General features: G+C 70.6%; 182 protein-coding genes, 1 tRNA gene and 1 riboswitch. Of the genes, 95 read left to right on the top strand and 88 right to left on the bottom strand.

What is annotated here, in order from left to right; genetic code table 11:
* Positions 1 to 263: 263 nt before the first annotated feature.
* From ACZ6KY_RS24120 to thrC, 3 genes are all read right to left on the bottom strand, one after another.
* The gene (locus tag ACZ6KY_RS24120) at positions 264 to 467 is read right to left on the bottom strand and encodes a cold-shock protein (protein WP_005315736.1); all 204 of its coding nucleotides are present in this window, start codon (positions 465 to 467) and stop codon (positions 264 to 266) included.
* Positions 468 to 922: 455 nt separating this feature from the next.
* Complete coding sequence (locus ACZ6KY_RS24115; protein ID WP_469312346.1) at positions 923 to 1,198, bottom strand: MoaD/ThiS family protein; 276 nt, start codon at positions 1,196 to 1,198, stop codon at positions 923 to 925.
* Positions 1,195 to 2,493 (bottom strand): threonine synthase, encoded by a 1,299-nt coding sequence (gene thrC, locus ACZ6KY_RS24110; RefSeq protein ID WP_469312345.1) that lies wholly within the window; start codon positions 2,491 to 2,493, stop codon positions 1,195 to 1,197. Before thrC ends, ACZ6KY_RS24115 begins: the two co-directional genes overlap by 4 nt.
* Before the next feature lie 15 nt (positions 2,494 to 2,508).
* Positions 2,509 to 2,665: riboswitch (SAM riboswitch) on the bottom strand.
* A gap of 205 nt (positions 2,666 to 2,870) precedes the next feature.
* Here thrC and ACZ6KY_RS24105 point away from each other — a divergent pair.
* Both ACZ6KY_RS24105 and ACZ6KY_RS24100 read left to right on the top strand, forming a co-directional pair.
* Positions 2,871 to 3,815 carry a glucosyl-3-phosphoglycerate synthase gene (locus tag ACZ6KY_RS24105; RefSeq protein ID WP_469312344.1) on the top strand — a complete coding sequence of 315 codons (945 nt, stop codon included), beginning with the start codon at positions 2,871 to 2,873 and terminating at the stop codon, positions 3,813 to 3,815.
* A gap of 77 nt (positions 3,816 to 3,892) precedes the next feature.
* Complete coding sequence (locus ACZ6KY_RS24100; RefSeq protein WP_469312343.1) at positions 3,893 to 5,344, top strand: alpha,alpha-trehalose-phosphate synthase (UDP-forming); 1,452 nt, start codon at positions 3,893 to 3,895, stop codon at positions 5,342 to 5,344.
* Positions 5,345 to 5,438: 94 nt separating this feature from the next.
* On the opposite strand, the gene otsB is transcribed toward ACZ6KY_RS24100, so the two are convergent.
* From otsB to ACZ6KY_RS24085, 3 genes are all read right to left on the bottom strand, one after another.
* Entirely contained in the window at positions 5,439 to 6,293 is an 855-nt protein-coding gene (gene otsB, locus ACZ6KY_RS24095) for a trehalose-phosphatase (protein ID WP_469312342.1), read from the bottom strand.
* Positions 6,294 to 6,413: 120 nt separating this feature from the next.
* Complete coding sequence (locus ACZ6KY_RS24090) at positions 6,414 to 6,641, bottom strand: DUF3263 domain-containing protein (protein ID WP_469312341.1); 228 nt, start codon at positions 6,639 to 6,641, stop codon at positions 6,414 to 6,416.
* Positions 6,642 to 6,696: 55 nt separating this feature from the next.
* Positions 6,697 to 7,980 (bottom strand): ABC transporter substrate-binding protein, encoded by a 1,284-nt coding sequence (locus tag ACZ6KY_RS24085; RefSeq protein ID WP_469312340.1) that lies wholly within the window; start codon positions 7,978 to 7,980, stop codon positions 6,697 to 6,699.
* A gap of 144 nt (positions 7,981 to 8,124) precedes the next feature.
* Between ACZ6KY_RS24085 and ACZ6KY_RS24080 the strand changes: the two genes are divergently transcribed.
* The 3 genes from ACZ6KY_RS24080 to ACZ6KY_RS24070 all read left to right on the top strand — a co-directional run bounded on the left by ACZ6KY_RS24080 (position 8,125) and on the right by ACZ6KY_RS24070 (position 11,386).
* Positions 8,125 to 9,120 carry an ROK family protein gene (locus ACZ6KY_RS24080; protein ID WP_469312339.1) on the top strand — a complete coding sequence of 332 codons (996 nt, stop codon included), beginning with the start codon at positions 8,125 to 8,127 and terminating at the stop codon, positions 9,118 to 9,120.
* A gap of 7 nt (positions 9,121 to 9,127) precedes the next feature.
* Entirely contained in the window at positions 9,128 to 10,312 is a 1,185-nt protein-coding gene (gene nagA / locus ACZ6KY_RS24075; protein WP_469312338.1) for an N-acetylglucosamine-6-phosphate deacetylase, read from the top strand.
* Between the two features lie 144 nt (positions 10,313 to 10,456).
* The gene (locus ACZ6KY_RS24070; protein ID WP_469312337.1) at positions 10,457 to 11,386 is read left to right on the top strand and encodes a 1-phosphofructokinase family hexose kinase; all 930 of its coding nucleotides are present in this window, start codon (positions 10,457 to 10,459) and stop codon (positions 11,384 to 11,386) included.
* Positions 11,387 to 11,526: 140 nt separating this feature from the next.
* Here the strand turns inward: ACZ6KY_RS24070 and ACZ6KY_RS24065 are convergent, their stop codons facing one another.
* Both ACZ6KY_RS24065 and cdgB read right to left on the bottom strand, forming a co-directional pair.
* The gene (locus tag ACZ6KY_RS24065) at positions 11,527 to 12,501 is read right to left on the bottom strand and encodes a carbohydrate-binding protein (protein ID WP_469312336.1); all 975 of its coding nucleotides are present in this window, start codon (positions 12,499 to 12,501) and stop codon (positions 11,527 to 11,529) included.
* A 117-nt stretch (positions 12,502 to 12,618) separates the two neighbouring features.
* Positions 12,619 to 14,331: a diguanylate cyclase CdgB gene (gene cdgB / locus ACZ6KY_RS24060; RefSeq protein WP_469312335.1), complete on the bottom strand. Its 1,713-nt coding sequence runs from the start codon at positions 14,329 to 14,331 to the stop codon at positions 12,619 to 12,621.
* Positions 14,332 to 14,894: 563 nt separating this feature from the next.
* Here cdgB and ACZ6KY_RS24055 point away from each other — a divergent pair.
* Positions 14,895 to 15,377 (top strand): flavin reductase family protein, encoded by a 483-nt coding sequence (locus ACZ6KY_RS24055; protein WP_469312352.1) that lies wholly within the window; start codon positions 14,895 to 14,897, stop codon positions 15,375 to 15,377.
* A gap of 57 nt (positions 15,378 to 15,434) precedes the next feature.
* Here the strand turns inward: ACZ6KY_RS24055 and ACZ6KY_RS24050 are convergent, their stop codons facing one another.
* Complete coding sequence (locus ACZ6KY_RS24050; protein WP_469312334.1) at positions 15,435 to 16,385, bottom strand: sigma-70 family RNA polymerase sigma factor; 951 nt, start codon at positions 16,383 to 16,385, stop codon at positions 15,435 to 15,437.
* Positions 16,386 to 16,480: 95 nt separating this feature from the next.
* Entirely contained in the window at positions 16,481 to 16,909 is a 429-nt protein-coding gene (gene arfB / locus ACZ6KY_RS24045) for an alternative ribosome rescue aminoacyl-tRNA hydrolase ArfB (protein WP_355841289.1), read from the bottom strand.
* 211 nt (positions 16,910 to 17,120) lie between these two features.
* On the opposite strand from arfB, the gene ACZ6KY_RS24040 reads away from it, so the two are divergent.
* Positions 17,121 to 17,696, top strand: coding sequence for a TerD family protein (locus tag ACZ6KY_RS24040; RefSeq protein WP_355977504.1), 576 nt, complete (start codon positions 17,121 to 17,123; stop codon positions 17,694 to 17,696).
* Between the two features lie 121 nt (positions 17,697 to 17,817).
* Here the strand turns inward: ACZ6KY_RS24040 and ACZ6KY_RS24035 are convergent, their stop codons facing one another.
* Positions 17,818 to 19,227: a M1 family metallopeptidase gene (locus tag ACZ6KY_RS24035; RefSeq protein ID WP_469312333.1), complete on the bottom strand. Its 1,410-nt coding sequence runs from the start codon at positions 19,225 to 19,227 to the stop codon at positions 17,818 to 17,820.
* A gap of 286 nt (positions 19,228 to 19,513) precedes the next feature.
* On the opposite strand from ACZ6KY_RS24035, the gene ACZ6KY_RS24030 reads away from it, so the two are divergent.
* The 3 genes from ACZ6KY_RS24030 to ACZ6KY_RS24020 all read left to right on the top strand — a co-directional run bounded on the left by ACZ6KY_RS24030 (position 19,514) and on the right by ACZ6KY_RS24020 (position 21,629).
* Complete coding sequence (locus tag ACZ6KY_RS24030; protein ID WP_261701895.1) at positions 19,514 to 20,014, top strand: hypothetical protein; 501 nt, start codon at positions 19,514 to 19,516, stop codon at positions 20,012 to 20,014.
* 143 nt (positions 20,015 to 20,157) lie between these two features.
* Complete coding sequence (locus ACZ6KY_RS24025) at positions 20,158 to 21,033, top strand: hypothetical protein (protein ID WP_469312332.1); 876 nt, start codon at positions 20,158 to 20,160, stop codon at positions 21,031 to 21,033.
* A gap of 101 nt (positions 21,034 to 21,134) precedes the next feature.
* Positions 21,135 to 21,629 carry a DUF4913 domain-containing protein gene (locus ACZ6KY_RS24020; protein ID WP_469312331.1) on the top strand — a complete coding sequence of 165 codons (495 nt, stop codon included), beginning with the start codon at positions 21,135 to 21,137 and terminating at the stop codon, positions 21,627 to 21,629.
* Between the two features lie 47 nt (positions 21,630 to 21,676).
* On the opposite strand, the gene ACZ6KY_RS24015 is transcribed toward ACZ6KY_RS24020, so the two are convergent.
* Positions 21,677 to 22,384 (bottom strand): pentapeptide repeat-containing protein, encoded by a 708-nt coding sequence (locus tag ACZ6KY_RS24015; protein ID WP_469312330.1) that lies wholly within the window; start codon positions 22,382 to 22,384, stop codon positions 21,677 to 21,679.
* A gap of 196 nt (positions 22,385 to 22,580) precedes the next feature.
* Here ACZ6KY_RS24015 and ACZ6KY_RS24010 point away from each other — a divergent pair, with 196 nt between their 5' ends.
* The 3 genes from ACZ6KY_RS24010 to ACZ6KY_RS24000 all read left to right on the top strand — a co-directional run bounded on the left by ACZ6KY_RS24010 (position 22,581) and on the right by ACZ6KY_RS24000 (position 26,442).
* A complete protein-coding gene (locus ACZ6KY_RS24010; protein WP_469312329.1) occupies positions 22,581 to 23,747 on the top strand; it encodes an NAD(P)-binding protein in 1,167 nt (388 codons plus the stop codon).
* A 134-nt stretch (positions 23,748 to 23,881) separates the two neighbouring features.
* Entirely contained in the window at positions 23,882 to 24,862 is a 981-nt protein-coding gene (locus tag ACZ6KY_RS24005) for a zinc-binding dehydrogenase (protein ID WP_469312328.1), read from the top strand.
* A gap of 80 nt (positions 24,863 to 24,942) precedes the next feature.
* On the top strand, positions 24,943 to 26,442 hold the full coding sequence (locus tag ACZ6KY_RS24000) for an MFS transporter (protein ID WP_469312327.1): 1,500 nt from the start codon (positions 24,943 to 24,945) through the stop codon (positions 26,440 to 26,442).
* 85 nt (positions 26,443 to 26,527) lie between these two features.
* Here ACZ6KY_RS24000 and ACZ6KY_RS23995 read toward each other — a convergent pair whose 3' ends face one another.
* Positions 26,528 to 27,934: an NAD(P)/FAD-dependent oxidoreductase gene (locus ACZ6KY_RS23995; protein WP_469312326.1), complete on the bottom strand. Its 1,407-nt coding sequence runs from the start codon at positions 27,932 to 27,934 to the stop codon at positions 26,528 to 26,530.
* Positions 27,935 to 27,944: 10 nt separating this feature from the next.
* Positions 27,945 to 28,598, bottom strand: coding sequence for a rhomboid-like protein (locus ACZ6KY_RS23990; RefSeq protein WP_469312325.1), 654 nt, complete (start codon positions 28,596 to 28,598; stop codon positions 27,945 to 27,947).
* Positions 28,599 to 28,706: 108 nt separating this feature from the next.
* Between ACZ6KY_RS23990 and ACZ6KY_RS23985 the strand changes: the two genes are divergently transcribed.
* Positions 28,707 to 29,186, top strand: a complete 480-nt coding sequence (locus tag ACZ6KY_RS23985) for a GNAT family N-acetyltransferase (protein ID WP_469312324.1) — start codon at positions 28,707 to 28,709, stop codon at positions 29,184 to 29,186.
* A 123-nt stretch (positions 29,187 to 29,309) separates the two neighbouring features.
* Positions 29,310 to 32,258: an AfsR/SARP family transcriptional regulator gene (locus ACZ6KY_RS23980; protein WP_469312323.1), complete on the top strand. Its 2,949-nt coding sequence runs from the start codon at positions 29,310 to 29,312 to the stop codon at positions 32,256 to 32,258.
* Positions 32,259 to 32,286: 28 nt separating this feature from the next.
* Here ACZ6KY_RS23980 and ACZ6KY_RS23975 read toward each other — a convergent pair whose 3' ends face one another.
* The 3 genes from ACZ6KY_RS23975 to ACZ6KY_RS23965 all read right to left on the bottom strand — a co-directional run bounded on the left by ACZ6KY_RS23975 (position 32,287) and on the right by ACZ6KY_RS23965 (position 34,781).
* A complete protein-coding gene (locus ACZ6KY_RS23975) occupies positions 32,287 to 32,895 on the bottom strand; it encodes a sigma-70 family RNA polymerase sigma factor (RefSeq protein ID WP_469312322.1) in 609 nt (202 codons plus the stop codon).
* A gap of 183 nt (positions 32,896 to 33,078) precedes the next feature.
* Positions 33,079 to 33,948, bottom strand: a complete 870-nt coding sequence (locus ACZ6KY_RS23970; protein WP_469312321.1) for a hypothetical protein — start codon at positions 33,946 to 33,948, stop codon at positions 33,079 to 33,081.
* 11 nt (positions 33,949 to 33,959) lie between these two features.
* Complete coding sequence (locus tag ACZ6KY_RS23965) at positions 33,960 to 34,781, bottom strand: transglycosylase SLT domain-containing protein (RefSeq protein ID WP_469312320.1); 822 nt, start codon at positions 34,779 to 34,781, stop codon at positions 33,960 to 33,962.
* 510 nt (positions 34,782 to 35,291) lie between these two features.
* On the opposite strand from ACZ6KY_RS23965, the gene ACZ6KY_RS23960 reads away from it, so the two are divergent.
* The 8 genes from ACZ6KY_RS23960 to ACZ6KY_RS23925 all read left to right on the top strand — a co-directional run bounded on the left by ACZ6KY_RS23960 (position 35,292) and on the right by ACZ6KY_RS23925 (position 43,823).
* Positions 35,292 to 35,870 carry a hypothetical protein gene (locus tag ACZ6KY_RS23960; RefSeq protein WP_469312319.1) on the top strand — a complete coding sequence of 193 codons (579 nt, stop codon included), beginning with the start codon at positions 35,292 to 35,294 and terminating at the stop codon, positions 35,868 to 35,870.
* A complete protein-coding gene (locus ACZ6KY_RS23955) occupies positions 35,867 to 36,148 on the top strand; it encodes a hypothetical protein (RefSeq protein WP_469312318.1) in 282 nt (93 codons plus the stop codon). Before ACZ6KY_RS23960 ends, ACZ6KY_RS23955 begins: the two co-directional genes overlap by 4 nt.
* A gap of 79 nt (positions 36,149 to 36,227) precedes the next feature.
* A complete protein-coding gene (locus ACZ6KY_RS23950) occupies positions 36,228 to 36,515 on the top strand; it encodes a hypothetical protein (RefSeq protein ID WP_469312317.1) in 288 nt (95 codons plus the stop codon).
* Positions 36,516 to 36,533: 18 nt separating this feature from the next.
* Positions 36,534 to 37,286: a DUF8175 domain-containg protein gene (locus tag ACZ6KY_RS23945; RefSeq protein ID WP_469312316.1), complete on the top strand. Its 753-nt coding sequence runs from the start codon at positions 36,534 to 36,536 to the stop codon at positions 37,284 to 37,286.
* A 1-nt stretch (position 37,287) separates the two neighbouring features.
* On the top strand, positions 37,288 to 38,505 hold the full coding sequence (locus tag ACZ6KY_RS23940; RefSeq protein WP_469312315.1) for a hypothetical protein: 1,218 nt from the start codon (positions 37,288 to 37,290) through the stop codon (positions 38,503 to 38,505).
* A gap of 208 nt (positions 38,506 to 38,713) precedes the next feature.
* Complete coding sequence (locus ACZ6KY_RS23935; protein ID WP_469312314.1) at positions 38,714 to 40,207, top strand: SCO6880 family protein; 1,494 nt, start codon at positions 38,714 to 38,716, stop codon at positions 40,205 to 40,207.
* Between the two features lie 311 nt (positions 40,208 to 40,518).
* Positions 40,519 to 42,027, top strand: a complete 1,509-nt coding sequence (locus ACZ6KY_RS23930) for an ATP/GTP-binding protein (protein ID WP_469312351.1) — start codon at positions 40,519 to 40,521, stop codon at positions 42,025 to 42,027.
* The gene (locus ACZ6KY_RS23925) at positions 42,015 to 43,823 is read left to right on the top strand and encodes a type IV secretory system conjugative DNA transfer family protein (protein WP_469312313.1); all 1,809 of its coding nucleotides are present in this window, start codon (positions 42,015 to 42,017) and stop codon (positions 43,821 to 43,823) included. Before ACZ6KY_RS23930 ends, ACZ6KY_RS23925 begins: the two co-directional genes overlap by 13 nt.
* Here ACZ6KY_RS23925 and ACZ6KY_RS23920 read toward each other — a convergent pair.
* The gene (locus ACZ6KY_RS23920) at positions 43,741 to 44,982 is read right to left on the bottom strand and encodes a DUF418 domain-containing protein (RefSeq protein ID WP_469312312.1); all 1,242 of its coding nucleotides are present in this window, start codon (positions 44,980 to 44,982) and stop codon (positions 43,741 to 43,743) included. The genes ACZ6KY_RS23925 and ACZ6KY_RS23920 overlap by 83 nt on opposite strands.
* A complete protein-coding gene (locus ACZ6KY_RS23915; protein WP_469312311.1) occupies positions 44,979 to 45,371 on the bottom strand; it encodes a hypothetical protein in 393 nt (130 codons plus the stop codon). Before ACZ6KY_RS23915 ends, ACZ6KY_RS23920 begins: the two co-directional genes overlap by 4 nt.
* A gap of 160 nt (positions 45,372 to 45,531) precedes the next feature.
* Here ACZ6KY_RS23915 and ACZ6KY_RS23910 point away from each other — a divergent pair, with 160 nt between their 5' ends.
* On the top strand, positions 45,532 to 46,566 hold the full coding sequence (locus ACZ6KY_RS23910; RefSeq protein ID WP_469312310.1) for a C40 family peptidase: 1,035 nt from the start codon (positions 45,532 to 45,534) through the stop codon (positions 46,564 to 46,566).
* Positions 46,567 to 46,673: 107 nt separating this feature from the next.
* Here ACZ6KY_RS23910 and ACZ6KY_RS23905 read toward each other — a convergent pair whose 3' ends face one another.
* Positions 46,674 to 47,204 (bottom strand): DUF4913 domain-containing protein, encoded by a 531-nt coding sequence (locus tag ACZ6KY_RS23905; protein ID WP_469312309.1) that lies wholly within the window; start codon positions 47,202 to 47,204, stop codon positions 46,674 to 46,676.
* Positions 47,205 to 47,619: 415 nt separating this feature from the next.
* Here ACZ6KY_RS23905 and ACZ6KY_RS23900 point away from each other — a divergent pair, with 415 nt between their 5' ends.
* Both ACZ6KY_RS23900 and ACZ6KY_RS23895 read left to right on the top strand, forming a co-directional pair.
* Positions 47,620 to 49,521 carry a hypothetical protein gene (locus ACZ6KY_RS23900; protein WP_469312308.1) on the top strand — a complete coding sequence of 634 codons (1,902 nt, stop codon included), beginning with the start codon at positions 47,620 to 47,622 and terminating at the stop codon, positions 49,519 to 49,521.
* Positions 49,522 to 49,746: 225 nt separating this feature from the next.
* Complete coding sequence (locus ACZ6KY_RS23895) at positions 49,747 to 49,944, top strand: hypothetical protein (RefSeq protein WP_469312307.1); 198 nt, start codon at positions 49,747 to 49,749, stop codon at positions 49,942 to 49,944.
* A 419-nt stretch (positions 49,945 to 50,363) separates the two neighbouring features.
* On the opposite strand, the gene ACZ6KY_RS23890 is transcribed toward ACZ6KY_RS23895, so the two are convergent.
* Positions 50,364 to 50,654 (bottom strand): hypothetical protein, encoded by a 291-nt coding sequence (locus ACZ6KY_RS23890; protein WP_469312306.1) that lies wholly within the window; start codon positions 50,652 to 50,654, stop codon positions 50,364 to 50,366.
* Between ACZ6KY_RS23890 and ACZ6KY_RS23885 the strand changes: the two genes are divergently transcribed.
* Together ACZ6KY_RS23885 and ACZ6KY_RS23880 are read left to right on the top strand one after the other, a co-directional pair.
* Entirely contained in the window at positions 50,653 to 51,345 is a 693-nt protein-coding gene (locus tag ACZ6KY_RS23885; protein WP_469312305.1) for a hypothetical protein, read from the top strand. The genes ACZ6KY_RS23890 and ACZ6KY_RS23885 overlap by 2 nt on opposite strands.
* 103 nt (positions 51,346 to 51,448) lie before the next feature.
* Entirely contained in the window at positions 51,449 to 53,032 is a 1,584-nt protein-coding gene (locus tag ACZ6KY_RS23880; protein ID WP_469312304.1) for a glycosyl hydrolase, read from the top strand.
* A gap of 198 nt (positions 53,033 to 53,230) precedes the next feature.
* On the opposite strand, the gene ACZ6KY_RS23875 is transcribed toward ACZ6KY_RS23880, so the two are convergent.
* On the bottom strand, positions 53,231 to 56,167 hold the full coding sequence (locus ACZ6KY_RS23875; RefSeq protein ID WP_469312303.1) for an AfsR/SARP family transcriptional regulator: 2,937 nt from the start codon (positions 56,165 to 56,167) through the stop codon (positions 53,231 to 53,233).
* Positions 56,168 to 56,363: 196 nt separating this feature from the next.
* Here ACZ6KY_RS23875 and ACZ6KY_RS23870 point away from each other — a divergent pair, with 196 nt between their 5' ends.
* Together ACZ6KY_RS23870 and ACZ6KY_RS23865 are read left to right on the top strand one after the other, a co-directional pair.
* Positions 56,364 to 58,103: a hypothetical protein gene (locus tag ACZ6KY_RS23870; protein WP_469312302.1), complete on the top strand. Its 1,740-nt coding sequence runs from the start codon at positions 56,364 to 56,366 to the stop codon at positions 58,101 to 58,103.
* A gap of 59 nt (positions 58,104 to 58,162) precedes the next feature.
* Complete coding sequence (locus ACZ6KY_RS23865) at positions 58,163 to 59,170, top strand: pyridoxamine 5'-phosphate oxidase family protein (RefSeq protein ID WP_469312301.1); 1,008 nt, start codon at positions 58,163 to 58,165, stop codon at positions 59,168 to 59,170.
* 67 nt (positions 59,171 to 59,237) lie between these two features.
* Here ACZ6KY_RS23865 and ACZ6KY_RS23860 read toward each other — a convergent pair.
* Positions 59,238 to 59,311 (bottom strand) — tRNA-Thr (locus ACZ6KY_RS23860).
* 236 nt (positions 59,312 to 59,547) lie between these two features.
* Here ACZ6KY_RS23860 and ACZ6KY_RS23855 point away from each other — a divergent pair.
* The 3 genes from ACZ6KY_RS23855 to ACZ6KY_RS23845 all read left to right on the top strand — a co-directional run bounded on the left by ACZ6KY_RS23855 (position 59,548) and on the right by ACZ6KY_RS23845 (position 62,338).
* Positions 59,548 to 60,684: an ABC transporter ATP-binding protein gene (locus ACZ6KY_RS23855; RefSeq protein ID WP_469312300.1), complete on the top strand. Its 1,137-nt coding sequence runs from the start codon at positions 59,548 to 59,550 to the stop codon at positions 60,682 to 60,684.
* Positions 60,685 to 60,919: 235 nt separating this feature from the next.
* Positions 60,920 to 61,369 (top strand): hypothetical protein, encoded by a 450-nt coding sequence (locus ACZ6KY_RS23850; RefSeq protein WP_469312299.1) that lies wholly within the window; start codon positions 60,920 to 60,922, stop codon positions 61,367 to 61,369.
* Between the two features lie 237 nt (positions 61,370 to 61,606).
* Entirely contained in the window at positions 61,607 to 62,338 is a 732-nt protein-coding gene (locus ACZ6KY_RS23845; RefSeq protein WP_469312298.1) for a nucleotidyltransferase family protein, read from the top strand.
* 162 nt (positions 62,339 to 62,500) lie between these two features.
* Here the strand turns inward: ACZ6KY_RS23845 and ACZ6KY_RS23840 are convergent, their stop codons facing one another.
* The 6 genes from ACZ6KY_RS23840 to ACZ6KY_RS23815 form a co-directional block, all read right to left on the bottom strand.
* Positions 62,501 to 64,261 (bottom strand): DoxX family protein, encoded by a 1,761-nt coding sequence (locus ACZ6KY_RS23840; protein ID WP_469312297.1) that lies wholly within the window; start codon positions 64,259 to 64,261, stop codon positions 62,501 to 62,503.
* A gap of 117 nt (positions 64,262 to 64,378) precedes the next feature.
* Complete coding sequence (gene rlmB / locus ACZ6KY_RS23835; protein WP_469312296.1) at positions 64,379 to 65,323, bottom strand: 23S rRNA (guanosine(2251)-2'-O)-methyltransferase RlmB; 945 nt, start codon at positions 65,321 to 65,323, stop codon at positions 64,379 to 64,381.
* 119 nt (positions 65,324 to 65,442) lie between these two features.
* Positions 65,443 to 66,843 (bottom strand): cysteine--tRNA ligase, encoded by a 1,401-nt coding sequence (cysS, locus tag ACZ6KY_RS23830; protein ID WP_469312295.1) that lies wholly within the window; start codon positions 66,841 to 66,843, stop codon positions 65,443 to 65,445.
* A 156-nt stretch (positions 66,844 to 66,999) separates the two neighbouring features.
* Positions 67,000 to 67,524 carry a 2-C-methyl-D-erythritol 2,4-cyclodiphosphate synthase gene (ispF, locus tag ACZ6KY_RS23825; protein ID WP_469312294.1) on the bottom strand — a complete coding sequence of 175 codons (525 nt, stop codon included), beginning with the start codon at positions 67,522 to 67,524 and terminating at the stop codon, positions 67,000 to 67,002.
* On the bottom strand, positions 67,514 to 68,266 hold the full coding sequence (gene ispD / locus ACZ6KY_RS23820) for a 2-C-methyl-D-erythritol 4-phosphate cytidylyltransferase (protein WP_469312293.1): 753 nt from the start codon (positions 68,264 to 68,266) through the stop codon (positions 67,514 to 67,516). Before ispD ends, ispF begins: the two co-directional genes overlap by 11 nt.
* 347 nt (positions 68,267 to 68,613) lie before the next feature.
* Positions 68,614 to 69,096, bottom strand: a complete 483-nt coding sequence (locus ACZ6KY_RS23815) for a CarD family transcriptional regulator (protein WP_003953493.1) — start codon at positions 69,094 to 69,096, stop codon at positions 68,614 to 68,616.
* Positions 69,097 to 69,874: 778 nt separating this feature from the next.
* On the opposite strand from ACZ6KY_RS23815, the gene ACZ6KY_RS23810 reads away from it, so the two are divergent.
* Positions 69,875 to 70,540, top strand: coding sequence for a copper chaperone PCu(A)C domain-containing protein (locus tag ACZ6KY_RS23810; protein ID WP_469312292.1), 666 nt, complete (start codon positions 69,875 to 69,877; stop codon positions 70,538 to 70,540).
* Between the two features lie 124 nt (positions 70,541 to 70,664).
* Here ACZ6KY_RS23810 and phoP read toward each other — a convergent pair whose 3' ends face one another.
* Both phoP and phoR read right to left on the bottom strand, forming a co-directional pair.
* Positions 70,665 to 71,336, bottom strand: coding sequence for a two-component system response regulator PhoP (gene phoP, locus ACZ6KY_RS23805; protein WP_466162299.1), 672 nt, complete (start codon positions 71,334 to 71,336; stop codon positions 70,665 to 70,667).
* A gap of 5 nt (positions 71,337 to 71,341) precedes the next feature.
* Positions 71,342 to 72,619: a two-component system sensor histidine kinase PhoR gene (phoR, locus tag ACZ6KY_RS23800; RefSeq protein ID WP_469312291.1), complete on the bottom strand. Its 1,278-nt coding sequence runs from the start codon at positions 72,617 to 72,619 to the stop codon at positions 71,342 to 71,344.
* Between the two features lie 243 nt (positions 72,620 to 72,862).
* On the opposite strand from phoR, the gene phoU reads away from it, so the two are divergent.
* From phoU to ACZ6KY_RS23770, 6 genes are all read left to right on the top strand, one after another.
* Positions 72,863 to 73,552: a phosphate signaling complex protein PhoU gene (phoU, locus tag ACZ6KY_RS23795; protein ID WP_469312290.1), complete on the top strand. Its 690-nt coding sequence runs from the start codon at positions 72,863 to 72,865 to the stop codon at positions 73,550 to 73,552.
* A gap of 365 nt (positions 73,553 to 73,917) precedes the next feature.
* Positions 73,918 to 74,070: a hypothetical protein gene (locus ACZ6KY_RS23790; RefSeq protein WP_469312289.1), complete on the top strand. Its 153-nt coding sequence runs from the start codon at positions 73,918 to 73,920 to the stop codon at positions 74,068 to 74,070.
* 319 nt (positions 74,071 to 74,389) lie between these two features.
* A complete protein-coding gene (locus ACZ6KY_RS23785) occupies positions 74,390 to 78,124 on the top strand; it encodes a HelD family protein (protein ID WP_469312288.1) in 3,735 nt (1,244 codons plus the stop codon).
* Positions 78,125 to 78,335: 211 nt separating this feature from the next.
* Positions 78,336 to 78,881: an HAD domain-containing protein gene (locus ACZ6KY_RS23780; protein WP_469312287.1), complete on the top strand. Its 546-nt coding sequence runs from the start codon at positions 78,336 to 78,338 to the stop codon at positions 78,879 to 78,881.
* A 132-nt stretch (positions 78,882 to 79,013) separates the two neighbouring features.
* Positions 79,014 to 79,559: a hypothetical protein gene (locus ACZ6KY_RS23775; RefSeq protein ID WP_469312286.1), complete on the top strand. Its 546-nt coding sequence runs from the start codon at positions 79,014 to 79,016 to the stop codon at positions 79,557 to 79,559.
* 231 nt (positions 79,560 to 79,790) lie between these two features.
* Complete coding sequence (locus ACZ6KY_RS23770; protein WP_469312285.1) at positions 79,791 to 80,501, top strand: DUF4236 domain-containing protein; 711 nt, start codon at positions 79,791 to 79,793, stop codon at positions 80,499 to 80,501.
* Between the two features lie 321 nt (positions 80,502 to 80,822).
* Here the strand turns inward: ACZ6KY_RS23770 and ACZ6KY_RS23765 are convergent, their stop codons facing one another.
* Both ACZ6KY_RS23765 and ACZ6KY_RS23760 read right to left on the bottom strand, forming a co-directional pair.
* The gene (locus ACZ6KY_RS23765; protein WP_469312284.1) at positions 80,823 to 81,086 is read right to left on the bottom strand and encodes a hypothetical protein; all 264 of its coding nucleotides are present in this window, start codon (positions 81,084 to 81,086) and stop codon (positions 80,823 to 80,825) included.
* A gap of 176 nt (positions 81,087 to 81,262) precedes the next feature.
* Positions 81,263 to 81,661: a hypothetical protein gene (locus ACZ6KY_RS23760; RefSeq protein WP_469312283.1), complete on the bottom strand. Its 399-nt coding sequence runs from the start codon at positions 81,659 to 81,661 to the stop codon at positions 81,263 to 81,265.
* A 367-nt stretch (positions 81,662 to 82,028) separates the two neighbouring features.
* Here ACZ6KY_RS23760 and ACZ6KY_RS23755 point away from each other — a divergent pair, with 367 nt between their 5' ends.
* Positions 82,029 to 82,259, top strand: coding sequence for a hypothetical protein (locus tag ACZ6KY_RS23755; RefSeq protein WP_469312282.1), 231 nt, complete (start codon positions 82,029 to 82,031; stop codon positions 82,257 to 82,259).
* Positions 82,260 to 82,633: 374 nt separating this feature from the next.
* Here the strand turns inward: ACZ6KY_RS23755 and ACZ6KY_RS23750 are convergent, their stop codons facing one another.
* The 3 genes from ACZ6KY_RS23750 to ACZ6KY_RS23740 are packed head-to-tail and all read right to left on the bottom strand — an operon-like array spanning position 82,634 to position 83,890.
* Positions 82,634 to 83,017: a hypothetical protein gene (locus tag ACZ6KY_RS23750; protein ID WP_469312281.1), complete on the bottom strand. Its 384-nt coding sequence runs from the start codon at positions 83,015 to 83,017 to the stop codon at positions 82,634 to 82,636.
* Positions 83,011 to 83,436, bottom strand: a complete 426-nt coding sequence (locus ACZ6KY_RS23745) for an ATP-binding protein (RefSeq protein WP_469312280.1) — start codon at positions 83,434 to 83,436, stop codon at positions 83,011 to 83,013. Before ACZ6KY_RS23745 ends, ACZ6KY_RS23750 begins: the two co-directional genes overlap by 7 nt.
* Before the next feature lie 46 nt (positions 83,437 to 83,482).
* On the bottom strand, positions 83,483 to 83,890 hold the full coding sequence (locus tag ACZ6KY_RS23740) for an NUDIX hydrolase (protein WP_469312279.1): 408 nt from the start codon (positions 83,888 to 83,890) through the stop codon (positions 83,483 to 83,485).
* 107 nt (positions 83,891 to 83,997) lie between these two features.
* Here ACZ6KY_RS23740 and ACZ6KY_RS23735 point away from each other — a divergent pair, with 107 nt between their 5' ends.
* From ACZ6KY_RS23735 to ACZ6KY_RS23690, 10 genes are all read left to right on the top strand, one after another.
* Positions 83,998 to 84,783 (top strand): GntR family transcriptional regulator, encoded by a 786-nt coding sequence (locus ACZ6KY_RS23735; RefSeq protein WP_355849796.1) that lies wholly within the window; start codon positions 83,998 to 84,000, stop codon positions 84,781 to 84,783.
* Between the two features lie 155 nt (positions 84,784 to 84,938).
* The gene (locus tag ACZ6KY_RS23730; protein WP_469312278.1) at positions 84,939 to 85,295 is read left to right on the top strand and encodes an SCO3933 family regulatory protein; all 357 of its coding nucleotides are present in this window, start codon (positions 84,939 to 84,941) and stop codon (positions 85,293 to 85,295) included.
* Positions 85,295 to 86,671: an FtsK/SpoIIIE domain-containing protein gene (locus ACZ6KY_RS23725; RefSeq protein ID WP_469312277.1), complete on the top strand. Its 1,377-nt coding sequence runs from the start codon at positions 85,295 to 85,297 to the stop codon at positions 86,669 to 86,671. The genes ACZ6KY_RS23730 and ACZ6KY_RS23725 overlap by 1 nt, the downstream gene beginning before the upstream one ends.
* A gap of 85 nt (positions 86,672 to 86,756) precedes the next feature.
* Complete coding sequence (locus tag ACZ6KY_RS23720; RefSeq protein WP_469312276.1) at positions 86,757 to 87,377, top strand: DUF2637 domain-containing protein; 621 nt, start codon at positions 86,757 to 86,759, stop codon at positions 87,375 to 87,377.
* A gap of 265 nt (positions 87,378 to 87,642) precedes the next feature.
* Positions 87,643 to 87,834 carry a mobile element transfer protein gene (locus tag ACZ6KY_RS23715; protein WP_030673588.1) on the top strand — a complete coding sequence of 64 codons (192 nt, stop codon included), beginning with the start codon at positions 87,643 to 87,645 and terminating at the stop codon, positions 87,832 to 87,834.
* Positions 87,835 to 87,849: 15 nt separating this feature from the next.
* The gene (locus ACZ6KY_RS23710; protein ID WP_386980639.1) at positions 87,850 to 88,044 is read left to right on the top strand and encodes a hypothetical protein; all 195 of its coding nucleotides are present in this window, start codon (positions 87,850 to 87,852) and stop codon (positions 88,042 to 88,044) included.
* Positions 88,045 to 88,069: 25 nt separating this feature from the next.
* Positions 88,070 to 88,315, top strand: coding sequence for a SpdD protein (locus ACZ6KY_RS23705; RefSeq protein WP_469312275.1), 246 nt, complete (start codon positions 88,070 to 88,072; stop codon positions 88,313 to 88,315).
* A 164-nt stretch (positions 88,316 to 88,479) separates the two neighbouring features.
* Positions 88,480 to 89,778 carry a replication initiator gene (locus ACZ6KY_RS23700; RefSeq protein WP_469312274.1) on the top strand — a complete coding sequence of 433 codons (1,299 nt, stop codon included), beginning with the start codon at positions 88,480 to 88,482 and terminating at the stop codon, positions 89,776 to 89,778.
* Complete coding sequence (locus ACZ6KY_RS23695; RefSeq protein ID WP_469312273.1) at positions 89,771 to 90,007, top strand: helix-turn-helix domain-containing protein; 237 nt, start codon at positions 89,771 to 89,773, stop codon at positions 90,005 to 90,007. Before ACZ6KY_RS23700 ends, ACZ6KY_RS23695 begins: the two co-directional genes overlap by 8 nt.
* The gene (locus ACZ6KY_RS23690; protein WP_469312272.1) at positions 90,007 to 91,233 is read left to right on the top strand and encodes a tyrosine-type recombinase/integrase; all 1,227 of its coding nucleotides are present in this window, start codon (positions 90,007 to 90,009) and stop codon (positions 91,231 to 91,233) included. The genes ACZ6KY_RS23695 and ACZ6KY_RS23690 overlap by 1 nt, the downstream gene beginning before the upstream one ends.
* A 729-nt stretch (positions 91,234 to 91,962) precedes the next feature.
* Here ACZ6KY_RS23690 and ACZ6KY_RS23685 read toward each other — a convergent pair.
* Positions 91,963 to 92,724 carry a phosphoglyceromutase gene (locus ACZ6KY_RS23685; RefSeq protein ID WP_469312271.1) on the bottom strand — a complete coding sequence of 254 codons (762 nt, stop codon included), beginning with the start codon at positions 92,722 to 92,724 and terminating at the stop codon, positions 91,963 to 91,965.
* Between the two features lie 194 nt (positions 92,725 to 92,918).
* Between ACZ6KY_RS23685 and ACZ6KY_RS23680 the strand changes: the two genes are divergently transcribed.
* On the top strand, positions 92,919 to 94,271 hold the full coding sequence (locus tag ACZ6KY_RS23680; protein WP_469312270.1) for an MDR family MFS transporter: 1,353 nt from the start codon (positions 92,919 to 92,921) through the stop codon (positions 94,269 to 94,271).
* A 109-nt stretch (positions 94,272 to 94,380) separates the two neighbouring features.
* Here ACZ6KY_RS23680 and ACZ6KY_RS23675 read toward each other — a convergent pair whose 3' ends face one another.
* On the bottom strand, positions 94,381 to 94,833 hold the full coding sequence (locus ACZ6KY_RS23675; RefSeq protein ID WP_469312269.1) for a DUF2000 family protein: 453 nt from the start codon (positions 94,831 to 94,833) through the stop codon (positions 94,381 to 94,383).
* A 49-nt stretch (positions 94,834 to 94,882) separates the two neighbouring features.
* Here ACZ6KY_RS23675 and ACZ6KY_RS23670 point away from each other — a divergent pair, with 49 nt between their 5' ends.
* Positions 94,883 to 95,674, top strand: a complete 792-nt coding sequence (locus ACZ6KY_RS23670; RefSeq protein WP_469312268.1) for a helix-turn-helix transcriptional regulator — start codon at positions 94,883 to 94,885, stop codon at positions 95,672 to 95,674.
* Positions 95,675 to 95,695: 21 nt separating this feature from the next.
* On the opposite strand, the gene ACZ6KY_RS23665 is transcribed toward ACZ6KY_RS23670, so the two are convergent.
* The 3 genes from ACZ6KY_RS23665 to mshA form a co-directional block, all read right to left on the bottom strand.
* The gene (locus tag ACZ6KY_RS23665; RefSeq protein ID WP_469312267.1) at positions 95,696 to 97,462 is read right to left on the bottom strand and encodes a glycosyl hydrolase family 28-related protein; all 1,767 of its coding nucleotides are present in this window, start codon (positions 97,460 to 97,462) and stop codon (positions 95,696 to 95,698) included.
* A gap of 173 nt (positions 97,463 to 97,635) precedes the next feature.
* Positions 97,636 to 98,127: a type III secretion system chaperone family protein gene (locus ACZ6KY_RS23660; RefSeq protein WP_469312266.1), complete on the bottom strand. Its 492-nt coding sequence runs from the start codon at positions 98,125 to 98,127 to the stop codon at positions 97,636 to 97,638.
* 78 nt (positions 98,128 to 98,205) lie between these two features.
* Positions 98,206 to 99,543 carry a D-inositol-3-phosphate glycosyltransferase gene (gene mshA / locus ACZ6KY_RS23655; protein WP_469312265.1) on the bottom strand — a complete coding sequence of 446 codons (1,338 nt, stop codon included), beginning with the start codon at positions 99,541 to 99,543 and terminating at the stop codon, positions 98,206 to 98,208.
* A 353-nt stretch (positions 99,544 to 99,896) separates the two neighbouring features.
* Here mshA and ACZ6KY_RS23650 point away from each other — a divergent pair, with 353 nt between their 5' ends.
* From ACZ6KY_RS23650 to ACZ6KY_RS23640, 3 genes are all read left to right on the top strand, one after another.
* On the top strand, positions 99,897 to 100,682 hold the full coding sequence (locus ACZ6KY_RS23650; RefSeq protein ID WP_469312264.1) for a class I SAM-dependent methyltransferase: 786 nt from the start codon (positions 99,897 to 99,899) through the stop codon (positions 100,680 to 100,682).
* 290 nt (positions 100,683 to 100,972) lie between these two features.
* Positions 100,973 to 102,064 carry a C40 family peptidase gene (locus ACZ6KY_RS23645; protein ID WP_469312263.1) on the top strand — a complete coding sequence of 364 codons (1,092 nt, stop codon included), beginning with the start codon at positions 100,973 to 100,975 and terminating at the stop codon, positions 102,062 to 102,064.
* A 373-nt stretch (positions 102,065 to 102,437) separates the two neighbouring features.
* Positions 102,438 to 103,766 (top strand): PP2C family protein-serine/threonine phosphatase, encoded by a 1,329-nt coding sequence (locus ACZ6KY_RS23640; RefSeq protein WP_469312262.1) that lies wholly within the window; start codon positions 102,438 to 102,440, stop codon positions 103,764 to 103,766.
* A 286-nt stretch (positions 103,767 to 104,052) separates the two neighbouring features.
* On the opposite strand, the gene ACZ6KY_RS23635 is transcribed toward ACZ6KY_RS23640, so the two are convergent.
* From ACZ6KY_RS23635 to ACZ6KY_RS23625, 3 genes are all read right to left on the bottom strand, one after another.
* Positions 104,053 to 104,391, bottom strand: a complete 339-nt coding sequence (locus ACZ6KY_RS23635) for a DUF2516 family protein (RefSeq protein ID WP_469312350.1) — start codon at positions 104,389 to 104,391, stop codon at positions 104,053 to 104,055.
* 116 nt (positions 104,392 to 104,507) lie between these two features.
* Positions 104,508 to 105,095: a hypothetical protein gene (locus ACZ6KY_RS23630; RefSeq protein WP_469312261.1), complete on the bottom strand. Its 588-nt coding sequence runs from the start codon at positions 105,093 to 105,095 to the stop codon at positions 104,508 to 104,510.
* Between the two features lie 56 nt (positions 105,096 to 105,151).
* A complete protein-coding gene (locus tag ACZ6KY_RS23625; RefSeq protein ID WP_469312260.1) occupies positions 105,152 to 105,682 on the bottom strand; it encodes a helix-turn-helix domain-containing protein in 531 nt (176 codons plus the stop codon).
* A 221-nt stretch (positions 105,683 to 105,903) separates the two neighbouring features.
* Between ACZ6KY_RS23625 and ACZ6KY_RS23620 the strand changes: the two genes are divergently transcribed.
* On the top strand, positions 105,904 to 106,407 hold the full coding sequence (locus ACZ6KY_RS23620; protein ID WP_469312259.1) for an NUDIX domain-containing protein: 504 nt from the start codon (positions 105,904 to 105,906) through the stop codon (positions 106,405 to 106,407).
* Positions 106,408 to 106,630: 223 nt separating this feature from the next.
* Here the strand turns inward: ACZ6KY_RS23620 and ACZ6KY_RS23615 are convergent, their stop codons facing one another.
* The 8 genes from ACZ6KY_RS23615 to ACZ6KY_RS23580 form a co-directional block, all read right to left on the bottom strand.
* Entirely contained in the window at positions 106,631 to 107,569 is a 939-nt protein-coding gene (locus ACZ6KY_RS23615; protein WP_469312258.1) for an NAD-dependent epimerase/dehydratase family protein, read from the bottom strand.
* A gap of 146 nt (positions 107,570 to 107,715) precedes the next feature.
* Positions 107,716 to 109,911 (bottom strand): HelD family protein, encoded by a 2,196-nt coding sequence (locus tag ACZ6KY_RS23610; RefSeq protein ID WP_469312257.1) that lies wholly within the window; start codon positions 109,909 to 109,911, stop codon positions 107,716 to 107,718.
* An 82-nt stretch (positions 109,912 to 109,993) separates the two neighbouring features.
* Positions 109,994 to 110,623: a TetR/AcrR family transcriptional regulator gene (locus ACZ6KY_RS23605; protein ID WP_469312256.1), complete on the bottom strand. Its 630-nt coding sequence runs from the start codon at positions 110,621 to 110,623 to the stop codon at positions 109,994 to 109,996.
* A gap of 245 nt (positions 110,624 to 110,868) precedes the next feature.
* Entirely contained in the window at positions 110,869 to 111,024 is a 156-nt protein-coding gene (locus ACZ6KY_RS23600) for a hypothetical protein (RefSeq protein WP_469312255.1), read from the bottom strand.
* Positions 111,021 to 112,316, bottom strand: a complete 1,296-nt coding sequence (locus tag ACZ6KY_RS23595; protein ID WP_469312254.1) for a phosphotransferase family protein — start codon at positions 112,314 to 112,316, stop codon at positions 111,021 to 111,023. Before ACZ6KY_RS23595 ends, ACZ6KY_RS23600 begins: the two co-directional genes overlap by 4 nt.
* 225 nt (positions 112,317 to 112,541) lie before the next feature.
* Positions 112,542 to 113,285, bottom strand: a complete 744-nt coding sequence (locus tag ACZ6KY_RS23590) for an HAD family hydrolase (RefSeq protein WP_469312253.1) — start codon at positions 113,283 to 113,285, stop codon at positions 112,542 to 112,544.
* Positions 113,285 to 114,169 carry a FadR/GntR family transcriptional regulator gene (locus ACZ6KY_RS23585; protein ID WP_469312252.1) on the bottom strand — a complete coding sequence of 295 codons (885 nt, stop codon included), beginning with the start codon at positions 114,167 to 114,169 and terminating at the stop codon, positions 113,285 to 113,287. Before ACZ6KY_RS23585 ends, ACZ6KY_RS23590 begins: the two co-directional genes overlap by 1 nt.
* A gap of 71 nt (positions 114,170 to 114,240) precedes the next feature.
* On the bottom strand, positions 114,241 to 115,122 hold the full coding sequence (locus ACZ6KY_RS23580; RefSeq protein ID WP_469312251.1) for a winged helix-turn-helix domain-containing protein: 882 nt from the start codon (positions 115,120 to 115,122) through the stop codon (positions 114,241 to 114,243).
* A 187-nt stretch (positions 115,123 to 115,309) separates the two neighbouring features.
* Between ACZ6KY_RS23580 and ACZ6KY_RS23575 the strand changes: the two genes are divergently transcribed.
* Positions 115,310 to 115,504, top strand: a complete 195-nt coding sequence (locus ACZ6KY_RS23575; RefSeq protein ID WP_469312250.1) for a hypothetical protein — start codon at positions 115,310 to 115,312, stop codon at positions 115,502 to 115,504.
* Here ACZ6KY_RS23575 and ACZ6KY_RS23570 read toward each other — a convergent pair.
* On the bottom strand, positions 115,494 to 116,402 hold the full coding sequence (locus ACZ6KY_RS23570; RefSeq protein ID WP_469312349.1) for a winged helix-turn-helix domain-containing protein: 909 nt from the start codon (positions 116,400 to 116,402) through the stop codon (positions 115,494 to 115,496). The genes ACZ6KY_RS23575 and ACZ6KY_RS23570 overlap by 11 nt on opposite strands.
* 216 nt (positions 116,403 to 116,618) lie before the next feature.
* Here ACZ6KY_RS23570 and ACZ6KY_RS23565 point away from each other — a divergent pair, with 216 nt between their 5' ends.
* Positions 116,619 to 116,804 (top strand): hypothetical protein, encoded by a 186-nt coding sequence (locus ACZ6KY_RS23565; protein WP_355841127.1) that lies wholly within the window; start codon positions 116,619 to 116,621, stop codon positions 116,802 to 116,804.
* A 174-nt stretch (positions 116,805 to 116,978) separates the two neighbouring features.
* Here the strand turns inward: ACZ6KY_RS23565 and ACZ6KY_RS23560 are convergent, their stop codons facing one another.
* From ACZ6KY_RS23560 to ACZ6KY_RS23550, 3 genes are all read right to left on the bottom strand, one after another.
* A complete protein-coding gene (locus tag ACZ6KY_RS23560) occupies positions 116,979 to 118,256 on the bottom strand; it encodes a GNAT family N-acetyltransferase (RefSeq protein ID WP_469312249.1) in 1,278 nt (425 codons plus the stop codon).
* A gap of 268 nt (positions 118,257 to 118,524) precedes the next feature.
* The gene (locus ACZ6KY_RS23555; RefSeq protein WP_469312248.1) at positions 118,525 to 119,631 is read right to left on the bottom strand and encodes an asparaginase; all 1,107 of its coding nucleotides are present in this window, start codon (positions 119,629 to 119,631) and stop codon (positions 118,525 to 118,527) included.
* A gap of 144 nt (positions 119,632 to 119,775) precedes the next feature.
* Positions 119,776 to 120,432: an RsiG family protein gene (locus ACZ6KY_RS23550; protein ID WP_469312247.1), complete on the bottom strand. Its 657-nt coding sequence runs from the start codon at positions 120,430 to 120,432 to the stop codon at positions 119,776 to 119,778.
* Between the two features lie 194 nt (positions 120,433 to 120,626).
* On the opposite strand from ACZ6KY_RS23550, the gene dtd reads away from it, so the two are divergent.
* Positions 120,627 to 121,052 carry a D-aminoacyl-tRNA deacylase gene (gene dtd, locus ACZ6KY_RS23545; protein WP_469312246.1) on the top strand — a complete coding sequence of 142 codons (426 nt, stop codon included), beginning with the start codon at positions 120,627 to 120,629 and terminating at the stop codon, positions 121,050 to 121,052.
* Positions 121,053 to 121,088: 36 nt separating this feature from the next.
* On the opposite strand, the gene ygfZ is transcribed toward dtd, so the two are convergent.
* The 6 genes from ygfZ to ACZ6KY_RS23515 all read right to left on the bottom strand — a co-directional run bounded on the left by ygfZ (position 121,089) and on the right by ACZ6KY_RS23515 (position 126,079).
* On the bottom strand, positions 121,089 to 122,054 hold the full coding sequence (gene ygfZ / locus ACZ6KY_RS23540) for a CAF17-like 4Fe-4S cluster assembly/insertion protein YgfZ (protein ID WP_469312245.1): 966 nt from the start codon (positions 122,052 to 122,054) through the stop codon (positions 121,089 to 121,091).
* Positions 122,055 to 122,181: 127 nt separating this feature from the next.
* On the bottom strand, positions 122,182 to 122,607 hold the full coding sequence (locus tag ACZ6KY_RS23535) for a Fur family transcriptional regulator (protein WP_469312244.1): 426 nt from the start codon (positions 122,605 to 122,607) through the stop codon (positions 122,182 to 122,184).
* 74 nt (positions 122,608 to 122,681) lie between these two features.
* Positions 122,682 to 123,257 carry a heme-binding beta-barrel domain-containing protein gene (locus tag ACZ6KY_RS23530; RefSeq protein ID WP_469312243.1) on the bottom strand — a complete coding sequence of 192 codons (576 nt, stop codon included), beginning with the start codon at positions 123,255 to 123,257 and terminating at the stop codon, positions 122,682 to 122,684.
* A gap of 262 nt (positions 123,258 to 123,519) precedes the next feature.
* On the bottom strand, positions 123,520 to 124,470 hold the full coding sequence (locus tag ACZ6KY_RS23525; RefSeq protein ID WP_469312242.1) for a hypothetical protein: 951 nt from the start codon (positions 124,468 to 124,470) through the stop codon (positions 123,520 to 123,522).
* Positions 124,467 to 125,369, bottom strand: coding sequence for a hypothetical protein (locus tag ACZ6KY_RS23520; protein WP_469312241.1), 903 nt, complete (start codon positions 125,367 to 125,369; stop codon positions 124,467 to 124,469). Before ACZ6KY_RS23520 ends, ACZ6KY_RS23525 begins: the two co-directional genes overlap by 4 nt.
* Positions 125,366 to 126,079: a hypothetical protein gene (locus tag ACZ6KY_RS23515; protein ID WP_469312240.1), complete on the bottom strand. Its 714-nt coding sequence runs from the start codon at positions 126,077 to 126,079 to the stop codon at positions 125,366 to 125,368. The genes ACZ6KY_RS23520 and ACZ6KY_RS23515 overlap by 4 nt, the downstream gene beginning before the upstream one ends.
* 345 nt (positions 126,080 to 126,424) lie before the next feature.
* On the opposite strand from ACZ6KY_RS23515, the gene ACZ6KY_RS23510 reads away from it, so the two are divergent.
* Complete coding sequence (locus ACZ6KY_RS23510; protein ID WP_261702080.1) at positions 126,425 to 126,787, top strand: DsrE family protein; 363 nt, start codon at positions 126,425 to 126,427, stop codon at positions 126,785 to 126,787.
* Positions 126,788 to 126,865: 78 nt separating this feature from the next.
* On the opposite strand, the gene ACZ6KY_RS23505 is transcribed toward ACZ6KY_RS23510, so the two are convergent.
* From ACZ6KY_RS23505 to ACZ6KY_RS23465, 9 genes are all read right to left on the bottom strand, one after another.
* On the bottom strand, positions 126,866 to 127,261 hold the full coding sequence (locus ACZ6KY_RS23505; RefSeq protein WP_469312239.1) for a VOC family protein: 396 nt from the start codon (positions 127,259 to 127,261) through the stop codon (positions 126,866 to 126,868).
* Between the two features lie 91 nt (positions 127,262 to 127,352).
* Positions 127,353 to 127,616, bottom strand: a complete 264-nt coding sequence (locus ACZ6KY_RS23500) for a DUF3099 domain-containing protein (RefSeq protein WP_469312238.1) — start codon at positions 127,614 to 127,616, stop codon at positions 127,353 to 127,355.
* A gap of 177 nt (positions 127,617 to 127,793) precedes the next feature.
* Complete coding sequence (locus ACZ6KY_RS23495; RefSeq protein ID WP_018527919.1) at positions 127,794 to 128,081, bottom strand: DUF1416 domain-containing protein; 288 nt, start codon at positions 128,079 to 128,081, stop codon at positions 127,794 to 127,796.
* A 30-nt stretch (positions 128,082 to 128,111) separates the two neighbouring features.
* Entirely contained in the window at positions 128,112 to 128,957 is an 846-nt protein-coding gene (locus ACZ6KY_RS23490; protein ID WP_469312237.1) for a sulfurtransferase, read from the bottom strand.
* A gap of 148 nt (positions 128,958 to 129,105) precedes the next feature.
* A complete protein-coding gene (locus ACZ6KY_RS23485) occupies positions 129,106 to 129,186 on the bottom strand; it encodes a putative leader peptide (protein ID WP_350310325.1) in 81 nt (26 codons plus the stop codon).
* Between the two features lie 262 nt (positions 129,187 to 129,448).
* The gene (locus ACZ6KY_RS23480) at positions 129,449 to 130,183 is read right to left on the bottom strand and encodes an LmeA family phospholipid-binding protein (RefSeq protein WP_469312236.1); all 735 of its coding nucleotides are present in this window, start codon (positions 130,181 to 130,183) and stop codon (positions 129,449 to 129,451) included.
* Between the two features lie 190 nt (positions 130,184 to 130,373).
* Entirely contained in the window at positions 130,374 to 131,537 is a 1,164-nt protein-coding gene (locus ACZ6KY_RS23475; RefSeq protein WP_469312235.1) for a hypothetical protein, read from the bottom strand.
* Between the two features lie 8 nt (positions 131,538 to 131,545).
* Entirely contained in the window at positions 131,546 to 131,800 is a 255-nt protein-coding gene (locus ACZ6KY_RS23470; RefSeq protein WP_365879162.1) for a MoaD/ThiS family protein, read from the bottom strand.
* Positions 131,801 to 131,875: 75 nt separating this feature from the next.
* Positions 131,876 to 132,757 (bottom strand): alpha/beta hydrolase family protein, encoded by an 882-nt coding sequence (locus ACZ6KY_RS23465; protein ID WP_469312234.1) that lies wholly within the window; start codon positions 132,755 to 132,757, stop codon positions 131,876 to 131,878.
* Positions 132,758 to 133,009: 252 nt separating this feature from the next.
* On the opposite strand from ACZ6KY_RS23465, the gene ACZ6KY_RS23460 reads away from it, so the two are divergent.
* Positions 133,010 to 133,828, top strand: a complete 819-nt coding sequence (locus ACZ6KY_RS23460; RefSeq protein ID WP_469312233.1) for a response regulator transcription factor — start codon at positions 133,010 to 133,012, stop codon at positions 133,826 to 133,828.
* A gap of 23 nt (positions 133,829 to 133,851) precedes the next feature.
* The gene (locus tag ACZ6KY_RS23455; RefSeq protein WP_328554738.1) at positions 133,852 to 134,874 is read left to right on the top strand and encodes a LacI family DNA-binding transcriptional regulator; all 1,023 of its coding nucleotides are present in this window, start codon (positions 133,852 to 133,854) and stop codon (positions 134,872 to 134,874) included.
* A gap of 115 nt (positions 134,875 to 134,989) precedes the next feature.
* Here ACZ6KY_RS23455 and ACZ6KY_RS23450 read toward each other — a convergent pair whose 3' ends face one another.
* Entirely contained in the window at positions 134,990 to 136,747 is a 1,758-nt protein-coding gene (locus ACZ6KY_RS23450; RefSeq protein WP_469312232.1) for a trypsin-like serine protease, read from the bottom strand.
* A gap of 468 nt (positions 136,748 to 137,215) precedes the next feature.
* Here ACZ6KY_RS23450 and ACZ6KY_RS23445 point away from each other — a divergent pair, with 468 nt between their 5' ends.
* The 5 genes from ACZ6KY_RS23445 (at position 137,216) to ACZ6KY_RS23425 (ending at position 141,442) form a co-directional block, all read left to right on the top strand.
* Positions 137,216 to 138,445 carry a S1C family serine protease gene (locus ACZ6KY_RS23445; RefSeq protein WP_469312231.1) on the top strand — a complete coding sequence of 410 codons (1,230 nt, stop codon included), beginning with the start codon at positions 137,216 to 137,218 and terminating at the stop codon, positions 138,443 to 138,445.
* A gap of 14 nt (positions 138,446 to 138,459) precedes the next feature.
* Positions 138,460 to 138,651 carry a hypothetical protein gene (locus ACZ6KY_RS23440; protein WP_469312230.1) on the top strand — a complete coding sequence of 64 codons (192 nt, stop codon included), beginning with the start codon at positions 138,460 to 138,462 and terminating at the stop codon, positions 138,649 to 138,651.
* A gap of 79 nt (positions 138,652 to 138,730) precedes the next feature.
* On the top strand, positions 138,731 to 139,462 hold the full coding sequence (locus ACZ6KY_RS23435; RefSeq protein WP_451405086.1) for a response regulator transcription factor: 732 nt from the start codon (positions 138,731 to 138,733) through the stop codon (positions 139,460 to 139,462).
* Positions 139,462 to 140,895, top strand: a complete 1,434-nt coding sequence (locus tag ACZ6KY_RS23430; RefSeq protein ID WP_469312229.1) for a sensor histidine kinase — start codon at positions 139,462 to 139,464, stop codon at positions 140,893 to 140,895. Before ACZ6KY_RS23435 ends, ACZ6KY_RS23430 begins: the two co-directional genes overlap by 1 nt.
* A 166-nt stretch (positions 140,896 to 141,061) precedes the next feature.
* Positions 141,062 to 141,442, top strand: a complete 381-nt coding sequence (locus tag ACZ6KY_RS23425) for a hypothetical protein (protein WP_469312228.1) — start codon at positions 141,062 to 141,064, stop codon at positions 141,440 to 141,442.
* A 524-nt stretch (positions 141,443 to 141,966) separates the two neighbouring features.
* On the opposite strand, the gene ACZ6KY_RS23420 is transcribed toward ACZ6KY_RS23425, so the two are convergent.
* Positions 141,967 to 143,763, bottom strand: coding sequence for a bifunctional metallophosphatase/5'-nucleotidase (locus ACZ6KY_RS23420; protein WP_469312227.1), 1,797 nt, complete (start codon positions 143,761 to 143,763; stop codon positions 141,967 to 141,969).
* A gap of 478 nt (positions 143,764 to 144,241) precedes the next feature.
* On the opposite strand from ACZ6KY_RS23420, the gene mshD reads away from it, so the two are divergent.
* Complete coding sequence (mshD, locus tag ACZ6KY_RS23415; protein ID WP_469312226.1) at positions 144,242 to 145,168, top strand: mycothiol synthase; 927 nt, start codon at positions 144,242 to 144,244, stop codon at positions 145,166 to 145,168.
* 36 nt (positions 145,169 to 145,204) lie between these two features.
* On the opposite strand, the gene ACZ6KY_RS23410 is transcribed toward mshD, so the two are convergent.
* The 5 genes from ACZ6KY_RS23410 to ACZ6KY_RS23390 all read right to left on the bottom strand — a co-directional run bounded on the left by ACZ6KY_RS23410 (position 145,205) and on the right by ACZ6KY_RS23390 (position 149,790).
* Positions 145,205 to 145,792 (bottom strand): ABC transporter, encoded by a 588-nt coding sequence (locus tag ACZ6KY_RS23410; RefSeq protein WP_469312225.1) that lies wholly within the window; start codon positions 145,790 to 145,792, stop codon positions 145,205 to 145,207.
* Positions 145,793 to 145,914: 122 nt separating this feature from the next.
* The gene (locus ACZ6KY_RS23405; RefSeq protein WP_469312224.1) at positions 145,915 to 147,486 is read right to left on the bottom strand and encodes an ABC transporter permease; all 1,572 of its coding nucleotides are present in this window, start codon (positions 147,484 to 147,486) and stop codon (positions 145,915 to 145,917) included.
* Complete coding sequence (locus ACZ6KY_RS23400) at positions 147,483 to 148,343, bottom strand: ABC transporter ATP-binding protein (RefSeq protein ID WP_469312223.1); 861 nt, start codon at positions 148,341 to 148,343, stop codon at positions 147,483 to 147,485. The genes ACZ6KY_RS23405 and ACZ6KY_RS23400 overlap by 4 nt, the downstream gene beginning before the upstream one ends.
* A complete protein-coding gene (locus ACZ6KY_RS23395) occupies positions 148,340 to 149,251 on the bottom strand; it encodes a zf-HC2 domain-containing protein (protein WP_469312222.1) in 912 nt (303 codons plus the stop codon). The genes ACZ6KY_RS23400 and ACZ6KY_RS23395 overlap by 4 nt, the downstream gene beginning before the upstream one ends.
* The gene (locus ACZ6KY_RS23390; protein ID WP_261702099.1) at positions 149,248 to 149,790 is read right to left on the bottom strand and encodes an RNA polymerase sigma factor; all 543 of its coding nucleotides are present in this window, start codon (positions 149,788 to 149,790) and stop codon (positions 149,248 to 149,250) included. The genes ACZ6KY_RS23395 and ACZ6KY_RS23390 overlap by 4 nt, the downstream gene beginning before the upstream one ends.
* 202 nt (positions 149,791 to 149,992) lie before the next feature.
* Here ACZ6KY_RS23390 and ACZ6KY_RS23385 point away from each other — a divergent pair, with 202 nt between their 5' ends.
* The 11 genes from ACZ6KY_RS23385 (at position 149,993) to pstB (ending at position 161,850) form a co-directional block, all read left to right on the top strand.
* On the top strand, positions 149,993 to 150,379 hold the full coding sequence (locus ACZ6KY_RS23385; RefSeq protein WP_401329676.1) for a GntR family transcriptional regulator: 387 nt from the start codon (positions 149,993 to 149,995) through the stop codon (positions 150,377 to 150,379).
* Positions 150,376 to 151,299 carry an ABC transporter ATP-binding protein gene (locus tag ACZ6KY_RS23380; protein WP_469312221.1) on the top strand — a complete coding sequence of 308 codons (924 nt, stop codon included), beginning with the start codon at positions 150,376 to 150,378 and terminating at the stop codon, positions 151,297 to 151,299. Before ACZ6KY_RS23385 ends, ACZ6KY_RS23380 begins: the two co-directional genes overlap by 4 nt.
* On the top strand, positions 151,296 to 152,249 hold the full coding sequence (locus tag ACZ6KY_RS23375) for a hypothetical protein (RefSeq protein ID WP_469312220.1): 954 nt from the start codon (positions 151,296 to 151,298) through the stop codon (positions 152,247 to 152,249). Before ACZ6KY_RS23380 ends, ACZ6KY_RS23375 begins: the two co-directional genes overlap by 4 nt.
* Complete coding sequence (locus tag ACZ6KY_RS23370; RefSeq protein WP_469312219.1) at positions 152,246 to 153,247, top strand: hypothetical protein; 1,002 nt, start codon at positions 152,246 to 152,248, stop codon at positions 153,245 to 153,247. Before ACZ6KY_RS23375 ends, ACZ6KY_RS23370 begins: the two co-directional genes overlap by 4 nt.
* Before the next feature lie 316 nt (positions 153,248 to 153,563).
* Positions 153,564 to 155,795, top strand: coding sequence for an RNA degradosome polyphosphate kinase (locus ACZ6KY_RS23365; RefSeq protein ID WP_469312218.1), 2,232 nt, complete (start codon positions 153,564 to 153,566; stop codon positions 155,793 to 155,795).
* Complete coding sequence (locus tag ACZ6KY_RS23360) at positions 155,776 to 156,849, top strand: CHAD domain-containing protein (RefSeq protein ID WP_469312217.1); 1,074 nt, start codon at positions 155,776 to 155,778, stop codon at positions 156,847 to 156,849. Before ACZ6KY_RS23365 ends, ACZ6KY_RS23360 begins: the two co-directional genes overlap by 20 nt.
* Before the next feature lie 10 nt (positions 156,850 to 156,859).
* A complete protein-coding gene (locus ACZ6KY_RS23355; protein ID WP_469312216.1) occupies positions 156,860 to 157,273 on the top strand; it encodes an NUDIX hydrolase in 414 nt (137 codons plus the stop codon).
* Positions 157,274 to 157,731: 458 nt separating this feature from the next.
* Entirely contained in the window at positions 157,732 to 158,862 is a 1,131-nt protein-coding gene (gene pstS / locus ACZ6KY_RS23350) for a phosphate ABC transporter substrate-binding protein PstS (protein WP_469312215.1), read from the top strand.
* A 100-nt stretch (positions 158,863 to 158,962) separates the two neighbouring features.
* A complete protein-coding gene (gene pstC, locus ACZ6KY_RS23345; RefSeq protein ID WP_469312348.1) occupies positions 158,963 to 159,970 on the top strand; it encodes a phosphate ABC transporter permease subunit PstC in 1,008 nt (335 codons plus the stop codon).
* A complete protein-coding gene (gene pstA, locus ACZ6KY_RS23340; protein ID WP_469312214.1) occupies positions 159,967 to 161,025 on the top strand; it encodes a phosphate ABC transporter permease PstA in 1,059 nt (352 codons plus the stop codon). The genes pstC and pstA overlap by 4 nt, the downstream gene beginning before the upstream one ends.
* 48 nt (positions 161,026 to 161,073) lie before the next feature.
* Entirely contained in the window at positions 161,074 to 161,850 is a 777-nt protein-coding gene (gene pstB, locus ACZ6KY_RS23335) for a phosphate ABC transporter ATP-binding protein PstB (protein WP_261702108.1), read from the top strand.
* A gap of 334 nt (positions 161,851 to 162,184) precedes the next feature.
* Here pstB and ACZ6KY_RS23330 read toward each other — a convergent pair whose 3' ends face one another.
* Both ACZ6KY_RS23330 and ACZ6KY_RS23325 read right to left on the bottom strand, forming a co-directional pair.
* Positions 162,185 to 163,183 carry an inorganic phosphate transporter gene (locus ACZ6KY_RS23330; RefSeq protein ID WP_469312213.1) on the bottom strand — a complete coding sequence of 333 codons (999 nt, stop codon included), beginning with the start codon at positions 163,181 to 163,183 and terminating at the stop codon, positions 162,185 to 162,187.
* A 7-nt stretch (positions 163,184 to 163,190) separates the two neighbouring features.
* A complete protein-coding gene (locus tag ACZ6KY_RS23325) occupies positions 163,191 to 163,811 on the bottom strand; it encodes a DUF47 domain-containing protein (RefSeq protein ID WP_261702110.1) in 621 nt (206 codons plus the stop codon).
* A 237-nt stretch (positions 163,812 to 164,048) separates the two neighbouring features.
* Between ACZ6KY_RS23325 and ACZ6KY_RS23320 the strand changes: the two genes are divergently transcribed.
* On the top strand, positions 164,049 to 164,405 hold the full coding sequence (locus ACZ6KY_RS23320; RefSeq protein WP_469312212.1) for a metal-sensitive transcriptional regulator: 357 nt from the start codon (positions 164,049 to 164,051) through the stop codon (positions 164,403 to 164,405).
* 233 nt (positions 164,406 to 164,638) lie between these two features.
* Here ACZ6KY_RS23320 and ACZ6KY_RS23315 read toward each other — a convergent pair whose 3' ends face one another.
* Both ACZ6KY_RS23315 and ACZ6KY_RS23310 read right to left on the bottom strand, forming a co-directional pair.
* Positions 164,639 to 164,830 (bottom strand): hypothetical protein, encoded by a 192-nt coding sequence (locus ACZ6KY_RS23315; RefSeq protein WP_469312211.1) that lies wholly within the window; start codon positions 164,828 to 164,830, stop codon positions 164,639 to 164,641.
* 130 nt (positions 164,831 to 164,960) lie between these two features.
* Complete coding sequence (locus ACZ6KY_RS23310; RefSeq protein WP_469312347.1) at positions 164,961 to 165,791, bottom strand: SCO4651 family lipoprotein; 831 nt, start codon at positions 165,789 to 165,791, stop codon at positions 164,961 to 164,963.
* Positions 165,792 to 165,911: 120 nt separating this feature from the next.
* Here ACZ6KY_RS23310 and ACZ6KY_RS23305 point away from each other — a divergent pair, with 120 nt between their 5' ends.
* The 3 genes from ACZ6KY_RS23305 to ACZ6KY_RS23295 all read left to right on the top strand — a co-directional run bounded on the left by ACZ6KY_RS23305 (position 165,912) and on the right by ACZ6KY_RS23295 (position 168,447).
* Positions 165,912 to 166,073 carry a hypothetical protein gene (locus tag ACZ6KY_RS23305; RefSeq protein ID WP_469312210.1) on the top strand — a complete coding sequence of 54 codons (162 nt, stop codon included), beginning with the start codon at positions 165,912 to 165,914 and terminating at the stop codon, positions 166,071 to 166,073.
* Between the two features lie 186 nt (positions 166,074 to 166,259).
* Positions 166,260 to 166,685: a hypothetical protein gene (locus ACZ6KY_RS23300; RefSeq protein ID WP_469312209.1), complete on the top strand. Its 426-nt coding sequence runs from the start codon at positions 166,260 to 166,262 to the stop codon at positions 166,683 to 166,685.
* Between the two features lie 175 nt (positions 166,686 to 166,860).
* The gene (locus ACZ6KY_RS23295; RefSeq protein ID WP_469312208.1) at positions 166,861 to 168,447 is read left to right on the top strand and encodes an FAD-binding oxidoreductase; all 1,587 of its coding nucleotides are present in this window, start codon (positions 166,861 to 166,863) and stop codon (positions 168,445 to 168,447) included.
* Between the two features lie 103 nt (positions 168,448 to 168,550).
* Here the strand turns inward: ACZ6KY_RS23295 and ACZ6KY_RS23290 are convergent, their stop codons facing one another.
* From ACZ6KY_RS23290 to ACZ6KY_RS23275, 4 genes are all read right to left on the bottom strand, one after another.
* Positions 168,551 to 169,252 carry a phosphatase PAP2 family protein gene (locus ACZ6KY_RS23290; RefSeq protein ID WP_469312207.1) on the bottom strand — a complete coding sequence of 234 codons (702 nt, stop codon included), beginning with the start codon at positions 169,250 to 169,252 and terminating at the stop codon, positions 168,551 to 168,553.
* A 194-nt stretch (positions 169,253 to 169,446) separates the two neighbouring features.
* Complete coding sequence (locus ACZ6KY_RS23285; RefSeq protein ID WP_469312206.1) at positions 169,447 to 170,454, bottom strand: C40 family peptidase; 1,008 nt, start codon at positions 170,452 to 170,454, stop codon at positions 169,447 to 169,449.
* 105 nt (positions 170,455 to 170,559) lie between these two features.
* The gene (locus ACZ6KY_RS23280; protein WP_469312205.1) at positions 170,560 to 171,339 is read right to left on the bottom strand and encodes a trypsin-like serine peptidase; all 780 of its coding nucleotides are present in this window, start codon (positions 171,337 to 171,339) and stop codon (positions 170,560 to 170,562) included.
* Between the two features lie 112 nt (positions 171,340 to 171,451).
* The gene (locus ACZ6KY_RS23275) at positions 171,452 to 171,898 is read right to left on the bottom strand and encodes an ATP-binding protein (RefSeq protein ID WP_469312204.1); all 447 of its coding nucleotides are present in this window, start codon (positions 171,896 to 171,898) and stop codon (positions 171,452 to 171,454) included.
* Between the two features lie 207 nt (positions 171,899 to 172,105).
* Here ACZ6KY_RS23275 and ACZ6KY_RS23270 point away from each other — a divergent pair, with 207 nt between their 5' ends.
* The 3 genes from ACZ6KY_RS23270 to ACZ6KY_RS23260 are packed head-to-tail and all read left to right on the top strand — an operon-like array spanning position 172,106 to position 173,404.
* Positions 172,106 to 172,951 (top strand): helix-turn-helix domain-containing protein, encoded by an 846-nt coding sequence (locus tag ACZ6KY_RS23270; protein ID WP_469312203.1) that lies wholly within the window; start codon positions 172,106 to 172,108, stop codon positions 172,949 to 172,951.
* 11 nt (positions 172,952 to 172,962) lie between these two features.
* Positions 172,963 to 173,151, top strand: coding sequence for a DUF397 domain-containing protein (locus ACZ6KY_RS23265; RefSeq protein WP_469312202.1), 189 nt, complete (start codon positions 172,963 to 172,965; stop codon positions 173,149 to 173,151).
* Positions 173,144 to 173,404, top strand: a complete 261-nt coding sequence (locus tag ACZ6KY_RS23260; RefSeq protein WP_469312201.1) for a DUF397 domain-containing protein — start codon at positions 173,144 to 173,146, stop codon at positions 173,402 to 173,404. The genes ACZ6KY_RS23265 and ACZ6KY_RS23260 overlap by 8 nt, the downstream gene beginning before the upstream one ends.
* Positions 173,405 to 173,421: 17 nt before the next feature.
* On the opposite strand, the gene ACZ6KY_RS23255 is transcribed toward ACZ6KY_RS23260, so the two are convergent.
* Positions 173,422 to 174,063: an SRPBCC family protein gene (locus tag ACZ6KY_RS23255; protein WP_469312200.1), complete on the bottom strand. Its 642-nt coding sequence runs from the start codon at positions 174,061 to 174,063 to the stop codon at positions 173,422 to 173,424.
* A 388-nt stretch (positions 174,064 to 174,451) separates the two neighbouring features.
* Here ACZ6KY_RS23255 and ACZ6KY_RS23250 point away from each other — a divergent pair, with 388 nt between their 5' ends.
* From ACZ6KY_RS23250 to ACZ6KY_RS23220, 7 genes are all read left to right on the top strand, one after another.
* Complete coding sequence (locus ACZ6KY_RS23250; protein ID WP_469312199.1) at positions 174,452 to 175,777, top strand: S53 family peptidase; 1,326 nt, start codon at positions 174,452 to 174,454, stop codon at positions 175,775 to 175,777.
* A gap of 520 nt (positions 175,778 to 176,297) precedes the next feature.
* Positions 176,298 to 176,606, top strand: coding sequence for a hypothetical protein (locus ACZ6KY_RS23245; RefSeq protein ID WP_037622434.1), 309 nt, complete (start codon positions 176,298 to 176,300; stop codon positions 176,604 to 176,606).
* Between the two features lie 209 nt (positions 176,607 to 176,815).
* Entirely contained in the window at positions 176,816 to 177,664 is an 849-nt protein-coding gene (locus ACZ6KY_RS23240) for a DUF8175 domain-containg protein (protein ID WP_469312198.1), read from the top strand.
* The gene (locus tag ACZ6KY_RS23235) at positions 177,654 to 178,985 is read left to right on the top strand and encodes a hypothetical protein (RefSeq protein ID WP_469312197.1); all 1,332 of its coding nucleotides are present in this window, start codon (positions 177,654 to 177,656) and stop codon (positions 178,983 to 178,985) included. The genes ACZ6KY_RS23240 and ACZ6KY_RS23235 overlap by 11 nt, the downstream gene beginning before the upstream one ends.
* A complete protein-coding gene (locus tag ACZ6KY_RS23230) occupies positions 178,982 to 180,541 on the top strand; it encodes an SCO6880 family protein (RefSeq protein ID WP_469312196.1) in 1,560 nt (519 codons plus the stop codon). Before ACZ6KY_RS23235 ends, ACZ6KY_RS23230 begins: the two co-directional genes overlap by 4 nt.
* A gap of 14 nt (positions 180,542 to 180,555) precedes the next feature.
* On the top strand, positions 180,556 to 181,980 hold the full coding sequence (locus ACZ6KY_RS23225) for an ATP-binding protein (protein ID WP_469312195.1): 1,425 nt from the start codon (positions 180,556 to 180,558) through the stop codon (positions 181,978 to 181,980).
* A 1-nt stretch (position 181,981) separates the two neighbouring features.
* The gene (locus ACZ6KY_RS23220) at positions 181,982 to 183,631 is read left to right on the top strand and encodes a type IV secretory system conjugative DNA transfer family protein (protein ID WP_469312194.1); all 1,650 of its coding nucleotides are present in this window, start codon (positions 181,982 to 181,984) and stop codon (positions 183,629 to 183,631) included.
* A 134-nt stretch (positions 183,632 to 183,765) separates the two neighbouring features.
* Here the strand turns inward: ACZ6KY_RS23220 and ACZ6KY_RS23215 are convergent, their stop codons facing one another.
* Positions 183,766 to 184,326: a GNAT family N-acetyltransferase gene (locus ACZ6KY_RS23215; protein WP_469312193.1), complete on the bottom strand. Its 561-nt coding sequence runs from the start codon at positions 184,324 to 184,326 to the stop codon at positions 183,766 to 183,768.
* A 146-nt stretch (positions 184,327 to 184,472) separates the two neighbouring features.
* Between ACZ6KY_RS23215 and ACZ6KY_RS23210 the strand changes: the two genes are divergently transcribed.
* A complete protein-coding gene (locus tag ACZ6KY_RS23210) occupies positions 184,473 to 185,234 on the top strand; it encodes a CDP-alcohol phosphatidyltransferase family protein (protein ID WP_469312192.1) in 762 nt (253 codons plus the stop codon).
* Positions 185,235 to 185,480: the final 246 nt, after the last annotated feature.

The following is a 185,480-nucleotide window of genomic DNA, read 5'->3' as shown; positions in this document are numbered from 1 at the left end:
AGCCTCTTTTCCCGCAACTTGGTCTTTTGGGGGTGTTTCTTTCCCAGAAAGGTGGGTTGGGGGGTGTTTTTTTGGGGGGGTTTCCGGGTTTCCCCCCCCCCCCCCCCGAAGGGGGGACGCTCGCGTGCGCGCGGGCGCGCGCGAGACAGGCGGACGGCAGGCGGAGGGCGGCCGAAGGCCGTCGAGGACGCACGAGGGGCCCGCATCCCTGGTGGGATGCGGGCCCCTCGGCGTGAGTGCGTCGGTGGCCGTTCGCGCCCGGACTAGACGGCGAGTTTGACCATGTCCGCCTGCGGACCCTTCTGGCCCTGCGAGATCTCGAACTCCACTCGCTGACCCTCTTCAAGGGTGCGGTAGCCGTCCATCTGAATCGCGCTGTAGTGCACGAAGACGTCCGCACCACCGTCGACCGCGATGAAGCCGTACCCCTTCTCCGCGTTGAACCACTTGACGGTGCCCTGAGCCATGCCTAACTCCCCTATTACTGGCCCTTGCACAGATCCGCACTTCGCGGATCCGGGTCAGACCTCACCCCCCAAACGGTTGGGGGTGTGCGCCGGAACGCGTCGACCGCGGCTGAATGTATCTGTCCAACTGCCCTCTGCAACAGGTCAATCGGACGAGAATTCTGGGCATGGCTGATCAATGACATGCGGAGAACCCGCAAGGATTCAGGGCAAGTCGGGCCCCGTAAATGCCATAAACAACCCATAAAGGGGAGGCAGTTTGGCTACTTCTTGTCGGCCGCCGAACGGGTACTCATATGCGTCCGGCATGAAACCAACATCGAAAGCGAAGTCGCTTCCCCAACTGTAGCGCCCTCAACCATACAGAATTGCCCCCTCCGTTTCTCTCACGGAGGGGGCAATTCGATGAACTCTGCGTGTCCGGCATTACCGAGGGTAACGAAACGGGGTAACGGTCAGCCTCCGGCGACGGCCGGAATGATCGAGACGCCCACACCGTCCGGGGTCGCCGTCTCCAGACCCTGCTCGAACCGCACGTCGTCGTCGTTGACGTACACGTTGACGAAGCGGCGCAGCTTGCCCTGGTCGTCCAGAACGCGCGCGGCGATGCCCGTGTGGTTCTTCTCCAGGTCGGTGATGACCTCGGCGAGGTTCGTGCCCTCGGCCGTCACCTCGGCGGCGCCACCGGTGTAGGTGCGCAGGATGGTGGGGATGCGGACGTTGACGCTCATGATGCGAGGCCAGCCTCTCGGAAGGAGTCGAGGTTCGGGCGGATGGTCGCGGTCAGCCCGGTGTCCGAGGCCACCGCGTCCAGGGTCTTGAGGCCGTCGCCGGTGTTCAGCACGACCGTGGTCAGGGTCGGGTCGAGGAGACCGCTCTCGATCAGCTTGCGCGTGACGCCGACGGTCACCCCGCCGGCCGTCTCCGCGAAGATGCCCTCGGTGCGCGCGAGCAGCTTGATCGCGTCGACGATCTGCTCGTCGTTCACGTCCTCCACCGCACCGCCGGTGCGCCGCGCGATGTCGAGCACGTACGGCCCGTCCGCGGGGTTGCCGATGGCGAGCGACTTGGCGATGGTGTCCGGCTTCTGCGGCCGGACGACGTCGTGTCCTGCCTTGTAGGCGACGGACACCGGGGAGCAGCCCTCGGCCTGGGCGCCGAAGATCTTGTACGGCCTGTCCTCGACGAGCCCGAGCTTGATCAGCTCCTGGAGACCCTTGTCGATCTTCGTGAGCTGGGAGCCGGAGGCGATCGGCACGACGAGCTGGTCCGGCAGCTTCCAGCCGAGCTGCTCGCAGATCTCGTACGCCAGCGTCTTGGAGCCCTCGGCGTAGTACGGCCGCAGGTTGACGTTGACGAAGCCCCAGCCCTCGCCGGCCGGGTCGCCGATCAGCTCGGAGCAGAAACGGTTCACGTCGTCGTAGTTGCCCTGGATGCCGACGAGTTCGCCGCCGTAGACCGCGGCCATGACGACCTTGCCCTGCTCCAGGTCGTGCGGGATGAACACGCAGGAGCGGAAGCCGGCGCGGGCCGCCGCGGCGCCCACGGCGCCGGCGAGGTTGCCGGTGGAGGAGCAGGAGAGGGTGGTGAAGCCGAAGGCGCGGGCCGCTTCGATGGCCTGGGCGACGACGCGGTCCTTGAAGGAGTGCGTCGGGTTGCCGGAGTCGTCCTTGACGAAGAGCTTCCCGGCGTCGACACCCAGCTCGCGGGCCAGGTTGTCGGCCTGCACGAGCTTGGTCCAGCCCGGGTTGATGTTCGGCTTGTCCGCCACGTCCGCGGGGACGGGCAGGAGGGGCGCGTAGCGCCAGATGTTCGCGGGTCCCGCTTCGATGCGCTTACGGAGCTCTTCGGTCTCGTAGGCCGAGAAGTCGTAGGCGATCTCCAGCGGGCCGAAACACTCCTCGCAGGCGAAGACCGGGCCGAGCGGGACGCGGTGTCCGCACTCGCGGCAGGAAAGCGCCGCGGCCGGGCCGAGGTCCACCGCTTCGGCGGAGTTCGTGGTACTTGCATCTGTCTGCGCAGCCATGGAGGCGAGGCCCTTTCCTCATCTTCCTCACGACGCACTTCGCCGTGAGACGGATTTGGCACCTTCCCGAGCCGGGAGCCTCGCGACGCGATCGACATCGATCGGTACGAGACCGGCTGGAGGGTTGCCGGGGCTTCATCGGGCCGTATCCCTCTGCCCCTCTGGATGAGCGGTATTTGATTGTTGAACTGTTGAACGCGATACATGCCGACGATCCAGGACATGCGATGGTCATCCGCGTTGTTCAAGACTGTAACCGAAGGCCAGGACAGTTGAGATAGTCGTCCGAACCGCGAGACGACGGCAATCGATCTGCCGCTGGCCGCAGCGGGCACGCCGATGAGAGCGTGTGATCAGACAGTGAGGAGCCGCAGACCGTGCTGAAAGAAGTCGAAAGCTGGCTGAGCACACGCTCCTGGTCCGTGACCGACCGCCCCCTCCACCGGCTCATGGCCGCCAAACGCGTCACCGGGTCGACGGTCAGTGTCGTACTGCCCGCGCTCAACGAGGAGGAGACGGTCGGCGAGATCGTCGCGATCATCCGCCACGACCTCATGCAGCAGGTGCCCCTCGTCGACGAGATCGTCGTCGTCGACTCGGGCTCCACGGACCGCACCTCCGCGGTCGCCGCCGCCGCGGGCGCGCGTGTCGTGCACCGCGACGACATCCTCCCCCGGATCCCCGCCGTGCCCGGCAAGGGCGAGGTGCTGTGGAGGTCGCTGCTCGTGACGAGCGGGGACATCGTCTGTTTCATCGACGCGGACCTCAAGGAGTTCTCGTCCGACTTCGTCTCCGGGATCGTGGGCCCGCTGCTCACCGATCCCGGCGTCGACCTGGTCAAGGCCATGTACGACCGTCCGCTGGGCGGCGCCACCGGCCAGGGCGGCCGGGTCACCGAGCTGATGGCCCGCCCCCTGCTGAACATGCACTGGCCGCAGCTCGCGGGCTTCGTCCAGCCGCTCGGCGGTGAGTACGCGGCCCGCCGCTCGCTGCTCGAACAGCTCCCGTTCCCCGTCGGCTACGGCGTCGAACTGGGCATGCTCGTCGACGCCCTGCACCTGGTGGGCCTGGACGCCCTCGCCCAGGTCGACGTCGGGGTGCGCAAACACCGCCACCAGGACGGCCAGGCGCTCGGCCGGATGGCCGCCGCGATCTACCGCACCGCCCAGCTCCGGCTGGCGCGCGGCCATCTGATCCGCCCCGCCCTCACCCAGTTCGTGCGCGGCCGGGACGGTTTCCAGCCGCGCACGTACTCGGTCGACACGGAGGAAAGGCCCCCGATGACCGAAATCTCCGAGTACCAGCGGCGCAAGGCCGCGTAGGCAGGACCGGCCGGCCGCGACCGCATACGGCCGAAGTGAACGTTTGAGCGTTTCGAGACGGGGCTAGGTTTCGAGGCATGGCTTCAACGCACGGTGCCCACCGGATTCTGGTCGCGTCCAACCGCGGCCCGATCACCTACGAGGTACGGGAGGACGGTTCGCTGCACGCCCGGCGCGGCGGTGGCGGCCTCGTCTCGGGACTCTCGGCGATCGGGCCGGACGCGGGCGCCCTGTGGGTGTGCTCCGCCCTCGGCGACGGCGACCGGGAGGCCGTCGCGCGCGGAGTCGGCGAGGACGGCGTACGGATGCTGGCGATCGACGCCGAGGTGCACGCCGACGCGTACAACGGCATCGCCAACTCCGTGCTGTGGTTCGTCCACCACATGCTGTACCAGACCCCGCTGGAGCCGGTCTTCGACGCGAAGTTCCGGCGCCAGTGGGCGTCGTACCGGACCTACAACCGCGCCTTCGCCGAGGCGCTGGCCGAGGAGGCCGCCGACGGCGCCTCCGTGCTGGTCCAGGACTACCACCTGTGCCTGGTGCCGGGGATGCTCCGCGAGCTGCGCCCCGACCTGCGCATCGGCCACTTCTCCCACACGCCGTGGGCGCCCGAGGACTACTTCCGGATGCTCCCCGACGACATCCGCGCGGAACTGCTGGACGGCATGCTCGGCGCCGACCGGCTGGCGTTCCTGACCTGGCGGTGGGCGACGGCCTTCATGCGCTGCGCGGGCGAGATCGACCCCGGGCGCTACCGCGTGACCTCGCCCTCGGACGCGCCGCCGGCGGTCGAGCACCTGGACGGCGGCCCGCCCCGCCGGACCCGCGTCGGTGTGCACGGCCTCGGCGCGGACGCCGAGTTCCTGCGCGAGCGCTCGCACCGGGCGGACGTCGAGGAGCGGATGGCCGCGCTGCGCGAGGAGATCGGCGAGGGCCGCAGGACCGTCGTACGCGTCGACCGGACCGAGCTGTCCAAGAACATCGTGCGGGGGATGCTGGCGTACCGGCAGCTCCTCGACGAGCACCCGGAGTGGCGCGAGCGGGTCGTCCACGTGGCGTTCGCCTACCCCTCGCGGCAGGACCTCGCGGTGTACCGGGACTACACGGCCGAGGTGCAGCGCGTCGCCGACGAGATCAACTCCCGCTACGGAACGCCGGGTTGGACCCCGGTGGTGCTGCACGTCAAGGACGACTTCGCGCGCTCGCTCGCCGCGTACCGGCTGGCGGACGTCGCCCTCGTCAACCCCATCAGGGACGGCATGAACCTCGTCGCCAAGGAGGTCCCGGTCGTCTCCGACGAGGGCTGCGTGCTGGTGCTCTCGCGGGAGGCCGGGGCGTACGAGGAGCTGGGCGAGGACGCGATCTCCGTGAACCCGTACGACGTGATCGGTACGGCACGGGCGCTGCACGAGGCACTGACCATGCAGCCGGGCGAACGGGCCGAGCGCACCAAGCGGCTGGCCGCCGCGGCCACCGCGCTGCCCCCGGCCCAGTGGTTCCTGGACCAGCTGCGCGAGCTGGAGGCCTGACCGGCGGCCCGTCACCCACCGTCCGACAGCACCCTTGTTCCAGCCAGGTTGTCCCAGCCGGTCCTCTCAGCCCGGTTGTCCCGGTCCGGTTGTCTCAGGCCAGCCGGGCCGCGAGGGCGGCGAGCAGGTGGACGACTCCGGCGGGGCCGTCGACCACCAGGTCGGCCCGTTCGGCGAGTTCGCCGACCTCGGAGCTGCCGCTGCACACCAGGAGTCCGGGGACCCCGTCGGAGCGGAGCTTGTCGACGGCGGCGAAGGCCGGCAGGTCGCCCAGGTCGTCACCGGCGTACAGGACGGCCTCGGCGCCGATCTCCCGGATGTACTCCATGAGGGCGACGCCCTTGTCCATGCCGGGCGGGCGCAGCTCCAGGACCATGCGGCCCGGCTCGACGATCAGGCCGTGCCGGCCGGCCAGTTCGGCCAGCGGCTCCCGGAGCGCCTCGAAGGCGGCCTGCGGGTCCTCGGCGCGGCGCGTGTGCACGGCGACCGCACGGCCCTTCTCCTCGATCCAGGTGCCCTGCCAGGCGCCGATCCGGTCGAGGAACCCCGGCAGTTCGGCGCGGACGGCGGCCACCCCGGGGTGCGGGGCGGGGGCGGTGACCGTGCCGCTCACCGCGTCCCAGCGCTCGGCGCCGTAGTGGCCGAGGACGACGAGGTGCTCAAGGCCGGGGACGCCCGCGAAGTCGCCGTGGCGCACGGCCACACCGGCCGGGCGGCCGGTGACCACGGCGACGGAGGCGACCTTGGGGGCGAGCGCCGCGAGGGCGGGGACCGCGCCGGGGTGCGCGCGGGCCCGGTCGGGGTCGGCGACGATGGGGGCGAGGGTTCCGTCGAAGTCGAGTGCGACGACCGTGCGGGTGGGGCGGGTGAGGATCGCCTCCAGAGCGTCGCGCCCGGCGGGGGTCACCGGGGCCGGCGAGAAGTCCTTGGATTCGGGGTGGCTGCCCATGGGTCGACCCTATCCGGGTGGCGGCGGGCGCACCCCTGACTCATGGCCGAGCGGGGGACCCGTCGGCCGGAATGCCCCGATCCCACCGCTCGATCTCTCCGCCGGCCCTCTCCCCCGCCCTCACCGCTCGTCGCGGCGGGCCTCCCGTACCCGGCGGAGCCTGTTCACCGTGACCGGGTCGTGCGCCAGGGCCCTCGGGTCGTTCAGCAGCGCGTTGAGCAGCTGGTAGTAGCGGACCGGGGCGAGGCCCAGCTGTTCGCGTATGGCGCGCTCCTTGGCGCCCGGCCCGGGGAAGCCGCGGCGCTCCAGGGCGAGGATGCTCCGTTCGCGCGCGGGCAGCTCTTGCATGGACAGCACGGTAGTCCCCGGCACCGACACGTGCCGGGGCCGGGGACCGCGCCGGTCAGGACAGGGGCCGCCGGCCGGCACTGTCCGCCATGGTGGCGCCGCTCTGGAGCGAGCCGAGAATCCGGGCCGGGTCGCCGTTCGGGCTCACGGCCCGGGCGATCTCGTTCTTGACGTCGGCGCTGACGCCGGCCCAGGAGGTCTTGCCGACCGGGTAGAGAACCGAGGCCGGAAGCTGGGCGAGGAAGGGCTTCAGGTCCGCGTCGGCCCGGTCGGACGCCATCGCGTCGGAGGCGGAGACGGTGACCGGCAGCAGGTGGTACTCGTGGGAGAAGGCGAGGACGTTCTTGTCCTGGTAGACGAAGTCGAGGAAGTCGCCGATCTGCTCGCGGTGGCCGTTCTTCTTGAAGGCCATCATCCAGTCGGCGACACCCATGGTGGCCTTGCTCCGGCCGTCGGCGCCGGGCATCGGCACCATGCCGAACCGCACGCCCGCCTTCGCGGCCTGTTTCATCAGCGTGGGGTGCCCGACGAGCATTCCGACGTCACCCCGGGTGAACGCCGAGAACGCGTCCGCGCGGTTCAGCTTGGCAGGTGCGACGGGTCCGGTGAGGCCCTTGCCGACCAGTTCGTCCTTGAGCCAGGTCAGCGTCCGGATGTTCTGCGGGGAGTCTATGGAGTACGTGCCGATGTCGTCGGTGTACCCGTCGCCTCCGCTGAGCAGCCACTGCATGGTCTCCGCCTGCGCCTCCTCGGGGCCGAGCGGCAGCGCGTAGGGGAACTTCACGCCCCGGGCCTTGAGCACGCCGGCGTCGGCCGCGAGCTCGCTCCAGGTCTTCGGCGGGGTGATCCCGGCCTCGGAGAACAGGGTCTTGTTGAAGAAGAGCAGCCGCGTGGACGCGGCGAACGGCATGCCGTACTGCGTGTGGTCCGTCTGCCCCGCGTCGGTGAGCTCGGAGGCGAAGTCGGCCTGTACGGAGGTGGAGAGGAGGTCGTCCACCTTGTAGAGCCGGCCCTTCGCCGCGTAGTCGGCGTAGGCGCCGATCTGTGCCATGTCCGGGGCGTGGCCCGCCGCGACCATCTCCTTGACCCTGCGGTCGACATCGGTCCAGGGCAGGACGCTGACGTCGACCTTGATCCCCGGGTGGCCTGCCTCGTATTCCTTGACCAGGCCGTCCCAGTACTTCTGCGAGCTGTCGGCCTTGGAGTCGCCGTAGTCAGCGGCCACGAGTCTCAGCGTCACGTCGGAGGAGCCGCCGGCCGAACCGCCGCAGCCGGCGAGGACCGCCGTCATGCCGAGGGCCGAGATTGCCGCGATCGTTCCTGTCGTGCCTCGCTGCACCGCTTGTTCTCCCCGAGCCTCTGAGCCGTATCGGCTGCGTCTTTGCTTCTGCGTCCGTTGCATCCGTCTCGGAATGCGGATACAAGGTCTACACCACGTGAGTGGACTAGACCTCTCTAGGGGTAAAGGGCGACACTGTCCCCCGTGAGACATGTCATCGCCCTCGATGTGGGCGGCACCGGGATGAAGGCCGCCCTCGTCGGGGCGGACACCGAGCCTTCCTCGGGCCACCCCGACGTGCCGCCGTCGCGGACCCCCGGGCACCCCGCGCTGCTGTACCAGGCCCGCCGGGCGACCGGCCGTGAGCGCGGGCCCGACGCCGTCGTCGAGGAGATCCTCGACTTCGCCGCCGAACTGCGCGCCTACGGCGAGGAGCACCTCGGCGAGAGCGCCCTGGCCGCCGGCGTCGCCGTCCCCGGCATCGTCGACGCGCGCAACGGCATCGCCGTCTACGCCGCCAACCTCGGCTGGCGCGATGTCCCGCTGCGCCGGCTGCTCGGCGAGCGGCTCGGCGGTGTGCCCGTCGCGCTCGGGCACGACGTGCGCACCGGCGGGCTCGCGGAGGGCCGGATCGGCGCCGGACAGGGAGCGGACCGTTTCCTCTTCGTCCCGCTGGGCACCGGGATCGCGGGCGCCATCGGCATCGACGGCAGCGTCGAGGAGGGCGCGCACGGCTTCGCGGGCGAGATCGGCCACATCGTCGTACGGCCCGGCGGGGCCCCTTGCCCCTGCGGGCAGCGCGGCTGTCTCGAACGGTTCGCCTCCGCGGCGGCCGTCAGCCAGGCCTGGGCCGAGGCGTCCGGCGACCCGGAGGCGGACGCGGCGGACTGCGCCAAGGCCGTCGAGTCGGGCGACCCGAGGGCACGGGCCGTCTGGCAGGAGGCCGTCGACGCGCTCGCCGACGGCCTGGTCACCGCGCTCACCCTGCTGGACCCGCGCACGCTGATCATCGGTGGCGGGCTCGCCGAGGCGGGGGAAACCTTGTTCACACCTCTGCGGGCCGCGGTCGAACGACGCGTCACCTTCCAGAAGCTGCCGTCGATCGTCCCCGCCGCCCTCGGGGACACCGCCGGTTGCCTCGGTGCCGGGCTCCTCGCCCGGGACCTCCTGAACACCACTCCTACGACTCCCCGGAGGTAACCACCCGATGGCCCCTAGCAAGGTTCTCGCCGGCGCCCGGGTGGTACTGCCCACCGGGATCGTGCACGACGGCCGCGTGATCATCGACGGTCCGCGGATCGCCGACGCGGGCGACCCCTCGGCACAACCTGCCGGAGTCCTTGGGGGAATCCCCGCGGACACGCCCGTGACCGACCTGTCCGGCCACTGGGTGGTCCCCGGCTTCGTCGACCTCCACAACCACGGCGGTGGCGGCGCCTCCTTCACCTCGGGAACGGCCGAGGACGTCCTGCGGGGCATCCACACCCACCGGCTGCACGGCACCACGACTCTCGTCGCCTCGACCGTCACCGGTGACATGCACGGCCTCGCCGAGCGCGCCGGGATGCTCTCCGAACTGGCCGAGCAGGGCGACCTGGCGGGCATCCACTTCGAGGGCCCGTTCATCTCGCCGTGCCGCAAGGGCGCGCACTCCGAGGCCCTGCTGCGCGACCCGGACCCGGCGGAGGTCCGCAAGCTGATCGACGCGGCGCGCGGCCGGGCCGCCATGGTCACGCTCGCCCCCGAACTGCCGGGCGGCCTCGACTCCGTACGCCTGCTCGCCGAACACGGGGTGATCGCCGCGATCGGGCACACCGACGCGACGTACGAGCAGACGAAGGCGGCCATCGACGCGGGCGCGACCGTGGCGACGCACCTGTTCAACGCGATGCCGGCGCTCGGACACCGCGCGCCCGGCCCCATCGCCGCCCTCCTGGAGGACGAGCGGATCACCGTCGAGCTGATCAACGACGGCACGCATCTGCACCCCGCCTCGCTGGAGCTGGCGTTCCACCACGCGGGTCCCGGCCGGGTCGCGTTCATCACCGACGCGATGGACGCGGCGGGCTTCGGCGACGGCCGCTACATGCTCGGCCCGCTGGAGGTCGAGGTCGCGGACGGCGTCGCCCGCCTGGTGGAGGGCGGTTCGATCGCGGGCTCCACCCTCACCCTCGACCGCGCCTTCCAGCGCGCCGTCACGGTCGACAGGCTGCCGGTCGAGGACGTCGTGGCGGCCATCTCCGCCAACCCCGCCCGACTGCTCGGCCGGTACGACCGGGTGGGCTCCCTGGAACCGGGCAAGGACGCGGACCTCGTGGTCCTCGACGCCGACTTCGCGCTCAAGGGCGTGATGCGCGGCGGAGAATGGGTGGTCGATCCCCAACTGAGGTGATTCATTCCTTTGTTGTCCACGGCGGTTGGCCCGGGGGGACTGGGCCGACCGCCGTTGTGTTTGGCATGATCGAGCCTCCGGAACCACCGGCGGGCGCCCGAGGGGCGTCCACGTCACACCATTCTTCGGGGGAGGTCGGCCCAGGTGATCCTCACGGTCACGCTGAACACCGCTCTCGACATCACCTATCGCGTGCGGGCACTGCGGCCGCACAGCTCGCACCGGGTGAGCGAGGTGACCGAACGTCCGGGCGGCAAGGGCCTGAACGTGGGACGGGTGCTCGCCGCGCTCGGCCACGAGGTGACGGTCACCGGTTTCACGGGCGGCGCGACCGGCCGCGCGGTACGGGACCAACTGGCCGGGACCGCCGGGGTGGTGGACGCGCTCGTCCCGGTCGAGGGATCGACGCGCCGCACGATAGCCGTGGTCGACACGACCACCGGTGACACGACCCAGCTCAACGAACCGGGACCGGCGATAACCCCCGCCGAGTGGGCGGCCTTCCAGGAGACGTACGAGCATCTGCTGCGCTCCGCCTCGGCGGTGGCCCTGTGCGGCAGCCTGCCACCGGGGGTACCGGTCGGCGCCTACGCCCAACTCGTCCGCACCGCACGCACCTTGGCCGTCCCGGTACTGCTGGACACCAGCGGCGAGCCGCTGCGCCGCGGGGTCGCGGCCCGCCCCGACATCGTCAAGCCGAACGCCGACGAACTCGCCGAACTCACCGGCTCCCACGAGCCGTTGCAGGCCACCCGGAACGCCCGCAGGCGCGGTGCGCACGCGGTGGTCGCCTCCCTCGGCGCGGACGGGCTGCTCGCCCACACGCCCGAGGGCCATTGGCGGGCCACCCCGCCCGTCCGTGCCCACGGCAATCCGACCGGCGCGGGCGACTCGGCGGTCGCGGGCCTGCTGTCGGGTCTGGTCGAGAAGCTTCCCTGGCCGGCCCGCCTCGCCCGTGCCGTCGCCCTGTCGACAGCGACCGTGGCGGCGCCCACGGCGGGCGAGTTCGACCGGGCGCTGTACGAGAGCCTGCTCGACAGGATCACGGTGACGACGGAGTCCGCCGCGGCGTAGTCCCTTGGGGGAGCCGGGAGCCGGACAACAGGAGGCGGGACAGCAAGAAGGCGGTTCCCGGGACGCGTACGCGCGCCGGTCACCGCCTCGCGGCCGATGAGCTCAGAGGCCCTGAGAGCCCACCAGGGCCCTTACAGGGGCTAGTTCTTGACCTGCCCCTTCTTCAGCGAGAACTGGTCCAGCAGCACGTTGCAGCTGTCGCCGTCCCCGCAGGAGAGGGTGACCGTGTTGGTGCCCTTGTTGAGGCTGGGATACGCGTAGGTCTTCGTCCAGCCCTTGGCGAAGTCGCCGTCCGCGGCGTGCGCGTAGTTCTTCATGCTCAGCTTGGAGCCGAAGACCTTGCCGTTGACGGTGAGCGTCATCGACGCGTCCTGGCCGGGCACGCTGTAGCGCGCGAACAGGGTGTAGGCGCCGTCCTCGGGGATGCCGTTGAACGTCCAGGTCACCGAGGCGCCCGGACTGTTCAGGCCGGACACGTAGACCCCGCCGTCGGACTGGGCGCCCTCGACGTCGGACGCCGTCGTCACGCCGGTGCCCAGGTTCAGCGCCTTCGCGTCGGCCTTGGGGAGCTCCGCGGCGGCGCCCGGTGTCGTCGTCGCCGACCCGCTCGGGGACGCGCTCTGGGAAGCCTGCGGGGTCGTGCCCGCCTGGTCGCCTCCCTTGTCGTCGTCCCCGCCGCCCAGCATGGCGACGCTGATGCCGATCACGACGGCCGCGACCACGGCGATCGCGCCGATGAGGAGGCCCTTGGTGTTCGGGCCACGGCCGCGCCCGCCGCCGTCACCAAGACCGGGCATCGGCGTCCGCGCCGTCTGCGCGCCGCCGGGAACGGTCTCGGGGGCGCCGTAGTGCGCGCTCGGCTGGCCGTAGCCGCCCTGCTGCGGCACCTGGCCGTACGGGGCGGTGGGGGCGGTCTGCTGGCCGTAGGTGCCCTGAGCGGTCTGCTGGCCGTACTTGCGCTCGCCGACCGCCCGCACCCGGTTGACCGAGCCCGGATAGCCGTAGCCGCCGCCTCCAGAGGGCGGCGTGGCTCCGTTGGCCTGACCGTCGGCGTAGAGATAGCCGAACGGGTCGTCGTCCTCGGGCGTGCTCGCGCCGTTGTTGCCGGGCGTCATCCCTTGGTCTCCTCAGCGGGTGCGGTTCTGATGCGGTACACGAATGAATGGCGAGCCTACCCGGTTTCGCTGGACCAAACGGGGGGCCTTCACCGCAAGAACCTGCTGACCTGTGTCTTATCCCGCACGCCTGTGCTGTTTGGGACGAGAACGTTTCTCCACGTACATCCGTTCGTCAGCGGATTTCAACACCTCGTCCGCCGTCATGCCACAGTGCGCCCACCCGATGCCGAAACTCGCGCCCACGCGGACGGCCCGTCCATCGACCCTGATGGGAGGAATGATCGCGTTCCGCAGGCGTACGGCGAGGTCCTGGGCGTCCGCCCGGCCGAGGCCGTCGGCGAGCACCACGAACTCGTCGCCGCCGAGCCGGGCCACCGTGTCGCCGTCCCGGACCCCGTGGGTGAGCCGGCGGGCGACCTCGATGAGAACCTCGTCACCCGCGTTGTGCCCGAACCGGTCGTTGATCGACTTGAAGCCGTCGAGGTCGCAGAAGAGCACCGCGAGCCCCTTGGCGCCGTCGTCCGTCTCACCCTCCGGGGCGATGGTGTGCACATGGTGGTCGAAGGCGTCGAACGCCTCGGCGTCGGCACGGAAGTCGAAGCCGTGCCCGTTCCCGTCGTAGGCGGGGTGGCCGTTCTCGTCGAATTCGCCGGTCGCCGGGCCCGCGAAGTCCCCGTGCCCGTACGCCGCGTCCAGCGAGGCGACCGCGCCGGGCGGCAGGGACTGCGGGCGCCGGCAGAGGCGGGCGCCGAGCCGGGAGCGCAGCTCGGCGGAGTTGGGCAGACCGGTGAGGGCGTCGTGCGAGGCGCGGTGCGCGAGCTGGAGCTCACGGCGCTTGCGGTCCTCTATGTCCTCGACGTGGGTGAGCAGGAAGCGGGGACCGTCGGCGGCGTCCGCGACGACGGAGTTGCGCAGGTGGACCCAGACGTAGGTGCCGTCGCGGCGCCCGAGCCGCAGCTCGGCCCGGCCGCCCTCGGCCGAGGTCCGCAGCAGGGTGCCGATGTCCTCGGGGTGCACGAGGTCGGAGAAGGAGTAGCGGCGCATCGCGGAGGCGGGCCGGCCGAGGAGCCGGCACAGGGCGTCGTTGGTGCGCAGGATCCGGCCGTGCTGGTCGCCGCCCATCTCGGCGATCGCCATGCCGGAGGGGGCGTACTCGAAGGCCTGCCGGAAGGACTCCTCGCTGGCGCGCAGGGCCTGCTGCTCGCGTTCCAGTCGGACCAGCGCGCGCTGCATATTCGCGCGTAGACGTGCGTTGCTGATAGCGATGGCGGCCTGGAAGGCGTACATCTGGAGGGCCTCTCGGCCCCAGGCGCCCGGCCTGCGGCCGTTGCGCGGCCGGTCCACGGACAGCACGCCGATCAGCTCGCCGTGGCCGCTGCCGCCGTTGGAGGCGCTCGGGGTGTGCATCGGCGCGAAGAGGCGGTCGGAGGGGTGCCACTCGTCCTCGAAGCGGGGCGCGGGACCGTCGGTGTACCACTGCGGTACGTCGTCCTCGTCGAGGACCCAGCCCTCGGTGTGCGGTATGAACCGCAGGTCGCCCCAGGCCTCGCCCATGGTCAGCCGGCGGTCCCAGGAGGCACGGGAGCCGACGCGGCCGGTGATGAGGGCCTCGGCGGCGGAGTTCCCGGCGAGAGCGGCGACCACGAGGTCACCGTCGGGGCGTACGAGGTTGACGCAGGCCAGCTCGTAGCCGAGCCCGGTGACCACGCCGTCGGCGACGGTCTGCAGCGTGTCGGCCAGGCTGCGGGCGGTGTTCATGTCCGCCATCACCTGGTGCAGTTGCCGCAGGGTCGCAAGACGGACGTAGGGCTCCGACTCGGTCTCCATTCGCCCTCCCCTCGAGACCTCGCAGCAACTCCAGGGTTCTCTCGGCGTACTAGGTGCTTTTCGGTTCCGTGCTGACTGCTCGGCGCTTCCCGTGAACCGCTTCGCGCCGTACTGCTTGGTAGCTTCCCGCGTAACGCCCCCGCCACTGAATCACAGCGCGCTCCGCACTCGGTACACAGGGTCAACAAAATATCGACCCTGTGACTCAAGTCACAGCGGAACCTGAGCAATTGAGTGGAGTTTCTGCATTTCAGTGTGCGTTTACCGAATGCATTATTGGGCGACTGTGCAGAAGCTGTGCACTCTTGCGCCCGCTGAATGAGTACGGATGAGAGTACGGCCGTCCCCGTCTCCGCTTCCGTCCACCCCGCCCCGCCCCGGCTCCGGCGCCGTTCCGGGCTCCGGCTCCGTCCCCGGACCTAGGTCCCGGTTCGGGCCGAGGTCCGATGCGCCGTCCCCGGAGCGGAGACTAGCGTTCCGGCGTGCTCACGACTTCCCCTGCCCTTCCCCTCACCCCGTCCGTGCATGCTGAGGGGGTGAGCAACGACGAGTTCCGCGCCGCCATGACCCGGCTGGCGGCGGGTGTGGTCCTGGTGACCGCGCACGAGCCCGCGCTGGCCCCGGACGGACCGGGCGGCGAGGACGTCGGCATGACCGCGACCGCGTTCATGTCCGTCTCCCTGGACCCGCCACTCGTCCTCGTCAGCCTGCGCGAGGGCTCGCGGATGGACGACCTGCTCGACGAACAGCCCCTGTGGGGCGTCTCCGTGCTCTCGGAGAGCCAGCGCCACATCGCGGGCCGCTTCTCCATGAAGGGCCGGATCAGCGACCGGCTCCTCTTCGAGGACATCCCCTACGTCCGCGGCGAGGTGTCCGGGGCGCTGCTGGTGGGCGGCGCCCTGGCGACCCTGGAGTGCCGCACCGAGCAGCGGATCCCCGCGGGCGACCACACCCTCGTCATCGGCCGCGTCCTGACGGCCCACGTACCGAGCGCCGACGGCGGTCCCCTCACGTACTTCAAGGGCCGCTACCGCCAACTGGGCTGAGGCCGACCGGCCGGGCCGGCCTCCCGCAGGGACCGCCCGACCACTGGATCGGCCGCCTCAGCGGTCCAGGACGGTGACGCCGAGAACCGCCAGCCGCTCCGGGTCGTTGACGCTGTCGATCACGGCGATCCTGCCGTGTACGACCGTGAAGGCGAGAACACCGGCCGGGCGTCCCTCGACGACCAGCACGACACCCGCGACGCCGTTCACGAGGGCGGGCCGCGCGATATGGGCCAGGTGCGCGAAGCTGATCGCGTTGGACGCCACGGCGACGGCGCCGGTCGTCACACCCCGCTCGGAGCGGGCCACGACATCCGGGTCCAGGACGGCGACGAGCGCCTCGAAGTCTCCGTCGCGGGCCGCCGCGAGAAACGCCTCGACGACCTCCCGCTGCTGGGCCGGATCGGCGTCCGACACCGGCACGCCGCCCTGTACCCGGCGGCGGGCCCGGCTGGCGAGCTGGCGGGAGGCCGCGGGGGTCCGGCCCAGGACGGCCGCGATCTCGTCGAAGGGCACGGCGAACAGGTCGTGCAGAACGAAGGAGAGCCGCTCGGCGGGGGTCAGCGTCTCCAGGACGACGAGCAGCGCGAGGCCGACCGAGTCGGCGATCAGCGCCTGTTGTTCCGGGTCGACCCCGCCGAGGGGACTGAGCACCGGATCGGGCATCCGCACCCCCTGCCACTCCGCCGCCGGCTCCAGCGGCTCCTCCCTGCGAGTCCTGCGCGATCGCAACATGTCCAGGCAGACCCGGCCCACCACGGTCGTCAGCCAGCCCCCGAGGTTGTCGACCCCGTTCGCGTCGGCGCGGCTGAGCTTCAGCCACGCCTCCTGCACGGCGTCGTCGGCCTCGGCGAACGAGCCGAGCATGCGGTAGGCGACGGCACGCAGCCGGCTCCGGTGGCTCTCGAACCGCGCGGCGAGGAACTCGATGCCGTCCCGCGCGTGCGCTCCCCCGCCGTCCGCCGTCCGCGCGTCCTTCGGGAAGTCCTCGTGGGCGCTGTCGCTCATCGCTGGTCACCACTCCTTGTCGCGAGCCGTCACGGAGGTGACGGACCGCGCGGCGGAGATGTGACAGCCGGCCGGGGAGCGGGGGTCCGGCCGGTCTAGCCCCAGTCGCGGCCGGTGCGTCCGCGCTTGGTGTCGGAGCGCTGCTTCTTCTCGCGCAGACGGCGTTCGTTGATGCCCCGGGGGATACGGGTGGCGCGGCGCGGCTTGGGCGGCGGCGCGGTGGCCTCGGCGAGGAGGGAGGCCAGGCGCACGGCCGCCGTCTCGCGGTTGCGCCACTGGGAGCGGTGCTCGGAGGACCGGACACTGATGACCCCGTCGACGAGCCGCCCCTCCAGCTTCGCGAGCGCGCGGTCCTTCCACACGGGCGGCAGCGCCTCGGTGTTCGCGAGGTCGAAACGGAGCTCGACCTGCGAGTCGCTGGTGTTGACGTGCTGCCCGCCCGGCCCGCCGGAGCGCGAGAAACGCCACATGAGCTCGGCCTCGGGCAGGGAGACGGAGCCGCGGATGACATAGGGACCGGACATGTGTTCATGGTCGCGTGCCCGGCCGGTCCGCGTCACCCTGTTTTCGGCGTCTCTCGGGGTGAAGCGCGTCTCTCGGGGTGAAGAGGGGAGTCTGGGTAAAAAAGGTAAAGACAGACGGAACCTCGGGTACCCCCCTTGGCGTTCATAGAGGTGACGGTAGCTTCGTCCCCAGTACGAAGCCCGTACGTCACGAGGGAAGGGACTCCCAACAATGGCTGTAAGCCTGTCCAAGGGTGGCAACGTCTCGCTCACCAAGGAGGCTCCGGGCCTGACCGCCGTCACCGTGGGCCTCGGCTGGGATGTCCGCACCACCACGGGCACCGACTTCGACCTCGATGCCTCGGCCATCGCGGTCAACCCCCAGGGCAAGGTCTATTCGGACGCCCACTTCGTCTTCTTCAACAACAAGCAGACGCCGGACCAGACCATCGTCCACACCGGCGACAACACGACGGGTGAGGGCGCCGGCGACGACGAGGCGATCAACGTCAACCTGGCGGGCCTGCCCGCCGACGTCGAGAAGATCGTCTTCCCGGTCTCCATCTACGACGCGGAGAACCGCTCGCAGAACTTCGGCCAGGTCCGCAACGCGTACATCCGCATCGTGAACCAGGCCGGCGGCGCCGAGATCGCCCGCTACGACCTCTCCGAGGACGCGGCCACCGAGACCGCCATGGTCTTCGGCGAGCTCTACCGCAACGGCGCGGAGTGGAAGTTCCGCGCGGTCGGCCAGGGCTACGCCTCGGGCCTGGTGGGCATCGCGCAGGACTTCGGCGTCAGCGTCTGATCCTGAGCACCCGCCCCATGAGAGGAGCCCCCGGACTTCGGCCGGGGGCTCCTCTCATGGGGCCGCCCGCCCGCGACACCCGGCAACCGCACCGCCCACGACGCCCGTGGTGCCCGGCGGCTCAGGGATGGGCCGGCTTGCCCTTTCCGTACAGCCAGTCCTTCCAGATTCCGCTGAAGTCCTTGTCCGGCGCGGTCTTCTCGACGTACGCCGTGAAGTCGGCCGTGTCCGCGTTCGCGTGGCGATGGGTGGCGGCCCAGCCCTGGACGATGTCGTAGAAGGTGTCGTCGCCCACCAGCCGGCGAATCTTGTGCAGGACCATCGCGCCGCGGTAGTAGACGGGCGGGTCGGAGATCTGCGCGGCACCGGGAGGGTCGGCGGGCGGGAAGGCCCAGACCTCGCCGTTGTCGACCGGCTCGTAATAGTCGCCCTTGTAGAGGGAGTTGAAGATCTTGTCGGCCGAGTCGCCGCCGTGGTCCTCCTGCCACAGCCACTCCGCGTAGGTGGCGAACCCCTCGTTGAGCCACATGTCCCGCCAGGACTTCGGGGTGACCGAGTCGCCGAACCACTGGTGGGCCAGTTCGTGGACCAGGGTCCTGGTGTCGGGTGCGCCGGGGAAGACGGGGCGCGTCTGGGTCTCCAGGGCGTAGCCCGCGTCGTCGGGGCGGTCCACGATCGCCCCGGTGGAGGAGAAGGGGTACGGGCCGAAGTCGTGCTCCTCCCAGTCCATGATCCCGGGGATCCCTCCGAGCACCTTCCTGCTCGCCCGCGTCTGTGTCGGGTCCACCGCCACGTAGACCGGCAGCCCGTTCCTCGTCGTCGAGCGGGTGATGTCGTACCGGCCGATCGCGAGCGTGGCGACATAGCTCGCCATGGGTTCGGCCGTGTGCCAGGCGTACGTCGTACGGCCCTTCGCGGTCGTCTCGCTCGTCAGCTCGCCGTTGGAGACGGCCTGGAGACCCTTCGGGACGGTGATCCTGACGTCGTACGCCGCCTTGTCGAAGGGGTGGTGGTCGCCGGGGAACCAGGCCATCGACCCCGTGGGCTCCCCGAGGGCGAGGGCGCCGTCGGCCGTGCGCAGCCAGCCCTCCTTGGAGTTGTCGGGGTCGGTGATCGTCTCGGGGGTGCCGGAGTAGCGGACCGTCGTCCTGAACGTCTTCCCTTTGCCCAGGTCGTCGTGCGGGCGCACGGTCAGCTCCTGGCCCGCCCGGCTCCAGCCGGCGCTCCGGCCCTCGACGGTGACGTCGGAGACGTGCAGCCCCAGCAGGTCGAGACGGAAGGCGCTGAGGTCCTCAAGGGCCCGCGCGGTGATCTCGGCCGTCCCCGTCAGCCGCTTGTCCCGGGGGTCGTAGGCGAGGGTCAGGCCGTAGTGCGTGACGTCGTACCCGCCGTTGCCCATCTTCGGGAAGTACGGGTCGCCGACACCGGCGGCGCCGGGCTTGCCGCGCACGTCGTCCCCGCCGCAGGCGGTGAGGCCGGCGACGAGCGTGAGGGCCAGGGCAAAGGGGACGGTGACGGAGGATCGGGGCACATCCGCGATCCTAGGGCGCCGCTCCCCCAGGGGCGGGGCGAGTCGGCGCCCGTTGGCCGAGGGCTCCCCGCGGCGACCGGAAACCTCCGCCGTGCCACCGGCTCGGCAACAGGCCCCGGTCCCGCCCGCCGTGCTGCCCCCACCCTTCGACGCCACACGCCGGAGGCTCCTCCCCGAAGCCCCGGCCCCGTGCCCGGGGCAGCCCTGACCCCCCGGCCCGATACCCCGCGGGCGGCCGGAAACCACCGGTCGGGAAGCGGCACCCCCGGCGTGACACCATCACCTCGTGCTCGACATCGGCTACGCCCTCTCCAACCGCTTCCCCGACCCCCCGCAGACCGACTACCGCCGCGCGGACGTCCACGCGCTGCGGCACGACCTGTTCTGCGGCGACGTCTACCTCGCCGACACCAAGACGGACCGCGAGGTGTCCACGGGCTGGGGATGGGTGCCGGTGCTCGACTTCGCGTGGGCGCTGTGCGACATCGTGGAGCAGCTCGACCGCGACCCGCTCGGCAGCCGGGCCTCGCGCCCCCAGCAGGCGGAGCTGGACTTCACCGAGTCGACCGACCGCATGCTCTTCGAGCGCCGCTTCGGCTGGGTGGACGTCGAGGCCGACTGGATGCATCGCGACGAGGAACCGCTGACCTTCTCCCACACCGAGCTCCGCCGCGAGGCCCGTGACTTCCTGCACGACCTGCTCGCGGACCTCACCGACCTGCACGACGACCTCGCCGAGAACCCGGCGATCTGGACCCTCCAGGCCCGCTTCCCGCGCGTCTCCTGAACCGACGGGACCGTGGGTCCGTTGTGCTGCGCGTAGAGCGACTCCCGGCACACGGAAGGAAATCTCGGATGCCACCCCAGAAAAGAAGGACTGACCTAGAGGCGCAGAGGGACACCACAGGTTCGGACAGCGACGATTCGAACGTGTCGACGAGGAGTGTCACCAATATTCCCTTCGTCGCCGTCACGATCAACCGCGACGGCGAACCCGAGGCTCTCCCCATCGCCATCGCCGCCCCGCACGAAATGCCCGAACCCCCCGAGCCGCTCCACCGGGAGCGCGGCATCTACTTCGAGCCGGGCGACCTCGTGCCCCCTCAGTTCGTGGCGCAGGGCATTTCCGGGCAGCTCTACAACTACAGCCAGGCCACGGGTGCATGGATCAAGGCGCATGCGGAGGAGATCGCTTCGTTCGCGGTGAAGTCCCTCCCCCTCGTCGCCACGGTCGCGGCGACCTTCACCGAGGGTGCCACGTCGGCCCACCTGCAGAAAGCGTCGACCTACCTGGCGACGGGCGAAACGGTACTCAATGCCGGTACCACCGCCTACAAGCTCTACTCCGACCCCACTGTCAAGCGGGGCCAGGCCGCGATCAGCCTGGCGGCCAGCGTGTTCTCCATCGGCGGAACCGTGACGAGCGCCCAGGCGGGCGAGCCCGCGAGGACACCGAAGCAGGCGCAGCAGCTGACGACATTGGGAGCGTCGTTCACCGCCTTGGCCGGTGCCGTCAGCTTCACCCACCGCGCCACGCAGGAACGCTTCCTGCCGCTCACCGAGTCCCCGTCCCAGACAGCCAGCGGCGCCAGCGCGGGGCAGGGCAACAGCAACACGAGCCTGCCCGCCAACACCTACGCCATGCACGCGGTGCCGACGAGCACCTCTCCCCCCTCGGCGAGCGTGGCCTCCTTGCAGTCGCCCGGTGCGGGGTCCTCCAACGCGCAGCCGACGGCGACGACCTCGGCCCTCCAGAAGCCCCCGCCGAAGGCGGCCGTCACCAAGCGCGGCGCTGCCGCCCCCTAACCAGGAATCAGCCGACAGCCGGTCCCCGGGACGCCCTCGCAGGGGGCGTCCCGGCAGCGGCTGCCCCTCCACCTTCCCTCCGGTCCCGAGGACATCCCCGCATGCCAGAGAACGCCACCCTGACCGGCGTCCCCGAGGGCGACGAGCACGGCCGAGAACTCCAGCACCCGGAGGAGGCCGCCCCCGCCACGGACGTCCCGTCCGACGGCAGCGCCCCACAACCGGCGCCGCCGCCCCGGACCTCACCGTTCATCCTGTACCTGGAAGGCCCGGAACAGGACGACGCCCTCTTCCGGCTGACCCTGTGGGTGCGGCACCTCCTGCTGCCGGTGTACGGCCGCGAGGTCACCTCGACGGCGCCCTGGTGCGCGAGCTGGTGGCGGCACCCCGAAGCGGTGGCCCAGTTCTACGGCCTGTGGATGACCTGGCAGGAGCTGACCGGGCAGGCGGCCGGGCTGAGCGGTCCCGCGCTGTGGCACCGCGACCACCTCACCCATGTCATGGCCGCGCTGCGCGACCCCGCCGGCCCCTTCGCGGGCTGCAAGGCGGGCCACCGGGACAAGGAGATCCCCTCGATGGATCCCTACCCGGGGTGACCCGCGCCCCTGAGCCCGGGCGTCCGGCGGGCCGGTCCTGACAGGTCCTAGCCTTCCACCCTGACCCCCAGCGCCGCCGCCAGCACCGGCGCCAGGTCCAGGAGCTGGGCCGTGCTGATGACCGCGCCCGCGAGCCGCTCCACGCCCCGCGCGATGTCCAGTTCCGCCGCCGCGCGCAGGTCCACGTCCACGAGGGTGGCCTCGGTGAGGTCCGCCCCCTTCAGGACGCAGTCCACGAACTCCACCCGCTCCAGGCGGGCGCCCCCGAAGTCCGGCTCGACCAGGACACAGCTCTCGAAGACGACGTCCTTGAGTCTCGCCTTGCGCAGATTCAGATAGTCGATCTTCCCGCCGCGCACGACCACCCGCTCCAGGACGGAGCCGTGCAGCTGCACTCCGCCGAGCCGGGCGTCGATCACCTCGACGTCACGCAGTGTCGACTCGGCGAGGTCGGTGCCCACGCCCCGTATGCCCGTCAGGACCGAGTCCAGCACGCGCGCGTGGTGCAGCCGCGTCTCGTCCAGCGCGCAGCCCGTCAGGGCGCAGTCCATGAAGCGGGCTCCCCCGCCGTCCTGTCCGGCGAAGTCCGCGTCCCGGAACTCCAGCCCGTCGTAGTCGCCGTCGGGCTCCAGCTCCGCGCCGTCGTACGGCTCCAGCGCCGGCAGCCGCACCTCCGGCCGCCGTGCCGCCTTGATCCCCGTCCCGGGCGCCTTCGCACCCGTCCCGCCGCGCCCGCCCGCCACTCTCCTCGCCATGCCCCCATCCTGCCCGCCCCCACTGACAATCGGCGCCGGCCTGCGAGAACTCCCCGCATGTCACCTTCCGGGCCCCGACATGTCACATTCCGGGCCCCCATCCCGTCGTACGCACAGGAAGGCCTGCTGGCAGAGCACCGAAGGACCCGCGGACCGGACCCCGAGCACCGACCCCGAGCAGAGGAGACCTCCAGCCATGCACCGCATCACCGTCATCGGCGGCGGCTTCGCCGGACTCACCGCCGCCATCACCGCCGCCGAGGCGGGCGCCGAGGTCACCGTCCACGAAGCTCACCACACCCTCGGCGGGCGGGCCAGGACCGCCGAGGGGCCGTACCGGACGAACGAGGGACCGCACGCCCTCTACAGCGCCGGGCCGCACTGGACCTGGCTCAAACAGCGGGACCTGATCGGGGCGCTCGCCCCGATCAGGTCCCTGGAGGCGGCCCGGCTGCGGCTGCGCCACAAGGGCGCGCTGCGCCGCACCCCGCCCTTCGCGATGCTCAAGCTGCTGCGCCGCTCCTGCCAGCAGGCCCCCGCGGACGTCGACTTCATGACCTGGGCGACCGGGCAGGCCGGCGCGGAGGGCGCGCTGGCCGCCGCCCACTACTCCGCCGTCGCCCTCTTCCACCACGATCCCGGTTCGCTGTCCGCGGCGTTCGTGCAGGAGCGGCTGCGCCGGGCCATGAGACTGCCGACGGAGGCGAACTGCCCCCGGGGCGGCTGGGCGAACGTCATCGACCGGATGGCGGGGCGGGCCTGGAACCTCGGCGTACGGATGGAGACGCTGGCCCGGGTGGACGCCGTCCCCGCGGACCGGGGTCCGGTCATCGTGGCCACCTCGCTCGACGCCGCCCGCCGCCTCCTCAAGGACGCGTCGCTGACCTGGCCGAGCGGCCGTACCGCCCTCGTCGACCTGGCGCTGCGGAGCCGCCGTGGCGACGCGTTCGCCGTCTCCGACCTGGACGCGCCGGGCTGGATCGAACGGTTCACCGCCCGGGACCGCACCCTCGCCCCGGCCGGGGAGCAGCTCCTCCAGGGTCAGATCCCGATCGCCCCGGGCGAGACGGGGGCGCACGGCGTCGCCCGCGCCGAGGCGTTGCTCGACCTCGCCTTCGAGGGCTGGCGCGAGCGGGTCACCTGGCGGCGCGCGAGCGTCGCGAACGGCCGTACGGGCGCGGTCGACCTGCCCGGCACGAGCTGGCGGGACCGCCCGCGCGTCGACCGCGGTGACGGCGTCTATCTCGTGGGCGACCAGGTCGCCGCCCCCGGGGTGCTCTCGGAGGTGTCCTTCAACAGCGCGACGGAGGCCGTGGCACTGGCCCTGCGCATCCGGGAGCGTCTTGACCTCAAGCGAGCTTGAGGTCGAAAAGTGGTTACTCACCCGACCTCGCGAGACGCTCCCGTGGCCACACGGACCTCGCGGACCTCGCGGGGTCTCACGGACCCGCGGGGCCCCGCCGCCTCGCAGACCTCGTAGACGCTGAGGAGCCCCCTATGTACGCGATCCGCCTGCACGCCTTCGGTCCCGCCGAGAACCTCGTCCACGAGCGGACCGAGGACCCCGAGCCGGGGCCGGGACAGGTCCGTATCGCCGTGGCCGCCGCCGGCGTCCATCTCCTGGACACCGCCCTGCGCGAGGGGATGCGGGGCGGCCCGGCCCCGGCGCCCACGCTGCCGACCGTCCCCGGCCGCGAGGTCGCGGGAACCGTCGAGTCCCTCGGCGAGGGCGTCGCCGCGCTGTGGCTCGGCAGACGCGTCGTCGCCCACCTCGGCTTCGCCCCCGGGGGCTACGCCGAACTGGCCGTCACGGACGTCGAGCGCCTTCACGACATTCCCGCGAACCTCGACTTCGCGCAGGCCGTCGCCATGATCGGGACCGGCCGTACGGCCATGGGGATCGTGCAGTTCGCCGAGTTCGGCCCCTCCGCCGTGGTCGTCGTACCCGCGGCGGCGGGCGGCATCGGCACGCTCCTCGTGCAGTACGCGCACCACGCGGGCGCGACCGTGGTCGGCCTCGCGGGCGGCCCGGAGAAGGTGGCGCGGGCCCGCGCGAACGGCGCCGATCCGGCCGTCGACTACACCGACCCCGGCTGGCCGGAGAAGGTCCGCGCGCACCTCGGCGGCCGGGCGGCGACCGTCGTGCTCGACGGCGTCGGCGGCGACATCGCCCGGGACGCCGTCGGACTGCTCGGTCCCGGCGGCCGGCACATCGTCTTCGGCTGGTCGGGCGAGGGCATCCGAGACGGCTCCCCGTACCTCGTGGAAGGGGTGTCCGAGCAGGTGCTCGGCCCCGTGATGATGCGCAAGGCCGGCGGACCCGACCCCGCACGAACCCTGGAACTGCGGGCCCTGGCCGAGGCCGCGGCCGGACGCCTCACCCCGGCCGTCACCCGCTTCCCCCTCGCCGAGGCGGCCTCGGCGCACCGGGCCCTGGAGAACAGGGCCACGATCGGAAAGGTGGTGCTGGAACCATGACCGCGAGCCCGTGGAACGCGTCCCGCGAAGCCATGTCGTCCAAAGATGCGACCCATCCTGTTTCATGGTCTTCTGGGCGAATGAGTGTCACCCGGACAGGTGAACCAGAGGCGCCCGTGGGTCCCGACCCCCATCGCTGGTGGGCGTTGGTGATCATCGCGCTGGCCCAGTTGATGGTCGTGCTGGACGCGACCATCGTGAACATCGCGCTCCCTTCCGCGCAGCACGACCTCGGCATGTCCGACGGGAACCGGCAGTGGGTCATCACGGCCTACACGCTGGCCTTCGGCGGGCTGCTGCTGCTCGGCGGCCGGATCGCCGACCTCGTCGGCCGCAAACGCACGTTCGTCATCGGGCTGATCGGCTTCGCCGTCGCGTCCGGGATCGGCGGCGCGGCCACCACGTCCGGCATGCTCTTCGGCGCCCGCGCCCTCCAGGGTGCCTTCGCCGCCCTGCTCGCGCCGTCCGCACTGTCCCTGCTGACCACGACGTTCACCGATCCGAGGGAACGCGGTAAGGCCTTCGGTGTCTACGGAGCGCTGGCGGGCTCGGGTGCGGCGATCGGCTTCATCGTGGGCGGCCTGTTGACGGAGTACCTGAACTGGCGCTGGTGCCTGTACGTCAACATCCCCATCGCGGTCATCACGGTCATCGGCGCGTTCGGACTGCTGCGGGACCGGCCGGGCTTCAAGAACGTCCACCTCGACGTGCCCGGCGCGGTGCTGGGCTGCGGCGGACTGGTGGCGATCGTCTACGGGGTCAGCGAGGCGAACTCGCGCGGCTGGTCGGACCCGCTGGTGCTGGGCCTCATCGCGGGCGGGGCCGCACTGCTGGTCGCGTTCGTGTGGTGGCAGAACAGGGCACCGAGCCCGCTCCTGCCGCTGCACATCGTCAAGGACCGCAATCGTGCCGGCTGCTTCCTGACGATGGGGCTCGCGGTCATCGCCCTGTTCGGCATGTTCCTGTTCATGACCTACTACCTCCAGGTCATCCTCGGATACTCGCCGGTCAAGACCGGTCTCGCGTTCCTGCCGCTGACCGTCGCGATCATCATCGGTTCGACGCAGATCTCGGCGCGGCTGCTGCCCCATGTGGCGCCGCGCATACTGATGGTGCCGGGCGCGGTCCTCGCCGCCGGCGGCATGGTGATCTTCACGCAGCTCACGGTCAACTCCGACTACGCGGGCCAGCTGCTGCCCGGTCTGCTCCTGATGGGTCTCGGCATGGGCCTGGTCTTCATGCCGGTCTTCGCCACCGCGACCGCCGGGGTCGCCCCGCAGGACGCGGGCGTGACCTCCGCGACGGTCAACACCTCGCAGCAGGTGGGCGGTTCGATCGGTACGGCGCTGCTGAACACCATCGCCACCACGACCAGCACGGCCTACATCGCCGCCCATCTCCACAACCCGTCCCAGAAGGCGCTGATCGTCCGTGAGGGCGTCGTCCACGGCTACACCGTGGCCATCTGGTGGGCCACCGGCATCCTGCTGCTGGCCGGCCTGGTCGCGGGGCTCATGGTCACGGCCAAGGCCCCGAAGTACGCGGCGTCGAGCACGGCGGTCCCGGAGTCCGTGGGCTGACGGCACCGGCTCGGATCCCGGGGGTCCGGCGCGGACTCCCCGGCCGGACCGCCGGGACCGGGCCGACCTCGGCCGCCGGGACCGGTCAGTGGCGCCCCGACACCCGGTCCGCGAGCCGGGCCAGCCGGGACGACTCCGGGCTGTGGGTGGCCTGTTCGCGGCGGTCGGCCGTGCGGTAGGTCGCGTACATGCCGTGGACGCCGATCCAGCGGAAGGGCTCCGGTTCCCACTTGCGGACCTTGTGGTTCACCCAGGGCAGGGCGGTCAGGTCGGTCGCGCCCGCCTGGCCGGAGTCCTGCCGCACGAGGTCGCGCAGGGTGCGGGCGGCGAGGTTGGTGGTGGCGACGCCGGAGCCGACGTATCCGCCGGCCCAGCCGAGGCCCGTCGCCCGGTCCAGGGTGACCGTGGCGCACCAGTCGCGCGGGACGCCGAGCACGCCCGACCAGGCGTGGGCCACCTGGACGCCGGCGAGCGACGGGAAGAAGCGGACCAGGATCTCGTACAGGGCGTCGATGGTCGACTGCTGGGTGGTGCCGTCGTTGTCGGTGCGCGAGCCGAAGCGGTACGGGACACCGCGGCCACCGAGCGCGATGCGGCCGTCGGCGGTGCGCTGGGCGTACATGTAGGCGTGCGCCATGTCGCCGAGCGTCTCGCGGCCCTCCCAGCCGATCTCCGCCCACTGGCCGGCGGTCAGCGGCTCCGTCGCGATCATCGAGGAGTTCATCGGCAGCCAGGTGCGCTTCTGGCCCTTGAGGTTCGCGGTGAAGCCCTCGGTGCAGCGCAGGACGTAGGGGGCGCGGACGGTGCCGTACGGCGTCACCGCCTGCCGCGGGCGGATCTCGGTCACCGGTGTCTGCTCGTGGATGGTGACGCCCAGTGCCTCGACGGTCGCGGCGAGGCCCTTGACCAGCTTCACCGGGTGCAGCCGGGCCCCGTGCGGGGTCCAGGCCGAGCCCACCGCGTCGGCGACCCGGATCCGCTCGGCGGTCTCCTTCGCGCCGTACAGCTCGCGGTCCTTCTCGCCGAACGACAGCTCGTGCGCGTGGAAGGCCTTGAGCCGGGCCAACTGGGCGGGCGTGTACGCCACTTCGAGGACGCCGCCCTGGTGGATGTCGGCCTCGACGCCCTCCTCGGCGGCCACCTTGACGACCTCGTCCACGGTGTCGTTCATGGCTCGCTGGAGGCGTACGGCCGCCTCCTGGCCGTGCAGCCTCGCGTACCGGTCGCGGCCCGCGATGCCGTTGTAGAGCCAGCCGCCGTTGCGCCCGGAGGCGCCGTAGCCGCAGAACTTCTGCTCCAGGACGGTGACGCGCAGGGAGGGGGCCGCCTTCTTCAGGTAGTACGCGGTCCACAGTCCGGTGTAGCCGCCGCCGACCACGACGACGTCGGCGGACGCGTCGCCGGGCAGCGGCTCCCGGGGGGCGGGGAGGCCGTCGTCCGCGTACCAGAAGGAGATGCCGCCGTTCACGGCCTTGCTCGCCGAGCTGCTCATGGGCAGGACGTTAACCCCGGAAAGCGGCCACTGTCTCCTTCGGATTCCATGCCTTTCCGCGCCCCCGGGCCAACGGATAACAGGCGAGACCGATCAGAACGGAGGTGAAATGCCCGAGATCGGTGAAGGTGCGCGCGGTCATGAAGGGAATCCCGTAGACCGCCAGAACGACCACCAGATACGGATACCGCCAGGGCGTCGCGATCCGGTAGGTGAGCACGCCGACCACCCCCGCCAGGGCGTAGCTCACCCCGATGTCGAGGGTGTCGACCGCGGAGTGCGGTGCCACGCCGTGCTTGATCGCCCAGAGCAGCGCACCCTCGCTGACCAGCGTCGACACGACATGCGCGGTCGCGTTGACCGCGAGCCAGCGCGCCGTTCCGAGCCAGCGTTCGGCCGGCGCCTGGAAGACGGTGTAGAGCACGGCGTACGGCGCCCAGCGCCCGCCGTCGATCCACATCGCGCTCGCGAACAGCACCCGCACCGGGTTGTTCGACAGCTCATGGATGTTCGTCGAGCGCTGCCGCAGGAAGTCCTCTTCGAAATCCGGAGACATGTGGTGCATGGCCACGGTCGTGATGAAAAGAATGGTCAGCCAGATGTACGTGCCCGGCGCACCGCGCACGTACATCCACACCCTGTGGAGGACCCGGTCAATGCGCATGGTCCGATTCACCCATGCCGGCAGTGTCCCTTGTCCGATCGACATTCCGGACGAGCCGCCCGGGTCGCGGAAAACTTGCGGCGGAGCCTCCCGGGCTAGTCTCGGCGCATGATCCGTACCGCTGCCCCCGACGACATCCCCGTCATCCACGCCCTGGTGCGTGAACTCGCCGAGTACGAGAAGGCCCTGGAGGAGGCGCGGGCGACGCCGGAGCAGTTGCGCGAGGCGCTGTTCGGGAAGAATCCGGCCGCGTACGCGCACATGGCGGAGGACGACGTCACGGGTGAGCCGGTCGGCTTCTCGCTGTGGTTCCTGAACTTCTCGACCTGGCGCGGCGTCCACGGCATCTACCTGGAGGACCTGTACGTACGCCCGGCGGCGCGCGGCGCCGGTCACGGCAAGGCGCTGCTCACGGAGCTCGCGCGGATCTGCCGGGAGCGCGGCTACCAGCGCCTGGAGTGGTCCGTCCTGAACTGGAACCGGCCCTCGATCGACTTCTACGAGTCGCTGGGCGCGCGCCCGCAGGACGAGTGGACGGTGTACCGGCTCACGGACGAGGCGCTGGAGACCCTCGGAAAGCGCGGCTGAGGCCCGGCGATCCCCGGGATCCGGTGCGGGCGGCCTGCCGACCCGCCGCGTACACGACACGAAGATATGAAATTGGCCGAATCGACAGAGTGTTCGTAACCGCCCTCGCTACTCTCTGGTGTTGTGAAGGTTACCGATGGTGCGGAAGTTCTCCGTTTCTCCTTACTGGGCCCGCTGCGTGCCTGGCGGGGCGAGACGGAACTGGCACTCGGCTCGCCGCAGCAACGGGCCGTGCTCGCGGTGCTGCTCCTGCGCCGCGGGCGTACGGCCGGTGTCGGCGAACTCGTCGACGGCATCTGGGGGCACGACCCGCCGACCGGTGCCGTCCCCATGCTGCGCACCTATGTGTCACGGCTGCGCAAGCTGCTGGAGTCCGAACGGACCCCCGGCGCCCCGCCCCGGCTCGTGGTGTCCATCGGTGACGGATACGCGCTGCGCACCGAGGAGATCACCAGCGATCTCGGCGAGTTCGAGGAGAGCCTGGCGCGGGCCGAGCGGCTCCGCGCCCGGGGCGACAGCCGCGGGGCGGCCCGGCTGCTGAGCAGCACGCTCGCCGGCTGGCACGGCACCCCCCTGGCCGGTGTTCCCGGGCCGTTCGCGGAGACCGAACGGGCACGCCTGGCCGAACGACGGCTGACCGCCCTGGAGTACCGGCTCCGCGTGGAACTCGAACTCGGCCGCCACGAAGCGGTGTTGCCCGAACTGGTGGCGCTGCGCGCCGCGCAGCCGCTGCGCGAGGCCGTGTGCGAACTGCTGCTGGTGGCCCTGTACCGCTGCGGGCGGCAGGCCGAGGCCCTGGAGGTCTACGCGAGCACCCGCCGCACGCTCGTCGACGAACTCGGCATCGAACCCGGACCTTCGCTGCGCGCCACGCACGCACGGCTGCTGGCCGGGGACCCGGACCTGTCGCCGCCGCCGGTCCCGGTACCGGCGGCGGACACCGGCGGCACGGACACCGAGGACGGCCCGGACACCGGGGAGCCGGACGACCCCGGCCAGGACGAGCGCATACGGACCACGGGTGACGTACACCCGTCCCAACTCCCGGCCGACCTGCCCCTGTTCACCGGACGTGACACCGAACTCGGCAGGGTGGACGCGCTGTTGCCCTCCGATGACCATCCGGACACGGCCGTCATCGGCCTCATCAACGGTATGGCGGGGGCTGGCAAGACCACCCTGGCCGTGCACTGGGCACACCGGGTCGCCCACCGCTTCCCCGACGGCAGCCTCTATGTGAACCTGCGCGGATACGACCAGGGCGGCTCCGTCATGGACCCCTCCGAGGCGCTGGAGACGTTCCTCGTCGCCCTCGGTGTGGCCCCGCAGGCCGTCCCCGAAGGACTCGACGCGCAGGCCGCCCTCTACCGCAGTGTCCTCGCCCGCCGGCGCGTCCTGATCGTGCTGGACAACGCCCGTGACAGCGGGCAGGTACGCCCGCTGCTGCCCGGCACACCGGGCTGTCTCGTCATCGTCACCAGCCGCAGCCGGCTCACCGGACTGGTGGCCGGCCACGGCGCCCACCCGCTGACGCTGGGCCCGCTGGCCACCGGCGAGGCCCGCGCGATGCTCACCCGGCGCATCGGCGCCGCGCGGGTGGACGCCGAACCGGAGGCCGCCGACGCCATCGTCGAGCTGTGCGCCCGGCTGCCGCTGGCCCTCGCCATCGTGGCGGCGCGGGCCGCGCACCACCCCGGCTTCCGGCTCACGGACATCGCCGGGGAACTCCGCGAGACCCACGGAAGCCTGGACGCGTTCACCGGCGGCGACGCCCACACGGACGCGCGCGCCGTCTTCTCGTGGTCGTACCACGCGCTGCCGTCGCCCGCCGCGGAACTGTTCCGCCGGCTGTCCCTCCACCCGGGCCCCGACATCAGCACGACGGCCGCCGCCGCCCTGGCCGCGGTGCCCCCGCGCCCGGTCCGCGCGCTGCTGGCCGAGCTCACCGGGGCCAGCCTGCTCGGTGAACACGCGCCCGGCCGCTTCGCCTTCCACGACCTGCTGCGCGCCTACGCCCGCGAACTGGCCGACACCGAGGACACCGGGGAGCGGCGCGCCGCGGCGCTGCGCCGCATGCACGACCACTACCTGCACACCACCCACCACGCCTCCGCGATCATCAGCCCGCTCCGCGAGACCCTTCCCCTGCCGCCGAACACAACGGACGGCGGCGCGGTCCGGTTCACCGGACGGAAGAACGCCATGCAGTGGCTGCGCACGGAACGGCACGTCCTGCGGGCGGTCGTCGAGCACGCCGCCGCCCACGGCTACGAGGACCACGCCTGGCGCACCGCCGTCGGCCTTGACCTGTACTTCGACCGGCTCGGCTTCTGGCACGACCTGATGGAGATCAACAGTGTCGCGCTCCGGGCCGCCCGGGCCGTCGGCGACCGTGTCGGCGAGGCGCACGCCCTGCGCGGTCTGGGCTTCTTCCACACCCGGTTCGCGCACTCTGCCGAGGCGAGCCGGGACCTCGGCCGCGCGCTGGAGCTGTTCCGGACCGAGGGCGACGCGTTCGGCGAGGCACGCACCCGGCGCTGTCTCGCCTACCAGGCCAACGGGGAGGGCCGGTTCACCGTCTCGCTCGACCACTACGCGCACGCCCGCGAGCTGTACCGGGCCGAGGGCAACACGAGCAGCGAGGCCATCGTCCTGAACGAGGTCGGCTGGACCTACATCCTGCTCGGTGAGCACGACAAGGCGCTGGAGCACTGCGAGAAGGCCGTCGCCCTGCACCAGGAGATCGGCGACCCGATCGGCGAGGCCGCGGCACAGGACAGCGTCGGCTACACCCACCACCAGCTCGGTCAGTACGACGCCGCCGTCGAACGCTTCGAGCACGCGCTGGCGTTGTACCGGGAGGTCGGGGACCACTATCTGGAGGCCGACACCCTGCGCCACATCGCCGACTCCCGGCTCGCCGCCGGGGACCGGGACGCGGCGATCGGCGCCTTCCGGGCGGCGCTCGCCCTCCTGGAGGAGACCTCCCACCCGGAGGCCGCCGACCTGCGGCAGACCCTGCTCGACCTGGACGCCTCCGAGCCCGGAGCAAGCGGAAACGGTCCGAGGTGACCGGACGGCCCGGACGGCCCGGACGCGGTCAGGCCGCGGCTCGGACCTGGTCCTGGTCCAGCTGCTGCTCCTGCGGTCGGACGTCGTCGTCCGCGACGACACCGTGCTCGCGCAGCGCCAGCCGCAGGCTGCGCAGCGCGTAGTACACCCGGGACTTGACCGTGCCCTGCGGGATGCCCAGGGCGTCGGCCGCCTCCTGGGTGGTGCGGTCCTCGAAGAACGTCGCCCGGATCACGTCGCGGTGGGCGGGAGTGAGCGCCCGCAGGGCCTCGCGCACCACGATGGACGACAGCATCCGCTCGATGTCGTCCACCTCGGCGCCCAGTTCGCTCAGCCAGGTGGCGCCGCCTATCTCCAACGGCCGCGCCATCCGCGTCCGGTGCCCGTCGATGACGAGGTTGCGGGCGACCCGGAACATCCAGGGGCGTACGGCCATCCCCTCGTCGTCGGCCAGGTTCCGCTTGTTCCAGCAGCGCAGCAGCGTCTCCTGGATGACGTCCTCGGTGCGGTGCGTGTCCCCGCCGAGCATGCGCAGCACATACGTGTAGAGCGCCGGGCCGTGTTCCAGGTAGAGGTCGCGCAGCGCCCGTTCCTCGGGAGAGACCGCGCTCGCCGATCCGATGACCGTGACGTTCATGGTGTGCTCCTGTTCCTTGGGATGACCGGACCCGGTCAAGGGGGACCTGGGGCCGGGGCCTCCTGAGGAACGGAGTGTTCCGAGGGGTGTTCCACGTTCGTTTGACGTCGGATGTACGAAGTGATGGACGAGCTGGTCGGGGCGGGTGTGACCGGGGGTACGCGCGAGGTCGCGCGCGGTGACTCAGACGTACGCCTCCAGCGCGTCGACCTGTCCGCGGACCTGCCCGACGAGTGCCGCGTAGCCGGGCGGCAGCAGGCCGTGCCGGTCCAACGTGTCCCACATGTGCAGGAGTTCGCGCCCGTGGGCGACGACGGCCCGGTCGTCGTCGAGCTGCTGCCAGGCCGCCGCGGCCCGCGCCACCTCCGCGGGTGCGCGGCCGTCCCTGGCCCGGCACCGGATCCGGGCCACGGCCAGGGCCAGCACGATGGCCTCCCGGTGGTCGCCGCGCAGGTGCGCGAGGTACGCCTCGACGGCCCGCGCCTCCACGGCGTGCGGGTGCTCGGCCCCCATCGAGCCGGTCAGGCTCTCGCGCAGCGCGGTCGCGTCGGCGAACGCCTCGTCGAGCAGGCCGTCGGCGGCCAGCGCGTTGATACGGCCGATCCGTTCGACGAGACCGGCGGGGAGACCGCTGGTGACGGCGGGGGCCGCGACGGCGCCCGGGTCCGGTACCTCGGCGCGGGCGGCGGCCGTGGCGCGGGCCCGGGCGACCGCGGTGGCGACGGCGGAGGCGGTGTCCGCGTCGGAGACGGGAACGACGACGGTGGCGACCGGAACGGCCGCGGGCGGAGCCGTGGGTCCGGGCCCGGGGGACGGCTCCTCCTCCGGTTCGAGGACGCGGCTCGAACCGTCCGGCAGTACCTCCAGTACGAAGCGGGCGGCGCCGGGGCCGTCGTACACCGTCGCCGCGACGGCGCCGGCACGTTCCTCCGCGTACCCCTGCAACCGGTCGAGGACGGCCTCGTGCACGGACTGGCCGGGCGCGGGAACAAGGGTGTGTCCGTCGATCTCGGCGAGCCCTTCGCCGGAGATGTACACATCGAAGCGGGCCATGGCTGTCCTCCTCATGCGGCGGTCTGGATGGAACTGGTCGTGGTCGGGTCGGGCGTGACACCCGGGGTGGCGCCCGAGGGAGGGGCGCCGATGCCCTGGTACTTGGCGAACTGGGCGCGGATGGCGAGGACATATCCCTGGGCCTCGTTCGTCTGCGGCACCCCCCTGGCCGCGCGGACGGCGTCCATCCCGACGTCGTAGCCGGCCAGGGCGAGGTCCAGAACGCTGTTGGTGGTGCCGTCCCCGTCGCTCTGGTTCACCTCGCCGTTGTCGATCATCTGCTGGCCCTGTTTGGCCAGTTCACACAGGTAGCGGCCCTGCGCCATGATCGAGTCCTTCGCGTCCAGGGCCGAGGTCTTGCCGTTGCCGTCGTCGTCCTTGCCGTACTGCGTGAAGATCTCGGGCGGCAGTTGCGAGAGGCCCTGCTCGCCGTTCGGGCCGACCAGAGCGCTGTTGAAGCCGGACTCCTTCTCGATCTGAGAGGCGATGACGATCGGGCCGATGGCGCCGCACAGTTCGCCGGCCTTCTGAATGGGGTCCACCAGGTCCGCGGGGACGGTGGAGGTGTCCAGCTCGCCCTTGCCGTCGCCCTGGAAGATGCCGAGCGACTGGTCCGCGTCGGCCTGGCTCGGGGGGCTGCCGCCTCCGCCGTGGAACAGCAGGTACAGCGCGATGAGCGGCGCCAGCAGAACGCCGAACCCGCCCAGGACCACCACGACGACCAGCGTTCCGGCCAGGGCGAGCGGCGACAGCAGGCAACCGCAGCCGGTGCCCGCGAGGATCCCGTTCCTGACGGCGGTGGACGAACCGCCTTCTCCGCTCTCTCCGCTCATGAGCGCCCGCCTTCTTCCCCTCGCCTTGAACCGCTGTGGCCACATGGCCCGTTGTGCTGTCCGACGGGCTCGACAGATCGAAACGGCGCCCGGAGCAAATAAGTTCAAACCAGTGGAAACCAGATGAGCCAGAGCAGCGGATCAGCAAGCGAAGAGGGGGGCGGGACACACATGGGGACTCCTTCGGCAATGCCGTCGGGCCCGGGGTCATGGGTTCGGGGACCGAAGAACCCGCAGCCGACGCCGCCGGAAGCGCGGCCCGCTCCTGACACCGACGGAACCGGCCGGCCGACGGCGCCAGGCGGTCCGGCAGCCCCGGCCCCCGCCGGACAGCCAGTACTTCCCACCGGACAGCCCGCGCACCCCGAGGGTCCAGCAGGCCATCCCGCATCACCGCAGGCCCACGCGGTTCAGCCGGCGTCCACGCAGGCCCACGCGGTTCAGCACGCGCCGTCACAAGTGCCCGCCGCTCAGCCGGAGTTCACTACGGCCACGCAGGTCGCGAAACACGTGCAGGCCCCGCAGGTCGCGCCCCGGCCCAAGGTTGTCTCGCCGAAGTCCGCCCCAGGGCGGCGCTCGGCGGCGGCTGCCGTCTCCGAGGAGGCGGCCTGGGGTCAGTCGAAGCGGCCCCCCAAGGCGGCACGCGGGAAGTCGCGGGACGAGGTGGGCTGGGTCAAGGCGCACGGCGGGTCCGGCGCGACCTCGCTGGTCGAGGCGTTCGGCGGAGTGGAGGTGGGAGCCCGCTGGCCGGACCCCGCCCGCGGCGAGCCACGCCGGGTCGTCCTGGTCGGCCGGACCAGCGCGCGTGGACTGCGGTCCGTCTCCCAGGCGTTGGGCGCGCTCAAGGAGGGCAACGCCCCGCAGGGACTCGAACTGCTCGGCGTGGTCCTCGTCGCCGACGCCCCCGGGCGGCTGCCGCTCAGTCTGCTGCGCCGCATCCGCGTGCTCCGCTCCGTCGCCCGGGTGCACCGCGTGCCGTGGATACCGGCCTGGCGTACGGGCGGACGCCCGAAGTCGATCCCCAGACAACTCGCCACGCTCGCCAAGCTGGTGGGCGGCGAGCTCTACGGCGAGGGAGCCGTGTCGTGACCCAACACCTCCTCGACGCGCGGTTCCTGGCCGCCTACACCCCGCCGGTGGAAGCCGACACGATCCTCGGCCTGCTCGCCTGGTGCGCCTCGGCCTGCGGTGTCGGCGGACTGATCATCGTCGGTATCCAGATGGCGCTCCAGCTGCGCCGCGGCGACCCCGGCGAGGGCGGCGAGCACTTCCGCGGCGTCTTCTTCGTCACCCTCAGCTGCCTGGTCGCCACGTGCGCCGGTCCGCTCGTCACGGCCCTCGGCAGCCTTCAGCTCCTCGGCCCCTGACCCCAACACGCCTTTTCGTAAAGCCAGTCACCTTCCCGCCCACCGCTCGTGCCGGGCGCCGAATCCTTCGGAGATCCTCATGTCCTCTCTGCTCTACGAAGCCTCCAACATCCTCGCCGCCGGAGTGCCCCAGCCCGCGGCCAACGCCCCCGGCGCGCTCACCTCCAAGGTCAACACGGTCCTCGGCATAGCCGCCTGGGCCGGTACCGCCGCCGGTGTCGCCGGCGTGCTGATCACCGGCGCGATGATGGCCGTGTCCGTCAAGCGGGGCGAGAGCTCGGAGCACATGAGCCGGCTCGGCATGGTGCTCGGCGGCTGTGTCCTCGTGGCCACCGCGGGCCCGCTGATCAGCTTCGTCTTCGCGTAGGCCCGGCGGACGGTCGTGATGTTCAAACGCAGGGAGCGCCGGATCGCGGAGTCCGGGCCGTACTACAAGCAGCGCGGTTGGCAGCTGTCGGCGGGATTCCTCGGCATCGTGGTCGTGGTGGGCGGGATCGTCACCATGCTGTCCGGCCCGGACACGACCACGGCCCATGCGAACGCCGCGGCCTCCGAAGGCCCGCTGGCCGGCCCGTCCGCCACGAAGGACGGCCGGCCCCGGGGCTGCCGTACCGACGACAGCGCGGGATCGGCGCTGCCCCAGGCCGCGCCCAAGGACGTGAGCTGGCGCACGCTCGGTGTCGCGCGGGTGCCCGTCTCCGTCTCGGCCGGGCCGACCCGGATCCAGGGGCCCCTGTGGTGGTGCTACGCGCACACGCCCACCGGGGCCGCGCTGGCCGCCCACATCATCCCCTCGCAGATGAGCGGATCCGACTGGCGCACCGTCACCGAGCAGCAGGTCGTCTCCGGGCAGGGCCGCGAGATGTTCGAGTTCCAGCGCGGCACCGTCCAGAGCACCGACAGCCAGAACAGCGGAACGGCCGTCGCCTCGTACACCGGCTTCTCGGTGACCTCGTACACGGACACGGCGGCGACCGTGCGACTGCTCCTCAAGAGCGCCCAGGGATACGCGGCGACCGACATCTCCCTGCGCTGGAGCGGCGGCGACTGGAAGGTCGAGCCCGACGACAACGGTTCGCTGCACTCGCCGGTGTCGGCCGTCCAGAGCACCAACGGCTTCATTCTTTGGGGGGTTTGACGTGAACTGCACGTCCGGGAATCCGGTCATCGACCTGGTGAAGGGGTTCTTCAGCTTTCTCGGCGATCCCATCGGAACCATCGTCGACCTGATCGCGAAGACCATCCTCGCGGGCGCGGTCGCGGTGTTCGCGGCGCTGACCACCAACGTCCCGACGCTGGAGCAGACCCAGACGTCGAAGGACATCAGCAGCGACACGCAGTGGATCGTGGTCTACCTCGCCGTCGGCTCGCTGCTCTTCGCCGCCTGCCGCATGGCCATCGAGCGGAAGGGCGACGCGGGCCGCACGGCGCTGAAGGGCATCATGCGGGTGGTGCTCGTCTCGGGTGCCGCCACCACCGTCGTGGTGGCCGCCGCGGCCGTGGGGGACAGCTACTCCAACTACCTGTTCAACAACGCCGTACAGGATTCGCTGAACAACGTCGGAGCCTGCTCGGACGGCGGCGGGATCCAGTCCTTCCTGCTGCTGGTCCTCGCGTTCCTGCTGCTGATCGCCGGGATCATCCACACGGTCCTGATGTACATCCGGCTCGGCGTGATGATGCTGCTGCTCGGCACGCTCCCGCTGGCCGCCGCGGCCTCGATGACGGACTGGGGCGCCGGCTGGTGGCGCAAGCACATCGGCTGGATGATCGCCTGGCTGCTCTACAAACCCGCGGTCGCCCTGGTACTCAACGCGGGCATGGCGATGATCAACTCGGGCAAGAACAGCGGCACCGGCGACACCAGCACCATCAACACCCGGATCGCCGGTATCGGCGTGATGCTGCTGTCCGCCGTCGCCCTGCCCGCGCTGCTGAAACTCATCGTGCCCGCGACCGCCGCCATGGGCACCGGCAACCCCATGTCCAGCATGGGACAGGCGGGCTCCAGCCTGGCCAGTGGCGCGGTCCAGCTCGGCGGCAGCCGCGGCGGCTCCGGCGGCGGCGCGCAGGTGGGTCCGAGCGGAGCGACCGGATCCGGCGGCTCGTCCGGTGGCGGCGGCTCGTCCGGCGCGGGCGGAGAGGCGGGCGCGACCGGATCGGGCGGCGCGGCCGGGGCGGGCCGGGCCGGGGCCTCGGGTGCCGGAGCGGCGGGCGGGGGCGCGAGCGGCGCGGCCGCCGCGGCCGGACCGGCGGGTGTCGCCGTCCTCGCGGCGGTGGCCGCGGCACAGGTGGCGAGTTCCACCGTCTCCGGCGCCGTCGAGGGCGCCGACGGCGAACTGGGCCACAACAAGTGATCCCCGGGGAGGCGACGGCGTCCGGACCGCGCGCCCGGCGCGAGCGCGCCCGGCCGTCACCCGCGGGCGGCCCCCGCCGGTGACCGGCGGACTCCCCGTCGTCTCCCCTCCCCTGAACGGCCGCCGGGTTCCCGCTCCCCCCTGGGAACCCGGCGGTCTCCCCACCGTCGCGCCGCCCCCCGTCACTTCACGAAGGGAAACCGGACTCATGTCCACGGAAGCCGTCATCCATCCGACCTACGGAAACTGGCGCAGGCCACGGCGGCCTGGGCTCGGGCCGCTCGGACTCGTCGGCACCTTCGGGGTCTTCGGCGGACTCATCGTCACCCTGCTGGCGTCGCTGATCTCGCTGTACGCGGCGCTGGTCGTGCTCGTACCGGTCGTCGTGTTCCTGGTGCCGCTCGCCATCCGTACCCAGGACGGGCGCAACGTCTACCAGTTGATGACCCTGCGCATCGGATGGTGGCGCCGCAAGGCGAAGGGCGCGCACCTCTACGTCTCCGGGCCGCTGTCCGCCCGCCCCGGCGGCCGGTTCCGCCCGCCGGGCCTGCTCAACAAGGTCACCGCGACCGAGGGCCGGGACGCCTACGACCGCCCCTTCGGCGTCCTGCACCACCCGGTCCGCAACCTGTACACGATCGTCCTCGGCTGCGACCCCGACGGCGGCTCGCTCATCGACCCGGACCAGGTCGACGTCTGGGTCGCGCTGTGGGGCGAGTGGCTGGCCCGGCTGGCCCACGAACCCGGTCTGCGCGGCGCCACCGTGATCGTGGAGACCGCCCCCGACCCGGGCACCCGGCTCGCCCACGAGGTGCTGCCCCGTATCCACCCCGACGCTCCGCCGGCCGCCCGCGCGGTCATGGAGGAGGTCGTGGAGCGGTACCCGAGCGCGTCGTCCGAGATGCACACCTACATCACCCTGACCTACGGCATCCCGCCGGGCCAGCGGCGCAAGAAGGCCGATGTGATCACCGATCTCGCCATCCGTATCCCGGGCCTGCTCAGCGGGCTCGTCGCGGCCGGCGGCGGTGCCGCGTACCCGCTGTCGGCCGAGCGGATCGCCGAGGTCGTCCGGGTCGCCTACGACCCCGCCGTCGCCGCCGACGTCCTCAACGCCCGTGCCCAGCAGGGCGGAACGGGCCTGGAGTGGGACGACGCGGGCCCCGCCGCCGCCGTCGAGACCGTGAACAGCTACCAGCACGACTCCGGCGTCTCCCGGACCTGGATGCTGACCCTGGCGCCGCGCGGCACCATCCGCTCGTCGGTGCTCCGGGGCATGCTGGAGGCGGCCCCCGGCACCCGTCGCAAGCGGGTCGCCCTGGTCTACCGGCCCATCGACCCGGCCACCTCGGCCCGCATCGTCGAGGCGGACCGGCGCAGCGCCCAGTTCATGGCGTCGTCCGGCAAGGGCATGGTGCAGGCCCGCGCGGCCTCCGAGGTGAGGGCTGCGGAGCAGACCGCCGCCGAGGAGGCGTCGGGCGCCGGACTCGTGGAGTTCTCGCTGATGCTGACGGTCACCGTCGACAGCATGGAGGAGCTGGCGGACGCGAGCGTCACCGTCCGCAACCTGACCGCGGCGTCCCGGGTCCTGATGCGGCCCGCGGACCGGATGCAGGCGGCGGCGTTCAGCTGCACCCTGCCCGCCGGAATCCTCCCCTGGGAGCAGACCCTCGTCCCGCACGAACTTCAGGAGGCGCTGTGAGCGGCAGGCGCGAGCAGAAGCAGGCCGAGCGGGCCGACCGGCTGGCCGAGGAGCAGGCGCTCACGGCACTGGACGGCGGCCGGTCCGCACGGGACGACCGCAGGGCGGAGACGTCCGCGCGCAGGAAGGCCAAGAAGGGGACGCCGGACAGCCGGCTCGGCGGCCACGACGGTACGACGGGCCTGGCAGCCGGGACAGGCAGGGCGCCCGGGACGGGCAAGGCAGCCAAGGAGAAGGCTCCGGCGAAGCCCAAGGAACTCTTCGTCCCGCACCGCGGCTGGTACGGCGTCGGCGGTGGGCGCGTCGGCTACATGGACCCGCCCACCATGTGGCGTGCCACTACCGTGCAGGCGTGCGGCATGTGGCCGTTCGCCGCCGGTTCCGGCTCGCCCATGACCGGCGTCCCACTCGGGCAGCACCTGTTCACCGGCGCCACCGTGTGCGGCGACCCGCTGAACTGGTTCACCCGGGCCCGCTACATCTCCAACCCCTCGCTGTTCATGCTCGGTATGCCGGGTCTGGGCAAGTCCACGCTCATCAACCGGATGCTGATCGGGCTCGCCGCGACCGGTGTCGTCCCGCTCGTCCTCGGCGACCTCAAGCCGGACTACGCCGACACCGTCCGCGCGCTCGGCGGCCAGGTGATCTCCATCGGCCGCGGCCGGGGCGGCATCAACGTCCTCGACCCGGGCGCCATGGGCGAGGCCGCCGCGAAGATCGGCGGCGAGGCCGGCGAGGTCCTGAAGGCCGAGGCCCACGGACGCGTACTGAACATGGTCGCCGCCCTCATCACCATCGTCCGCGGGCGGCCCATGGACGACCACGAGCAGTCCGTGCTCTCCGCCGTCCTGCACCACCTGCGCGAACGCACCTCCCAGGGACGGGCGTTGCTGCTGCCCGACGTGCTGCGGGTGCTGACCGAGGGCCCGCCCCGGGTCCGCGCGGTCACCCTCGACCGGGGTGACGACGCCCGCTACCGGGACGCCGTCGACCCGCTGCACCGCTCCCTGCTCGGCATCCTCGACGGCCCGCTCGGCGACACCTTCGCCTCCGAGACGTCCACCCGGATCGACCCGAACGCGCCCGCCGTGTGCATCGACATCTCCGGCATCGGCGAGGCGGACACCCAGCTGACCGCCGCCGCGATGCTCGCCGCCTGGTCCGACGGACTCGGCACGGTGGCCGCCTCGCACGCCCTCGCGGACGCCGGACTCGCCCCCAGGCGCTGGTTCTTCACCGTCCTCGACGAACTGTGGCGCCCGCTGCGGGCCGCCTCCGGCATCGTCGACCGCATCGACGCGCTGACCCGGCTGAACCGTTCGCTCGGCCTCGGCGACGCGAAGATCACCCACACCCTCAAGGACGCCGAGGCGCTCGGCACCGACGCCGACCGCGCCAAGGCCCGCGGCTTCGTCGAGCGGGCCGGGATGGTGGTGTGCGCCGGGCTGCCCAAGACCGAGATGGAGGACCTCGGCAAGGTGGTCGGCCTGTCGCGGCGCGAGATCGAACTCGTGTCGTCCTGGTCCTCGCCGCCCGGCTGGGGCGTCAACGGCGACAACGAGGAACCGCCGGGCCGCGGCCGGTTCCTCATCAAGGTCGGCGGCCGCCCCGGCATCCCCATCAAGGTCGCCATCACCGACGCGGAGCGCCGCCTGCACAACACCAACACCCGTTGGACGCCCAACGAGGACGCCGTCGAACAGGCGGCGGCCCGGGCCGCCGCACAGGTCGCACGGGCCGCCCAGGAGGGTGTCCACGGATTCCCGGGCGCCCCCGGCACCCCCGGCACCGAGGCGGCGGCCGGGCGGTGGACCGCGTGAGCGCCCCCCGCGGCGGTGGCGGCGACCTGCACGACCTGCTGCCGTGGGCCATCGTCGCCCTCGCCGGCACCGGTCTGTTGATGTTCACCGTCGCCTGGTCGGGCGGCACCCTCGGGGCCGGGCTCTCCGGCAACGGCTGGGACGCGCCGCCGTTCGCCCTGTCCACCGTCACCCGCCTGGTCTCCGACGGACCGGGCGCGCTGTGGCCCACGGCACCGGCCGCCGCCGTCTACGCGGGCATGCTCGGCCTGCTGGCGCTCGTCGCGGTGCCCGTCGCCCTCGTCGTACGCCTCTTCACGGACCGTTCGGCCCGCCCCAAGGGCCTGGCCGGGCGGCGTGAACTCGCCGCCATGTGTCCCAAGGGCATCGAGGCCCGCGCCCGCGAGCTGCGCCCCGGTCTCAAGGGCCGCGACCAGGTGCACCCGGACGAGACCGGCAACCTCCTGGGCGACCTGGAGCCCAAGGGCCCCGAACTGCGCAGCAGTTACGAGGACGTGGAACTCGACCTCATGGCACCCCGGGCCGGCAAGTCGACCGGGATCGCCGTGCCCCGGGTGCTGCGCGCCCAGGGCGCCGTCCTGCTCACGTCCAACAAGGCCGACGTGTACGCCGTCACCCGCGCCGAACGCGAGAAGGCGGGCACGGTCTGGACGTTCGACCCGCAGGGCATCGCCCACACCCCGCGGGCGATGTGGTGGAACATCCTCGGCGAGTGCCACACCATCGAGGGCGCCCGCCGGATGGCCGGCCACTTCGTCGCGTCCGTCAACGACGACACCGCGAAGAAGGACTTCTGGATCTCGGCCGCCCAGAACACGCTCACCGCGCTCTTCCTCGCCGCCGCGCGCGGCAGCGCCCCGCTGACCGAGATCCTCGCCTGGCTCGCCGACCCCGCCGACCGTGCCCCGATCGACCTCCTGCGCCAGGTCGGACTCGTCGCGATGGCCGAGCAGTTGCAGGGCACCGTGCGGGGCGCGGTGGAGACCCGGGACGGCATCTACGAGACCGCCCGGCAGACCGTCTCCTGCCTCCTCGACCCCGAGATCCTCGCCTGGGTCACCCTCGACCCCGACCTCCCCGAATTCCGGCCCGACCGGCACGTCCTCGGCCACGACACGCTCTACCTGCTGTCCAAGGACGGCGGCGGCTCGGCGGCGGGCGTCATCGCGGGGCTCGCGGACGCGACGATGCGGGCGGGTGTCGTCGCCGCCGAGCGCATGGGTGGGCGCCTCGACCCGCCGCTGACCGCGGTGCTCGACGAAGCGGCGAACGTGTGCCGCATCTCCGATCTCCCCGATCTGTACTCGCACTTCGGCTCCCGCGGCATCAACGTCGTTACCCTGCTCCAGAGTTACCGCCAGGGAGCCCGGGTGTGGGGCGAGGTCGGCATGGACGCGCTGTGGAGCGCGGCGACCGTCAAGCTCCTCGGCGCGGGCCTGGACGACGCCGACTTCGTCCAGAAGATCTCCACCCTGGTCGGTCAGCACGACGTGCGCACACCGAGCGTCTCCCGCAGCAAGGACGGCACTTCACGCTCGTACTCCTACCGCCAGGAGGCCGTCCTGCCGCCCGACAGGATCCGCGCGCTGCCCAAGGGCACCGCGCTGCTCCTCGCGACGGGGGTCAAGCCCGCCCTGATCCGGCTGCGCCCCTGGTACAAGGAGCCCGGCGCCGGTGCCATCTCGGCGGCGGCGAAGGCCGAGACGGCGGCGATCACGGAACGGGCAGCGGGCCGTCTGCTGCCGGGTGTGACCCTGAGCAAGCCGGCGCCCGGCCGGGACACCGCGCCAGCGTGACCGTGCGCAGCGCCAGTTCGGCGGGCCCGTACCGGACCCGGCCCATCAGCCGGGCGCCGAGGGCAAGTTGGAGGCCGTACAGCGGCACGCAGCCCGCGAGGACGACGGCCGTGCCGACCCGGTCGTAGAGCCCCAGCCCGTACCCGGTGAACACGCAGGCGAGGACCAGCGACTGGGTGAGGTAGTGACTGAGCGCCATGCGCCCGGAGGCGGCGAGCACGGCCGCCGCCGGGCGCAGCGCGTCGGCCAGCAGGAGCACTCCGCACGCGTACGACACCGTGAGGGCCGGCGCGGTCAGCAGCGACACCGCGTGGCCGACCAGGAACCACCGGCTGTCCAGGGGCCCGTTCGCGCAGCACGCGGTGACGACACCGCCGGCCAGGCCGACCGGCAGCCACCGTACGACCGTCCGCCGCAGCCACGCCCGGTCCCGCCCGCGCCGCTCGACCAGTCCCGCCTTCGCCGCCGCGAGTCCCGCCAGGAACGCGGCCAGCATGTCGGGGGTGTACATCAGGTTGGCGCCGAGCGCGGTCGGCAGTTCGCGCAGGTGCGCCCCGATCACCGACAGGGCCCCGCCGCGATAGGCGGCCACGGTGTCCGCGACCCGGGGAGCGTACCGGGCCGGGGTGAGCGGCTCGGTGAGGGCGACGGTCGCCAGCCCGTACCCGAGCAGCAGGACGGCCAGACCCGCCACCAGACAGACCGCGACCCGCACGGCGGCCCGGGGGCCGAGGTCGCGCAGGCCGTACAGGACAAGCGCCAGAGCGGCGTACGTCATGAGGATGTCGCCGGGATAGAGCAGCACGGCATGCGCGAGACCGAGCCCGAACAGCCCCGCCGTGCGCCGTAGATGCTGCGCGGGGAACACGGCTCCCGTCCGCCGGGCGGCACGCCTCTGGAGGACGAAGCTGTAGCCGAAAAGGAAGGAGAACAGCTGATAGACGGTGGTGGTCGCGGTCACTCCCCACGCGGCCGCCCGGTCGATGTCCGAGGCGTCGGGACCGCCGCCGAACGCCGTGTAAGGACCCGCCATCAGCTGGGCGTTGACGAGCAGGATGCCGAACAGGGCGAACCCGCGCAGCACGTCGATCCCGTGGACCCGCCCGAGGCCGCCGGATCCGCCCCCGCCCCGCCGCGCCGCGGCCACGTCCCGGCTCACGACGAGACCACGACGCCGGTGCCGAACGCCAGGGTCGAGGACAGGAACCATCCGAACGACGGCGCCAGCAGATACCGCAGCGTCCACAGCCGGGCCGTGGCCGGCCGGTTCTGCGCGTAGACCACGGGCACGCTCCCGCCGACCGGCGGCAGCCCGCACAGCGGCCCCCGCCACCCCGGGTCGAAGACCAGCCCCCGCCCCAGGTGGTCGGAGAACACCACGAGCCCGCCCCACCGCCGGTCCGGGGCCATGCGGGGCGTCACCTGGCCCATCACGCGCAGCCCGCGCACCCACAGCCGTACGGCCGCCAGCGCCGACCGTGTCGCCAGCGTCAGAAAGCCGAGGCCGAACCCCGTGCACAGCGCCAGCAGCACCAACTCCGCGCCCATACCGATCCCTTCGTCCGCGAACCGCACCTGGGACGCACAACGGGTCGCGCGTCCGGCCGGTTCACACCCCGCTTTGAACCACGGGCCGCCACCGCCCCGTTGTGGTGACGACCCCGCCCGCACACCTCACGCGACGCCCACGAAAGGAGCTTCGGCACAGATGAGACGGACTCTGCGCGCACACGGCCACCGGACGGCGGCGACCGTCACCCTGGCCCTCGCCCTGACGGCGACGGCCCCGCAGCCGGCCCGGGCCGAGCCCAGCACCCTCACCGAGGTACGCGCCGAACTCAAGCGCCTCTACCACGATGCGGAGGTCGCCACGAACAAGTACGACGCCGCCGACGAGAAGGTGACCGAGCAGGAGGAGCGTGTCCACACGCTCCAGGGCCGGATCGAGGCGGCCGAGACGAAACTGGGCCGTCTCACCTCACTGGCGGGGGCGGCGGCCCGCGCCCAGTACCGGGGCGACAGCCTGCCCGCCGAGATGCAGTTCGCCCTCTCCGACAACCCCGAACGCGCCCTGGACAACGCGTCCTTGGCCCGTCAGGCACAGCAGGCCACCCAAGGGGTGCTGACCTCCCTGAGTGCCACCCGCAAGGACCTGGGGACCCGCACCGACGAGGCCGCGGACGAACTGAGGAGTCTGCGGACGAGCCGCCGTGCCAAGGACACCGAGCGCCAGGCCATCGAGAAACACATCGACGACGCGAAGAAGCTGGAGTCGCGGCTGGAGAAGAAGGAGGTCGAGCGGCTCGCCGCGCTGGAGAAGACGGAGGCCGACAAGGCCCAGGCGAAGTGGGTGGGCACGGGCATCCTCAAGAAGGTCGGCACCGACGCGACCCCGGCCGGGAAGAAGGCCATCGCCTTCGCCACCCGCCAGCTCGGCAAGCCCTACGTGTGGGGAGCCGAGGGCCCCGACTCCTTCGACTGCTCCGGCCTCACCTCGCAGGCCTGGCTGGCGGCGGGCCACCCCATCCCCCGCACCTCGGAGGAGCAGTGGCGACAGCTCGAGCACGTCCCCATCGAGGACATGCGCCCCGGCGACCTCATCATCTACTTCGCCGACGCCAGCCATGTCGCCCTCTACATCGGCGGCGGCAGGATCATCCAGGCTCCCCGGCCCGGCCGCTGGGTGTACGTCTCCCCGGCCGCGTCGATGGAGATCCTCGGGGTGGTCCGGCCGGACGCCTGACCTTCGAAGAGGACGAGGGCAAGGACGGGGACGAGGGGCGGACCACCGTGGTCCGCCCCTCGTTCCGCCGGGGCCATGAGCACGCCCGTCAGCCCTGAACGCGTCCGTCAGCCCTGGGCGGGCCGTGGTCCGGGCGGCGGGCCGAACGGGTCGACGGCGTCGACGACGGGCACCTCCTTCGGGCGGTGCGAACCGGGCTTGCAGCCGGCGAACACACCCGACGGGTCCCGCAGGTTCTGCATGATCGGCCCCAGGAAGTCCCGGTGCCAGCTCGCCGGGCCGCTCATGCCGGACTCGGAGCCGGTGTCGCTCAGTTCCCCCCAGGCGAGCCACAGCCCGTGCAGCTGGGCCACCGCCTCCGGGTGCTCCCACCAGCGCGAGCACCACAGGGCCATGGAGGTGACCTCCCGGCCGTAGACCGGCAGCAGCACGTGGTGCACCCACAGGGTCAGCTGCCGCAGCGCCCGACCGTACTCCGGCGCCTCCAGGTAGAGGATGAACTTCGGCGCGGGGGGCGGTGGCGGAGTCCCCTGCGGCGCCGCCGCGGCGGGTTCCGGGGACGGTTCCGGGGGCGCTCCCGGCGACGGTTCCCGGGGCGCTGCGGTCGCCTGCTCGGCGTCAGGCGTCTGGACCGTCATGGCGCTCCTTCCTGATGTGCGGTGAGAGCCGCGTCGGACAGTGGTCCAGGACCCCATGGAGCACGAAGTCCGGGTCCCGTCTGGGCACCACAACGCACCCGTGCGGTACGGGGTTCACGGATCCGGCGGATCCCCGGTATCGGAACAAAGATCGCTCGGCACGGCAGCCGGCGCTCGCCCGCTGATCACGCTGCCGTACCGGGAAGGCCCAAGATCCCCGCCAGATTTCAGGCTGAGGGCGGGTGAACCGTGCTACAGCGCTTGCCGTTGTTACCTGTCAAGACAGACAGGGCGGTGGGATCCGCCCACAAGGCAACCGCACACGATCATGTGAGCAATCGCCGGTCCCACCCCGTTCGATCCGCAGCGCGGGTAGGCGGCGGCTGCTCGTCGGGCAGAAAGGGAAGACACCGCGATGGCTTTCAGCGAATCCAAATTCCGGCGCGGGCGAGAGAAATCCTTCGAACGTCTGGACCGCTACCGGGGTCTGCGGGCGGCGGACAATCCTGCTCTCCACGCCGCCATGACGGCCTTCTACGACCAAGTGGCGTTCGAGGGGCGCGAGATCAATGCGGGTCGGCAGCCCGTAGCGAATACCCAGGTGGTTCACGACCTGGTGCGTGAACTGGACAAGCAGGGTGCCTTTTCGGTCCGAGCACGCTGGTGGCTGGACAATCAGAGCAAGAGTTCGTACCGCAGGAGCAAGGACTGGGCCTCCGCCCTGGTGAAGGCAGGCGCCGAGCACGTCAAGAACACCGGCGCATGGTCGAAGACGACCGGGATGCCGGCGGAGTTGAGGGCGGAGCTCAACAACGGAAGGACGCTGGAGAGTACACCCGGGGCGGCGATCCTCGACGGGCTCGACACGGGACACGACCGTACGTCGTCCTCACCCTCGCTGAACTACATGTGGGGCAGGACATCTCAGACCTTCATGGCTGAATCCCGCGGAATGGTTCACGCGGACGTCTACCGGGGGATAGACGAGAACAGCGTACTGAAGACAATCGAGATGCCTGAACTGCTGAACAAGATGGCGAGGGGTGAAGTCGACGGCGTGACGTTCCACGTCCGGCGGCGGAACCAGCAAACGGCCGTACTGGACGAAGTCGCCACGTATACGGTTCGGTCCCAGAATTCCTGGGACCAGGTCATGACTCTCGATCGGACGCCGTCGTATCTCGAGGAACAGAGCCGGGAGTATCAGACCCAGCAGGTGTCGCGCTCGATCCTCAGGAACCGTCAGGGACTTCAGCAGTCGCTCGACGGTTTCAGGGGCATTCTCGACAATGCGCAGTGGGACCCCGACCAGGCCGTCTTCATGACGGCCGCCGGCGCGGAGTTCCCGCACAGCACGGCGACCCGTGAGCAGCTCGCGGGATGGCAACGTCATCCTTCACAGAGCTCGCAGGCCGGTGCGAACTGGCCTGCCGCACCGTCGGCGGCGCGAACGCTGGAGGACAGGCTCCAAGCCGTCGCTTCCGCGCAGGAGGCGCGAGGGAGCGCGTCGTCCGGGTCTTCGGGCTCCAATCCACAGTTCCCGCCCGGAAATACGGTGAGGGAGTCCTTCCAGTCGGACACCACGGTCTCCAGCCACGGCTCCGGCGGCTACCTGGGCCCGGTGAACACCCTGAGCAGCGGGCAGGACGTGTACATGTCCAATGCCCGCAATCAGCTTCCCACCGGAGGCCAGATGTTCAGCGGCTACACGGCCACCAGCGACCCGGCACCGCACTTCGCCACCCCGGACTACGAGATCGAGAATCCGCTCGCGACCACCATGTCCAACATGAGCCTGGCGGTCTCACCCGGTGAAGAACCGGGTACCGCCCGGTCCTCGTACTTCGACTCCTACTACGGCAACCAGAATCCGAGGCAGGCCTACGGCGGCGGCTCGTACGGCTCGGGCGCGACGGCCTCCGGTCCGTACGCCGGGTACACCATGAGCGCCACGCCACAGATCGATTCGGTGGACCGTCAGTCCTACTTCCCCGGTTCTCAGGCGAATCGTGGCGGCAACAACTCCTCCGACAGCCAGTTCGACGTACCCCTTAACCGAGTCGACGCCAACGACTACACCCCCGCTCCCGCGGCGGGGACGGGGCCGTACAACCCTTCGCGCACCCCGAGCACGGGCTCCTCCTCGGGCTTGGGAGCAGCCCTGGAACGCACCCCCAGGAACCCCAGCCCTCCGCCCGAGGCTCCGGTGCAGAGCGGTTCGTCGAAGCGCGGACACAGCAGCAGGAAGCCGAAGCCTCCGAGCAGCGGAACGACGGGGTCCCAGCAGAAGAAGCCCGGCGGCTCCCGCAGGAGCTGACGGTCCGACGGACTCCACCCGGGCCCGCAGCGTGCTCGCGGCGGTGCGGGCCCGGCCGTCGGACGCGCCCACGGCACCACCACGAGCGGCACGACCACAGGACGCCGAAGTCCCTTTCGGGGACTGCCGGTTGAACCGCGGGGCGCGCCGCGTCCGTTGTTCTCCTCCGACTGGCGTCGGCACCCGGCCGACGGATCACAGCCGACAGCTTCGGGAGGTACGCCCATGACCGCAGCCCACGCGTGGCGGTCCGCGTCGCAGGGTCTGCTGGAGCGCCGCCGGTCCGCGTCCGGCGCGGACGGCTGCTATGCCCGTCGGGCGGCCCCCGCGCGACCGGTCGACGGCGCCCCCTGGTTCCCCCAGGCTCCGCTGCCCCCCGGTCTGCTGCCGTTGCCGAGCGGGTTCGAACTGCGCGTGGCGTGACTCCGCCCGCCTCCGGCCCGAAGTCACACATCCGGCATTCCGACGTTGAGACATGGATGAGGGGCAACCATGGCGAATGACATGGCCGCTTCCCCGGCCGGGAAGCGGTTGGCCAGGAAGACGCGGCCCGAGCGGCTGGATTCCCCCGAACTCGGGCTGGCGCGCAGCCTGCTCAACACCGAGTACGCCATGCGAGGCGGGCGTCCCGGCGGCACGGCGCGCCCTAGGGACACCGGTAGCGCCTGGGATCAACTGGCGGACGAGCTACGGCGCTTCATCGACAGCCTCAGGGGTCGGTCACCGTCGCGAGGGGGTGCCCCCGCGGCCGGCGGCGGCCCGGAGGCCGACGGATCCGGCCGGTCCGAGGCGGACTCGGCTCCGTCGACGCGAGGCGGGTCGCCGGAGCGGTCTCTCTCCACTCAGCCGATGCCCTCGTCGAGGGAGGCCTTCGAAGGGACGATCAGCCGGCTTCCGCCCCATGCGCGAGAGGCCTTCGAGGACGCGGTTCTGGAACTGGTCAGAACCGAGAGGAAGTGGAGGAAGGCGTACAACAAATCTCCCACGAGCATGCCGAGTGTCGCGACGTACGCCAACAACGCGTACCTGAGGGAACTGCGGCGCACCGCTCCCCCGAGCACCGACCCGTCGACGCGGACGCGGGGCACGTCGCGGGGCGACGTACCGCGGACGGTCACGGCCTCGGAGTCCATGACCGACGCCCGGACCGCCATCGTGGCCCAGGACCGGGAGCGGTTCGAGCAGGCCCGCGCACTCTGGGAGCGCCCGGCGACCGGCCGACAGGACTCGGTCGCATCGTCGGCCAGGAGTAGTTTCGACTATCCGCGCGAGAACGAGATGAGCGACGGCGCCGCCTTCCAGGGGGCCCGGCAGGCGCGGTACGCCGGGAGAATCGACAACTCCCGCAATCCGGGCCGGGATCAGCTCAGCGACGCCGTCGGCTTCCGAGCAGCCGAGGAAGCGAGACTCGAAAGAGTCACCGGCACCCCCATGGACCCGACGCCCACCCCCGTCCAAGAGGCCGATGAGGCCCACCAGGCGTGGAAAGACACCGACTTCAGCAATCCGGGCCGGGAACCGATGAGCGACGGCCATGCCTTCCTCGCGGCCCGGATCACCCCGCAGTTCGAGAGCCCCACTCTCCTGCCCTTCGCTCCCGCGAGCCCCATGACGCCGGTGTCTCCCCTGGCCGGTTCCGCGGTCCCGGCGACGTACGAACCGCCGCCCATTCTCAGCCCTGCGGGGCTCACGGCCGCACGCGACTCGATCGCCTCCACCCGGTCGGCCTCGACCTCTCACGGTGCCGACTCCCCCACCAGGTCCACCCCCGCGCACATCAGACGAGACACGAACGCGACCACCCCGAAGGCGCGACGGGTCTGACATCCGCCACCGGGTGAACCGTCCGCCCCCGTCCATCCGTCGTGCCTGCGGCGACGATCCGATCGCCGAATCGGCGCCCGCCCGTTGGAGAGGCACACGCTCTATGCGCAGACGCACATCCTTACTCCTGGCCCTGCTCCTGGTCGTCGTCGGTGTGACCGGCACTGCCGTGGCGATCCAGCAGCACCGCTCCGGCGGCGCCGACATCCACGGAAGACCCGCCGCCGACGTCGGCGGCGCCGAGCACAGCGTCACCCTCCAGAACCGGACGGACAGCCGTATCTGGGTCGGCAGCACGGTCAACGCCGACGGTTCGACCGCGCTCACCGGTCTGCCGGTGCTGGACCCGGGCCAGTCCGCCACCCTCACCGTCCCCGAGCGCGAGGGGGCCGGTCACTGGCGCGGCACCTTCTTCGCCCGCCAGGGCTGCGGCGGTGAGGAGGGCAGTACGTTCCACTGTGCCGTCGGTGACTGCGGACCGTACGCGGACCGCTGCTCGACGGGCGAACAGCCCACCGGACTAGCCGAGTTCAACTTCGATCCGGCCGACTCCCTGGCGCCCTGGTACGACGTCAGTTACGTCAACGCCGTCGCGGCACCCGTCACCATCACGCCCGACGGCGAGACACCGCCCGCGAGCGGTGAGTGCGCGGTCGCGGGCTGCGCGCAGGACCTGCTGTCCGCCTGCCCGGCCGACAACCTCGTCAAGGACCCCGGCACGGGCTCCCCGCTGGTGTGTGTCAACCCGGACCGGGACGCCAAGACCGGCTACAGCGACATGATCAACCAGAAGTGCCCCACCGCGTACGCCTGGTCCAAGCAGGACGCCGAGCCCGGGAACAAGGTCATGTACCAGTGCACCAGGTGCGCCGGCCTGACCGTCGCCTTCGGCACCGGCGCCGCCGCCCCGACCGGCCCCGCCACCACGGCGCCGCCCGGCCCGGGGAACCAGAGCCCGGCCGCCACCCGCAAGGGCGTCAGCCTCAACCCCGTCGACGGTGCCTCCCAGGCGCTGGCCGACTCCGGCGCGTCCTGGTACTTCAACTGGGCGTCCTCCACCGGTGCCGTCACCAAGCCGGCCGGTGTCGACTACGTCCCGATGATCTGGGGCCCCGGCTCGGTCACCGACGCCGAACTGGGCCAGGCCGCCACGGAGGGCAGGGAACTGCTCGGCTTCAACGAGCCGGACTCACCGGAACAGGCCGCCATGACTCCCGAGCAGGCACTCGACCTGTGGCCCCGGCTGGAGGCGACCGGCCTGCGCCTGGGCGCGCCCGCGGTCGCCACCGGCGCCGACCTGGCCGGCGGCTGGCTGGACCGCTTCATGCAGGGGGCGGCCCAGCGCGGTCTGCGCGTGGACTTCATCCCGCTGCACTGGTACGGCGCCGACTTCGGCCCGGAAGCCGCCGACCAGCTGCGCGGCTACCTCCAGGCCGTCCACGACCGCTACCACAAGCCGATCTGGCTGACCGAGTACGGGCTGATCGACTTCTCCCAGGGCACACCCCGCTATCCGAGCGAGCAGGAGCAGACCGACTTCATCAGGTCGTCGACGACGATGCTGGACGGCCTGGACTTCGTGGAGCGCTACGCGTGGTTCACGCTCTCGACCGTGACCAGCCCGACGGGCCTGTACGACGGAGCGACCGCCAACGCCGGCGGCCGGGTCTACCACGACGCGAACTGACCCCGGTTGCCGTCCCGGGTTGAAGCGTCCCCGGTTGAACCGTCCTCCCCCGCGGTCCGTTGTTCGGGTGACCCGGCCGGGGCCCCACCCCCCGGAGCCTCGGCCGGACCCTGATCGAACACATCGAAGAATCGAACACATGGATGCCGTCAAAGACATCAAAGGCACCGGCATCGCAGGAGTCGAAGGAGACGTATGTCAGGCGGTCCGCCCCGGCTCGGCAGCCCCCTGGGCGCGGGCGCCGGGCGGCCTGTCGTCCAGGCGGGGTCCGTCGTCCAGGCGGCCGAGCCGCGCACGCACCTTCTCGGCGTCCGGATGGTCGAACTCCGCGAAGATGGCCAGTGCCTGAAGCCAGCTGTCGCGCGCGGCCTCCGGTTCCCGGGCGTCCAGACGGACGTCCCCGAGGTTGCTCAGGGTGTGCCCCTCGCCCCACCGGTTGCCGATGTCCCGGTGTGTCCTGAGCGCCTGGAGGTGGTACTCGACCGCCGCGTCGTAGTGCCCGAGACGGCGGTGGACGGTGCCGAGGATGCCGAGGGTGACGCCCTCGACCCACAGGTTGCCGTTGGCGCGCAGGATGACCAGTGCCTGGTCCAGGCAGTCGACGGCCTCGTCGAACCGGCCGAGCCGCTGATAGGCGTCGCCCAGGTTGCTCAGGGCGATCCCTTCGCCCCAGGCACTCCCGATGACCCGCTCGATGGCCAGACCGCGGCGGGTGTACTCGACGGCCTTGGCGAGCTGCCCGGTCTGGAGATAGGCGTCGCCCAGGTTGGACACGGCCGACCCCCTGCCGTCGTGGTCCCCGAGATCGCGGTAGGCGACCATCGCGCGGCGCAGGTAGTCGATCGTCTCGTCGAACCGGCCCGAGCTGCGCACGGCGGCGGCCAGGTCCGCGAGCCCCTGGGCCTCACCCACACGATCGTGGGCGGCGCGCGCGGCGGCCAGCCCCACCCGGGCGGTGTCGAGCCAGTCGTGCATGTGGCTGCGGAGGTAGAAGAACCCCCACAGGACGGCGGGCAGCCGCCAGGCGATACCGGGGTGCCCGGACGCGGCGGCCGTGTGCACCGCGCTGACCAGGTTGCCCCGCTCCTTCTCGCACCAGCCGAGCGCGTCGTCGTACGTCGTGAACTCCAGCGGACGGCACCCGGGAGGCGGCGGGTCGAGGGCGATCCGCTGTCGGCGCGGGGTGATGTGCGGGTAGGCGGCGTCGGCGGTGTGCAGGTACCAGGAGAGCAGCCGCTCCACCGCCCGGTCCCGCTCCCGCGGTGTCTCCTCGGCCTGGACGCGTTCGGCGGCGTACACGCGCAGCAGGTCGTGCAGGGTGTAGCGGCCGGGGAAGTGCTCGCTGAGCAGATGGGCGCGGGTGAGCTCGACGAGCAGGCCCCGGGTCTCCCGGGGCGGGAGCCCGGCGAGCGCGGCCGCCGCGGGCGCGGAGACGTCGGGCCCGGAATGCAGGCTCAGCAGGTGGAAGAGGCGCGCGGCCGGAGCGGACAGCGCCCTGTACGACCAGGAGAAGACGGCCCGTACGTCCGTGGCGATGTCGTCGCCCCCCGCGAAGGCGTCGAGGCTGCCGTGGCTCTCACGGAGCTCGTCGACGATGGCGCTGAGCGGGAAGCCGGGGTACGCGGCCGCGTGGGCGGCGACGATGGACAGCGCCAGCGGCAGCCGGGCGCACCGGGTGATGATCTCGTCCACCGCCCGCGGTTCCGCCGCCGGCCGGTCGGTGCCGAGGCGGCGCGCCAGCAGGTCGTAGGCCTCGGCGGGCGTCAGCTGGTCCAGCGTCAGCGGGTGCGCCCCCTCCGCGGCGACCAGACCGGTGAGCTGGTTGCGGCTGGTGACGATGACCAGGCAGCCGGGCGAGCCGGGCAGCAGCGGGCGGACCTGCTCGGTGTCGCGGGCGTTGTCGAGCAGGACGAGCACCCGGCGCTGGGCGAGCATGCTGCGGTAGAGCGCCGTCTGGGCGTCGAGACTCGCGGGGATCCGCATCGGGGGGACGCCGAGCGCGTCGAGGAAGGTCCGGATGGCGTCGTCCGGCACCACCACCACGCCCGTCGGGTCGAAGCCTCGCAGGTTGACGTAGAGCTGTCCGTCGGGGAAGCGGTCGGCGATCTCGTGGGCCCAGTGCACGGCCAAGGTGGTCTTGCCTATACCGGCCATGCCGCCGATCGCGCCGATCACCACCGAGATCGGAGCTTCGCCCGTCTCGGGCAACAGGGCGCGCACCCGGTCGAGTTCGATCTCTCGGCCGACGAACGTCGGCAGGTCGGCGGGCAGTTGAGCCGGATGCGCCGTGTGCGTGACGACCGGCGGGGCCGGTTTCACGGACGGCTCGGGTTCGGGCGTCCGGGGCGGCACGGCGTCCAGGGACGCGTCGGCGGCCAGGATGCGGTCGTGCAGTTCCTTCAGCGGCGCGCCGGGCTCGATGCCCAGCTCGGCCACCAGAGTGCCGCGCGTCCTGCGGTAGACGGCCAGCGCCTCGGCCTGCCGACCGGACCTGTACAGCGCCAGCATGAGCAGCCGGCACAGCTGCTCCCGCAGCGGGTACTTCCCGGTCAACGAGACCAGTTCGGCGATCACTTCGCCGTGGCGTCCGAGTTCCACGTCGACGTCCAGCCGCATCTCCAGCGCGGCCAGCCGCTGTTCGTCCAGCCGGGAGCCCTCGGACTCGGCGAGCGGTCCGGGCACTCCCGCCAGCGCCGCTCCCTGCCAGCAGCCGAGCGCGGCGTGCAGCAGATCGGCCGCCGCGGACGGGTCGCCCCCGGCGCGCAGTCTCCTGGCCTCGGCGACCCGCTGCTCGAACACCCCGAGGTCCAGGGCGCCTTCGGGGATCCGGAGCAGATATCCGTCACCGACCGAGACGACCACCCGAGGAGCGTCGGCGGCGTCCCGTCCCGGCTCCAGCCCCTTGCGCAGGCGCGACACATAAGTCCGTACGACCGACACGGCGGTCGCCGGTGGCTCCTCGCCCCAGACCGCGTCGAGGAGTTCGCCGAGCATGACGGGGCGTCCTCGCCGGAGCAGCAGCGCCGCCAGCACGGCCCGCTGCTGCGGGGAACCGACGTCCACCTCCTGCTCACCACGCCATGCCCGGACCGGTCCCAGCACGGCGAAGCGCACGGAATCCTCGTAGGCGTTCACTCTCCGCACTCTACTGAACACCCGTGTCATATCAGGGGTGTTGGAGGTGTGGAGGAGCCCACACACCCCTCCCCCTCCGTCCCCGTCCCCGTCCCGGAATTGAACCGATCCCGGACGGCGCCCGTTGCGCTACGAGGAACCGACGCGACGGGCCCGGCCGGCGCCACGCGACCGGGAACGTCAGGAAGGAAGCGCCATGAGCCGGGATGAAGAGACACCCGAGCCGACTACGGGGGGTGACCCCGCCGTACCCGGGAAACCGACGGATCTCGGCAGGCCGGAGGCCGCAGGGGAGGCGCCCGAGCCGGAACTGGTGGGGACGGTGACCTCGCCCGGACTCGTGGGGGAGGCGTCCGAGCCGGTCCCCCGCTTCGCGGTGGTCATCTCCGGCGACGGCTCCGCCGCCATCGACGGTGAGCCCGTACCGTCGGCGGACGGGCTGACGGTCGACGCCGCGATCCTCGACGTGCTGCACGGGTACGCACAGGCCCGCGGCACCACCGTGACCGCCACCGTCTCGGACCCCTCCGCGGGTTACGTGGCGTTCGTCGAGGTGGCCCCGGACGGTTCGAGCACGCTGGTGGACCAGCAGGAGCAGCCTTCCCGGACCGGCGAGACGCCGCCGGCTCCGGCCCAGGCGCCGATGCCCGGCACCGAGGGGTCTCCGGAACCGGCCGAGAACGAGAACATGGCCGAGGCGCACGCGGGAGCCGGACCCGCCGAAGAGGCGGCACCCGACGAGCCGCTCGACGAGGACGTCGACGACGACCTGGACGCCGATGACCGGGAGGCTGACGACCGGGAGGCTGACGACCGGGAGGCTGACGACCGGGCCGAAGAAGACCTGAACGACGAAGACGACGATGCCGATGCCGACGACGAAGACGACTTCGACGTCGAGGCGTACGCGCTGGAGCAGCAGCGCTGGCGGGAGTCCGCGTCGCCGCCCCCGCCGCCCTCCCCCGACGGGGGCGGCGACCGCGGCGCGAGGCCCGACGCGAGGCCCGTCCCGCAGCCCGTCCCGCAGCTCGTCCGCAGGAACGGAACGCGTCAGTCGGACGACGAGTACGAGGGGCCCGGCCTGCTCCACAGGCCCCTGGTGGTCGGCCCGGTGGCCCTGGTGGCAGCCGCACTCGTCATCGTTCCGCTGGTGATCCTGGGCAGCGGCGGCTCGGACGACGGCGGACGCCAGAAACAGGCCGCCCGGTCGAGCGACGAGACGAGCAGGAGCCCGCAGGGCGAGCAGTCGGGGCCGATCTCCACCACGTCCGCGAGCATGTCACCGCCGCCCAGCCCTTCGGCCTCCCGGTCGGCCGAGCCGAAGGAGTCGAAGGGCGCGAAGGAGTCGAAGGGGCCCAAGGGCGCCAAGGACCCGAGGAGCGGCGGAGGGGTCACCGTCACGGTCACCGCGAGGCCGCCGCAGGCCACGGTGACGGCGAAGCCCGCGCAGGACACCGCCGCCACCGCCGTGAACCGGCTCGCCCACAACGATCCCTCGGGGCGGCACATCTGCTACCGCGCCTACGTCTCCGGACAGGGCTGGCAGAAGCCCGTGTGCGACGGCACGATGGCCGGCACCTCGGGCCGGAACCGTCCGATCAAGGCCCTCAACATCGCGGTGTCCGGCAGCGGCGGTTCGGCCGCGAACGCCTTCGTCCACGACCCCAAGTCGTCCAATGGACAAGGCAAGTGGGAACCCCAGTGGACGGCGATCATCGCCGACGGCAGGAACAACTACATCGGCAGCACGAAGAAGAACGCCCCCGTCATGTCGGGCTTCGCCATCAACATCGGCAACGGCCGGATCTGCCAGACGGCCAAGGTCCACGGCTTCGACTGGGGCGGCCAGGGTTGCGCCGACGCCCGCCCCGGCTACATCTTCGGCGGCGCCCTGGAGAACGCCCGCTGGCTCGAAGCGGTCAAGTTCACGGTCTGAAGCACCGAAACGCCGTCCAATCCTTGGCCAACTCCCTTGACCTACAGCTAGGTTGCCCCGTGATATCTCTAGCCCCGACGGTCGCCGAGACCGTCGACGCCTACCGCACCTGCGAGTTCGTGACGCTGGGCCGCGACGGCACCCCGCTCGCCTGGCCGACAGCCGCCTTCCGCCGCGACGACGGGACCCTGCTCGTCACGACGTCCCTCGCCTTCGCGCGAAAGGCCCTCAACGTCCGCCGCGACGGCCGCGTCGCGCTCCTCTTCTCCGACCCCACGGCCAGTGGCCTCGACCGGCCCGAGCAGGTGTTCATCGGCGGTACGGCCGTCTGCCCCGAGGAGATCGTGGCCTCCCCGGCCGGCGACGAGGCGTACTGGTCGATGCTCTTCGACCGCCAGCCCGACAGCCGTCGCTACGTCGACGCGCCGGCCCGCTGGCTGATGGACTGGTACTACCTGCGCCTGCCGATCACCATCACCCCGACCGACATCCGCACCCGCCCGGCCACGGACATCCCGGCGCCCCTCGCAGCGACTCCCGCCGAGGACCCCGCCGCGACCCTGTCCACGGGCCCATCCACCGCCCGCTCCACCGCCCCCGCCGCGGATCCCGCGCACGCCCTCCCCGGTGCCTCCGTCCTCGCCCGCTTCCCCACCGCCGTGCTCAGCGCCCGCGACGCCTCCGGAGCCCCGCTCCTGACACGCACGTCGACCACGCCGACCCCGGACGGCTTCCTGGTCGAGCCGGCCCCCGACTGCGAGATCGTCCCCGGACCGGCGGGACTGCTGGTCCACCGCCACGACGACCGGCTGTCCGGCCTCTACAACGCCCTCGTACGGGGTGAGCTGCACACCACCGCCGACGGCCACTGGCTGTTCCGCCCCAGCCGGGTGATCGAACCCTCCGGCTCGGGCGAGCCCCGCGACCTGCTGCGCACCCTGCGCACGGCCCGCCGGGACACCAAGGCGTACCTGGGCAAGCGCGGCCTGACCCGCCCCCGGGTGGACTGGCCCGCCCTGAAGTCCCTCGCCATCGCCTCCGCGGCCCGCGACACCCCCGCGCCCTGAGCCGGGGCGCCGGAACGACCGAGGGCGGCGCGAATGTCCGCGCCGCCCTCGATTGACGTACTACCCGAGCCCCCTGTCGGATTCGAACCGACGACCTACGCATTACAAGTGCGTTGCTCTGGCCATCTGAGCTAAGGAGGCCTGCCCGCGCGCGGCGGGCGTGCCCGTGCAGTGTACCCACGTCACAGCGGGGGCCTGTCGAGAGTTTCCGCGAACTTCACCGGTGTCCGGGTGCTGACAGAACACATGAACGCCAGGTAGCGTCCTGACCCAGTTCACTCATGTGGACTACACCACTATGGGCGTTTCCGTAGTGGACCACCACCTTTACAACGGATCGTCCGGCACGTTCCTGCCGGTGAAGGGGGCCCCTCACCATGGCCACTGTCTCGTTCAACAAGGCGACCCGTATCTACCCGGGTGGCGACAAGCCCGCCGTCGACCAGCTCGAGCTCGACGTCGCGGACGGCGAGTTCCTCGTCCTCGTCGGCCCCTCCGGCTGCGGCAAGTCCACCTCCCTGCGCATGCTCGCGGGTCTCGAGGACGTCAACGGCGGTTCGATCCACATCGGCGACCGCGACGTCACCCACCTGCCGCCCAAGGACCGGGACATCGCGATGGTGTTCCAGAACTACGCGCTGTACCCGCACATGACCGTCGCCGACAACATGGGCTTCGCGCTCAAGATCGCCGGCGTCAACAAGGCCGAGATCCGCCAGAAGGTCGAGGACGCGGCGAAGATCCTCGACCTCACCGAGTACCTCGGCCGCAAGCCGAAGGCCCTCTCGGGCGGTCAGCGCCAGCGTGTCGCCATGGGCCGCGCCATCGTGCGCGAGCCCCAGGTCTTCCTCATGGACGAGCCGCTGTCGAACCTCGACGCCAAGCTCCGCGTCTCCACCCGTACGCAGATCGCCTCGCTCCAGCGCCGCCTCGGCATCACCACGGTGTACGTCACCCACGACCAGGTCGAGGCCATGACCATGGGCGACCGGGTGGCCGTGCTCAAGGACGGTCTGCTCCAGCAGGTCGACTCGCCGCGCAACATGTACGACCGCCCGACCAACCTCTTCGTCGCCGGCTTCATCGGCTCCCCGGCCATGAACCTGATCGAGGTCCCGATCACCGACGGCGGCGTGAAGTTCGGCAACAGCGTCGTCCCGGTCAACCGCGAGGCCCTGAAGGCCGCCGCCGACAAGGGCGACCGCACGGTCACCGTCGGTGTGCGCCCCGAGCACTTCGACATCGTCGAGCACAACGGCGAGGCCGCCAAGTCGCTGTCGAAGGACACCGAGGACGCCCCGGCCGGCCTGGCCGTCTCGGTGAACGTCGTCGAGGAGCTCGGCGCCGACGGCTACGTCTACGGCTCCGCCAAGGTCGACGACGACCTCAAGGACCTCGTCGTCCGCGTCAACGGCCGCTCGGTCCCGGACAAGGGCACCACGCTGCACGTCGTGCCGCGTCCGGGCGAGATCCACGTGTTCTCCACCTCGACGGGCGAGCGCCTGTCCGACTGACCTCCGCGTCATCCGGACGGAGATCCACACACCCCGTAGGGGTTGAATTCACCCAAGTTGACGAAGAGGGCCCCGCAGTAGGCTGCGGGGCCCTCTTCGTTGTCGACAAATACCCCGGCAGACCGGGCATTTCGATATCCGTACGTCAACTCACCACCCAGAAACACCGCTTCCCCGTCCCCCGAACCGGTGACTAAATGTCGCCAAATCATCACCCCGCGCTACCCTCACTCGCGTGAAGCACTCCACCACTAACCAACAGACCCGGCGTGGCCGTGGCCCCGCCCGCCGGATCGGCCGCACCCTCGCCCTCGTTCTGCCTGTCGTCCTGGTGCTCTCCGGGACTCTCGCGGTCACCCGAGTCAACTGGTCGGGGAATTCCTCGAGCTCGGTGCTCACCGCGTCCTCCGAAGACGTCTCGGCGCGAGCCGTCTCCCGTGCCCCGCAGGACGTCCTGCGCGACAAACTCCTCCTGGAGCTCCAGGAGAAGAACCCGGGCGTGGCCCTCACCCACCTCCAGGAGGCGGTGAACGACCGTCCGTCGCTCGCGAAGCACTGCGTCTCCATCGCCCGCTCGCTGGGCCGCGCAGCGGTCCGCGCGTACGGACCGACCCGGGCCCAGTCCTTCGCCCGGCCCGTCTGCGACACGGCGTTCGCCTCGGGGGTCTCGGCCACCCATTTCTGAGGTCACCGCCCCCGCCCCCGGGTCCGCCCCCCTCGGAGACCACAGCCCCCTCCGAGGGGCACCGCCCGTCACCCCTTCACCGCCGCCCACGGCATCGCGCGTCATCCGTTCCGACGCGTCGCAGATCATCCGGTCGATCACATCGCACATCAGCCGATTCCGGGCCGCCCGGTAACAGCTGATTAAGGAACGGTTGCCGCGAGAGGCCGCGCGCGGGGCGCCACGTACAGTTCGGGCATGACCGATCCGAACGCCGCGTCGCGGCCCGTTCAAGCCGTTGTCCTGGCCGGCGGCCAGGGCTCCCGGCTGCGTCCGTACACCGACGACCGGCCCAAGCCGATGGTCGAGATCCCCGGCACCGGGACACCGATCATCGGCCACCAGCTGACCTGGCTCGCCGAAGAAGGCGTGACCGACGTCGTCGTCTCCTGCGGTCACCTCGCCGACGTCCTGCAGAAGTGGCTGGACTCGGCCGACCTCCCGCTCAACGTCACGACGGTCGTCGAGACGGAGCCCCTCGGCCGCGGCGGCGGTCTGAGGTACGCCGCGGCGCACCTCCCGCACCCGGACCTGCCCTGGTACGCGACGAACGGTGACATCTGGACCCGTTTCTCGCTGCGCGACATGGCGGACTTCCACGCCGAGCGCGACGCGGTCGCGACCCTCGCGCTGGCCCGCCCCCGCATCCCGTGGGGCGCCGTCAAGACGGACGGCTTCGGTCACATCACGGACTTCATCGAGGCCCCGCCCTCCACGTTCGAGATCAACGCGGGTGTGTACGTCTTCTCGCCCGAGTTCACCGACATGCTCCCCGAGCGCGGCGACCACGAGCGCACCACCTTCCCGCGCCTGGCCCGCGAACGCCGGCTGTCCGGCTTCCCGATCCCGCAGGGCGCCTACTGGCGCGCCATCGACACCGCCAAGGACCTCACGGAGGCGGCGAAGGAGCTCGCGGCCCTGGGCCGCTAGAGACCGTCCTCCCGGCCCCACGAGAGCCGCCCGGGCACGACGACAGGCCCCACAAGTACCTGGGCAGCACGGCCGACCACGACACGACGCACCACGACACGACGGCATGGCCCCGCACACCTGTGTGCGGGGCCCTGCCGTCGTCGCGCGTGACCGAGAGGATCAGCCCAGCAGGCCGCCCACCAGACCCGGCTGGCCGGTGGACGAACTCCCGCCGGTGGACGTGCCGTTCGCCGAGCCCGTACCGCCGGTGCCACCGCCCGCGCCGCCACCGCCGCCACCACCGCCGGTCGACGTGCCGCCGCTGCTGGTGGGGCCCGCGCTGGTGCTCGGGGCCTGGCCGACCGGGGCCGAGTGCTGAGGCGGCGCCTGACCGCTGCCCTGGGTCTGGCTGGGCTGCTGCGCCGTGCCGGTCCGGCCGGTCTCCTGGGTCGCGCCCGGTGTACTGGCCGCCTGCGACGGGGGCGCGGAGCTGCTCCGGCTGGGCGCCACCGAGGCCGAGGGGGTGGCCTTCTGGTGCCGCTTGCCGGGCGTCTCGGGGAGCGGGGAGCCGGGCAGCTCGTTGCGCGGGGCCTCGCCGGGTCCGGGGACGACGATCCTGCCGGAGTCGCGGACGGCGCCGCCGAGGAGCGAACCGATGAGCAGGGTCAGTCCGACGACGACGGCCGTGAGCAGCGCGCCGCGGCGCAGCACCCGTGCGCGCAGGTCCCAGATGTCGGCGCGCGGTCCGAGTGTCCGCCAGGCCTCACTGGCCAGCCGCCCGTCGGCGGAGTAGACCGGGGCGCCCGCGATGATCAGCGGGGACCAGGCGGCGAGGTAGATGATGTCGGGCGCGTCGTAGGCGGGAACCGTCTTCCAGCTGACCGTGACGATGAGCGCCGCCGACAGCGTCGCGCCGACGACCGCGGCCACCCGCTGCCACAGCCCGAGGACGGTCAGGACGCCGACGATGACCTGGAAGAAGGCGATGACGAGCCCGGAGCCGACCGGGTGCTGGAGCGCGAACTGCCGCAGCGGCTCGGCGACTTCCCACGGGTGCAGCGTGTTGAGCCACTTCACCATGGAGCCGCGCTTGCCGCCGTCGAAGTAGACGGGATCGCAGAGCTTGCCCATGCCGGCGTAGACGGAGATGAATCCGAGGAAGACGCGCAGCGGGAGCAGCACGACGCCGAGGTTCATCCGGCGGCCCGGGTGATAGGCCTGCCGCACCGGGTCGGCGCTGCGCCGCCTGACGGGGGCGTCGCCCGCCGTCCCGTCGAAGCCTTCGCCCTCGAAGCCGTCCTCGAAGTCGGCGTCCGCGTAGGCCTGTTCGCGGTAGGCGCGTTCGTCGTAGGCCCGGTCGCCGTAGGCGCGTTCGTCGTAGGCCCGGTCGCCGTAGACCTGTTCGTCGTAGGCGCTGCCCACGCCGCGCATCTGCGGGAGCAGTCGCTGCTCTTCGCCGACGGGAGTGCGCGGGCTGCCGACGAGGGGCGTCTGAACCGTGTCGACGGTCAGATCGCCCGCGTAGCCGGGCTGTTCGCCGATGCGCGGGATGACCTGGGTCGAACCGGCGTCGGGCGTCGGCCCGGCGGAGCCGTTGGTCAGGCCCGCGCTCCGTACGGCCTGGAGCAGGCGGTGGGCGCCGGTGTCGTCCGGCGCGGACTTCCCGCTCCAGACGACGGGAGCGCGGCGGCGGGCCCCGCCGGCCGGACCGGCCCCGCCCGCGCGGCCCGGCGCACCGGCGCCGGGAGAGCCCAAGTGCCGTGCGATGCGCGGGGACTGGCCCCGCGAGGCGCCCGCCAGCTGAACGCGGAAGCTCGCATGATTGACGATGACCTGCGCCGGATCGCTCGGCACCTTCACCATGCTCAGCGCGGGAACGTCGTCGAATCCCGACGAGCGGTCCCCCGTGGGTGTGCGGGGTGTTCTGGTGTCCACACTCATCTAACCGAGTGACATGTGGTTAGGACACTGCTTTGACCACGCCGAACTGTCCGGACCGCGTCAAGATCGTCCAGAACATCCCGATCGCCCCACGAGGGTGACCGCCCGGACGCCTGTTCAGGCGCGTCGGCGTGCCGCCTCGTACAGCACAACTCCCGCCGCCACACCGGCGTTCAGCGACTCCGCGCCACCGGGCATCGGGATCCGCACCCGGAAGTCGCAGGTCTCGCCGACCAGTCGGGACAGGCCCTTGCCCTCACTGCCGACGACGATGACGACGGGGCCGCCCAGCGCCTCCAGGTCACCGACCTCGACCTCGCCGTCCGCGGCGAGTCCGACCACCACGAGACCGGCCTTCTTGTACGCCTCCAGGGCCCGCGTCAGGTTGGACGCGCGGGCGACGGGAATACGGGCGGCGGCGCCGGCCGACGTCTTCCAGGCGCCGGCGGTCATGCCGGCCGCGCGCCGCTCGGGCACGACGACGCCGTGGCCGCCGAAGGCGGCGGCGGAACGGACGACCGCGCCGAGGTTGCGGGGGTCGGTCACCCCGTCGAGGGCGACGATCAGCGGGTCCCGGCCCTCGTCGTACGCGGCGGCGGCGAGGTCCTCGGGGTGCGCGTACTCGTACGGCGGGACCTGGAGGACGAGACCCTGGTGGTTGAGCCCGTTGGTCATGCGGTCGAGCTCGGGACGCGGGGCCTCCATCAGGTGGATGCCGCCGCGCTCGGCGACGAGCTGGAGCGCCTCGCGGACCCGCTCGTCGTTGTCGATGAACTGCTGGACGTAGAGCGTCATCGCGGGGACGCCCTCGCGCAGCGCCTCGACGACGGAGTTGCGCCCGACGACCATCTCGGACGTGCCCTTGCCGCCGCGGCCCTTGGGGTGGGCGGGGCGGCGGACGATCTGCTTCGCCTTGGCGTTGGCGACGCGGTTCTTCTTGTGGCCCTTGCGCGCCTCGGCGGGCGGGGTCGGACCCTTGCCTTCCAGGCCCCGGCGTCGCTGGCCGCCACTGCCGACCTGCGCGCCCTTCTTGCCGGACATGCGGCGGTTGTTAGCAGCCATGACCTACCTGTCTGTGTGAGACGTGCGTGCGTACGTATATGAAGTGTGCCGCCCGGAGGTCCGGGCGGCACAATCGATCAAGGCCGACAGAGGTCGGCCGGGGTCGCCGGAGCGGGCGCTCAGCGCGGCCCGAGTGTCCAGCGCGGCCCCTGCGGGCCGTCCTCGATGACCAGGCCGGACTGGTTGAGCTGGTCGCGGATGGCGTCCGCGGTGGCCCAGTCCTTGCGGGTACGGGCGGCCTCGCGCTGGTCGAGGACCATCCGGACGAGGGTGTCGACGACGCCGTGGAGGTCGTCGCCGCGGTCGCTCCCGTCGGCCCACTGCGGGTCGAGCGGGTCGAGCCCGAGGACGCCGAGCATGGCCCGTACCTCGGCGAAGCGGGCGACGGCGGCTTCCTTGTCGTCGGCGGCCAGGGCGGAGTTCCCCTGGCGGACCGTCGTGTGCACGATGGCGAGCGCCTGCGGAACGCCCAGGTCGTCGTCCATCGCCTCGGCGAAGGCCGGCGGCACCTCGGCGGACGGCTCGACGACGCCCCCCGCCTTCTCGACCACCCGCTGCACGAAGCCCTCGATGCGCGCGAACGCCGACTCGGCCTCGCGCAGGGCCTCTTCGCTGTACTCGATCATCGAGCGGTAGTGCGGGGTGCCGAGGTAGTAGCGCAGCACGATGGGGCGCCACGCCTTGACCATCTCGGAGACGAGGACCGAGTTCCCGAGGGACTTCGACATCTTCTCGCCGCTCATGGTGACCCAGGCGTTGTGCACCCAGTACTCCGCGAACTCGTCGCCGAAGCCCTTGGCCTGCGCGATCTCGTTCTCGTGGTGCGGGAAGATCAGGTCGATCCCGCCGCCGTGGATGTCGAAGGCGCTGCCCAGGTACTTGTGGGCCATCGCCGAGCACTCCAGGTGCCAGCCCGGACGGCCGCGGCCCCAGGGCGTCTCCCAGCTCGGCTCGCCCGGCTTCACGGCCTTCCACATGGCGAAGTCACGCGGGTCGCGCTTGCCGGTCTCGCCCACCCCGGAGGGCTGCTGGAGGTTGTCGAGCTCCTGGTTGGAGAGCTGGAGATAGCCGTCGTACGACCGCACGTCGAAGTAGACGTTCCCGTCGGACGCGTAAGCGTGCCCGCGCTCGATGAGCCCGCGCATCATCTCGATCATCTCGGGGATGTGGCCGGTGGCACGGGGTTCGTACGTGGGCGGCAGGCAGCCGAGCGCGTCGTAACCGTCGTTGAACGCGCGCTCGTTCTCGTAGCCGATGGACCACCAGGGGCGGCCCTGCTCGGCCGACTTGGTGATGATCTTGTCGTCGATGTCCGTGACGTTCCTGATGAACGTCACGTCATAGCCGCGGTACTCGAACCAGCGGCGCATGATGTCGAAGTTGAGGCCCGAGCGGATGTGCCCGATGTGCGGTGCGGCCTGCACGGTGGCGCCACAGAGGTAGATCGAGACACAACCCGGCGTGAGCGGGGTGAAGTCACGGATCTGCCGGGCGCTGGTGTCGTACAGGCGAATGGTCACCACTCCAGGGTAGTGGGCCCGGGGTAGTGCCCCGCGACCCTTCCCCCGCAAGGGCCACGGATTCGTGACATACGGAGGACCGCCCGCCCCGTTCACCCCGCCCGCCCCCTCCGGCGTACGAGGATCACCCGTTCGGCCGAACGGAACCCTCCCGTCTCAGCCCGTCCGGACGACCAGCGCCGTGGCGACCGCCATCAGGCCCTCGTCGCGGCCCGGGAATCCGAGTCCGTCCGTCGTGGCGCCCGACACCGACACCGGCGCCCCGACGGCGTCCGACAGGATCTTCTGGGCCTCGTCCCGCCGCTTGCCGATCTTCGGGCGGGGTCCGACGACCTGGACCGCGACGTTGCCGACGGTGAAGCCGGCCTCGCGGACGATCCGCGCCGCCTCCGTCAGCAGCACGACCCCCGACGCCCCGGACCACTCCGGGCGCCCGGTGCCGAAGTGGGCCCCGAGGTCACCGAGGCCCGCCGCCGAGAAGAGCGCGTTGCACGCGGCGTGCGCGACGACGTCCGCGTCGGAGTGCCCGGCGAGTCCGGGCCCCTCCCCCTCCCACTTCAGGCCGGCACACCACAGTTCCCGGCCTTCCTCGAAGGCGTGGATGTCGGTGCCGATCCCGACGAGCGGAAGCACAGGCCCCTGGCCGGGGTCCGGCGTCCGCTCCGGTGTCTCAGAACCCATCGTTCAGCCTCCGCCGTGCGAGGACCGCCTCCGCCAGCACCAGGTCCAGCGGGCGCGTCACCTTGAACGCCTCCTCGTGGCCCGGCACGACCACGACGGGCACGCCCAGCTGCTCGACCATGCTCGCGTCGTCGGTCACGTTGTCGGTGACGGTCTCGTGGGCCCGCAGAAGCGTCTCGCGGTCGAAGCCCTGGGGCGTCTGCACGGCACGCAGCCGCGCCCGCTCGGGGGTCGCCACGACCGGCTCGGGCTCCCCGGCGACGGCCGCGGGCCCGACCTCCTTGACGGTGTCGGCGAGCGGCAGCGCCGGTACGACGGCGGGAGCGCCGTCCCGGACGGCCTCGATGACGGCGTCCACGGTGTCCACGGGGACGAGCGGCCGGGCCGCGTCGTGCACGAGGACGATGTCGATGCCGGGCGGCAGCGCGTCGAGCCCGTACTTCACGGACTCCTGGCGGCTCTCACCGCCCGGGACCACGAGGAAGTCGGTGCGGTCGGGCAGCGCGTGCGCGTCGAGCAGCGTCTTCACCTCGGCCGCGTCGTCCGGCGGGGCCACGACGACGACCAGGGAGACGGCACGGGACGCGGCCATCGCGCGGACCGCGTGGATGAGCATGGGCGTGCCGTTCAGCGCGCGGAGCGCCTTGGGGGCGCCCGGACCGAGGCGCACACCTCGTCCGGCGGCCGGAATCACGGCGGCGGTGCGGGCCTCCGGCTGCGAAGGGAGCGAAACGTCAGACATCGGTTCCTGTCAGGTTTGTGTGCTCGACCGGGATGGGTATGGCCTGGGGGTACCCCCCGCTCGGCGAGCTGGGGGAGCGCCGGGCGCGACGCCTTGACCGGACCCTTCCGTGACATCCGGTCGAGTCGACCGCCCGGGTCGGCACCTCAAGTATCGGATACGCCGGTATACCGCGGGAAAGCCGATGCCGGGTGAACGTCCGGTTTACCGAATGGGCGCGGGTACGAACATGCCGCAGCGCCCGGCGACAGCAATTGCGTCATCGGGCACCGCGGCATTTTCATTGCGCTGCTGCGCGGGCTTGGGCGTACGTCAAGACGGCTGGCGTCTCGGCGACTGAGCCGGCGTCAGGACGCGAGAACCTCGTCGAGCAGGGCCTCGGCCTTGTCCTCGTTGGTGTTCTCCGCGAGGGCGAGCTCGCTCACCAGGATCTGGCGCGCCTTGGCGAGCATGCGCTTCTCACCTGCGGAGAGTCCGCGCTCGCGCTCACGACGCCACAGGTCACGCACGACTTCCGCGACCTTGATGACATCGCCGGAGGCGAGCTTCTCCAGATTTGCCTTGTAGCGACGCGACCAGTTCGTGGGCTCCTCGGCGTACGGTGCGCGCAGCACCTCGAAGACCCGGTCCAGCCCGTCCTGACCGACCACATCACGCACGCCGACGAACTCCGCATTGTCCGCTGGCACACGTACCGTCAGGTCGCCCTGGGCGACCTTCAGCACCAAGTAGGTCTTGTCCACGCCTTTGATCTGGCGAGTTTCGATGGCCTCGATCAGCGCGGCCCCGTGATGGGGATAGACCACGGTGTCGCCAACCTTGAACGTCATGTGACAGGTACCCCTTCCGTGGCTATCCAGAGTAACACGGAAACGGCGTCTTCTGAATGGCGTTTTCGCAGGTCAGGGCATATCTCGGGGCTTGACAACCGCAACAGGAACGTGCTGCGAGGGGCGAACGGAAGAGGGTATTCGCAGGTCGGAGCCGCTGTCCAGGCGGAGTGAAACGCGTGCGTTACAGACACCCGGAGCCCACGACCAGGGTCTGAACATCCCGTTTTGTCCGGCTCCAAGAGCGCGACTTCCGCTACTCCGTTCGATGGGCGGAGCCGAGTACGAGACGAATCCGGAATTGATCAAGACGTTCGAAGATCACGCACTCATCGGCCCCCGACGACCCCGTGATCCATTTCCCGGAGAGCCGGGCATTCATTCCACGAAATGCGCAAGCCTAAGTCTGCGGAACTTATGTGAATGGCGGACGAGCGCGCGATCAAAGTAGCCGACGCGCCGCGAGGGCGGAGTGTGAACGGTGGGGCGCACATCCGGCGCAATGGAGCCCGCAGGCGCATGCCCACCGGACCCAGGGGCTCACGCTCCACCGGGCCCGGGGGTGCACGCCCTGCCGCCCGGCGGCAGGCCGCGGGTCCGCCCCCGCCCCGGAGCGCGCCCCCGTTTTCCCCTCGGGCGAGCAAAGTCGGCGGCTTGGGGAGGGTCGGGTGCGGTCGCGCGGGAACGGATCGGTAACCTAAGGCCGCTGACAGACCCTTAGGGCGGCTTTACACAGAGGCCGCCCTGCTTCGCCCACGTTCAAGGAGTTGCCGCCGCCGTGAGCAGCAGCCTTCGACGCGGCACTCTCGCCGCCGCCGTCATCGCGTTCTCGATCGCCTCACTCGCCGCGTGCGGTGCCGGCAGCGACGCCCAGACGTTGGAGGTCAAGCCGGACAACGCGGCCACCTCCGTGGGCGACATCAAGGTCCAGAACGCGCTCGTCATCACCCAGCCCGATGTGAAGGCCACCGGTCCGGCGGTGATCTCCGCGACGCTGTTCAACAACGGCACCACCGCGCAGACCCTGGACTCGATCAACGTCGCCGGCGAGGGCACCGCCCAGATCACCCCCGCCAGCGGCACGGGCAAGCTGACCGTCCCGGCCGGCGGCTCGATCGTCCTCGGCGGCAAGGGCAACGCCTCCGCGGCGCTGTCCAGCCCCTCCGGAACCGTCCTGAACGGCAGCGTCCAGAAGGTCACCTTCGCCTTCAGCAAGACCGGTGACGTGAGCCTGAGCGCCTACGTCGTCCCGGCCGAGAGCTACTTCTCCAAGTGGGGCCCGAGCGACATCCCGGCGGCGCCGACCGCTTCCCCGGTCACCTCGCCGTCCGCGTCGATCACGGGCTCCCCGTCCGCGTCCACGTCCGCGTCGGGCAAGCCGGGCAACGCCACGTCGTCGAGCGCGACGGCCACCGCCAACCCGTCGGCGTCCGCCTCGTCATGAAGTGACCCGCCGTACGGCGGTACGACGAAGGGCGGGACCCCTGGCCAGGGGTCCCGCCCTTCGTCGTACTTCCGCGTCACGCTCTACGCCGTACTCCAGGCACGCGCCCGGAGGTGGGGCCGGTTTACGGCTCGAACTTGTAGCCGAGACCGCGCACCGTCACCAGGTACCGGGGCGCGCCCGGGTCCGGCTCGATCTTCGCGCGCAGGCGCTTGACGTGGACGTCGAGGGTCTTGGTGTCACCGACGTAGTCGGCACCCCAGACCCGGTCGATGAGCTGCATACGGGTCAGCACGCGGCCCGCGTTGCGCAGCAGCATCTCCAGGAGGTCGAACTCCTTCAGCGGGAGGTCGACCTTGCCGCCGGAGACGGTGACCACGTGGCGGTCGACGTCCATCCGGACGGGACCGGCCTCGAGGGCGGCCGGGGCGACCTCCTCCGGCTCCCCGCGGCGGCGCAGGACGGCCCGGATACGGGCGACCAGCTCCCGGGAGGAGAAGGGCTTGGTGACATAGTCGTCGGCTCCTATTTCGAGCCCGACCACCTTGTCGATCTCGCTGTCCTTGGCGGTGACCATGATCACCGGGACGTTGGAGCGGCCGCGCAGCTGGCGGCAGACCTCGGTGCCGGGCAGCCCCGGCAGCATCAGGTCGAGGAGGACGAGGTCGGCGCCGTTGCGCTCGAACTCGTCGAGTCCGTCGGGCCCGGTGGTCGCGATGGCGACCTCGAAGCCCTCCTTTCGGAGCATGTACGACAGGGCGTCGGAGAAGGACTCCTCGTCCTCGACGACGAGCACACGGGTCACGGAAGGACCTCCGGGGCAGGAAGCGGTTCGTACGGGGATATGACGGTGGTCGTCCCGTCGGGCTGCCCGGTCTCGTCCTCTTCGTCGAGTCCGGGCATGTGGTGATCGGTAACGCGGTCGCGGGCCGCGCTCGCCTCCGGCAGCCGCAGGGTGAACGTGGAGCCCTGACCCTCGGAGCTCCACACCGTGACCTCCCCGCCGTGCGAGGCGGCCACGTGCTTGACGATCGCCAGCCCGAGGCCCGTACCGCCTGTGGCACGGGAGCGGGCCGGATCGACACGGTAGAAGCGCTCGAAGACGCGCTCCTTGTCCTTCTCCGAGATGCCGATGCCCTGGTCGGTCACGGCGATCTCGATGTGTTCCCCACCGGGTGCCGCCACCCGGCGGGCGGCTATCCCGACGCGGGTGCGGGCGGGCGAGTAGTTGACGGCGTTCTCCACGAGGTTGCCGAGGGCCGCGGCGAGCTGGCCCCGGTTCCCCCACAGGCTCAGGTCGGCGGTGCCGCCGGCGGCCATGGTGATCTGCTTCGCGCCGGCCTGGTGGCGGCAGCGGTCGATCGCCTCGGCGACCAGCTCGTCGACACGGACCGGCTCGGCGTCCTCCAGCGGGTCGTCGTTCTGCACCCTCGACAGGTCGATGAGCTCCTGCACGAGGTTGGTGAGCCGGGTGGCCTCTATCTGCATCCGCCCGGCGAAGCGCTCGACGGCCTCAGGGTCGTCCGAAGCGTCCATGACAGCCTCGGAGAGCAGGGAGAGCGCTCCGACGGGAGTCTTGAGCTCATGGCTCACGTTCGCGACGAAGTCCCGCCGTACGGCCTCGATCCGGCGCGCCTCCGTCAGGTCCTCCACGAGAAGGAGGACGAGTCGCGATCCGAGGGGAGCCACGCGCGCCGAGACCGCGAGGGCCTCACCCCTCCCCGTGCCCCTTCTCGGCAGGTCCAGCTCCACCTGACGTATCTCCCCGTCACGACGGGTGTCACGCGCCATGTGGAGCATCGGTTCGACGGCCAGCTTGCCGCCGCGCACCAGTCCGAGGGCGTACGCCGCCGAGCTGGCCTTGACCACGGCGTCCGCTTCGTCGAGTACGACCGCAGAGGAGCTGAGGACCGACAGCACGGTGTCCACACCGGGCGGAAGGACCGCGTCCGTGTGCAGAGAGCTACGGGTCGGGCGTTTCTGGTCGCGCTCGCTCCAGCGGAACGCCAGCATGGCGATGACACCGGTGAGTACTCCGGCGATCGCTGCCGCTGCGGCGACTGCCGCGTTCACGTCCATGCACCCAGGTTAGGCATGCCGTCGCTCCTGGCCACAGCCATCCGAGTGCGAGCTCGAACACTCGTCGCCCAGAGTTCACCCAGGAGCCAGTATTGATTCACTTGGGGTGCCGGAAACGGACGCGTACGGGCCCGAACGTGGGAGCGTGGGGTTCACGGGTCCCTCCGGCGGCCGTCCGGCGGCCGGAGCAGCCAGGTCCCGGACCCCGGACCCCCGAAGCTGACGTACGAGAGGGACAACCACATGCGTGACGCGTATCACGAGGAACTTGACTCGATCGGCGACGGCCTGGTCGAGATGGCCCGGCTCGTCGGGTCGGCGATCGGGCGCGCCACGACGGCCATCCTCGATTCCGACCTGAAGCTGGCCGAGAGCGTGATCGCGGCCGACCAGAGGGTCGATGATCTCCAGCACGAGCTGGAAGCCCGCGCGATAGCCCTGCTGGCCCGCCAGCAGCCGGTGGCCACGGATCTCCGTATCGTCGTCACCTCGCTCCGGATGTCGGCCGACCTGGAGCGCTCCGGCGACCTGGCCCAGCACGTGGCCAAGCTGGCCCGGCTGCGCTTCCCCGAGCGTGCGATCCCGCACGACCTGCACGCCACGATCCTGGAGATGGGCCAGCTCGCCCAGCGCCTGATGGCCAAGGCCGCCGAGGTCATCATCACCAAGGACGTCGACCTGGCGATGCAGCTTGAGCAGGACGACGACGAGATGGACCTCCTGCACCGCACCCTCTTCCAGCACCTGCTGGACGACAAGTGGAAGCACGGCATCGAGACCGCCGTCGACGTCACCCTCCTCGGCCGCTACTACGAGCGCTTCGCCGACCACGCCGTGTCGGTCGCCAAGCGTGTCGTCTACCTGGTCACCGGCGAGCACGCCGACGATCTCCAGCCGGACATCCAGCCGGTCACCGGGGTCGAGAGCGCGTAGCCCTCTCCGGCGGCCCCGGCCCTCCCCGGGGGCGCCAGGACTACGGGCCACCCCGGCCGCCGCCGACCTGAGCAGGTCGGCTCCCGGCCGCCCCGGCTCTCCCGGAAGGGCCAGGATTACGGGGCCCGCTCTCCCGGAGGGATGCAGCCCTCTCCTGACGTACGAAGCCCGCGGGCCCAGCCGTTCCCTGACGGGGGACGGCTGGGCCCGGCCTCTTTCTCCCGCCCCGCGTGGGATTCACGCCCTGGGCGCGTGAGACGCCTCAGTGCGCCGTTGATGCGCCCGCCCGGCTGGGCATGTCATGGGCGACAGGAGCTGTGCGGCGCGGTGTGCGTCGGACGCCTCCGTGCCTGAAGGAGGGACCCATGGCCCAATCCCCCAGCACGCCCGACCCGACCCAGGACCGCGACACCCAACAGCCCGCCGAGATCAGAAGTCTCCCTTTGTTCGGCGCCTGCGGCTGCGGCTCCGGCTGCGGCTGCGGCTGCCAGTCGGGCAATCCCTGCCAGTGCGGCTGATCGCTTACGTACGTCCAGAAAGGCCCCGTCACCGCGACGGGGCCTTTCGCCCTTGAACGGGGCCCTCACGGAGACCGTGGCCGCCCACTGGGTGCCTGCCGCGAAGTAGGCCGACCCGCCCGTGAGCAAAGCCCGAAAGCAGACTTCGAAGGCCACGGCGGAGTGATCAGATGTGCTCTCGACAGGCCGAACTCCGCTCGATTATGGGGCTGTTGTCCGATTGACCGTGGTCTGACCGGCGAACTCTGCTACCCCTGGGACCGGGGAGGCGGGCCCTGGCCCGCGGCGGCGCGAGGGGCGTTGCCAGGAGGGGACACACGTGAGCACGACACCACGGGACGCGGTCATCGCCATCGAGCAGAAGGCCGTCGACCGCGCCTACGACTGCTACGAGGCCCGGCTCGCGGAGATGACGTCGCCGTCGGCGGCCACGGCTTCCGCGAGCGGCAAGGACGGCATCGCGGTCCGCGAGAAGGCGGAGAGCACGGCGGAGGAGTACGGCGGGCTCGGGGGCGAGGCCCTGGTCATCAGCCGCGTCGACGTCCAGGAAGCGGGCGACGCCGAGCCAGAGACGTTCTACGTCGGGCGACGCCATGTCTTCGACACCGAGACCCGCGATCAGGTGGTCGTCTCCTGGACGAACCCGATCGCCGTGAGCTGGCAGAACGCCCGCCCGGAGACGCCGGGCGAAGTGCTCCTGCGGCGCCGGTTACGCTGCGCCGAGCGCACGGTCGAGGACTTCCTGGACGAGATCACCCCGGCCGTGGAACGGCACACCGGCTCACCGGAACCTGGCCGGAAGGCCGCGTTACCGTCGGCCCTGGGGGAGGAGCCCGCTCCGCTCGAAGCCCCTGAAGCTCTTGATGTCCTTGAGACGGAGGAAGCCCCCGAGAAGCGGGAAAGCGCCACCGCCCCGCCCGCCGAAAGCGACGGCGGACGGACGGACCCCGTCGTACGGTCGCCACGGCGTGTCGTCGGCAGAAGGCGTCAAAAGCCGCAGCCTGTCGACGAGTTCCTGCTGCGGGAACTGCGCCGGTCCCGCAGCGGCCGGATGCGCGACATCGTCGAGACGATCAGACGTGACCAGATGGCACTGGTCACCGGTTCACCCGCGGACATCCTCGTCATCCAGGGCGGCCCCGGCACCGGAAAGTCCGCGGTCGGTCTGCACCGCGTGACCTGGCTCGTCAACAACGACCACTTCCGCGCACAGGACATCCTGGTCGTGGGACCGCACCAGAACTTCCTGGAGTACGTGGGGCGCGTACTGCCGACGCTCGGCACCCGCAACGTCACCGCCGTACAACTGGCCCGCCTCTGGGAAGGGGCGATCCAGGGCACGGACTCGACCGCCGCGCGGCTGGTGAAGTCCGACGAACGGATGGCGGCCGTACTGCGCGGGCGGGTGGAGAGCGAGTGCCGGCCCGAAGCCCTCGACACCGTCGTCTCCGCCGCTTCCCACGCCCAGGACGAACCGGCTTTCGTCGTTGTCGTGGGCGGCACTTCCCTGCGGCTGCCGCGCTCGGAGGTGCTCGGCCTCCTCCAGGACGCCCGGGAGGGACCCGAGGGTTACCGGGCGCGCAGGGACCGGTTCCGTACGCTGCTGGTGGACCGGCTGCTGGGAGAACTCGTCCGGATCGCCCCGCGCCGCAGCAGGGACGTGACAGTGCGCCGCGATCTGGAGCGCAACCGGCAGGTGACGAACCTCGTCGACCGGGTCTGGCCCGCGCTGAGCCCCGAGGAAGCACTGCGCGGTCTGCTCAACTCGCCCACCAGGCTGGGCGAATGCGCCTCCGGGATCCTCGACGCCGGTGAACAGGCGCTTCTTCAGCGGCCGAAGGCCGAGAGCGCCGCCGAAGAACCCTGGACCATCGACGACTTGGTGTGTCTTGAGGAGCTGCGCTTCCTCATCGCGGGCGAGAGTCCGCAGAGGTACCGGCACATCGTGGTCGACGAGGCGCAGGACCTCACCCCGATGCAGGCGAGGTCCCTGCGCAGACGGTGCCCGACCGGCTCGATGACCGTGCTCGGCGATCTGGCCCAGGCCACCGGACCGCATTCCTACACCGCCTGGGACCAGTTGGGCGGAATTCTGTCCGCCCAAGGGGACTGGCGCGTGGCCGAGTTGAACACCAGCTACCGCGTGCCCGCGGAGATCATGGAGTTCGTGGCGCCGCTGGCCCGGGCCGTCGCGCCCTCCCTGCCGTACCCGACGGCCGTGCGGCGGGCCGGCGACGAAGCGGTGCGGCTCGTCTCCACGACTCCCTGGGAACTGCTGGACGACGCGGCGACCCGTACGGCACGGCTCGTGGGCACCGATGACGGACGGTCCCCCAGGTCGGTCGCCGTCATCGTTCCCGACGACTCCGACTGGCTGGAGGAGGTCCGCCGACGCGTCGACCTCCTGGACGGCATGACCGACGACACACTCCGCACCGTGTCCGTACTCCCCGCCGCCCAGGCCAAGGGCATGGAGTTCGACCACGTCCTGGTCCTGGAGCCGACGACCATCGCCAACCGGGGCCCCGCGGGACTGCGCCAGCTGTACGTCGCCCTGACCCGCAGCACTCAGACACTGACGGTCCTCCACACGACACCGCTGCCGCTCGAACTCGGCACTCCGGTCGACGACACGGACGGTGAAGTCCCGCCTGTCTTCCCGCACTTGATGCCCATCGCGGCACGACCGAGGGAAACTCCGGGCCCCGATGACTCGACTCTCGACGGCTCAACTCCCGATGACCCAACTCTCGCTGACGCCCCGGCCGTTGAACTGCCGGTCGGCACGTCCGTCGAGGTGCGTGTGCTCGGCCCCGGCCCCGGATCCCACTGGAAGGTGAAGGTCCTCGCCCCTGTCACGGAGCGGACGGTTCTCCTCGTTCCGCGCCACGGCGAACCCACCCCGGCCACGGGCTCCCGGATGGACGGCTGGGTGACCCGGAACGAAGGCCGGCTGAGCCTGGTCTCGGCCGGCGACTTCGGCCGCAGACCCATCTCCGCCCGGATGGCGCCCCGTTACGAGGCCGCGCTCGGCGTCCTGCGGGACATCGCCCACGGCGACGGCGCGGCTCCACCGGAAACGACGGCGCTTCTGTCCGAGCTGAAGGGCATGGCCGGCCGTTGCCTGCGACGCGACCGGGTCGACTGGCTGAGCGTCTGGCGCCTGCTGGGTTCCGCCGACCGCGACCGTCTGAGCGATCTGGCGGACCTCGCCCAGCGCACACGACAGGCGGTCGTGTCGGACGCTCCCGGCCTGCGAGCCACCCTGGCGGACGATCCGGCGTTCCGCCACTGGGCCGACGCCCTCGACCAGGCTCGGTTCGAACTGCACCACCGGATCAACACCGAACCGACCCCGGAGCCGAGCCTGGAACCCGTACGGAAGCCCGTACCCGAGCAGCCCGCACGGAAGCCCGTACCCGAGCCCGACACCGCACGCGAAGCCGAAGCGGAAGCCCAATCCGAAGCGGAAGCGGAAGCGGAAGCGGCTGTGAACAGCGCACTACCCGAGGCGATCACGGCTCCCCCGACCGAGTCGCGCCGGCCACACGAGCAGAAGGACACGGACCCCATGAACACTGCCGCTCCCATGGCCACCGACACCGACCCCGCCTTGTCCGAGGGACGGCCGGTGTGGAGCGAGGCACTCGCGCGGCATCTGGACATCGAGGCGCAGAGCGACCGGGACTGCAACACGCACGAGGCCGTGCGCTTCGAACTGAGGGCCGCGCTCCTGCGAGCGGGACTACGCCCTTCGGACTCCCGCGTCTCTGACGTGATCCTGGAGGGCCCGGACGGCTTCTTCCGCTACGAGGTGCTCGGCGCCGACCGTTCCGGCTTCACGCACCTGCGTGCGGGAGCCGTCCGGCTCATGGAACTCGACCGGGTGGAAGCCCGCTCCGCGGACACCCGGTACCTGGTCCTGTCCGAGCCGCCTACCGAGGACTGGGCTCCCGACGCGATCCGGGAGGCCTTCGACGTGCACGTCGTATGGCGGACCGCATCAGGCTGGCACGGCCCGGACGCCCGAACCGCCTTGCGTCTGACCGACTGACTCATGGCCCACAACGGCTGACCCTGGTGGTCGCCGCAGGCAAGACGCCGACGTGCCTGAACGGGGGGATGGCGGTGGATCGCCATCCCCGCCGTCTCCAGGGTGCCCACCGACCACCGTGTTCCGGCGCCGGAATCGAGGCGACACGACGACTGCGGGCTCGTATTCTTCCCACGCCGTGGGAACGAGGACAGGGATAGGGACAGAGACGATGGAACACACGGTGGGGCGCCCGGTCCTCTTCCTCGACGTCGACGGCCCCCTCATCCCGTTCGGCCGGTCGCCCGCGCACCACCAGACTCCCGACTCCGACACCGACTCTGCCTCCGAAGCGCTCCCTGCTGAGGGAAATCCCCTGCTCGGGCGGCTCGATCCGGCAGTGGGCCCACGTCTGATGGCGCTGGGATGCGACCTGGTGTGGGCCACGACGTGGATGGACGAGGCGAACGAGTCCGTCGGCCCACGGATCGGGCTGCCCCGGCTGCCTGTGGTGGAGTGGCCCGAGGTCTCCACCGACGAGGGTCCGCGCGGCCTGCACTGGAAGACCCGCACCGTCGTGGAGTGGGCCGACGGCCGCCCGTTCATCTGGGTTGACGACGAGATCGGCCCGGTGGATCGGCTCTGGGTGGCCGCGCAGTACAAGGCCCCCTCCCTGCTTCACCGCGTCGCCCCGTCCGAGGGCCTGACCGAGGACGACTTCTCCACACTGGCCAACTGGCTCCACACCGCCGTAGGCAACAGAGCGAGAACCCGGTAGCCCCGCACCAAATCCCCCTCTCGGAAGACAGCGTCCGCCGGGGTACCTCTGGCCATGCCGCGACCGTCTGCCATGCTGCGCGGGCAATCATGCGCAGACCGGCCGCGTACGGCCGGGGGAGGCGGGACGGACATGACGGAATCCCAGGTGAGCGGGGCCCCGGCCCCGGAGGAGATCCGCTTCCGGCTCAGCATCTGGCAACGTGTGCTGCCCTTGCTCCCGATGACCGTGTGCCTGGGGCTCGACACCATCCTCTGGGCGGTCACCGGTGTCGGCCGGCCGATATGGTCCGATACACGATTCCTCGCCCTGTGGATCGTGTTCTTCGTGGTGGTGACGGTTTCCCCCTTCGGGATCACGTTGACCCCGTCGGCCGCCCGAGTGCACAACCTCCGCCGCCGCACCATCCCATGGGCGTCCGTGCAGAATGTCTGCGTCGAGCGGGCCACGGGCGGCCGGATCATCGTGCTGTACGAAGCCGACGGCCGCCGCACCCGACTCCGGGCACCGTTCACCGCATTCCTCCAACGGGACCGCCGCTTCGAGGAGAAGTTCCACATCATCGGCGAGTGGTGGCAGACGCACCGCGGCACCGACTGGATCGCCCTGCCACCTCCCAGAACCGCTCCCTCGTGGACGCCTCCCACCCCGGGCCCCCCGGCCTCGCCCGCGACCTGACGTCTCCGCGCAGAGAGCCCACACCGGACCCAGAACAAACGAAAGCCCCCGACCTACGCCATAAGCGCAGGCCGGGGGCTCGATCGCGAAGGTTACTTCTTCTTGCCCTGGGTCTTGCCGGGGATCTTGGCGACCTGCTGCTTCCCAGCTCAGGGACGGTGGGCTCGTGCGCCTGGTGGTCGTCATTGGCCGCTGTTGAGCAACCTCGGACGGCCCAGGGACGGCCCAGCCATGGCGCGTTCGGCTGACGGCCGGGACTTTCGACACGCCCCGTCTGAACCTCAGCCGACGACAGTCAGCCACGACGGTGGGTGCCCCACCCGACCACGCAGCAGACCCCACCGATCTCTGGCAGATCAGCCCAAAGCTGGTGGCATCCGAGCTAGCCTGCTACTCCAATGCCTTGGGGGATGTATGGGACTGCGCATCAACAAGTCGTTCAAGATCGCGCCAGGCGTGCGCGTTCGACTCGGCAGCAAGTCGAGCAGCCTGAGTATCGGAGGCAAAGCCGGGCGGGTCACCATGAACAGTCGCGGGCGCCGGACCACGACAGTGCGCCTTGCCCCTGGAGCGTCCTACTCCACCTCCACCTCTCGCGCGGGCTCTAGCACCACAAAGCCCAAGCCGGCCCGCTCTGTTCCAGAAATCCCAGCGGCTCCTACAGTGAGCGCGCCCCTTGGTCCGCTCATCGCACCACGCCGAAAGACGATTGACGGCTGGATTGCGGCAGACCTACGCGGCGTCGTCGTCCACCGGCGGGCCCTCGACGACGTGCGTATCCCGTTGGTCCAGCTCGTCAGTGCAGAGCTGGACGGTAAGGAACTGACTCTGAAAACCTCAGACGTGGTGACGTACCGCCTGATGCTGACCACGTTCTCCGCCGCACGAGATCTCCACTTCGTAGAGACCTTGGCTCGTGCCGCGCGACTGACTCAGAGCTGACCTCAGCAACAATCTGTTCTCCTGCCACACCCGCATTAGGAGTTCGATCTGAGCCCGCTACCGCTGCTCTCGGTGAATGGCGGGACGGCTGCGACAACGTCGCTGCTGTACGCCCTTGTCCGGCGTCGTTGATGTCAGCCTTAGATGTCAGAAACCTTCTGATCCGTAGCTCTAGCCAGTTCGGTCAGCGCCGGTCATTCCAGTCGCTTCGAGGCCCCGGAGGGACGGCAAGGGACAGGAGCAGTCGCTGGGGTTGCGGTACAGCGCTGCTGTACAGCTCGCTTCTGGCCCGCTCTGATCCGCTGGGCAACTCATCGTCTGTCAAAGCTGTTCCACCTCAGACGGACTGGAGACGGCCCGCCGCCGCTTCTTCGGCCGTGGATGTATGCGCTCCCACTCGATGAGTGCCGTTTCGACCAGGATGAAGATCGCCCCACAGATCGCGAAGACACGCTTCCAGCCTTCGTCGGTGATCGTCGCCACGCTGAAGTAGATGAACAGCACCAGGTTGACAATCCGGATCCCCCACACCGGTCCGAAAAGACGCTTCGCCCCACGAAACAGCGCGTCGATGACCGAGTGCATATGTCGATCCCCCATCGTGAGAGCCTGGTGACCCAAGCGGACGGGAGTGTACCCACGCGGGTGTGAGCGGCTTTGGACTGGAGTCTCAAACGACCGGGCCAAGCCACCGGGTGCCGTCCACAGATCGGAACAGCACCCGTGCCAACCGCAGACTTGAAGGTCTGCCCTCATCTTTATCAGGTCGGTCGTGGGTCATCATCGCCAAAGGTCGGGCCTTGCTCTTCCTCGGCCGGCACACCGCTGACGTTCGCTGTTGCCCGGTGCGGTTCAGGCTTGTTGGTGTCAGCCAGTGATGTCAGGATTCGGGTTCCCCATAGCGTGGGTTCGCCGAGGAACTGAAGCACACCGCCGAGCACGATGAGAATCATGGCTACGCCCGCGAGGTCCGAGCCCACCGCATAGGACCATCCGACCAGTCTCGGCAGTCCGTCCAGGACAGGTGCGGAACCCATCAGGATGCGGCCCCAACCAGCCTTCCGGGGATCGCTGTGATGCGCTCCCAGCCGACCGTTCAAGGTCAACGCCCCCAGAAACACCATCACGCATCCGCAGGCCAGCATGATCAACGCAGTCATGGCACCCCTCCGCGGGGAGAATACCTCGCCAGTGTCGGAGTCTCTGGGGGCCCGTGAACGGTCTTGAAAACCGTCGTGGCGCGAGTCACCGTGGGTTCAAATCCCACACCCACCGCAGATGAAGGCCCCTGACCAGGTGCATCGGTCAGGGGCCTTCACTTTGCCTGGTGCCCGTCAGGCGCTGCGGTTCACCGTGGTTTACCGCTCGATCGGGCACGGATGGGGCACGGCACTCGTGTCGATGAGTAGCTGAGGAGGTGTCGAGCGCCTGCCCTGCGGTTGTCGTTGAGCGTCGCGCTGCATCCGACGGCCCGAGATGATCGGGGCCTGCCTGACCAGGTTTGGCATCGTGCGTAGCATCCCCGATGTGACGTACATGGAGGCTGCCAACTCGGCCGACGATGATCCGGTACATATCGGGATCTTCTTCCTGGTTATGGGGTTGGTCATCATGGGATGGGCCACGCTCGGCCGTCGGCGAGGGTGGAAATTGGTGCAGGAGGATGGGCGGTACTCGTACAGGTCCGGGATGGTGCAGGGCATTGTGTCTGTTCTGGGTGGAACGATTGCGGTTGCTGTTGGTCTCCTGACCCGCTAGCCATGCGGATGGACGTGACAGGGTCGCCGGCCTGCGGTCGACGACAGCGAGAGGTCGGCTCCGAGACTTTGGGCGGGAGCTGCCATGGGGCGAGTGATCATGGCCCCTTAAGCTTCCGGCGAGTCGGGCAGTCTGTGGACCTGCCCGTTAAAGCACGACGTTGGGGCCATGATCTTCGAGGCTCGCCCCATGGTGGCTGCCTAAAGTCTCGGAGCCGACCGGCCCCGCGGCGCTCTTTGAGCGGTCTCGACTCATGGGCCGTAGTTCGCTGCGGCCCCAGGGGCCGACCCCGGCGCCGAAGGCGCAGAGGGGTCGGGCCCCAGGGGCCAGCCCGCGCTCGCGCGGGCACTTGAACCAGTAGAGAAGGTTGTAACTCAGTAGGGCCTGTGGGGCTTGAAGTCGTCTACGCAGGCTGGGAGTTGAATTGCTTGGCGGTGTGCGAGCGGCAAGAAGAGGACTGGGCGGATGGTCCATGCGACGCGGATGTCGGCCTGGGTGACCGTCATGGTGCAGGGTTCGCCGTTGATGAGGGCTCGTCTGGTGTCGATGCGCTCGTCGTAGAGCCAGTCCCACGCCTGATCGCGGGCGTCGGCATCCAGCATGGGCGTGATCGCGCGGAGAATGATCTCTACCCATCCGTCGGCTTGGGGTGGGGTGTCGGCGTCGAAGGATGCGACGAATGCCGGTTCCTGTCGGCCGGTGACGTCTTCGGTCCAGCACTCGCACCAGTAGCCGCGCCGGATGTCGGGGGTCAGCACGGGTGGCCTCCTGGGTGTGCGCCCGCGTAGAGCTCCGCGGTGATGGTGCGGCCGTCGGCGCTGTCGTGGACCACCAGTCGGTGAGCGATGGCGCCCACCATGGCCAGGCCCCGACCCTGCTCGGCCTCTTGGTCCTGGTGCTCGACCTTCGGAGCGCCGGGGCCTCCGTTGTCGGTGACCGACAGCGCGACCACCTGCGAGGACACCGCAAGTGCCAGGTGGAAGCTGCCCGACTCCTGCCCGCTGGCCGTGTGGAGGATCGCGTTCGCGCTCAGCTCGCTCACGATCAGGGCTGCGTCCTCGGCTAAGGGCGAGTTGCGCAGGATGTCGCGGGTCCAACGGCGGGCCCTGCTCACCTCTTCTGGAAATCCTGGGCAAGTGAGTCCCCAGACCCGCGCAGTGCTCGTATACTCGTGCATACAAGCTCCTTCGTGCTGGTAGGCCGCCATGTGCAGCGGGTTCGGGCTAGACGAGTTTCACGCCGTCGTGGGCGCGGATGGCCGGCGGGGATGCCGCGTCGAGAGCGTCCAAGACGCGGATCGCGTATGCCTCGTCGGCGAGGTCGGTGACTTCTTCGCGGGTGACCCAGCGCAGTGCGCGAGTCTCGTCCCCGGTGGTGGGCGAGCCGTCGGCGGCTTCGCAGCGGAAGACCAGGGAGACGATCAGGCCCGTCATGTTCTTGTAGACGCCGGTGAGGGTCGCCGGAAGCGCGATCTTGATGCCGGTTTCTTCGAGGACTTCACGCTGAAGTGCCTCGGGGAGGGTTTCCTCCCGCTCGACAACGCCGCCCGGAGGTTCCCATCGGCCGTTGTCGCGTCGCTGGATCAAGAGGGCCCGGCCCTGGTCGTCGACGATGACTCCGGCAACGCTCACGGAGTGCGGACGGTCAGCGGTCACGTTCCTCGGCCCTCTCAGATGGCTAGGCTCTCCACCGTAGCAACAACACTCGCCCACTCGTCTAGATACCTAAAGGAGTACTCGTGACCTCACTTCCGTCCCTGCTCGGCGATCTGGACCCCACGAGCGATCGTGCGGTGTTCCGGCAGATCGCTGACCAGCTGCGCGAGGCCATCGACCGTGGGCGATTCAAGGAGGGTGAAAAGCTCCCCTCGGAAGCCGAACTCGTCGAGCACTACGGCGTCTCCCGGATGACCGTCCGCAACTCCTTCTCCATCCTCCAGGGTGAGGGCCTGGTCGCCGCTGAACACGGCAAGGGTGTCTTCGTCCGGCCGCGACCGCCCGTCCGCCGGCTGGCCTCCGACCGGTTCGCCCGGCGTCACCGCGAGCAGGGGAAATCCGCGTTCATCGTCGAAGCGGACGCCGCGGGCAGTCACCCCCAGGTCGACAGTCTTGAGGTCAAGGAGGAGAAGGCCAGTCAGGACATCTCCACCCGGCTCGGGTCCGTACGGCGAGTACTTGCCCGGCGTCGCCGGTACCTGCTCGACGGTCGCCCGGTCGAGTTCGCCACCTCATATCTCCCGCTCGACATCGCGCGCGGTACGCAGATCGCCGAACCCAACCCCGGCCCCGGCGGCATCTACGCCCGCCTTGAGGAGTTGGGCCATCACCTCGACCACTTCGAGGAGGAGATCCGTGCCCGGATGCCCTCGCCGACCGAGGTCAAGACGCTCCGACTGGCGTCCGGTGTGCCAGTGATCCACCTCGTCCGTACCGCCTACGACACCGAGGGGCGGGCCGTCGAGGTCTGCGACACGGTGATGGCGGCGGACGCGTACGTCCTCAGCTACCAGCTTCCGGCGACCTGATCGGCGGTGCGCGAGGCCACTTTTCGGACTCGTACACCCCAACAGCCCTACTCGTATAGACGAGTGGGCAAGTTGTGTGGCACTGTGGTTGGCGTTCCCGAAGTCATCGGGTTCGAAGACTGCATCTTGTCTAGACGAGTAGATAGGAAGAAACCTTGCGCACCATCCGTGTGGAGACCTCGGCCGCGACGATCCTGCTCACCGAGGCGCCCGAGCCCAAGGTCCGTGACCGTCAGACCGGCGAGATCGCGAAGGACGCCGTCAGCGGCGAGGCCCTGATGACGATCGGCGTCGTCTACATCGAGGAAGGGGAGTCGTCCCTGATCAAGGTCACGGTTCCGGAGAGCGGTGTGTCCGAAGGGCTCGCGCTCGGGGCGCCGGTCTCGCTGCCCGGCCTCGTGGCCCGGCCGTGGGAGAGCGTGTTCAACGGGCAGCAGCGGCACGGCATCGCCTACCGCTCCGCCGCCGTCACCCCGGCCATGTTCCCGGCCGCAGTGGGGGCCTCGGCCTGATGACCGGCCTGACAACGCTTCTGGAGGTGGGTGGTCCTGTCGTCGCACTCGGCGGCGGGGCTGCCTACACCCGGGCCAAGCACCCGGGCGTCTACTGGTCCACGGTCGGCCTGCCGATATCCACGGCACGGCTGCTCGGCTCGTACAGCTCGGTGATGGAGGCATGCGGCCTGACCGTGGCGCCGTCCCGGTTGCGGGTCCTGGCGGTCAAGGCCACCACGCGACGTGAGGTCCGGCCCGTACCGCCCCGCCGGGGCGTCATCCGCCCCACCTCGACCGGGTTACGCCTTCGCTTGCGGCTAGCTCCCGGTCAGGAGCCGGCGGACGTCGCCGCCTCGGCCGAACGGCTGCGGCACGCCTGGGGAGTTCACGCCGTGTACGTCACGACCGTCAAGCCTGGCGTGGTCGAACTGCGGCTCGTCGGCTTCGACGTCCTGCGGCACGTGCGGATGCCTCGCAAGCTCGTGTCCGGGCTTCTCAAAGTGCCTGTCGCTCTGCGGGAAGATGCCACCCCGTTCATACGCGACTACCGCACCGTCCCTCACCAACTCACCCTCGGAGCAACGCTCTCCGGCAAGTCCATGTACCTGCGCCACCTGGTGGCCGGTCTCGCCACACAACCCGTCGCCCTCGTCGGCATCGACTGCAAGCGCGGCGTGGAACTGTCCCCCTTCGCGGCAAGACTCTCCGCGCTCGCCACCGACCCCGAGCAGGCGGCCGGACTGCTGCCCGTGCTCATCCAAGAGATGGAGGACCGGTACGAACTGATCAAGGCCCGTCAAGGACTCGCCCCGGGCACGCCCGACGAGGAGATCACCTCGGACGTCTGGGGGCTCCCCGAGGACGAACGCCCCGTCCCCATCGTGCTGTTCGTCGACGAGGTGGCCGAACTCTTCCTCGTTGCCACCCGCAAGGACGAGGAACGGCGCGACGAGATGGTCACCCAGCTCATCCGGCTCGCCCAGCTCGGCCGCGCCGCCGGTATCTACCTGGAGGTCTGCGGGCAGCGCTTCGGCTCCGAGCTCGGCAAGGGGGCAACCATGCTCCGAGCCCAGTTGACCGGCCGTGTCTGCCACCGCGTCAACGACGAAGCCTCCGCCAAAATGGCCCTCGGCGACATCGCCCCCGAAGCGGTCTCCGCCGCATGCGCCATCGCGCCCGAGAGCCCCGGCCTCGCCGTCGCGGGCGACTCGTCCGGCGGCTGGTCCCGCATCCGCACGCCATACCTCTCGCTCGGCGACGCTGCCGAGGTCTGCCGCGAGTCGGCGCGCCTGGTGCCCGACCTGCCCGCGCTCAAGTCCTTCCGGCCCGACGTTCCCGTACGCCCCGTCGAGTCTCCGGCCCCGGCTGTCCAGCCTCGCCCTGTGACCGACTGAGCTTTCCCGCTCCCCCTCGGCCGGCGTGACCGTCTCACGCCACGTCCCTACCCCTGCCATGCCTGAATCCGGAAGGAGCCGCAGCATGCGCGCCCAACTGGTCCGTATCGACGCGGTGCTCGTCCAAGCGGTCATCGCCGCCGCGCTGTCGTTCGCCCACCTGCACGACGTCGCCTCGGCGGCCGGTCAGGACGGGTGGAAGGCGTGGGCGTATCCCGTCTCGGTCGACCTGTTGCTTGTCGCGGCCTGGCGACGGCTGCGGACCGGTGACGCGAAAGCTGCCGGGTGGTGCTGGTTCGTCATCGCGCTCGTCGCATCCCTCGGCGCGAACGTCGCCACCGCCGGGCTCCTCGACCTCAACCATGTCCCGGCCTGGCTTCGCATCCTCGTCGCGGGCTGGCCCGCGGTCGCCTTCCTCGGCGGCACACTGCTTGCCCACTCGGCACCGACAGCCGAGACCGACGTCGAGGCCGTCAAGAACGAGGGGAACGGTCCCGAAGCCTCACCCGAATCGGCCCCTCAACCAGTCATCGAACCGACACGAAAGCCCTCCGCCGTACCGGTCCCGGCCGCCCTCATCGACCACGCCCGCAAAGTCGCCGCTGAGCACCGCACTCGTACCGGTACGCCCATCGATGTCCCGGCCCTGCGTGCTCGTCTCGGCGTCCCGGAGCCCATGGCGGAAGCCATCGCCGCTCACCTCTGAAGGCGGATTTCGGCGGCAGGCGCTATCGCTTCCGCCGCAGCCGCTGAACTCCCACCGCAGCCAGATCGAACAGCGCTATGAGACAGGCCAGGGTGATCACGGTGGCCCAGGATTCGCCCAACCACCAGTGACCCGCCACGCATGCGAGGCCAAGTATCAATGCGCTCGCGGTGAGGGCGATCTGACCTCGTGTTGTGCGTGACATGCCACCTGTCTACACCACCTCGCGCACGTCAGACGAACGAACAACGAAAGGAGATCATCCGTGACCGCCAACCGCCGCTTCCGCTCCGTCACCCGCATCGGCCCCGTCCAGGTCGGCACGTCGTACGACGGTCGTGGCCGCGAGAAGCACACCGCCGCCTGCACCGCTCCGCGCTGCGGCTTCTCGGCCGACTACGACAGCCGCGCCGCCGCCGAGCTCGCCGCCCGTACCCATCGCTGCCCCGTCCGCTGAAAGGACCTGATCCCCGTGACCGTCAGCCTGCCGCTCGTCTTCGTCCTCGGGCTCATCGCCTGGGGAGCGATCAAGTTCCTCGGTGTGCGCACCTGGATCGTGGTCGTGATCGCCCTGTTCGGCTTCCTGCTCTCGCGCACCTTCATGGCCCCGGCCATCGACTCCGGCACGCGCTCCGGCGTGGACGTCATAAACGGCTCACACAACTAGACGAGTAGGCAAGGAGAGGTTCGCCGTGTTCCTGCCCAAGTACCCCGACAACCCGATCCCGCCGCCCGCGTACAGCCACGCCCCGGTCGATCCGGCACCCGCACGACGTGCGGTCCCGCAGATCTCCATCAGCACCGGAGCGGTCGCGGCCGTTCTCGCCGGCGGAGTCGTCCTCACCGCGCTCCTGGCCGCCGTCGCCGTCACGGCCATCTCCGTGGCCATCGCCGCCGTGGTCCTGCGCTCGATGCTCCGCGACCAGCACCGCCGCTGAAAGCCGCTGAACAACAGATCCCCGGGACGGCCTCGATACCGCCAAGCATCCGCCGCCCCGGGGGCCCTACCCCTCCTAGCCGAAGCCAGAAGGAGAAAGTCATCATCACCCGCTCCACTCCGCCCCCGCTTCCTCAACTCGCCGAACTGGCCTCGCTCGGCACCATGCCCGAACTGCTGCGGCAGCTCTCCGGTCTCGGCGGCTGCACCCACCCGATCCGCCTCGACGGCCACCGCACCGAGTACGACGTGAACACCCGCACCGGCGAGATCGGCAACGTCCTCCACCGCCTCGACTCCACCGACCTCCCGGCCGGGCACCTCCTGGTCCGCTGCAACAACCGCCGTGCGACCCGTTGCGAAGCCTGCGCCGAGGTCTACCGCCGCGACACCTTCCACCTGATCACCAGCGGCCTGCGCGGCGGCAAGGGCGTCCCGGAACGCGTCGCCGCGCACCCCCGGGTCTTCGCAACCTTCACCGCCCCGAGCTTTGGCCCCGTCCACAACCGCCCCACCGGTCCGGCCGGTTCGGTCCGCCGTTGCCGCTGCGGCGTCCACCACGACCAGGACGACGCCGCACTCGGCACCCCGCTCGACCCGGACACCTACGACTACGAAGCCGCAGTCCTCTGGAACGCCCACGCCGGTCCCCTCTGGCGGCGCTTCTCCACCTACCTGCGCCGCGAGGTCGCCAAGCGCGCCGGACTCTCACAGCGCGCGTTCCGCCAGTACGCCCGCGTCTCCTTCGCCAAGGTCGCCGAGTACCAGAAGCGCGGAGCCGTCCACTTCCACGCCGTCATCCGCATCGACGGCCCCGAGGGCGGCGACACTCCGCCTCCGGCCTGGGCCACCGCCGAACTGCTCACCGACGCCATCGCTGCCGCTGCCACTCACGTCCGCGTGGACGGTCCAGTCATCGACGGACGCGCGCACACCTTCGCCTTCGGCCGTCAGCTCGACGTCCGCACGATCCGCTCCGCCGACTTCGACGATGGCCAGGAACTGACCGAGCGGGCTGTCGCCTCCTACATCGCCAAGTACGCGACCAAAGGCGCCGAGACCGCGACGGGGGCTCTCGACCGCCCGCTGAAGTTCCTCGCCGAACTGGCCCAGCTCGACATCAGCGACCACGCCCGCCGACTGATCCGAACGGCCTGGACGCTCGGCATGCGCAAGGAGTTGGAAGACCTCCGCCTCCGGGCCTGGGCCCACATGCTCGGCTTCCGCGGCCACTTCTCCACCAAGTCCCGCCGCTACTCCACCACCCTCGGCGCGCTCCGCACCGCCCGCGCCGAATGGCGCCGCGCACAAGCCGCAGCAGCCACCGTGGGCGACACCGACACGACGACCCTCGTCGTCTCGCACTGGGTCTTCGCCGGAACCGGCCTGTCCTCAGCCGAAGCCTGGCTCGCCGCATCCCTCGACCCCGCCCCCGGAACAGAAGGAGAACCCACCCATGGCTGAGCGGCGCCTTACCGTGGCGCGGGTTCCCGACGAGCCGCGCCCCCTTCCAGCGCGGTACCTCACTCCGCTGGACGTCGCCGAACTTCTGGGCGTGCCGATCGAGACGGTCTACCAATGGCGCCGGAAGCGCACCGGTCCTCGCGGCTTCCGGGTCGGCCGGCACCTGCGCTATGACCCCGTCGACGTCCGGGCCTGGGTCGAGTCCCTGATGGAAGGGGCTGTTGCCTGATGGCCGGACACATCCAAGACCGCTGGTACAAGAGTGAGACGGGTGCGGACGGCAAGGTCCGCAAGGTCAAGAGCGATCGTTACGGCTCCGGGCTTCGCTACCGGGCGCGCTACATCGGCCCGGACGGTACGGAGAAGGCCAAGAGCTTTCCCGACCGGCAGAAGCGGCTTGCCGATCAGTGGCTCGCCCACATCGAGGCGGACATGGCGCGCGGGCAGTACATCGACCCTCGCGCGGCCCGGATCACCTTCCAGCAGTACGCCGAGCGTTGGGTGGAGGCCCAGGGCGCTGACCCGAACACGCAGGCCTCGATGGAGTCGCAGCTTCGACTGCACGCATTCCCGTACCTGGGTACGCGCCCCCTCGGGTCCTTCCAACCCGCCCACATCCGCGACTGGGTGCGACAGCTTCAGAAGAACGGCGTCCGGGGCTCGTACGCCCGGACGATCTACTCCAACGTGCGCGCTGCGTTGAGCGCTGCCGTGGATGACGGGCATCTCCCCCGCAATCCGTGTGCGGCTCGCTCGGTCCGGCCGCCGGTTGTCGACACCAAGCGCGTCAAGCCGTGGACGCCGGAACGGGTCTTCGCTGTTCGCGCTGCCATGCCTGAGCGCTTCCGAGCGATGGTCGATCTGGGCGGTGGCTGCGGGCTTCGGCAGGGCGAGATTCTCGGCGTCGCCGTCGACGCGATCGACTTCGAGTCGGACACGCTGCACGTGGTCCAGCAACTGAAGCTGAGCCGTAGCAAGGCCGTGTTCGCCCCGCCGAAGGGCGGCAAGCTCCGGGACGTCCCGCTCCCCGGGCCGGTCGCTGACGCCCTCCGGGCACACATGAAGGAGTTCCCGCCGGTCGAGATCACGTTGCCGTGGAAGGTCGCGGACGGTCCCCCGGTGACCAAGCGACTGATCTTCACCGGACCGCGCGGGGGCCATGTCTGGCGTACGTCGCTCAACGAGGAGGCATGGAAGCGGGCGCTGGCCGGCGCCGGGGTGATCCCGATCCCCGAGCGCGGACAGCCGTACGCCGAGTCCCGCGAGAACGGCATGCACGCGCTCCGGCACTTCTACGCCTCGGTGCTCCTGGACGCCGGGGAGAACATCAAGGCCCTCGCCGAGTACCTGGGCCACTCGGACCCGGGTCTGACGCTCCGCGTGTACGCGCACCTCATGCCGTCGAGCCAGGAGCGGACGCGCAAGGCCCTGGCCTCCGTGTTCACTCACCGGTGATCAGAACACATCAGACGATCTCGGATACGACTGCTTCGGTTGGCTCCACGAACACTTCGCTGGACACGTTCGCGGGCAAGAGCAAAGGATCCGGGTTCTCTCACAGGCTGACGAAGTTGATTGAGTTAGCAACGCATGAGAGATTGAGAAGCAGAGTCTAGTTATCTCTAGTTGGCTCTAGTTAGCTCTAGATAACTTGAGCTCGTTCTAGAAGACTCTAGAACGACCGAGGACCTGGATCCGGCGGCAACCAGACCCAGGCCCTCTCGCAGTCAACGAGCCCGGTCGCGTACAGGCAGACCGGGCTCGCTGCACATACAGCGCCCGGTCGCGACCGTCCTCGCGCGTGACTCGCTCATCGAGCGACCTGCATCACGCCGGTAGCGATGGTCACCAGTAGGCCGACGCCCGCAAGCCAGACCTGCCACTTCTCAGGGCCGGTCCACCTACGAGGCCTGTCCTTCTCAAGACTCACCTCTACCACCTCCCTTCTTCCTCCAACCGACCCGCTTTTCGGGCCGGAGCCTGGAACTCGCGCGCCACGCCGAGTTCGAGGGAGGTTCAGGTGAGGTGGCATCAGCATACCGGTCACATCGCTACCTCCAGAGGCTCACGGGGAGGCTTGACAGCCGGCCCAATTCTCTTTCACGGCCCAGCGACGGCCCCGGTACAAGAAATGACCCCCTGGCTGCGAGAAACCCGCAGGCAGGGGGCCATTTATGGTCCGCGTTACTTCTTCTTGCCCTGGTTCTTGACCGCCTCGATCGCCGCCGCTGCCGCGTCCGGGTCGAGGTAGGTGCCGCCCGGGTTCAGGGGCTTGAAGTCGGCGTCCAGCTCGTAGGAGAGGGGGATGCCGGTGGGGATGTTCAGGCCCGCGATGTCGGCGTCGGAGATGCCGTCGAGGTGCTTGACCAGGGCGCGCAGCGAGTTGCCGTGGGCCGCGACCAGGACCGTGCGACCGGTCAGGAGGTCCGGGACGATGCCGTCGAACCAGTACGGAAGCATGCGGACGACGACGTCCTTGAGGCACTCCGTCTGGGGGCGCAGCTCCGGCGGCAGAGCCTCGTAGCGGGCGTCGTCGAACTGGGAGTACTCGGCGTCGCGGTCGAGCGCCGGCGGCGGGGTGTCGTACGAGCGGCGCCAGAGCATGAACTGCTCCTCGCCGAACTCGGCCAGCGTCTGGGCCTTGTCCTTGCCCTGGAGGGCTCCGTAGTGACGCTCGTTCAGGCGCCAGCTGCGGTGGACCGGGATCCAGTGGCGGTCCGCGGACTCCAGGGCCAGCTGCGCGGTGCGGATCGCGCGCTTCTGGAGCGAGGTGTGGACCACGTCGGGCAGCAGGCCGGCGTCCTTGAGCAGCTCACCGCCGCGGACTGCCTCCTTCTCGCCCTTCTCGTTGAGGTTGACGTCCACCCAACCGGTGAACAGGTTCTTCGCGTTCCATTCGCTCTCGCCGTGGCGGAGGAGGATCAGCTTGTACGGTGCGTCGGCCATGGTTCCGAGCGTAATCGAACCCCGCGACCGCTCGCGCCCCCGGCCATCAGTCGGACACGGCAACCCCCGGTCGGCCGCTCCCGCCCACCTCACCGTCCTTCAGTTGACGGCATCTGTTAATTGAGTGGCCCTCCGACGCAGCCCGCTCGTAAGTTGTGCTCACCGCCCGAGCCGCTTACATCCGTGGGGGATCCATGCCAGCCACCGTCATGAGACGTGCCCTCCGGGAGACCGTCTCAGGGCTCCCCCGCGAGTTCTGGTGGCTGTGGACCAGCACACTCATCAACCGGCTCGGGGCCTTCGTCGCCACCTTCATGGCGCTGTATCTGACCCTCGACCGCGGCTACTCCGCCTCGTACGCCGGTCTGGTCGCGTCCCTGCACGGCCTCGGCGGCGTGGTCTCCTCGCTCGCCGCCGGAGTGATGACCGACCGGTTCGGCCGGCGGCCCACCCTGCTCGTCGCGCAGGTGTCGACAGCCTGCTCGGTCGCGCTGCTCGGCTTCATGCACGACCCGTTGGCCATCGCCGCGGTCGCCTTCCTGGTCGGCATGGCCAGCAACGCCTCCCGGCCCGCCGTGCAGGCGATGATGGCCGACATCGTCCGGCCCGAGGACCGCGTCCGCGCCTTCTCGCTCAACTACTGGGCCATCAACCTCGGTTTCGCCGTCTCCTCGATGGGCGCCGGCTTCATCGCCGAGTTCAGCTACCTCGCGGGCTTCCTCATCGAGGCCGGCATGACCCTCGTCTGCGCGTTCGTCGTCTTCGCGAAGCTCCCGGAGTCCAGGCCCGTGCAGGTCGCCAAGGAGACGGAACCCGCGGTCGGACTCGGGACCGTACTGCGCGACGGACGGTTCATGAGCGTCGTGGGGCTGTCGTTCCTCGTCGCCCTCGTCTTCCAGCAGGGCTCCGTCGGACTGCCGGTGGCCATGGGCCGGGCCGGTTTCACCCCGGCGGACTACGGCATGGCCATGGCCGTCAACGGCGTCATGATCGTCGCGCTCCAGATCCCGGTCGGCCGTTTCATCGAGCACCGGGACCCCAAGCGGCTGCTGGTGCTCTCGTCGTTGCTCGCCGGGTACGGGTTCGGGCTCACCGTCTTCGCCGGGTCGGTCGGGGTCTTCACGCTCACCGTCTGCGTGTGGACCCTCGCCGAGATCGTCAACGCCCCGACGCAGACCGGTCTCGTCGTCCGCCTCTCCCCGGTCCACGGCCGCGGTCGCTACCAGGGCATGTACACGCTCTCCTGGGCCCTCGCCGCGCTCATCGCCCCGGTGATGTCCGGCGTCGTCATCGACCGCTTCGGCGCGGTCTGGCTCTGGGGGCTGTGCGCGGTGGTCGGCACGGCGGCGGGTCTCGGGTACGGGCTGCTCATGCGACGGCTCCCGGCGGAGGAGTCGACACAGAGGTCCGTACGGAAGTCGGCACAGAAGTCCGTACGGGAGTCCGTACGGGAGTCGTCCCAGGGCCCTGTCCCTGCGGTCGAGGCCGGCCCCGCCGCGACGGAGATGGCCGCCGCGGCGCCCCACGCGGAAGCCACCCCGGCCTAGATCACGCAGGCCCGGCTGGGACACGCGGGCCCAGGTCACGCCGATCTGATGTCACCCCAGCCCGAGGGTCACCCCAGCCTGCGGTGACCCTCGGGGACGCATCCGCATCTCACGGATGCATCCGTGCCCCCTTCACCACCTTGTCCACCGCGTTCCGCGGCCCGTACACCGCGATTCCGACCAGGTCCAGTTCACCGGTCGGCACGGCCCGTACGGCCGCGCGGTTGTCCCGGTCGTTGCCCGTGCTGAACAGGTCCGACGTGAAGACCGCTCGCGGCAGCGCGCGGGACAGTGCGCGGCCGTGGGCGGCGGTCAGCGTCTCCTTCGAGGCCTCGAAGACCAGCACCGGCTGCCGGAACATCGGAAGGCAGGAGACCCCGTCGGCATCCTCGTACGGCTCCCCGATCACCTCGGGGACCGCCGTCCCCAGGCCGCTGACGAGGAAGGCGGTCACATTGAGCCGCTGCCAGGGCTCCAGGTCGTCCCGCAGGACGACGGCGATCTTGGTGTCGAAACGGACGGGCGCGTCGTCCTGGAGGCTCATGTCGTTCTCGCTGCTCATGCAAAAAGACTGCCGACCCGCGTACGCCCTCGTCTTGTACGTTCTTCGCATGGCCCCCCAGCGCGAGATATCGGCGTGGCGCCCGAGCGTCCCGGGCGTCGTCGAGGTTTTTCACGCGCACTACACCGAGTACGCGTACCCGATGCACGTGCACGCGGCCTGGACCCTGCTGATCGTCGACGACGGCGCCGTGCGCTACGACCTCGACCGGCATCAGCACGGCACCCCGCACGACACGGTGTCGCTGGTGCCGCCGCACATCCCGCACAACGGCGCGCCCGCCACCGAGCACGGCTTCCGCAAACGGGTCCTCTACCTCGACAGTTCGCGGCTGGCCGACGACCTCATCGGGCCGGCCGTGGACGGGCCCGATCTGGCGGATCCGGTGCTGCGGCGCCGGGTCGGTCAGCTGCACACGGCGCTCGCGCACCCCGGGGACGAGCTGGAGGCCGACAGCAGACTGACGCTGATCGGGGACCGGCTGCGCGGGCTGCTGCGCCCCCGGACGGCCGTGTGGCCCTCGCGCGCCGACCGGCCGCTCGCCCACCGGCTGCGCGAGCTCCTCGACGAACGGCTCGTCGAGGGGATCGCCCTCGACGAGGCCGCACGGCTCGTGCACGCCCATCCCGCGCACCTGGTCCGGGCGTTCAGCGGCGCGTTCGGCATCGCCCCGCACCAGTACCTGATGTCCCGCCGCGTGGACCGCGCCCGCCGCCTGCTCCTCGACGGACGGCCACCCGGCGAGGTGGCCGCCGCGACCGGCTTCTACGACCAGTCCCATCTCACCCGCCATTTCCGGCGGTTGGTGGGCGTGACTCCGGGACGGTACGCACGGTCGTGAGCCCGGGGGGAAGCGCCGTGATCAGAGGTGGTCCCGCTGGGCCTCGTACAGGTTGCGCGGCCGTACGACGTCCGTCGTCCCGTACAGCTCCAGTCGGGAACGCAGGTCCCCGGTGAAGTCGGGGACGTCGATCTGGTCGAACTCGGTGACCTCGTTGACGCCGACGGTGGCGCTGTAGGGGGCGAGGCCGTCGATCCTCATCAGGCCGGCCCGGCCGTTGGTGACCCGGATGTTCCAGTGGGTGAAGCGCGCGCCGAACAGGGGCCCGGCGGAGGCGTCGCCGCCGTGCCGGCCGTCGTTGTACACGGTGATATCGGTGCGTACGTTCGCGAAGGGCAGTCCGCGGTGGGAGTCGAAGGTGCCCATCCGCATGTCGCCGCGCGACCAGACGTTGTACGAGGACAGGCCCTCGACGTTGATGCCGTGCAGCTGGGTTCCGGCGGGCGCGGGGACCGTGCGCTCCTCGACGGTGAAGTCCTCGATCAGGTTGTCGTGCGAGCCCTCGCGGCAGAAGTACGGGTGGTGAGAGCCGCGTCCGGCGACCGTCGTACGGCGCAGGGTGCAGGCGGAGGCGGCGACGAGGCCGAATCCGTTGTCGACGTGGCGGACCGTGACGTCGTCCACCCAGCAGTCGTAGGCGCACTGCAGGACGACACCGTTGTAGCCCTTGTCGAGGAGGTGCGGGGACTGTGGTGTCTCCACCGCCTCCAGGGTCAGCCCCTCCACCCCCGAGCCCGTCAGCTCCTCGACGTGCGTGGTCAGCCGCGGGTCCCACTCCGGGCGTACGTCGAGCGGGAGGGGGCGTTCGAGGGTCACCCGGCGGCCGCGCACGCGCGCGACGCGGACGGGCCACTCGTAGGGCACGTACGAGGTCAGTTTGGTCTTGTCGTCCCAGTAGTACGCCTCGGGTCCGGGTCCGCCGCCCGACATGTGCTCCAGGAGGGTGTGGTCGGCGTCGTCGGCGAGCCGGAGCAGGACCAGCGTGCCGGGGCGCAGTTCCGAGGCGTCCGCGACGGTGATCGTCCAGGATCCCTGGCGTGCGGGCTCGACGGTCGTGAGCGTCTGCCAGGCGTCGCGCCCGTTGCCGGTCCAGCCCTCGAAGGGCCACGCCTTCGCCCTGATGGCGGCGACGAGGGAGTCCCAACGGGCCGTGGGGGCGAGCCAGATGAGGCCTCCGGCCCAGGACCAGGAGGACTTGTCGCCGCCGTAGCGGGATCCGTAGACACCGATCAGTTCGGTGAGGTTCCTGGTCGCGTACAGCGTCGTACGGCCGCTGCCGGCGCCCCGGAGGACCACGTTCGAGTGACCGATGTGGATCAGGTCGTCGATGCGGAACGTTCCGGGAGGGATGGTGACCGTGCCACCGCCGGCCCTTCCGGCAGCGGCGATGGCACGGTTGATCGCGGGCGCGCAGTCCGTCGTTCCGTCGTCGGCGACGGCGCCGTGGTCACGGATGTCGGCCACGACGGGGCGGCGGGGGAAGCGCGCCGCCCCGCGGTGCGCGCCGGCCCCGCCGACGTACGGGATCTGCGGATGGGTGAACGGGGATCGGGTGAACTCGCGCCAGAGCGACGGGACTTCGCCACCCGGCCGGGCGAGCGTTCCCGGGGCGCCCCCGGAGGTCGCGACGGCCGTCCCTCGCGCGGGTGACGGCGCTGCCGCCGTGGCCCCGGGCGATGCCGCCGCCGTCGCCGCCGTCGCGCCGGTCACGGCTCCGGCCGCCACGGCCGTGGCACTGCCGATCAGGGCCCGTCTGGTGATCCCCGCGTACCCGTTCCTGTCGGTCATGCCCGTCCGCCCTTCCATGTGGCTCTCATGCGACCCTCACGCGGCCCTCATGCGACTCTTCACGACTCTTCATGGATGTGAACGAAGTTCAGATCTGCGTCGGCGGCGAGCATGCCACGCGGGCCCCTGGCACGGAAGGGGTCGCGCAATTCCTAATTACTGGTTGACAGCGGTCAGTTGGCGGGGCGCTGGGTCAGATGCGTGAACGCGTCCAGATTGCGCGTCGACTCGCCGCGGGACACCCGCCAGGCGTACTCCTTGCGGATCGCGGAGGCGAAACCGAGTTGGAGGAGCGTGTTGAAGGAGCCGTCGGCGGCTTCGAGGACGGACCCGAGGAGGCGGTCGACCTCCTCCGGGGTGACGGCGGTCAGCGGCAGTTTGCCGACCAGGTAGACGTCACCGAGGGAGTCGACCGCGTAGGCGACCCCGTAGAGCTTGAGGTTGCGCTCCAGGAGCCAGCGGTGGACCGCTTCGTGGTTCTCGTCGGGGTGGCGGATCACGAACGCGTTCAGCGACAGCGAGTGCTTGCCGACGATCAGCGAGACCGTCGTCGAGAGCTTGCGGGTGCCGGGCAGTTTCACGACGTACGAACCCGCCCCGGGGCTCTCCCACTCCAGCTCGGCCTCGGTGAGGACCCGCTCGATGATCGACGCTGCGTCAGCCATGAGGCGAGCGTACGTGACCGTCCTCGGGCGGGACGCGCCGGTCAGACGTGGTGCGGCCACAAACACCCGGGGCCGCTGTCAGGCGTGGGACGCCCGTACCCGGCGTCGGTGGTCCTGCGTCGCCGCCGTGTACACGTCCGCCGTCGCCGCCGCCGCGGTGTCCCAGCCGAACTGTTCCGCGTGCCGTGCCGCGGCGGCACCCATGCGGGCCACGAGGGTCTCGTCGTCGGCGAATTCGCGCAGCACGCGCGCGTAGTCGGCGGGATGGTGGCCGGGAACGAGGAAGCCGGTCTCCTGGTGGCGCACGGCCACCGGCAGGCCGCCGACCTCGGCCGCGAGCACCGGCGTACCGGCCGCCTGCGCCTCGATGGCGACCAGCCCGAAGGACTCGTTGTACGAGGGCATGACCAGCACGGACGCGGCCCGGAACCAGTCCGCGAGCTGGTCCTGCCCGACGGGCGGCCGGAACCGCACGACGTCGGCGATGCCCAGCCGCGCGGCCAGCTTCTGGAGCCCTTCGGGCTTGGCGAGGCCACTGCCGCTCGGGCCGCCCACCACGGGGACGACGATCCTGCGGCGCAGATCCGGGCGCTCGTCGAGCAGTACGGCGACCGCGCGGAGCAGCACGTCGGGGGCCTTCAGGGGCTGTATGCGGCCGGCGAAGAGGGGGATCAGGGCGTCTTGCGGGAGGCCGAGCCGGGCGCGGGCGGCGGCGCGGCCGTCGGCGGGCCGGAAGCGGTCGAGGTTGACGCCCGGGTGGACGACGGCGACCTTTCCGGCCTGTGCCCCGTAGTGGCGTACGAGCTCGTCGGCCTCCTCCGCGGTGTTCGCGATGAGGCGGTCGGCGGCGCGCACGATCTGGGTCTCGCCGATGACGCGGGCGGCGGGCTCGGGGGTGTCGCCCTCGGCCAGCGCCGCGTTCTTGACCTTGGCCATGGTGTGCATCGCGTGCACCAGGGGCGCGCCCCAGCGCTCGGCGGCCAGCCAGCCGACGTGGCCGGAGAGCCAGTAGTGCGAGTGCACGAGGTCGTAGTAGCCGGGGCGGTGACCGGCCCAGGCCTGCATGACTCCGTGGGTGAACGCGCACAGCTGGGCGGGGAGGTCTTCCTTGGCGAGGCCTTCGTAGGGGCCCGCGTCGACGTGCCGGACGAGGACGCCCGGAGCCAGCTCGACGGTCGGCGGGAGGGCCGCTGTGGTGGCCCGCGTGAAGATCTCGACCTCGATGTTGATCGCGGCGAGGCGCTGGGCGAGTTCGACGATGTATACGTTCATCCCGCCCGCGTCGCCGGTGCCCGGCTGGTGCAGGGGCGAGGTGTGCACGGAGAGCATCGCGACGCGACGGGGCCTGCGGTGCAGCCTGAGCCGTGAGGGTGCCGCCGGTGAGCGACGCCCGAGCCTGCTGACGTACTGGCTCACGTGGCGTTCCTCCTCGCTGCGGGCATGCCTGCCGGAGGACGTGTCACGCCCTCCAGGAGATGGAACGCCGGAGGTGTCCGCCCCATTTCCTCTTTGCCGAATCATTACCACCAGTCGCTCAACCGTTCGACCGCGAGATGCGTCTGCTCCCCTGCCGGGGAGGGATCGCACGAGGGTTTCCCCAGGGTCCCGGCCGGGGTTTCCGCCGGTTTTCCACAGCGGGCCGCGGGTGGCCTCGGGTTGTCCACAGGGTCGCCCGGTCCCCGCCGGGTCCGCCTACTCTCGTACGCATGGCAACCCGCGCAGCGTCCCTCCCCCACTCTCGGCTTCGCTCGAGCGGGGGCACCCCCATCGTGGGTACGGTGACGCGCGGGACGACGAACCCCAACCGCCTGCGCCGCATGGACCGCTGGATCGCGGCGGTGCACGGCGCCGAACTCCGCAGGACACCGGAGCCGGTGGCGGTCGACCTCGGCTACGGCGCCGCGCCCTGGACCGCGGTCGAGCTGCTGACCCGCCTGCGCACCGCCGCACCCCGCACCCATGTCTTCGGTGTGGAGATCGAACCGGCCCGGGTCGCCGCCGCCCGCCCGTACGAACGCGAGGGCCTCGCCTTCCGGCACGGCGGCTTCGAGGTCCCGGTGCCGGGCCGGCCGCACCTGATCCGGGCCGCGAACGTCCTGCGCCAGTACGACGAGGAGCAGGTCGCCGAGGTCTGGCGGCGGCTCTGCGGGCGGCTCGCGCCGGCGGGCCACGGCTCCCGGGGCGGACTGCTCGTCGAGGGCACCTGTGACGAGATCGGCCGCCGGCACGTCTGGGTCGCCCTCGGCCCGGAAGGCCCGCGCACGGTCACCTTCGCCACCCGGCTCGGCTCGCTCGACCGTCCGTCCGACCTGGCCGAGCGGCTGCCGAAGGCTCTCATCCACCGCAATGTCCCGGGCGAGCCCGTGCACACCTTCCTGCGCGACTTCGACCGCGCCTGGGCGGCAGCCGCGCCGTACGCCGCGTACGGCGCCCGGCAGCGCTGGATACGCACGGTCCGCGACCTGACGGCCGACTGGCCGGTCACGGACGGGATCGCGCGCTGGCGCCAGGGCGAAGTGACGGTGCGCTGGGAGGCGTTGGCGCCCCGCACCTGACCCGGCGCCGCACCTGCGACGGCCCGGGAACGTCGAGCCCATCGGCCCAGGCGACCGGGAGACGGCGAGTGCGTGACCTGCGGGGAACGATCTCGGTGAGTCGCACGTCACACAGGCGGGGGAATGAGATCGTCATGCCGAGGCGGGCCCGGGGGAAGGGAGTTCGTGCCCGCCTCGCACGCGAGGGGAAGGGAGTTCTTGCCCGGCTCTGTCGCATTGCGCGCCGACATGGCACGATCCCCCAGGCGTTCCGTATGTTACTGACGGTAAATCAGTTTGGGGGCGGAGTAATGGGATCCGGCAAGCGGAGCCTGACCACGGCGGCCATGGCCCTGGCCTGCGCGTGTGCCTGCGTGGTACTGGCGTCACCAGGGACGGCCTACGCGAGCCCGGCACCGAAACCGGCGCCGACCAGAACTCCCACGGCGACCCCGGCTCCCGTGAGCAACAAGGACCTTGAAGCGGTCCGCCAGAAGCTCGACAAGCTCTACCACGACGCGGCGGTCGCCACGGACGCGTACAACGCCGCCGAGGAGAAGACCGCGAAGCAGTCCGCCGAGATCGTCGGCCTGGCCCAGGAGATCGTCAAGGGCCAGGCGAAGCTGGACGAGTTGAAGGACCGCGCGGGTGCCGCGGCCCGGGCGCAGTACCGGGGCGGCGGGCTGCCGCCCGAGGCACGGCTGTGGCTCAGCGACGACCCGCAGCAGTTCCTCGACGGCGCGGGACGGGTGCGGCAGGGCGAGCACGCCACCAAGGGGCTGCTGGACGAGATGGCGCGCACCCAGCAGGACTTGCGGCAGTACGCGAAGGACGCCTCCGCGCAGTGGCGGAAGCTGGAGGCCGACCGCGAGGCCAGGGCCGAGGCCAAGAAGAAGATCAAGCAGCGGATCTCCGACGCCGAGAAGCTGGAGTCCCGGCTGGAGAAGAAGGAGAAGGAACGGCTCGCGAAGCTGGAGGAGGAGGCCGCGTACCAGGCGCAGTCGGTCTGGCTGAGCTCCGGTGTCCTCGCGGACATCAAGAGCGACGCGTCCGAGCAGGGCAAGAAGGCCGTGAAGTTCGCGACCGACCAGATCGGCAAGCCGTACGAATGGGGCGCCGAGGGTCCGAGGACGTTCGACTGCTCGGGACTCACCTCACAGGCCTGGGCGGCGGCCGGTCACCCCATCCCCCGCACCTCGCAGGAGCAGTGGAAGCAGCTCAAGCACGTCGACATCAAGGACATGCGCCCCGGGGACCTGATCATCTACTTCGATGACGCCAGCCATGTCGGGATGTACATAGGGGACGGCGCGATCGTGCACGCCCCGCGCCCCGGACGCACGGTGACGATCACGGGGGCGGGTTCGATGCGGATCCTCGGCGTCGTACGGCCGGACGCATAAGACGCCGGAGAAGTCGCCGCACACGTCGCGCCGCGTAAATCGCCGCACGCGTCGCCGCATGAAACGCCACACAAGGTGCCATACGGGGCGCCCTGCACCGCGAACCGCAGGAGGTGTCACGCGTGCCACGGCACGCGTGACGCACCGCACGGTTGCCCCGTCCTCGCAACCCCGGGGACGTGACCTTCGTCATCCCTGACGGAACCGCGTCCTGTCCAAATGCGTTACGGGATGCGGCATATGACGGTGGCCCTTCGCCGGACGCCGCGCCGTCCGCCATTCCGTTGCGGCACCGGCGGGCGCTATGGTCCCCGTCGGTGGGTCGAGACCCTTCGGCCACCACGCCCTCGGGGGGAGGGAAGGAACCCAGACGATGCCCGTACCCGTACCGCGGCAGAGAGCGATCCCGGCCGTGGAAAGTGGTCAGGCTCAAGCCGTGTTCTCACCCGGCGGCCCATCCGGAGACACCACCGGCGGCCCCGCCGGGACAACACCGGAAGCCCGCACCACGACCCCGATCGCCGGCAGCACCAACCTGACTCTCCTGGTCATCGAAGACGACCCGGCGGGTTCGCTCGGTGTGCCCGAAATGCTCGACGCGGCCGGCAAGCCGATCCGGATCCGTACCGCCCGCAACCTCACCGAGGCCGAGCGGCTGCTCACCGACGACGTCCACTGCATCCTGCTCGACCTCGCGCTGCCCGCGCCGGGCCGGGCCGCGGACAGCGCCGACGAGCTGGCGACGCTCAAGCACGTACTGCGGCTCGCGCCCGGCCACGCCGTCCTCGCGCTCACCGCGTCCGGCGACGCCGAGCGCGGCACCGAGGCGGTGCGCGTCGGCGCCCAGGACTACCTGTTCCGCGACGAGCTGGACAGCCGGCTGCTGAGCCGCGCGATCCGGTACGCGGTGGAGAGGAAACGTTCCGACAAGGCCGAGCGGCGACTCACCGAGTCCAAGCTGCGCGCCCAGGAGAACGCACGTCTGGAGCGCGGTCTGCTGCCGACCCCGCTGCTGGAGGGCTCCCCGCTGCGCTTCGCCGCGCGTTACCGTCCGGGCCGCTCCCGCGCGTTGCTCGGCGGCGACTTCTACGACACCGTGCGCACGGCCGACGGCACGGTGCACGCGATGATCGGTGACGTCTGCGGGCACGGGCCCGACGAGGCGGCGCTCGGCGTGGAACTGCGCATCGCCTGGCGCGCGCTGACCTTCGCGGGCCTGTGCGGAGACGAACTCCTGTCCACGCTGCAACAGGTCCTGGAGCACGAGCGCGAGAACGACGAGATCTTCGCGACGCTGTGCACCGTGGACATCGCGCCGGACGGGCGCCGCGCCGGGCTCTGCCTCGCCGGTCACCCGTCGCCGCTGATCGCCCGACCGGGCCGGCCCGCCGAACTGCTGCCGTACGCGAACAACGGCCCCGCGCTCGGCCTGCTCCCGAACGCCCGCTGGCCGCGCATGCAGGTGGAACTGGGTGCCGTGTGGAGCCTGATGCTCTACACCGACGGCCTGGTCGAGGGCCACACCGGCGTGGGCAACGAACGCCTGGGCCTGGACGGCATGGTGGAGATGGTCCGCCGACAGCTCGCCCAGGGACTCCAGGGCGAGGAGCTGTTGCGCGCGGCGGTGAACGAGGCGCGCGAACTCAACGGCGGCGAACTGGCGGACGACGTGGCGGTACTGCTCCTGGACAGGACGCCGTAGCGTCAGACTCCGCCGTCGCGGGGGGTCGCTCACGGGCGGGTCCGGTGGGCGGGCCGGGGTCGTGCCGGGTACATCCCAGTCCGTCGGCGCCGGATCAGACGTGGGCTACCCGCGCGAACCGTCGCTCGATCCGGACGTAAGCGACGGCCACTCGGGACGCACCGGCACGGGCCCTCCCGTGCGCGGACGGCCGCGGGTGGTTCGTGGCTTGGGGTGCGCGCCGCCGTGTCTCGGGCGGCGCGCCATGTCTTGCCGGCCGACCGTCTCGCGAGCGATCGGGGGTGGCTTACCGGCCGCCGTTGTAGGGGCCGTACGGGCCGTCGCTGCTGCTTCCGCCGCGGCGGCCTCGGCCGCCGCCGGAGACCTGGCGCAGCGCGGGGCGGACGTCGACGAAGAAGACGATCGTGGCGATCAGGCCCGCGATCTGCAGGAAGAGCTTCGGCACCAGCAGGTTCACGGCCACGGTGATGCCGAGGATGATCAGCCAGAACATCTTGTTCTGCTTGTCGGCGGCACGGTAGGCGTCCTCGCGGGCGACCGCGGCCAACACCAGCGCCACCACGGCAAGCACGAGCATGGCTGTGAAGATCAGCCACATCAGACCGCCGAATGCCGTCATCAGCACAATGCCCACCGCCCTGTTCGAGTCGTCTCTACGGCCACCGTACCCGGAGAACGGGCCGGGAACTCAGAGAGTGCCCGGCCCGTCCGCGTAGGGCGGAGTCGTGTTGCCGCCGCTCGCTACTTCGCGGGCGGAACCGTCTTCTTGGCGACCGGCTTGCGCACCGGGGCCTTCTTCGCGGGGTTCTTCTTGGAGGGAGCGTCCTCGGCGTCGGCCGCGGGCTTCTCCTCTTCCTTGACCTCGACCGGCTCGGCCTTCGGCTCGACCGCGATGGCGAAGTCCTCGATCTCCTCGGCGGCCTCGCCGCGCCAGGTCCGCACGGTCTGCTCGCCGTGCTCGGCGACCTTCTCGTACGTCTCCCGGGCCTTGACCGCGTACTCGGCGGCGACGCCGACACCGCGCAGGGCGAAGTCCTGGGCGGACTCACCGAGCTTCTTCAGGTCGGTGTCGAGGGTGCTGAGGATCTCCGTCACCTTGGCCTGAAGGGTCTCCTGCGCCTCCTTGGCGCGGGCGGTGGCCTTCTCCTGGACGGCGTTGGGGTCGAGGTTCTTCACGGTGTCGATGCGCCCCGGGGCCTCGGCGCGGATCTGCTCCACGATGCCGGGGACCTTCTTCGCCTGCTGAACAGCCAGGTCGGCGGTGCCGGCGAGGAAGTAGAGCGGGGTCGGGTCCGTGGCGGCCTTGCGGATGTCGTCGGTGATGGCCATGACGATGGTCCTCCCGTATTCGCTTTCAGCTGAGGGTTTTGGTGATCCGCATGCGGTCAACTCGCGCTCTGCTGCGGATCGGCATCGCTGCCGTCGGCCGTGCGGGGGCCGCGGACGGCGGTGTCCTGTGAAGGCTGGGCGTCCGGTATGTCCTGAGCCTCGGGTGCGTCGGCGCCACGGCCTTCGCCGGTGCCGGGCACCTCGATGCCGTGAGCGGTCTCGTCCGCCGGCGCGATCTCGAATCCGTTCTCCTTGCGGAAGGACTCGTAGATCTGGAGCAGCACCTGCTTCTGCCGCTCGTTCAGCGTGGGATCGGCGAGGAGGACCGCACGCGTCTCCACCTCGTCCCGGTCCCGCTCGGCGTCGAGGATCCCGGCCCGCACATACAGCGTCTCGGCGGAGATCCGCAGCGCCTTGGCGACCTGCTGGAGCACCTCCGCGCTCGGCTTGCGCAGCCCGCGCTCGATCTGGCTCAGATACGGATTGGACACCCCGGCGGCGTCGGCGAGCTGCCGCAGCGACAGCTGCGCGGTGCGCCGCTGTTCCCGCAGATACTCACCAAGATTGCCGACGTTGAGCGATGCCATGGCTCCACCTTGCCGCACTCTCGCTAACTATTGCAAGCACCCGCTTGCAAAAGTGTGTCACGCCACTTCTCGTACGGCACCGAGCCTGAGCACGACAGGTGTCGTATTTGCACGACAACTGTCGTCATCCGGGTCCGGCCTCCTCGCGCGGGTGCTCTTGGTCCGGTTCCGCGGGTCGCCGGGAAGCGGCGTTGTCGGTGGGCTCTGCCAGGGTGTGCGTCGTGGACGAACTGGTGGAGCGTGTCGACGATCAAGATCGCGTGCTGGGGGTGACGATCAGCCGCCGGCAGGCCATCCGGGAGGGTTGGCTGCACCGGGTCGCCGTGACGGTGTGCCGTGATGAGCGTGGGCGGATCCTCGTTCACCGGCGGTCGGAGCAGCTGTCGCGCTTCCCCGGGCTCTACGAGGTCGTGGTCGGTGGCGCCGTGGATGTCGGTGAGTCCTATGAACAGGCCGCCGCGCGGGAGCTGGCCGAAGAGCTGGGCATTCGTGTGCTGCCGCGCTTGCTGTTCACGTTCCTCAACCGCAGCGGTCTGAGCCCTCACTGGCTCGGCGTGCACGAAGCCGTGGTGCCGGACACCGTGACCGCCGATCCCGATGAGGTCGCCTGGCATGGCCGGCTGACCGAGCCGGAGCTGCGGTCGGCCCTGCTGGAGTGGCCCTTCACCCCCGACAGCCACGAAGCCTTCAGCCGGTATCTCGCGTTCCGGACCGCGCGGTCCTGACCTTGCCCGCCTCGCGGGCCGGGACGCCTGCTCGAGGCCAACGCGCCTTGTGCGAGCGGCTGTTCGTGACAGGGAGTACGGATGCTTGGCCGACTCCCGCTCGCTGAGCAGCTCGATGGCTTGCGGTTGCCGCCCGAGCAGCCGCCCACCGGCCGACCGGCCGAGCCGGTCAGGCCGAAGGCGGCGAGCAGATCCCGTGCCCCTGAGCGGGGAACAGCCCCGGTCAGGCCAGCGCCTCCGCGAAGCCCTGGCGCCACGACGGATGGCGCGGCAGCCAGCCGAGGTCCCGCTTGGCCTTGGCGTTGGAGAAAGCGCGCCCCTCGGTCATCATCACCACCGCCTGGTCCCCGGCCAGCAGTCGCGCCAGCCACACGGGAATCCGCACCGGCCGTTTCGCCCCCGCGCACGCGGCCAGGTGGGGCAGCCACTCGGAAGCCGGGGCCGGGTCGTCGTCGACGATGTTGAACACGCCCGTCGCCTTCTGCTCGACGGCCAGCACGGTGGCGCTCGCCGCGTCGTCGAGATGGATCCACGAGCTGTGGCCAGTGCCTCGCCCGACCAGCGGGAACTGCCGCTTGCGCACCAGCTCGACCTGGTCGTCGGTGGCCCCGGGACCGTAGAACGCGCCGTAGCGCAGGACCGCGCCGCCCGCCTTGAGGGCCACCTCCTCGACATGGCGCATCGCCAGCATCCCCCCGTGCGCCGCCGTCCCCTCCATCAGGTCCAGCGGGTCCTTCTCCGTCTTCACCCAGCCGCCCTCGCGGATGCCGTTCCAACTGGCGTAGCCCTGCGCGACGAAGTGGGGGACGCCGGCCGCCCCGGCCGCGGCCAGCAGATGGTCCGTGCCCTCGGTGCGCAGCCGGTTGGTGGTGGCGAACCAGCGGTCCGGGTGCTTGATGTCGGGCTTGCCCGCGTGGGCCATGGAGATCGCGGTCATCTGGTGGACGATCGTGTCCGGCCTGGCGCCCGCCACCGCCTCGCCGACCGACGCCCTGTCCAGTCCGTCCATCACGACGCCGTCGGCGCCGAGCCGCCGCAGCAGTCCCAGTTTGGCCGCGCTCGTCGTCGTCGCCGTCACCTGGTGACCTCGGGCCACGAGCTGCGGCACCAGCCGCTGCCCCAGGACCCCGGTCCCGCCTGCCACGAACACCCTCATGACCATCACCTTCCCGATTCCGCCTTGTCCCGGCTGATGCCACCCGGGGCTCCCGAGGCCACGACCGCCTCTCATCTCATGGACGAGTGGACCGGGGCATGTGTGACATGCGGCCGGCCCGCCGGGTCACAGACCGGGGAAGAGGGCGGGGGTCACCAGGGCAGCGGGCGGGCGTGGACCACGTCCAGGCGCGACACCGCCCGGGTCAGGACCACGTAGAGCCGGTGCAGGCCGCGCGCCTCGGCGTCCGCCATCGCGGCCGGTTCCACGGCCACGACATGGTCGTACTCCAGCCCCTTGGCGAGGCTCGCGGGCAACACCGCGATCCGGGCGCCCAGTTCATCGACTCCGGCGACGCTGATCCCCGCGGCGGCGAGCGCCTCCCGTACCCCTTCGACGTCCGAGTCGGCGGTGATGACTCCGATGGACCCCTCGTACGTGAGTGCCCGCCGTACGGCCGCGACGGTCTCGGCCATCGGGTCCGAGGTCGGCCGGATCCTCAACTCGCCTTCCCTGCGCAGGGATCGAGCGGGTGGAACGCCCACGCCGAGGCGGTCCAGCACCTGGTTGGCGAGTTCGACGATGACCTCGGGCACCCGGAATCCGATCGTCAGGGGTACGACGGGGGCCTCCGGTTTGCCGAGATGGACGAGGAGTTCGTCCCATTCGCGTGCCGCCCAAGGTGTCGTGCCCTGTGCGAGGTCCCCGAGCACGGTCAGCGATCCGAAGGAGGCCCGCCGCGCGATGGCCCGGCACTCCATCGGCGACAGATCCTGTGCCTCGTCGATCACCAAGTGGCCGTAACCCTCCGGGTGTTCGATGAGTCCGGCGATCTCGTCGAGCAGAACGAGATCGGCGGCCGACCAGCGCGCCGACTTCCAGGAACGCGGCGGCTTCGCCCACAGGACCGCCTTCTGCTCGTCGGCGTCGAGGACGCCGTCGGCCACCCGCTCCAACGCCTTCGCGTCGGTGAGGAGTTGAGTGAGCAGTTCCTCGGGCCGCACCCTCGGCCACACCGCGTCGACGTACTCGCCGACCGGCCGGGCCCGCGAGATCCGCTGCGCCCAGGCGTTCGTCTGCGGCCCGGCCCGCCACTCGGCCCGTTCCCGCACGTACCGCACGACCCGTGTCCGCACCCGCTCCCGCCCGACGGCGTACGGCGGCTCCTCTGCGCGTACGTCGTCCACGATGCGGCGCAGTACGGCGACGGGGACGCGCCAGCGGTACGTGCCGTCCGGCACGGCGAGGGCGTCTTCCGGCAGGCCGATGTTCCCGTACAGCGCCCGGCGCAGCACCTCGGCCATCCGGGCGTCGTGCTTGACGACGGCGGCACGTTCGCCGTCCTCCCCGGTCACCGGGTGGCCGGCGATCTCCTCGCCGATCGTGGACTGGCGCACGCCGGTCTCCCCGAGGGCGGGCAGGACCTCCGCGATGTACGACAGGAACGTGCGGTTGGGGCCGAGGATCAGCAGACCGCCGCGGCGGATGCGCTGCGGATGCGTGTAGAGGAGGTAGGCGGCCCGGTGCAGGCCGACGGCCGTCTTGCCGGTTCCCGGGGCGCCCTGCACACAGACCGAGGCCGCGAGCTCACCTCGTACGAGATCGTCCTGTTCGGGCTGGATGGTGGCGGCGATGTCCCGCATCGGGCCGACACGGGGGCGCTCGATCTCCCCGGCGAGGATCGAACCGCCGTAACCGGCCGCGCTTCCGACAGTCCCGTTCCCGACGCTCCCGCTCCCGACAGTCCCGCCGCCTGCGCGCTCGCGCCCGTATCCCTCGCCCTCGACGCCCGCGCCTCCGGCGTCAATGGCCCCGATCGGCTCCGGTGTGGTCCGCTCCGCCCCGATGGGTTCGTCCTCCAGTCCCGTGAGGTCGGCGGAGTCGCCGCGGCTGCCGGGCGCCCAGCCGAAGCGGCGGCGGACGGCGACGCCCTGGGGGGCGCGGGAGCTCGCCTGGTAGAAGGCACGCGAGACGGGGGCGCGCCAGTCGACGACGAGGGGCGGGGCGGCCGGGTGCTCCCGGATCCGCAGCCGCCCGATGTGATAGCTCTGCCCGGCATGGTCGCCGGCCGCCACGACCGAGCCCTGGAAGTCCAACCGGCCGAAGAACAAGGGGCCTTGGGGCAGCTCCCGCATCTCCTTCGCCTGACTGCGCAACTGGTAGCCGAGCACTTCGGCGTCGGCACCGGAGGCGGAGACGTCCTCGCCGGTGACGACCTGTTCCTCGGCGCCGTCGACCATCGCGGCGAGGGCGGCGCGGCAGATGTCGTGAAAGGCGCGTTCGCGGGAGAGCGAGCGGGCGAGCGGCAGGTCCGGGGCATGCCGTCGGGCGGGGTCGGGTGGCGTCATTCCATCCAGAGTACCGGAATAACGTAACCGAGTAACATTTTTTACCTGGTCACACTCTTTCTCGACCTGGTCGCGCTCTCGTTCAGGTGAGCCCGGGAAAACCCGCCGCCAGCTGCGCGAAGGCCCGCTCGGCCGCTGCCAGGGCATCCGCTCGTACGTCCGTCACCCGCTCCCCCTCCGCGATCCGCCGCAGGTTCTCCTCCGCGAGGATGCGGCGTACGGCCGTGATCTGCCCGGCGGCGAGCCGCGCGTCGAGCCCGGCGCCCAGCGGATGGGCCAGGGCTTCGGCGAGCGCGGCCTCGGACCGCTCCAGGTACCCGTACATCCGCGCCACCAGCGACGGCGTCCCGTAGAGCAGCCGGTGGAAGTCGAGGACGGCGGGATGTTCGTTGAGCCCGGTGACGGGGTCCTCGCGGCGCAGGGCGTCCAGGAAGTGCTCGCGGAGCGCGTCGATCGCGGACCGCCCGGCCGCCCGGCCCTCCTCGACGACCCGCGCGGCCTCCGTCTCGTGGTCCGCGAACCGGTGCAGGACGAGGTCCTCCTTGGCGGGGAAGTACCGGAAGAGCGTCGGCTTGGAGATCTCGGCGGCGGCCGCGACCTCGGCGACGGACACGGCGTCGAACCCCTTCTCCAGGAAGAGGCCGATGGCGGTGTCGGAGACGGCCTGGTACATCCGTTGCTTCTTGCGTTCACGCAGTCCGGTGCCACTCATGGCCACGAGCCTACGCACCGCCCGGGTCCCCGCCTCCAGCCCGGAATCCCGCGAGCGCCGCCCTTCCCACCGCGCCCAGCGCTGTCCCGCCCTGACCCACACACAGCCTCAGGGCGGCCTGCGCTGGAAGCGGGAAGACGTAGGTCTCGTGGTGGTAGCCGTGCAGCGGCCCGTGCACGGGCTGTGCCCCGGCGACTTCCGCTGCGCGCCGGCGGGCGCGTCCAGCCGTGCCAGGTGCCGCGTTCTCACGCCTCATCGAGGGGAAGAGCGTACGAGCCGAGCACGACCGTGGCGCCCGCGTCGCGCAATCCCGACTCCTTGCGGGCGTTGCGGGCGTAACCGGTGAAGCGCACTCCGGCTCCCGCCGCCGCCCGCACGTCGGCCGGCGAGTCCCCGATCAACAGCCATGTCGTTCCAGACCTTCCAGACCTTCCAGCAGTTCCGGCCGGTCCAGACCTTCCGGCCGGTCCAGCAGTCGCAGCCGTTGCAGCCGTCCCGGCAGTCGCAGCCGTCCCGGGGGCGCGCAGGCGTCGGGGTTCGGTTCTTCGTCCGACGGTCCGCGGAACGTGATTTCGCCCTTCGGCCTGCTCCTGGCCCGGTCGGCGGTGTGCCACTGTCGCAGCGCGTGTGCCGCCGCACGCTCGTCCAGGGGTTCGCCTCCGAGGGCGAGCGGTCGCCAGGCGCGCCGCAGCGCGCGGCACACCCCCTCGGCGGCCGTGTCGAAGTGGGCGTCCCGCGGCCGGGCCGGCAGGGCGAGAGCCGCGCGCATGATGTCGGGGAACACCGACTGGGCATACTCGAAGTCCAGGTAAAGGCGCAGGTCGCGGTCCAGTCCGGCCGTCATGTCCGCATGGCCCGCCGCCCGCATCGCGCCGGCCCACAGGCCGGTCATGAGGTCCCGCTCCGACTCGTCGTAGTCCATCCGTACGAGGTGGGTGGCCAGGTCGTGCAGCGGATCCCCGTACAGCGAGAGTTCCCAGTCGATGACGGCGACCCGTCGATCCCCGTGCTCCGCCGGTGTCAGTACCACGTTGGCCCGGTGGACGTCCGTGTGGAGCAGGGCGAACGGGCGTCGGGTGAGGTCCGGCACCGACGAGAGGAACCGGTCCACGGCGTTCCGCGGCACTCCGACCGCCTCGAAGAGCCGTCCGAAGCGTGGCCTGTTCGGCAGGTGCACCCGCTGCTCGGTGAACCGGGCCAGCCGGCGCAGGAAGCCCGTGCTGTCGCCGTCCGCCGGCCAGTCGCCCGGCGGGGCGGGGAGGGCGTCGACCGGCACATGGGCCAGCCGGGCGAAGAAGGCCGCCAGCTCCTTGAGCAGGTCGGGCCCGACCGGGCCCTTGGGAATCTCATCGGCCAGTGAGCTGCCCGCGAGATACTGGTGCACGGACCACGTGCCGAAGTCCGCCAGGCAGCGCGGGACCTCGCCCAGCCGCTCGCTCACCACCCGCAGCACATCCGCTTCGCGCCGCCAGTGGCGCGGCACGACCTCCACCGTCTCGAACGGCATACGGAACTTGGCCAGCGTCTGTCCGGAATCCGCGCCCAGCACATAAGCCAGGGACCGGCCCAGGGGTGCGATGCAGTTGCGGTTGTGATGTCCGATGACGGTGGCACCACCGGGACGGCGTCGCTGCACCTCCGCCAGGGCGCGCACCAGGGCCCGGTGTGCTCCTGGGGGCAGGTGAGGTGCCATGAGCGCACAGGGTAGCGGGTGGCGTGATCTCCCTCACACTGTGTCACCATGTGGACACCTCCCCGCCTGAACCCGATGGGGCGACGCCTCTGACCGGGTTGGTTCACTCGGTCTTTCGGGCTTCCCTCTCCTGACAATCGGCCTGAGGGCGGTCAACACGACGCCGGCCCAAGCGGGGGCGCTGGTGTTGATCACGCTGACCGTCCAGTCGTAGGACCGGGCGGCTCAGGAATGGTCGCGCACGGCACGCAGCAACGGCTCCAGCGATCCCGTGATGTTCCGCGGCGGCACCCCGGCCTCCCGCAGCGCCCTCGCCTTGGCGGGATTGCGGGCATAGCCGAGGAAGCGCACCCCGGCCCTGACCGCCGCCGCGTGGTCAGAGGGGGTGTCGCCGATCATCAGCGAAGCCTCCGGCGACGCGCCCATCGCGCTCAAGGCACGCTTCAGGGTCGCCGGATGCGGCTTGAGCAGACTCAAGTCCTGCGTACGGCCGTATATGTACGGAGCGAAGCAGGGCATGAGACCCCTTCCGCTCAGGTACGACGTCACCGTCCGCGCCGAGTTGTTGGTCGCTATGGCCAGCCTCGCCCCGATCGCCACCCAGGTACGGATCAGCGGATCGGCGTAGGCCGTCGGCATCGCGTTGCGGACGGCTCTCAACTCCTGCTGCGTGAGGCGTTCTTCGAGTTCCGCCACCAGATCGCTGCCGGGGTGCCGTCGGGCCACCGTGCTCAGTACACCGTGCGGGTCAGGACGGCTGCGCTCGTCCTCGGTGAGCACCCCGTACAGGCCCCGTTCCTTCAGCCACTCCACCTGGGCCCGGGCGACGACCTCCGCCGAGTGGCCGGCGAACAGCTGGCAGATCGGGCCGTCGAAATCGAAGAGGACATACCGTGTCTGTGCGACCAGCTCCCGAACATTCTCGATCTCACTCGTCACCAAATCGGTCTGTCCAGTCTCAGCAGTCACTAAGCGAGTGTCGGCCAGTCGGCGAATGTTGCCCAGAAGGCGTTGAACGTTTTCTGCTTCTCCTCGACGAGCGCGGCGTCCCGCGGACCGTCCTCGGGCCGGAACGCGAACAGGGGCGTGTTGAACCCGCGTACGTCGTACACCTCGATCTCGTACCCGTCGGGGTCGTCGCTGGGCGGGTACTTGGCCGTCACGTAGTCGCCGAGCAGGACCTGCTTGCCGTTCAGCACGTACCACTTCTGCATCGGGGTCGTCGGGAGCCAGCCGAAGGAGACGGTCGCGTCGATACCCCCGACCTCGCGCCAGGTGTAGAACGTCCGCTCCATGACCGTCTTCTGGAACTGGATCTGGCTCTTCAGCTTCCGCTGGACGGCCGTCGTCAGTTCTCGCTGGACCGCGGCCGTGCGCTCCGGCCGGGGCACCGGGACGGGAAAGGCCAGTTCGGTCCGCGGCCCCGGCAACAGACAGCGCATGGTGATCGACTCGGGGCGCACCGTGCCCTCCTCGATGACGCCCCGCATGTGGTTCAGCCCCAGCATGAGCGTCTCCGCCGTGAAACAGACCGCGTCGATCGTCACCTCGGGGGACGAGAACGCCTGCACCAGGTGGTCGTTCAGGCTCAGGACGGTCGCCCTGGGCCGCTGAGGCTCGTCCGGAGGCGCTTCGGCCACGCGCGGCGGGCTCCCCTTGGAGACGTTGTCGAGCAGTCCGGCGCCTTTGAGGATCTGCAGGGCCTGCCGCACGGCGCCCCTCTCGACCTGGAACTCGTCCGCGAGTTCGGCCTGGGTCGAGAGCCGGTCGCCGGCCTTCAGGACACCCTCGCGCATACGCTGCCGAAGGGTGTCGGCGATCTCCTGGGGTGTGGCCTTCCGGCTGCCGTTCACGGGCACGTTCTCCTGGTTCACAAGCGGTCTCCGGGCGCCGTCGTGGCCTGCGGGGGCGTGCGCGACGTCCGTCAGCTGAGCTTCAGATCCGTAGTGATGGTTTCCCACAGAGCGTTGAACCACTTCTGCGATTCCTCCACGAACGCGGCGTCCCGCGCGCCCGCCCGCTTCTCGAAGGAGAAGAGCAGGGACGCGGAGCCGAGGGTGTCGTACATGTCCAGGACTCCGCTCTCCACGGTCTCCTCGCGCCTGGCGATCATGTAGTACGCCATCAGCGCCTCCGATCCGTTGAGCAGGTACAGCTTCACCGGCGGGGTGAACGGCAGGGCCCGGAAGGTCACATGGACGTCGATGCCGTGGGAGGAACGCAGCGCCTGGAGGTTGTGGCGCAGGACCTGGCCCTGGGCGTTGCGCTGCTCCAGCCAGCGCCTGTGGACCGGGTCGTCGTCGCTGGAGCCGTCGACGGAGATGGGGAACGCCAGGTTGATCTCCCGGCTGGGCAGCAGGATCCGTACGTCGATGCGCTCCGGGCGGATCGTGCCGTCGTGGATCTGGCGGACCGGCTCACCGAGCGCCACCATCAGCGTCTCCGCGGTGAGGCACGCCGCGTCGATCCGCACACGGGAAGCGGAGAACGCCTCGGCGAGACGGGGGGCGAGGCCCACCATCGTCGGCTGCGGTCCGTTCCCGGCGGCAGCGACCTCGGCGATCCGTGGCGGACTGCCCTTGCTCACGTTGCTGAGCAGGCCGTCCTCCTGGAGCTCGCGCAGGGCCATCCGGACCGCACCGCGCTCGACGCCGAACTCGTCGGCCAGTTCCGCCTGGGTGGGCAGACGGTCGCCGGCCTTCAGCTCGCCGGCGCGGATGCGCTCCCGCAGGACGTCGGCGATCTCCTGGGGCGAAAGCCTTCTGCTGCTGTCACTCACCACAACGTTCTCCTGAGTCACGACCAAACGGTACAACTCTCTCCCATCTATGGGGAGTTGCCGGAAAGTTGTTTATGGGCGCCTACCAAGTGGGGACAACATAGTCAGAGTTGGTTACCAACTCGGCCAAGATGGCGGAAGTTTTGCCTCCCCCTCGCCCCTCCGCGGCATCTACCGCCCCGAGCAGGTCACTGAAGAAGCAGGAGGAACCACCATGCCCGCCATCACCCTCCTCTCCGCCGCCTTCGTCGTCGGCTTCGAGCAACTCGTTCAATGGCGGTACGGACCGACGGGCATCGTCGGTCTGCTGCTGCTCACCATCGGGATCAAGGCGAAGAACCCCACGTGCAGCTCCATCGGGGCTGCCGTACTGGCCCTGCTGGTCGCGGGGCCCGCCATCAGTTCGTGAACAGCAGCTCGGAACCGATGGTCTCCCAGAGCGCGTTGAACCAGAGGTGGGACTGCTCGACGAACGTGGCGTCCCGCGGTCCCACTCCCTGACCGAAGGGGAACAGCGTCGACTGCGTTCCCTCAGCGTCGTACATCTCCAGGTACTCGTGGTCGATCTCCTCGCCCCGCCGCGTGAGCGTGCAGTACGCGAAGAGCGCCTCCGCCTCGTTGAACAGGTACAGCTTCACGGGCGGGGTGAAGGGCAGCGCGCGGAAGGAGACCCGCACGTCGATGCCGTGCGTGGTCCGCAGCGCCAGCAGATCGTGCCGCAGCACCTGCACCTGGGCGTTGCGCTGGGCGAGCCGGCGACGCCGCGGACGGTCGTCCTCCATGCCGTCGACCGGGGTGGGGAACGCGAGGTCGATGTCCCGGCCGGGAAGCAGCACCCGGACGTCGACCTTGGCCGGTTCTATGCGCCCCGCGTGAATCTCGCGCAACGGCTCACCCATGGCGAGGGTGAGCGACACGGCGGTCAGGCACAGCGCGTCGATCTGCACGTGCGGGACCGCGAAGGCCGCCGTGATCCGCGGGGCGAGTGCCGCCATGGTGGACTGCGGCTGGGCTTCCGGGCCGGTCAGAGCCCTGTCGGGAGTCTCCGCGACCGTCGCCGGGCTCCCCTTGGACATGTTGACGAGCAGGTGCTCCGGCCGAAGGACGCGCAGCGCCTGGCGCACCGCGGCGCGATCGACGCCGAACTCGTCGGCCAGTCCGGCCTGGGTCGGCATGCGCTGGCCGGCCCGCAGCCGACCGGACCTGATCCGGCTGCACAGTTCGTCGGCCACCTCACGGTGTGACCTCGGCGGCCGTGGTGACCTGTTCCGCCTGTTGACGGCGGCATGCTCCGGCTCCACAACCAGAACCCTACAACTTCCCGCCATCTTGGGGCAGTTGCCGGACAGGTGGTTATGAGTCGTCCCAACAAGGAGATAACTAAGAATGAGTTGGTCGCCAACTCGCACAACATGGTCAAGCTTCCGGGGGGTTGGCCGCCGAAGTTCCACCTGTACGCCAGGTGGCCGGGGCGGACGGTCCTCAGCGGGGGTCCGCCGCCCCGTCCCCAAGGAGGGACCGTCATGCCGCTCGTCGCCCTCGCCGTCGCCGCCCTGGCCATCGGATTCGAGAACCTCATCCAGTGGGAGTACGGGCCGATGGGCATCATCGCGTTCGTCGCGCTGTCCGTCGGGCTCAAGGCCCGGAACACCACCGTCAGCGGCATCGGGGCCGTGATCCTCGTGATGCTGCTCGCCCAGTCCGGCTGACCGGACGCCGCCGTCCGCCAGTCCGGCTGACCGCGTTCCCCTCCGGAGGGGAGCCGGGAGCTCGGTCAGTCCGCACCACCGCACCGAACCGCACCACCACAACTGAATCGCTACGGATCAGCAGTCGGCATCGGCACCCGCGTGGAAGGAGAACCCCCAACCGGTAGCAGCAGTTCAGAAGATGTCCGGGCACCACGGTCGCCTGGACGTCCGCAGCAGGGCGTCGGCCACGGAGGCGGCGCCCTCTTGCCGTTCCCGGACCCGGCCCAGCGCCACCAGCCGTACCGCGGACTCGTCCCCGAGCCACAGCGTCGCCAAGTCGGCTATGGAGAGGGACAGTTGGGCATCCTCGGTGGTCGGTGCGCAGGTCGCCGTACCGTCCGACGCGGCCTGGAGCCGATAACGGCCGCCGTCCGGCCCGCTCTCGTCCGTCACGTCCAGCACGAGCGTCCCGGCAGCCCCGTACGTCCGCGCCTCCAGAGCCCGTACGACATCCAGGATCCGCACCCAGAGCCAGTCCGACTGGCTGGTGATACGGGCGGCACGCGGGTCCGGCAGGAAGTGCGGCAGCAGGTCGTCTGGGGCGCGTCGGCCGGTCTTGACCCCGGTGATCCAGTCGATCGAGCAGAGGTACCGCCACAGGGCGCGCTCGGCCGCCGGCGTCACCGCGAGCAGCCAGTTCACGTCCGCCGTGTTCCTGGGCTGGCCGGAGTCGCCCCAGTTGTCGTCCGACGTGTAGGAGACCAGTCCCTCGATCTCGCCGGACGCCGAGCGGTACGCGGCGTAGAACGGTTCCTTCCAGGGGTCGTCGCCGAGGCGCAGCAGGCCGGTGTCGACCTGCCACCAGCGGGCGTCGCGGCTCACCGCGCCGGGCCGGCCCCGGCGGAACCGTTCGTGCAGTTCGGGGCCCGCCTCGCGGACGTCCTCGGCGTCCACGAGGTCGATGCGGCCCCCGTCCGACGGGCCCGCCCAGCGGGGGTCCAGACCGGTACGCGGTACGTCGACGGTCCACTCGGTGGTGGTGGCGACGGGACCGAAGCCGTAGCGGCCGTAGATCGGGTACTCGGCGGCGATGAGCGTCGCGACGACATCGCCCCGCTTCCTCGCCGCCGCCAGGTCGGCCTTCATCATGCGGGTGAGCAGGCCCCGGCGGCGGTGCGTGGGCGAGACGGTGACGTTGGAGATCGCGTCCGCGGGGACGGCCGCCCCGCCGACCACGGTGAGCTCCTGCGGGAACGACCTGAACGTCGCGACACAGCGGGAGCCGTCGAACGCGCCCAGCGTCCTCGGCGGGACGAGCACCGGCGCCCGCGCCTCGGCCTCCCGCTCCGAGACGGCCGGCGCCCGCAGGAACCCCGTCTTCAGGGCGCGCAGCCAGTTCGGGATGTCGGAGGCGGTGATCGGTCGTACGTCGATGGTGCCGAGGGCATCGACGGCGTCGTGCGGCGTCATGGGGCCACGCTAGGCGGACGCCGACGGAGTGTCGCCCGGATTTCCGCGCGGTCCCTCCCGGCCGTCCCCGCCCCCTCCCCACCCGGAGCTCCACCCGGAACCCTCGGCACCACCCGGAACCCACGACACCCGCACCCGAGGCGGGCGAGGCACCCGGGGCGGGCCGGTGAGCCCTGTGCGAGCCGCGAGCCCGGGGCAAGGTCCCCGTGCCTGGCAGAGCGCCCCGCGCCCTGCCAGGGCGCGTCCCCGGCCCGCCGCGTCCTCCCGCTCAGAAAGCCGCCCGGATCTCGCCCACCTCGCGGCCACCGCCCAGCAGTGGTGCGCTGCCGATCCTCGTGACCACGGGCGCGTCCACGCCCAGCAGGCCCAGCGCGCGGGCCAGGACGGGGCCCAGCGCGCGGACCCCGCCGTCGTCGATCTTGAAGGCGAGGGCGCGGCCGTCGGGCAGCGCGACCGCCTGGACCGCTTCGGCGCCCATCTTGGAGAGGGCTCCCGGGATCTCGCGCATCAGCCAGGTGTCGGGGCGCCGGGTGCCGGCGACGTACTCGGGGTGGTCACGCATGGCGTCGGCGACGCGGCGCTCGGCGGAGCCGGGGACCGCGAGGACGAAGGACCGGAACGCACGGGCGAGACCCGTGAGGGTGATCGCCATCAGGGGCGCCCCGCAGCCGTCCGTGCCGACCGCGGCGACGGTCTCCCCCGCGTTCTCCTCGACCACGGAGTGGATCAGCCGCTGGAGGGGGTGCCCGGGATCGAGGTACGACTCGGTGGGCCAGCCGCGCCGCGCACACACCGCGAGCATCGCCGTGTGCTTGCCGGAGCAGTTCATGGTGACCCGGTCGCGGACGGCACCGGAGGCGAGGTAGGTCTCGGTCTCGACGGGGTCCAGCGGCAGGTCCGCCGGGCACTGGAGCTGCCCGGCGGTCAGTCCGTGCTCGACGAGCATCTTCTGGACCAGATCACGGTGGAAGACCTCGCCGGAGTGGCTCGCGGCGGCGAGGGCGAGGCGTTCCCCGGCCAGGTCCAGGCCCGCGCGCAGGACGCCCGCGGCCTGCATGGGCTTGTTCGACGAGCGGGGGAAGACCGGCGCCGTCACATCGCCGAGCGCCAGCTCGACCGTCCCGTCCGCGGCCAGTACCACCAGGCTGCCGCGATGGTGCCCCTCGACGAAGCCGGAACGCACGACCTCGGCGAGAACCGGGGGCACGCCGGGTGTGCCGGGGGGCGTGGGAGTCCTGCCGGACGTACGAGCGGCACCGGCTGCGGCGGAGGCGGCGGCGGAGGTGGGTGTGCCATGGGTGCCCGGTGTACCGGTCGCACCCGGTGTGCCGGCGGGTATGGGGGAGCCTTCGGGCGTGCTGGGAGCTTCGGACATCGGCGGTGGCCTTCCGGAACGGGACCCGCTCGGAAGGCATCGGCTCAGGTCGTGTCCCGGACCGCGCCCCCGCCCGCGCGGAGCGGAAGCGCGCCTCCTGGGTCCGGCGCGCCCCTCGGCCCCGGGATCGCCGGGGCCGCCACGTCACATGAGCAGGTCGTCTACTTGTGCTTCGCCTTCACGGTACCTGCGGGCGATCTCGGCGCTGCAATCGTCGGCCGTGCGCTGAAGCTGCTGGCGCTGCCGGGAGACCTGCTGCTCATAGCGGACGAGGCGGCCGAGTCCCGCGACCAGCTCTTCGTCCGTCCGGGCGTCCAGGTCCGACAGCTCCACCTCGGCGAGCATGTCGGCGGCCAGCACACGGTACTGCTCGCCGTGCGGCGTGCCCACCGTCACATGACGGGCCGAGGAGCGGTACCGGGCCGGCGCGTCCGTCAGGATCTCCGGGAGCCGCTCGACGACGGACGGCTTCCCCTGGTCCACGAGCGACCGGTGTCCGGAGGCCGGACCGGGCATCCGGCGCTCCCCGCGGCGCGCGAGCTCCGCGCGCAGGATGTCGATACGTCCCTGGAGCAGCCGACGGACGTAGCTGAGGTCGGCCTCGTCCCGCTGGGCGTCCCGGCGCAGCGTCCGCAGTTCGGGCAACTGGAGCACGGTGATGCCGGGCCGGGCCTGATCGGCCGCCAGTGGGCCGCTGTCGGTGCGCTGCACCGGCGGCCGTGCCGTCGCCCCTTCCGCCCGTGCGCTCGTGCGGGTCAATGACACGGCCCCGGGCTGCTGCCCGGTCCTCGATGTGCTCATGTGCCTCTACCGTCCCCTCGACCGGCGCGGTCCACCCAGCGGGTGGACCGCAACACCCCGCATGGTGCCACCCCAGATGGCCGCTATGTGCCCCAGTGACCCGATCGACCCCGGATGGCGGCTTGGTCACCCCTGAAAATCACGCGAAGGGCCCGCAGCGCGCGGCGGCGCCGTGACACGGCATCATGGTCCGCATGCGTGCGGTGGTGCAGAGGGTGGACGGCGCGAGCGTCGTCGTGGACGGCGAGACGGTCGGCGAGATCAGCGGCGAGGGACTGTGCGTCCTCGTCGGGGTCACTCACGAGGACACCAAGGAGAAAGCGGCCCAACTCGCCCGCAAACTCTGGTCCGTCCGGATGCTGGCCGACGAGCGGTCCTGCTCCGACATCGACGCGCCGCTGCTCGTCATCAGCCAGTTCACGCTGTACGGCGACGCCCGCAAGGGCCGCCGCCCCACCTGGAACGCCGCCGCTCCCGGCGAGGTGGCCGAGCCGCTGGTCGACGAGGTCGTCGCCCGACTCCGCGCTCTGGGAGCCACGGTGGCCACGGGCCGCTTCGGCGCCCAGATGCGCGTCTCCCTGACGAACGACGGCCCGTTCACCGTCCTTCTGGAGATGTGAGCCTCCGGAGGACACGGGCCTCCGGAGGCATGAGCCCTACGGCTCGACCACGACCTCCTGGGCCGCCGCCGTCGAGTCCGCCATCAGCGGGGCGTCGAGCGGCACGTTGCGCTTCACGAGCGCCAGGGCGATCGGGCCCAGTTCGTAGTGGCGTACGGAGGTGGTGATGAAGCCGATCTTGCGGCCGTCGGGGTCCTCGTCCGCGAGGCGCAGCTCGGTCCCGTGCGGAGGCAGGAGGACCTCACTGCCGTCGAGGTGGAGGAAGACCAGGCGGCGCGGGGGCTTGCCCAGGTTCTGGACGCGGGCGACCGTCTCCTGGCCTCGGTAGCAGCCCTTCTGGAGGTGCACCGCGGTACCGATCCAGCCCAGCTCGTGCGGGATCGTGCGGTGATCGGTCTCGAACCCGAGGCGGGGGCGGTGCTGTTCGACGCGCAGGGCCTCGTGGGCGAGCAGTCCGGCCGCGGGGCCGGCTTTCTCGGCGTACGACTCCAGGTCCGAGCGCGGAAGGAAGAGATCACGGCCGTACGGCGTCTCGCGGACGACGACTCCCTCGGGGACCTCGGCGATCGAACCGGCCGGGAGCTCGACGACCGCGAAGTCGGCGGTGCGGTCGGCGACTTCGACGCGGTAGAAGAACTTCATGGACTCCAGGTAGGCGATCAGCGCGTCCTGGGTGTCGGGTTCCGTGTGCATCCACACCGTCGTGCCGTCGTCCACGAGGTACAGCGCGTGCTCGATGTGGCCGTTCGCGGAGAGGATCAGCGCCTCGGTGGCGCGGCCCGCCGGGAGGTCGGTGACGTGCTGGGTGAGCAGCAGGTGCAGCCAGGTGAGGCGGTCGTCGCCGGTGACGGTGACGACTCCGCGGTGCGAGAGGTCCACGAAGCCGATGCCGTCGGCGAGGGCGCGCTGCTCACGGAACAGGTCGCCGTAGTGGGCGGCGACGCCTTCGTCCACGCCCTCGGCGGGAACGGCGCCGGGCAGGGACAGGAGGGAGCTCTTCATGGACATACACACTACGACCGCGCGGTCGCCGATTTTATTTCTGCGCCGACGACCACCTGGTTGCCGAATGCGATCCCGGATGACCACCGATGTTCGCGGGAGGTCACTTCCAAGGTCGCCTTCGCAGTCACTTCTCCCGGGTCCGGCAGTCCTTGCAGCGCCCGAAGATGGCGAAGTGCTTCATGTCCGTCTCGAAGCCGAAGGTGTCCCGGAGCTTCGCGGTGAACTCGGCGGCGACGGAGACATCGGCCTCGATGACGTTCGTGCAGTCACGGCAGACGAGGTGGATGTGATGGTGGCGGTCGGCCAGGTGGTACGTCGGCGCGCCGTGCCCCAGATGGGCATGGCTGACCAGCCCGAGCTCCTCCAGGAGCTCCAGGGTCCGGTAGACGGTGGAGATGTTGACCCCCGACGCCGTCTTCCTCACTTCCACGAGGATGTCGTCGGGGGTCGCGTGCTCCAGGGTGTCCACTGCTTCGAGGACAAGCTGGCGCTGCGGCGTCAGCCGGTAGCCGCGCTGCCTGAGGTCGCTCTTCCAGTCGGTGCTCACCACACTGGAAGTCTAGGACCATTCCCGTCGGAGCCGACCTGATGAACTGCACGGCGGCTCACGAACCGCGCGGAGGTCTACTTGAAGAAGGCGATCCCGTCGTCCGGCATGTCGTCGGGCAGGTCCTTGGCCCAGCGCTCGACGTCCTCCGGGGTGACGACCTTCTTCAGGTGCCCGGACATGTAGGGGCGCAGCTCGACCTCGGGGGTCTGCTTCTCGCCGACCCACATGAGGTCGCTGTGCACATAGCCGTAGAGGCGCTTGCCGGCGCTGTAGGGACCGGACGCGGCCGTGCGGGCCACGGCGTCGGTGACCAGGTCGATCTGCGGCTTCTTGTCGGCGAGCTCGCCGTACCAGATCTCGACGACGCCGTCGTCGCGGGTCATCACGACCTCGACCTTGCGGTCGGCGTCGACGCGCCAGAAACCGGCCTCCGACTCCAGCGGCCGGACCTTCTCGCCGTCCGCGTCGAGCACCCAGCTGTGCGAGCGGTACTCCAGGAAGTCCCGCCCGTCGTGCGTGAAGCTGACCTCCTGCCCGAAGTTGCACTTCTCGGAACCGGGGAAGTCGTGGACACCGACTCCGGCCCAGTCGCCGAGCAGGAAGACAAGGGGGACCAGGTCCTTGTGGAGGTCCGACGGGATCTCGATCATGAGCTGAGCAGTTCCTTGATGGGGGTCAGCGCTGGCCCTGGTACAGCTTCTTCACGGTCAGTCCGGCGAAGGCGAGCACGCCGACGCAGACCAGGACCAGCAGGGTTTCGAAGAAGATCTCCACGGGGTGCTCCTCGGTGAGCGGAACGGGGTCCCCGCCCGGCGCAGCCGGGACTGGGGAGGTACACAAAGGCCGGGCCCCAGCTTACGCGGCTGGGGCCCGGCGCTCTCTTCCAGGTGGGCCCTGCCGGACCCGTCACCCTCAGCCGAGGAGCTGGCTCTGCAGAACCACCGTCTGCTGGAAGGGGACCGCGCGCGCGGAGCCCTTGCGGGACTGCACCACCAGGCCGAGGGTGTCCCCGGCCACCAGGTACGCCTGCCGGACCTGTCCGGCGCCGTACGGCTTGGCTTCCGTGTACGGGTAGCGGGCGACGTCCGCGACCGGGGTGACGTGTGAGAAGGCCTCGTCGTTGTGCACGTCGGCTGCCCCGTCCAGCGCGAATTTCGGGCTGTCCCAGCTAGTGAACTCCTTCTGCTGGAGCTCGTCGACGACCGCGGCGGTGTCGAACCGGAGCAGGTAGATCCGGGTGTGCGTGCCGTCCGGGGTGGTCCAGCCGCGGGCGGCGATGTGCCGCAGGCCGTAGTCCGTCAGCAGCTGGTCGATGTGATCGCGGTCGTCCTTCGAGGCGTACCCGGCGAGGAAGCCCTTCTTCGGCAGCCAGCCGTCCGCACCACGCAGCGCCTTGTCGGCCGTCGCGCCCTTGGGAGCCGCCAGCAGCAGCTCACGCAGGTCGGCGTAGTGCACGCCGGCCTTGTTCGCCTCGGCGAAGGGGCGCGGGCTGCCCGAAGGCAGCGGGGGAAACTGGATCCCGGGGTAGTCCCAGCGCCCGTCGGACGCGGTCGCCAGGCCCGGGACGTCGGTGCGCCGCATCTCCGTGATGCCGTACGTGGCGCCCGCGCAGGCCGTCGCGAACACCACGGTGGCCGCGGTCCAGCGCAGCACGGCCCGCAGGACTCGGCGGTCCTTCTTCACCAGGGGCTCCACCTGGAGCGGTTCGGCCGGAGACACGGCCGCCGCCCCTTCAGGCGATGCTTCCGAAGGCACCTGCGACGGTGTTTCCAGAGGTGCTTCGGGTGCTGTTTCCGGTGCTGTTTCCGCAGACGCCTCAGGCGCTTCTTCCGAAGCGACGGGCACAGCAAGGTTCTCGGTCATACGGCCTCCCCCGGGTCCGTGATCCTGTCGAGCTGGGCGGCCAGGAAGCGGGCGACGGCAGGGCCGTCCAGCGGCTTGACACCGAAGACGGTCGCGCTCACCAGCACGTCCCCCTCGTACGACGAGCAGACCATCATGTCGAGCTTCTCGGCACTGTCCTTGGGCGGCAGGAAGCACCCGGCGTTCTTGTGGCCCTTGATCTTCGGGCCCTTGCGGAAGATCCCCAGCGAGTCGAAGATCTCGTTCTGCGCCGTCGAGAGCTCCCGCACAGTCCGCTGGTTCTCCATCTGGGAAAGCGTGACGCTCGCGGTGAAGGACTTCTTGTGGTAGTCCGCGTAGACGTCCGCGCTCAGGTAACTGCGCATCACCATGCCCTTGATGCGTTCCTCGTCGATCCGCTTCTCCAGCTTCCGCCGCTGGGTGCGGGGCAGGTCGCTGATGGCCTCCTTGCGGAGCGCGGCGGCCTGGCTGCCGCTCAACTCGGCCTCGGTACCGAACTCGGCGAGGTCCGGACCACGCGTGTAGTCATCGCCGTAGGGCAGGAGCATGCCCTTCAGGCCCTTGTCGGACGCCGCCTTCGCGTCCTTGTCCTTCACGGCCTTCGGGAAACGCCAGGTGGGCTTCCCCGGGTCGCGGTCGGCTCCGTTCACGGTCACGGCGGTGTAGCCGGCACCACCGAGCACGGCGGCGACCAGCAGGACGGCACCGGAGACGGCGGCGACACGACCGGGGCGCATCCGCCTCTTGGACGCGACGGCCTCACCGGCCGGCTCCCCCGGGCCCTCGGCCAGGCCCTGGGCCGGACCCTGGGCAGGGCTCTCCACGGAGCTCTCCACAACGTCCCCTGCGCCGCTCTCGGCAGGGTTCTCGGCGGGATTCACGATGGGGTTCTCGCTCACAGTCGCCCCACCTGCCGCTTGGCCAGATCCATGATCTTGTCCTTGGGAATCGGCTTGGTGTCGTAGACCCAGATCTCCATGGCGATGTCGCCACGCCAGGCGTGCGCCTCCGCCGAGTAGATCGGGAGGTAGCCGGCCTTCGTCTCGGGCCGGGTGTGGACGTACACCATGCCGTCCCCGGTGCCGGGAAGGGCCTGGCTGTGGGTGCCGGCTTCCTTCTCCGCCCAGTAGTACGCGTTGTCGGCGGCATCGGACGCCTTGAGGGTCTCCTCTTGGCGGTACTGCACCAGACGGATCTCCACGCTGTACGTACTGCCCTGCCGCCAGCCGACGACGGTCGCGCGGCGGAACTCGTCGGCGATGAGGCTGGCGAAGGCTCCGGCCGGCTTCTTGTAGGACTCCGCGTACTCCGTCAGATTCATCCAGCCGTCGTCGCCGGCCCAGTCGCCCTTCCGCGTGCCCTTCGGCCGGGCGATCAGCAGCTTGCGCAGGTCGCCGTCCGTCTTCACCCGGTGGTCCTGGGCGGCGGACAGCGGCTCGGGGCCGTCGCCCTTGGCCTGGGCCACCACCGGCTGCGACAACGAGGGCAGCTTGGTGGGCTCGCGGCCCGCCTGGACCACGAATCCGGTGCAGGTACCGGCGACAAGGCCGAGCACGGCGGCCGTGGCGATGAGCAGAGTCGTACGACCGCGCCGACGGGCCCGCGGCACTGACGGAACGTCAACGGACCCGACCGACCCGGCCAACTCGGCGGACTCGGACGCCACCGACTCCGCGGACACCGCAGGAGCCGCAGAGGCCACCGGGGCCGGCTGCCCGGCAGACGTCACAGGCTCCACGGGGTGTACGGGATCGGCAGATGTCGTACCGGAGTCAGCAATCGGCGCATCCTCGGGCACGCTCGGTCTTTCCGGTGTTTCGGGTCCTTCGGGTACTACCAAGACGTCCCCCCACGAACGTGAAGCGCGGATTCCGTATCCGCGTGCACAGGAGACCCATGGCCCACACATGGGGTTGCCCTGGCAATGATCACGATTCGGAATACCATGGCGGCCATGGCGAACAAGCTCGTGATCAAGGTGACGGCGGGGGCCGATGCCCCGGAGCGCTGCTCACAGGCGTTCACCGTCGCGGCGGTGGCCGTGGCCAGTGGCGTGGAGGTCTCCCTCTGGCTGACCGGCGAGTCCGCGTGGTTCGCGCTGCCGGGCCGCGCCGCCGAGTTCGAACTGCCGCACGCGGCGCCGCTGCCCGATCTGATCGACTCGATCCTGGCGGCCGGGCGCATCACCCTGTGCACCCAGTGCGCGGCCCGTCGCGACATCACGGAGAAGGACGTCCTGGAGGGCGTACGGATCGCGGGTGCGCAGGTGTTCGTGCAGGAGGCGATGGCGGACGGAACACAGGCGCTGGTCTACTGACCGACGCTCCGCCGGGAGGGCCCGCTCACGGGTCCGCCGACGGGGCCCGGTCACGGGTCCGCCGGCAGGGGCCGGTCCCTACTGACCGCGTCTGCGCCGCCCGCGCGTGTCCACCCAGAGACAGAAGGGGTGGCCCGCCGGGTCGAACAGCACCCGTACGTCCTCCTGGGGCTGGTGGTCGGCGAGCCGGGCGCCCTGCTCGACGGCGTGGACGGTCTCCTCGGCCAGGTCGTCGACCTCGATGTCGAGATGGAGCATCATCCGCTGGTCGCCGGGGCCCGCGGGCCACACCGGCGGTGTGTAGAGCGGCTCGGTCTCGAAGGCGAGCGCGATCCCGCCGAACGGCGGGCCGATGAGCACCCACTCGGGCTCCTCGGCGCGCACCTCGTATCCGAGCAGCCTCCGGTAGAAGTCGGCCAGTTCATGGGCGTCGGGCGCGTCGAGCACCACGGTGGACAACCTCGTACGCGACATAGACGCTTATCCGCTCCTACCGCTGCCGCCGCTTCACCGCCGCGGTTCCCACCGCTGCCGCGCTACCTCTGCCGCTCTGACTCTGCCGCATTCACTGCTGTTTCTTCTTCTTGCCGTCCAGCTCGTCCCACCACTCGTCGGACTTCGGGTCCCCGGACGGGTCGTCCCACCATCGGTCCTCGGGCCCCCGCCGGTTGGCCACCATCGCGGCCACCGGCGGAATCAGCATGGCCACCACACACATCCCGACGGCCGCGGGAACGGACCACAGCCGTACGACTCCCCAGGCGAGGACGAACAGCACGATGCACGTCCCCATCATGGCGAAGTACAGATGACGCCTGCGCGCGTACATACCCCCAGCGTAGGCCCGGACAACCCGTCCGGCTCAGTGTCGGCGGCCACCGGAGGGCGGGGGCCGCCGAAGAGGGCAAGCCGAAGGGCCGCACCCCGATCCGGTAAGCGTCCAACCCCCGGGGGTGAGGCCCTTCGGCCGTTCAGTCGACTGCCGTCATGGACGGCGGTCCGCTGCTCAGACGGCGATCGCGACCTCGGCGAGGCCGCCCGTCCGGGCGACGACCGTGCGGTCCGCGGTGCCACCGGGGACCAGCGCGCGAACGGTCCAGGTGCCCTCGGCCGCGTAGAAGCGGAACTGGCCCGTCGCTGAGGTGGGAACCTCCGCCGTGAACTCGCCGGTCGAGTCCAGGAGACGGACGTAGCCCGTCACCGGCTCGCCGTCGCGGGTCACCTGACCCTGGATCGTCGTCTCACCGGGCTTGATCGTCGAGGCGTCGGGGCCGCCGGCCTTCGCTCCACACATATTTCGATTCCGTCCTTCAGGCCTTGAGGGTTACTTGTTGGCGCCGAGCTCGATCGGCACGCCGACGAGGGAGCCGTACTCGGTCCAGGAGCCGTCGTAGTTCTTGACGTTCTGCACACCGAGGAGCTCGTGCAGCACGAACCAGGTGAGCGCGGAACGCTCACCGATGCGGCAGTAGGCGATCGTGTCCTTGGCGAGGTCGACCTGCTCGGCGGCGTAGAGCTCCTTGAGCTCGTCGTCCGACTTGAAGGTGCCGTCGTCGTTGGCGTTCTTCGACCACGGGATGTTGCGGGCGCTCGGGACGTGGCCCGGACGCTGCGACTGCTCCTGCGGCAGGTGCGCCGGGGCGAGCAGCTTGCCGCTGAACTCGTCGGGCGACCGGACGTCGACCAGGTTCTGCGAACCGATCGCGGCGACGACGTCGTCACGGAAGGCGCGGATCGAGGTGTTCTGGGCCTTGGCCTTGTACGCGGTGGCGGTGCGCTCGGGGATCTGCGAGCCGTCGACCAGGTCGCGGGAGTCGAGCTCCCACTTCTTGCGGCCGCCGTCGAGCAGCTTCACGTTCTCGTGGCCGTAGAGCTTGAAGTACCAGTAGGCGTAGGACGCGAACCAGTTGTTGTTGCCGCCGTAGAGGACGACCAGCGTGTCGTTGCCGATGCCCTTCGACGAGAGGAGCTTCTCGAAGCCCTCCTGGTCGATGAAGTCACGGCGGACCGGGTCCTGGAGGTCCTTGGTCCAGTCGATCCGGATGGCGTTCTTGATGTGGTTCTTCTCGTACGCCGACGTGTCCTCGTCGACCTCGACGACGGCCACGTTCGGGTCGTCCAGGTGGTCCTGGACCCAATCGGCGTCTACCAGGACGTCGCTGCGGCTCATGCTCGTTCTCCTCCGGGGCAGTTGCGGCGGTGTGGTGCGTTGGAGAGGGTGCGCGGTGCTGCATGCCGGTGAGGGCTGCGCGGCGCAATCGTGGCCCGGACGAGAGAGGTCCAGAGGCCCGGCTCGCGGAAGGCGGGAACGCTTCCGCTCAGAAGGTGCGACAGAGCATGGCGGCGACGCGGCACAGGTCTACTGCCCGCCGCTTCGTGAGGTCCGCCTGTCGCTTCATGGGTCCGATCGTAGGGACGGACAGGCGGACATGTCACCGGCGTGTCGGATACTGAGACGCGATCGTCCGCATTGTGATACGCAGGTGCCGTCGAGGCCCGGCCCGCACGGATCCCGGGGGGTCGTACCGGTCATCACTTCGACGGCGCATCTGCGGTACGGACAGGGCTGTCTCGCCTTTCGGACAGCCACCCCTCCGACAGGGTCTTCCACCGGACCGGACCGGTAGGGCTTCTACGGGCCTGGTCCGGCAGGAGGGCCTTTTACCCGACGAGCCTGACGTCCGAACCCTTCACCGAGATCTTGACGCCGTCCGGAGCCGCCTGGACCTTGTCGAGCTTGATGCCGCCGGGCAGCTGCTCGATCTTCTGCTGGAAGTCGGTGATCGAGCGGATCCGGCCCTCGGCGAGCTGGACGCCCAGCTTGGGCAGCGAGTCGGCGTGCACCTTCACGGTGTCGCCGGAGACGGTGACGGAGCTGAGCACCGAGACCGGCTCGGGCAGTCTGGCGCCGAGGACGGTCCCCGAGACGGTGACCTTGATCTTGCCGTTGCCGCCGTCGGAGAGGCCGATGATCTGGGCCTTGACGCCGGGTGCCACCTCCGCGGGCCCGGACCGCGCGGCCTTGAGCAGCTCGGCGTACGAGATCGACGCGCTGCCGGTGGCGCTGCTGGCCGTGGCGGAGCTGTAGCCACCGTCGAAGGCGACGCCGCGCATCTCGGCGTCGAGGTCGTCGATGCGGATGGTGCCGGCGGAGGAACCCGTCGACGCCTCGTAGTCCTTGATGCCGATCTTCACGTCGTCGAGTTCGCCGCCGACGACCTGGGTGAGGAACGGAAAGCCCCCGATGGACACGTCGGGGGTGGCCGCGAGGCCCTCGGTGCTCTTGATCCGGCCGGCCGCCTCGTCCTCCGCGAACCCGACCGCCACCCGGTCGGCGAGCACGAACAGACCGCCGAGAACGACTAACAGAATCAGGCTTATTCGCAGTGCGCGCATGCTCGATGTTCCCCCACCTGGGACCGCCCCGTCTGGACGGCCGAGTAGCCGCCTGGCGCGAGCCTAACCCCGAAGGGCCCCCGAATCGGGGGCCCTTCAAGGTAGTTGTCGATCATCTGTGACGATTCGGTGCGACTGGATGACCGGATCAGATCAGGAGCGACCGGATCCGACCGGTGGGGTGAGTGGATCAGCCCAGCGCGCGGCCCAGCAGGTAGACCGCCGGAGCGGCGGCGGCCAGTGGCAGTGCCACGCCCGCGGTGAAGTGGACGAACCGGGAGGGGTAGTCGTAGCTCGCCACCCGGTGCCCGATCAGCGCGCAGGCACCCGCGCCGAGGCCCAGGAAGGCGCCCCGCGTGCCCAGGTCCGTCATCCCGCCGACCGCGATACCGGCGCCCGCGGCGGCCAGCAGCGCGACGACCACGGAGGCCGCCGTGGGCAGCGGCAGCGCACGGGCCAGGATCGCCGCGGCGACCGCGGCGGCGCCCACCGTCACGGCGTCCGGCTCGGCCGCCAGATGCCCGGCCGCGATGATCGACAGTGCCGCGGAGACGACGGTCGCCATCAGGCCGTACATCCGGGTGTCCGGGTCGGCGTGGCTGCGCAGTTGCAGCACGAGGGTCAGCAGGACCCACACGCCGAGGGTGCCGAGGATCGCGGCGGGCGCGTTCTCCCGGCCGGCCGCGAGCAGGGCCACGTCTGCGGTCACCGCGCCCAGGAACGCCAGCGCGATGCCCTGCCGGGCGGGCCACATCCCGTTCAGCCGGAACCAGCCCGCCGCCGTGACGGCCTGGAGCAGGACGAGGGGGACGACGAGCGCGTACTCCCCGATCGCCGCGGTCCCGGAGAGCAGCAGCGCGAGCAGCGCCGTCAGCGCGGCCGGCTGCATCCCCGGCTCGATGATCGGCGAACGTCCCTCCGCGCGGGCGCGCTGGGCGTCGGTGATCCGGCTCTGGCCGGTGACGGTCGCGGGCCCGTAGGACGCGCCCGCCTCACTCCCGCTGTCGCGCAGCGTCCCGCCGGGGCGGGACGGGCCGGCGGGGCCGGGCGCCTCGCCTGCGGCCGGCGCGTGCGCCGGGTTCCACGGCTGTGCCGGAGCCTCGGGCGGCAGAGCCGCTCCCACGGCACCGCCGTACCCCTGCGGCTCGCCGTAGGTCTGGTACCCCTGCGGAGGCGGGTACGAGGTGTCGGCCGCGGGCACCGGCGCCTGCGCCTGCGTCTCCCAGGTCCGCCCCTCCCACTGCTGGGTGTGCTGCGGCCACTCGGGCTGCTGAGGGTCCCGCTGCGGCTGCTGCGGCTGCTGCTGATACGGGTCGTACCCCTCGGGCCAACCCTCGTACGGCTGGTTGCTCATCGTCTCGCTCACCCTCCTGCGAACGGCGGGAGCACCTCGACCGTGCCGCCCTCGGCCAGCCGTACCGTCTCATGCCCACGGGTCCCCACGGGGTCACCGTCGATCAGGAACGAGCATCGCCGCAGGACGCGGACGAGTTCGCCGGGGTGTCGCTCACGGGCCGCGTCGAGTGCCTCGGCGAGCGTGCCCGCGTCGTACGGCTCGTCGCCGACGCCTGCCGCGGCCTTGGCGGCGGCCCAGTAACGCACCGTGCCCTTTGCCATCTCGTTCCTCAATCAGCGATCTGGTGTGTTCTGGTGTGTGGTGTCCGCGCGTCTGTTTGCGTGAACCCCGTCAGGCTAGCCCGCGTGGGTGACGCCCCAGTCCCCGATCCGGGCGAGCAGGTCGTCGGCGGCGGCGTTCTCGGCGTGCCCCATGCCGTGCTCCAGCCACAGTTCGGCGTGGCCGCCGGAGGCGTCGGCCAGCATGCGCGGGTGGTCGACCGGGAAATAGCCGTCCCGGTCGCCGTGCACGATGAGGAGCGGGGTCGGCGCGACGAGAGGGACGCACTCGACCGGGGACGCCGGCACCGGGTCCCAGTCGCGGTGGTGGATACGGGTCCGCAGACCGAGCCGGCCCACCATCCGGCCCACCGGGCGGGTTACCAGCCAGTGCACCCGCCGCATGGGGGCCGTACCCCGGTAGTACCAGCGGGCCGGCGCGCTCACCGAAACCACAGCGTCCGTACGCGCCCCTGTGCGCCCCTCGTGCTCCCGGCCGGGCACCGGCTCACCACCGGGTCCCGGGCCCTGCTCCCCGTAGAGCGCCGCGTGCCGCAGCACCACCGAGCCGCCCATCGAGAAGCCGACGGTCACGATCCGGGTGTGCCCGAGTTCACGCGCCCAGGCGACCGCGGCGGCCAGATCGTGGACCTCGCGGTCGCCGACCGTCGAACGGCCGCCCGATCCCCCGTGACCACGGAAGGAGAAGGTGACCACCGCCGCGCGGCGGGAGAAGACGCCGGCCGCGCGGCGGACGTGCGGACGGTCCAGATCACCCGTGAATCCGTGTGCGACGATGAACGCAAGGTCACCGGACGACTCCGTTCCGGGGTCGTAGGCCGCATCGATCGTCACCCCGTCGACCGTGCGCAGAAACCTCCGCAAAGGGATGTGCGGCGTTGTCTCAAGGCGTGGACTCTTGAAAGATCGCGTCACTTGACCTGCCGGACCTGAGCTCATGTGGGCTATTCTGCTGGGCATGAGGACTCGGGCAGAGTAGCCCCCGGGTCCTTTTGTGCTTTCGGAAGCGTTGTATACGAAGCGGGAAACCGCAGGTGTACGGGCCCCGGACGTACAGCGGATCCCAGGGGCGCGGGAGCCGCACGTACAGAGCAGTGCCGCAAACGTCCTCGCAGGGACCGAGGAGGAACCAGACGTTATGGGCGAGCGAACCGTGCACGAAGGCAGGACGACCCAGGTGGGTGAGGCGCGATGAGTTCTCTGTTGCTCCTGACCAATGCCCTTCAGCCGTCGACGGAGGTGCTTCCCGCTCTCGGCCTGCTGCTGCACAACGTGCGCGTGGCTCCGGCCGAGGGCCCAGCTCTCGTCGACACCCCAGGTGCCGACGTCATCCTCATCGACGGACGACGTGATCTCCCGCAGGTCCGCAGCCTGTGCCAGCTGCTGCGCTCCACGGGACCCGGCTGTCCGCTCATCCTCGTCGTGACCGAGGGCGGCCTCGCGGCCGTCACCGCCGACTGGGGCATCGACGACGTCCTCCTCGACACGGCCGGCCCGGCCGAGGTCGAGGCGCGGCTGCGGCTCGCGATGGGCCGCCAGCAGATCGTCAACGACGACTCCCCCATGGAGATCCGCAACGGCGACCTCTCCGTGGACGAGGCGACGTACAGCGCCAAGCTCAAGGGCCGGGTCCTCGACCTGACCTTCAAGGAGTTCGAGCTCCTGAAGTACCTCGCGCAGCACCCGGGCCGCGTCTTCACCCGCGCCCAGCTGCTCCAGGAGGTCTGGGGCTACGACTACTTCGGCGGTACGCGGACGGTCGACGTCCACGTACGACGGCTGCGCGCGAAGCTCGGGCCCGAACACGAGTCGCTGATCGGAACGGTCCGGAACGTCGGTTATCGATTCGTTACCCCGGAGAAGGTGGACCGCGCCGCGGACGAGGCGAAGGCCAAGGCGGCCCAGCCAAAGCCGGAGGATGCGGACGAGACGGCGCACCTGGACGGCGCCGCCCCGGCGCAGGCCGCGGTGGAGCCGCAGGAAGCCGCCGTACGCCCTGCCCAGAGGTAGGTCCATCCGCGTAGACTCCGCGCGTGGCCAAGGTGACTAGGGATGATGTAGCGCGACTGGCGGGTACCTCCACCGCCGTCGTCAGCTACGTCATCAACAACGGACCCCGGCCGGTCGCCCCGGCCACGCGCGAGCGCGTTCTCGCCGCGATCAAGGAGCTGGGGTACCGGCCCGACAGGGTCGCCCAGGCCATGGCATCGCGGAAGACGGAGCTCATAGGCCTGATCGTGCCGGACGCACGCCAGCCCTTCTTCGGGGAGATGGCGCACGCCGTCGAACAGGCCGCCGCCGAGCGCGGAAAAATGGTCCTGGTCGGCAACTCCGACTACATCGCCGAGCGCGAGGTGCACTATCTGCGCGCCTTCCTCGGCATGCGGGTCTCCGGACTGATCCTCGTCAGCCACGCGCTGAACGACCACGCGGCCGCCGAGATCGACGCGTGGGACGCCCGCGTGGTGCTCCTGCACGAACGCCCCGAGGCGATCGACGACGTGGCCGTCGTCACCGACGACATAGGGGGCGCCCAGCTCGCCACCCGGCACCTTCTGGAGCACGGGTACGAGTACGTGGCCTGTCTCGGCGGTACGGCCGAGACGCCCGCCGTCGGCGACCCCGTCTCCGACCACGTCGAGGGCTGGCGCCGCGCCATGCAGGAGGCCGGCAAGCCGACCGAGGGCCGCCTCTTCGAGGCCCCGTACAACCGGTACGACGCCTACCAGGTCGGCCTGGAGCTGCTCGCCGGGCCGCACCGGCCGCCGGCCATCTTCTGTTCGACGGACGACCAGGCCATCGGTGTCCTGCGCGCGGCGCGCGAACTGCGCATCGACGTTCCGGGGCAGCTCGCGGTCGCCGGGTTCGACGACGTCAAGGAAGCGGCCCTGACCGACCCTCCTCTGACAACGATCGCATCGGACCGCTCGGCGATGGCCAGAGCGGCCGTGGACCTCGTCCTGGACGACGGACTGCGGGTGCCCGGGTCCCGCCGCGAGCGCCTGAAGCTGTTCCCCTCCCGGCTGGTGCTACGCCAGTCCTGCGGCTGCCAGTAGGCCCGGCACCCGGGGCCCGCCGACACCCCGCATACCGACAGCGGAGATCCCCGCGCCCCTGAGGGGACGCGGGGATCTCCGTTCGCAGAAGCGGGACAAGCGGGCCGAGCGGGAACTAGAACAGCAGGTTGTACTGGTTGAAGCCGGTGCCCAGGCTCTTGCGGGTGCCGAAGAGGCTGCTGGAGGCCTTGCCGGTGCCGGGGTAGAGCCAGAGCGTGCCGCCCGAGTCGCGGGCGACGATGTCGGCGATACCGTCACCGGTCACGTCGCCGTTGGCCACGTTCGAGGTGAAGTTCCAGCCCGTACGAGCCTGGACGCGCGCGGAGAACGGGGTCTTCTCGACCTGCGTGCCCCGGTAGAGGTACAGGACACCCGAGCTGTTGCGGACCAGCAGGTCGGCGCGGCCGTCGCCGGACAGGTCGCCGTGGCCGAAGATCTTGACGTTCTTCCACGCCTTGTCGACGATCTTGATCCGGCCGTAGAACTGGCCGGTGCCCTTGCCCGGGTAGAGGTAGACCGAGCCGTCGGAGTCCACCGCGACCAGGTCGGGGCGGGCGTCGCCGGTCAGGTCACCGGGGACGGCGTACGACTTGTAGCCGCCCCACACCGAGCTGATCTGCATCCACTCGAACTCGCCCGTGCTGTGGTTCAGGTAGCTGCGGTAGAGCTTGCCGTCACTCTTGTCGCGTTCGATCAGGTCCTGGTAGAAGTCCCGGTCCAGATCCGCCTGGAGGACCCAGTCGGCGTTCTGCCAGTTGTTGCCCTGGTAGGCGCGGGCGGCGAGCGAGGTGCCCTTGCTGTCCTGCTCGAACAGGCCGCCGGAAGGCGTGCGCTCCAGCACGTCGGCACGGCCGTCGAAGGTCAGGTCCGTGTCGTCGATGCGGGGCTGGGCCGCCCAGGTGTACGAGGACACCTTGGTGAACACCGGGTAGGCGCCCTTCGCCGTGCAGCCGGAGACACCCCACGAGACGATGCCGACGATCTTGCCGCCGACGATGACCGGACCGCCGGAGTCACCGTTGCACGGGCTCTTGGTGCCCTCGTCGACGCCGGTCGCCGGGGCGCCCGCACAGAACATCGAGCCCTCGACGAAGTCGTCCTCACCGAGGACCGAGTTCATCGCGCTGTCGCAGGTGGAGTCGGAGACCAGCGGCAGGGTGACCTTGCGCAGGTTCGCCGACAGGTCGGCGTCCGTGGCGCCGGAGGTCAGGCCCCAGCCGTAGACGGTGGCGGAGTTGCCGGCCTTGTACGACGCGCTGTCGCCCGCGGCCACCAGCTTCTGCCACTGCTGCTCCAGAGGACGGTCCAGGGTGAGGACCGCGATGTCGTTCTGGAGGGTCGATTCGTTGAAGTGCGGGTGGTTCCACTGGCGGTAGACGCCCGCGACGGTGCCGTTGGTGTCGTCCAGCAGGCCGGTGGCACCGGCGACGACCGCGCCGTTGTCCGCCCAGTCCAGACCCGCGACGCAGTGCGCCGCCGTCAGGACCTTGTTCGGGGCGACGAGGGTGCCGCCGCAGAAGTAGCCGGTCTGCGCCGTGCTGTCGTAATAGGAGAGCTGGACCATCCACGGCGCGGAGGAGATCGTCGTCTCGCTGCCGCCGATGATGAACGGCGTCTTCTTGGGAGCCGTGTCGGGGGTCGCCTGGCTCTTGGCGGCCTCCAGGACGCGGTGGCGCAGCTCCTTGTCGGAGGCGGTCGGCGCGGGCGCCGCCGTGGACTGGGCGACGCTCGCGTCGGGCAGTCCGGCCGGGTTGTCGGCCGCGGTGGCGGGCTGCGCCGCGAGGGCGCCGGCGCAGGTCAGCGCCAACGCGAGAGCGGCCGTCGGCAACGCCGTGGCGGGGCGTCTCCAGCGGTCGCGCAGGGCAGGTATCACTCAGGACTCCTGGTGTGGGTGCGTGTGCGGTCTTCTTCGTCGGAGGCCGAGAAGGGCATACGACGCACCGGCCCGACCGTCGACAGCAATCGCTTGCGTCGACATCGGACGTAACCGCGGAGCCCCCCTCCGGCCCGGGAATCGTAGGACCCACAGGCCCCTCGACACACGGCCTTCACGCCGGTCGGAAGAGTGTTCGTCCCCGGCGTTCCGGGACATCATCCGGGCGCAACCCGCCGTTTCCCGGAACGCGGCGGTCCGGGTGACAGGGCCCGCCCCGGACGCTCCGGCGGGCGGCCCCGGACGCGCCGCCCGGCGCGCCGAGGACGCATCGGGGACCCACCGGGAACGCACAGTGGGCTCGCAGGGGGCTCACGGGGAGCGTCTTTATATCGGGCATACGAGGTTCTGTCGGGCTTCTCAGGGACCACTCAGGGAGCTCTCATGATCGGGGGACAGTCTTTTTTCATGACCGACAGCTTCCGCCGCAGCGGCGAGTACCCCCAGGGCGACGACCACGGGTCCGCGTACCCCGAGCAGCAGTCGCATCCCTCCTCCCCCGCGAACCCCGAGTGGCCTCCACCGCCGGCGTACGACCCGGCCGCGCCGGTCCACGTCGAGCCGGGCACCACCGTCTGGCCGGGCTCCGGTCACGGTGGCGGCGGGAACGGCGGCCACGGCGCCGGCCCGTACGCCGGCCACCCCGAGCCCGACCCCGTCGGCTCCACCGCCGCGTTCGCCACGGCGGCGGCTCCCGGCCACCCGGAGCCCCCCGCGAGCGCCACCGGCAAGCGGCGCGCCAAGGGTCCGTTCGCCCTGCTCGCCGCCGTGGCCATCGTCGCCGCGGCGATCGGCGGCGGCACCGCGTACGCCTTCCAGGAGCTGACGGGCAACGACACCGTCGCCTCCAGCAGCAGCACCAGCACGAACGTGGTGCCCACCAGCCAGCGGGGCACGGTCTCCGGCGTCGCCAAGGCGGTCAGCCCGAGCATCGTCGAGATCAGCGCGACCTCGAACGCGGGCTCGTCCACCGGCTCGGGCGTGATCATCACGACCGGCGGCGAGATCGTCACCAACAACCACGTCATCTCGGGCGCTTCCGAGATCAAGGTCCAGCTGAACGACGGCAAGTCGTACACCGCGAAGGCCGTAGGCACCGACAGCAAGAAGGACCTCGCGCTGATCAAGCTGGAGAACGCGCCGTCCGGTCTGAAGCCGGCCACGCTCGGCGACTCCGCCGGTATCCAGGTCGGTGACCAGGTCGTCGCGATCGGCTCCCCCGAGGGCCTGACCGGCACCGTCACCAGCGGCATCGTCTCCGCCCTCGACCGTGACGTGACCGTCTCCACCGACGAGAGCCAGGGCCAGCAGCAACAGCAGGGCAGCAGCGGCGGCAGCGGCAGCGACCAGTGGCCGTTCGAGTTCGGCGGCCGCCAGTTCAACGGCGACACCGGCTCCTCCACGACGACGTACAAGGCCCTGCAGACCGACGCCTCGCTCAACCCGGGCAACTCCGGCGGCGCCCTCATCGACATGAACGGCAACATCGTCGGCATCAACTCCGCGATGTACTCGGCCGCTTCGGACTCCTCGTCGTCCTCGTCGAGCGCGGGCAGCGTCGGCCTCGGCTTCGCCATCCCGATCAACACCGTCAAGTCCGACCTGGCCACGCTGCGGGCCGGCGGCTCCGACAGCTGACCTCGGAGGTCGCCATGACGATCAAGCGCGTCCCGCACACCGCCCCCGCAGATGCAGCCGCCGGCGACCCGGCCGGACTCGGCCTCGCCCTGGCGGTCGCCCGCGAGCTGCACCCGCCCGTACGGCGCGCCCCGGAACTGGCCCCCGCCGTCTCCCGGCCCACGCCGCGCCGGACCTCCGGCCACCGCCGTACCGTACGAAGCTGATCCATTCCGGGACAGCCAGGAACGTGCGAGGCTGAAAGCACCCGATCACGCCCCATCCCACCCGAGGAACCCGACACCCATGAGCTCCGCCGAAGGCGACCGTGACACCCAGCGCATCCTGATCGTCGACGACGAGCCGGCCGTGCGCGACGCACTCAAGCGCAGCCTCGCCTTCGAGGGGTACGACACCGAGGTCGCGGTCGACGGCGCGGACGCCCTGGAGAAGGCGACGGCCTACCAGCCCGACCTGGTCGTCCTCGACATCCAGATGCCCCGCATGGACGGCCTCACCGCGGCCCGCCGGATGCGCGGCGCGGGCACGACCACGCCGATCCTCATGCTGACGGCCCGTGACACGGTCGGTGACCGGGTCACGGGACTGGACGCCGGGGCGGACGACTACCTCGTCAAGCCCTTCGAGCTCGACGAACTCTTCGCCCGCATCCGGGCGTTGCTGCGGCGCAGCACGTACGCGGCCTCGGCGGGTGCCGTCGTCGAGGACGACGCGCTGACCTTCGGCGACCTGCGCATGGACCTGTCGACGCGCGAGGTCACCCGTGCGGGGCGCCCGGTGGAGCTCACCCGCACCGAGTTCACCCTGCTGGAGATGTTCCTGGCCCACCCGCGCCAGGTCCTCACCCGCGAACAGATCCTGAAGGCCGTCTGGGGCTTCGACTTCGAGCCGTCGTCGAACTCCCTCGACGTCTACGTCATGTACCTGCGCCGCAAGACGGAGGCGGGCGGCGAGCCGCGCCTGGTCCACACGGTGCGGGGCGTGGGGTACGTACTGCGGTCCGGCGGCGCGGAGTGATGCGCAGATTCAGGTCGCTGCCCATCCGGGCCCGGCTGTCGCTCCTGGTTGCCGCAGCCGTGGCATTCGGGGTCGCGACTGTATCGGTCACCTGCTGGTTCATCGTGCAGGGCAAGCTGGACGAGCAGGTGAACAACGACCTCCGGAGGGGCATACACGCCCCAGAACCCGAAATCGTCAACGCTCTCAACTACTGCGCCACGACGACGCCGAACACGAACGTTCCCAGCTTCCGGAACAACTACGTCCAAGTGGTCAAGGAGGACGGAACCGCCTGCGCTCTCAACAATTCCATCGGCAAGGTCAAGGTCACCCAGTCCGACAGGACCGTGATCAAGAGCGGCAAGCTCAACAAGTCCTACTTCCGTGACGGCACCGACGAAGACGGCAACGCGGTGCGTGTGATGCTTCAGCCGCTGGCCACCACCACTGCCGACGGACAGCCCGGTCCCAATGTGGGCGTCATGATCGCCGTCTCGCTGAAGAGCACTCAGTCCACACTCAACGACCTGGCCCTGGTCCTGCTCCTGGTCTCCGGCATCGGAGTGGTCGGCGCCGGAGCCGTGGGGCTCTGGGTGGCGCGGGCCGGGCTGCGCCCGGTCGACAAGCTCACGGACGCCGTCGAGCACGTCGCCCGCACCGAGGACCTGACCATCCGCATCCCCGTGGACGAGGAGAGCGACGACGAGATCGCCCGGCTCTCCCGCTCCTTCAACTCGATGACCGCCTCCCTCGCGAGCTCCCGCGAGTTGCAGCAGCAGCTCATCGCCGACGCCGGACACGAGCTGCGGACGCCGCTCACCTCCCTGCGTACGAACATCGAACTGCTCACCCGCAGCGAGGAGATCGGCCGCCCGATCCCCCCGGCGGACCGCAAGGCGCTGCTCGCCTCGGTGACGGCGCAGATGACCGAGCTGGCGGCGTTGATCGGCGACCTTCAGACGCTGTCGCGATCGGACGCGGGACACCCGGCCGACCGGGTCGAGGTCGTGGCACTCCAGGACACCGTGGAAGCGGCCCTGCGCAGGGCCCGGCTGCGCGGCCCGGAGCTGACGATCACGGCCGATCTGGAGCCCTGGTTCGTCCGGGCGGAGCCCTCCGCGCTGGAGCGGGCGATCGTGAACATCCTCGACAACGCGGTGAAGTTCAGCCCCGGGGGCGGCACGGTCGACGTCCGGCTGAAGGACGGCGAACTGAGCGTGCGCGACCACGGTCCCGGCATCCCCGCCGACGAACTCCCGCACGTCTTCGACCGCTTCTGGCGCTCCCCGGACGCGCGGGCCCTCCCGGGCTCGGGCCTCGGCCTGTCCATCGTGGCCCGCACGGTCCAGCAGTGCGGCGGCGAGGTGTCGCTGCACCCCGCGGCGGGCGGCGGCACGATCGCGACCGTACGACTTCCGGGGTCACCGACACCTCCCCCCGAGGTCCCCTAGGCCGACCGTTACCGCGTGACCAGACCGTAGCCAGCCGGTGAAATTGACGTGGCCACTCCCACATGGGTTGCACTAGTGTTCGACTAGATCAATGCGACACGTCCATGACGGCAGGCACTCCCCACTGCCCTCGGACTCTCTGAAACTCACGGAGAAAGAGGAAACGTTGACCAAAAAGAGGTTCTCCCGTCTGGCTGCGGTCGGCGCCGTCGCCCTTGCCGTGATCGGCGGCTCCGCGACTCCGGCAAGCGCCCATTCGGACAAGATCGTCTACCTGCCCGGAGGCAGGGGCTACATCAAGTTCCAAGATGACGGGGACGTCTTCACGGTCTGTGACACCAAGGCCGACGGCCATGGCGTCACTGGCAGGTTGTGGGAAGTGAACTCGATCACCCAGAACGGGGGGACCGTGTGGGTCATCCAGGACGGCGGCGACAGCGGCTGCGGCAAGAAGGCATACGACATCGGCGACCTCCACAGTTACCAGATGAACGTATCGTGGAACGGTGACGGCATCTGGTACTCCAGCGAGTGGTTCAACGAGTAGGCCGACAAACCTAGTCGCTGAAGTGTGGACCTCGCCTCTACTCGGCTGCCGACATGCGGCGCTGCGGTAGGCACGAGCGCCAAATCCATTGATTCGTCGACCTCGTCGGCCGCCCGGTGCTCCGTGTACAGCAGCGCCCAACAATCGGCGAGGGCGAGGAACGCGGCAAGGGTCAGGACGAATGCGGCCGCCTTCATCGCGAGGGAAAGTCGGACGAGGCGTTTGCGTCAGCGCCGGCTGTCGCTGCGGTGGCCGGGCGGGAACCAGCCGTCGTCGGTTCTTCAGCCGGTTCTCGTGGTAGCTCGACCGTCGGCCAGTCCTCGTGGAGTAACTTCGCCAACGGCCCTTCGGCATCGAGGGCTCCCAGTTCTTCGTACGGGTCGGGCAGGAATGCGGTGGGGTGTGCATCGCCTCATTCGGCCATGCACACCCCCCTGCCAACACCGTTACCGCCTGTACGCGATCAACTTCACAATCCGCGTCACGGTCCCGCTCACCTTCTGCGTCCCGATCCGCCGGAGTGGCTACTGAACGATCGTGATCCGGTCCGCCGCCGGGACCGGGTACGGCGTCGCGGCCGAGGAGTTGGCCGTCAGGTAGGACCCCAGGGCCGCCAGGTCGTCGCCGCCGACACGGACGTTGGTGCCCTTGCCGAGTTCCGCGAAGCCGTCGCCGCCGCCCGCGAGGAAGGAGTTCATCGCGACGCGGTAGGTGGCGGCGGGGTCGATCGCCGTGCCGTTGAGCTTGACCGAATCGGCGACGACACGCGCCGCGCCGGTCTTGGTCAGGTCGAGCGTGTAGGTGAGGCCCTTGGAGATCTGGAGGATCTTCGGAGCTGCCTCGTTGGCGCCGCTGACCTGCTGCTGGAGTGCGGTGATCACCTGGGCGCCGGTGAGGTCGACCAGGTTCACGGTGTTGGCGAACGGCTGGACCGTGTACGCCTCCCCGTAGGTCACCACCCCGTCGCCTTCGCCGCCGCTCGCCGCGTAGGTGAGTCCGGCGCGGATACCACCCGGGTTCATCACCGCGAGGTCGGCTTCCTGGTCGACCGACTTGGCGTACGCGAGCTGCGCGTCGGCGATCAGGTCGCCGGCCGGGGACTCGGTGCCGACGTTGCCGATGTCGCCCGCGATGTAGCCGATGGAGCGCGAGGCGACCGGGGCGGAGAGCGCCTTCCACTTGGTGATCAACGACGTCATGTCGGCGGCCTTCGCGACATCACGCGTGACCACGTGGTTCGCGGACTTCACCGCCGTACGGGCGATGTCACCGGTCCAACGGTCGTACGTCAGCGTCGTGTCCGTGTAGAGCCGGCCGAAGGAGGAGGCCGAGGTGACCATGCGGGGCCTGCCCGCCGGGTCGGGGATGGTGCACGCGTACGCCTGGTGGGTGTGGCCGGTGATCAGCGCGTCCACGGCCGGCGTGACGTTCTTGGCGATGTCGACGATCGGCCCGGAGATGCCGTCACCGGCGCCGGGGCTGTCGCAGTCGTAGTTGTACGCCGTCGACGCGGGCGCCCCGCCCTCGTGGATCAGCGCCACGATCGACTTCACGCCCTGGTGCTGAAGCTCCTTGGCGTACTTGTTGATCGTCTCGACCTCGTCGCCGAACTTCAGGCCCTTGACGCCCTCGGCCGAGACGATGTTCGGCGTGCCCTCCAGCGTGACACCGATGAAGCCGATCTTGACGCCGTTCTTCTTCCACACCCAGTAGGGCTTGAGGATCGGCTTCCCGGTCTTCTCGTCGGTGACGTTCGCCGCGAGGTAGGGGAAGTCGGCTCCGGTGAACTTCTTGTCGCCGAAACAGCCGTCCGTCGGGTGGCAGCCGCCCTTCTGGAGCCGGGCCAGCTCCTTGGCGCCCTCGTCGAACTCGTGGTTGCCGACCGAAGTGACATCGAGGTCGAGGCCGTTGAGCGCGTCGATCGTCGGCTCGTCGTGGAAGAGGCCGGAGATCAGCGGGGAGGCGCCGACCATGTCACCGGCGGCCGCCGTGATCGAGTACTTGTGGCCCTTGCGGGCGTTGCGCAGATGCGTGGCCAGGTACTCGACACCACCCGCGTCGATGGTCTTCGTCGTGCCGTCCGCCTCCAGCTCGGTGACCCGGCCCGAGGAACCGGTCGGCGGCTCCAGATTGCCGTGCAGGTCGTTGAAGGACAGCAACTGGACGTCCTGGTAACGGCCGCTGCCGTGGTGGTGCAGCGGTGTCGCCTTGTCCTGGTGCGCGCTGGCGGGCATCGCCGCGGCCAGCGCACCGACGGTCGCGAGACCGGCGGCGGCCGCGAGGAGGCGGTGTGTGCGTCTGGACCGGATCGTGGGCGGCATGGTTCCCCCTGGAGAACGGTGAGATGCGAAAGCGGTGTGCCGTACGTGAGCCGAGCAGGTGGTACGTGCCGAACGGGCTGTCCGAGCTGCCGGGCCCGCCGGTGACGTGCGCCGTCCGGGACCCGCTGGTGGTGCGGGTGGTGCGGGTGGTGCGGACTGCCGACCCCGCACGTGGTGCGGACTACTGACCCCGCACGTGATGCGAGCTGTGCGGGCCCCTCAGGTCGTGCGTGCTGCGCGAACCGTGCGTGAGCCCTCACGATCTGAAGGACAGCCGCGGCTTTGCACGCACTTTAGAATCAACGCGCGTAGCGCGAAAGGGGGTTCAGGGTTACGGACTGATTGCCATCACCTCACCGAAGACCGACGCCCACGTCACGACCGCCCTCTCGGGCACCTCGACCGGGCCCCCGCCACGATCCATGTCCACGCCGCCGAACTCCTTGTCCCCCCACCACCGAGCCGTACCCTCGTATCCATGACCAGCGACGACGCGGCACCCTTTGCCCTCACCCGCTCCATCGAGACCTATTCCGTGCTCTCCCCGGATCAGGCCGAGGACGTGCTCCGGCTGCTCTCGGAAGCCGCTCGGACCGATGGACAGCAGGCGGTGTCCGAGCAGGGGCGGCTTCAGCTGAAGGGCGGGAGCCGTGAGGGCGTCCGGCATCTTCTGCTGACCCTCGGCGACGAACTGGTCGGCTACGCGCAGCTGGAGGACACCGACCCGGTCGAGGCCCCGGCCGCCGAACTGGTCGTCCACCCGGCGCACCGGGGTCATGGACACGGACGGGCCCTGGGCTCGGCCATGCTCAACGAGTCCGGGAAGCGACTTCGGGTGTGGGCGCACGGCGGGCACTCCGCCGCCCGGCATCTCGCACAGGTCCTCGGCCTCACCCTCTTCCGCGAACTGCGCCAGATGCGCCGCCCGTTGGAGAACCTCGACCTGCCCGAACCGAAGCTGCCGGAGGGCGTGACCGTCCGGACCTTCCTGCCCGGCCAGGACGACGCCGACTGGCTCGCCGTGAACGCCGCCGCCTTCGCCCACCACCCCGAGCAGGGCTCCCTCACCCAGCGCGACCTGGACGACCGGACCGCCGAGCCGTGGTTCGACCCGGCCGGCTTCTTCCTCGCCTTCCGCGGCGACGAACTCGTCGGCTTCCACTGGACCAAGGTCCACGCCGAGGAGGGGCTGGGCGAGGTGTACGTCCTCGGTGTGCGCCCCGGAGCCCAGGGCGGCGGTCTCGGCAAGGCGCTGACCACGATCGGGCTGCGCCACCTCGCCGCGCAGACCCTGCCCACCGCGATGCTCTACGTCGACGCCGACAACAAGGCGGCGGTCACCGTCTACGAGCGGCTCGGCTTCATCACCCACGAGACGGACCTGATGTACCGAACGGAGTCCTGACCGCCCGGTGCGCCAGCGCCATTCCAGGGGCTGAAGTCAGCGCTGGGCCAGGAGGGTTGCCCTTCGCCGCCGCAGGGGTTCGGCCAGGGAGAGGGCTCCCACCAGCGCGGCCACGACCAGGACGCCCGCCCATCGCCGGTGCGCGTCGTCCCAGTGCGGGTCGGACGGTCCGACGAAGAGCTCCCAGCGTTCGGGGAGCAGCAGCGCGGCGCCGAAGAACGCGCCCAGGATTCCGGCGGATATCGCGATCCCCGGCTCGTCGGCGTCCGAGTGCCGCACGGCGACGAGCGCGGAGGCCAGCGCGACCACCATGACGGCGGCTGCCTCCAGGGTGATCGCGCCCACCGGGGGCCGGCCCTTGGCGGGTTCGAGGAACAGCGCGGCCGTCCAGCACGCCGCCATGGACGGCACGACGAGCGCCAGCCGCAGCCCGGTCCGCACCGGGCGCCTGACCGGCACCGTGGCCGTGATGTGCCGGGCCGGATCGTCGAGCAGGAACGCCAGCCCCAGGGCGAAGGCGAGGGCGGAGGCCCGCAACAGGTTCAGACACAGCCATGGATCCGGTGGACCGGAGACCGTCCGAGAGGCGGCGGCCGGCAGCAGTCCGAGGACGGCGCCTGTCATCAGGGCCCATCGCGGCAGACTGCGCCAGACAGGGCGGAGCAGGGCGCGGGCCACGATGTGTGTGGGAGGGGGCCCGTCGGCTTCCGCGGACGGGCCCGCAGAAGTCTCTCCCAGCGTCTTCGCTACTCCTCGCACGAGCCACTCCCCGAGTCCGCCGCCGTCGCCTTGCCGTCGGCCGGTACGCCGAGCAGTTCGGCCACCCGTGCCGTGGACGTCTTCGCGGACGTCAGCTCCGTCCAGTGGGCCTTTACCTTGGCGGCGACGCTGTAGTGCGGCTTCTGAAGCAACTCACGTACCACGGTGGTCTGTTGAGCGGACATGGAGACGGGGTTCGTGGGGGTCAGCGCGATGGCGGATCCTTCGATGCTGTCGTCGATCCGGACGTCGCGGAGGGACTTGATCGGGTCCGGCTGGGTGCTCAGTGCCAGCCACATCGTGGTCACCACGCGGGCGTCGCACCTCTTGCCTGCGGCGTCCTCGTTGCCCGCGACCAGGACCGAGGCGACGCCGACCGCGAACTCGGGAAGGCGGTTGCCGCCCCAGCGCGTGCCGACCGTCACGGTGCCCGGCGTGGTGGAGGGGGCGATGGCGGCATCGCTCTGGAGGCCGTAGCGGGCGTCGATCCGTTGGCGCACGGTCAGCCGCTCGCCCCTAGCCGAACCGCCCGCGCGGGACTGGATGCGGTCGACGGCGTCGGCCCAGTCGGCGGTGCGGCCGGCCCACTCCGGGAAGGCGCAGTACGTGGACCGTCCGTGCTGGACGCAGGTCTGCACCTTCTGCGGGGTCACGGACGCCTTGGTGCGGGCCGCGAGCAGCGAGGCCGACTCGTCGGGGGACTGTCCGGCCACGCCGACGGCCGTCGCGGCGAGGGCGACCGCGGCCACGGACTTGACCAGCCGGGTCCGGCCCCCGCTGATCAGCACGGCAAGACAGAGCAGCAGGACCGCGAGGCCCGTCAGATAGAGCGCGTGCCAGGCGGCCGGGCGGCCCAGCAGTTCGGAGGGGAAGGGGTCGGCACCCTCTTCCACGACGACCGGTCCGAGCCAGCTCACCCAGTGCTTTCCCTGGGTGGCCGCGGAGACCAGGGTGGTGAGGACGAACGCGCCGATCACGAAGGGCGGGGCGACGAACCCGACCGGTATCACCCGGGCGAGCAGGATGCCCAGGACACCGGCCAGCAGGACCATCAGCGGGCCCACGACCAGTTCGGCGGGTGAGCCGTGACCGACGGCGCCCGGCTTCAGTGCCGCCCAGGTGTACTGGAAGCCGACGACGAGCGCCGTGATCGCACAGAGGGGCAGGACGGACAGCGCGTGCGCCACCGTACGCCGCCAGTGCTCCATGGGCAGGATGTCGAAGTGCTGGTCGGTGGACTGCCGGCGGGACCGCAGCACGGCGCGGTTGACACAGATGAACACGGCGACGGCCAGCAGCATGGGGGTCGGCTGGGTGGCCCTGTCGGCGTCCTGGAGGACCGGGAAGTCGTCCATGCCGTCGCCCCCGATGAACAACCTCCAGCCGGCGTAGCCGACGTACAGCGCGAGGAAGACCAGGACCGGGATCTGGAGGAGCAGTTCGCGTGCCTCGAAGCGGGCGAGGACCAGGACCGCGGCCGCCCGGGATTCCCTGCCCCGAGCAGGCGGCTCCACCCCCGTGGGAGCCGCCTGCGTGATCGTGCCCGTGGTGGCGCTCATGCCGCCACCTCCGCGGTCTCGCCGTCGAGCGTGAGCAAGTAGCCGTCCTCCAGCGTTGGTTCGAGGAGTTCGGCGCCCTCGGGCGGATCGCCGACATTGCGGAAGGCGCCCGTGCCCGTACGCCATCCGGCTCGGGCGGCCGGATCGCGCTCCGTGCTGCTCCACACCCGGCCGGCCGCTCGGTCGGTCAGTTCGGCCGGGGTGCCCTCGAAGCGGATACGGCCGCCGGCCATGACGATCACCCGGTGGCAGAGCATCGCCACGTCCTCGGTCTGGTGGGTGGAGAGCAGGACGGTGCGTCCCTCTCCCGCTTGGGCGATCAGTTCCCGGAAGCGCATGCGCTGTTCGGGGTCGAGGCCGACGGTCGGTTCGTCGAGGACGAGGAAGCCGGGGTCGCCGACGAGCGCGGCGGCCAGCGCGACCCGCTGGCGCATACCGCCGGACAGCCGCTTGATGCGCTTGCCGCGCACGTCGGACAGGTCGACGGCCTCCAGCACCCGGCGCACCTCGCGGTGCCGGGCGGTGCGGTCGGTCAGCTCCTTGAGGATCGCCACGTAGTCGACGAACTCGAAGGCCGAGAAGTCCTGGTGGAAGCCGGGGGTCTGCGGCAGGTAGCCCAGCGCGCGCCGCACGTCCAGGCGTCCGGCGGTGGTGCCGGGGTCGTGTCCGAGGACCGTGAAGGAGCCCCGGTCGGCGGGCACGGCGGTGGCGAGCACCCGCAACAGGGTGGTCTTTCCGGCGCCGTTGGGCCCGAGGAGTCCGGTGACTCCCTCTCCGAGGCGGACGGAGACGTCGTCGAGCGCGAGCGTCCCGCCGAAGCGGAGGGTCAGGCCGGAGGCGGAGACGGTGGGGATCATGCGGCATTCCTGTCGGTGAAGTCGGTGAGCGGGAGGCAGGACGCGTCGAACCGGTCCCGCGCGAGATAGAGGAGTCCGGCGGCCAGCAGCGCGACGGCCCCGGAGACGCCCTGCCCGGCCGCCGTGAACGGGGCGAGCGTGGCGTCGGACTCCGTCGTCGCCCGTGCCACGGCCAGCAGGGCGATCCAGCCGCCGCCGACCAGGGAGGGTGCGAGGACGGGCCCGAGCCGGGAGGTGAGCGCGAGTCCGGTCGCGGTGAGGGCGAGGGCGGGCAGCAGCCAGGCCAGGGCACGCAGTCCGTAGGAAGGGAGGGCGAGGGTCGCGAGGCCGTTGACCCCGAGGCCCACGGTGAGTACCGCGACGGTGCGGATCATCAGGAGCCGGAAGCCGTGCAGGGGGGAGACGACCGCCATCTCGTAGGTCGGGTCGAGCGCCGGACCGTAGGACACCGCGACCCCGGCGAGCGGGAGCAGCGGCGCGAGGGCCAGGAAGAGGCTGGGCGTGGCTCCGGCCCGGACCGCGTTGGCCGCGGCCACGGTCATGACCAGGAGGGCGACGATCGCGCCCAGCCAGGAACGGCGCAGGGCGGGGGCGGCGGCCAGCAGGCGTGCCGTGTGGTCGGCGACGCCGAGCCGGACGAGCAGCCATTCGACCGGGCCCGGCCGGGGGGCGTCGAGCTCGGCGTCGAGCCGCTCCCACCCGGCGTCCAGGGCGACCGGGTCGCTGACCGCGGCCAGCGTCTGCCGGCACCGCGCGCACGCGACGAGGTGAGTGTCGGCGGACCACAGCCGGGGCGGGGTCAACTCGCCCTGCGCGTAGGCCCGAAGGTCCTCCTCCGGCACGTGCCAGGCCGTACGGCTGTCACCGCTCATGTCGTTGCCATCGCTTGTGCGACGGTCGTCGCTCATGCCAACGCCTCCCGCAACTGCTTGCGCGCACGCAGTGCCCGCGTCTTGACCGTGCCCGGCGGAATACCGAGCAGGACGGCCGCTTCCCTGGTGCTGAGCCCGTCGATCACCGTGGCCTGGAGAACCGCCCGGAGTTCGGGCGAGAGTCTGGTCAGCGCGCCCGCCAGGTCGCCGTGTTCGACGCCTGCCAGCACGCGCTCCTCGGCCGAGGCCTCGTCGCGGTGCCGGAGCCTGGCCAGCGCGTGCCGGAGCCGGCCGCGCGCGCCGTCGCCGCGCATCGTGTCGACGAGGCGCCGCGAGCCGATGCGCCACAGCCAGCCGGCCGGGTCGCCTTCCTCGCGGTAGCGGGCGGTGCCGCGCCAGACCGCGAGGAAGGTCTCCTGGACGACGTCGTCGACGATCCCGGCGTCGGCGCACCGGCCGCGCAGCCGCGCGGTCAGCCATGGCGCGTACCGCCGGTACAGCTCTTCGAAGGCGCGACGGTCCCCGTCCGCTGCGATGGCCCGCAGCAGCTCTCCGTCGCTTCTCGTTTCCCTCACATCCCCTCATCGGACGAGCCCCGCCGATCGGTTCACACATCGGCCAAGAATTTCCGAACGCCACGTCCGAACACCGTCACGTGCCTGGCAGGCGGCCGGATCCACCGCCGGATCAACACCTTCCGCTTGTCCCCGACTTGACGGCGGACCACCTCTTCCACCACCCTTTCACTACTCAATTAGTGAAAGGGTGGTTGTCCGAGTGGTCGCGTACCGCATCGACCGGCGCAGCGGCGTCGCCACCTACGTCCAGATCGTCCAGCAGACGAAGCAGGCACTGCGCCTCGGTCTCCTCGAACCGGGCGACAAACTCCCCACGGCCCGCGAGGTCGTGGAAGCCACCGCCATCAATCCGAACACCGTCCTGAAGGCCTACCGAGAGCTGGAACGCGAGGGCCTGGTCGAGGCCAGGCGCGGCCTCGGCACCTTCGTCCGCAGAACGCTCGGCGCCGCCCCGGCGGACTCGCCCCTGCGCGAAGAGCTCGACGCCTGGGCCCGGAGCGCCCGCGCGGCGGGCCTCGACCGCGAGGACGTGGCAGCGCTGTTCGGCTCCGTACTGGACGCACATTTCCCGAAGGGGGACCAGTGAGTTCCACCAGCACCACCCGATCCACCGTCGCCGTCGAGGCCCACGGCCTCACCGTGCGCTACGGCCGACGCTCCGCCGCGGCTCTGGACGACTGCTCCTTCCGCCTCCCGGCCGGGCGGGTCAGCGCCCTCGTCGGCCCCAACGGCGCGGGCAAGTCGACACTGCTGGCGACCGTGGCAGGGCTGCTGCGGCCCACCGCCGGCACGCTCACCGTGTTCGGCACGAGCCCGGCCGGGGCACGCGAGAGCGTCGCCTACCTCTCCCAGAACAAGCCCCTGTACCCCCACCTCACGATCGCCGAGACTCTGCGTCTGGGCGCCGAACTCAACCCGGCCCGCTGGGACGCCTCGTACGCCGCCGCGATCGTGGAACAGGGCTCGCTCGACCCCGGGGCCAGGGTCAGGGGGCTGTCCGGCGGCCAGCGGACGCGTGTGGCACTCGCCCTCGCGCTGGGCAAGCGGCCCGACCTGGTGCTGCTGGACGAACCGATGGCCGACCTGGACCCGCTGGCCCGCCACGAACTGCTGGGCACCCTGATGGCGGACGCGGCCGAACGCGGGACCACGGTGCTGATGTCCTCGCACATCGTCGCCGAACTCGCCGACGCCTGCGATCATCTGCTGCTCCTGGGAGGCGGCTGCATCCGGCTCGGCGGCGGCCTGGACGACCTGCTCCTCGCGCACACCCTGGTGACCGGACGCGGCACGCCCGCCGACCTCTTCCCGCACCTCGTCGTCGAGTCCCGCGCCACCGGCCGGGGCCTCACCGCCCTGATACGCAACGACGGGCCGGTGGACGACCACTGGGAGGCCGAGCGGCCGTCCCTGGAGGAACTGCTCCTCGCCCATCTTCGCTCCCCCTCCGCCCCGGCGCTCCTCACGCCCGGCACGACCGCGACCCCCGAGACGGTGACCCGATGAGCGCCACCACCCTGACGTCCCCCCTGCGCCGCGCCCTGCCCGGGCCCCGCGGCCTGGTCTGGACGGTCCTGCGGCTGCACCGCGCCGCCCTGTGGATCTGGACCGGCTTCGTGGTGCTCACCGCCGGTCTGCTGCTGTGGCTGTACGGCCCCGGAGCGGCCCACACGCAGCATCTGCTCGACACCTTCGGCTACGCCGGGGTGCAGGACGACGCCTGGTCCTCCGGGATCGTGAACTCCCCCTTCACGGGCACCTACAACGACCTCTTCTCCACCCCGGCCTCCCTGCTGAACGGCGCCTCGTTCGCCGTCGCCGTCTTCGCGGGCGGCTCCCTGATCGCCCGCGAGCTGGAGAGCGGCACCGCGCGGCTCGCCTGGACCCAGTCCGTCACCCCGGCCCGCTGGCTCGCCGCCAAACTGGCGGTGCCCGCGCTGTTCATCACCGTGGGCACGGGCCTGCTGGTCGCGCTGTACCGGATGCTGTGGTCCGCCCACAGCGGGCTCCTGCTGGCCGGCATCGGACCGCGGGCCCTGTACTTCTCCCTCGGCCCGGCCACCGTCGCGGCACCGCTCTTCGGTCTGGCGGTCGGCGTCCTCGCCGGTCTCGTGCTGCGCCGTACGCTGCCCGCCCTCGCCGTCGCCGGTCTCGCGCAGTGCGCGGTCATCGCGTTCCGCGCCAACTCCTGGCCTTTCCAGGGCAGTTACCAGCAGCCGGAGCTGTCCGTCCGAAGCCGGGCGATCACCTCCACAGGCGCCGAGATCCCCGACCCGGGCTGCTACCACAGTCACGCGTGTCTCGCCCGGCACCATGTCGTCCACTTCACCCGCGTGTACCTGCCCTCCCCCGACTACTGGCCCCGCCAGCTCCTGGAGACCGGCGTCCTGCTGGCCGCCGCCGCGGTCCTCGTCGCTCTCGCCTTCGGCGTCCTGAGGAGGACGTCCACCTCATGAGCGCCCTGACCGGCCGACGCCCGTCCCGCCGCCCGGCCCCGTACCGCCCGTCCGGCCTGACCTGGGCCGTGCTGCGCCTGCACCGCACGGCCCTGTACGTCTGGGGCGCCGCCCTGCTCATCACCGCGGCGGTCCTGACCTGGATGCACGTCATCGGCCCGGACGTCCGCGCGGCCGTCGGCTCCTGCGGCGCACCGGGCGCCGGAGCGGCGGACTGCATACGCCTCCAGGCGACCCACGTGGACGAGATCCACACGTACGGCCTCGACCTGGTCTCCACCTGCGTCACGTATCTGATGTACCCGGTCGCGGTCTGGGCGGGGGCCGCGCTGATCGGCCGTGAGCTGGAGAGCGGCACCGCGCGGCTGGCCTGGACCCAGTCCGTCACCCCGGTCCGGTGGCTGGCCGCCAAGCTCGCCATCCCGGCGGTTCTGCTCACGGCGGGCATCACACCGGCGGTCCTGCTCAACGACTGGGCACGCCGTGCCAGGAACGGGGACCTGACCGGCGGTTGGTTCAACACCGACATCTACATCTCCACCGGCCCGGTCGCCGTCGCGTACGCCCTCGCGGGTCTGGCCCTCGGCGCGCTCGCGGGCCTGGTCCTGCGCAGGGCTCTGCCCGCCGCCGGAGCCGCCGTCGCCGCGGCGCTCGTCCTCCACACCGTGCTGGACCAGTTCCGTATGAGCCTGTGGCCCGCCGTGACGGTCACCGGGCAGACGGCCCTCCGTCTCCCGCACAGCGCCCTGGCCCTCGGACACGGTGCCGTCACGAGCCACGGCGAGCGCCTGGGAAACGACCTGGCCTGCGTCGGCCTCGACAGCTCCGCCGACATCAGGGAGTGCGTGAAGAGAACCGGGCTGAGCGATTTCTGGGCCACCTACCAGCCCGAGTCCCACTTCTGGCCCCTCCAGCTCGTGGAGAGCGGCCTGCTGCTGGCCGTCGCGGGGCTCGCGACCGCCGCCGCGTTCGCTCTGCTGCGCCGCCGCACCCCGTGACCCGCGGTATCCCCAGCAGGCACGCACCTCACGGGGGTGGGTGTGTACACGGCTCCCGGGCGTGCAGACGTCCGGGAGCCGCCCCCCGATAGCCCGCACGTCATGTCTCCGTAACCATTGATTCAGGTGACCTTGCGACGCTCAAGGAATGCAGCCTGCCGTGCCCGAGCCTTCTCCCTCGCCGGAGAACGAGTCCTCACCGTCTACGGGGAGTGAGCCTACGCCAGCCATGCGGAACGGGAATTTCCGCATCGGCGCGCTGGTGCCCGCCCTCTCCGACGCGCCGGTCTCGCCCTCGGCACGGAAGAATGGGTCCATGAACCAGCGAAGCGCCCAGGCACCCGTGCAGCACCCGCAGCCCTCCGTCGGCTCCATCGCCGCGCATCGTCCGCACACCGTCGCGGCCAACGTCTCCGACCTGGAGCCAGACCTCGACGCCGACCTCGACGAGTACGAGGACACGGTGCAGGACGGGATCATGCTGCCGCAAGGCCGGTTCCTGGACCGTGAGCGCAGCTGGCTGGCGTTCAACGAGCGCGTTCTGGAACTCGCGGAGGACCCGGACACGCCCCTTCTGGAGCGCGCGAACTTCCTGGCGATCTTCGCCAGCAACCTGGACGAGTTCTTCATGGTCCGGGTGGCCGGCCTGAAGCGCCGCATCGCCACCGGTGTCGCCACCAAGTCCGCGTCGGGCCTCCAGCCCCGTGAGGTCCTGGAGATGATCTGGGCCCGCTCCCGCGAACTCATGGCCCGGCACGCGGCCTGCTACCAGGAGGACGTCGCCCCCGCGCTCGCGGAGGAGGGCGTCCACCTGGTGCGCTGGAGCGAGCTGACCGAGAAGGAGCAGGCCCGCCTGTTCACTCTCTTCCGGCACCAGATCTTCCCGGTCCTGACCCCGCTGGCGGTCGACCCCGCGCACCCCTTCCCGTACATCTCGGGCCTGTCCCTGAACCTCGCCGTCGTCGTACGGAACCCGGTCAGCGGCCACCGCCACTTCGCGCGCGTCAAGGTCCCGCCGCTGCTCTCCCGCTTCCTGGAGGCCTCCCCCAACCGCTACGTCCCCATCGAGGATGTGATCGCGGCTCACCTGGAGGAACTCTTCCCGGGCATGGAGGTGTTGGAGCACCACACCTTCCGGCTCACCCGGAACGAGGACCTGGAGGTCGAGGAGGACGACGCCGAGAACCTGCTCCAGGCTCTGGAGAAGGAGCTCATGCGGCGCCGCTTCGGGCCGCCGGTGCGCCTGGAGGTCGAGGAGTCCATCGACCGGTACGTCCTCGACCTCCTCGTACGCGAACTGAAGATCTCCGAGGCGGAGGTGTACCCGCTGCCGGGCCCCCTGGACCTCACCGGCCTCTTCGGCATCGGCGCGCTGGACCGGCCCGAGCTGAAGTACGCCAAGTTCATCGCCGGCACCCACCGCGATCTCGCGGAGGTCGAGTCGGCGTCCCCGCCCGACATCTTCGCCGCGCTGCGCGAGCGGGACGTCCTGCTGCACCACCCGTACGACTCGTTCTCCACCTCGGTGCAGGCCTTCCTGGAGCAGGCCGCGGCCGACCCGGACGTGCTCGCCATCAAGCAGACGCTCTACCGGACCTCCGGCGACTCGCCGATCGTGGACGCGCTGATAGACGCGGCCGAGTCCGGCAAGCAGGTCCTCGTCCTGGTCGAGATCAAGGCCCGCTTCGACGAGCAGGCGAACATCAAGTGGGCCCGGAAGCTGGAGGAGTCCGGCTGCCATGTGGTGTACGGACTCGTCGGTCTGAAGACCCACTGCAAGCTGTCGCTCGTGGTCCGGCAGGAGGGCGACACCCTGCGCCGCTACTCCCACGTCGGCACCGGCAACTACCACCCGAAGACCGCCCGGCTGTACGAGGACCTCGGACTGCTCACCGCCGATCCGCAGGTCGGCGCGGACCTCTCCGACCTCTTCAACCGGCTCTCGGGCTACTCGCGCCGCGAGACCTACCGCCGTCTGCTCGTCGCACCCAAGTCCCTGCGCGACGGCCTGATCGCGCGGATCAACAAGGAAGTCCAGCACCACAACGCCGGGCGTCCGGCCTTCGTCCGCATCAAGGTCAACTCGATGGTGGACGAGGCGCTCATCGACTCGCTGTACCGCGCGTCCCAGGCCGGTGTGCCGGTCGACATATGGGTGCGCGGAATCTGCGCCGTCCGCCCCGGCGTCACGGGCCTGTCCGACAACATACGGGTCCGTTCCGTCCTCGGCCGCTTCCTGGAGCACTCCCGGGTCTTCACCTTCGGCAACGGCGGCGAACCCGAGGTGTGGATCGGCAGCGCCGACATGATGCACCGCAACCTCGACCGACGGATCGAGGCCCTGGTCAGGGTCACCGACCCGGCTCACCGGGCAGCCCTCAACCGGCTGCTGGAGACCGGCATGTCCGACACCACGGCCTCCTGGCACCTCGGCCCCGACGGCGAGTGGATCCGCCACGCGACCGACGCGGAGGGCCAGCCCCTGCGGAACGTCCAGGAGATGCTCATAGACGCCCGGAGGCGCCGGCGTGGCACAGCAGCACCTTGATCCCCCCACCAGCTCCGTGGCCGGGACGGCCCCCAGGGCCCCGGCCCCCCTCGACGAGGGAGGTGCCCCGACCGGTGACGCCCTGGCGGGCTATCTGCGGGCCCAGGCCACGGAGTTCCTCCGCTCGCTGCGCCAGCACCGGGAGACCGGTGCCGCGGCGGGCGGTGCCGGGGAGTCCGGCGACGCGGCGCGCTCACTGCGCCGTTCCGCCCGCCGTATCAGCGGCAGCCTGCACACCTTCCGGCCGCTGCTCGACGCGGACTGGTCGGAGGGCATGCGCCCCGAACTGGCCTGGCTGTCGGGCACGCTGGCACGCGAGCACGCCTACGCCGCCCGCCTGGAGCGGCTGCTCGGCGCGCTGAACCGGCTGTCGGGCACGGCCGCGGTGCCCGCCCAGGCCGGACGCACCCCGGCCACGGCCCCCAAGACGGGCCATCTGACCATCGGCGCCGCGAAGGCGGGCGCGCTCCTCGACCGCCAGCTGACGCTCGCGCGCACCCGTGCCCACTCGGCGGCCCTCCAGGCGCTCGGCTCCTCCCGCTTCCACGCCGTCGCCGACAGCGTCGCCGTACTCGCCAGTGAGGTTCCGCTGGCCCCGGCCGCGGACACCACCGACCTGCGTCCGCTGTCCGCCGCGGCCCAGGACCGGCTGACCGACGCCGTCACCGCGCTCCCGCTGGTCGTCGCCGGCCACCCCTACAACGCGGAGGCCCTCGTGCACGGCCTCTCCGCCGACACCGCTCCCCAGCCGCAGGACACGCCCTGGCACCAGGTCCGGCTGCTGCTGCGGCTGCACCGCTACGCCAGTGAGGTGCTGCACCAGGGGGAGTGCCCCGTCGACGTACGCCTGCTCGGCGCGGGCAAGGCGCTCAACCGGCACCGGGACGCGGCGGAGGCGGCGTCCGCCGCGGCGTCGGCGGCGCGCACCCCGCGCATCGCGCCGGCGACGGCGTACGCCCTCGGTGTGCTGCACGCCGACCAGCGGCACGAGGTGGAGGCGGCGCGGTTCGCCTTCCAGCAGGCCTGGCAGAAGGAAGCCGTACGCACCCCGTGAGGGAGGCCCCATGGCCGACGACACCATCCAAGCGGCGGGATGCGTCCTGTGGCGCCGCTCACCGGTCGACTCCGCGCTGGAGATCTGCCTCGTCCACCGGCCCAAGTACGACGACTGGTCGCATCCGAAGGGCAAGCTGAAGCGCGGCGAGGGATTCCTGACGGGCGCGCTGCGCGAGGTCGAGGAGGAGACGGGCTACGACGCCGTCCCCGGCGCCGTCCTCCCCACGCTCCGCTATCTCGTCGGCGAACGCGCCAAGGAGGTCCGCTACTGGGCCGCCGAGGCCGCCGACGGCCGCTTCGCCCCGAACGACGAGGTCGACCGCGTCCTGTGGCTCTCCCCCACCGCCGCCCGCCACCGGCTCACCCAGCCGCGCGACCGCGACCTGGTGGACGCGCTACTAAACGCGCTGCGTCTCGCCTGACGTGTTCCCCTGTATAGGAGGGCGCCTCCCCCGGCATCCGGAGCGGCGCCTCGCCACGTACGGACAGCCCGGCGGAGCCGCGGACGGGCACTCACCGTAGCGAGCGCGCCCTTCGCTGGTGCTCATGAGGAAACTGAGGCGAATGAGGTATGACGGGAACATGGGTACCGCGGAACATATGCGCACCCGTTCGGTCACCTGGAGTTTCCTTATTGGACCCCTCTGCCGGGACACAGCCGTGTCCTCGACGTGAGCGTTCCGTGACCTCACCGCACCGCCTTCAGGGGTTCACCCTCCGTTCACTTACGGCCTTCGGCGCCTTCACCTGATCTGCTTAATTTCGGCCTTACACGGTGCGAAGGACGCCTCAAGGCGATTCCTCCGCATCGCTACGGACCGCATTACACAGACATCGCACGCCGCCACACAGACGGCGGCTCCTGGAAGGAACTCCCGAAGTGAAGCTTCAGCGCATGAACCGGCGTGCCCTCACCCTCGGTGCTCTCGCCGTCTCCGGCGCCCTGGCCCTCACGGCGTGCGGCTCTGACGACACCGGCGCGACCAGCGGCAGCAGCAGCTCGTCCTCGGCCGGCAACAACAGCGCCATCAAGTGCGACGGCGCCAAGGGCCAGCTGGAGGCCTCCGGGTCCTCCGCGCAGAAGAACGCGATCGACGCCTGGGTGAAGGCCTTCAAGGCCGCCTGCCCCGACGTTCAGATCAACTACAACCCGACGGGTTCGGGTGCCGGTGTCACGGCGTTCACCCAGGGTCAGACCGCGTTCGCCGGTTCGGACTCGGCCCTCAAGCCGGAAGAGGCCACGGCCGCCAAGAAGGCCTGCGCCAACAACGCCGCGGTCGACCTGCCCATGGTCGGTGGCCCCATCGCGCTCGGCTACAACGTCCCCGGTGTCGACAGCCTGGTCCTGGACTCCGCGACGATCGCCAAGATCTTCGACGGCAAGATCAAGACGTGGGACGACGCGGCCATCAAGAAGCTGAACCCCACCGCGAAGCTCCCCAGCACCAAGATCCAGGCGTTCCACCGCTCGGACGAGTCCGGCACCACGGACAACTTCACCAAGTACCTCATCGCCACCGCCCCGGGGGACTGGAAGTACTCCGGCGGCAAGGCGTGGCAGGCGCAGGGCGGCCAGTCCGCCCAGGGCTCGGCCGGCCTCGCCCAGCAGGTGAAGCAGACCCCCGGCGCGATCTCGTACTTCGAGCTCTCCTACGCCGCTGACGGCATCAAGACCGTCGACCTCAAGACGGCCGCCGCCGCCCCGGTCAAGGCCAGCGTCGAGAACGCCACCAAGGCGATCTCCACCGCCAAGGTCGTCGGCACCGGCAACGACCTGGCCCTGCAGATGAACTACAAGCCGACCGCCGAGGGCGCGTACCCGCTCACGCTGGTCACCTACGAGATCGTCTGCGAGAAGGGCAACAAGGCCGACACCCTGGCCACCACCAAGTCCTTCCTGACCTACATCGCGAGCGAGGACGGCCAGAACCAGCTGACCGCCGCCCAGTACGCCCCGATCCCCGCCGAGATCATCACCAAGGTTCGTTCCACCATCTCGAACCTGGGCTGATCCGAGTGTGCGGCCCGCCTCGCCGAGGCGGGCCGCACCGTCCGGTGCACCGCCGCCTGGAGCCGCCACTCGATCCGGCTCCGCAGACCGGAGACTCATGATGGACATATCGACACAGAACACTGAAGCGCCTCCCCCCGCCCCACGATCCTCGGGTGCCGTGCGGAAGCGCGCCGCCCGCGGCGCGACCCGCCCCGGCGACCGCGTGTTCCTCGCGCTGTCCCGCGGTTCCGGCATCCTTCTCCTGGTGATCATGGCCGCCATCGCGGTCTTCCTCACCTACCGTGCCGCGCTCGCGATCAGCAAGGACCAGGGCAACTTCCTCACCACGTTCGAGTGGAACGCCAACCTCGAACCGCCCGTCTTCGGCATCGCGGTGCTGGCCTTCGGCACGGTGGTCTCCGCGATCATCGCCATGGCCCTCGCGGTCCCGGTCGCGGTCGGCATCGCCCTGTTCATCACGCACTACGCGCCGCGCAGGATCGGCGGACCCGTCGCGTACGTGATCGACCTGCTCGCCGCCGTCCCGTCCATCGTGTACGGCCTCTGGGGCGCCATCGTCCTCGTGCCGCACATGACCGGTCTGTTCGGCTGGCTCAACGACTACTTCGGCTGGACCGGCATCTTCTCGTGGCAGGGCGGCGCGGCCCGCTCGATGCTCACCGTCGGCATCCTGCTCGCGATCATGATCCTTCCGATCATCACCAACGTGAGCCGTGAGGTCTTCCGCCAGGCGCCGCAGATGCACCAGGAAGCCGCGCTGGCCCTCGGCGCCACGCGCTGGGAGGTCATCCGCATGTCGGTGCTGCCCTTCGGCCGCTCCGGCGTGATCTCGGCCTCGATGCTCGGCCTCGGCCGCGCGCTCGGCGAGACGATGGCCGTCGCCACCGTGCTCTCGCCGAGCTTCGACATCCAGGCCAGCCTGCTCGACCCGGGCGGCGGCACGTTCGCGCAGAACATCGCGAGCAAGTTCAACGAGGCCAACACGTTCGGCCAGGACGCCCTGATCGCCTCGGGTCTCGTCCTGTTCGTCATCACGCTGCTGGTCAACGGTGCGGCGCGCATCATCATCAACCGCCGCAAGGAGTACTCGGGGGCCAACGCATGAGCAACGCACCCGTCACCCGGAAGCACGCCAGCACGCTGCGCGGCGGCAGCCTCCCGAAGTGGTCCCCCTGGGCCATCGCCGCGGGATCCCTCGCGGTCGCCGCCGGCATCGGTCTGGGCGCCGGCCTGGACAGCAAGGTCCAGTGGGGCCTGATCGCCGCGATCCTCTTCGTCCTCGGCACGTACGTCATCGCCGCGCGCGTCGAGGGCCGCCGTCAGGCCAAGGACCGCGTCGCGACCAGCCTCGTCTGGGTCTGCTTCATCGTCGCCGTCATCCCGCTGGCCTCCCTGATCTGGGAGACCGTCAAGCGCGGCGCGAAGGCCTTCGACCTCTACTTCCTGAGCCACTCCATGGGTGTGGTCGCCGACAACGAGCCCGGTGGCGGTATCTACCACGCGCTCATCGGCACCCTGGAGCAGGTCGCCATCGCCACCGTGATCGCGGTGCCGATCGGTGTGCTCACCGCGATCTACCTCGTCGAGTACGGGCGCGGCAAGCTCGCCAGGGTCGTCACCTTCTTCGTCGACGTCATGACGGGCATCCCGTCGATCGTCGCCGGCCTGTTCATCCTCAGCTTCTGGATCCTGATTCTGGACATGGGCTACTCCGGCTTCGCCGGTGCGCTCGCCCTGTCGATCCTGATGATGCCCGTGGTGGTCCGCTCCACCGAGGAGATGCTCAAGCTCGTCCCGAACGAGCTGCGCGAGGCCTCTCTCGCCCTGGGTATCCCGAAGTGGCGCACGATCATCAAGGTGGTTCTGCCGACGTCCATCGGCGGCATCACCACGGGCGTGATGCTCGCTGTCGCGCGTATCACCGGTGAGACCGCTCCCGTGCTGCTGTTGGTGTGGGGTACGAACTACATCAACAACAACCCGTTCGACGGCCCGCAGGCCTCGCTCCCGCTGTACATCTACCGTCAGTACAGCGCCGGAACCGACGTGGCCACCGACCGAGCGTGGGCGGCAGCACTGGCCCTCATCGGCTTCGTCATGATTCTCAACATGGGGGCGCGTGCCATCGCACGCTGGAAGGCCCCCAAGACGGGCCGCTGACGCGGCCGATCAGCGTCCCGATCCTTTGCGAAAGAAGCAGTGACTGACATGGCCAAGCGAATCGACGTAAGCGGTCTCACCGCCTACTACAGCGCCCACAAGGCGATCGAAGACATCTCCATGACGGTCGAGCCGCGCTCCGTGACGGCCTTCATCGGCCCCTCCGGCTGCGGCAAGTCGACCTTCCTGCGCACCCTGAACCGCATGCACGAGGTCACCCCCGGTGGCCGCGTCGAGGGCAAGGTGCTGCTTGACGACGAGGACCTGTACGGGAACGGGATCGACCCCGTCGCCGTGCGCCGCACCATCGGCATGGTCTTCCAGCGCCCCAACCCGTTCCCCACGATGTCGATCTTCGACAACGTGGCGGCGGGCCTGAAGCTGAACGGCTCCTACAAGAAGTCCGAGCTCAGCGACGTCGTCGAGCGGTCCCTCAAGGGCGCGAACCTCTGGAACGAGGTCAAGGACCGGCTGAACAAGCCCGGGTCCGGCCTGTCCGGCGGTCAGCAGCAGCGTCTGTGCATCGCGCGGGCGATCGCGGTGGAGCCGCAGGTCCTCCTCATGGACGAACCCTGCTCGGCCCTGGACCCGATCTCCACCCTCGCCATCGAGGACCTGATCGGTGAGCTGAAGGAGCGCTTCACGATCGTCATCGTGACGCACAACATGCAGCAGGCCGCCCGCGTCTCCGACCGCACCGCGTTCTTCAACCTCTCCGCGGTCGGCCAGCCCGGCCGCCTCATCGAGATAGACGACACGGAGCGCATCTTCTCCAACCCGTCCGTCCAGGCCACGGAGGACTACATCTCCGGTCGCTTCGGCTGACCGGACCGCCTCCCCGAACCCCTCGCGGTGCTGCATGGCGGTGCCACCGCGAGGACGAGAAGGGCCCGCCCCTGGCTCCCGGGGGCGGGCCCCTTCGTTTGCCCCGACTACCGGATGCCGGTGCAGACCTCATCTCTTTCCCCGGAGCCACCCTCCCCGTGACCGCCCCGCTCGCGGCCCGTCCCACCCCGCGATCCCACGCGCCCGGCACCGTCCAGCCCGTCCGCCCGTGGGCGTCGGGAGTCGGGCGTCGGGCGTCGGGGAAACGCCAAGGGCCGGTCCTCTCGGAGGACCGGCCCAGGAAAACCAGGCGCCGCGGAAGCGAACCCCGCTCCTACAGGAACGCCAGGTTCACGACCCAGAAGCTGCACGCGGCGACGATCGCGGCGGCCGGCATGGTGATGAACCAGCCGAGGACGATGTTCTTGGCGACGCCCCACCGCACGGCGTTCACCCGCTTCGTCGCCCCGACACCCATGATCGCCGAGGTGATGACATGGGTCGTGGAGATCGGCGCCTTGAAGATGTAGGCCGTCGTGAACATGATCGACGCGCCGGTCGTCTCCGCGGCGAAACCCTGCGGCGGATCGAGTTCGATGATCTTCCGTCCGAGCGTCCGCATGATGCGCCAGCCGCCCGCGTACGTCCCCAGCGACAGCATCGCCGCACAGGTGATCTTCACCCAGACCGGGATCGGGTCGTTCGGACCCTGGACGTCGGCGATGACCAGCGCCATCACCACGACACCCATCGTCTTCTGGGCGTCCTGAAGACCGTGCCCGAGCGCCATGCCGGCCGCGGACACAGTCTGCGCTATACGGAAACCGCGCTTGGTCTTGTGCGGGTTGGACCGCCGGAACATCCACATGATCACGGTCATCACGAGATAGCCGACGAGCAGACCGACGACCGGCGAGAGGAACATCGGGATGATGACCTTGTCGAGCAGGCCGCTCCAGTAGACCGTCGTGCCACCGGCCAGCGCCGCGCCGACCATGCCGCCGAACAGGGCGTGCGAGGACGAGGACGGCAGACCGAAGTACCAGGTGATCAGGTTCCAGGTGATCGCGCCGATGAGTGCCGCGAAGAGGATGCCCATCCCCTTCGAGCCCTCGGGCGTCTGGATCAGCCCCTCACTGACGGTCTTGGCGACCCCGCTGCCGAGGAACGCGCCGGCGAGGTTCATCACCGCGGCCATGGCGAGCGCGGCCCGCGGCGTCAGGGCGCGCGTCGACACGGAGGTGGCGATGGCGTTCGCCGAGTCGTGGAAGCCGTTCGTGTACGTGAAACCGAGCGCGACCCCGATGGTCACGATCAGAGCGAAGGTGGCCATGAAGGGGTCAGGACTCCTTGACGGCGATGGTCTCCACCGTGTTCGCCACGTGCTCGAACGCGTCGGCCGCTTCCTCCAGCACATCCACGATCTGCTTGAGCTTCAGCACCTCGATGGCGTCGTACTTGCCACTGAAGAGGTGGGCCAGCAGCTTGCGGTGGATCTGGTCCGCCTGGTTCTCCAGACGGTTGACCTCGATCCAGTACTCCGTGAGGTTGTCCATGGTCCGCAGGTTGGGCATGGCCTCGGCGGTCAGCTCCGCCGCCCGCGACAGCACCTCGATCTGCTGCTCGACACCCTTGGGAAGCTCCTCGACGTTGTAGAGGACGACCAGGTCGACGGCCTCCTCCATGAAGTCCATGATGTCGTCGAGGGAAGAGGCGAGGTTGTAGATGTCCTCGCGGTCGAAGGGCGTGATGAAGGAGGAATTCAGCTGGTGGAAGATCGCGTGTGTCGCGTCGTCACCAGCGTGTTCCGCGGCCCGCATACGCTCTGCGATCTCGGCCCGAGCGGAAGCGTCCGCCCCGAGCAGTTCCATCAGGAGTTTCGAGCCCGTGACGATGTTGTCCGCGGATGCGGAGAACATGTCATAGAAGCTCGTCTCCCTGGGGGTCAGACGAAAGCGCACGTTGGGGTCCTCGGGGTGCTTCGGTTCGGTCAGGCTGATGCTAGGCGCATCATCCGGCCACGGCTAATGGGCCGTCCCCCAGTGTCGCCCATCGAGCACAGTGATCGGCACGGGGTCCGGTACCGGCGCCGGGCAAGGGGGCTATACCCAGCAAAGTTCGATACCATATACCCACCAGGGGTATATGTAAGTGGCGTTTCAGACAGGATCGCCGACCGGATCCAGCAGGAGGACGCGATGACGACCACCGAGGCCGGCGCGACGGCGCCCTCCGGCGACGCGCAGGAGGTCGTGACCGACCACGACCGCGGTGTCCACGGCTACCACCAGCAGAAGGACGAGCACCTGAAGCGGCTGCGCCGCATCGAGGGGCAGATCCGCGGCCTCCAGCGGATGGTCGACGAGGACGTCTACTGCATCGACATACTCACCCAGGTGTCCGCCTCCACGAAGGCCCTCCAGTCCTTCGCCCTGCAACTCCTGGAGGAGCACCTGCGCCACTGCGTCGCGGACGCGGCCCTCAAGGGCGGCGACGAGGTCGACGCGAAGGTCGAGGAAGCGACGAAGGCGATCGGCCGCCTGCTCCGCACCTGAGAGACCCGCCGGACGCGGAAGACACAAGAGACACGAGAGATACGACGCATGTGACATGCGCAACGCATGAACCGTATGACCCTTATGACTCGCATGGGACAGATGGGCGGTTCGCGGCACGGATGAGGTGCGCTTCACGCACCTGTACCGAGCGGACAAGCGTCCCGGACGGAGCGCCGGCCCCCGGAGAGAACCGGAAGGAGCCGGAGGAGACCAGATGGGGCCGGAAGGGACTAGTCCTCCGCACCCGGCTGCTCAGGAGCACGTTCTTCGGCCACTTTCAGCACCGCGTCGATGCTCTCCAGGCTGAGCCGGTCCTCGTGGGCCGTCGAGGCCGCGATGATCAGCTCGCCGCACAGCTCGATCTCGGCGAGGGCCACGTGGTCCTGAACTGCCGTACCGCCGACCGGAGCCACGTGCGTCACCTCTTCCTGCCGTCACCGACTTCCTAGAGTAGGGATCGGCCTACGCACCGCGCATGGCACGGAAGGGCCATTTCCGGCCCCCCTGTGAAGCTACGGCTCCGGATGCCCTTGCCCATTCCTCCGGAACCCACTACTCCGCGATCTTCCCGGCGTAGATGTCCGAGGAGTCCGGCAGCCGTACGACGACGGGGCTGCCGAAGTCGTACAGCAGGAGCGTCGAGGCGACGGCGACGGTGCCCTTCCGCTGTCCGTTGACGAAGCTGAACCGGTGCCGGACCTTGCGCAGCCGTCCCTGGTCGTCGAGGTAGGCGTCGAACGGCACCTCGGTGGTCGCGAACCCCTTCGCCGCCGCCCTCAGCGCCGGCCGCTGCCCCGGCGAGGCGTCCCGCGCGGCGACGACGAGGTCGGCGGTCCCGCGAAAGTGCCGCACCGGGATCCCGGCGACCTCGGTCTTCCCCACATAGGTCACCGCCCGCGCGCCGCGCAGCAGTTCGGCCGCGGCGTACGGGTCGGTGGCGCCGCCCGTGACCAGGTTCCCGTCCGTGAGACCGGCCGTCGCCACCCGGACCCATTTGTCGGCGGGCACTCCGGCGCCCCGGTTCTTCATGAACAGAGCCCCCGGGGTGAGGAGTTCGGTGATCGGCCGGTGCTCGGCCGCGCCCGCCGGGTCCTGCGGCAGCAGCACCTTCAGCCGCCCCGTCTGCTTCCTGAAGTCGTACACACCCTGCCCGCGGATGGTGACCCGGGTCCCGCCGGTGGCCATCTCCATCGACGTACTGGCCTTCGCGCTGCCGGCGCGCTCCAGCGCGGCCACGGCCTGGCGCAGCGTCTCGACGGTGCCGGGCCCGGTACGGGCGTCCACCGCGGCCGCCCCGCCGCCCGAGCATCCGGTGCCACAGACCATGAGCCCCGCCGCGACGAACGCGGCCACGACCGCCGCTCGTCCCTGCTGCTGCGCCACCATCGTCCACCGACCCCCAGCCGGTCCGTCCCGGGCCTTCCCGTCTTCCGGTTAACGACGGGTAGGGGCGCCCGTCACGCGGCAGGAATCCGTTCACTTGGCTTGGGTAACGTTGTGGGCGTGGAGCACCTGGACGAGACGGCCCCTCTCCCCGACCACCGGACGACCACGGTCGAGCAAGGCCCCTTCTGCCTGGCCCGCTGCACCTGCGGCTGGCGAGGCCCGGCCCGCCGCGCCAGAAGCCAGGCGCGCACGGACGCCAGCCAACACAGCGCGGGCTGAACCGGCACACCACGGCAACGGTGGGGTCGCGCCGCACGGCTCACCCTGCGCGCACCGTTCAGACCACCGTCACAGCCGACTCGGAACCATGGCCGAATCCACTGTTATTCGATTGATTGTTCGCACAGGCGCGTCCTACGGTCCCCTCGATCGAAGAGCACACACATCCGATACGGGGAGACCGTCTTGCGCAGACGAACCATGGCGGCAGGCGCGGCGATATCGTCCGTGTTCCTGGTCTCGACGCTGACCACGTCCGCTCACGCGGATGGCCTGACAACTCTCTCCTGCGGCACCACGGGAGCGTTCGGCCAGCTGAGTTCGAGCAACTGGTGGTCAGGTATCACGGGCCAGTTCGACGTCACGATGTCGGTCACCGACACCAAAGCCGACGACCACCACGCGCAGATCCGGCTGGTGGGCAGGACGATCGGCAACGTCCCGGTGAACTGGCCGTGGCACAGCGTCACCGGCGGACTGGGCAGCGAGGAGTCCTGGGCGAAGCCCGCTCAGAACAGCGCCGGTGTCATCAACATCGGGGTCCAGGTCGCCCGGTACGAGGGGAGCACCTACCTGAACTCCTGCACCGACTGGGCCGTCGACCCCGGCTGACCTGTCGCCCGCGGTGATGTCGCCCCGGGGTGGCCTGTCGCCAGAGTCCACCGGAGTTCCGCGAGCGGCCGGCGCCACGACGCGTCGGCCGCTCGGCCGTCCCGGTCCGAGTCCCTTCATGGAACCGCCGAGGTCACCTGCCCGTCTCGTTCCACGGAACCCACGGGAGGCGCACATGCAACGGCGTTCGTTCATCGGCGGAGCCACCGCCGTCCTCGCGGCGGCGGCGACGTCCGCCTGCGACGGCAGTGACAGCGGGGACGGCAAAGCCGCCGGGACGGCCAGGAGCACGAGCGCCGCGAGCACCGCGGCCGAGACCACCGGCATACGCACGGCGACCGCGAGCAACCGCGCGGCCGCCAACTGGCCGGCGCTGTCCCATCAGCTCGACGGCGCCCTGATACGCCCCGGCGACCACAGCTGGCCGGCCGCCCACCAGCTCTACAACACGCGCTTCGACAACCTGAAGCCCGCCGCCGTCGCCTATGTCGCGCACGCCGACGACATCCGCACCACGATGGACTACGCCCGCGCCCACGGCGTGAAGGTGTCGATCCGCAACGGCGGCCACTCCTACGCGGGCTGGTCCTCCGGCGACGGCCGCCTGGTCATCGACGTCTCCAAGCTGAACAGGATCCGCGCCTCGGCGAACGAGGCGGTCGTCGGCGCCGGTTCCAAGCTGATCGACGTCTACCGCGCGCTGGCCGCCAAGGGCGTCACCATCCCCGCGGGGTCCTGCCCGACCGTGGGTGTCTCCGGCCTGACCCTCGGCGGCGGCCACGGCGTCGTGTCCCGGGCGTACGGACTGACCTGCGACAGCCTCACCCAGGCGACGCTGATCACCGCCGACGGCAAGCAGCTCACCGCGAACGCCACCGAGAACAAGGACCTGTTCTGGGCCCTGCGCGGCGCCGGCAACGGCAACTTCGGCGTCGTCACCGAGCTCCGCTTCAAGACCCACCCGGCACCGCAGGGCGTCTCGGCGTACATGACCTGGCCGTGGGCCAAGGCCGCCGCCGTGGTGAAGGCCTGGCAGGAGTGGGGTCCGAGCCAGCCGGACGAGATCTGGTCGTCCTGCCACCTGGCCAACGCGGCCGGCGGCACACCCACCGTCTCCATAGCCGCCTTCTCCCTCGGCACCTACGGCGAACTCCAGAACGCCGTGGACCGGCTGGCCGAGCGGATCGGCTCCCCCGCGCGCAGCGTCTCCCTCAAGCGGCGCTCGTACGAGGAGTCGATGGAGGTGTACGCGGGCTGCTCGTCGTTCTCCGCCGACGCCCAGTGCCACCTGCCGGGCTCGACGCCGGGCCGCAGCCCGCAGGGCGCCCTCGGCCGGGAGACGTACGCGGCCCGCTCGGACTTCTTCGACCGCTCGATCTCGGCGGCCGGAGTGCAGACGCTCCTGAACCAGATCTCCGCGGTCCGCGGCGGCGCGGGCAGCATCGCGCTCACCGCGCTCGGCGGCGCCGTCAACCGCGTGGCGCCCACGTCCACGGCGTTCGTACACCGCCGCTCGCGCATGCTGGCCCAGTACATCGTCTCCTGGCGGGCGGGCACCTCCGGGACCACCGCCCAGTCCTGGCTGACCGGCGCCCACAACGCGATGACCCGGTACGCCTCGGGCGCGGCCTACCAGAACTACACGGACGCGACGCTGACCGACTGGCGCAAGGCGTACTACGGCGACGCGGCCACCCGCCTGACGGCTCTGAAGCACCAGTACGACCCGAACCGCTTCTTCTCGTTCCCGCAGGCGCTGTAAGCCCCGGGTGCCGTAAGCCCCGGGCGCCGTAGCCGCGGATGCCATCCGTCGCCGCGGGCGCCCCGAGCCGCACCGTCGGCGGGACGCCGGGCAGTCGGGGAACCTACGCCGCCAGGTCCCGTTCCTCGGTGTGCTCGGCCCGCGCCCCCGGGATCAGGGTCTCCTGCCCGGCGGGTGCGTCGCTCCGCGCGCGGATCAGCCGGCCCGCGCGCGGAGCCGTCTCCACGGCCTTCATGACGGGGGTCAGCAGGGCCATGGCGAGCGGCGACAGCAGCAGGACGACGGCCGTGCCGAGCGCGAACCCGCCGATGACGTCCGTCGGGTAGTGCACGCCCATGTAGACCCGGCAGAACCCTTCGAGCAGCGCGAGCCCGATCCCGACGAGCCCGAACTTCCGGTTGGCGACGAAGAGTCCGACGCCCATCGCCATGGTGATCGTCGCGTGGTCGCTGACGAAGGAGAAGTCGGTCTTGCCGCTCACCAGGACGTCGAGGCCCGGATGGTCGCGAAAGGGGCGCGGGCGCTCCACGAAGCCCCTTATCGGAACGTTCACGAGGAGCGCGACACCGGCCGCGAGCGGTGCCCAGACGAGTCCGGCCACGGACGAGGCCGCGTCGGCTCCACCCCGCCGCCGCACGCTGGACCAGCACCACACGATCAGCAGGACCATCGCGAGCAGCAGACCCCACTCGCCGACGAACTCCATGAACCGGTCGAACCAGTGGGGCGCGTGCTTGGCCAGGCCATTGATGTCGTACAGCAGGTCGACGTCGGGGTTCGAACCGGATTCGGCGAGTCCAGCCATGGCGCTACGGCCCCTTCGTCGTCTTTCCCGCGGCCGCGCCCTTACGCGCGCCGCTCGATCCACCCCCGTGGTCGTAGATCAGTTCTCTACGTCAAAAGGAACGCACGGTCCCCTCCATTACGTTCCACACTCCACGGAATGATCACGCATACGTTATCGAAGAGAGATACATCGCCGCAGATCAGAGGGTGGTTTCATACCGAAGTGGGCAATGCTTTCGCGCCATCCGCGGTCACCCTGGTGGCCCCGAAGTAGTCGGGCGTGTCGACGGGATCGAAACGGATGACGGCCCCTGACCGGGGGGCGTCGATCATGTATCCGCCGCCCACGTAGATGCCGACGTGCCGGATGGCCCGGGAGTTGGTGAGGTCGTCCGAGAAGAACACCAGATCCCCGGGCAGGAGTTCCTCCCGCTTGGGGTGCGGGCCCGCGTTGTACTGGTCGTTGGCGACCCGGGGGAGGGTCACCCCGACGCTTTCGTACGAGGCCTTGGTGAGACCCGAGCAGTCGAATCGTCCACCCTGGTCAGCGGTGCCGTTGCCGCCCCACAGATAGGGCGTGCCGAGCTTCTCCTGCGCGTACGTGATGGCCGCCGCCGCCTGCTTCGAGGGGTCCACGCGGGTCACCGGCGCGGCGAAACTCTTCGCCAGCGTGGTGATCGTCTTCACATAGTTCCGGGTCTCCGCGTACGGCGGCACGCCTCCGTACTTGATGACCGCGTACGCGCCCGCGTTGTAGGCGGCGAGCATGTTCTCGGTGACGTTTCCGGGTGCGTTCTTCACATAGGAGGCCAGCTCGCAGTCGTACGAGGCGGCCGACGGAATCGCGTCATTCGGGTCCCATACGTCGCGGACGCCGTCCCCGTCGCCGTCGACTCCGTGCGTGGCCCAGGTCCCCGGAATGAATTGCGCTATCCCTTCCGCCGCCGCGGGACTCTTCGCGTTCGGATTGAATCCACTCTCCTGATACAGCTGGGCGGCGAGCAGCGCGGGATTGATCGCGCCGCAGAGATTGCCCCACTTCTGTACGAGGGGCTGGTACGCGGCGGGTACCGCGCCCTTGGCGAGTCCGACCGAACCGCCGCCGATCCCGTTGGCAAGGTTCCCGGCGACGACGTAGACGCCGACGACGAGCAGCGTCACGAAACCGAGCCCCGCGCCGACGGCAGCGGTCGCCACGATCCAGGCCTTACGCACCGTCAACCGCCCCTCATCGCACAGGAGTCCGCCGACGTCAGTGTAGAGGCGGGCTCCGCGCGAGAGGGCTGTCGCGCACAACGGCAGGGAACATGTTCGGCCGGACAGGCCCTAACCGGCTCGGCCGGCCTCCTGGTAGAGCTCGTCGGCCTCGGTCCCGAACACGGCGCTGTACGAGACGTCGTCGGTGTCCCCGCCCTGCTCGTGGCCGCCGATGACGCCGACGACCGCCCCGTCCCCGTTCACCCAGGGGCTGCCGCTGGTCCCGCCGGCGAAGGCGGGACACTCGACGCGCTGCTGCGTACGGCTCTGCACGCTGGGCTTGTCGGTGCAGGTGATGGGGGTGTCGACGGTGCCGGGGTACCCGGTGACGGTGACGGCGGTGGCCCCGGTGGCGCGGTGCGCCGCGAAGGCGTTCCCGCCTCCGACGGCGTCCTCGACCTCCTTGCCGTCGCGGGTGCCGAGGACGGCGAAGGCGACGTCGCTGTCCTCGTCCTGGTCGTTCATCCACCCCTCGGGGAGGAAGACGCCCTGGACGTCCCAGAACCCGTACGGCGCGGTGCCGTCCCGGTAGCCGGGCGCGAAGGAGAGCTGCGCCTCGCCGTCCAGACAGTGGGCGGCGGTGAGGATGAGGTCCCGCCCCGCGCTGTGCACGACGGAGGCGGTGCAGAAGTGCCCGCCGCCGCCGGCGCTCGCGGCGTCCCCGTGGAACAGGGCGCCCACGCGGGCGTTCCGGCCGTTCTCGGCGGCCTGGACGGTCACGCCGAACGGCCCGGGGCCGTCGTCGGCCGACGCGACGGACGAGGACGTCACCGCCAGCAGCACGAGGGCCGCGCCGAGCAGGGCGGGCCGCCGGGTGTCTGGGAGACGGGTGATGCGGATGCTCTTCATCGCCCCTCACCTTGCCGCAAGCGGGTGAGAAAAACCTCGGACCAGTCCGAGTATCACCTGAGAAGCCGCACCTCGCCCGGTCACTCCCGCCCGAACGGCACCATGCCCCGGTTCAGCCCCGCGCCCGCCCGGCGTCCCGGCACTCCGCCCACAGCAGCTTCCCGCCCCGCGACGCCCCCAGCTCACGCAGTACGGATACCCCCCACGCGTCGGCGCAGGCCCGTACGAGGTGGAGCCCCCGGCCGTGCTCGGCCTCCTGCGGGGGCAGACCTACGGGGGCGCCCTCCCGGAATCCGGACGGGACGGTCGGGTCCGAGTCCCACACGGCGACCCGCAGCCGGTCGGGTTCCGCCCACAGGACGCGCAGGGCGCAGGGGCCGGGTGCGTGCAGATGGGCGTTGGTGAGGAGTTCGGAGGCCAACAGCTCGGCCGTGGGCGTGAGTTCGGAGAGCTGGTGCGCGGCGAGGACGGCCCGCAGGGTGACACGGGCGATGCCCGGGGCGCGTGGATCGTGCGGGAGTTGGAGGGTGTAGGACCAGGGCGGGGATACGGTTGCCACGGAAGTCTCCGATCACGGAGGGGAGTTGGGTGGTGTCATGTCGCTACGTTGCCCAGTGACCGCGGCCGCTCCGTCGAGCGGGGTGCTTCTGGGCGGGGTCCCAGCAATAAGGTAGCGGCGCCCGGTAAAGGCATTCACCGGATTGCGAGAATCGGCTTTACTGCCACCCATGTGAGTGACGAGCACCAGCAAGGAGGCCGCGAGCCCGTGAGGACGAACCCGACGGGTCGCCAGCTCCGTTTCGGCACGGAGCTGCGCAAACTCCGCGAACGCGCGGGCCTGACCTCGACCGAGGCCGGTCAACTCATGGGCATCAAGCAGACTCAGGTCAGCAACATGGAAGCCGGGCGGGTCGGTGTGAGCGCCGAACGCGTCCACACGCTCGCCTCCCACTACGACTGCCTGGACAGAGCCTTGGTCCGAGCACTCGGCGACATGACCGCCCAACGTGTCCGCGGCTGGTGGGAGGAGTACCGCGAGATCCTGCCGGGCGGCCTGATCGACCTGGCCGAGATGGAGCACCACGCCACACACCTGACATCCGGGATCACCGCCCATGTCCCCGGCCTGCTCCAGATCCACGATCACGCCCGCGAGGTCTTCCGCCAGGTCGTACCGGAACTCTCTCCGCCCGACATCGAGCACCGGCTGTCGTTCCGGATCAAGCGCCAGGCCGTCCTCTTCAACGACTCCCCGACGCCGTACCGGGCCGTCATCCACGAGGCCGCCCTGCGCATGCAGTTCGGTGGCCCGGCCGTCACGAAGAGGCAGCTCCGGCACATCCTCGACATGAGCGAGCACCCGCACATCACCGTCCAGGTCATCCCGTTCGCCGCCGGCGCCTACCCCGGGTCCGGGCAGTCGATCCTGTACGCGCACGGAGCGGTCCCACAGCTCGACACGGTGCACCTCGACCAGTCTCACGGCTCGGCGCTGCTCGACGCCGAGGCCCAGCTCGACAAGTACCGCGTGCTCCTGAAGCGCATGACGGACGTCGCCCTCGACCCCCACGCGTCACAGGAGTTCATCCACGACGTCGCCCAGGACCTATGAAAGGACCTGACATGCCCACCGCCACCTGGCAGAAGTCCTCGTACTGCGGCGAAGGAGAAGCCTGCGTCCACATAGCCGGAGAACCCGGCGCGGTCCGCCTGACTGAATCCGGTGACCCCCGCGGAGCGATACTCACCGCCGCTCCCGCGGCCTTCCGCTCGCTCCTCAGCGCCCTCAAGAAGGAACAGGACCGTGACTGACGTCCCCTCGGACCTCGACTGGGTGCGGGCCGCGCCCGACGACGCGACGGGGCCGGGGCCCTGGATCGAACTCGCCTTCGGTGAGGACGACTTGGTGTACATCCGCGAGACCGGTGACCCGGCGAACGTCGTCACCACCACCCGCAGGAAGTGGGACGCGTTCGTCCTGGGCGTCCAGGCGGGCGAGTTCGACCACTTCGTCGAGGGGCTGGAGGACGAGCGGCCCCCGGCTCCCGCCGAGGACCGCTCGTGACCTGAGAACGGGCGCCCTCACTCGGGCGGTTCGGCCCCCGTGTACGCCGCCGTGGTGCGGTCCGCCGAGCCCCGGGCGCCGTCCTCGGGCTCACCGGCGGCGACATTCGCCTCGTACCAGCTCTCGCTGCTCAGCGTGATGAAGCGGCGGCCCTCGTCGGAGGCCAGCCAGGCCATGCTCTCCTTCGGGTCCACGGAACCGCCCGGGGACCCGAGGTGGCCGGCCAGGCCCATCAGGCCGAGGTCCCAGCCGACGCCGACCGCGCCGGGCCCGAACTGCGCCCAGCGTTCGTCGCCGACGCGGGCGATGTGGTCGAGCTCGAACCGGGTCCGGTCCCCCTCCGGGGTCACCCGCACCTCGATCCAGCTGACGTCGCCGCCGATCTCCCAGGTCGCGGCGTAGCTCTCCGGCGGCTCGCACCGCTCGATCGTGCCGCCCGCGTTGCCCTCCAACTGGTAGGTCCCGCCGAGGCGGAGGTCACCCGAGACGGGCAGGAACCAGCGGGGGATGCGCTCGGCGCTGGTGCAGGCGTCCCAGACGTCCTCGACCGTCGCGTCGTAGGTCTGACCCAGCGTCACCACACGGGCCTCGCCCGCCTTGAACCCGCGCGTGCCGACGGTGCGGCGCACGGCGTTGATCTGGTAGTCCACGTCGATCACGGTTGCTCCTCCGGAGGTCTTCCCTTGCCGTCGCCGGACCCCCTCAGGCGACGCTCCCGCTTCCCCCGCACCGGCTCGGCCCTCAGGCCGTTCCCTATCACGGAAGTGGACGGCCGTCCGGAGAACGCCCCACCATCACCAGTGCAATTCCCCTGAACGGGCTGTGAGTTGAGTCAAGCGGCCGTCAGCCTCCAGCCATCCGGGCGCCATGGGGAGGTCACGTGCCCACCGCGTTCAGCAATGCGGAAGTAAGGCTTCCATAAGCCTCTTGTTGTCGCGTACTCAACAAGGGATGGTCGTCCGCGGGCCACACGGCCCACCGCCGGGGACACCGCACCGGCGGCGCACCCGCACTGCCCCTGATCAACCACTCCCAGGAGGCTGTACGTTGCGCACGACACTCCCCCCGAGACCTTCCGCCGGCCCGACGCGCGGCAGGTGGCACCGAACCGGCGCGGCCGTCCTCGGCGTCGCCGCCCTCGTCCTCGCGGGCCTCGGCGCCGCCGGGACCGCGGACGCCCGTACCGGCGTCGCCAAGGTCACCCCCCACGTCAGCTGGACCAGGGCGTGCGCGACGCCCACCAGGGCCGACGTCGCCGCCTGCGATGCCAAGCGGGTCACCAGCGGCGTCACCGAGTACCTGGCGGAGAAGGCCTTCACCAAGGGCGTCACCCCCAAGGCCGCCGACGCCTCCACCCCGTCCGGATTCGGACCGACGGACCTCCAGGCCGCGTACGGCCTGACCTCCGCCGCCGCCTCCAACGGCTCCGGCGAGACCATCGCCATCGTCGACGCCTACAACGACCCCAACGCCGCGGCAGACCTCGCGACGTACCGCTCGTACTACGGCCTGAGCGCGTGCACCGTCGCCAACGGCTGCTTCAAGCAGGTCAGCCAGACCGGCTCGACCACCTCACTGCCGACGAGCGACAGCGGCTGGGCCGAGGAGGAGTCCCTCGACCTCGACATGGCGAGCGCCGTCTGCCCTAAGTGCAACATCCTCCTCGTCGAGGCCAAGTCCTCCAGCATGGCCAACCTCGGCATCTCCGTGAACGAGGCGGTCACCCTGGGCGCGAAGTACGTCTCGAACAGCTACGGCGGTTCCGAGTCGTCCTCCGACACCTCGTACGACACCTCGTACTTCAAGCACACCGGTGTCGCCATCACCGTGAGCGCGGGTGACGAGGCCTACGGCGCCGAGTACCCGGCCGCCTCCCAGTACGTCACCTCCGTCGGCGGCACCGCGCTGACCAAGGCGACCTCCACCACCCGCGGCTGGACCGAGTCGGTCTGGAAGACCAGCAGCACCGAGGGCACCGGCTCCGGCTGCTCCGCGTACGACACCAAGCCGACCTGGCAGACCGACACGGGCTGCTCCAAGCGCACCATCTCCGACGTCTCGGCGGTCGCCGACCCGGCCACCGGCGTCGCGGTGTACGACTCGTACGGCATCACGGCCGGCTGGTACACGTTCGGCGGCACCAGCGCCTCCTCGCCGATCATCGCGGGCGTCTACGCCCTCGGCGGCACCCCGTCGAGCGGCTCCTACCCGGCGAAGTTCCCGTACACGAAGGCCGGTACCTCGGCGCTCAACGACGTGACCTCGGGCAACAACGGCACCTGCACCACCAGCTACCTCTGCACCGCCACCACGGGCTACGACGGCCCGACCGGCTGGGGCACCCCGGAGGGTGTCACCGCCTTCACCGGCTGACCTCCGGAGTGCGGACTGCCACCGGGAGACGTGGGGTTCCTCGGCGGCACCCGGAGAACGGGCCGCGGCAACCAGCCGCGGCCCGTTCCCCGTGCCGGACGGCCTTCCTCCGGAGCATCGGCCCGGCGTACCGCGTCCACCCCGCGCGGACGCGGCGACCCGGGGAACAACGGCTCGACGGACCGTCAGAAGTGGTCCGGCCGACCCGCGTCCGTTCGAATTCGCCCCGCGCGTGAGCCGTAGAAGGGGACAACGACGGAACCACACCCCAGGTTTCGCTCCCATTTCATTGCCCGGCGTGACCGCCCGTGATACACAGAGTGACGATACGACTCTTCGTGTACCGCCGTACGCCTCTCAAGAGGGTCCCGCGTACGCCGGTGACAAGGAATTCGTACGAATCCCGCCAACCAATGACGTCAAGTCGACATGCGACGGCGTCATTGTCGGCGAGAATGGGCCCGACCTCTGCGCGCAGTGGCAGGGGGTGCAGAACTACCCACTAGGGGCGGTGACTTACATGCTTTTCGCAGCCGACAAGGGCGACATCAACACAATCATCGGTGGAATCGCCCCGGACTGGGGTCCCTTCGGCAGCCTGGGCAACGAAGCGAAGGTGATGGTCGAGGTGGTGATGGCGGTCGCCATCCTGCTCTGCCTCGGCATCGCCATCTGGGGCGCGGCCAAACAGCGCATCGGCGCGACCGCCCTCCGCGACACCTTCAGCGCCGAACAGGGCAAGGGCCTCATCATCGCCGGGCTCACGGGAGTCTTCATCATCGGTTCCCTCGGCACGCTCTTCACCATCGTGTACGGCATGGCCGTGTAGCCCGGCCGGGCCGCGCCGCACCCGGCGCACCGTCAGTCCCCGGCCGGGCGCGCCCGGAATTTCTCCTCCCCGATCCACCCGTCCGTCGTGCCCACCGGCTGAGGTTGCGTTTCCCTGATGTCGAGTCACCACACCGCGCCCGCGCGGGAACCAGCACGGCTACCGTCGTACTACTTGGTTCAGCGAGAGGTTGAGGGGGCGTACGCGGCATGAGTCTCGGTGACGAACCCGGGTACGGGGACGGCCCGCGCGGCGAGGACGGGGGGTACGGCGGCTCCGGCCAGACCCGTACCCGCCTGCCCGACCGCCCGGGCGACGTCTACGGCGGCGCGCGGCGGCGCGGATCCTCCTCGCGGAGCCTGATCACGGTCGTCGGCGTGGTCGTCCTCCTCATCGCCGCGATCGCCTTCGCGAACCGCGGCGACAACTCGGCCTCCTCGGGCGCCGGCAGCGGCGACAAGGCGAAGACGTCCCCCACGGCGGCCTCCGGCGACCACCCGGTGACCTCGAAGGCCGCGGGCATCCCGACCGGCTTCGCCCACAACACCCAGGGCGCGCAGAGCGCGGCGGCGAATTACGCGGTGGCGCTGGGTTCGGCCGACATGTTCAACAAGGCCAGGCGGGACCAGATCCTCGCGACCGTGATCACCCCTTCCAAGGTGACCGAGTTCGCGGCGACGCTGGACGAGGCGTACACGCCACAGTTCAACAAGAACGTGGGCCTGAACGAGGACGGCTCAGCTCCGCAGGGCTACACGTTCGTCTCGCGTACGAGTCCCATCGGAACCAAGGCGACCGCGTCCTCGAACAACGCGGTGACCGTAGAAGTCTGGTGCGGTGGTCTGCTCGGCGTCGCCGGCGAGAACTCCAGCAACCCGGTCACCAGCAGCTGGTTCACCATCACCATGAAATTGGAGTGGACCGGGGGCGACTGGAAGATCGTCTCGCACTCCCAGAAGGACGGCCCCGCGCCCGTCCCGGGCGACGACCGGGCCTCCAGCGCCGACGACATCGCGAAGGCTGTCGAGGAGTACGGAGGGTTCACGTATGCCCGCTAACCACCGCGTACTCAAAGTGACCGCAGCAGTCGGGGCCGTACAGGCCGCGGCGGTGCTGCTGGCCACGAGAGCGGTCGCCGCGCCCACGCCGTCGCCGTCGCCCTCGTCGACCAGCAACCACTGCAGCCTCATTCACGGGCCCGCCAGGAACTACTGCGACAGCGGCACCAAGGGATCCGGCAAGTCCGGCCTCAGCGGGGACACCGGGGTCGGGTCCACCCTTGACCCCCTGTCCTCGCTGGCGAAAGGCTGTGCCGACGCCGCCTCCTGGACAGTCGACAAACTCTCCGCCGCCGTGAACGAGACCGCCAACGTCGACTTCACGAACGCCAAGTTCCTCCAGCAGTACGCCGTCGTCTTCGCGGCGTCCTCGATCCTGACGCTGCTGCTGTGGCTGCTGGCCGTGACGAAGCGGGCGGTGCGGGGTGTCCCCCTCGGCACGGCCATCTCCGAGGCGATCGGGTTCCTCTGGCTGACCGTGCTGGCCTCGGCGTTCACCCCGCTGATCCTCTACACCGTGGTGTCGGCGACGGACGGCGTGACGGAGGTGCTCGCCAAGACGACCGGCAACCAGACGGACGCGTTCTTCGGCACCTTCTCCGGCGCCCTGAACAAGGGCGGCAACATCGGCGGCGGCCCCATCATGCTGATCGTCGTCTCGATGGTCTCGATCCTCGCCGCCGGAATCCTCTGGCTGGAGCTGGTCATCCGGGCCGCCCTGCTCTACGTCGGCGCCCTCCTCGGCACCGTCGTCTACGCGGGCCTCGTCGACAAGAACCTGTGGGGCCACGTCCGCCGCTGGGCGGGCATCATGATCGCGGTGATCCTGGTGAAACCGGTCATCGTGATCGTGCTCGGCCTCGCCGGAGCCCTCAGCTCCGACAACGGACCCGACGCGTTCTCCGCCGTCGTCTCCGGGCTCGCCATCATCCTGCTGGCCATCTTCGCCAGCGCGATGATCTACCGCTTCGTACCGGGCTTCGGCGACGAGATCGCCGGCTCCCGCAACAACCGCATCATGCAGGGCGCCGAAGGCAAGGCCGCCGCCGTGATCAGCTCGCCGGCCACCCTGGTCGCGCAGGGCATCAAGACGCACAGCACGCGCGCCGACAACAACGGAGGCGGAGGCGGCAACAGCCAGCCCCGCCCCGCCAACCCCGCGTCCGGCGGTGTCGCCGCGCACAGCACCCGTACGCCGAACGGAGGCGGTGGAGCTGTCCCCTCCGCCGCACCGCCACCGCGTACCAGCCCGGTCAACACCCCGCACGCGAGCAACACCCGCAACAGCAGTACCAACCGCACGGGAGGTGAAGGGCGTTGACGACCGAGTCCCACCTGTCCCATCCGGTCACGCCCCGCCGTACATATCTCATCGGCCGCGCCCGGCCGAACGCGATCGTCGGCCGGAACCGCGAGTCCGGCGAGATCGCGCTCATCATCGGGGGCGCGTTCCTGGGCATGATGTGCGGCCTGCTCGTCCCGGTGCTGTCCCTGCGGATCGTGCTGCTGATGGGCTTCCCGCTGCTCGCGCTCGCCGCGGTGTACGTCCCGTACAAGCGCCGCACGTTCTACAAGTGGTTCGAGATCAACCGCAGTTACAAGCGGAACCTGCGCCAGGGAACGGCGTACCGCAGCCCCGTGATGGAGGCCGGCATCCGCCTCGAAGGCAAGGAGGTCGAGATCGGGCCGCCGCCCGGCATCGGGCGGATCTCCTGGCTCGCCGCCCCGTTCGGACCCGACGAGATCGCCGTGCTGCTGCACGCCGACCGGCGGACCGTGACGGCCGCGATCGAGATCGAGGGACCGGGCGTCGGTCTGCGCGACAGCGAGGACCAGGAGGCCCTCGTCGACCGTTTCGGCACGCTGCTCAAGCACGTGGCGAACGGCGACGGCTTCGTCACCCGCCTCCAGATGCTCGCCCGCACCCTCCCCGCCGACCCGGACGCCCACGCCAAGGACGTCTCCGTACGCGGCGACGAGCGCTCTCCCGGATGGCTCCAGCAGTCGTACGACCAGCTCCAGTCGATGGTGTCCACGAGCAGTGAGCAGCACCGCGCCTACCTCGTCGCCTGCATGCACTACTCGCGTGAACTGGCCGCCGAGGCGAACGCCATGGGCCGGGCGGCGCGACCGCAGGGCGGCCGGAAGGTCGACCGGGACGCCGGACTCGCCGTCGTCATGGCCCGCGAGCTGACCGACATCTGCTCCCGGCTCCAGGAAGCCGACATCCGCGTACGGCAGCCGCTCGGTCAGGGACGCCTCTCCTCCCTCGTGCACTCGATGTACGACCCCGACCACCCGATCGACCACATCCAGGCGATGACCAAGCGCAACGCCTGGCCGGCCGAGCTGGACGCCATGGAGCCGACGTACCTCCAGGCGAAGACCCGCGAGTCCTCCACCCGCGCGCCCTGGTGCCACGCCACGGCCTGGGTGAAGGAGTGGCCGATGACCCCGGTGGGCGTCAACTTCCTCGCCCCGCTCCTCGTCCACACCCCCGACGTCATCCGCACGGTCGCCGTGACCATGGACCTCGAACCCACCGAGGTCGCCATCGAACGCATGCTGACCGAGAAGACGAACGACGAGGCCGAGGCCAGCCGCGCCGCCAAGATGAACCGGACCGTCGACCCGCGCGACATCGCCTCGCACAACCGCCTCGACCAGCGCGGCGAGGACCTCGCGAGCGGCGCAGCGGGCGTCAACCTCGTCGGCTACATCACCGTGTCCTCCCGCAACCCCGAGGCCCTCGCGCGCGACAAGCGCACCATCCGCGCCTCGGCGGGCAAGTCGTATCTGAAGCTGGAGTGGTGCGACCGCGAGCACCACCGGGCCTTCGTCAACACACTGCCGTTCGCCACCGGAATCCGCAGGTAGGGGCTGATGCACTGATGCGGGATCCGCTGTCCGCCGCGACGGACGCCTTCACGTCCTTCCTCTTCGGCAAGGTCGAGACGACCCGCCTGCCCGTGCGCACGTCCACGGGCCAGGCGCAGGCGGTCTACCTGCCCACCGCCGCACCGGGCCTCGGCGACTCGGGCGTCATCATCGGCCGCGAGGTGTACTCCGGCAAGGGCTACATCTACGACCCCTTCCAGCTCTACGGGCAACAGCTCCCGGCCCCGCACTGGCTCGTCCTCGGAGAGTCCGGCAACGGCAAGTCGGCCCTGGAGAAGACGTACGTCCTGCGGCAGTTGCGCTTCCGCGACCGCCAGGTCGTCGTCCTCGACGCCCAGGGCGAGGACGGTGCCGGTGAATGGAACCTCATCGCGCAGGAGCTGGGAATCACTCCCATCCGGCTCGACCCGACGGCCGCCCTGGACATGGGAATCCGGCTCAACCCGCTCGATCCCGCGATCACGACGACGGGCCAGCTGGCACTGCTGCGCACCATCATCGAGGTCGCGATGGGACACGGCCTCGACGAACGGTCCGGCTTCGCGCTGAAGGTCGCGCACGCCTACGTCAACGAGACGATCGTCGAGCGCCAGCCCGTGCTCACCGACATCGTGGAGCAACTGCGGCACCCCGAACCGGAGTCGGCCGAGGCGATGAACGTCGCCATAGACGACGTACGGGCCTGGGGTCTGGACGTGGCACTGGTCCTGGACCGGCTCGTCGACGGTGACCTGAGGGGCATGTTCGACGGCCCCACGACGGTCGGCATCGACCTGGACGCCTCCCTCACCGTCTTCGACCTGTCACACATCGACCGGAACTCCATCGCCATGCCGATCCTCATGGCGATCGTGGGTGTGTGGCTGGAGCACACCTGGATCCGGCCGGACCGCAAGAAGCGCATCTTCCTGGTGGAGGAGGCGTGGCACATCATCAACAGCCCCTTCGTGGCCCAGCTCTTCCAGCGGCTGCTGAAGTTCGGGCGGCGCCTCGGCCTGTCCTTCGTGGCGGTGGTCCACCATCTGTCGGACGTGGTCGACGGAGCGGCGGCCAAGGAGGCCGCCGCGATCCTGAAGATGGCGTCGACGAGGACCATCTACGCGCAGAAGGCGGACGAGGCGCGGTCGACCGGCCGGGTCCTCGGCCTGCCCCGCTGGGCGGTCGAGATCATCCCGACCCTGACCCCGGGCATCGCGGTCTGGGACGTCAACGGCAACGTCCAGGTGGTCAAGCACCTCATCACCGAGACCGAACGCCCGCTGGTCTTCACCGACCGGGCGATGACACAGTCGTCCGCCGACCTCCGCTCCGACGACGCGATGCGCGCCGCCGAACTGGAGGCCGAGGAACGGGCGGCCGCCTTCATGGAGCAGCACCTCAGCGATCTCGACGGCTCCACCGAGTCCACGGTGGCGTGAGATGAGACCGCGTCCCGACCAGCACGATGGCCGGCCCGACCTCCGGCGGGAGGGGGCGGGCGGCATCCCCGACGGCCTGCTGATCGGGGTGCTGGGGTTCCTCCTCGGCATGACCCTGATGGTGTGGACGGCGACAGGCCTCGCGGGCTGGTTCTCCCGCGGCGCCTGGCCGGACGCGATCACCTTCACCCGTACGCCACTGGCCATGCGGCACCTGATCGGCGCGCCGCACGACATCGCCGGCGCCTGGCCCGACACCCCCGCCGCCCAGCTGTCCGGCTACGGCCTCTTCTGGGGCCTGTTCATCGGCCAGTTGATGGTGCTGCTGGTCCTCGCGGTGTTCGTGATGGGGACGGTGGCACGGTGGCGGGCGGGACGGGCGCGAAGACGCGCGAAGCCCGCGGCGCCCGTCGCTTCCACCGAGATCCCTGATCCGGTGGTGCCGACGGCCAGGACGGAACAGCGGCCGATCCCGGCCCGGCCGATGCCCGCACAGCCTCTGGAGACGGCCTACGGGGCAGTCGAGGACGAGCTGGCGGGCGCCCAGGCCCGCGATCTCGCGGGCGAACAGACGCGCGGACACGTACGCGAGCAGGAACGCCGGCAGGCACACGGACAGGCGGGCTCGCAGGCACGCGAAACCGCGGGCGGGTGGGGCACCGTCGCCTCCGAAGCCGCCGCGTCCCGGGCCGCCACGGCACCCCGGCCGGAGCCCACATGGACGTCCGCCCGCGCGGTCGTCCTCGCCCCCGCCGAAACCCGCCACCCCGCCGCGGCCCAGGCCGTGCGGGACGCGGAGGGCCCGGCCCTCGTCATCACCTCCGACCCCCGCACCTGGTCGGAGACCAAGGACGCCCGCGCCAAACTGGGCCCTGTCCTCCTCTACGACCCGGCCCATCTGTGCGACACCCCGGCCCGGCTCCACTGGTCCCCCGCCGCAGGCTGCGAGGACAAGGAGACGGCGGCGGCCAGGGCGGTCGCCCTGCTCGCCCCGGTACGCCCCACCGCCAAGGCGGACCAGGCGATGGCCGATGTCGCGGAAACGCTCATGCGCAGCTATCTGCACGCCGCCGCGGTGGAGGGCAAGACCTTCCGCCATGTCCACCGCTGGGCCCAGGGCTCACAGGTGCAGGACGCCGTACGGGCCCTGCGGACGCATCCCAAGGCCGCGTCCGGCGCCGCCGGCGAGCTGGAGGCCGCGCTCGTCTCGCATCCCGAACGCCGGGACATCGCGCAGGAGCTGACGGCACGTGCCCTTTCGGCCTTCGGCACCGTCAACATCCGCGAATCCTGCGCTCCGAACCGAAATGACAGCCTCGCCTTGGATTCCTTCGTCAACGAAGGGGGCACGCTTTATCTGGTCGGCGAACCCATCGAGGACCCCAAGGCGAACCCCGGCGCCATGCCGCTCCTGACGGCCCTCGCCTCAAGCGTGGTCGAGCGTGGCCGGCGCATGGCCGAACGGTCATCCTCCGGTCGCCTCGACCCACCACTCACGCTCGTCCTGGACGACATCGCGGCCGTGGCCCCGCTCCCCCAGCTCCCGGATCTCCTGACGACGGGCCCGGCCCGCGGCCTGCCGACCCTGGCCCTCCTCCGCTCCCGCGAACAACTCCGCTCCCGCTGGCCGCAGTACGAGCTTCCGGTCTGACGCGGGGGTCTGGTTGACGCGGGGGCAGGTCTGACGCGGGGACCTGGCTGACGCGGGTGCAGGTCTGAGGCGGGTAATCGGTCTGCTGCCGATGCGGGTCTGGTGCCAGGGGTGACCCGACGCCTGTCGGCGCCCTACCCCCGAGTCATCACGAACTCCAGCTCCAGCTCCCCGGTGGCCCCCGGCATCGGCACCGTCTCTCCGGTGGGTACGAAACCCGCCTTCCGGTAGAACGCCTCGGCTCGGCCGTTCTTCTCGTGCACGAAGAGCCGCACGCGCTCGAGCCCGCTCTCCCAGGACCACGCGAGAGCGGCATCGAAGAGCGCCCGGGTCACCCCGGCCCCGCTCCCCCGGTACTCGGGTCGCACGAAGACCGCCACCAGGTGCCCCTGGCTCCGCTCGACCACCTTCCCGAACGGATCCCGCACACCGGCCTCCTCGACCAGCACGGTCACGGATCCGGCCCACACCCCGTCCGGACCCTCGGCCACGATCTGCTGCCGCTCGCCGACACCGACGGCCGCCCCCGCCGTCCGTTCCTGCCAGAAGGCGTCGGACTTGGCGGCGGCGTCCTCGTAGGTCTCCAGGAACGCGAGGTGCGCGACGGGGTCCCGCAGGGCGTCGAGTCTGAGTTCCCTCGCCTGACGCCATTCCTCGGGGCGTATGGAGCGGAACACGTAGGTCTTGGGGGTCATGGCGGTCACCGTAGTACGCGCGTACGCCGACGATCACCTGATATCCACCCTGCCGGTCACCACCGCCCGGACCCCCGTCATGCTCTTCCCTGTACGACATTGCCAGCCGACCGATCCAGTGCCAGTTCGCCAGGGAGAAACACCGCATGCCCAAAGTCCAACTAGAGGAACTCCGCAACGTCATTCACCCCGCGGGCAAGCTGGACAGCAGGGCGGAACACTGGGCCGGCCGCCTCTACATGAGGTCCCTCTCCCTGCGCGTGACCCGCCACCTCGTCGACGCCCGCATCTCCCCGAACCAGATCACCGTGATCATGGTCTTCGCGGGGATTCTCTCCGGAGTCGCCCTGATCCTGCCGGGCCTCGGCGGCGCCGTGCTCTCGGTCCTGTTCATGCAGCTGTATCTGCTGCTCGACTGCGTCGACGGCGAAGTGGCCCGCTGGCGGCGCCAGTTCAGCCCGCTCGGCGTCTACCTGGACCGCCTCGGCGCCTACCTCGCCGACGCCGCCGTCATGGTCGGCATGGGCATCCGCGCCTCCGAGCTCGGCCTCGACCCCTATCTGGTGGCCGGCCTGGTCGCGGCCATCGGCGTCCTGCTCCTGAAGTCGTCGTCCGACCTCGTCCACGTGGCCCGCTCCGACAGCGGCATGGAGAAGGCGACCGACCAGTCCGTCGTCCCGCGCTCCAGCGGTCTCGCGCAGATCCGCCGGCTGGCCTCGGCCGTCGGTCTCCACCGCCTGGTCAACGGCATCGAGTGCACGATCCTGCTGCTCGTCACCGCGGTCGTCGACCTGGCGCTCGGCGACCTGACGGCCACGCGGATCGCGACCGTCGCCGTGACGGCGATCGTGTGGCTGCTCGTGCCCGCACACATCGTCTCGATCGTCGCGTCGTCCCGCCTGAAGTAACCGCACCACGAGAAAGGGGGCGGTCTCCACGAGGAGGCCGCCCCCTTTCTCGTCCCCCGACTCCTCGTCTCCCGACTGCTCATCCCTCGACTGCTCGTCTCCCGACCGTCCTACAGGACGACGCCCTACAGAGGTCCCAGTAAATAGTCCGGAACGCAGAAAACCCCCGTTACCGGTTTCCCGGTACGGGGGTTTTCAACAAAATTTGTTCGGCGGCGTCCTACTCTCCCACAGGGTCCCCCCTGC

It is taken from the genome of Streptomyces sp. NPDC042002 (assembly GCF_055588305.1).
Note: the sequence above shows the minus strand (reverse complement) of the source record. Positions and strands in the feature narration are given on the sequence as shown.

Excerpts from the sequence above, each read along its gene's own strand:
- ACZ6KY_RS23900 (WP_469312308.1), top strand. The coding sequence starts at position 47,620 with ATGGCTTTCAGCGAATCCAAATTCCGGCGCGGGCGAGAGAAATCCTTC.
- pstB (WP_261702108.1), top strand. The coding sequence starts at position 161,074 with ATGGCCAAGCGAATCGACGTAAGCGGTCTCACCGCCTACTACAGCGCC.
- ACZ6KY_RS23770 (WP_469312285.1), top strand. The coding sequence starts at position 79,791 with ATGGCGCGTTCGGCTGACGGCCGGGACTTTCGACACGCCCCGTCTGAA.
- ACZ6KY_RS23915 (WP_469312311.1), bottom strand. The coding sequence starts at position 45,371 with ATGGGCGCGGAGTTGGTGCTGCTGGCGCTGTGCACGGGGTTCGGCCTC.
- ACZ6KY_RS23510 (WP_261702080.1), top strand. The coding sequence starts at position 126,425 with ATGGCGAACAAGCTCGTGATCAAGGTGACGGCGGGGGCCGATGCCCCG.
- ACZ6KY_RS23930 (WP_469312351.1), top strand. The coding sequence starts at position 40,519 with ATGGACCCGCCCACCATGTGGCGTGCCACTACCGTGCAGGCGTGCGGC.
- ygfZ (WP_469312245.1), bottom strand. The coding sequence starts at position 122,054 with ATGAAGAGCTCCCTCCTGTCCCTGCCCGGCGCCGTTCCCGCCGAGGGC.
- thrC (WP_469312345.1), bottom strand. The coding sequence starts at position 2,493 with ATGGCTGCGCAGACAGATGCAAGTACCACGAACTCCGCCGAAGCGGTG.
- ACZ6KY_RS24115 (WP_469312346.1), bottom strand. The coding sequence starts at position 1,198 with ATGAGCGTCAACGTCCGCATCCCCACCATCCTGCGCACCTACACCGGT.
- ACZ6KY_RS23355 (WP_469312216.1), top strand. The coding sequence starts at position 156,860 with ATGGCCGACGACACCATCCAAGCGGCGGGATGCGTCCTGTGGCGCCGC.
- ACZ6KY_RS23490 (WP_469312237.1), bottom strand. The coding sequence starts at position 128,957 with ATGAGCCGCAGCGACGTCCTGGTAGACGCCGATTGGGTCCAGGACCAC.
- ACZ6KY_RS24090 (WP_469312341.1), bottom strand. The coding sequence starts at position 6,641 with ATGCAAGAGCTGCCCGCGCGCGAACGGAGCATCCTCGCCCTGGAGCGC.
- ACZ6KY_RS23400 (WP_469312223.1), bottom strand. The coding sequence starts at position 148,343 with ATGATCCCCACCGTCTCCGCCTCCGGCCTGACCCTCCGCTTCGGCGGG.
- ACZ6KY_RS23410 (WP_469312225.1), bottom strand. The coding sequence starts at position 145,792 with ATGACAGGCGCCGTCCTCGGACTGCTGCCGGCCGCCGCCTCTCGGACG.
- ACZ6KY_RS23465 (WP_469312234.1), bottom strand. The coding sequence starts at position 132,757 with ATGAGCTCAGGTCCGGCAGGTCAAGTGACGCGATCTTTCAAGAGTCCA.
- ACZ6KY_RS23330 (WP_469312213.1), bottom strand. The coding sequence starts at position 163,183 with ATGGCCACCTTCGCTCTGATCGTGACCATCGGGGTCGCGCTCGGTTTC.
- ACZ6KY_RS23460 (WP_469312233.1), top strand. The coding sequence starts at position 133,010 with ATGAGTTCTCTGTTGCTCCTGACCAATGCCCTTCAGCCGTCGACGGAG.
- ACZ6KY_RS23525 (WP_469312242.1), bottom strand. The coding sequence starts at position 124,470 with ATGACCGAGAACCTTGCTGTGCCCGTCGCTTCGGAAGAAGCGCCTGAG.
- ACZ6KY_RS23265 (WP_469312202.1), top strand. The coding sequence starts at position 172,963 with ATGCCCACCGCCACCTGGCAGAAGTCCTCGTACTGCGGCGAAGGAGAA.
- ACZ6KY_RS23640 (WP_469312262.1), top strand. The coding sequence starts at position 102,438 with ATGCCCGTACCCGTACCGCGGCAGAGAGCGATCCCGGCCGTGGAAAGT.
- ACZ6KY_RS23790 (WP_469312289.1), top strand. The coding sequence starts at position 73,918 with ATGGCCCAATCCCCCAGCACGCCCGACCCGACCCAGGACCGCGACACC.
- cdgB (WP_469312335.1), bottom strand. The coding sequence starts at position 14,331 with ATGGAGACCGAGTCGGAGCCCTACGTCCGTCTTGCGACCCTGCGGCAA.
- nagA (WP_469312338.1), top strand. The coding sequence starts at position 9,128 with ATGGCCCCTAGCAAGGTTCTCGCCGGCGCCCGGGTGGTACTGCCCACC.
- ACZ6KY_RS23370 (WP_469312219.1), top strand. The coding sequence starts at position 152,246 with ATGAGCGCCCTGACCGGCCGACGCCCGTCCCGCCGCCCGGCCCCGTAC.
- ACZ6KY_RS24065 (WP_469312336.1), bottom strand. The coding sequence starts at position 12,501 with ATGACGCCCGGCAACAACGGCGCGAGCACGCCCGAGGACGACGACCCG.
- ACZ6KY_RS23555 (WP_469312248.1), bottom strand. The coding sequence starts at position 119,631 with ATGTCCGAAGCTCCCAGCACGCCCGAAGGCTCCCCCATACCCGCCGGC.
- ACZ6KY_RS23910 (WP_469312310.1), top strand. The coding sequence starts at position 45,532 with ATGAGACGGACTCTGCGCGCACACGGCCACCGGACGGCGGCGACCGTC.
- ACZ6KY_RS23530 (WP_469312243.1), bottom strand. The coding sequence starts at position 123,257 with ATGATCGAGATCCCGTCGGACCTCCACAAGGACCTGGTCCCCCTTGTC.
- ACZ6KY_RS23225 (WP_469312195.1), top strand. The coding sequence starts at position 180,556 with ATGCGGGATCCGCTGTCCGCCGCGACGGACGCCTTCACGTCCTTCCTC.
- ACZ6KY_RS24100 (WP_469312343.1), top strand. The coding sequence starts at position 3,893 with ATGGCTTCAACGCACGGTGCCCACCGGATTCTGGTCGCGTCCAACCGC.
- dtd (WP_469312246.1), top strand. The coding sequence starts at position 120,627 with ATGCGTGCGGTGGTGCAGAGGGTGGACGGCGCGAGCGTCGTCGTGGAC.
- ACZ6KY_RS23475 (WP_469312235.1), bottom strand. The coding sequence starts at position 131,537 with ATGAGCAACCAGCCGTACGAGGGTTGGCCCGAGGGGTACGACCCGTAT.
- ACZ6KY_RS23840 (WP_469312297.1), bottom strand. The coding sequence starts at position 64,261 with ATGAGTGTGGACACCAGAACACCCCGCACACCCACGGGGGACCGCTCG.
- ACZ6KY_RS23645 (WP_469312263.1), top strand. The coding sequence starts at position 100,973 with ATGGGATCCGGCAAGCGGAGCCTGACCACGGCGGCCATGGCCCTGGCC.
- ACZ6KY_RS23675 (WP_469312269.1), bottom strand. The coding sequence starts at position 94,833 with ATGAGCAGCGAGAACGACATGAGCCTCCAGGACGACGCGCCCGTCCGT.
- ACZ6KY_RS23815 (WP_003953493.1), bottom strand. The coding sequence starts at position 69,096 with ATGACGTTCAAGGTTGGCGACACCGTGGTCTATCCCCATCACGGGGCC.
- ACZ6KY_RS23700 (WP_469312274.1), top strand. The coding sequence starts at position 88,480 with ATGCCCGAACTGCTGCGGCAGCTCTCCGGTCTCGGCGGCTGCACCCAC.
- ACZ6KY_RS23765 (WP_469312284.1), bottom strand. The coding sequence starts at position 81,086 with ATGCACTCGGTCATCGACGCGCTGTTTCGTGGGGCGAAGCGTCTTTTC.
- ACZ6KY_RS23880 (WP_469312304.1), top strand. The coding sequence starts at position 51,449 with ATGCGCAGACGCACATCCTTACTCCTGGCCCTGCTCCTGGTCGTCGTC.
- ACZ6KY_RS23500 (WP_469312238.1), bottom strand. The coding sequence starts at position 127,616 with ATGTACGCGCGCAGGCGTCATCTGTACTTCGCCATGATGGGGACGTGC.
- ACZ6KY_RS23895 (WP_469312307.1), top strand. The coding sequence starts at position 49,747 with ATGACCGCAGCCCACGCGTGGCGGTCCGCGTCGCAGGGTCTGCTGGAG.
- ACZ6KY_RS24120 (WP_005315736.1), bottom strand. The coding sequence starts at position 467 with ATGGCTCAGGGCACCGTCAAGTGGTTCAACGCGGAGAAGGGGTACGGC.
- arfB (WP_355841289.1), bottom strand. The coding sequence starts at position 16,909 with ATGTCCGGTCCCTATGTCATCCGCGGCTCCGTCTCCCTGCCCGAGGCC.
- ACZ6KY_RS23630 (WP_469312261.1), bottom strand. The coding sequence starts at position 105,095 with ATGGCCATCACCGACGACATCCGCAAGGCCGCCACGGACCCGACCCCG.
- ACZ6KY_RS23720 (WP_469312276.1), top strand. The coding sequence starts at position 86,757 with ATGCGCGCCCAACTGGTCCGTATCGACGCGGTGCTCGTCCAAGCGGTC.
- ACZ6KY_RS23295 (WP_469312208.1), top strand. The coding sequence starts at position 166,861 with ATGCAACGGCGTTCGTTCATCGGCGGAGCCACCGCCGTCCTCGCGGCG.
- ACZ6KY_RS23615 (WP_469312258.1), bottom strand. The coding sequence starts at position 107,569 with ATGGTCATGAGGGTGTTCGTGGCAGGCGGGACCGGGGTCCTGGGGCAG.
- ACZ6KY_RS23950 (WP_469312317.1), top strand. The coding sequence starts at position 36,228 with ATGTCCTCTCTGCTCTACGAAGCCTCCAACATCCTCGCCGCCGGAGTG.
- ACZ6KY_RS24020 (WP_469312331.1), top strand. The coding sequence starts at position 21,135 with ATGCCAGAGAACGCCACCCTGACCGGCGTCCCCGAGGGCGACGAGCAC.
- ACZ6KY_RS23245 (WP_037622434.1), top strand. The coding sequence starts at position 176,298 with ATGCTTTTCGCAGCCGACAAGGGCGACATCAACACAATCATCGGTGGA.
- ACZ6KY_RS23320 (WP_469312212.1), top strand. The coding sequence starts at position 164,049 with ATGACGACCACCGAGGCCGGCGCGACGGCGCCCTCCGGCGACGCGCAG.
- rlmB (WP_469312296.1), bottom strand. The coding sequence starts at position 65,323 with ATGGCTGCTAACAACCGCCGCATGTCCGGCAAGAAGGGCGCGCAGGTC.
- ACZ6KY_RS23660 (WP_469312266.1), bottom strand. The coding sequence starts at position 98,127 with ATGGCTGACGCAGCGTCGATCATCGAGCGGGTCCTCACCGAGGCCGAG.
- otsB (WP_469312342.1), bottom strand. The coding sequence starts at position 6,293 with ATGGGCAGCCACCCCGAATCCAAGGACTTCTCGCCGGCCCCGGTGACC.
- ispF (WP_469312294.1), bottom strand. The coding sequence starts at position 67,524 with ATGGGTTCTGAGACACCGGAGCGGACGCCGGACCCCGGCCAGGGGCCT.
- ACZ6KY_RS23495 (WP_018527919.1), bottom strand. The coding sequence starts at position 128,081 with ATGTGTGGAGCGAAGGCCGGCGGCCCCGACGCCTCGACGATCAAGCCC.
- ACZ6KY_RS23995 (WP_469312326.1), bottom strand. The coding sequence starts at position 27,934 with ATGAGCAGCTCGGCGAGCAAGGCCGTGAACGGCGGCATCTCCTTCTGG.
- ACZ6KY_RS23945 (WP_469312316.1), top strand. The coding sequence starts at position 36,534 with ATGTTCAAACGCAGGGAGCGCCGGATCGCGGAGTCCGGGCCGTACTAC.
- ACZ6KY_RS23845 (WP_469312298.1), top strand. The coding sequence starts at position 61,607 with ATGACCGATCCGAACGCCGCGTCGCGGCCCGTTCAAGCCGTTGTCCTG.
- ACZ6KY_RS24010 (WP_469312329.1), top strand. The coding sequence starts at position 22,581 with ATGCACCGCATCACCGTCATCGGCGGCGGCTTCGCCGGACTCACCGCC.
- ACZ6KY_RS23985 (WP_469312324.1), top strand. The coding sequence starts at position 28,707 with ATGATCCGTACCGCTGCCCCCGACGACATCCCCGTCATCCACGCCCTG.
- ACZ6KY_RS23480 (WP_469312236.1), bottom strand. The coding sequence starts at position 130,183 with ATGCGCGCACTGCGAATAAGCCTGATTCTGTTAGTCGTTCTCGGCGGT.
- phoR (WP_469312291.1), bottom strand. The coding sequence starts at position 72,619 with ATGGACGTGAACGCGGCAGTCGCCGCAGCGGCAGCGATCGCCGGAGTA.
- ACZ6KY_RS23605 (WP_469312256.1), bottom strand. The coding sequence starts at position 110,623 with ATGAGTGGCACCGGACTGCGTGAACGCAAGAAGCAACGGATGTACCAG.
- ACZ6KY_RS23855 (WP_469312300.1), top strand. The coding sequence starts at position 59,548 with ATGGCCACTGTCTCGTTCAACAAGGCGACCCGTATCTACCCGGGTGGC.
- ACZ6KY_RS23775 (WP_469312286.1), top strand. The coding sequence starts at position 79,014 with ATGACGGAATCCCAGGTGAGCGGGGCCCCGGCCCCGGAGGAGATCCGC.
- ACZ6KY_RS23375 (WP_469312220.1), top strand. The coding sequence starts at position 151,296 with ATGAGCGCCACCACCCTGACGTCCCCCCTGCGCCGCGCCCTGCCCGGG.
- ACZ6KY_RS23990 (WP_469312325.1), bottom strand. The coding sequence starts at position 28,598 with ATGCGCATTGACCGGGTCCTCCACAGGGTGTGGATGTACGTGCGCGGT.
- ACZ6KY_RS23760 (WP_469312283.1), bottom strand. The coding sequence starts at position 81,661 with ATGACTGCGTTGATCATGCTGGCCTGCGGATGCGTGATGGTGTTTCTG.
- ACZ6KY_RS24050 (WP_469312334.1), bottom strand. The coding sequence starts at position 16,385 with ATGAGCGACAGCGCCCACGAGGACTTCCCGAAGGACGCGCGGACGGCG.
- ACZ6KY_RS23420 (WP_469312227.1), bottom strand. The coding sequence starts at position 143,763 with ATGCCGCCCACGATCCGGTCCAGACGCACACACCGCCTCCTCGCGGCC.
- ACZ6KY_RS23610 (WP_469312257.1), bottom strand. The coding sequence starts at position 109,911 with ATGACGCCACCCGACCCCGCCCGACGGCATGCCCCGGACCTGCCGCTC.
- ACZ6KY_RS23210 (WP_469312192.1), top strand. The coding sequence starts at position 184,473 with ATGCCCAAAGTCCAACTAGAGGAACTCCGCAACGTCATTCACCCCGCG.
- ACZ6KY_RS23935 (WP_469312314.1), top strand. The coding sequence starts at position 38,714 with ATGTCCACGGAAGCCGTCATCCATCCGACCTACGGAAACTGGCGCAGG.
- ACZ6KY_RS23745 (WP_469312280.1), bottom strand. The coding sequence starts at position 83,436 with ATGCACGAGTATACGAGCACTGCGCGGGTCTGGGGACTCACTTGCCCA.
- ACZ6KY_RS23440 (WP_469312230.1), top strand. The coding sequence starts at position 138,460 with ATGACGATCAAGCGCGTCCCGCACACCGCCCCCGCAGATGCAGCCGCC.
- ACZ6KY_RS23625 (WP_469312260.1), bottom strand. The coding sequence starts at position 105,682 with ATGGCATCGCTCAACGTCGGCAATCTTGGTGAGTATCTGCGGGAACAG.
- ACZ6KY_RS23565 (WP_355841127.1), top strand. The coding sequence starts at position 116,619 with ATGCCGCTCGTCGCCCTCGCCGTCGCCGCCCTGGCCATCGGATTCGAG.
- ACZ6KY_RS23470 (WP_365879162.1), bottom strand. The coding sequence starts at position 131,800 with ATGGCAAAGGGCACGGTGCGTTACTGGGCCGCCGCCAAGGCCGCGGCA.
- ACZ6KY_RS23885 (WP_469312305.1), top strand. The coding sequence starts at position 50,653 with ATGACCGACGCCCGGACCGCCATCGTGGCCCAGGACCGGGAGCGGTTC.
- ACZ6KY_RS23680 (WP_469312270.1), top strand. The coding sequence starts at position 92,919 with ATGCCAGCCACCGTCATGAGACGTGCCCTCCGGGAGACCGTCTCAGGG.
- ACZ6KY_RS23685 (WP_469312271.1), bottom strand. The coding sequence starts at position 92,724 with ATGGCCGACGCACCGTACAAGCTGATCCTCCTCCGCCACGGCGAGAGC.
- ACZ6KY_RS24015 (WP_469312330.1), bottom strand. The coding sequence starts at position 22,384 with ATGGCGAGGAGAGTGGCGGGCGGGCGCGGCGGGACGGGTGCGAAGGCG.
- phoU (WP_469312290.1), top strand. The coding sequence starts at position 72,863 with ATGCGTGACGCGTATCACGAGGAACTTGACTCGATCGGCGACGGCCTG.
- ACZ6KY_RS23970 (WP_469312321.1), bottom strand. The coding sequence starts at position 33,948 with ATGGCCCGCTTCGATGTGTACATCTCCGGCGAAGGGCTCGCCGAGATC.
- ACZ6KY_RS23695 (WP_469312273.1), top strand. The coding sequence starts at position 89,771 with ATGGCTGAGCGGCGCCTTACCGTGGCGCGGGTTCCCGACGAGCCGCGC.
- ACZ6KY_RS23550 (WP_469312247.1), bottom strand. The coding sequence starts at position 120,432 with ATGAGCACATCGAGGACCGGGCAGCAGCCCGGGGCCGTGTCATTGACC.
- ACZ6KY_RS23670 (WP_469312268.1), top strand. The coding sequence starts at position 94,883 with ATGGCCCCCCAGCGCGAGATATCGGCGTGGCGCCCGAGCGTCCCGGGC.
- ACZ6KY_RS23595 (WP_469312254.1), bottom strand. The coding sequence starts at position 112,316 with ATGGCACCTCACCTGCCCCCAGGAGCACACCGGGCCCTGGTGCGCGCC.
- ispD (WP_469312293.1), bottom strand. The coding sequence starts at position 68,266 with ATGTCTGACGTTTCGCTCCCTTCGCAGCCGGAGGCCCGCACCGCCGCC.
- ACZ6KY_RS24005 (WP_469312328.1), top strand. The coding sequence starts at position 23,882 with ATGTACGCGATCCGCCTGCACGCCTTCGGTCCCGCCGAGAACCTCGTC.
- ACZ6KY_RS23870 (WP_469312302.1), top strand. The coding sequence starts at position 56,364 with ATGAGCCGGGATGAAGAGACACCCGAGCCGACTACGGGGGGTGACCCC.
- ACZ6KY_RS23965 (WP_469312320.1), bottom strand. The coding sequence starts at position 34,781 with ATGAGCGGAGAGAGCGGAGAAGGCGGTTCGTCCACCGCCGTCAGGAAC.
- ACZ6KY_RS23575 (WP_469312250.1), top strand. The coding sequence starts at position 115,310 with ATGCCCGCCATCACCCTCCTCTCCGCCGCCTTCGTCGTCGGCTTCGAG.
- ACZ6KY_RS23560 (WP_469312249.1), bottom strand. The coding sequence starts at position 118,256 with ATGACGCCGCACGACGCCGTCGATGCCCTCGGCACCATCGACGTACGA.
- ACZ6KY_RS23690 (WP_469312272.1), top strand. The coding sequence starts at position 90,007 with ATGGCCGGACACATCCAAGACCGCTGGTACAAGAGTGAGACGGGTGCG.
- ACZ6KY_RS23235 (WP_469312197.1), top strand. The coding sequence starts at position 177,654 with ATGCCCGCTAACCACCGCGTACTCAAAGTGACCGCAGCAGTCGGGGCC.
- ACZ6KY_RS23780 (WP_469312287.1), top strand. The coding sequence starts at position 78,336 with ATGGAACACACGGTGGGGCGCCCGGTCCTCTTCCTCGACGTCGACGGC.
- ACZ6KY_RS23365 (WP_469312218.1), top strand. The coding sequence starts at position 153,564 with ATGAACCAGCGAAGCGCCCAGGCACCCGTGCAGCACCCGCAGCCCTCC.
- ACZ6KY_RS23445 (WP_469312231.1), top strand. The coding sequence starts at position 137,216 with ATGACCGACAGCTTCCGCCGCAGCGGCGAGTACCCCCAGGGCGACGAC.
- ACZ6KY_RS23975 (WP_469312322.1), bottom strand. The coding sequence starts at position 32,895 with ATGAACGTCACGGTCATCGGATCGGCGAGCGCGGTCTCTCCCGAGGAA.
- ACZ6KY_RS24000 (WP_469312327.1), top strand. The coding sequence starts at position 24,943 with ATGAGTGTCACCCGGACAGGTGAACCAGAGGCGCCCGTGGGTCCCGAC.
- mshD (WP_469312226.1), top strand. The coding sequence starts at position 144,242 with ATGACCAGCGACGACGCGGCACCCTTTGCCCTCACCCGCTCCATCGAG.
- ACZ6KY_RS23505 (WP_469312239.1), bottom strand. The coding sequence starts at position 127,261 with ATGTCGCGTACGAGGTTGTCCACCGTGGTGCTCGACGCGCCCGACGCC.
- pstA (WP_469312214.1), top strand. The coding sequence starts at position 159,967 with ATGAGCAACGCACCCGTCACCCGGAAGCACGCCAGCACGCTGCGCGGC.
- ACZ6KY_RS23890 (WP_469312306.1), bottom strand. The coding sequence starts at position 50,654 with ATGGACTCCGAGGCCGTGACCGTCCGCGGTACGTCGCCCCGCGACGTG.
- ACZ6KY_RS23240 (WP_469312198.1), top strand. The coding sequence starts at position 176,816 with ATGAGTCTCGGTGACGAACCCGGGTACGGGGACGGCCCGCGCGGCGAG.
- ACZ6KY_RS23485 (WP_350310325.1), bottom strand. The coding sequence starts at position 129,186 with ATGAAGCGACAGGCGGACCTCACGAAGCGGCGGGCAGTAGACCTGTGC.
- ACZ6KY_RS23280 (WP_469312205.1), bottom strand. The coding sequence starts at position 171,339 with ATGAAGAGCATCCGCATCACCCGTCTCCCAGACACCCGGCGGCCCGCC.
- ACZ6KY_RS23220 (WP_469312194.1), top strand. The coding sequence starts at position 181,982 with ATGAGACCGCGTCCCGACCAGCACGATGGCCGGCCCGACCTCCGGCGG.
- ACZ6KY_RS24040 (WP_355977504.1), top strand. The coding sequence starts at position 17,121 with ATGGCTGTAAGCCTGTCCAAGGGTGGCAACGTCTCGCTCACCAAGGAG.
- ACZ6KY_RS23435 (WP_451405086.1), top strand. The coding sequence starts at position 138,731 with ATGAGCTCCGCCGAAGGCGACCGTGACACCCAGCGCATCCTGATCGTC.
- ACZ6KY_RS23430 (WP_469312229.1), top strand. The coding sequence starts at position 139,462 with ATGCGCAGATTCAGGTCGCTGCCCATCCGGGCCCGGCTGTCGCTCCTG.
- ACZ6KY_RS23905 (WP_469312309.1), bottom strand. The coding sequence starts at position 47,204 with ATGACGGTCCAGACGCCTGACGCCGAGCAGGCGACCGCAGCGCCCCGG.
- pstC (WP_469312348.1), top strand. The coding sequence starts at position 158,963 with ATGGACATATCGACACAGAACACTGAAGCGCCTCCCCCCGCCCCACGA.
- ACZ6KY_RS23215 (WP_469312193.1), bottom strand. The coding sequence starts at position 184,326 with ATGACCCCCAAGACCTACGTGTTCCGCTCCATACGCCCCGAGGAATGG.
- ACZ6KY_RS23395 (WP_469312222.1), bottom strand. The coding sequence starts at position 149,251 with ATGAGCGACGACCGTCGCACAAGCGATGGCAACGACATGAGCGGTGAC.
- ACZ6KY_RS23290 (WP_469312207.1), bottom strand. The coding sequence starts at position 169,252 with ATGGCTGGACTCGCCGAATCCGGTTCGAACCCCGACGTCGACCTGCTG.
- ACZ6KY_RS24055 (WP_469312352.1), top strand. The coding sequence starts at position 14,895 with ATGACCCGGCTGGCGGCGGGTGTGGTCCTGGTGACCGCGCACGAGCCC.
- ACZ6KY_RS23405 (WP_469312224.1), bottom strand. The coding sequence starts at position 147,486 with ATGAGCGCCACCACGGGCACGATCACGCAGGCGGCTCCCACGGGGGTG.
- ACZ6KY_RS23665 (WP_469312267.1), bottom strand. The coding sequence starts at position 97,462 with ATGACCGACAGGAACGGGTACGCGGGGATCACCAGACGGGCCCTGATC.
- ACZ6KY_RS23725 (WP_469312277.1), top strand. The coding sequence starts at position 85,295 with ATGACCGGCCTGACAACGCTTCTGGAGGTGGGTGGTCCTGTCGTCGCA.